General features: G+C 55.2%; 228 protein-coding genes, 6 tRNA genes, 2 other RNA genes and 1 pseudogene (1 of these 237 running past the window's edge). 148 read left to right on the forward strand and 89 right to left on the reverse strand.

Translation table 11 applies throughout. The features are described 5' to 3' along the window. A protein-coding gene (locus tag JY391_RS08990) for a DNA cytosine methyltransferase (RefSeq protein WP_211935603.1) crosses the window boundary here: on the forward strand, nucleotides 1–860 show its 3' portion. Its footprint begins 574 nt before the window's first position; only the last 860 of its 1434 coding nucleotides appear in the window; its start codon lies beyond the left edge, outside the window; it ends in the stop codon at nucleotides 858–860. Continuing rightward, nucleotides 841–1308 (forward strand): very short patch repair endonuclease, encoded by a 468-nt coding sequence (locus JY391_RS08995; protein WP_042284083.1) that lies wholly within the window; start codon nucleotides 841–843, stop codon nucleotides 1306–1308. Before JY391_RS08990 ends, JY391_RS08995 begins: the two co-directional genes overlap by 20 nt. Here JY391_RS08995 and yedA read toward each other — a convergent pair. Continuing rightward, nucleotides 1300–2220: a drug/metabolite exporter YedA gene (gene yedA, locus JY391_RS09000; RefSeq protein ID WP_211935604.1), complete on the reverse strand. Its 921-nt coding sequence runs from the start codon at nucleotides 2218–2220 to the stop codon at nucleotides 1300–1302. The two genes, JY391_RS08995 and yedA, sit on opposite strands and share 9 nt — an antisense overlap. A 160-nt stretch (nucleotides 2221–2380) precedes the next feature. Here yedA and JY391_RS09005 point away from each other — a divergent pair, with 160 nt between their 5' ends. From JY391_RS09005 to dgcQ, 3 genes are all read left to right on the forward strand, one after another. Continuing rightward, complete coding sequence (locus JY391_RS09005; RefSeq protein ID WP_508617249.1) at nucleotides 2381–3307, forward strand: DUF808 family protein; 927 nt, start codon at nucleotides 2381–2383, stop codon at nucleotides 3305–3307. Between the two features lie 77 nt (nucleotides 3308–3384). Then, entirely contained in the window at nucleotides 3385–3570 is a 186-nt protein-coding gene (locus JY391_RS09010) for a YodC family protein (protein ID WP_042284069.1), read from the forward strand. Between the two features lie 121 nt (nucleotides 3571–3691). Beyond that, nucleotides 3692–5386, forward strand: coding sequence for a cellulose biosynthesis regulator diguanylate cyclase DgcQ (gene dgcQ / locus JY391_RS09015; protein WP_211935606.1), 1695 nt, complete (start codon nucleotides 3692–3694; stop codon nucleotides 5384–5386). Here the strand turns inward: dgcQ and JY391_RS09020 are convergent. After that, on the reverse strand, nucleotides 5383–6198 hold the full coding sequence (locus JY391_RS09020; protein WP_211935607.1) for a mannosyl-3-phosphoglycerate phosphatase-related protein: 816 nt from the start codon (nucleotides 6196–6198) through the stop codon (nucleotides 5383–5385). The genes dgcQ and JY391_RS09020 overlap by 4 nt on opposite strands. Nucleotides 6199–6490: 292 nt before the next feature. Further along, nucleotides 6491–6718 (reverse strand): YodD family peroxide/acid resistance protein, encoded by a 228-nt coding sequence (yodD, locus tag JY391_RS09025; RefSeq protein WP_042284746.1) that lies wholly within the window; start codon nucleotides 6716–6718, stop codon nucleotides 6491–6493. Nucleotides 6719–6848: 130 nt separating this feature from the next. Between yodD and dsrB the strand changes: the two genes are divergently transcribed. Beyond that, nucleotides 6849–7037, forward strand: a complete 189-nt coding sequence (dsrB, locus tag JY391_RS09030; protein WP_042284063.1) for a protein DsrB — start codon at nucleotides 6849–6851, stop codon at nucleotides 7035–7037. Nucleotides 7038–7091: 54 nt separating this feature from the next. On the opposite strand, the gene rcsA is transcribed toward dsrB, so the two are convergent. From rcsA to fliF, 14 genes are all read right to left on the reverse strand, one after another. Further along, entirely contained in the window at nucleotides 7092–7715 is a 624-nt protein-coding gene (gene rcsA / locus JY391_RS09035) for a transcriptional regulator RcsA (RefSeq protein ID WP_042284059.1), read from the reverse strand. 279 nt (nucleotides 7716–7994) lie between these two features. Next, nucleotides 7995–8789 carry a flagellar biosynthetic protein FliR gene (gene fliR, locus JY391_RS09040; protein ID WP_211935608.1) on the reverse strand — a complete coding sequence of 265 codons (795 nt, stop codon included), beginning with the start codon at nucleotides 8787–8789 and terminating at the stop codon, nucleotides 7995–7997. 5 nt (nucleotides 8790–8794) lie between these two features. Then, the gene (fliQ, locus tag JY391_RS09045; RefSeq protein ID WP_042284053.1) at nucleotides 8795–9064 is read right to left on the reverse strand and encodes a flagellar biosynthesis protein FliQ; all 270 of its coding nucleotides are present in this window, start codon (nucleotides 9062–9064) and stop codon (nucleotides 8795–8797) included. 9 nt (nucleotides 9065–9073) lie between these two features. Then, nucleotides 9074–9811: a flagellar type III secretion system pore protein FliP gene (gene fliP, locus JY391_RS09050; protein WP_042284050.1), complete on the reverse strand. Its 738-nt coding sequence runs from the start codon at nucleotides 9809–9811 to the stop codon at nucleotides 9074–9076. Beyond that, a complete protein-coding gene (gene fliO, locus JY391_RS09055; RefSeq protein ID WP_060571434.1) occupies nucleotides 9811–10185 on the reverse strand; it encodes a flagellar biosynthetic protein FliO in 375 nt (124 codons plus the stop codon). The genes fliP and fliO overlap by 1 nt, the downstream gene beginning before the upstream one ends. Nucleotides 10186–10187: 2 nt before the next feature. Beyond that, complete coding sequence (fliN, locus tag JY391_RS09060; protein ID WP_042284046.1) at nucleotides 10188–10601, reverse strand: flagellar motor switch protein FliN; 414 nt, start codon at nucleotides 10599–10601, stop codon at nucleotides 10188–10190. Continuing rightward, nucleotides 10598–11602, reverse strand: a complete 1005-nt coding sequence (gene fliM / locus JY391_RS09065) for a flagellar motor switch protein FliM (RefSeq protein WP_042284043.1) — start codon at nucleotides 11600–11602, stop codon at nucleotides 10598–10600. The genes fliN and fliM overlap by 4 nt, the downstream gene beginning before the upstream one ends. A gap of 4 nt (nucleotides 11603–11606) precedes the next feature. Next, entirely contained in the window at nucleotides 11607–12071 is a 465-nt protein-coding gene (gene fliL / locus JY391_RS09070) for a flagellar basal body-associated protein FliL (protein ID WP_211935609.1), read from the reverse strand. A gap of 104 nt (nucleotides 12072–12175) precedes the next feature. Continuing rightward, a complete protein-coding gene (gene fliK, locus JY391_RS09075; protein WP_199956767.1) occupies nucleotides 12176–13384 on the reverse strand; it encodes a flagellar hook length control protein FliK in 1209 nt (402 codons plus the stop codon). Beyond that, nucleotides 13381–13824, reverse strand: coding sequence for a flagellar export protein FliJ (gene fliJ / locus JY391_RS09080; RefSeq protein ID WP_042284040.1), 444 nt, complete (start codon nucleotides 13822–13824; stop codon nucleotides 13381–13383). The genes fliK and fliJ overlap by 4 nt, the downstream gene beginning before the upstream one ends. Before the next feature lie 21 nt (nucleotides 13825–13845). Further along, nucleotides 13846–15216: a flagellar protein export ATPase FliI gene (gene fliI, locus JY391_RS09085; RefSeq protein WP_042284039.1), complete on the reverse strand. Its 1371-nt coding sequence runs from the start codon at nucleotides 15214–15216 to the stop codon at nucleotides 13846–13848. Next, nucleotides 15216–15923 (reverse strand): flagellar assembly protein FliH, encoded by a 708-nt coding sequence (gene fliH / locus JY391_RS09090; protein WP_211935610.1) that lies wholly within the window; start codon nucleotides 15921–15923, stop codon nucleotides 15216–15218. The genes fliI and fliH overlap by 1 nt, the downstream gene beginning before the upstream one ends. Continuing rightward, nucleotides 15916–16914: a flagellar motor switch protein FliG gene (gene fliG, locus JY391_RS09095; RefSeq protein WP_042284037.1), complete on the reverse strand. Its 999-nt coding sequence runs from the start codon at nucleotides 16912–16914 to the stop codon at nucleotides 15916–15918. The genes fliH and fliG overlap by 8 nt, the downstream gene beginning before the upstream one ends. After that, nucleotides 16907–18589 carry a flagellar basal-body MS-ring/collar protein FliF gene (fliF, locus tag JY391_RS09100; protein WP_211935611.1) on the reverse strand — a complete coding sequence of 561 codons (1683 nt, stop codon included), beginning with the start codon at nucleotides 18587–18589 and terminating at the stop codon, nucleotides 16907–16909. Before fliF ends, fliG begins: the two co-directional genes overlap by 8 nt. 216 nt (nucleotides 18590–18805) lie before the next feature. On the opposite strand from fliF, the gene fliE reads away from it, so the two are divergent. Continuing rightward, nucleotides 18806–19120 (forward strand): flagellar hook-basal body complex protein FliE, encoded by a 315-nt coding sequence (fliE, locus tag JY391_RS09105; RefSeq protein WP_060571427.1) that lies wholly within the window; start codon nucleotides 18806–18808, stop codon nucleotides 19118–19120. A 67-nt stretch (nucleotides 19121–19187) separates the two neighbouring features. Here the strand turns inward: fliE and yedF are convergent, their stop codons facing one another. Together yedF and yedE are read right to left on the reverse strand one after the other, a co-directional pair. After that, nucleotides 19188–19421, reverse strand: a complete 234-nt coding sequence (gene yedF, locus JY391_RS09110; RefSeq protein ID WP_000790504.1) for a sulfurtransferase-like selenium metabolism protein YedF — start codon at nucleotides 19419–19421, stop codon at nucleotides 19188–19190. Continuing rightward, on the reverse strand, nucleotides 19418–20623 hold the full coding sequence (gene yedE, locus JY391_RS09115) for a selenium metabolism membrane protein YedE/FdhT (protein ID WP_211935612.1): 1206 nt from the start codon (nucleotides 20621–20623) through the stop codon (nucleotides 19418–19420). The genes yedF and yedE overlap by 4 nt, the downstream gene beginning before the upstream one ends. A 185-nt stretch (nucleotides 20624–20808) precedes the next feature. Here yedE and yedD point away from each other — a divergent pair, with 185 nt between their 5' ends. After that, nucleotides 20809–21222: a lipoprotein YedD gene (gene yedD, locus JY391_RS09120; protein ID WP_042284030.1), complete on the forward strand. Its 414-nt coding sequence runs from the start codon at nucleotides 20809–20811 to the stop codon at nucleotides 21220–21222. Between the two features lie 35 nt (nucleotides 21223–21257). Here the strand turns inward: yedD and amyA are convergent, their stop codons facing one another. The 4 genes from amyA to fliD all read right to left on the reverse strand — a co-directional run bounded on the left by amyA (nucleotide 21258) and on the right by fliD (nucleotide 25007). Next, a complete protein-coding gene (gene amyA, locus JY391_RS09125) occupies nucleotides 21258–22745 on the reverse strand; it encodes an alpha-amylase (RefSeq protein WP_211935613.1) in 1488 nt (495 codons plus the stop codon). A gap of 67 nt (nucleotides 22746–22812) precedes the next feature. Further along, complete coding sequence (gene fliT / locus JY391_RS09130; RefSeq protein WP_181823005.1) at nucleotides 22813–23184, reverse strand: flagella biosynthesis regulatory protein FliT; 372 nt, start codon at nucleotides 23182–23184, stop codon at nucleotides 22813–22815. Beyond that, nucleotides 23184–23591, reverse strand: a complete 408-nt coding sequence (fliS, locus tag JY391_RS09135; RefSeq protein WP_181823006.1) for a flagellar export chaperone FliS — start codon at nucleotides 23589–23591, stop codon at nucleotides 23184–23186. Before fliS ends, fliT begins: the two co-directional genes overlap by 1 nt. A 15-nt stretch (nucleotides 23592–23606) precedes the next feature. Beyond that, on the reverse strand, nucleotides 23607–25007 hold the full coding sequence (gene fliD / locus JY391_RS09140; protein ID WP_211935614.1) for a flagellar filament capping protein FliD: 1401 nt from the start codon (nucleotides 25005–25007) through the stop codon (nucleotides 23607–23609). Between the two features lie 254 nt (nucleotides 25008–25261). On the opposite strand from fliD, the gene JY391_RS09145 reads away from it, so the two are divergent. From JY391_RS09145 to sdiA, 9 genes are all read left to right on the forward strand, one after another. After that, the gene (locus JY391_RS09145) at nucleotides 25262–26491 is read left to right on the forward strand and encodes a FliC/FljB family flagellin (RefSeq protein WP_211935615.1); all 1230 of its coding nucleotides are present in this window, start codon (nucleotides 25262–25264) and stop codon (nucleotides 26489–26491) included. 79 nt (nucleotides 26492–26570) lie between these two features. Further along, the gene (gene fliB, locus JY391_RS09150; protein ID WP_211935616.1) at nucleotides 26571–27773 is read left to right on the forward strand and encodes a flagellin lysine-N-methylase; all 1203 of its coding nucleotides are present in this window, start codon (nucleotides 26571–26573) and stop codon (nucleotides 27771–27773) included. Between the two features lie 196 nt (nucleotides 27774–27969). Then, on the forward strand, nucleotides 27970–28689 hold the full coding sequence (gene fliA, locus JY391_RS09155) for an RNA polymerase sigma factor FliA (protein WP_012906204.1): 720 nt from the start codon (nucleotides 27970–27972) through the stop codon (nucleotides 28687–28689). A 59-nt stretch (nucleotides 28690–28748) separates the two neighbouring features. Continuing rightward, nucleotides 28749–29300 (forward strand): flagella biosynthesis regulatory protein FliZ, encoded by a 552-nt coding sequence (fliZ, locus tag JY391_RS09160; protein WP_060571414.1) that lies wholly within the window; start codon nucleotides 28749–28751, stop codon nucleotides 29298–29300. 87 nt (nucleotides 29301–29387) lie between these two features. Beyond that, nucleotides 29388–30188, forward strand: a complete 801-nt coding sequence (gene tcyJ, locus JY391_RS09165; RefSeq protein WP_060571412.1) for a cystine ABC transporter substrate-binding protein — start codon at nucleotides 29388–29390, stop codon at nucleotides 30186–30188. Between the two features lie 106 nt (nucleotides 30189–30294). Then, nucleotides 30295–31281 (forward strand): D-cysteine desulfhydrase, encoded by a 987-nt coding sequence (gene dcyD / locus JY391_RS09170; protein WP_181823009.1) that lies wholly within the window; start codon nucleotides 30295–30297, stop codon nucleotides 31279–31281. Nucleotides 31282–31295: 14 nt separating this feature from the next. Further along, the gene (gene tcyL, locus JY391_RS09175; protein ID WP_042284001.1) at nucleotides 31296–31964 is read left to right on the forward strand and encodes a cystine ABC transporter permease; all 669 of its coding nucleotides are present in this window, start codon (nucleotides 31296–31298) and stop codon (nucleotides 31962–31964) included. Further along, on the forward strand, nucleotides 31961–32713 hold the full coding sequence (gene tcyN, locus JY391_RS09180) for an L-cystine ABC transporter ATP-binding protein TcyN (RefSeq protein ID WP_060571408.1): 753 nt from the start codon (nucleotides 31961–31963) through the stop codon (nucleotides 32711–32713). Before tcyL ends, tcyN begins: the two co-directional genes overlap by 4 nt. A 234-nt stretch (nucleotides 32714–32947) precedes the next feature. Then, nucleotides 32948–33670 carry a quorum-sensing transcriptional regulator SdiA gene (sdiA, locus tag JY391_RS09185; RefSeq protein ID WP_042283995.1) on the forward strand — a complete coding sequence of 241 codons (723 nt, stop codon included), beginning with the start codon at nucleotides 32948–32950 and terminating at the stop codon, nucleotides 33668–33670. A 66-nt stretch (nucleotides 33671–33736) separates the two neighbouring features. Here sdiA and JY391_RS09190 read toward each other — a convergent pair whose 3' ends face one another. Both JY391_RS09190 and JY391_RS24055 read right to left on the reverse strand, forming a co-directional pair. Then, complete coding sequence (locus JY391_RS09190) at nucleotides 33737–33961, reverse strand: DUF2594 family protein (RefSeq protein ID WP_042283992.1); 225 nt, start codon at nucleotides 33959–33961, stop codon at nucleotides 33737–33739. A gap of 19 nt (nucleotides 33962–33980) precedes the next feature. Continuing rightward, the gene (locus tag JY391_RS24055; protein WP_420246181.1) at nucleotides 33981–34028 is read right to left on the reverse strand and encodes a hypothetical protein; all 48 of its coding nucleotides are present in this window, start codon (nucleotides 34026–34028) and stop codon (nucleotides 33981–33983) included. A 388-nt stretch (nucleotides 34029–34416) separates the two neighbouring features. On the opposite strand from JY391_RS24055, the gene uvrY reads away from it, so the two are divergent. From uvrY to JY391_RS09225, 6 genes are all read left to right on the forward strand, one after another. Further along, a complete protein-coding gene (uvrY, locus tag JY391_RS09200; RefSeq protein ID WP_042283990.1) occupies nucleotides 34417–35073 on the forward strand; it encodes a UvrY/SirA/GacA family response regulator transcription factor in 657 nt (218 codons plus the stop codon). Next, on the forward strand, nucleotides 35070–36902 hold the full coding sequence (gene uvrC / locus JY391_RS09205; protein ID WP_211935617.1) for an excinuclease ABC subunit UvrC: 1833 nt from the start codon (nucleotides 35070–35072) through the stop codon (nucleotides 36900–36902). The genes uvrY and uvrC overlap by 4 nt, the downstream gene beginning before the upstream one ends. A 56-nt stretch (nucleotides 36903–36958) precedes the next feature. Continuing rightward, a complete protein-coding gene (gene pgsA, locus JY391_RS09210; RefSeq protein ID WP_042283985.1) occupies nucleotides 36959–37507 on the forward strand; it encodes a CDP-diacylglycerol--glycerol-3-phosphate 3-phosphatidyltransferase in 549 nt (182 codons plus the stop codon). 150 nt (nucleotides 37508–37657) lie between these two features. Next, nucleotides 37658–37733 (forward strand) — tRNA-Gly (locus JY391_RS09215). 50 nt (nucleotides 37734–37783) lie between these two features. Then, nucleotides 37784–37857: transfer RNA gene (locus JY391_RS09220), tRNA-Cys, on the forward strand. 11 nt (nucleotides 37858–37868) lie between these two features. After that, nucleotides 37869–37955 (forward strand) — tRNA-Leu (locus JY391_RS09225). Nucleotides 37956–38126: 171 nt separating this feature from the next. Here JY391_RS09225 and JY391_RS09230 read toward each other — a convergent pair. After that, the gene (locus JY391_RS09230; protein WP_042283982.1) at nucleotides 38127–38471 is read right to left on the reverse strand and encodes an anti-adapter protein IraM; all 345 of its coding nucleotides are present in this window, start codon (nucleotides 38469–38471) and stop codon (nucleotides 38127–38129) included. A 428-nt stretch (nucleotides 38472–38899) separates the two neighbouring features. On the opposite strand from JY391_RS09230, the gene JY391_RS09235 reads away from it, so the two are divergent. Beyond that, nucleotides 38900–39565: a YecA/YgfB family protein gene (locus JY391_RS09235; protein ID WP_211935788.1), complete on the forward strand. Its 666-nt coding sequence runs from the start codon at nucleotides 38900–38902 to the stop codon at nucleotides 39563–39565. Between the two features lie 57 nt (nucleotides 39566–39622). On the opposite strand, the gene tyrP is transcribed toward JY391_RS09235, so the two are convergent. Next, nucleotides 39623–40834: a tyrosine transporter TyrP gene (gene tyrP, locus JY391_RS09240; RefSeq protein WP_181823011.1), complete on the reverse strand. Its 1212-nt coding sequence runs from the start codon at nucleotides 40832–40834 to the stop codon at nucleotides 39623–39625. 193 nt (nucleotides 40835–41027) lie between these two features. Between tyrP and JY391_RS09245 the strand changes: the two genes are divergently transcribed. Then, on the forward strand, nucleotides 41028–41267 hold the full coding sequence (locus tag JY391_RS09245) for a YecH family metal-binding protein (protein WP_199956785.1): 240 nt from the start codon (nucleotides 41028–41030) through the stop codon (nucleotides 41265–41267). A gap of 32 nt (nucleotides 41268–41299) precedes the next feature. Here JY391_RS09245 and ftnA read toward each other — a convergent pair whose 3' ends face one another. Together ftnA and yecR are read right to left on the reverse strand one after the other, a co-directional pair. Continuing rightward, entirely contained in the window at nucleotides 41300–41797 is a 498-nt protein-coding gene (gene ftnA / locus JY391_RS09250; protein WP_042283973.1) for a non-heme ferritin, read from the reverse strand. A 181-nt stretch (nucleotides 41798–41978) separates the two neighbouring features. Further along, nucleotides 41979–42314: a YecR family lipoprotein gene (gene yecR, locus JY391_RS09255; protein WP_042283971.1), complete on the reverse strand. Its 336-nt coding sequence runs from the start codon at nucleotides 42312–42314 to the stop codon at nucleotides 41979–41981. Nucleotides 42315–42573: 259 nt separating this feature from the next. Here yecR and JY391_RS09260 point away from each other — a divergent pair, with 259 nt between their 5' ends. After that, the gene (locus tag JY391_RS09260) at nucleotides 42574–43212 is read left to right on the forward strand and encodes an RpiB/LacA/LacB family sugar-phosphate isomerase (protein ID WP_042283968.1); all 639 of its coding nucleotides are present in this window, start codon (nucleotides 42574–42576) and stop codon (nucleotides 43210–43212) included. Nucleotides 43213–43252: 40 nt separating this feature from the next. Here the strand turns inward: JY391_RS09260 and JY391_RS09265 are convergent, their stop codons facing one another. Further along, nucleotides 43253–44677 (reverse strand): MFS transporter, encoded by a 1425-nt coding sequence (locus tag JY391_RS09265; RefSeq protein WP_211935618.1) that lies wholly within the window; start codon nucleotides 44675–44677, stop codon nucleotides 43253–43255. 211 nt (nucleotides 44678–44888) lie between these two features. Here JY391_RS09265 and azuC point away from each other — a divergent pair, with 211 nt between their 5' ends. Both azuC and yecJ read left to right on the forward strand, forming a co-directional pair. After that, nucleotides 44889–44972 carry a stress response protein AzuC gene (azuC, locus tag JY391_RS09270; protein WP_014229869.1) on the forward strand — a complete coding sequence of 28 codons (84 nt, stop codon included), beginning with the start codon at nucleotides 44889–44891 and terminating at the stop codon, nucleotides 44970–44972. A gap of 116 nt (nucleotides 44973–45088) precedes the next feature. Further along, entirely contained in the window at nucleotides 45089–45340 is a 252-nt protein-coding gene (yecJ, locus tag JY391_RS09275) for a DUF2766 family protein YecJ (protein ID WP_211935619.1), read from the forward strand. Nucleotides 45341–45465: 125 nt separating this feature from the next. Here the strand turns inward: yecJ and JY391_RS09280 are convergent, their stop codons facing one another. Next, nucleotides 45466–45969, reverse strand: coding sequence for a non-heme ferritin-like protein (locus JY391_RS09280; RefSeq protein WP_211935620.1), 504 nt, complete (start codon nucleotides 45967–45969; stop codon nucleotides 45466–45468). Nucleotides 45970–46484: 515 nt separating this feature from the next. On the opposite strand from JY391_RS09280, the gene JY391_RS09285 reads away from it, so the two are divergent. From JY391_RS09285 to otsA, 6 genes are all read left to right on the forward strand, one after another. After that, nucleotides 46485–47042, forward strand: coding sequence for a DJ-1/PfpI family protein (locus JY391_RS09285; protein WP_042283958.1), 558 nt, complete (start codon nucleotides 46485–46487; stop codon nucleotides 47040–47042). A 317-nt stretch (nucleotides 47043–47359) separates the two neighbouring features. Continuing rightward, on the forward strand, nucleotides 47360–48349 hold the full coding sequence (araF, locus tag JY391_RS09290) for an arabinose ABC transporter substrate-binding protein AraF (protein ID WP_211935621.1): 990 nt from the start codon (nucleotides 47360–47362) through the stop codon (nucleotides 48347–48349). Between the two features lie 69 nt (nucleotides 48350–48418). Next, on the forward strand, nucleotides 48419–49933 hold the full coding sequence (araG, locus tag JY391_RS09295; RefSeq protein ID WP_211935622.1) for an L-arabinose ABC transporter ATP-binding protein AraG: 1515 nt from the start codon (nucleotides 48419–48421) through the stop codon (nucleotides 49931–49933). Between the two features lie 14 nt (nucleotides 49934–49947). Continuing rightward, on the forward strand, nucleotides 49948–50940 hold the full coding sequence (gene araH / locus JY391_RS09300; protein WP_042283948.1) for an arabinose ABC transporter permease AraH: 993 nt from the start codon (nucleotides 49948–49950) through the stop codon (nucleotides 50938–50940). Nucleotides 50941–51105: 165 nt separating this feature from the next. Continuing rightward, on the forward strand, nucleotides 51106–51909 hold the full coding sequence (gene otsB / locus JY391_RS09305; RefSeq protein WP_042284742.1) for a trehalose-phosphatase: 804 nt from the start codon (nucleotides 51106–51108) through the stop codon (nucleotides 51907–51909). Then, nucleotides 51884–53305 (forward strand): alpha,alpha-trehalose-phosphate synthase, encoded by a 1422-nt coding sequence (gene otsA, locus JY391_RS09310; RefSeq protein ID WP_042283945.1) that lies wholly within the window; start codon nucleotides 51884–51886, stop codon nucleotides 53303–53305. Before otsB ends, otsA begins: the two co-directional genes overlap by 26 nt. A 17-nt stretch (nucleotides 53306–53322) precedes the next feature. Here the strand turns inward: otsA and uspC are convergent, their stop codons facing one another. Then, complete coding sequence (uspC, locus tag JY391_RS09315; protein ID WP_042283941.1) at nucleotides 53323–53751, reverse strand: universal stress protein UspC; 429 nt, start codon at nucleotides 53749–53751, stop codon at nucleotides 53323–53325. Between the two features lie 793 nt (nucleotides 53752–54544). Between uspC and flhD the strand changes: the two genes are divergently transcribed. The 6 genes from flhD to cheW all read left to right on the forward strand — a co-directional run bounded on the left by flhD (nucleotide 54545) and on the right by cheW (nucleotide 59961). Then, on the forward strand, nucleotides 54545–54895 hold the full coding sequence (gene flhD / locus JY391_RS09320; protein WP_042283937.1) for a flagellar transcriptional regulator FlhD: 351 nt from the start codon (nucleotides 54545–54547) through the stop codon (nucleotides 54893–54895). A gap of 2 nt (nucleotides 54896–54897) precedes the next feature. Further along, nucleotides 54898–55476 (forward strand): flagellar transcriptional regulator FlhC, encoded by a 579-nt coding sequence (gene flhC, locus JY391_RS09325; protein WP_042283935.1) that lies wholly within the window; start codon nucleotides 54898–54900, stop codon nucleotides 55474–55476. A 127-nt stretch (nucleotides 55477–55603) separates the two neighbouring features. Beyond that, nucleotides 55604–56491, forward strand: coding sequence for a flagellar motor stator protein MotA (motA, locus tag JY391_RS09330; protein ID WP_042283932.1), 888 nt, complete (start codon nucleotides 55604–55606; stop codon nucleotides 56489–56491). After that, nucleotides 56488–57417 carry a flagellar motor protein MotB gene (gene motB / locus JY391_RS09335; RefSeq protein WP_042283929.1) on the forward strand — a complete coding sequence of 310 codons (930 nt, stop codon included), beginning with the start codon at nucleotides 56488–56490 and terminating at the stop codon, nucleotides 57415–57417. Before motA ends, motB begins: the two co-directional genes overlap by 4 nt. 4 nt (nucleotides 57418–57421) lie before the next feature. Beyond that, a complete protein-coding gene (cheA, locus tag JY391_RS09340; protein WP_199956809.1) occupies nucleotides 57422–59437 on the forward strand; it encodes a chemotaxis protein CheA in 2016 nt (671 codons plus the stop codon). 20 nt (nucleotides 59438–59457) lie between these two features. Then, nucleotides 59458–59961, forward strand: a complete 504-nt coding sequence (cheW, locus tag JY391_RS09345) for a chemotaxis protein CheW (protein WP_042283923.1) — start codon at nucleotides 59458–59460, stop codon at nucleotides 59959–59961. 68 nt (nucleotides 59962–60029) lie between these two features. Here cheW and JY391_RS09350 read toward each other — a convergent pair whose 3' ends face one another. Then, nucleotides 60030–61298 (reverse strand): dicarboxylate/amino acid:cation symporter, encoded by a 1269-nt coding sequence (locus tag JY391_RS09350; protein WP_211935623.1) that lies wholly within the window; start codon nucleotides 61296–61298, stop codon nucleotides 60030–60032. Nucleotides 61299–61721: 423 nt separating this feature from the next. On the opposite strand from JY391_RS09350, the gene JY391_RS09355 reads away from it, so the two are divergent. The 15 genes from JY391_RS09355 (at nucleotide 61722) to bglB (ending at nucleotide 78531) form a co-directional block, all read left to right on the forward strand. Next, nucleotides 61722–62291, forward strand: a complete 570-nt coding sequence (locus JY391_RS09355; RefSeq protein WP_042283919.1) for a Csu type fimbrial protein — start codon at nucleotides 61722–61724, stop codon at nucleotides 62289–62291. 88 nt (nucleotides 62292–62379) lie between these two features. Next, on the forward strand, nucleotides 62380–62847 hold the full coding sequence (locus JY391_RS09360) for a Csu type fimbrial protein (RefSeq protein WP_229264108.1): 468 nt from the start codon (nucleotides 62380–62382) through the stop codon (nucleotides 62845–62847). A 16-nt stretch (nucleotides 62848–62863) separates the two neighbouring features. Further along, nucleotides 62864–63619 (forward strand): fimbrial biogenesis chaperone, encoded by a 756-nt coding sequence (locus tag JY391_RS09365; protein ID WP_199956814.1) that lies wholly within the window; start codon nucleotides 62864–62866, stop codon nucleotides 63617–63619. Beyond that, the gene (locus JY391_RS09370) at nucleotides 63595–65985 is read left to right on the forward strand and encodes a fimbria/pilus outer membrane usher protein (RefSeq protein WP_211935624.1); all 2391 of its coding nucleotides are present in this window, start codon (nucleotides 63595–63597) and stop codon (nucleotides 65983–65985) included. The genes JY391_RS09365 and JY391_RS09370 overlap by 25 nt, the downstream gene beginning before the upstream one ends. Further along, on the forward strand, nucleotides 65982–66947 hold the full coding sequence (locus tag JY391_RS09375) for a Csu type fimbrial protein (protein ID WP_373322582.1): 966 nt from the start codon (nucleotides 65982–65984) through the stop codon (nucleotides 66945–66947). Before JY391_RS09370 ends, JY391_RS09375 begins: the two co-directional genes overlap by 4 nt. 81 nt (nucleotides 66948–67028) lie before the next feature. Then, on the forward strand, nucleotides 67029–68690 hold the full coding sequence (gene tar / locus JY391_RS09380) for a methyl-accepting chemotaxis protein II (RefSeq protein WP_199956821.1): 1662 nt from the start codon (nucleotides 67029–67031) through the stop codon (nucleotides 68688–68690). Between the two features lie 87 nt (nucleotides 68691–68777). Further along, entirely contained in the window at nucleotides 68778–69644 is an 867-nt protein-coding gene (cheR, locus tag JY391_RS09385) for a protein-glutamate O-methyltransferase CheR (RefSeq protein WP_211935625.1), read from the forward strand. Then, on the forward strand, nucleotides 69641–70690 hold the full coding sequence (cheB, locus tag JY391_RS09390) for a protein-glutamate methylesterase/protein glutamine deamidase (protein ID WP_042283903.1): 1050 nt from the start codon (nucleotides 69641–69643) through the stop codon (nucleotides 70688–70690). Before cheR ends, cheB begins: the two co-directional genes overlap by 4 nt. Before the next feature lie 17 nt (nucleotides 70691–70707). Beyond that, nucleotides 70708–71097, forward strand: a complete 390-nt coding sequence (gene cheY / locus JY391_RS09395; RefSeq protein WP_042283900.1) for a chemotaxis response regulator CheY — start codon at nucleotides 70708–70710, stop codon at nucleotides 71095–71097. A gap of 10 nt (nucleotides 71098–71107) precedes the next feature. Further along, the gene (gene cheZ, locus JY391_RS09400; RefSeq protein WP_042283898.1) at nucleotides 71108–71752 is read left to right on the forward strand and encodes a protein phosphatase CheZ; all 645 of its coding nucleotides are present in this window, start codon (nucleotides 71108–71110) and stop codon (nucleotides 71750–71752) included. A 179-nt stretch (nucleotides 71753–71931) separates the two neighbouring features. Next, nucleotides 71932–73080, forward strand: a complete 1149-nt coding sequence (gene flhB / locus JY391_RS09405) for a flagellar biosynthesis protein FlhB (protein ID WP_181823023.1) — start codon at nucleotides 71932–71934, stop codon at nucleotides 73078–73080. Continuing rightward, nucleotides 73073–75151, forward strand: coding sequence for a flagellar biosynthesis protein FlhA (gene flhA / locus JY391_RS09410; RefSeq protein ID WP_042283893.1), 2079 nt, complete (start codon nucleotides 73073–73075; stop codon nucleotides 75149–75151). The genes flhB and flhA overlap by 8 nt, the downstream gene beginning before the upstream one ends. Beyond that, nucleotides 75151–75543: a flagellar protein FlhE gene (gene flhE / locus JY391_RS09415; RefSeq protein WP_042283891.1), complete on the forward strand. Its 393-nt coding sequence runs from the start codon at nucleotides 75151–75153 to the stop codon at nucleotides 75541–75543. Before flhA ends, flhE begins: the two co-directional genes overlap by 1 nt. A 260-nt stretch (nucleotides 75544–75803) precedes the next feature. After that, a complete protein-coding gene (locus JY391_RS09420) occupies nucleotides 75804–77387 on the forward strand; it encodes an MFS transporter (RefSeq protein ID WP_060571381.1) in 1584 nt (527 codons plus the stop codon). A 4-nt stretch (nucleotides 77388–77391) separates the two neighbouring features. Further along, entirely contained in the window at nucleotides 77392–78531 is a 1140-nt protein-coding gene (gene bglB, locus JY391_RS09425) for a beta-galactosidase BglB (RefSeq protein ID WP_200034006.1), read from the forward strand. 85 nt (nucleotides 78532–78616) lie between these two features. Here bglB and argS read toward each other — a convergent pair whose 3' ends face one another. Beyond that, complete coding sequence (argS, locus tag JY391_RS09430; RefSeq protein WP_042283881.1) at nucleotides 78617–80350, reverse strand: arginine--tRNA ligase; 1734 nt, start codon at nucleotides 80348–80350, stop codon at nucleotides 78617–78619. Between the two features lie 238 nt (nucleotides 80351–80588). Between argS and JY391_RS09435 the strand changes: the two genes are divergently transcribed. Together JY391_RS09435 and cutC are read left to right on the forward strand one after the other, a co-directional pair. Beyond that, entirely contained in the window at nucleotides 80589–81155 is a 567-nt protein-coding gene (locus JY391_RS09435) for a VOC family protein (RefSeq protein WP_211935626.1), read from the forward strand. 2 nt (nucleotides 81156–81157) lie between these two features. Continuing rightward, nucleotides 81158–81904, forward strand: a complete 747-nt coding sequence (gene cutC / locus JY391_RS09440) for a copper homeostasis protein CutC (RefSeq protein WP_211935627.1) — start codon at nucleotides 81158–81160, stop codon at nucleotides 81902–81904. A gap of 192 nt (nucleotides 81905–82096) precedes the next feature. Here cutC and cmoB read toward each other — a convergent pair whose 3' ends face one another. The 5 genes from cmoB to JY391_RS09465 are packed head-to-tail and all read right to left on the reverse strand — an operon-like array spanning nucleotide 82097 to nucleotide 85672. Further along, nucleotides 82097–83065 (reverse strand): tRNA 5-methoxyuridine(34)/uridine 5-oxyacetic acid(34) synthase CmoB, encoded by a 969-nt coding sequence (gene cmoB, locus JY391_RS09445; RefSeq protein WP_211935628.1) that lies wholly within the window; start codon nucleotides 83063–83065, stop codon nucleotides 82097–82099. Then, nucleotides 83062–83805, reverse strand: coding sequence for a carboxy-S-adenosyl-L-methionine synthase CmoA (gene cmoA / locus JY391_RS09450; RefSeq protein ID WP_042283870.1), 744 nt, complete (start codon nucleotides 83803–83805; stop codon nucleotides 83062–83064). The genes cmoB and cmoA overlap by 4 nt, the downstream gene beginning before the upstream one ends. A gap of 40 nt (nucleotides 83806–83845) precedes the next feature. Beyond that, complete coding sequence (locus JY391_RS09455; protein ID WP_042283868.1) at nucleotides 83846–84241, reverse strand: MAPEG family protein; 396 nt, start codon at nucleotides 84239–84241, stop codon at nucleotides 83846–83848. Nucleotides 84242–84290: 49 nt separating this feature from the next. Then, nucleotides 84291–85109, reverse strand: a complete 819-nt coding sequence (locus JY391_RS09460) for a DUF72 domain-containing protein (RefSeq protein ID WP_042283866.1) — start codon at nucleotides 85107–85109, stop codon at nucleotides 84291–84293. Continuing rightward, entirely contained in the window at nucleotides 85106–85672 is a 567-nt protein-coding gene (locus JY391_RS09465) for a hydrolase (RefSeq protein ID WP_042283864.1), read from the reverse strand. Before JY391_RS09465 ends, JY391_RS09460 begins: the two co-directional genes overlap by 4 nt. A gap of 242 nt (nucleotides 85673–85914) precedes the next feature. On the opposite strand from JY391_RS09465, the gene aspS reads away from it, so the two are divergent. The 6 genes from aspS (at nucleotide 85915) to ruvB (ending at nucleotide 91169) form a co-directional block, all read left to right on the forward strand. Beyond that, nucleotides 85915–87687 carry an aspartate--tRNA ligase gene (gene aspS / locus JY391_RS09470; protein WP_042283861.1) on the forward strand — a complete coding sequence of 591 codons (1773 nt, stop codon included), beginning with the start codon at nucleotides 85915–85917 and terminating at the stop codon, nucleotides 87685–87687. Between the two features lies 1 nt (nucleotide 87688). Continuing rightward, complete coding sequence (gene nudB, locus JY391_RS09475; protein WP_060571373.1) at nucleotides 87689–88132, forward strand: dihydroneopterin triphosphate diphosphatase; 444 nt, start codon at nucleotides 87689–87691, stop codon at nucleotides 88130–88132. A 27-nt stretch (nucleotides 88133–88159) separates the two neighbouring features. Next, entirely contained in the window at nucleotides 88160–88903 is a 744-nt protein-coding gene (locus JY391_RS09480; RefSeq protein WP_042283855.1) for a YebC/PmpR family DNA-binding transcriptional regulator, read from the forward strand. Nucleotides 88904–88937: 34 nt separating this feature from the next. After that, nucleotides 88938–89459, forward strand: coding sequence for a crossover junction endodeoxyribonuclease RuvC (gene ruvC, locus JY391_RS09485; protein ID WP_042283852.1), 522 nt, complete (start codon nucleotides 88938–88940; stop codon nucleotides 89457–89459). Nucleotides 89460–89538: 79 nt separating this feature from the next. Further along, complete coding sequence (ruvA, locus tag JY391_RS09490; protein ID WP_042284736.1) at nucleotides 89539–90150, forward strand: Holliday junction branch migration protein RuvA; 612 nt, start codon at nucleotides 89539–89541, stop codon at nucleotides 90148–90150. Between the two features lie 8 nt (nucleotides 90151–90158). After that, a complete protein-coding gene (gene ruvB / locus JY391_RS09495) occupies nucleotides 90159–91169 on the forward strand; it encodes a Holliday junction branch migration DNA helicase RuvB (protein WP_042283850.1) in 1011 nt (336 codons plus the stop codon). Nucleotides 91170–91551: 382 nt separating this feature from the next. Here ruvB and JY391_RS09500 read toward each other — a convergent pair. Next, a tRNA-Ser gene (locus tag JY391_RS09500) sits at nucleotides 91552–91639 on the reverse strand. A gap of 233 nt (nucleotides 91640–91872) precedes the next feature. Here JY391_RS09500 and ghrA point away from each other — a divergent pair. From ghrA to JY391_RS09520, 4 genes are all read left to right on the forward strand, one after another. After that, entirely contained in the window at nucleotides 91873–92811 is a 939-nt protein-coding gene (gene ghrA, locus JY391_RS09505; RefSeq protein ID WP_211935629.1) for a glyoxylate/hydroxypyruvate reductase GhrA, read from the forward strand. 86 nt (nucleotides 92812–92897) lie between these two features. After that, nucleotides 92898–93635 (forward strand): phosphatase, encoded by a 738-nt coding sequence (locus JY391_RS09510; protein ID WP_181823029.1) that lies wholly within the window; start codon nucleotides 92898–92900, stop codon nucleotides 93633–93635. A gap of 23 nt (nucleotides 93636–93658) precedes the next feature. Next, complete coding sequence (locus tag JY391_RS09515; protein WP_060571369.1) at nucleotides 93659–94213, forward strand: TorD/DmsD family molecular chaperone; 555 nt, start codon at nucleotides 93659–93661, stop codon at nucleotides 94211–94213. A 100-nt stretch (nucleotides 94214–94313) separates the two neighbouring features. Next, the gene (locus tag JY391_RS09520) at nucleotides 94314–94796 is read left to right on the forward strand and encodes a DUF1097 domain-containing protein (protein ID WP_131729058.1); all 483 of its coding nucleotides are present in this window, start codon (nucleotides 94314–94316) and stop codon (nucleotides 94794–94796) included. Between the two features lie 46 nt (nucleotides 94797–94842). Here the strand turns inward: JY391_RS09520 and csgG are convergent, their stop codons facing one another. Genes csgG through csgD form a run of 4 tightly spaced genes read right to left on the reverse strand, consistent with a single transcriptional unit; the run spans nucleotide 94843 to nucleotide 97187 of the window. Continuing rightward, complete coding sequence (csgG, locus tag JY391_RS09525; protein ID WP_042283829.1) at nucleotides 94843–95676, reverse strand: curli production assembly/transport protein CsgG; 834 nt, start codon at nucleotides 95674–95676, stop codon at nucleotides 94843–94845. Nucleotides 95677–95701: 25 nt separating this feature from the next. Beyond that, nucleotides 95702–96118 carry a curli production assembly/transport protein CsgF gene (gene csgF / locus JY391_RS09530; protein WP_060571367.1) on the reverse strand — a complete coding sequence of 139 codons (417 nt, stop codon included), beginning with the start codon at nucleotides 96116–96118 and terminating at the stop codon, nucleotides 95702–95704. Between the two features lie 25 nt (nucleotides 96119–96143). Further along, nucleotides 96144–96533 carry a curli production assembly/transport protein CsgE gene (gene csgE, locus JY391_RS09535; RefSeq protein ID WP_211935630.1) on the reverse strand — a complete coding sequence of 130 codons (390 nt, stop codon included), beginning with the start codon at nucleotides 96531–96533 and terminating at the stop codon, nucleotides 96144–96146. A gap of 3 nt (nucleotides 96534–96536) precedes the next feature. Next, nucleotides 96537–97187: a biofilm master transcriptional regulator CsgD gene (gene csgD, locus JY391_RS09540; protein WP_042283821.1), complete on the reverse strand. Its 651-nt coding sequence runs from the start codon at nucleotides 97185–97187 to the stop codon at nucleotides 96537–96539. 762 nt (nucleotides 97188–97949) lie between these two features. Between csgD and csgB the strand changes: the two genes are divergently transcribed. The 6 genes from csgB to JY391_RS09570 all read left to right on the forward strand — a co-directional run bounded on the left by csgB (nucleotide 97950) and on the right by JY391_RS09570 (nucleotide 101818). Continuing rightward, nucleotides 97950–98405: a curli minor subunit CsgB gene (csgB, locus tag JY391_RS09545; protein ID WP_042283819.1), complete on the forward strand. Its 456-nt coding sequence runs from the start codon at nucleotides 97950–97952 to the stop codon at nucleotides 98403–98405. Nucleotides 98406–98445: 40 nt separating this feature from the next. Next, nucleotides 98446–98904: a curli major subunit CsgA gene (csgA, locus tag JY391_RS09550; protein ID WP_042283817.1), complete on the forward strand. Its 459-nt coding sequence runs from the start codon at nucleotides 98446–98448 to the stop codon at nucleotides 98902–98904. Between the two features lie 59 nt (nucleotides 98905–98963). After that, on the forward strand, nucleotides 98964–99296 hold the full coding sequence (gene csgC, locus JY391_RS09555; RefSeq protein ID WP_042283815.1) for a curli assembly chaperone CsgC: 333 nt from the start codon (nucleotides 98964–98966) through the stop codon (nucleotides 99294–99296). A gap of 152 nt (nucleotides 99297–99448) precedes the next feature. Further along, nucleotides 99449–99772: a YmdA family protein gene (locus JY391_RS09560; RefSeq protein WP_211935631.1), complete on the forward strand. Its 324-nt coding sequence runs from the start codon at nucleotides 99449–99451 to the stop codon at nucleotides 99770–99772. A gap of 89 nt (nucleotides 99773–99861) precedes the next feature. Continuing rightward, nucleotides 99862–100395, forward strand: a complete 534-nt coding sequence (gene ymdB / locus JY391_RS09565; RefSeq protein WP_060571364.1) for an O-acetyl-ADP-ribose deacetylase — start codon at nucleotides 99862–99864, stop codon at nucleotides 100393–100395. Next, nucleotides 100337–101818: a phospholipase D family protein gene (locus JY391_RS09570; RefSeq protein ID WP_082636899.1), complete on the forward strand. Its 1482-nt coding sequence runs from the start codon at nucleotides 100337–100339 to the stop codon at nucleotides 101816–101818. Before ymdB ends, JY391_RS09570 begins: the two co-directional genes overlap by 59 nt. A gap of 11 nt (nucleotides 101819–101829) precedes the next feature. On the opposite strand, the gene mdoC is transcribed toward JY391_RS09570, so the two are convergent. Beyond that, complete coding sequence (mdoC, locus tag JY391_RS09575; RefSeq protein WP_211935632.1) at nucleotides 101830–102990, reverse strand: glucans biosynthesis protein MdoC; 1161 nt, start codon at nucleotides 102988–102990, stop codon at nucleotides 101830–101832. A 278-nt stretch (nucleotides 102991–103268) separates the two neighbouring features. On the opposite strand from mdoC, the gene mdoG reads away from it, so the two are divergent. The 3 genes from mdoG to JY391_RS09590 all read left to right on the forward strand — a co-directional run bounded on the left by mdoG (nucleotide 103269) and on the right by JY391_RS09590 (nucleotide 107659). Then, nucleotides 103269–104804 (forward strand): glucans biosynthesis protein MdoG, encoded by a 1536-nt coding sequence (gene mdoG / locus JY391_RS09580; protein ID WP_082636903.1) that lies wholly within the window; start codon nucleotides 103269–103271, stop codon nucleotides 104802–104804. Next, nucleotides 104797–107325 (forward strand): glucans biosynthesis glucosyltransferase MdoH, encoded by a 2529-nt coding sequence (gene mdoH, locus JY391_RS09585; RefSeq protein ID WP_042283804.1) that lies wholly within the window; start codon nucleotides 104797–104799, stop codon nucleotides 107323–107325. Before mdoG ends, mdoH begins: the two co-directional genes overlap by 8 nt. A gap of 106 nt (nucleotides 107326–107431) precedes the next feature. Continuing rightward, nucleotides 107432–107659 carry a YceK/YidQ family lipoprotein gene (locus JY391_RS09590; RefSeq protein WP_060571361.1) on the forward strand — a complete coding sequence of 76 codons (228 nt, stop codon included), beginning with the start codon at nucleotides 107432–107434 and terminating at the stop codon, nucleotides 107657–107659. On the opposite strand, the gene JY391_RS09595 is transcribed toward JY391_RS09590, so the two are convergent. From JY391_RS09595 to JY391_RS09605, 3 genes are all read right to left on the reverse strand, one after another. Further along, nucleotides 107660–108034 carry a MysB family protein gene (locus tag JY391_RS09595; protein ID WP_042284731.1) on the reverse strand — a complete coding sequence of 125 codons (375 nt, stop codon included), beginning with the start codon at nucleotides 108032–108034 and terminating at the stop codon, nucleotides 107660–107662. An 82-nt stretch (nucleotides 108035–108116) separates the two neighbouring features. Next, entirely contained in the window at nucleotides 108117–109337 is a 1221-nt protein-coding gene (gene mdtG / locus JY391_RS09600) for a multidrug efflux MFS transporter MdtG (protein ID WP_060571460.1), read from the reverse strand. A 158-nt stretch (nucleotides 109338–109495) separates the two neighbouring features. Continuing rightward, on the reverse strand, nucleotides 109496–110416 hold the full coding sequence (locus tag JY391_RS09605) for a Kdo(2)-lipid IV(A) acyltransferase (protein ID WP_205612124.1): 921 nt from the start codon (nucleotides 110414–110416) through the stop codon (nucleotides 109496–109498). A 225-nt stretch (nucleotides 110417–110641) separates the two neighbouring features. Here JY391_RS09605 and trhO point away from each other — a divergent pair, with 225 nt between their 5' ends. Further along, a complete protein-coding gene (gene trhO, locus JY391_RS09610; RefSeq protein WP_211935633.1) occupies nucleotides 110642–111694 on the forward strand; it encodes an oxygen-dependent tRNA uridine(34) hydroxylase TrhO in 1053 nt (350 codons plus the stop codon). A 97-nt stretch (nucleotides 111695–111791) separates the two neighbouring features. Here trhO and JY391_RS09615 read toward each other — a convergent pair whose 3' ends face one another. From JY391_RS09615 to mdtH, 10 genes are all read right to left on the reverse strand, one after another. Continuing rightward, a complete protein-coding gene (locus JY391_RS09615; protein ID WP_042283797.1) occupies nucleotides 111792–112367 on the reverse strand; it encodes a YceI family protein in 576 nt (191 codons plus the stop codon). Then, complete coding sequence (locus tag JY391_RS09620; RefSeq protein WP_211935634.1) at nucleotides 112364–112936, reverse strand: cytochrome b; 573 nt, start codon at nucleotides 112934–112936, stop codon at nucleotides 112364–112366. Before JY391_RS09620 ends, JY391_RS09615 begins: the two co-directional genes overlap by 4 nt. Before the next feature lie 260 nt (nucleotides 112937–113196). Further along, nucleotides 113197–113310, reverse strand: a complete 114-nt coding sequence (locus JY391_RS09625) for a YceO family protein (RefSeq protein ID WP_042284727.1) — start codon at nucleotides 113308–113310, stop codon at nucleotides 113197–113199. Nucleotides 113311–113359: 49 nt separating this feature from the next. Further along, a complete protein-coding gene (gene solA, locus JY391_RS09630; protein ID WP_211935635.1) occupies nucleotides 113360–114481 on the reverse strand; it encodes an N-methyl-L-tryptophan oxidase in 1122 nt (373 codons plus the stop codon). Between the two features lie 130 nt (nucleotides 114482–114611). Then, nucleotides 114612–114866: a biofilm formation regulator BssS gene (gene bssS / locus JY391_RS09635; RefSeq protein ID WP_042284725.1), complete on the reverse strand. Its 255-nt coding sequence runs from the start codon at nucleotides 114864–114866 to the stop codon at nucleotides 114612–114614. A gap of 300 nt (nucleotides 114867–115166) precedes the next feature. Then, nucleotides 115167–115412, reverse strand: a complete 246-nt coding sequence (gene dinI / locus JY391_RS09640; RefSeq protein WP_042283794.1) for a DNA damage-inducible protein I — start codon at nucleotides 115410–115412, stop codon at nucleotides 115167–115169. Between the two features lie 75 nt (nucleotides 115413–115487). After that, entirely contained in the window at nucleotides 115488–116534 is a 1047-nt protein-coding gene (gene pyrC, locus JY391_RS09645; RefSeq protein WP_211935636.1) for a dihydroorotase, read from the reverse strand. Nucleotides 116535–116636: 102 nt separating this feature from the next. Beyond that, entirely contained in the window at nucleotides 116637–117197 is a 561-nt protein-coding gene (locus JY391_RS09650; protein ID WP_042283790.1) for a lipoprotein, read from the reverse strand. A gap of 129 nt (nucleotides 117198–117326) precedes the next feature. Further along, nucleotides 117327–117974 (reverse strand): glutaredoxin 2, encoded by a 648-nt coding sequence (gene grxB / locus JY391_RS09655; protein ID WP_042283788.1) that lies wholly within the window; start codon nucleotides 117972–117974, stop codon nucleotides 117327–117329. Nucleotides 117975–118037: 63 nt separating this feature from the next. Beyond that, complete coding sequence (gene mdtH / locus JY391_RS09660; protein ID WP_211935637.1) at nucleotides 118038–119246, reverse strand: multidrug efflux MFS transporter MdtH; 1209 nt, start codon at nucleotides 119244–119246, stop codon at nucleotides 118038–118040. A 260-nt stretch (nucleotides 119247–119506) separates the two neighbouring features. Here mdtH and rimJ point away from each other — a divergent pair, with 260 nt between their 5' ends. From rimJ to murJ, 4 genes are all read left to right on the forward strand, one after another. Beyond that, nucleotides 119507–120091, forward strand: coding sequence for a ribosomal protein S5-alanine N-acetyltransferase (gene rimJ / locus JY391_RS09665; protein WP_042283783.1), 585 nt, complete (start codon nucleotides 119507–119509; stop codon nucleotides 120089–120091). Nucleotides 120092–120101: 10 nt separating this feature from the next. After that, nucleotides 120102–120752, forward strand: a complete 651-nt coding sequence (locus tag JY391_RS09670) for a YceH family protein (RefSeq protein ID WP_211935638.1) — start codon at nucleotides 120102–120104, stop codon at nucleotides 120750–120752. Between the two features lies 1 nt (nucleotide 120753). Then, nucleotides 120754–121677: a Gfo/Idh/MocA family protein gene (locus JY391_RS09675; protein WP_211935639.1), complete on the forward strand. Its 924-nt coding sequence runs from the start codon at nucleotides 120754–120756 to the stop codon at nucleotides 121675–121677. 109 nt (nucleotides 121678–121786) lie between these two features. After that, complete coding sequence (gene murJ, locus JY391_RS09680; protein WP_042283776.1) at nucleotides 121787–123322, forward strand: murein biosynthesis integral membrane protein MurJ; 1536 nt, start codon at nucleotides 121787–121789, stop codon at nucleotides 123320–123322. Between the two features lie 94 nt (nucleotides 123323–123416). On the opposite strand, the gene flgN is transcribed toward murJ, so the two are convergent. The 3 genes from flgN to flgA all read right to left on the reverse strand — a co-directional run bounded on the left by flgN (nucleotide 123417) and on the right by flgA (nucleotide 124889). Next, the gene (gene flgN, locus JY391_RS09685) at nucleotides 123417–123839 is read right to left on the reverse strand and encodes a flagella biosynthesis chaperone FlgN (RefSeq protein WP_060571353.1); all 423 of its coding nucleotides are present in this window, start codon (nucleotides 123837–123839) and stop codon (nucleotides 123417–123419) included. A gap of 4 nt (nucleotides 123840–123843) precedes the next feature. Continuing rightward, nucleotides 123844–124137: a flagellar biosynthesis anti-sigma factor FlgM gene (gene flgM / locus JY391_RS09690; protein ID WP_042283772.1), complete on the reverse strand. Its 294-nt coding sequence runs from the start codon at nucleotides 124135–124137 to the stop codon at nucleotides 123844–123846. A gap of 92 nt (nucleotides 124138–124229) precedes the next feature. Continuing rightward, complete coding sequence (gene flgA / locus JY391_RS09695) at nucleotides 124230–124889, reverse strand: flagellar basal body P-ring formation chaperone FlgA (protein ID WP_042283769.1); 660 nt, start codon at nucleotides 124887–124889, stop codon at nucleotides 124230–124232. 156 nt (nucleotides 124890–125045) lie between these two features. Here flgA and flgB point away from each other — a divergent pair, with 156 nt between their 5' ends. The 11 genes from flgB to flgL all read left to right on the forward strand — a co-directional run bounded on the left by flgB (nucleotide 125046) and on the right by flgL (nucleotide 134942). Then, nucleotides 125046–125462: a flagellar basal body rod protein FlgB gene (gene flgB / locus JY391_RS09700; RefSeq protein WP_042283766.1), complete on the forward strand. Its 417-nt coding sequence runs from the start codon at nucleotides 125046–125048 to the stop codon at nucleotides 125460–125462. A gap of 3 nt (nucleotides 125463–125465) precedes the next feature. Then, nucleotides 125466–125870: a flagellar basal body rod protein FlgC gene (gene flgC / locus JY391_RS09705; protein WP_042283764.1), complete on the forward strand. Its 405-nt coding sequence runs from the start codon at nucleotides 125466–125468 to the stop codon at nucleotides 125868–125870. An 11-nt stretch (nucleotides 125871–125881) separates the two neighbouring features. After that, nucleotides 125882–126580 (forward strand): flagellar hook assembly protein FlgD, encoded by a 699-nt coding sequence (gene flgD / locus JY391_RS09710; RefSeq protein ID WP_060571351.1) that lies wholly within the window; start codon nucleotides 125882–125884, stop codon nucleotides 126578–126580. A 25-nt stretch (nucleotides 126581–126605) separates the two neighbouring features. Next, the gene (gene flgE / locus JY391_RS09715) at nucleotides 126606–127880 is read left to right on the forward strand and encodes a flagellar hook protein FlgE (RefSeq protein ID WP_181823047.1); all 1275 of its coding nucleotides are present in this window, start codon (nucleotides 126606–126608) and stop codon (nucleotides 127878–127880) included. 20 nt (nucleotides 127881–127900) lie between these two features. Further along, a complete protein-coding gene (locus JY391_RS09720) occupies nucleotides 127901–128656 on the forward strand; it encodes a flagellar basal body rod protein FlgF (protein WP_211935640.1) in 756 nt (251 codons plus the stop codon). A 13-nt stretch (nucleotides 128657–128669) separates the two neighbouring features. Continuing rightward, nucleotides 128670–129452, forward strand: coding sequence for a flagellar basal-body rod protein FlgG (gene flgG, locus JY391_RS09725; RefSeq protein ID WP_042283756.1), 783 nt, complete (start codon nucleotides 128670–128672; stop codon nucleotides 129450–129452). A gap of 57 nt (nucleotides 129453–129509) precedes the next feature. Then, entirely contained in the window at nucleotides 129510–130208 is a 699-nt protein-coding gene (flgH, locus tag JY391_RS09730; protein WP_211935641.1) for a flagellar basal body L-ring protein FlgH, read from the forward strand. 12 nt (nucleotides 130209–130220) lie between these two features. Further along, a complete protein-coding gene (locus JY391_RS09735; RefSeq protein WP_042283752.1) occupies nucleotides 130221–131318 on the forward strand; it encodes a flagellar basal body P-ring protein FlgI in 1098 nt (365 codons plus the stop codon). Continuing rightward, nucleotides 131318–132268, forward strand: a complete 951-nt coding sequence (flgJ, locus tag JY391_RS09740; RefSeq protein ID WP_211935642.1) for a flagellar assembly peptidoglycan hydrolase FlgJ — start codon at nucleotides 131318–131320, stop codon at nucleotides 132266–132268. Before JY391_RS09735 ends, flgJ begins: the two co-directional genes overlap by 1 nt. A gap of 65 nt (nucleotides 132269–132333) precedes the next feature. Continuing rightward, nucleotides 132334–133974 (forward strand): flagellar hook-associated protein FlgK, encoded by a 1641-nt coding sequence (gene flgK, locus JY391_RS09745; RefSeq protein WP_211935643.1) that lies wholly within the window; start codon nucleotides 132334–132336, stop codon nucleotides 133972–133974. A 14-nt stretch (nucleotides 133975–133988) separates the two neighbouring features. Beyond that, nucleotides 133989–134942, forward strand: coding sequence for a flagellar hook-associated protein FlgL (gene flgL, locus JY391_RS09750; protein WP_042283746.1), 954 nt, complete (start codon nucleotides 133989–133991; stop codon nucleotides 134940–134942). Between the two features lie 78 nt (nucleotides 134943–135020). Here the strand turns inward: flgL and JY391_RS09755 are convergent, their stop codons facing one another. Next, entirely contained in the window at nucleotides 135021–136214 is a 1194-nt protein-coding gene (locus tag JY391_RS09755) for an MFS transporter (RefSeq protein WP_211935644.1), read from the reverse strand. 95 nt (nucleotides 136215–136309) lie between these two features. Between JY391_RS09755 and JY391_RS09760 the strand changes: the two genes are divergently transcribed. Further along, a complete protein-coding gene (locus tag JY391_RS09760; RefSeq protein ID WP_229264098.1) occupies nucleotides 136310–137260 on the forward strand; it encodes a LysR family transcriptional regulator in 951 nt (316 codons plus the stop codon). Nucleotides 137261–137302: 42 nt separating this feature from the next. Here the strand turns inward: JY391_RS09760 and rne are convergent, their stop codons facing one another. Further along, nucleotides 137303–140551 carry a ribonuclease E gene (gene rne, locus JY391_RS09765; RefSeq protein ID WP_211935645.1) on the reverse strand — a complete coding sequence of 1083 codons (3249 nt, stop codon included), beginning with the start codon at nucleotides 140549–140551 and terminating at the stop codon, nucleotides 137303–137305. Between the two features lie 572 nt (nucleotides 140552–141123). Between rne and rluC the strand changes: the two genes are divergently transcribed. Next, nucleotides 141124–142071 (forward strand): 23S rRNA pseudouridine(955/2504/2580) synthase RluC, encoded by a 948-nt coding sequence (rluC, locus tag JY391_RS09770; protein ID WP_042283737.1) that lies wholly within the window; start codon nucleotides 141124–141126, stop codon nucleotides 142069–142071. Between the two features lie 97 nt (nucleotides 142072–142168). Here rluC and JY391_RS09775 read toward each other — a convergent pair whose 3' ends face one another. Next, nucleotides 142169–142753, reverse strand: a complete 585-nt coding sequence (locus JY391_RS09775; protein WP_042283735.1) for a Maf family protein — start codon at nucleotides 142751–142753, stop codon at nucleotides 142169–142171. 197 nt (nucleotides 142754–142950) lie between these two features. On the opposite strand from JY391_RS09775, the gene yceD reads away from it, so the two are divergent. The 14 genes from yceD (at nucleotide 142951) to ptsG (ending at nucleotide 155427) form a co-directional block, all read left to right on the forward strand. Continuing rightward, complete coding sequence (gene yceD / locus JY391_RS09780) at nucleotides 142951–143472, forward strand: 23S rRNA accumulation protein YceD (RefSeq protein ID WP_042283732.1); 522 nt, start codon at nucleotides 142951–142953, stop codon at nucleotides 143470–143472. Nucleotides 143473–143488: 16 nt separating this feature from the next. Continuing rightward, a complete protein-coding gene (rpmF, locus tag JY391_RS09785; protein WP_000290727.1) occupies nucleotides 143489–143662 on the forward strand; it encodes a 50S ribosomal protein L32 in 174 nt (57 codons plus the stop codon). An 83-nt stretch (nucleotides 143663–143745) separates the two neighbouring features. Next, on the forward strand, nucleotides 143746–144822 hold the full coding sequence (gene plsX, locus JY391_RS09790) for a phosphate acyltransferase PlsX (RefSeq protein ID WP_072014948.1): 1077 nt from the start codon (nucleotides 143746–143748) through the stop codon (nucleotides 144820–144822). A 77-nt stretch (nucleotides 144823–144899) separates the two neighbouring features. Continuing rightward, complete coding sequence (fabH, locus tag JY391_RS09795; RefSeq protein WP_042283728.1) at nucleotides 144900–145853, forward strand: beta-ketoacyl-ACP synthase III; 954 nt, start codon at nucleotides 144900–144902, stop codon at nucleotides 145851–145853. Nucleotides 145854–145868: 15 nt separating this feature from the next. After that, entirely contained in the window at nucleotides 145869–146798 is a 930-nt protein-coding gene (gene fabD / locus JY391_RS09800) for an ACP S-malonyltransferase (RefSeq protein WP_042283726.1), read from the forward strand. 12 nt (nucleotides 146799–146810) lie between these two features. Further along, a complete protein-coding gene (fabG, locus tag JY391_RS09805) occupies nucleotides 146811–147545 on the forward strand; it encodes a 3-oxoacyl-ACP reductase FabG (protein WP_042283724.1) in 735 nt (244 codons plus the stop codon). Nucleotides 147546–147745: 200 nt separating this feature from the next. After that, nucleotides 147746–147982 (forward strand): acyl carrier protein, encoded by a 237-nt coding sequence (gene acpP, locus JY391_RS09810; RefSeq protein ID WP_000103754.1) that lies wholly within the window; start codon nucleotides 147746–147748, stop codon nucleotides 147980–147982. Nucleotides 147983–148067: 85 nt separating this feature from the next. Then, nucleotides 148068–149309, forward strand: coding sequence for a beta-ketoacyl-ACP synthase II (gene fabF, locus JY391_RS09815; protein WP_042283721.1), 1242 nt, complete (start codon nucleotides 148068–148070; stop codon nucleotides 149307–149309). Between the two features lie 116 nt (nucleotides 149310–149425). Further along, nucleotides 149426–150235, forward strand: a complete 810-nt coding sequence (pabC, locus tag JY391_RS09820) for an aminodeoxychorismate lyase (RefSeq protein ID WP_211935646.1) — start codon at nucleotides 149426–149428, stop codon at nucleotides 150233–150235. Between the two features lie 2 nt (nucleotides 150236–150237). Beyond that, nucleotides 150238–151260, forward strand: a complete 1023-nt coding sequence (gene yceG / locus JY391_RS09825) for a cell division protein YceG (protein ID WP_211935647.1) — start codon at nucleotides 150238–150240, stop codon at nucleotides 151258–151260. Beyond that, entirely contained in the window at nucleotides 151250–151891 is a 642-nt protein-coding gene (gene tmk, locus JY391_RS09830) for a dTMP kinase (protein WP_211935648.1), read from the forward strand. The genes yceG and tmk overlap by 11 nt, the downstream gene beginning before the upstream one ends. Then, nucleotides 151888–152892 carry a DNA polymerase III subunit delta' gene (holB, locus tag JY391_RS09835; RefSeq protein WP_211935649.1) on the forward strand — a complete coding sequence of 335 codons (1005 nt, stop codon included), beginning with the start codon at nucleotides 151888–151890 and terminating at the stop codon, nucleotides 152890–152892. The genes tmk and holB overlap by 4 nt, the downstream gene beginning before the upstream one ends. A 10-nt stretch (nucleotides 152893–152902) precedes the next feature. After that, nucleotides 152903–153700: a metal-dependent hydrolase gene (locus tag JY391_RS09840; protein ID WP_211935650.1), complete on the forward strand. Its 798-nt coding sequence runs from the start codon at nucleotides 152903–152905 to the stop codon at nucleotides 153698–153700. 293 nt (nucleotides 153701–153993) lie between these two features. Then, nucleotides 153994–155427: a PTS glucose transporter subunit IIBC gene (gene ptsG / locus JY391_RS09845; protein WP_042283707.1), complete on the forward strand. Its 1434-nt coding sequence runs from the start codon at nucleotides 153994–153996 to the stop codon at nucleotides 155425–155427. A gap of 98 nt (nucleotides 155428–155525) precedes the next feature. On the opposite strand, the gene fhuE is transcribed toward ptsG, so the two are convergent. Further along, nucleotides 155526–157721, reverse strand: coding sequence for a ferric-rhodotorulic acid/ferric-coprogen receptor FhuE (gene fhuE / locus JY391_RS09850; RefSeq protein ID WP_211935651.1), 2196 nt, complete (start codon nucleotides 157719–157721; stop codon nucleotides 155526–155528). A 348-nt stretch (nucleotides 157722–158069) separates the two neighbouring features. Here fhuE and hinT point away from each other — a divergent pair, with 348 nt between their 5' ends. The 8 genes from hinT to JY391_RS09890 all read left to right on the forward strand — a co-directional run bounded on the left by hinT (nucleotide 158070) and on the right by JY391_RS09890 (nucleotide 164158). Continuing rightward, nucleotides 158070–158429 carry a purine nucleoside phosphoramidase gene (gene hinT, locus JY391_RS09855; protein WP_042283701.1) on the forward strand — a complete coding sequence of 120 codons (360 nt, stop codon included), beginning with the start codon at nucleotides 158070–158072 and terminating at the stop codon, nucleotides 158427–158429. 2 nt (nucleotides 158430–158431) lie between these two features. Then, nucleotides 158432–158806 (forward strand): YcfL family putative periplasmic lipoprotein, encoded by a 375-nt coding sequence (locus JY391_RS09860; protein ID WP_042283698.1) that lies wholly within the window; start codon nucleotides 158432–158434, stop codon nucleotides 158804–158806. A gap of 10 nt (nucleotides 158807–158816) precedes the next feature. Next, nucleotides 158817–159461, forward strand: coding sequence for a penicillin-binding protein activator LpoB (gene lpoB / locus JY391_RS09865; protein ID WP_042283696.1), 645 nt, complete (start codon nucleotides 158817–158819; stop codon nucleotides 159459–159461). Continuing rightward, the gene (thiK, locus tag JY391_RS09870; RefSeq protein WP_211935652.1) at nucleotides 159442–160266 is read left to right on the forward strand and encodes a thiamine kinase; all 825 of its coding nucleotides are present in this window, start codon (nucleotides 159442–159444) and stop codon (nucleotides 160264–160266) included. The genes lpoB and thiK overlap by 20 nt, the downstream gene beginning before the upstream one ends. 10 nt (nucleotides 160267–160276) lie before the next feature. Continuing rightward, complete coding sequence (gene nagZ, locus JY391_RS09875) at nucleotides 160277–161302, forward strand: beta-N-acetylhexosaminidase (RefSeq protein WP_042283690.1); 1026 nt, start codon at nucleotides 160277–160279, stop codon at nucleotides 161300–161302. A 21-nt stretch (nucleotides 161303–161323) separates the two neighbouring features. Further along, nucleotides 161324–161866, forward strand: a complete 543-nt coding sequence (gene ycfP, locus JY391_RS09880) for an alpha/beta hydrolase YcfP (protein WP_042283688.1) — start codon at nucleotides 161324–161326, stop codon at nucleotides 161864–161866. Nucleotides 161867–162112: 246 nt separating this feature from the next. Continuing rightward, nucleotides 162113–163417, forward strand: a complete 1305-nt coding sequence (ndh, locus tag JY391_RS09885) for an NADH-quinone dehydrogenase (protein ID WP_042283686.1) — start codon at nucleotides 162113–162115, stop codon at nucleotides 163415–163417. Between the two features lie 201 nt (nucleotides 163418–163618). Beyond that, complete coding sequence (locus tag JY391_RS09890; RefSeq protein WP_060571338.1) at nucleotides 163619–164158, forward strand: glycine zipper 2TM domain-containing protein; 540 nt, start codon at nucleotides 163619–163621, stop codon at nucleotides 164156–164158. Nucleotides 164159–164215: 57 nt separating this feature from the next. Here JY391_RS09890 and JY391_RS09895 read toward each other — a convergent pair whose 3' ends face one another. Together JY391_RS09895 and comR are read right to left on the reverse strand one after the other, a co-directional pair. Continuing rightward, nucleotides 164216–166405 (reverse strand): TonB-dependent siderophore receptor, encoded by a 2190-nt coding sequence (locus tag JY391_RS09895; RefSeq protein WP_211935653.1) that lies wholly within the window; start codon nucleotides 166403–166405, stop codon nucleotides 164216–164218. 231 nt (nucleotides 166406–166636) lie between these two features. Further along, complete coding sequence (gene comR / locus JY391_RS09900) at nucleotides 166637–167272, reverse strand: TetR family copper-responsive transcriptional repressor ComR (RefSeq protein WP_060571336.1); 636 nt, start codon at nucleotides 167270–167272, stop codon at nucleotides 166637–166639. 241 nt (nucleotides 167273–167513) lie between these two features. Here comR and bhsA point away from each other — a divergent pair, with 241 nt between their 5' ends. Then, nucleotides 167514–167771, forward strand: coding sequence for a multiple stress resistance protein BhsA (gene bhsA, locus JY391_RS09905; RefSeq protein WP_042283675.1), 258 nt, complete (start codon nucleotides 167514–167516; stop codon nucleotides 167769–167771). A 92-nt stretch (nucleotides 167772–167863) separates the two neighbouring features. On the opposite strand, the gene ldtC is transcribed toward bhsA, so the two are convergent. Together ldtC and mfd are read right to left on the reverse strand one after the other, a co-directional pair. After that, a complete protein-coding gene (gene ldtC / locus JY391_RS09910) occupies nucleotides 167864–168829 on the reverse strand; it encodes a L,D-transpeptidase LdtC (protein WP_374197229.1) in 966 nt (321 codons plus the stop codon). Nucleotides 168830–168988: 159 nt separating this feature from the next. After that, the gene (mfd, locus tag JY391_RS09915) at nucleotides 168989–172435 is read right to left on the reverse strand and encodes a transcription-repair coupling factor (protein WP_211935654.1); all 3447 of its coding nucleotides are present in this window, start codon (nucleotides 172433–172435) and stop codon (nucleotides 168989–168991) included. A gap of 298 nt (nucleotides 172436–172733) precedes the next feature. On the opposite strand from mfd, the gene lolC reads away from it, so the two are divergent. Genes lolC through cobB form a run of 5 tightly spaced genes read left to right on the forward strand, consistent with a single transcriptional unit; the run spans nucleotide 172734 to nucleotide 177649 of the window. Then, nucleotides 172734–173933: a lipoprotein-releasing ABC transporter permease subunit LolC gene (gene lolC / locus JY391_RS09920; RefSeq protein ID WP_042283671.1), complete on the forward strand. Its 1200-nt coding sequence runs from the start codon at nucleotides 172734–172736 to the stop codon at nucleotides 173931–173933. Then, complete coding sequence (gene lolD / locus JY391_RS09925; RefSeq protein ID WP_211935655.1) at nucleotides 173926–174627, forward strand: lipoprotein-releasing ABC transporter ATP-binding protein LolD; 702 nt, start codon at nucleotides 173926–173928, stop codon at nucleotides 174625–174627. Before lolC ends, lolD begins: the two co-directional genes overlap by 8 nt. After that, a complete protein-coding gene (gene lolE / locus JY391_RS09930) occupies nucleotides 174627–175871 on the forward strand; it encodes a lipoprotein-releasing ABC transporter permease subunit LolE (protein WP_042283667.1) in 1245 nt (414 codons plus the stop codon). Before lolD ends, lolE begins: the two co-directional genes overlap by 1 nt. Before the next feature lie 29 nt (nucleotides 175872–175900). Beyond that, entirely contained in the window at nucleotides 175901–176812 is a 912-nt protein-coding gene (gene nagK / locus JY391_RS09935) for an N-acetylglucosamine kinase (RefSeq protein WP_211935656.1), read from the forward strand. 15 nt (nucleotides 176813–176827) lie between these two features. Beyond that, nucleotides 176828–177649 (forward strand): Sir2 family NAD+-dependent deacetylase, encoded by an 822-nt coding sequence (gene cobB, locus JY391_RS09940; protein ID WP_042283663.1) that lies wholly within the window; start codon nucleotides 176828–176830, stop codon nucleotides 177647–177649. Nucleotides 177650–177692: 43 nt separating this feature from the next. Here cobB and JY391_RS09945 read toward each other — a convergent pair whose 3' ends face one another. Next, nucleotides 177693–178484 (reverse strand): PhzF family phenazine biosynthesis protein, encoded by a 792-nt coding sequence (locus JY391_RS09945; protein ID WP_211935657.1) that lies wholly within the window; start codon nucleotides 178482–178484, stop codon nucleotides 177693–177695. Nucleotides 178485–178665: 181 nt separating this feature from the next. On the opposite strand from JY391_RS09945, the gene JY391_RS23755 reads away from it, so the two are divergent. Next, nucleotides 178666–178821 carry a cupin domain-containing protein gene (locus JY391_RS23755; RefSeq protein ID WP_374197226.1) on the forward strand — a complete coding sequence of 52 codons (156 nt, stop codon included), beginning with the start codon at nucleotides 178666–178668 and terminating at the stop codon, nucleotides 178819–178821. A gap of 60 nt (nucleotides 178822–178881) precedes the next feature. After that, entirely contained in the window at nucleotides 178882–179223 is a 342-nt protein-coding gene (locus tag JY391_RS09955) for a DHCW motif cupin fold protein (RefSeq protein WP_211935658.1), read from the forward strand. Nucleotides 179224–179431: 208 nt separating this feature from the next. Here JY391_RS09955 and ychF read toward each other — a convergent pair whose 3' ends face one another. Both ychF and pth read right to left on the reverse strand, forming a co-directional pair. Beyond that, nucleotides 179432–180523, reverse strand: coding sequence for a redox-regulated ATPase YchF (gene ychF / locus JY391_RS09960; protein WP_042283652.1), 1092 nt, complete (start codon nucleotides 180521–180523; stop codon nucleotides 179432–179434). 116 nt (nucleotides 180524–180639) lie between these two features. Further along, nucleotides 180640–181224, reverse strand: coding sequence for an aminoacyl-tRNA hydrolase (gene pth, locus JY391_RS09965; protein WP_042283649.1), 585 nt, complete (start codon nucleotides 181222–181224; stop codon nucleotides 180640–180642). Nucleotides 181225–181498: 274 nt separating this feature from the next. Here pth and ychH point away from each other — a divergent pair, with 274 nt between their 5' ends. Then, entirely contained in the window at nucleotides 181499–181777 is a 279-nt protein-coding gene (gene ychH / locus JY391_RS09970) for a stress-induced protein YchH (protein ID WP_012906045.1), read from the forward strand. A 99-nt stretch (nucleotides 181778–181876) separates the two neighbouring features. On the opposite strand, the gene dauA is transcribed toward ychH, so the two are convergent. The 4 genes from dauA to lolB form a co-directional block, all read right to left on the reverse strand. Beyond that, nucleotides 181877–183559: a C4-dicarboxylic acid transporter DauA gene (gene dauA, locus JY391_RS09975; protein WP_211935659.1), complete on the reverse strand. Its 1683-nt coding sequence runs from the start codon at nucleotides 183557–183559 to the stop codon at nucleotides 181877–181879. 211 nt (nucleotides 183560–183770) lie between these two features. Then, entirely contained in the window at nucleotides 183771–184718 is a 948-nt protein-coding gene (prs, locus tag JY391_RS09980; RefSeq protein ID WP_001518537.1) for a ribose-phosphate diphosphokinase, read from the reverse strand. A 266-nt stretch (nucleotides 184719–184984) separates the two neighbouring features. Continuing rightward, nucleotides 184985–185836 (reverse strand): 4-(cytidine 5'-diphospho)-2-C-methyl-D-erythritol kinase, encoded by an 852-nt coding sequence (ispE, locus tag JY391_RS09985; RefSeq protein WP_211935660.1) that lies wholly within the window; start codon nucleotides 185834–185836, stop codon nucleotides 184985–184987. After that, entirely contained in the window at nucleotides 185833–186456 is a 624-nt protein-coding gene (lolB, locus tag JY391_RS09990; protein ID WP_211935661.1) for a lipoprotein insertase outer membrane protein LolB, read from the reverse strand. Before lolB ends, ispE begins: the two co-directional genes overlap by 4 nt. A 201-nt stretch (nucleotides 186457–186657) precedes the next feature. Here lolB and hemA point away from each other — a divergent pair, with 201 nt between their 5' ends. The 6 genes from hemA to kdsA are packed head-to-tail and all read left to right on the forward strand — an operon-like array spanning nucleotide 186658 to nucleotide 191962. Further along, on the forward strand, nucleotides 186658–187914 hold the full coding sequence (gene hemA / locus JY391_RS09995) for a glutamyl-tRNA reductase (RefSeq protein ID WP_042283635.1): 1257 nt from the start codon (nucleotides 186658–186660) through the stop codon (nucleotides 187912–187914). Nucleotides 187915–187953: 39 nt separating this feature from the next. Then, nucleotides 187954–189036 carry a peptide chain release factor 1 gene (gene prfA, locus JY391_RS10000; RefSeq protein ID WP_211935662.1) on the forward strand — a complete coding sequence of 361 codons (1083 nt, stop codon included), beginning with the start codon at nucleotides 187954–187956 and terminating at the stop codon, nucleotides 189034–189036. Then, complete coding sequence (prmC, locus tag JY391_RS10005) at nucleotides 189036–189869, forward strand: peptide chain release factor N(5)-glutamine methyltransferase (RefSeq protein ID WP_211935663.1); 834 nt, start codon at nucleotides 189036–189038, stop codon at nucleotides 189867–189869. The genes prfA and prmC overlap by 1 nt, the downstream gene beginning before the upstream one ends. Then, a complete protein-coding gene (sirB2, locus tag JY391_RS10010; RefSeq protein ID WP_042283628.1) occupies nucleotides 189866–190258 on the forward strand; it encodes an invasion regulator SirB2 in 393 nt (130 codons plus the stop codon). The genes prmC and sirB2 overlap by 4 nt, the downstream gene beginning before the upstream one ends. A gap of 3 nt (nucleotides 190259–190261) precedes the next feature. Then, on the forward strand, nucleotides 190262–191071 hold the full coding sequence (gene sirB1 / locus JY391_RS10015; RefSeq protein ID WP_042283626.1) for an invasion regulator SirB1: 810 nt from the start codon (nucleotides 190262–190264) through the stop codon (nucleotides 191069–191071). 36 nt (nucleotides 191072–191107) lie between these two features. Then, nucleotides 191108–191962: a 3-deoxy-8-phosphooctulonate synthase gene (kdsA, locus tag JY391_RS10020; protein WP_211935664.1), complete on the forward strand. Its 855-nt coding sequence runs from the start codon at nucleotides 191108–191110 to the stop codon at nucleotides 191960–191962. A gap of 78 nt (nucleotides 191963–192040) precedes the next feature. Here kdsA and JY391_RS10025 read toward each other — a convergent pair whose 3' ends face one another. Together JY391_RS10025 and chaA are read right to left on the reverse strand one after the other, a co-directional pair. Further along, nucleotides 192041–193957, reverse strand: coding sequence for a tyrosine-protein phosphatase (locus tag JY391_RS10025; RefSeq protein WP_211935665.1), 1917 nt, complete (start codon nucleotides 193955–193957; stop codon nucleotides 192041–192043). A gap of 191 nt (nucleotides 193958–194148) precedes the next feature. Then, nucleotides 194149–195249 carry a sodium-potassium/proton antiporter ChaA gene (chaA, locus tag JY391_RS10030; protein ID WP_181823072.1) on the reverse strand — a complete coding sequence of 367 codons (1101 nt, stop codon included), beginning with the start codon at nucleotides 195247–195249 and terminating at the stop codon, nucleotides 194149–194151. 276 nt (nucleotides 195250–195525) lie between these two features. Here chaA and chaB point away from each other — a divergent pair, with 276 nt between their 5' ends. Both chaB and JY391_RS10040 read left to right on the forward strand, forming a co-directional pair. Continuing rightward, the gene (gene chaB, locus JY391_RS10035; protein WP_042283612.1) at nucleotides 195526–195756 is read left to right on the forward strand and encodes a putative cation transport regulator ChaB; all 231 of its coding nucleotides are present in this window, start codon (nucleotides 195526–195528) and stop codon (nucleotides 195754–195756) included. A 195-nt stretch (nucleotides 195757–195951) separates the two neighbouring features. Further along, nucleotides 195952–196647: a gamma-glutamylcyclotransferase gene (locus JY391_RS10040; RefSeq protein ID WP_211935666.1), complete on the forward strand. Its 696-nt coding sequence runs from the start codon at nucleotides 195952–195954 to the stop codon at nucleotides 196645–196647. A 56-nt stretch (nucleotides 196648–196703) separates the two neighbouring features. Here the strand turns inward: JY391_RS10040 and JY391_RS10045 are convergent, their stop codons facing one another. Together JY391_RS10045 and JY391_RS10050 are read right to left on the reverse strand one after the other, a co-directional pair. After that, the gene (locus JY391_RS10045) at nucleotides 196704–196949 is read right to left on the reverse strand and encodes a DUF1883 domain-containing protein (RefSeq protein WP_042283606.1); all 246 of its coding nucleotides are present in this window, start codon (nucleotides 196947–196949) and stop codon (nucleotides 196704–196706) included. A gap of 260 nt (nucleotides 196950–197209) precedes the next feature. Next, nucleotides 197210–197563 (reverse strand): DsrE/DsrF/TusD sulfur relay family protein, encoded by a 354-nt coding sequence (locus JY391_RS10050; protein ID WP_211935667.1) that lies wholly within the window; start codon nucleotides 197561–197563, stop codon nucleotides 197210–197212. A 73-nt stretch (nucleotides 197564–197636) separates the two neighbouring features. Here JY391_RS10050 and nasR point away from each other — a divergent pair, with 73 nt between their 5' ends. The 7 genes from nasR (at nucleotide 197637) to JY391_RS10085 (ending at nucleotide 210081) form a co-directional block, all read left to right on the forward strand. Beyond that, nucleotides 197637–198824 (forward strand): nitrate regulatory protein NasR, encoded by a 1188-nt coding sequence (gene nasR, locus JY391_RS10055; protein WP_120714936.1) that lies wholly within the window; start codon nucleotides 197637–197639, stop codon nucleotides 198822–198824. Nucleotides 198825–199053: 229 nt separating this feature from the next. Beyond that, nucleotides 199054–200316 carry a CmpA/NrtA family ABC transporter substrate-binding protein gene (locus JY391_RS10060; RefSeq protein WP_229264100.1) on the forward strand — a complete coding sequence of 421 codons (1263 nt, stop codon included), beginning with the start codon at nucleotides 199054–199056 and terminating at the stop codon, nucleotides 200314–200316. A gap of 1 nt (nucleotide 200317) precedes the next feature. Continuing rightward, nucleotides 200318–201193: a nitrate ABC transporter permease gene (gene ntrB / locus JY391_RS10065; RefSeq protein ID WP_060571315.1), complete on the forward strand. Its 876-nt coding sequence runs from the start codon at nucleotides 200318–200320 to the stop codon at nucleotides 201191–201193. A gap of 9 nt (nucleotides 201194–201202) precedes the next feature. Further along, on the forward strand, nucleotides 201203–201991 hold the full coding sequence (locus tag JY391_RS10070; protein ID WP_211935668.1) for an ABC transporter ATP-binding protein: 789 nt from the start codon (nucleotides 201203–201205) through the stop codon (nucleotides 201989–201991). Between the two features lie 10 nt (nucleotides 201992–202001). Continuing rightward, entirely contained in the window at nucleotides 202002–205994 is a 3993-nt protein-coding gene (nirB, locus tag JY391_RS10075) for a nitrite reductase large subunit NirB (protein WP_211935669.1), read from the forward strand. After that, entirely contained in the window at nucleotides 205991–208573 is a 2583-nt protein-coding gene (locus JY391_RS10080; protein WP_211935670.1) for a nitrate reductase, read from the forward strand. Before nirB ends, JY391_RS10080 begins: the two co-directional genes overlap by 4 nt. A gap of 101 nt (nucleotides 208574–208674) precedes the next feature. Then, nucleotides 208675–210081 carry a YchO/YchP family invasin gene (locus JY391_RS10085; protein WP_211935671.1) on the forward strand — a complete coding sequence of 469 codons (1407 nt, stop codon included), beginning with the start codon at nucleotides 208675–208677 and terminating at the stop codon, nucleotides 210079–210081. On the opposite strand, the gene narL is transcribed toward JY391_RS10085, so the two are convergent. After that, nucleotides 210082–210732: a two-component system response regulator NarL gene (gene narL / locus JY391_RS10090; RefSeq protein ID WP_211935672.1), complete on the reverse strand. Its 651-nt coding sequence runs from the start codon at nucleotides 210730–210732 to the stop codon at nucleotides 210082–210084. Next, nucleotides 210725–212521, reverse strand: a complete 1797-nt coding sequence (gene narX, locus JY391_RS10095; RefSeq protein ID WP_199957889.1) for a nitrate/nitrite two-component system sensor histidine kinase NarX — start codon at nucleotides 212519–212521, stop codon at nucleotides 210725–210727. The genes narL and narX overlap by 8 nt, the downstream gene beginning before the upstream one ends. A 352-nt stretch (nucleotides 212522–212873) precedes the next feature. Here narX and JY391_RS10100 point away from each other — a divergent pair, with 352 nt between their 5' ends. The 5 genes and pseudogenes from JY391_RS10100 to narI all read left to right on the forward strand — a co-directional run bounded on the left by JY391_RS10100 (nucleotide 212874) and on the right by narI (nucleotide 221316). After that, the gene (locus JY391_RS10100; RefSeq protein ID WP_042283584.1) at nucleotides 212874–214265 is read left to right on the forward strand and encodes a NarK family nitrate/nitrite MFS transporter; all 1392 of its coding nucleotides are present in this window, start codon (nucleotides 212874–212876) and stop codon (nucleotides 214263–214265) included. Nucleotides 214266–214656: 391 nt separating this feature from the next. Next, nucleotides 214657–218400: pseudogene (locus JY391_RS10105) on the forward strand (nitrate reductase subunit alpha). Further along, nucleotides 218397–219932, forward strand: coding sequence for a nitrate reductase subunit beta (narH, locus tag JY391_RS10110; RefSeq protein WP_181823082.1), 1536 nt, complete (start codon nucleotides 218397–218399; stop codon nucleotides 219930–219932). The pseudogene JY391_RS10105 and the gene narH overlap by 4 nt, the downstream one beginning before the upstream one ends. Beyond that, on the forward strand, nucleotides 219929–220639 hold the full coding sequence (gene narJ / locus JY391_RS10115) for a nitrate reductase molybdenum cofactor assembly chaperone (protein ID WP_211935673.1): 711 nt from the start codon (nucleotides 219929–219931) through the stop codon (nucleotides 220637–220639). Before narH ends, narJ begins: the two co-directional genes overlap by 4 nt. After that, on the forward strand, nucleotides 220639–221316 hold the full coding sequence (gene narI / locus JY391_RS10120) for a respiratory nitrate reductase subunit gamma (protein WP_042283575.1): 678 nt from the start codon (nucleotides 220639–220641) through the stop codon (nucleotides 221314–221316). Before narJ ends, narI begins: the two co-directional genes overlap by 1 nt. A 49-nt stretch (nucleotides 221317–221365) precedes the next feature. Here the strand turns inward: narI and JY391_RS10125 are convergent. From JY391_RS10125 to JY391_RS10150, 6 genes are all read right to left on the reverse strand, one after another. Then, nucleotides 221366–221490: non-coding RNA, RtT sRNA (locus JY391_RS10125), on the reverse strand. A 45-nt stretch (nucleotides 221491–221535) separates the two neighbouring features. Beyond that, a non-coding RNA gene (locus JY391_RS10130) (RtT sRNA) lies at nucleotides 221536–221666 on the reverse strand. A 45-nt stretch (nucleotides 221667–221711) separates the two neighbouring features. After that, nucleotides 221712–221796, reverse strand: a tRNA-Tyr gene (locus JY391_RS10135). 35 nt (nucleotides 221797–221831) lie between these two features. Continuing rightward, a tRNA-Tyr gene (locus JY391_RS10140) sits at nucleotides 221832–221916 on the reverse strand. A gap of 157 nt (nucleotides 221917–222073) precedes the next feature. After that, entirely contained in the window at nucleotides 222074–222916 is an 843-nt protein-coding gene (gene purU / locus JY391_RS10145; RefSeq protein WP_042283572.1) for a formyltetrahydrofolate deformylase, read from the reverse strand. A 51-nt stretch (nucleotides 222917–222967) separates the two neighbouring features. Further along, nucleotides 222968–223426: a YchJ family protein gene (locus JY391_RS10150; protein WP_211935674.1), complete on the reverse strand. Its 459-nt coding sequence runs from the start codon at nucleotides 223424–223426 to the stop codon at nucleotides 222968–222970. 111 nt (nucleotides 223427–223537) lie between these two features. Here JY391_RS10150 and rssA point away from each other — a divergent pair, with 111 nt between their 5' ends. The 3 genes from rssA (at nucleotide 223538) to galU (ending at nucleotide 226662) form a co-directional block, all read left to right on the forward strand. Next, a complete protein-coding gene (rssA, locus tag JY391_RS10155) occupies nucleotides 223538–224446 on the forward strand; it encodes a patatin-like phospholipase RssA (RefSeq protein ID WP_211935675.1) in 909 nt (302 codons plus the stop codon). Between the two features lie 92 nt (nucleotides 224447–224538). Next, on the forward strand, nucleotides 224539–225552 hold the full coding sequence (gene rssB / locus JY391_RS10160; RefSeq protein WP_042283560.1) for a two-component system response regulator RssB: 1014 nt from the start codon (nucleotides 224539–224541) through the stop codon (nucleotides 225550–225552). 201 nt (nucleotides 225553–225753) lie between these two features. Continuing rightward, the gene (galU, locus tag JY391_RS10165) at nucleotides 225754–226662 is read left to right on the forward strand and encodes a UTP--glucose-1-phosphate uridylyltransferase GalU (RefSeq protein WP_042283556.1); all 909 of its coding nucleotides are present in this window, start codon (nucleotides 225754–225756) and stop codon (nucleotides 226660–226662) included. A 136-nt stretch (nucleotides 226663–226798) separates the two neighbouring features. On the opposite strand, the gene hns is transcribed toward galU, so the two are convergent. Next, nucleotides 226799–227212, reverse strand: coding sequence for a histone-like nucleoid-structuring protein H-NS (gene hns, locus JY391_RS10170; protein ID WP_012906011.1), 414 nt, complete (start codon nucleotides 227210–227212; stop codon nucleotides 226799–226801). Nucleotides 227213–227588 lie beyond the last annotated feature (376 nt).

Below are 227588 nucleotides of genomic sequence, written 5' to 3' on the forward strand. Positions count from 1 at the left end.
AGAAGAATGCGCTCGGTCGCGCTCACGGTTTCGCCTGCGATACGCAGGGCACGCTGTTCTTTGATGTCGTGCGCATCATTGACGCGCGGCGTCCGCCGATCTTTGTGCTGGAAAACGTGAAAAACCTGAAAAGCCACGATCAGGGTAAAACGTTCCGCATCATTATGCAGACGCTTGACGAGCTGGGTTATGACGTGGCGGATGCAGAGGACAATGGCCCTGACGATCCGAAGATCATTGATGGCAAACATTTTCTGCCTCAGCACCGCGAACGCATTGTGCTGGTTGGGTTTCGCCGCGAACTCAACCTCAAGGGCGATTTTACCCTGCGGGACATCACCACGCGTTATCCGCAGCGGCGTATCACCCTTGGCGAACTTCTTGAACCTGTCGTTGAGGCGAAATATGTTCTGACGCCTGTGCTGTGGAAGTATCTCTACCGCTATGCGAAAAAACATCAGGCGAAGGGGAACGGTTTTGGTTATGGCATGGTATACCCGACCAACCCGGACAGCGTCACGCGAACGCTGTCCGCTCGTTACTACAAAGACGGCGCGGAAATTCTGATCGATCGCGGCTGGGATATGGCGAAAGGCGAAGCCCATTTCGACGATCCGCAAAACCAGCAGCATCGTCCGCGTCGCTTAACGCCCAGAGAGTGCGCTCGGCTGATGGGCTTTGAATCGCCGCAGGGATACCAGTTCCGCATTCCGGTTTCCGATACCCAGGCCTATCGTCAGTTTGGCAACTCGGTCATCGTGCCGGCCTTTGCCGCGGTGGCGAGCCTGCTGGAGGAGAAAATCAAAGCCGCTGTCGCCCTGCGTCAGCAAGGGATGGCCAGTGGCGGACGTTCACGATAAGGCCACGCGCAGTAAAAACATGCGGGCCATAGCGACCCGCGATACCGCTATTGAAAAACGTCTTGCCGCGCTGCTGACGGAACAGGGGATCGCCTATCGCGTGCAGGATGCCGGGCTGCCGGGGCGGCCTGACTTTGTGATCGACGATTATCGCTGCGTCATTTTCACCCACGGCTGCTTCTGGCATCAGCACCACTGCTATCTGTTTAAGGTGCCGGCGACGCGGACCGCGTTCTGGCTGGAAAAAATTGGCAAAAACGTAGAGCGCGATCGTCGTGATGTTCAGCGTCTAAAGGCGCTCGGCTGGCGGGTATTGGTGGTCTGGGAGTGCGCCCTGCGCGGGCGGGAAAAACTCAGCGACGCCGCTCTGTCCGAACGTCTTGAAGAGTGGATCTGCGGGGATGGCGCCCCCGCGCAGATCGACACGCAGGGAATACACCTACTGTAGCGTTTTATCTTTTACCGTCGTTGCCACAACCGGTTTAGCCGGGAACAGATATTTACCCAGCGTTACCAGCACGACCGCAAAGACGATAACCCCCAGCGCCAGCCATTCAATCGGCGCCAGACGTTCGCCGCCAAGTCCGGTGCCCAGCAATACCGCCACCACCGGGTTCACATAGGCATAGCTGGTTGCCAGCGCCGGGCTGACGTTGCGGATAAGATACATGTAGGCGTTAATCGCGATGATTGACCCAAACACCGCCAGGTAACCGACGGCGAAGAAGCCGGAAAGCGAGGGCAGCACGGTAAGCTTTTCACCGCTAAGAAACGACGCGCACATCAGCACCACGCCAGCGGCCAGCATTTCAATGGCGCCCGCCATCATGCCCACCGGTAGCGTAATACGCGAGCCGTAAACGGAGCCGAACGCCCAGCTAATGGAGCCAATCAAAATCAACATCGCCCCCCACGGATTACCGCTTAAATTGCCGCCGCTGTTAAGCATGACAATCCCCGCCAGACCAATCGCAATCCCCATCCACTCGAGCTTACGGGTCCTGATGCCGAAGAAATGGCTGAAACACAGGGTGAACAACGGGACTGTCGCCACGACTACGGCGGCGATACCCGAAGGGACATTCTGATGTTCAGCCACGGTAACCAGTCCGTTGCCGACGGCTAACAGGAGAATGCCAATCAGCGCGGCGTTGAGCAGGGGCCGTAGCGGCGGGAGCTTATGTCCCCGAAGCAGTAAAAAGGCGGTTAACAGCACGCCAGCGGCCAGGAAGCGCACGCCGGCCATCATCAGCGGCGGCCAGCTCTCCACGCCGATACGGATAACGAAATACGTGGAACCCCAAATGATATACAGGGCGAATAACGCACTGAAAAGCGGTAACAACTGCCGAAAACGCATAATCCCTCACGGGCGAAAGAGTCAGAATCAATAGAGTAAACGCGAAAATACCTGCCTGGCGAGCACTATACTCGCAGCATGTTGTTAAATAAATGTTGACGAGCAACATCTGTTTCCGCTCTGCGTGTTTTACTCCATACTTAATGCTTCAAGAAGAAAAATCGAGGGACTTATTTTGGCAGGAAGTAGTTTACTGACGTTACTTGATGATATCGCCACGCTGCTTGACGATATCTCTATGATGGGAAAACTGGCCGCAAAAAAAACCGCGGGCGTACTGGGCGACGATCTGTCGCTTAACGCCCAGCAGGTCACTGGCGTCAGAGCGAACCGCGAGCTGCCGGTGGTCTGGAGCGTGGCGAAAGGCTCATTTATCAACAAAGTGATTCTGGTGCCGCTGGCGCTGCTGATTAGCGCCTTCATCCCCTGGGCGATCACCCCTTTGCTGATGATCGGCGGCGCTTTCCTGTGCTTTGAAGGGGTAGAGAAGGTGCTTCATACCCTTGAGTCACGCAAACACAAGGAAGATCCGGCTGAGCGTAAGAAGCGGCTGGAAGCGTTGGCGGCGCAGGATCCACTGGCCTTTGAGAAGGATAAAATCAAAGGCGCGATCCGAACCGATTTTATCCTGTCGGCTGAAATTGTAGCGATTACGCTTGGGATCGTGGCTGACGCGCCGTTGCTGAATCAGGTGCTGGTACTTTCCGGCATCGCGTTAGTGGTGACGGTGGGCGTTTATGGCCTGGTGGGGATCATCGTTAAGCTGGACGATATGGGCTACTGGCTGGCAGAAAAATCCAGCGCGCTGGCGCGGGCGGTCGGGAAAGGGCTGCTGATTGTCGCGCCGTGGCTGATGAAATCGCTGTCGGTGATTGGCACGCTGGCCATGTTCCTGGTCGGGGGCGGCATTGTGGTGCATGGCGTCGCGCCGTTGCATCACGCCATTGAACATGTTGCCAGCCAGCAGAGTGCCGCGATAGCGCTAATGTTGCCAACGTTGGCGAACCTGGTGCTGGGCTTTATTATCGGCGCCATTGTGGTTGCGTTGGTGAAGATGGTGGCAAAAGTGCGTGGCGTCGCGCACTAAATATCTTCTGTCCAACCAGGCAAAACTCGCCATTCTCGTCTAAGGTGAAAAAGTTTCACATGATACAGGAGGCAGGTATGCACTTTTTGGTCAGTGATGAAGTTACCGTGAAAGAGGGCGGACCACGCATGATTGTCACCGGGTATTCCAGCGGAATGGTGGAGTGTCGGTGGTATGACGGCTTCGGCGTTAAGCGGGAGGCATTCCATGAGAATGAGCTGGTTCCCGGTGACGCAAGGCGCCAGCGTGAAAATGCCAGATAATAAAACGCCCGGTGAATGCCGGGCGTTTTATTAGGCAGAAAAAAAGCATCGCGTCAGCGATACGTAACGTACTGAATTATGCCAGGATTAGGAAAGCAATTGCGAGTAGGGAGTGGTCAGCGTGCCGCACGAAACAACGATCGAAAACTGGGGCTGGCTGAAAATGTTAGCGCGGCGATTCGGGCCCGGTCACGTCGTCAACCTCTGTTTTCTGATCGTGATGATTTTTTCCACTCTGCTGACCTGGCGGGAAGTGGTCGTACTGGAAGAAGCCTATATTTCCAGCCAGCGCAATCACCTGGAGAATGTCGCCAACGGGCTGGATAAGCAACTGCAGTATAACGTCGATAAACTGCTTTTTCTGCGTAACGGTATGCAGGAAGCGCTGGCAATGCCGCTTGACTTTCCCGCGCTCCGGGACGCCGTCTCTCGTTTCGAACAGCAAAGGCATTCGCGATTCTGGCAGCTTGAACTGGATAAGCGTCGAACCTTGCCGCTGAACGGCGTGTCTGACTCCTTTGTTAACCAAACCCACATCCTTTCCCGTGACAGCGACACGCTGGATAATGAGCTGACCGCCGCGCTGGAGGTGGGGTATTTGTTGCGTTTAGCCCAGACCCGTTCTTCACTGACGCAGCAGGCGATGTACGTCTCCCGCGCCGGGTTTTATGTTTCCACCCAACCCTCCGCCCTCTCCAGCGAAATTACCGCCCGCTATTATGATTATGTCATCCAGCCGTGGTTTAAAGAGCAGTCGCAGCGGCAGAACCGGATGCGCGGGGTACGCTGGTACACCGGCCAGACCACGCAGTTGCGCGATGAGCTGCAACGGGTCACCGTCAGCGTTCCGCTGGATAACGGTCAGTACTGGTATGGCGTGCTGGCGATGACGATCCCCGTCTCCTCGGTGGAACGGTTTATGGAAGACGCCATCGACAAGGATGTGGAAGGGGAATACCAGCTGTATGACAGTAAATTGAAGATGCTGGCGGCATCGACGCCGGCATTGCGCAACATCAACACCTTTGACGCGCGTGAGCAGGCGACGCTTGCCCACGAGATTGAACAGGACACCGAAGGCGGCTTGCGAATGGGAAGCCGCTACATCAGCTGGCAGCGGCTGGATCACTTCGACGGCGTGCTGGTCCGCGTTCATACGCTCAGTGAAGGGGTGCAGGGAGACTTCGGCAGTATCAGTATTGCGCTGGCCCTGCTGTGGGCGCTGTTTACCAGTATGTTAATCATCTCGTGGATTGTCATCCGCCACATGGTGAGCAACATGTTTGTGTTGCAAAGCTCGCTACAGTGGCAGGCCTGGCACGACACGCTTACCCGTTTGTACAACCGTGGCGCATTGTTTGAAAAAGCCCGCCAACTGGTACAGCGCTGCCGGGCGCAAAAGCAGTCGCTGTCGGTGATTCAAATCGATCTTGATCACTTTAAAAGCATTAATGACCGGTTTGGCCACCAGGCGGGCGATCGGGTGCTGGCTCACGCCGCGAGCTTAATCAGCGGCACTCTGCGGGCGAACGACGTCGCCGGGCGCGTCGGGGGAGAGGAGTTCTGTGTGGTACTCCCGGACACGACGCTGGCGCAGGCGGAACGTATCGCAGAGCGGATCCGCCTGCGCCTGAATGAAAAAGAGCTACTGATAGCGAAAAGCACCACGCTGCGGATCAGCGCCTCGCTGGGGGTGAGTGGCACGCAGGAAACCCATGAATACGATTTTGAACAGCTGCAGTCGCTGGCCGATCGCAGGTTATACCTGGCGAAACAGGCTGGCCGCAACCGGGTTTGTGCGAGCGAGAGGGGCTAGTCAGGGGTAAACAGATGCGACATGCCTTCACTCCAGCCTGCCGGACCTTCTGAACGGGTGCGGTAGACGTAGGGCGAAGCCTGATCGGGTAACACCACCCCTTCGCGGCTCAGTCCTTTCACCACCACGGCGTAATTCATGACCTTAAGCAGTGGCGCATCGTTTGGGCCATCACCCAGGCCGACAGTAACAGGGCGTTGCCCCCACTGGCGCTGGTAACGTGCGATTAACCCGTTTGCCGCCTGATCTTTTCCCGCGCTGGCGTCAAGTATGTGCCAGAAGCGTGCGCCGTGAACAAACTGCAACCCCAACGCGTTTAGCTGTTGGCTGAACGCCGCCATGCGCGCATCGCTGTCACGCCAGATCAGGGTGACAGAGGCTTCATGCAGGCGGCTTAAGCTGGCCTGGGCGTGAGGCAGACCTGTCCATTCGCTAATGGTCGCCTCATCGACATCGTCGAAGGTTGTGAATTTATACTGTCCTTTTTCGCGAAGCTTATTGAGCACCGCGCTAACTTCATCGTGCGGCACGCCGCTCATCAGACGCGGAGAGTCAGATTCAGTTTGCCAGCGACTGTCATATTCAATGACGGCGCCGTTTTCGGCAATCAGCGGAAGGCCGTGCAGATTGAGTGATTTCTGGATGTAAAGCATTTCTGCGGCGGTTTTGCTGCTACATAGAATGACGGGAATCTCGTGCTCACGCAGACGGGCGAGCCAGCCAGCGGCAGGTTGCCAGTCATAGGTTTGATTGTCCAGTAACGTGCCATCCAGATCGGTAAAAACCAGCACCGGATCGTTCAGTGAAAGCATAATGATTTCCCGTGTTGTAAAAAGCTATTACCAGGAAAAATCCTAAAGCCAGGAGGCGTAGTCCCCGCTGAAGACGGGATCGGTCCCGTCGCCATGAGGCCTGCAGCCGTGTTCACCTTAACCATTAGTAGTATTAATCATTCATCGCAAAAATATTTGCTTGTCATACAAAAAAATTGCAGATAAGGTTTAACGCACATCAGATTTCCTGGTGTAACGAATTTTCAAGTGCTTCTTGCATAAGCAAGTTTCATCCCGACCCAACTGGGTCGGGATTTTTTTCCTCTGTGGGTTAGCGGTTGATTTCCGTCACGCTGAAATCGTGTATATCCAGCTCAAAGGCTTCCGCTAATTCATGCCATGTATGGTATTCACGCCCATCAACGCTGACCTTTTCCGGATCGCTTCCACTGCGATGAATTTCGCTCTCACTGATTTCATTGATTGCGGCCAGCAGCGCGTCGACATCGACGCTGACTTCGCGTTTCGCGGTATCGCTGTAGTCTTTTGCGGTCTTCATCATTAACCTCTCCCGTTAGCGTGCTTCAGCCTAAGTATAGACCGTTGAGAAAAGCCGCAATCGCGCCGGGTGAACGCTGCCAGGAATGGATTTTTGTTCTACACTGGCACAAAGCCACAGGAGGAGAAAAATGAACGTAAATGATCGGGTTACAGTCAAGACGGATGGCGGTCCTCGTCGTCCTGGCGTGGTACTGGCGGTAGAGGAGTTTAACGAAGGCACAATGTACCTGGTATCGCTGGAAGACTACCCGCTCGGCATCTGGTTCTTCAATGAGTCGGGGCACCAGGACGGCATTTTTGTGGAAAAGGCGGAATAGGGCGGCAACGGGGATGTTATCCCGGCTGGTGGACGCCCCACCAGTCGGGAGGTCTTAGCGCATGTTAACAAATATGCCGTTGGTCACGTTATCGGTCAGGCGAACAACATGATAGATAACTTGTTTGTTATGCGTTTTTATCTTTCGTTTTATATTCCCCTTATGGGAGGAGACGGTTTTCGCTTTGATGTTCATCCGATCCGAAATTTGAATCGTTCCTTGTCCTTCCATCCACATGCGTAACATGCTTGATTCCGTTCGACTCAACGATAACGTTGGTAAATTTATTACGCTGGCAGTATCGGTCTCTTTTTTCAGAATATCGCCAAGAAGATCGTCCAGTGATTGGGGTTTTATAGATTTAGAACTGATCAATAAGTTTTTTCTGACTAATAAATATTCATCAAAATGGACATTAGCAATGGCCATGAAAACAATAAATAACGTATTGGGATGCTGATTAATGATTTGCTTTATATGTTGACTGTCGTCAGGATCGTGGATGAAACAGTCCTCATTAATAAACACCACAGAAGGTCGGTGGGTCTCACACGCGATGTCGAGTTCGTCAACGGTCTCGATGTCGTTGATTTCCCTTTTTTTCACCCCTCTGCTTACAAGATACCCGGTCAAACCCAGCCGGGTGTAACTGCATAAATCCATAATAATCGTTGACATGGCATACCCTCACTCAATGCGTAACGATAATTCCCCTTACCCGAATATCTCATCACAACTTAACGGAACGTAACTTTCACCCAACGAGACGCTAATGCGATTTCCAGGCGGACTTACTATCCCGTAAAGTTACGTATAATTTGCCTGGAATTGTCTTAAAGTAAAGTAAATGTTGCGTTATGTGAGTGAGATAAAAACAAATAACGCGCGTCAGAGTTATCCTGGTAGATGTTTTTGACGGGTCAATTTAGGATAATCCTTAGGATAACTGGATAAACATTATGGAATATTATTTGCGGGTAATTCACTAACGATATCAGCTAATAAATTGAAAATTTCACTAAATAAATGTTCGCAAAAAGGGGCGATAAGCGGCATTAAGGCCGCAATTACTGTCATACCGACCGTCAAGGTTAACGGGAAACCAATAACAAATACTGATAGCTGAGGCGCCATTCGATTCAATAATCCTAGCGCCAGGTTCAGCGTTAATAACATCGTGATCACCGGCAGCGCCAGCATTAAGCCGTTCAGAAAGATCAGACCGCCCGCTCTGGCAAGCGCCAGAAACGCATTGCTGTTAACCGGGTTGCCGCCGATGGGCAGGGTATGGAACGTATCGACCATCAGTGAAATCAGCCACAGATGACCGTTAAACGTTAAAAACAGCAGCATCGCCAGCATATCAATGATGCGGGCCAGCACCGGCATGTTGAGATGACTGCCTGGATCGACAAAGGTGGCGAAGGATAAACCCATTTGCAGACCAATGATCTCCCCGGCAGTCCGCACCGCCGCGAAGGCAAACTGCATGGTGAAGCCCAGCGCGATGCCGATCAGAATTTGTTGCATCGCTATCCATAAGGCGTCAAACGAAAAAATCGGCACGTTATGTGTTGGAAGCGACGGCGCGATCACCACGGTAATGAGGAGCCCCAGTCCCAGCTTAATCCGTTTTGGGATCGCGCGTTCGCTGAGTATGGGGGCGGTAGAGATCAGCGCCAGCACGCGCAGCAGCGGCCAAAAATACAGGTTAAGCCACTGAAGCCATTGATCGCTGGTTACCTGCAGCATCCCTGTTATCCGATGATATATGGCAGGTTAGTGAACAGCGTACGCACGTAATCCAGCAGCAGGTTCAGCATCCAGGGGCCAGCGATAATGATGGCGGCAAACACCGCCACAATTTTCGGAATAAACGACAGCGTCATTTCGTTAATCTGCGTGGCGGCCTGCAATATGCTGATGATCAGACCCGTCACCAGCGCGACCAGCAGCAGCGGGGCAGCAAGCGCCAGGGCAACCTTCATCGCCTCGGTGCCAATCATCATGACCGATTCAGGTGTCATTTCTGGCCTCTAACTGTAAAAGCTTTGCGCAAGCGAGCCGACCAGCAGTTGCCAGCCGTCGACCAGCACAAACAACATGAGTTTAAACGGCAGGGCGATAGTGGCAGGCGGAACCATCATCATCCCGAGCGCCATCAGCACGCTGGCGATAACCAGATCGATGATCAAAAATGGAATGAAAATGGTAAAGCCGATCTGAAAAGCGGTTTTCAGCTCGCTGGTGACATAAGCGGGCAGCAGAATACGCATCGGAACCGCTTCCGGTCCCTGTAACGGCCCGCTGTTCGCCAGACGCGCAAACAGGGCGAGATCGGCTTCGCGGGTCTGGCGCATCATAAACTCGCGCAGCGGCTGCGCCCCTTTTTCCAGCGCTTCCTGCATGGATATTTTTTCTTCGCTGAACGGCTGATAGGCGTCAACGTAGATTTTATCGATCACTGGCGACATGATGAAAAAGGTCAGAAACAGCGCCAGCCCGAGCAGAACCTGGTTGGGTGGGGCAGACGGCGTGCCGAGCGCGTTACGCAGCAGGCCGAAAACGATGATGATGCGGGTAAAGCTGGTCATCATCAGCAAAATCGCCGGAATAAAGGTCAGTGAGGTGATAAACACCAGCGTCTGAACGGAAAGCGACCAGCTCTGGCCGCCGCCGGGCAACGGCTGAGTGACCAGACCGGGCAGTTGCGCCAGCGCGGCTGGGCTGAAAAGCCATAAACCGGCAAGCGTAAGGGACAACAAACGGCGCATCAGGATCTCCCGGAACGCTTTAACAAATTCGCCATCAGGCTGTGAAAGTTTTCAGGCGTGGAAGAGGTCTCTTCAGGCACGACGGGGGACGGCGGCAGGGTGTGCAGCACGTTGATTTGTGATGCGGTGACGCCGAGCACCAGACGCGCGTCCTCTACGTCGACAATCACCACCCGCTCACGGGGACCCAGTGAGGTGCTGGCCGACACTTTCAGCCCGCGCGTGTTGCCGCTTTTGGGCGCAAGGCCCAGACGTTTAATGACCCAGGCGGCCGCCAGAATCAGCACAATAATTCCCAGCAACGCGCCGCTGACCTGAAGCAAAGGGGAGCCGGGAACCGCGGAGGGCTGTTGAACGGAAGCCTGGGTTTGCATGTTTAGCGGCTCAGGCGACGCATACGTTCAGACGGCGTAATGATGTCGGTAATGCGCACGCCGTACTTGTCGGCGACGACCACAACTTCGCCCTGGGCGATCAGATAACCGTTGATCAGAATGTCCAGCGGCTCGCCTGCCAGACCGTCCAGCGCGACCACGGAACCTTGCGTCAGGCGCAACAGTTCTTTGATGGTCATACGTGTGCGGCCTAATTCCACGGTCAGTTTAACCGGGATATCCATAATCAGATCGATATCCTGCAGCGTGCCGCTGACGTCGCCACCGCCTAGCTGCTGGAACACCGCGTCCGCCGGGCTTTTCGCCGTCGTCGTTTTTTGCTCGTTTAACGCGTCAGCCCACAGATCGTCCAATGCGCCAGTGTTCTCATCAGACGGATTATTCATGTCACTCATTTGGGCTGTTCCTCATTCAGCGAATTCAAAATCGGGTTAATCAGATGTTCTACGCGTAACGCGTACTGACCGTTAACAGTGCCATACTGGCTGGTCAGGACAGGCACACCGTCCACATGAGCAATAATGCGGTCTGGTTTTTCAATCGGCAGCACATCGCCGGGTTGCAGTTTTAAAATCTGCGAAAGACGCAGCGGAATGTCGGCGAAATTCGCTACCAGCTCCAGCTCGGAATGCTGAACCTGACGCACCAGGTTGTCGCGCCAGTTCTGATCCTCATGGCGGGAGTTTTCCAGCGGCGGGTTGACCAACAGTTCGCGCAGCGGTTCGATCATGCTGAACGGCAGGCAGATGTTGAATTCGCCGGTCAGGTTGCCAATTTCGACGTGGAACGGCGTGTTCACCACGATATCGTTCGGTGAGGTGGTGATATTGGTAAACTTCACCTGCATCTCGGAACGCACATACTCGACTTCCAGCGGATTAATCGCTTTCCACGCGTCGCTGTAGCCTTCAAGCGCCAGTTTCAGCATGCGGTTGATCACCCGCTGCTCGGTATGCGTGAACTCACGGCCTTCCACTTTGGTCGGGAAACGACCGTCGCCGCCGAACAGGTTATCGACGGCGATAAACACCAGACTCGGCGAAAAAACCACCAGACCCGTTCCACGCAGCGGCTTCAGGTGGATCAGGTTGAGGTTGGTGGGCACCGGCAGGTTGCGCGCAAATTCATGGTACGGCTGAATGCGGATCGCCCCGACGGTAATATCCGGGCTACGTCGCAGCAGGTTAAACAGCCCCATCCGGAACTGGCGCGCGAAACGCTCGTTGATGATCTCCAGCGCCTGAAGACGCTCGCGTACCACGCGACGCTGGGTATTCGGATCGTAGGGACGAATATCGCTTTCACCCGCGATCCCTGCTTTCGGTTCGTCTTTCGTTTCGCTGTCGCCGTTGAGCAGCGCATCGATTTCAGCCTGAGAGAGAATACTGTCGCCCATGTCGTTACCGCAGAATGAAAGCTGTGTACAGCACGTCGGTCACGTCCTGTTTAGGTTGTCCGGCAACAAGCGGAGGGGAAAGCGTCTCTTTAATCGCCGCGATCAGCTTTTGTTTACCGTCTTCGGTAGACAGCGCTGCGGCATCCTGACGTGAGAACAGCAGCAGCAGGCGGCTACGGACTTCCGGTAAATATTCGTTAAGACGCGCGCGCGTCGCCTCATCTTTCAGACGCAGCGTCACGCCGATATACAACACGCGATCGGCATCACCGAGATTCACCGTAAAAGTGTCGAGGGCAAAAAAGACCGGCGCAGGCGGAGGCGGCGGTTCGTTCGCCGCGGTTGTCGGCTTCTGCTGCATACGCCAATAGCTATAACCCGCGGTGGCGCAGGCGGCGAGGGTAATGATTACCAGCAGTGGGATCCAAATTGAGCGCTTGCTCTTTTTGTTAAGTGCGGAATCAGTCATCTGATACGGGCTTCCTGTTTCGGTACAGCTTATGGGCTGATTATCCCGTGTCCTGACCACGGCAAAGCGTGGAAAAGACGCGGATAATCGTGCTACCTCTGGCGTTAGGCGAAGATATCGACGGCGCCATTACCGCGCGCGGCAGACTGCAGCGAGGCCGGAACCGCCAGTTCGCTCTCATCATCGCCCAGCGCCAGCGCCTGTCCCGGTGTACGAGATGCATGCTGCTGCGAGGAAGAGTGCTGCTGACCGGCGAAGCTTTCGCTGCTGATGTTGCTTTGGCCCAGTTGGATCCCGCTTTCCGCCAGTTGGGTGCGCAGAACCGGCAGGGCGGCTTCCAGCGCGGCGCGAACGTGGCTGTGCGCGGAAACCATCTGCAACTGCGCGTGGTTATCATCCAGCTTAAGCGAGATCTGCACCTGGCCCAGATCTTCAGGATGCAAACGTAACTCCGCGCTCTGCTGACCCTGGCGGGTGAACAGCGTGATGTGCTGGCTCAGCGATTGCTGCCATTCGTGGCTGCCGAGCGGGGCGCTCAGCACTGGCGCGGGGCTGCCAGGCTGCGCTGCTTGCGGAGTGGATGGCGCGTTGGCGCTCATTGCCAGACCCGGCGCGACGGGCGTCGGCGTGCTCTCTGCATCAACATGAGCCGTTGCGCCACCCGTTACGACTGGCGCGGCAACCGCCTGGCTTTTGGCGTTATCCGCCGCTATGCCCGGTATTGCAGCCTCTTTTTTAGCGTCTTTTAGCGTATCGCCGTCGAAAGGAGTGGCACGCTCTTGCGACAGAGAACGGGGATCTACCCGCAGGGATGTCCCTGGTGCGCTGAGCTGCGCATCTGTCGGGGCGGTGGTGAATCCGGGCTGGCCGGGCAGCATCGCGAACAGCGCGCTCAGGCTGGCGAGATCGTCGTCGCTGAGTGCGCTTTTCTTCTCATCTTTTTGTTCTGCCTGACTCAGGACGGCCAGCGCGCTGGTTTTCTGCGACGGCGACAGGGCCGAAAACAGCGCTCCGGCGTCGTTTAGCCCTTTGAGCGACTCATCGGTTTGCGCATCTTTGGCGGCGAGGAGCGCCGTCAACTTATCGCGCGGCAACGCGTCGCCGTCCTGCGCCAGCAGCGCTTTCTGCAGTTTGCCGCCCGCAGCCCGCAGGTCGGCAAGCGTAAGCGGCGCGCCCTGACCCTGCGTGTCGCCAGCGCCAAGCGCGCCCGCCAGCAGAGCCAGGAAATCCTGCGCAGAATCCGCCGCTTTCCCGGACGGCAAGCCGGTGGTCAGATCGGTGTCGGTGGTGACCAGTTGGGGCAAGGTGATCATTCGGGTTTCCTCATTGCTGCACGCTGAGCAAATTCATCCATTTTTTTCTGATCCAGGCGGTTTTCAGCCAGTAGCGCCGCCGCGTTTTGTCTGTCCTGCAACGTCTGCCAGGCCTGCAGGCGTTGCTTTTTTTCCCGCCAGTTGTTCAGCGCCACGTCGACCTTTTGCGTCCATTGCGTTAACTGCTGACGGTGCTGTTCAACGGCTTTTTCCAGCGTCTGAATAAACTGCTGGTAGTTGATCCAGCGATTACTGGCGATCCCCTGGCTCATGTCGTTATTCAGGTTGCTGCGATACTCATTCTGGTAGTCAATCAGCATCTTGAGTTGTTCTTCCGCCTGCTGAAATCCGCGACGCATTTCCCCTAACAGTTGGGCAGCGTCATCGACCTCTTTTTCAGCGAGATCTTTGAGTGTTGCCAGCGCACCGTGTTCTGCCATGACGCATCTCCTCCTGCGTTATCATCCCGCCGGGAAAAGTAGATCCAGCGCCTGCAGGGAATCCTCCCAGTCGGCCCGTTCAAAAATACCTTGCTGAAGAAACGCCTCCAGCTGTGGCCAGAGTGCGATCGCTTTGTCGAGCATCGGGTCGCTGCCCTTAGCGTAAGCCCCGACGCTAACGAGATCGCGGTTACGCTGGAAGCTCGACAATAACTGCTTAAACTGGCGTACTTTGGCGTAATGCTGCTCGCTAATCAGCGCCGTCATGGCGCGGCTGATGGAGGCTTCGATATCGATAGCAGGGTAGTGTCCGGCTTCCGCCAGCCGCCGCGACAGCACAATGTGTCCGTCAAGGATTGCACGCGCCGAGTCGGCAATCGGATCCTGCTGGTCGTCGCCTTCGGTCAGTACCGTATAAAACGCAGTGATCGAACCGCCGCCGTGGATACCATTGCCCGCGCGTTCCACCAGCGCAGGCAGCTTGGCGAATACCGATGGCGGATAGCCTTTGGTCGCGGGCGGTTCGCCTATTGCCAGCGCGATTTCACGCTGCGCCATCGCATAACGGGTCAGGGAGTCCATGATCAGCAGAACATGCTGACCCCGGTCGCGAAAGTCCTCTGCGATCCGGGTGGCATAGGCGGCGCCCTGCATCCGCAGTAGCGGCGACACGTCCGCCGGCGCGGCAATGACCACCGAACGCGCGCGTCCGTCTGCGCCAAGAATGTTTTCGATAAAATCTTTTACTTCGCGGCCACGTTCGCCGATTAACCCGACCACGATCACATCGGCGCGGGTATAACGCGCCATCATGCCGAGCAGCACGCTTTTACCGACGCCGGAACCGGCAAACAGGCCCATACGCTGGCCGCGTCCGACGGTTAACAGCGCGTTGATAGGACGCACGCCGGTATCCAGAACATGCTCAATCGGCGTGCGCTGTAGCGGGTTAAACGGCGCGGTGATCAGCGCGCCGGTTTCGGTGGTGTCGGGGGAGGGCAGACCATCGAGCGGCTTACCGCTGCCGTCCAGCACGCGACCCAGCAGCGCCGGACCAAGCGGTAACTGTTTGCCGCTCTGCAGTCCCTCTCCGGCAATGTTCCTGGCGTAAACGCGCGCGCCGGGCAGAATGCCTTCGACCTCTTCAAGCGGCATCAGAAACAGGCGTTGGCCGTTAAAGCCGACGACTTCACTTTCCACTTCATGGGTTTCGGTCCCTTCCTGACGTTCAATAACGCAGGTGGCGCCCAGCGGAAGCTGCAGACCGGTCGCCTCCAGCACCAGTCCGGTGGCGCGTGTCAGCCGGCCATAACGGCGCACTGCCGGAAGCTGCGCCATTTTGGCTTCGAAATTATCCAGCGTCGTCAGCCAGCGGGTGAGACGGGTCGTCATCAGACAACTCCCGGCGCAGCCAGGCGGCAAAGTTCCTGCCAGCGGGTGGCGACGCTGGCGTCCAGATCGCCTTCATCCGCAGAAACCTTGCAGCCGCCATGATGCAGCGTCGGATCGCCGCGTAGCCGCCAGCCGTGGAGGCTGAGGGTTGCGCCGAGCATCTCTTCCACGCGCTGCAAATCATCCGGATGCACGCGAAGCTGCGGTTTGCCGCTGAACAACGGTTCCTGCTGCAACAGGTGTTGAATTTGTTTAATCAACGCCGAATTGTCTACGGCTGGCGTCTGTCCGATCACCTGGCGGGCGGCTTCCAGCGCCATCTGCATCAGACGTGACGCAATGACGCTGTCCAGCGCATCCAGCGTATTCTGAAACTCATTGACCAGTTGTTGCATCCGCGCGTGAAGGGGCGCCTGCTGACTGCGTGCCTGCGCCTGTCCCTGTTCCAGACCTTGCGCCAGACCCTCCTGGTAGCCCTGCTCATGACCCGCTTTGCGGCCTTCCGCAAGGCCGGCGTTATACCCCTGTTCATGCGCCTGGATCTTTAGTTGCGCCAGCTGCTGTTCAAGCTGTTGTTCCGCGCTCAGTTCCAGTTCGCCGCCGTCTTCAGACGGCAGTGCTTCGCAGTGATCCACGGGCGTAAGCTCCGCCAGCGGCGGGGCGAGGTCGTCTGGCGTCCAGACTTTCCACGGCAGCGCATCAGACATAGGTATCCTCGCCGCTGCCGATCACCATTTCGCCGGTTTCCGCCAGACGACGCACAATAAGCAGAATCGCTTTCTGTTCGTTCTCCACCTGCGACAGACGCACCGGACCACGGTTGGCCAGGTCGTCGCGCAGGATATCGGCGGCGCGCTGGGACATGTTGCGCAGGAACTTCTCGCGCAGCGGCTGCTCCGCGCCTTTCAGGGCGATCAGCAGCGACTCGGAATCCACTTCCTGCAGCAGGCGCTGAATGCTGCGGTCGTCCACATCCACCAGGTTTTCGAACAGGAACATCTCGTCGATAATTTTTTGCGCCAGCTCGCCGTCGAATTCACGCACGGCGGTAATGACAGCCTCTTCCTGCTGCGTTTTCATCAGGTTGATGATTTCCGCCGCCGTTCTTACGCCGCCCATTTTGCTGCGTTTGAGGTTCTGGCCGTCGAGCAGACCATTGAGCACTTCGGTCAATTCCGCCAGCGCGGCAGGCTGGACGCCGCCAAAAGTGGCGATACGCAACATCACATCGTGGCGCAGGCGTTCGTCGAACAGCGCCAGAATGTCGGCGGCCTGGCCGCGTTTGAGGTGCACGAGAATGGTGGCGATAATCTGCGGGTGTTCGTCGCGGATAAGATCGGCGGCGCTTTGCGGCTCCATAAAGTTGAGCGTCTCAATGCCGCTGGCGGTATCGCGGGTTTCGAGAATATCTTCCAGCAGGCTCGCGGCGCGCTCTTCGCCCAGCGCTTTGACCAGCACGGAGCGCAGGTACTCGTTGGCGTTAATGTTGAGCGCCGCAAACTGCTCGGCCTCTTGCTCAAATTCCGCCAGCACTTCCGTAAGCTGCTGATTGGAGATTTGGCGAACGTTCGCCATCGCCGCGCTCAGGGTCTGTACTTCCCGTTGGGAGAGGTGCTTGAACACCTCAGCCGCGCGATCTTCGCCAATGGTCATCAGCAGGATGACGCTTTTATCGGTACCGGTAAGGGCATTACTCATGATCGTTACTCATCCACTGACGAATGACCAGCGCCACCACGCGCGGATCGTTATCTGACATTTCGCGAATACGTTGACTCATCACTTCCGCGCCCAGACGCTGGTTCGCGCGACGCTGCTGAGTCTGTTCATCCTTACTGAGACGAACTTCAACGGCTTCCTGCGTTTCCTGACGCAGTTGTTCACGTTCCTGAGCGGCTTTGGCCTCCTCAGCGCGACGCGTCAACAGTGGACGCACCGCTTTACGCCAGAGGATCCAGGCAACCAGCAGCACCAGCAGCCAGCGACCCGCCGACATTAACTGTTCGATAAAGACCTGTTGTTTCCAGAACGGCAGCTCGGCGCTGTCGTCATCGGTGGCGGTAAACGGTGAGTTAACGACGTTCAGGGTGTCGCCGCGTTTATCCGAGAAGCCCATTGCCTCGCGAGTCAGATCTTCCAGCTGTTTCATCTGTTCAGCGGTGAGCGGCAGCGGCTTGCCATCCGGCAGGGTTTTGTAATTCACGACCACCGCCACGGAAAGACGCTGGATGTCGCCGACGTTCATTTTGGTATGGCGAATGGTGCGGTCGACTTCGTAGTTACTGGTTTCGTTACGCTGGGTGCTGCGCGGCCCGGCGTTGGTATTGGTGGTCGTCTGCTGGGCGTTTTGCCCGTTTTGCGCATTCTGCTGATTAGCCGGCGGTGTGGTAATTGGCGCGGCGTTCGCTGGCGCAGGCTGGTTGGACAGCGCGCCCGGTACGCCGCCTGGCAGACCGGAACCGATTTGTTCGCTTTCATTCACCTGACGTGAACGCAGCACCGCCTGCGACGCGTCGCCGTTTGGACGGTACTGCTCTTCCGTCTGTTCTTTATTGGCGAAGTCCAGTTGCGCGGTCACCTGTGCGTGGACATTACCGTTACCGACGATCGGCGAGAGGATCGATTCGATGCGGCGCTGAATACGGCCTTCCACGTCGCTGGCGTATTTCAATTGCGCGTCGTTGAGGTCGCGTCCGCTGGTGTTCGACTGGGTAAGCAAATGCCCGCCCTGATCGACCAGCGTTACGTTACCCGGCGGCAGCCCGGCGACAGCGCTGGAAACCAGATGCACCACCGCGCTGATTTGCCCTTCGTCCAGGGCGCGGCCCGGTTCCAGATTCACCGTGACGGAGGCGGAAGGGGATTTTTGTTCACGCACGAACAGCGACGGTTTGGGCATCGCCAGATGTACGCGGGCGCGCTTGACCGGACCGAGGGTTTCGATGGTGCGCGCCAGTTCGCCTTCCAGCGCGCGCTGGTAGTTCACCTGCTCGCTGAACTGGCTGATGCCGAATTTTTCCTGATCCAACAGTTCAAAGCCTACCGCGCCGCCTTTCGGCAGCCCTTGCTGAGCCAGACGCAGGCGCAATTCATGCACTTTATCCGCCGGAACTTCGATCGCGCCGCTGCCTTCCGTAAAACGGTAGGGGATATTCATCTGGGTTAGCTGGGTGACGATCGCGCCGCCGTCCTGATCGGACAAATTGCTGAACAACGTGCGATAGTCCGGCGACTTCGCCCAGAGTACCATCGCCACGATAATCGCGACGGCGGCGGAGCCAGCGACAATCAAAGGAATTTTAGGGTTCGCGCGCAGGCGATTAAGCCACTCGAGAGGTTTAGGTTGGGTTGCAGCCGATGCAGTCGCGTTCATCTCGCACCTCGTGACTGTTCGTGGACGGCTTTATTTGCAAAGTGGAACAAGACTCACTCCCGGGTCAGCAAAATCGAAAAATTGACGGTCTCATTATTTGTGCTTTCGTTTTTTTCTATGCGGCAAAAACCGTGGTTTTTTAGCGTTATTTAACGCCTTTATCTTATTGACAAACTGGTAATCTCTGCTGCGTAAAAAATCATCCAGAGGATTATCATGTCAGCGATACAGGGGATTGAAGGGGTCATCAGCCAACTGCAGGCGACCGCGATGGGCGCGCGTGCGCAGGAGGCTTCGCCGCAGTCGACCGTCAGTTTTGCCGGCCAACTCCACGCGGCGCTGGACCGCATCAGCGACAGACAAACCGCCGCACGCGTTCAGGCCGAAAAATTCACCCTCGGCGAGCCGGGCATCGCGCTGAACGATGTGATGACCGATATGCAAAAGGCGTCCGTGTCCATGCAGATGGGCATTCAGGTGCGTAACAAGCTGGTGGCGGCGTATCAGGAAGTCATGTCGATGCAGGTGTAGGTTTGATGCCTGGGGGTGAGTGGTGTCAGGCCGGACGGTGACGCTTGCGCCGCCATCCGGCAACGTTTTATTTCTGAATTAAATAACGGATTGTGGGACCGTCCTGCTGAATGTCCAGTACCGTGTAGCCATGGTTACGCGCATCCAGCGGGATGTTATTGATCGATTGCGGACAGTCGCTCACCACTTCCAGAATTTCCCCTTTTTTTAACTGCGGCATCGCCTCAAGCGTGGCGACGGCAGGGTAGGGGCAGGGTTCACCAACCATATCAAGACGGTAATCAGGTACGATATTTTTCATGCGGTTTCCTTAGCGGGGGTTAACCCGGCGCGACGGAAGAAACGTTTTTCCCAACCGATAATCAGCATCAGCGCGGTAAACAGCAGCAGATAAGTCACCAACAGACCGCCAGGCGGACCAAAGGTTGTGAGCAGATTAATTTTGTCCCAGTTGGTTGCCAGCGCCGGGGCGAAGTCATCCCAGTAGTACGCCAGAATTGTAGAGCCGATGACATTACCCAGCCCAACCCACCAGTAGTGCACCTGGCCTTCCACGGCGCGGTACATCCAGCCGGTTTCGCAACCGCCGGCCAGCACGATGCCAAAACCGAACAGCAGCCCGCCGATCACGGCGTTCGGGCCAGCCCACATGATCTTCGCTTCCACGCCCAACTGCACGTAGCTGAATATCCCGATTGCGCTTACCGCCATCCCAAAGATGATCGCTTTCGCCATATGGGTACGTCCGGTGATCCACAGATCGCGAAACGCCGAAGTAAAGCAAATCTGCGCGCGTTCAATCAGCAGCCCAAATCCCACGCCGAACAGCATCGCCAGACCCAGCTTCGGCTGGTTCATCGCCGTTAACAGCGCCCAGCCAATCATGCCGATAAACACCAGCATCCCTAAGCGGAAGCGGCGACGCGCCTGATCCGGCTTTTGCGTCAGCGGCGAGGCGGCGGAGACTTTTTGCATTTTGACCGGAATGCGGAAGATTGGCAGTAGCGTAAAGCGAGCGCCAAACCAGGAGCCGATGGCGGTCGCCAATGCAAAGAACCAGGCATGAAGAGAGAACTGCGGGATGCCGGTAAAGAAGGCCGCCAGATTACAGCCCATCGCCAGACGCGCGCCGAAACCGGCGATCATCCCGCCAATGATTGCCTGCATGATGCGCACCCGGCTGCGTGGAATACGCAGCTTAACGTTATTGGCCCACAGCGCGGCGGCGAAGCAGCCACCGAACATGCCGAGGATCATCATTCCGTCGATGCGCGTCAGCGGCGAGCCGTCGAGATGAATCAGCTTGTAATAGCCCCATTCTTCGGCATGGACGCCAAACAGTTGCAGGATTTGTCCGCCCCAGCGGGTAAATTCGCCGGTGACGGCCCAGAAGGTGCCGGTGATGCCAAAATAGTAAGTGGAGAGAATACCCGCCGCGATGACCGCGGGAACGGGCGCCCAGAATTTAATTAACCAGGCGTGTTTGAAGTGTTGCCATGACATGTGTTTTGCCTCTGAACTCAGAAGGTATGAAACAAGAGTGCGGATAGTACACCACAACCGTTTTTTTGCCTGGTACTATTAAGCGGTAATACCGACTGGATCAAACTTCGCCGTTCTGTGGGAAAGGCTGGCGACATCAGGGCTTTAATGCCACAATCCCCTTTTCTTCGCATGCAGGATGAATGATGAAAAAAGTAGCAATCATTGGGGCGTTACTGATGTTAGCGGGATGCGCCGAGGTGGAAAATTACCATAACGTGGTGAAAACGCCCGCGCCGGCCGGACTGGAAGGGTACTGGCAGACGAAAGGCCCGCAGCGCAGTCTGGTGAGTCCGGAAGCGATTGGCAGCCTGGTGATTACCCACGCCGGGGATACCCTCGACTGCCGTCAATGGCAGCGCGTGATTGCGCTACCGGGTAAACTGACGATGTTATCGGGTGAGTTAACCAACGTGACGGTAAACCGCGATCTTTACGCGATCGAGCGCGAAGGCAGCACGTTAGAATATGATGGAATGACCCTGCAGCGCGTCACGCGTCCCACCGCAGAGTGCGCCGCCGCGCTGGAAAAATCGCCACTGCCGACCCCGCTGCCCTGAAACCTCCCCCGACAGGTCGCCCTGCCGGGGTATTTTTATATCGCTTCTTCTATCACCCACACGCTCACGCTGCCGCCGTTGCAGTAAAAGGTCGCTACGCCATTTGCGTCGGTTGTCACGGTTTCCTGACGATTTCCTAAAAAGTCGCGCCAGGTTTTGTTGCCGTAGTTTTCACCCAGCGTGAGCGTTTTTTCGCCGTCGTCGCCGTTCGACAGCACCACCACACAGCCGGGATCCTCTTCAGTGCCGCTGCGGCTGAAAGCGATACAGTTTGGATGGTCGAAGTAGAGTGTCTGCACGCCGTGGGCGAAACGCTGGCGCGCCAGAATAAGCTGATCGAGCTGATTAATGATCGGCATGTCGATGGGGTAGGTTCCGCCGTCGTTGCCGGTATCTTCGTAATGCGCGCCGTAGAGATCGGGATAAAAAACGGAAGGGACGCCGTTTTCCCGCAGCAGGATCAACGCATAGGCCAGCGGTTTAAACCACGGCTCGACCGGGGCTTCCAGCGCCTGCAACGGCTGGGTATCGTGGTTGGCAACCAGCGTGACGGCATGAAAAGGATCGGCCTCCACCAGCGTACCGGTAAAGATCTGGCTCATATCATAGTCGCTCCCCTGACGGGACGCTTCGTGAAATTTCATTTGCAGCGGGGCGTCAAACAGCATCGTCTTGCCGTCAACCTGATTGATGTAGTTTTGCAGCGTATCAACGTCGTGCGACCAGTATTCCGCCACGATAAACAGCGGCTTCGGCGCGACCTCCTGTACGTGCTCAATCCACTCTTTATAAAACCAGGCCGGAATATGTTTTACCGCGTCCAGCCGGAAACCGTCGCAGTGGGTTTGTTCCATCACCCAGCGCGCCCAGTATTTGATCTCCTCGGTCACGGCATGATTGCGGAAGTCGATATTTTCACCCATCAGATAATCAAAATTGCCCATTTCGTCATCGACCTGGTCGTTCCAGCCGTCGCCGGTATAGTCGTTGACGATTTTGAAAATCCCGTCCTCGGTGGGGTTTTCAATGTGGTCGATACCGCTGAAACATTTAAAATCCCAGATAAACTGCGAATATTGCCCGGCGCGGGCAGGGAAGGTGTAGCGGGTCCAGCCTTCGCATTCGATGATTTCTTCATCTATTTGCGTGCGGTCGTCTTCATTCACTCGCTGAACGCGAATCGGCTCTTTTTCGTCTGCGCCCATTTTATGGTTCACCACCACGTCGAGCAGAACGGCAATTTCGTTCTTTTGCAGCGCGTCGATGGCCGCCAGCAGCTGCGTCTTGTCGCCATATTTGGTGGCGATCGATCCTTTTTGATCAAACTCGCCGAGATCAAATAAATCGTAACAGTCATAACCGACGGAATAGCCGCCCGATGCGCCTTTATACGCCGGGGGAAGCCAGACCATGTTTATCCCGATATCGTTAAGGCCGTCCGCGCGCGCTGCGACTTCCTGCCAGAGTTTGCCGCCGTCGGGGTAATACCAGTGGAAGAACTGCAAAAGAGTAGGATTTTTCATCTTCCGTGCTCCAGAAATCAAAAGACAACTTCTGGAGTATGGAAGATATTTTTAAACGTGGCGGGAATTATTGCGGCGCGCTGGGGGCGTCCGGCACCAGAAGCATGCCGGAAAGGCGACCGTAAGCATTGTTGAGGGACTGCTGTCGCGTGCTCTGGCCGATCAGACCGCTCAGCTCATCGAGTCTTTTTTGCAGCAATACCTTGAGGTGCTGTTCGTTATCCAGCGTTTGTTTAATGTATCCGGCAACAATATCCTGAATACTGCGCGTAATGTCCGGTGGAGTTTGCGTTTCAACGACCGTTTCAATACTTTGCAGATAGGTGACTTCCTGTTCCAGTAAAAGGTCCCATTCACCTCGCTGCGCAAGTTCGAGCAGCGACTGGCTTAGCAGCGCAATGCGCTGCCAACGGTTGATAAACTCCACGGCTGAGGTCATTAACGAGACTCCTGGGATGATGCTTTCGGTGAAATCTGTTTCCAGGCATCCGCGATGTTGCCGAGTAACCCTTCCACTTCTTCGATGGCCTGACTGTCATTGCGCAGATTAGCGAGCAGTAAGCGGCGGATCATATAGTCATAGAGATCGGAAAGATTGGCGGCGATGTCGCCACCATTCTCCAGGTCCAGACCAGCCTTCAGCCCGTTATCGATGATATTGATGGCTTTGCTGAGCGCTTCGCCCTTGGCGACAAGGTCGCCTTGCTCGAGAAAAAGACGAGCGCGTACCAGGGCGCTGTTAGCCCCATCAAACAACATTTCTATCAGCTGGTGCGGATTCGCACTCATTACGCCGCTTTCCACGCTAACTTGCGCGTAGGCTTTGGTACCGCTCGCGGTATACATGTTTACCTCGTGTTATCAGGATTTATTCATCGCTGTAAATTGTTGGCCCAGATAGGTACTGGTGTTATTCAGTTTGCTCATCATGGTATCGAGCTGGGTAAACTGCGCTGTATAGCGCGCAACCATGTCGTCAATACTGGCGCTGACTGACAGGTATTGTTTGGTCAGTTTCTTCAGCGTGGCGTTAATGGTGTCTTGCGCATTGTCGATAATGCCGTCATCAGCCAAATAACTTTTCACTTCAGCGGCAATTTTGGTGGTGATCCCAGTTTCTTTGCCGTCGCCAGCCAACAACTCACGTACCGAAGCGGTGTTTTCGTCCAGTGCTTTTTTCAGTTTGGTGTCATCGATGGTCATCTTGCCGGTTTTGCCATCTTGCTTGATGCCGATTTCATTCAGTGTTTTAAAGGCACCTTCGCTACCAGAGTTGGCAAACTGCGCGCGAATACCGGTCTGAATGGTTCGTACTACGCTGTCGCCCACCAGCGCGCCGTTATCTTTATCCTGACCTTCCGCACCTGCGTCTACGGCTTTATATTTGGTCAGCGTATTAAAGGTATCAATCAGCGAGTTATAGGCATCCACCCAGCCTTTAATCGCTTCCGTGGCTTTCTCATTGCTTTTCGTGACGGTTACGCGCGCGTCGGTGACTTTTTTGGTCAGTTCCAGCGTCACGCCCTGCGGGGCATCGGTGACTTTGTTACTCTGACGTTCAATATCGATACCGTTCATCGTGAGCTTGGAGTTTTGGGCCTGAACCAACTCAGTCATTTTTCCGGTACCGGTCGTGCTGTCGTAGGCCAGCATATCGTTCAGCTTGCTGTCGCCCTCAACGGAGATGGTCATTTTGCTGTCCATACCTTCTGCTGCGGTCAGCACCAGTTTGAACTCGCCATCCTTCACCTTCACGATACTGGCGGAGATTCCGCTATCGGTATCGTTGATCGCCTTACTGATATCATCCAGCGTGGTTTTGTCTTGCGACAGTTTAATCTCCAGCGGCTCTTTACGACCCGGCTGATCAATCTTAATTGTACGGGTGGCAGAGCCATCACCCAGCGCCTCTTTGTTTGAGGCAACTGATTTGGTGCTCAGAGACTGCGCCTGGGCCAACTGTGTGACGCTGATGGTATAAATACCCGGTGCCGCGCCAGCTTCGGTGGTGACTTTCAGGTCTTCAGTACTGCTGGTCACATTACTGCTTCTGAACAGTTCCGGTTTATTTAATGCGGTATTGGCCGTCTGGAATTTTTCCAGCGCACTCTTCAGCGTACCGTAAGCCGTCAGACGAGCGGTATTGTCGGTTTGTTGCTGAGTGATTGGATTTAAACGTTTTTTCTCAGCAATAGTTAGGTTGTTTAGCAACGTGTCCAGTGGTAAGCCTGAGCCTACGCCTAATGATGTAAATGAAGCCATGCCCGTTTCCTTGTGATTGCAAACAATTGTTAAGCGGGTTATCGGCAATCTGCGAACAAAGTTTAATGATAGTTTTGTGAAAATAATTCCCGGAATAGTGGTGAATAAAGAGGGTATTTCCAGGACTAAGAAAAAAGAGGGCAAAACGAAAAATTTTCTAAAGTTCGAATTTAAGGTGCCGATACAAGGGTTACGGTGAGAAACCGTGGGCAACAGCCCAATAACATCAAGTTGTAATTGATAAGGAAAAGATCATGGCACAAGTCATCAATACAAACAGCCTGTCGCTGTTGACCCAGAACAACCTGAACAAATCTCAGTCCGCACTGGGTTCCGCTATCGAGCGTCTCTCCTCCGGTCTGCGTATCAACAGCGCGAAAGACGATGCTGCGGGTCAGGCGATTGCAAACCGTTTCACCGCTAACATCAAAGGTCTGACTCAGGCTTCCCGTAACGCCAACGACGGTATCTCTGTTGCCCAGACCACGGAAGGCGCGCTGTCTGAAATCAACAACAACCTGCAGCGTGTGCGTGAACTGTCTGTCCAGGCAGCGAACGGTTCTAACTCTGATTCCGACCTGTCTTCTATCCAGGACGAAATTAATCAGCGCTTGGCAGAAATCAACCGTGTTTCCGAGCAGACCGACTTCAACGGCAAAAAAGTTCTGAACCAGGACGGTCAGTTGACTATTCAGGTTGGTGCAAAAGATGGTGAAACTATCACCATTGATCTGCAGAAAATTGATAAAACAACTTTGGGCCTGGATAAATTCGATATTACCAATATGGCGCAGACCATTAAAGATGGTAGCACCGTTAAGATGGATACTTCTCTTGCGACTAAAGGTGGTGCAACGGCAGTAGCGAATGCAAAATTGGTGACTGACGGTACTACAAAATATGTAACCGATGGTACCGATTTTTATGCTGCAACTGACAAAGGTGCTGGAGTATTCGAGTATGATCCAGCAACCAAAGCTACTGCACCAACAGGTACGTTGACAGATGTTAAACAAGTATCTGTAGATCTGACTAAAGGAACTGGTTTGACTGCGAATGACTCTATTATTCAGTACAAAGAAAATGGTACTACTAAGTTTGGAGTGGCAACAGTCGATCCAACAACTAAAGCAGTCAGCTATACTCAGGCGACGATTGCTGCAGATGGTAAAGTTACTAAAGGTACTGCTATCACCAACCCAACATTTACTGTGGATCCGCTGGCTAAAGTTGACGATGCTCTGAAGAAAGTTGATGGATTCCGTAGCTCCCTGGGTGCGGTGCAGAACCGTTTTGAATCTGCAGTAACTAACCTGGGTAACACCGTCAACAACCTGTCTTCTGCCCGTAGCCGTATCGAAGACTCCGACTATGCGACCGAAGTATCTAACATGTCTCGTGCGCAGATCCTGCAGCAGGCGGGTACTTCCGTTCTGGCACAGGCTAACCAGACCACGCAAAACGTCCTCTCTTTACTGCGTTAATCCATCGATTGGGTTACTTAGTAGTCAGAGAAAATAAAGGCAGCGAAAGCTGCCTTTTTTCTATACTGGAGTTTGAATAATGCAAGAAATTACCGTTACCGAACCGGCTTTTGTTAAGGCCTTCCAATGCTCTGGAACGCAATGTCGCGATCATTGCTGTAAAAGTTGGAATATACATCTGGATAAATCAACGGTGAATAAGTATCTCTCCAGTAAAGATGACTACATTAAGAAAATTGCTAAAGAAAATATTATTATCCTTAAAAAAGATATTACGAACTGGGGGACGATTAAACTTGCGGATGACACTGGAAACTGTCCTTATCTGACCGAAGACAGTCTGTGTCAGGTACAGAAAACGTTGGGTGCTAAGGCATTAAGTACGACATGTAAAACATTTCCGCGTAGTGAGCGTATCTACAAAAACGATGTAAGAAAAGCATTAAATCTGTCGTGTCCGGAAGTCGCCAGTTTAGTCCTGACCGATCCCAATGCGATGGTTCTAAATGAGAGTAGTAAAATTGTGCCTGGTGCCTTTACTGCACCAGTCTTTTCTCAACAGCAAAAACTGCTTAATCTTTTCTGTCTGAGCCTTGTGGAACAGGCAGGGAGTGATGTGGATGTGGGGCTATATGCGCTAATTAAACTTATTTTATGCGTTAAGAAGTTTAATCAGATTGATAATGTGGCGCTGGCTGATGTTGAGCAAATTTATCACGCGATTGTAACGCAGATACAGTCAGGTGAAATGCGAGAGGAACTGTCGAAATTATCTGCTGACAACAATGTTAAAGTCAACATAGTGCTCTTGCTTCAGGATTATTTCCGCAGTCTTCCGGTAAGCCGCGCCCATGGTGTACTTAACTATTATATCCAGTGTCTTTTGAGAACATTGACCCTGGAAGAAAATTACTCTGTGGGTGAAGGGGTTGCTAAACTTGAGGCGACCTGGCAGAAGGTTTACGAACAACAGGATGAGACTGGATTCGATCTTAAAAATTTCATTTTGTATAAAATTTGGGAAAACAACTTTCCCAATCAAAAGAATGTAGACCCGCTTCGGACGTTATATATGATAAGCGTCGAATACTATTTTATCAAAATGCTGATCGCTGCCAGTGCCTACGAAAGAACATACCTCGAGAAGGAGGATGCCATCAATATCGTCTACAGCTTCCATTCGTTAAGTCAGCATAACCCTACCGTACATGAGAACTTTCAAAAGCATATTGAGACTGTGCGCACAGGGGATGACCTGTCGATGATTCATCTCTTGACATAATTTAAGCAGGGATGCGTGAAAATGCATCCCTCGCAAGCTAACCATTTGATTTATGTTTGATTATTTCCGATGCGAAATAACGCCATCAGCTACATAAGTAAAATAACCCTTCTTTTATAGCCTTATTCTCCCGATAGAACGCCCTGCAGAAACGGATAATCATGCCGATAACTCATTTAACGCAGGGCTGTTTATCGTGAATTCACTGTATACCGCTGAAGGTGTAATGGATAAACACTCGCTGTGGCAGCGTTATGTACCGCTGGTGCGTCACGAAGCGTTGCGCCTGCAGGTGCGTTTGCCCGCGAGCGTGGAACTGGACGATCTGCTACAGGCGGGCGGCATCGGGTTATTGAATGCAGTTGACCGATATGACGCTCTGCAAGGAACGGCATTTACCACTTACGCAGTGCAGCGTATTCGTGGCGCAATGCTGGATGAACTACGTAGCCGTGACTGGGTGCCGCGTAGCGTCCGGCGTAACGCCCGCGAAGTGGCGCAGGCGATGGGGCAACTGGAGCAGGAATTAGGACGTAACGCGACGGAAACGGAAGTGGCGGAGCGTCTGGGGATCCCTGTCGAAGAATACCGTCAGATGTTGCTTGATACCAATAATAGCCAGCTTTTCTCGTACGACGAATGGCGGGAAGAACATGGCGACAGTATCGAGCTGGTGACTGAAGAGCATCAGCAGGAAAACCCGTTACAGCAGCTCCTCGAGAGCAATTTGCGCCAGCGCGTGATGGATGCCATTGAAGCCCTTCCGGAGCGTGAACAACTGGTGCTGACACTCTATTACCAGGAAGAGCTGAATCTCAAAGAGATTGGCGCGGTTCTGGAAGTCGGGGAGTCGCGGGTGAGCCAGTTGCACAGTCAGGCTATCAAACGGTTACGCACTAAGCTGGGTAAGTTATAGGAGGCGACCATACTGCCTCTGCAAAATGCCGCACAACCTACTGACTACCAGGAGTTCTCATGACGGTGCAGCAATCTAAAAGACGGCCATTAAGCCGCTACCTCAAAGACTTTAAACACAGCCAGACGCATTGCGCCCATTGCCACAAATTACTCGACCGCATCACGCTGGTGCGTAAAGGGCAGATCGTCAATAAAATCGCCATATCCCGACTGGACACGCTGATGGACGAGGCTGCCTGGGAGCAAGAGCGGAAAGAGTGGGTCGCGCTGTGCCGCTTCTGCGGCGATCTGCACTGCAAAGCGCAGAGCGACTTCTTTGACATCATCGGTTTTAAGCAGTTTTTATTTGAACAAACTGAGATGAGCCACGGCACTGTGCGCGAATACGTTGTTCGCTTGCGCCGCCTCGGCAATCACCTTAGCGAGCAGAAGATTTCTCATGATCTGCTGCAGGATGGTTTTCTTGATGAAAATCTGGCGCCGTGGCTGCCGGAAACCAGTACCAACAACTACCGCATTGCGCTGCGCAAGTATGAACAGTACAAAGCGCAGGTCCACCCCGGGCAGATGCAGAAATCCTCCTTCAGAGCGACTTCTGATATATATTAAAAATGAATAAGATGTAGCAGAGTGGATTATGGCGTGACGCGTAATCGCTCTACACTACGGTCATTCATAATAACATTCGGGGTAAATATGAAATTAGCACTTCTGGGTCGTCAGGCGCTGATGGGCGTGATGGCTGTTGCACTGGTCGCTGGGATGAGCGCAAAAACGTTTGCGGATGAAGGACTGCTTAAGAAGGTCAAAGATCGCGGAACCCTGCTGGTGGGGCTGGAAGGCACTTATCCGCCGTTCAGCTATCAGGGTGACGACGGTAAATTAACCGGCTTTGAAGTGGAATTTGCCGAAGAGCTGGCGAAACATCTTGGGGTGAAAGCCTCACTGAAACCGACCAAATGGGACGGGATGCTGGCCTCGCTGGATTCAAAACGCATTGACGTGGTGATCAATCAGGTGACCATCTCTGACGAGCGTAAGAAGAAATACGATTTCTCTACCCCGTATACGGTGTCCGGTATTCAGGCGCTGGTGAAAAAGGGCAATGAAGGGGCGATCAAGACCGCGGCCGATCTGAAAGATAAGAAAGTCGGCGTCGGCCTGGGCACCAACTACGAAGAGTGGCTGCGTCAGAACGTACAGGGCGTGGACATCCGCACCTACGATGACGATCCGACCAAATACCAGGATCTGCGCGTAGGGCGTATTGATGCGATCCTCGTCGACCGTCTGGCCGCGCTGGATCTGGTGAAGAAAACCAAAGACTCGCTGGCGGTGACTGGCGAAGCGTTCTCCCGTCAGGAAGCGGGCGTTGCGGTACGTAAAGGCAACGAAGATCTGCTGAAAGCGGTAGACGCTGCTATCGCTGAGATGCAAAAAGACGGTACGCTGAAGGCGCTTTCTGAGAAGTGGTTTGGCGCTGACGTGACGAAATAATCAGCTAAATAGCAAAAAAAGGCGCTTTAATCAGCGCCTTTTTTATTTCATCCGCCTGAACGTGCATAATAAAAAGAACATCACAACAACAAAAAACGGAGGCTTTATGCCACTGCACAACCTGACGCGCTTCCCACGCCTGGAATTTATCGGCGCGCCCACGCCGCTCGAATACCTCCCACGTTTATCTGATCATCTTGGACGCGATATTTTTATAAAGCGGGACGACGTCACGCCAATGGCGATGGGCGGCAATAAGCTGCGCAAACTGGAGTTTCTTGCCGCTGACGCGCTGCGCGAAGGGGCGGATACGCTGATTACCGCTGGCGCTATTCAGTCCAACCATGTGCGTCAGACGGCGGCGGTGGCGGCGAAGCTCGGTCTGCATTGCGTCGCGCTGCTGGAAAACCCGATCGGCACCACGGCGGAAAACTATCTGAGCAACGGCAACCGGCTACTGCTGGATCTGTTCAACGTGCAAATCGAAATGTGCGACGCGTTAACCGATCCGGACGCCCAGCTACAGGAATTAGCCACCCGGCTCGAAGCGCAGGGCTTCCGGCCTTACGTTATCCCGGTGGGCGGTTCAAACGCCCTCGGCGCGTTAGGTTACGTTGAAAGCGCGCTGGAGATCGCCCAGCAGTGTGAAGGGGCGGTACAGCTCTCTTCGGTGGTGGTGGCTTCCGGCAGCGCTGGCACTCATGCCGGTCTGGCAGTGGGCCTTGAACAACTGATGCCAGAAGTGGAGCTGATTGGCGTCACGGTATCGCGTAGCGTCGCCGAACAAAAACCAAAGGTGGCGGCGCTGCAGCAGACCCTTGCCAAAACCCTGGAACTGACCGCGTCGGCAGACATTGCGCTGTGGGATGACTATTTTGCGCCCGGTTATGGCATGCCGAATGAAGAGGGGATGGAAGCGGTAAAACTGCTGGCGCGCCTGGAAGGCATTCTTCTCGATCCGGTGTATACCGGGAAAGCGATGGCCGGGCTAATCGACGGCATCAGCCAGAAGCGTTTTAAAGACGAAGGTCCCGTTCTCTTTATTCATACCGGCGGTGCGCCTGCGCTCTTTGCCTACCATCCCCACGTGTAATATCGGATAAGCTCATGCAAGAAAGTATCCAACTGGTTATTGATTCCCTGCCGTATCTGCTTAAAGGCGCGGTGTTCACGCTGCAGTTAAGCATCGGCGGGATGTTTTTCGGCCTGCTGCTGGGATTTATCCTTGCGCTGATGCGCCTGTCGCCGCTGCTGCCGCTTCGCTGGCTGGCGCGGTTTTATATCTCTATTTTTCGCGGTACGCCGCTTATCGCCCAACTGTTTATGATCTACTACGGCCTGCCGCAGTTCGGTATTGAACTGGATCCGATCCCGGCGGCGATGATCGGTCTGTCGCTTAATACCGCCGCCTATGCCGCGGAAACCCTACGGGCGGCGATCTCGTCCATTGATAAAGGGCAGTGGGAAGCGGCGGCCAGTATTGGCATGACGCCGTGGCAAACGATGCGGCGGGCGATTTTGCCGCAAGCTTCGCGGGTGGCGCTGCCGCCGCTCAGCAACAGCTTTATCAGTCTGGTGAAAGACACCTCGCTGGCGGCGACCATTCAGGTGCCGGAGCTGTTCCGCCAGGCGCAACTGATCACCTCGCGCACGCTGGAAGTTTTCACCATGTATCTGGCGGCCTCGCTGATCTACTGGGTGATGGCGACCGTGCTGTCAACGTTACAGAACTACTTTGAAAATCAACTCAACCGCCAGGAGAGAGAGCCGAAATGAGCGCGATCGAAGTGAAAAACCTGGTCAAAAAGTTTCATGGTCAGACCGTCCTGCACGGTATCGATCTGGAGGTTAAACCCGGCGAAGTGGTCGCCATCATCGGCCCCAGCGGGTCGGGTAAAACTACGCTGTTGCGCAGTATAAACCTGCTTGAGCAGCCGGAGGCCGGGACAATCAAAGTGGGCGAGATCACCATTGATACCGCACGCTCGCTGAATCAGCAAAAATCGCTGATTCGCCAGCTACGACAGCATGTCGGCTTCGTGTTTCAGAATTTCAATTTGTTCCCTCACCGGACGGTGCTGGAAAACATTATTGAAGGGCCGGTTATTGTTAAAGGGGAACCTAAAGACGCCGCAACGGCGCTGGCGCGGGAACTGCTGGCGAAGGTGGGCCTCGCTGGCAAAGAGACCAGCTATCCGCGACGTCTCTCCGGCGGTCAGCAGCAGCGTGTGGCCATTGCCCGGGCGCTGGCGATGCGCCCGGAGGTGATCCTGTTTGATGAGCCGACTTCGGCGCTCGATCCCGAACTGGTGGGTGAGGTGCTTAACACCATTCGCCAGCTGGCGCAGGAAAAACGCACAATGGTCATCGTCACCCATGAAATGAGTTTTGCCCGCGACGTGGCGGACCGGGCGATATTTATGGATCAAGGGCGAATAGTAGAGCAAGGGCCGGCGAAATCGTTATTCAGCGAACCGCAGCAGCCGAGAACACGTCAGTTCCTTGAGAAGTTTCTCCTGCAATAATTCTCCCGCCAGGCACGCAATGATTCACGCCGGTCGGCGCGTGCCATTTTGCATAATTATTTATGGTTATTGCATGACGGGATCCTTATTTCTTTCGCCCTGTTCTGAATAACACTTTACGGTTCAAGTAATTTGCGTTCTGACCGATATTTCATTAATGAAACATGTCATTATGTGTTAGCTTATTTCATACATTAATAATGATTATCAATCACAAGAGCCCAGCGACTGAGTATGCAGGATACCGATTTCTTTACCTGGCGGCGGACGATGCTGTTACGCTTCCAGGAAATGACCCGCGCAGAAGACGTTTACAACGAATTACAGCTTCAGACGCAACGCCTGGAATTTGATTATTACGCGCTGTGTGTCAGACATCCCGTTCCGTTTACCCGGCCCAAAATTACCCTTCATACCACTTACCCGGCGGCGTGGGTTTCGCACTATCAGTCCGAGAACTATTTCGCCATCGATCCGGTGCTCAAGGCGGAGAACTTCATCCAAGGGCATCTGCCGTGGAATGACGCCTTATTCAGTCATGCCCAGACGATGTGGGACGCGGCGCGCGCGCATGGTCTGCGCAAAGGCGTCACACAGTGCTTAATGCTGCCCAACCGGGCGCTGGGTTTTCTCTCCGTTTCTCGTGCAAGCCTGCGCCACACGCCTTTCGACACCGATGAAGTAGAACTTAAGCTACAACTGCTGGTGCGGGAAAGCCTGACGGCGCTGACTCGTCTGGAGGATGACATGGTGATGGCGCCGGAAATGCGCTTTAGCAAGCGGGAAAAAGAGATCCTGAAATGGACCGCAGAAGGCAAAACGTCGGCTGAAATCGCGATGATCCTGTCGATATCGGAGAATACCGTCAACTTTCACCAGAAGAATATGCAGAAGAAATTCAACGCCCCCAATAAAACGCAGATTGCCTGCTATGCCGCCGCGACGGGGCTCATCTGAAACGTTGAGCGTTCTGCGTGTCAGACGATAAACCGGCTGAAAGCTGTGCTCTCAGCCGGTTTTGTTTTACTGGCGGTAAGCTTGTTTAATCTGCTTAACCGTACTGGAAAATACGGCGGCCTGGGTTTCGTCTTCGACCAGCGCGATCTGTTTTTCCATCTTAAGAATCACACGGCCCGCATCGGCCTGGCCCATCGCCTGGAGCATCAGCGTTAACAGCGCCTTCAGGCAGGTGACTTCGGTAGCCAGTTCTTGATTATTTTCGGCAGTGGAAAAATCAGGCGTACTCATTTATTTTCCTCGTTATGTCTCAGTAAAAATGTGCGATGGTAAATGTTGAGGCCGCGGAGTATACCATAAGCCAGGCTAAAAATAGCAGCGGTTGTTTTTTGATCAAAAAAAGCGGTTGGGGTTAATTTAAACCACAACCTCAGCCGCGTATATTTACGCGCATTATTGTTTATTAGGCGTATTTGACTCGTTAATTATTGTTACAAACTTGCTGTGTAATTAGCATCTTTTTGCGCCGTATCGTTTTCTGTCGCCATTCTGAAACGACTTTCCGAAATAAGACATGTAACAGATTGTTAGTACATGGTGTTTCCACTACACGTACACACTAATTTCCAAAAACGAGAGCAAAATCGGTCGCGGAGCGTTTTTTACGTTTCAAAGTTGAGATAAAACCCGCTAATATAGGGATGTTTTATTATCAGTAGCGTTATCCCTATTCTGGAGAAATTCCTTTGATCAACGTTCTTCTTGTTGATGACCACGAACTGGTGCGCGCAGGGATACGACGCATTCTTGAAGATATTAAGGGTATAAAAGTCGTCGGTGAGGCGAACTGCGGTGAGGATGCCGTCAAATGGTGCCGCACAAACACCGTCGATGTCGTGTTGATGGACATGAACATGCCCGGTATTGGCGGTCTGGAAGCCACGCGTAAAATTGCGCGTTCAACGGCTGATATAAAAGTCATCATGTTAACCGTCCATACGGAAAACCCGTTACCCGCGAAAGTGATGCAGGCGGGAGCCGCTGGCTATCTCAGCAAAGGCGCGGCGCCGCAGGAAGTGGTTAATGCAATTCGTTCGGTGTACACCGGTCAACGCTACATTGCTTCAGACATTGCCCAGCAGATGGCGTTGAGTCAGATTGAGCCGGAAAAAACGGAAACGCCCTTTGCCAGTTTGTCTGAACGGGAATTGCAGATTATGCTGATGATCACCAAAGGTCAGAAGGTTAATGAGATTTCAGAGCAACTGAATCTCAGTCCTAAAACGGTGAACAGCTATCGCTATCGTATGTTCAGTAAATTAAACATTCATGGTGATGTCGAGCTGACTCACCTGGCAATTCGCCATGGCCTGTGTAATGCGGAGACGTTAACAAGCCAGTGAGTGTTCAGTTTGATTCAAAAGCATTTTTAAAAACCGTCACCAGCCAGCCCGGCGTGTACCGGATGTATGATGCCGGTGGTACGGTAATTTATGTGGGAAAAGCGAAAGACCTGAAAAAACGGCTTTCCAGCTATTTCCGCAGCAATCTGGCGTCGCGTAAAACGGAAGCGCTGGTGGCGCTCATCCAGCAAATAGACGTGACGGTGACCCACACCGAAACGGAAGCGCTGCTGCTTGAGCACAACTACATCAAGCTTTATCAGCCGCGTTACAACGTACTGCTGCGCGACGACAAATCCTATCCCTTTATTTTCCTCAGCGGCGACACGCATCCCCGACTGGCGATGCACCGTGGCGCCAAACACGCCAAAGGCGAGTATTTTGGACCTTTCCCGAATGGCTATGCGGTACGTGAAACGCTGGCGCTGCTGCAGAAAATCTTTCCGATTCGCCAGTGTGAAAACAGCGTATACCGCAACCGCTCCCGTCCCTGTCTGCAGTATCAGATTGGTCGCTGCCTCGGCCCCTGCGTCGAAGGGCTGGTGAGTGAAGAAGAATATGCGCAGCAGGTGGAGTACGTGCGCCTGTTTTTATCCGGCAAAGACGATCAGGTGCTGACGCAATTGATCGCGCGGATGGAAAAAGCCAGCGAGAATCTTGCCTTTGAAGAAGCCGCGCGCATTCGCGATCAGATCCAGGCCGTGCGCCGCGTGACGGAAAAACAGTTCGTCTCGAATACCGGGGACGATCTTGACGTCATCGGCGTGGCGTTCGACGCCGGTATGGCTTGTGTGCATGTGCTTTTCATCCGGCAAGGAAAGGTGCTGGGTAGCCGCAGTTATTTCCCGAAAGTCCCTGGCGGTACGGAACTGGGCGAAGTCGTGGAAACCTTCGTCGGCCAGTTCTATTTACAGGGTAGTCAGATGCGTACCTTGCCGGGCGAGATCCTGCTTGATTTTAACCTTAGCGATAAAACGCTGTTGGCCGACTCGCTATCTGAACTGGCGGGGCGTCGTATTCATGTACAGACGCGCCCCCGAGGCGATCGCGCGCGCTACCTCAAGCTGGCGCGCACAAATGCCGCGACCGCGTTGACCACCCGGTTGTCTCAGCAGTCGACCATTAACCAGCGTCTGACCGCGCTGGCGACGGTGCTGAACCTTCCAGCCATCAAGCGCATGGAGTGTTTCGACATCAGCCATACGATGGGCGAGCAGACGGTGGCCTCCTGCGTGGTGTTCGATGCCAACGGGCCGCTGCGCGCGGAGTATCGCCGTTACAACATTACCGGTATCACGCCGGGTGATGATTATGCGGCGATGAATCAGGTGTTACGCCGCCGCTACGGGAAGGCTATCGAAGAGAGTAAGATTCCGGACGTGATCCTGATCGATGGCGGTAAAGGACAACTGAGCCAGGCGAAAGCGGTTTTTGCCGGGCTGGACGTGACCTGGGATAAACATCACCCGCTGCTGCTGGGCGTGGCGAAAGGCGCTGATCGTAAAGCCGGACTGGAAACCCTGTTCTTTGAGCCGGAAGGCGAGGGCTTTAGCCTGCCGCCGGACTCGCCAGCGCTGCATGTGATCCAGCATATTCGCGACGAATCGCACGATCATGCCATCGGCGGACACCGTAAAAAACGGGCGAAGGTGAAAAATACCAGCACGCTGGAGACGATTGAAGGCGTGGGGCCAAAACGTCGCCAGGTTTTGTTGAAATATATGGGCGGTTTGCAAGGATTACGTAATGCCAGCGTAGAAGAAATTGCAAAAGTGCCGGGTATTTCGCAAGGTCTGGCAGAAAAGATCTTCTGGTCGTTGAAACATTGAGGTCTCTGTAGCAACATAGGGGTAATTTCTCTGACAACAGATAGTTACCCGTCACTATGCAATTTAATATCCCAACGTTGCTAACGCTGTTCCGTGTCATCCTCATTCCATTCTTTGTCGTGGTGTTTTATCTGCCGTTTAGCTGGTCGCCCTTCGTGGCGGCGCTGATCTTTGTGGTGGCTGCCGTCACCGACTGGTTTGACGGCTTCCTGGCGCGCCGCTGGAACCAGAGCACCCGGTTTGGCGCTTTTCTCGACCCGGTGGCGGATAAAGTGCTGGTTGCCATCGCGATGGTGCTGGTGACCGAACACTATCACAGCTGGTGGGTGACGCTGCCTGCGGCAATCATGATCGCGCGCGAAATTATTATTTCTGCGCTGCGTGAATGGATGGCGGAACTGGGTAAACGCAGTAGCGTGGCGGTTTCATGGATTGGTAAAGTTAAAACCACCTCGCAAATGGCGGCCCTGGCGTGGCTGCTGTGGCGACCCAATATTTGGGTCGAGTATGCGGGCATTGCGCTGTTTTTCGTCGCGGCAGTCCTGACGTTGTGGTCAATGTTCCAGTATCTGAACGCTGCGCGCGGGGATTTGCTTGATCAGTGATCGTTTCGCCGCAAATTTCAGCAAACGAGCGGAAGTGGCGAAAAATATCGTTGACTCATTGCGTCAGGTAAGTAGAATGCAACGCATCGAACGGCAGCACGGTTTGCCAGACGATAGCAAAATCAAGTGATTAACAACGTACTTGATTATGCGGGAATAGCTCAGTTGGTAGAGCACGACCTTGCCAAGGTCGGGGTCGCGAGTTCGAGTCTCGTTTCCCGCTCCAGATTAACGGCACCGGCGATAGCGGGTGCGGGTCGAAAGACAAAGAATTAAGGCGCGTTAGCAAAGCGGTTATGTAGCGGATTGCAAATCCGTCTAGTCCGGTTCGACTCCGGAACGCGCCTCCACTTTTTCCCGAGCCCGGATGGTGGAATCGGTAGACACAAGGGATTTAAAATCCCTCGGCGTTCGCGCTGTGCGGGTTCAAGTCCCGCTCCGGGTACCATGGGAACAGAAGAATAATCAAAGCAATAAGCAGTGTCGTGAAACCGCCCTTCAGGCGGTTTTTTTATTTCTACGGCATGGCTGACACGTGCTGAACATTTCCTCCTGCGTAGAAATAACGTCTCATAGTGTATTCCGCCTGATTATGACGGAACACAAGATTACGGCGACATTATCCTTTTCGTTTCAGTAAACCGTATGGACAGATAGCAATCACGCACAGATGAGCTAAATGGCAATATTTAGGATGATTTTCATCATTGCCTGGGCATAAGCTATTTGTTTTCATCGCATTCCATAATTCTTTATTGTAGCGTGTCACATTATAGACGGTAATGGGATAGGGTTTGTGGTCTATTAATACACCGTCCTGAAACGGCTCAATAATGCTGCCGCTGGATAAAAATATATCTGCCTGATACCAGATCGTTAATTTTAAATTTTTCAGACTACAAATGCATGAGAAACACATACCCGTTGTCGGGCTGACAACGGTGTCAATGACAGTCCATTCCATACTCACCTTCACGTCAATATTAAATACATTTTTTAAGGCCAGATTTAGCCTAGTAGAAAATGCAAGTGACGCATAACTTATTGAAAATGATCAACTTTTTAATTAACCTACTGAAGGTGTTGTTTTTTAATAAATTATTAAGTTTGTATGATGTTTTTATTTACATTATATTACATTTTAGTCTTATAGATGCATTGCTATTATTGATCGTGAGCAATTGTTATACATTTCAATTATTAAAAAATGCTAATGCATACTGCCTGACTGCAATGCTTACGGATTATTCTTCACTCCCGCGCGGAACGTGACAGATTACGCCAGTAAATTGTGTCAGAAGCGTTTTCTTTTCTTGCGCGCGCAGGGTGTATCCGCCGCACCTTTCAACCTGTAAGATAGCCACAGTTAAGCATTCAACGAGGACAAGCATGATGAAAACGGGACCGTTAAACGAAAGCGAACTGGAGTGGCTGGACGATGTATTGACCCAATACAACACCGATCATGCCATACTGGACGTCGCAGAGCTGGATGGGCTGATCACCGCTGTTCTCAGTTCGCCGCGCGAAATTGAGCCAGATGAGTGGCTGGTTGCCGTGTGGGGCGGTGCGCAATATGTGCCGCGCTGGTCTTCAGAAAAAGAGATGACGCGTTTTATGAATCTCGCTTTCCAGCACATGGCGGATACCGCTGACCGACTCAATGCGTTTCCAGACCAGTTCGAGCCGCTGTTTGGCCTGCGGGAAGTCGATGGCCATGAGCTCACCATCGTAGAAGAATGGTGCTTCGGTTATATGCGGGGCGTGGCGCTGTCTGACTGGTCAGCGTTGCCTGACACGCTGAAACCGGCCCTGGAGGCCATTGCGCTTCACGGTACGGAAGAGAATTTCAGCAAAGTCGAGAAACTTAGCCCGGAAGCGTTTGAAGAGAGTGTCGATGCCATTCGCCTTGCGGCGCTGGATCTTCATGCTTACTGGATGGCGCATCCGCAGGGAACGCCGGTGCAGGTGCCGGTGAAAGCAGAGGTGAAACCAGGACGTAACGATCCGTGTCCGTGCGGCAGCGGCAAAAAATATAAGCAGTGCTGCCTGCATTAAAATTTACGGCCTGGCGACGTTTCGCCCGTCAGGCCGTTTGTCGTCTCTCTGACCGACCTATCCCACCTCAGGCAACAGCCCGGCGGCAATACAGAACTGCACCCCGATGACGGCAATACCACAGAGAAACACCAGGGCCAGCGCAGGACGCCCGCCCGACACGCGGTAGTCAGCTTGCGGATTTTGTTTTCTGCTCTGCCATGCGAGCAGCGAGGGCACGATCAGCGCCAGCACCGCCAGTGCGACGCCGGCATAGCCCAGCGCCATCACAAAACCACGCGGATAGAAGAGGGCGAATGCCAGCGGAGGCAGAAAGGTAATCGCCCCGGTTTGCAGTCGGCCTGACGCCGTATTGCGGCGCTGGAACAGATCCGCCAGATAATCAAACAACCCGAGGGCCACTCCGAGAAACGAGGTCGCCAGCGCCAGATCAGCAAACAGATGCACAGCCAGCTCAACGTGCGCCGAGGCTACCACTTCCCGCAGGGCCTGCAGCAGGCCGTTTAAACCCGCATGATCCGCCAGCAGCCCCATAAACGTTGTCGAGTCGATGCTGCCAAGCGTGGCCAGTTGCCAGAAAATGTAGGCCACCAACGGAATCGCGCTGCCGATAATAAATACCCGCCGCAATTTACGAGTATTGCCGTTCATATAGCTGACAATGCTGGGAACGCTGCCGTGAAACCCGAAGGAGGTAAAGATCACCGGAATGGCGGAAAGGGCAAGGCCCTGTTCCAGCGGCAGGGTTAACAGGTTAACTTTGTGAATATGGGGCATCAGCAGCGCCAGCATGACGACCAGGAAAATGATTTTGGCGCTGAAGAGAAAACGGTTAAACAGATCGACCAGCGAGGTGCCGACACATACCACGCCACCGGCAACAAAGGTGAACAGCAAGACACCCGCGGTGGGGGACATTTGTTTTCCGCTCCAGTCGCTGATACTGGCTGCCAGCAGTTCGCCAGCGCCGCTAATGTACGCTGCGGTGAGGGCATACATCAAAAACATCATACTGAAGCCAGTCGCCCACTGACCGTATCGGCCAAGATAACGCTTCGCCAGCGATCCGAGGCCGGTATCCGCCGGAACGTGTTGATAAACTTCAAGCAGTAGCAGCGCGGTATAACACATTAAGGCCCACAGACCCATCAGCAGCGCAAAAGTCACGCCAAAACCGACGCCAGCGGCCGCCAGCGGCATGGCCAGCATCCCGGCGCCAATCGTGGTGCCAGCCACGATAAAAACACTTCCCAGAGTTCTATTTTTCACGCTTTACACTGTCCTGCAGATAAACAACGGTAAGATCTGCGGCGCAGGGTAAGGCAAAACGTTATTTTCGTCAAATCACCGTTACAATCAATGTAAACATAATTATACATTCATTCCCGCATTGAACCTGCGCTAGCGCAAGGCGAAGAACGCGCGTGCCGCTTAGGCTATCCGTTTTGATTCAGGAGGACATATGACATCCATTCATGGGCACGAAGTGTTGAATATGATGATAGCGTCGGGCGAACCGTATTCAACGGCAAGTCTGGAAGCGGCGATAAAAAATCGCTTCGGTGAACAGGCGCGTTTTCATACCTGTTCCGCGTCAGATATGACCGCGGGGGAACTGGTGGCGTTTCTGGCAGCGAAAGGAAAATTTGTTGCCCAGGATGACGGCTTTTCCACTCATGAAAGTAAGATCTGCCGTCATTAACAGAACGGTGAGGATAACCTCACCGTCAGACATTAATTTGCGGTATCAAGAGTCGAAAGTTCTTTATCAATAAAATACAACCCTTCGCCGCTTTTCCCCGCCAGGGTTAATTTATCAATAACGGATTTAAACAGTTTTTCTTCTTCATGCTGTTCAGCGACGTACCATTGCAGGAAATTAAAGGTCGGATAATCCTGGCTGGTCATTGCGGCATGAGCCAGTTCATTTATTTTCTGCGTAATTAATTGTTCGTGCTCATACGTGGCGCGGAATAATTCGTCCAGCGATGCGTACTCCGCAAAAGGCGAGGAGACGGTATTAATGCGCGGCAGGCTGCCGGTATCGGTCAGATAGTCGAACAGGCGTTGCATATGGGTCATCTCTTCCTGCGCATGACGACGCAGAAACGCGGCGGCGCCTTCAAAACTGTGGTAACTACACCAGGCGCTCATCTGCTGATAGAGCAGCGAAGAATATAACTCCAGATTCATTTGCTCATTGAGTTTATCGATCATTTCTGTTTTCAGCATGGTTACGCTCCACAAAGGTGAGAATTATTTTGATGTGGCGTCACTATAATTTGTTATTTAAATATTTGCAAAAGGTAAAATAATAAATTTAATTATTAAAAATACGAATGGGAATAAAACGCATTTACGCTATATGCCCGATATAATAGGGATAAAGGCCAGCGGTACCCTGGCCGTTATTTTAATAAGTAGGGGAAAGCGTTTGTGACAAGGCGACACCCTGGCACTGGTATGAAAGGATAACCTGACTGTTAATACAGAGCGAACCTGCGAATACACGACAGGTTTTAACCGGCTGCCCGAAGCGTACGGCATTGGCATAGCCTGTCTGTTGACACGCTTTCGTCGCGGTGCCGTGGGCGATATACTCATCGGTTACCGCATTTTGTAACATGGCTTCACCGTAGCTCAGACGTACCACACCCGTGGTCGCGCTGACTTCGCTCACCTCAGCGTGCCTGCTTATCGTACATCCTGTCAGTGCCGTCAATGAAAGGGCAAGTAAAAGCGTCTTCATGGTTTCACTCTGATAGATCGGGGACAGGCTATCCTACTCTATGCCTGCGAATTTCAATGGCCGGAATAGCTTACAGATCCGCTATCACTAATTTCTACGGCCAGAGTTGCGCCTTTCGTTCTGCAAAAATGTGAAGCTCACTCTGTTTTTTAAAATCGTTTTTCACAAAATTTGAAAGTGCGTTTGGGAAGTAGTACTGTTCCTGAAACGTCATTGACTCATGGCGGGACAACCCGCACGCATTTCAGGAGAAGACAGAATGAAAATTGCACTCATGATGGAAAACAGCCAGGCCAGCAAAAACGCCATCATTCATAACGAGCTTAAAGCGGTTGCGGATGAAAAAGGCTTTCCGGTATTCAACGTTGGTATGAGCGATGAAAACGATCATCATCTGACCTACATCCATCTGGGTATCATGGCCAGCATTCTGCTGAATGCCAAAGCAGTTGACTTTGTCGTGACTGGCTGTGGTACCGGTCAGGGCGCGCTGATGTCGCTGAACATCCATCCGGGCGTGGTGTGCGGTTACTGCATCGATCCGGCTGACGCCTTCCTGTTTGCGCAAATCAACAACGGTAATGCGCTGTCTCTGCCGTTTGCTAAAGGATTTGGCTGGGGCGCAGAACTGAACGTACGCTTCATTTTCGAGAAAGCCTTTACCGGTCGTAACGGGGAAGGATATCCGCCGGAGCGTAAAGAGCCGCAGGTACGTAACGCAGGTATTCTGAACCAGGTGAAAGCGGCAGTTGTGAAAGACAACTACCTCGACACCTTGCGGGCGATCGACCCGGAACTGGTCAAAACCGCCGTGTCTGGCCCGCGCTTCCAGCAGTGTTTCTTTGAGAACTGCCAGAACAAAGAGATCGAAGCCTTTGTTCGCGAAATCCTGGGCTAATCACCGCGACGAAACCGGATAGCCCTGCGCCGTCCGGTAACTACCCTGATTTCTTTGCCGACACCGCACTTCCCGCATCGTTCGCCAGCCTCAACGTATCCACCATCCCCACCAGACAGATCGCCGCAATCGTCACAAATGCCAGGCGAAAGCTGATGCCGGGCGTCGCGCTTATTTCCAGCCATTCGCTGATGCTTGCGCCGATCCGGATCCCAATTGCGCCCAGCGAAATGCCCAACCCAACGGCCAACTGAGTGGCGGTACTGAATAGCGTATTGGCATAACTCATCTGTTCAGCAGGAACGTCCGCAAAGGCGAGGGTGCTGATGCCGGTGAACTGTACCGAACGGAATACGCCGCCAAGATAAAGCACCAGTAATAGCAACCAGACGGGCGTGTCGGGCGTCAGGCACGCACAGGCGAGTAGCGCCAGCACATTGAGCACGCCATTAATCAACAACAGCTTTTTAAAGCCAAGCCAGCGGATCAGCGGAGTGGTGGCGGGTTTGATCGTTAAATTGCCGACAAAAACCGCCAGTACCAGCGAGCCCGCCTGAAAAGCATTCATGCCAAAACCAACCTGAAACATCAGCGGCAGCAAAAACGGAACGGCGCTAATCGAGGCGCGAAACAAAGAGCCACCGTACATCGTGACGCGAAACGTCGGCACCTGCATAGCGTCCAGACGAATCATCGGATGTGCGGCTTGCTGAAAATGACGCAGTGAATACGCCAGGGTGATCCCGCCCAGTAGCAGCAGCGTGAGGGGCAAGCCCGGCGCAAATTGCTGCGCGCCCATCAGTTCCATCGCGTAAACCAGACTGACCATCGCAATGGCGGTAGCCATAAAACCCGGCACATCGAACGGACGGCGAACCTCCTCTTTTATGTCGGGGATAAAACGCAGCGCCAGCGTCATTGCCAGCAGCCCTGCCGGTACGTTAATAAAGAAAATCCATCGCCAACTGGCATAGCTGGTAATAAATCCACCCAGCGGCGGGCCGATGATGGGCGCCACCAGGGCGGGCCAGGTTAAGGTGGCGATGGCGGTAATGAGCTGATGCTTCGGCGTGGTGCGTAGTACGGCCAGACGTCCGACGGGCACCATCAGCGCGCCGCCGACGCCCTGAAAAATACGCATCGCCAGAAAGCCTTCCAGCGTGGTGGCAAGGCCGCAAAGCACTGAGGCCAGCGTAAAAATGGCCAGGGCAAGGGTAAATACTTTGCGCGCGCCAAAGCGGTCGGCTATCCAGCCGCTGGCGGGTATCAGTACCGCCAGGGTGATCAGATACGCGCTGATACCGATATTCAGATCCACGGCCTGAACACCGAAAGTACTGGCCATATCCGGCAGGGCAGTCGCGATCACCGTGCCGTCAATGAACTCCATAAAAAATGCGCCAGCAACAAGCAAAGCGGCAGGAGAGATGCCCCGTTTGCTTTCTGTGACCCAATCGTCTCGCATGTGGTCCTTGCCTTCAAAAAAAATTTAAATTTTTACTGGAACTTAACGTGATACAGGCCTTTGAAAAGTCAGCAATAAGGGCAAATTTGGAAAGAAAATGTTAATTTAATTATGTGATATGAATCACATAATGGTTGATTTTTGTGATGAGTATCATATTATACGCGCATAGGCAATAACACCTGCATAACAATACCTTTGGAGTCATGCCATGAAACTGCGTAAAATCCTCAAAAGCATGTTTGAAAATTATTGCAAAACATTCAAAGACGTACCGCCTGGCGCGATGTTCTGATAAAAAACCTGCTTCGGCAGGTTTTTTTATGCCCGCGATCCGGGTACCCGTATGACTATCGTTTCTGCGACGTAATCGGTACTATGGCGGCCTTTCTTTTTTCAGGAGCCCAAGCAATGTCCCAACCGATGAATGCCGATCAGGAACTGGTATCTGATGTTGTCGCCTGCCAACTGGTGATCAAACAAATCCTTGATGTACTTGATGTGATCGCGCCCGTTGAAGTACGTGAAAAAATGTCCAGCCAGCTAAAGAATATCGATTTCACCACACATCCGGCGGCAGCCGACCCTGTCACCCTGCGCGCCATTCAAAAGGCAATCGCGCTCATTGAGCTCAAATTCACGCCGCAGGGCGAAGCACATTAAAATAAACCGTTGTTTCAGAATTTAGAAATGTTTTTTGCGATGCCTCCTGTTTATGGGAGGCATCCGGGAACGTGGACTTGCGTATTGGCCTGCGGGGAAGGGAACGGCAGGCCAGTGCGGGGATATTAATGCTGCTGATAATTCACCACGTTAAGGACATGCTGGTCGGTCTGGGCTGGACATAGCCCTGCGCGTTTCGCGTTGCGCACTTCCTCAAAGATGGTCTGCAATAACAATCCGTCCTGCTGCTGTTCTTTCTCCAGATCGTGCAGGAAAGTGAGCGTCTGTGCGTCGTTCAACGCCTGCGCTTCATCGGCCAGACGCGACAGCGTACTGGCGCGCTGTTGGTACTCTTCGAGTGTTTTTTGAAACAATTCTTCCAGGGAATGCAAATCGCTGCCCGGCACGTCAACTGCCTTCACGATCGGGTTCGCGCCGGTGTTTTTCATAAAATTAAACATCCGCATCATATGGGTGACGTTACTTTGCGCCTGGGTGCGAAGAAATGTTGCCGTTCCCATCAAACTTTGCTCTGAGCACCATTCGCTCAAATGGAGATAAAAATTCGAGGCGTAAAACTCAAGGTTCATTTGGGTGTTGAGTTTGTGAGCCATGCCTGCTGCAGCCATAACAATATCCTTATTTACTGAAAGAGACGGTGTGCGGGATAAACGGCACACTTAACTGTTAGCAGAATAAAACCCCTTCTGCCGGTCCATGAGTGATCGTAGTATCAATTCAGTCGCTGATCGAAATAAGCATAGCGCCGAATGCAAATTAAGAAAATCCTTAATGCTGTATGTTTATAAATTTTTACATGTTGCTGAAAGCAATGTCTGAATGCCAAAAATATTACCCCGCGTGATTAAAATACATCTTCTTGATTATCAATGGTTTTAATCTGGAATTGATTTTTGAAATGACGTTTCAGATCACAAAAGAGATCCCTCGGCCATGGTAAGATCGGATTATTGATAATTCTTTTTTACGTTGGCGCATTAATTTACGAATGACACTGTTTAGTCAGAAATTATCGGCTCGCCATTTTTGCGCCAGATCAGTTTCACTAAAAACTATTTTATTTTACCGAATGATAACGTCGTTATTTCGGTTCATTTGGCATCATTGGCATGAGGTTGTGGAAATGAAAAAAGTTGCTGTCCTGTTGGCGCCTGGCTTTGAAGAAGCGGAAGCGATTGTCACCATTGATATTTTACGCCGTCTGCACATTGAGGTGGACACGCTGGCCTGCGCGGAATCGCGGGCGGTGGTAAGCTATCACGATGTTCCGATGGTGGCGGATCAAACCCTGGCAGAAAGTCTGGAAACACTCTATGACGCCGTGGTGCTGCCGGGTGGACCGCAGGGTAGCGTCAATCTGGCGGCCAGTCCCCAGGTTGTGGCGTTCATCGCTCGCCATGACGCGGCGGGTAAACTGATCTGCCCGATTTGTTCGGCGGCGGCACGAGTGTTGGGCGGCAATGGGTTACTGAAAGGACGTCGCTACGTCTGTTCCGGCGATCTCTACGAGACAGTCACCGATGGCGTGTATGTCGACGCCCCGGTTGTAGAAGACGGAAATCTGCTGAGCGGAAAAGGGCTGGGACACATCTTTGACTTTGCGCTGGCGCTGTCGGCCCGTTTACTCGGCGATGACGCGCCGGTACGCGACCACGCCGACCATATTTATTATCGCTGGTAATTTTCGTGTCCCCAAATATGCCGTATTTGGGGACAAGGATTTGCTGGCTGGCGTTATGGATTAATTGGCTATCTTGTTTTTTATTTGTCAGACAATACTCCCCATTCTTATGTCATTTTCCGCTGAATTTATGTACGCAATTACTGTAATTCTGCGGTGTGATGCCGCTCTCCTATGGAGAATCAATTTCCCGCTACAACTATTCCAGAACCGGCATTTACCAGGAGAATAAATGGTAATGCCTTGTTTTACGTCTGAATTACAAAGAATCGTTCGATTTTACCCTACATAAAATGACGCTAAAGCTGGAGTTAACCATGCACAAATTCACTAAAGCGCTGGCGGCCATCGGTCTGGCTGCCGTTATGTCACAATCCGCTATTGCTGAAACCATGAAGTTAGGTTTTCTGGTAAAACAACCCGAAGAGCCCTGGTTTCAGACAGAATGGAAATTTGCCGATAAGGCCGGGAAAGATCTGGGCTTTGAGGTAATAAAAATAGCGGTCCCGGACGGGGAAAAAACCCTGAATGCGATCGACAGTCTGGCGGCCAGCGGCGCGAAAGGGTTCGTCATTTGTACGCCTGACCCGAAACTCGGTTCGGCGATTGTCGCCAAGGCGCGCGGGTATGACATGAAAGTCATTGCCGTCGATGACCAGTTCGTTAATGCCAAAGGTAAACCCATGGACAGCGTCCCGCTGGTGATGATGGCGGCGACCAAAATCGGCGAGCGTCAGGGCCAGGAACTGTTTAAAGAGATGCAGAAACGCGGCTGGGACGTCAAAGAGACCGCGGTGATGGCGATTACCGCCAACGAGCTGGATACGGCGCGCCGTCGTACCTCCGGATCCATGGAAGCGCTGAAAGTCGCCGGCTTCCCGGAAAAACAAATTTATCAGGTGCCCACCAAATCAAACGATATCCCGGGCGCGTTTGACGCCGCCAACTCGATGCTGGTGCAGCATCCGGAAGTCAAACACTGGTTGATCGTCGGCATGAACGATAACACGGTGCTCGGCGGCGTCCGGGCGACAGAAGGCCAGGGCTTTAAGGCGCCGGACGTTATCGGTATCGGCATTAACGGGGTTGATGCGGTAAGCGAGCTGTCGAAAGCGCAGGCCACCGGCTTTTACGGTTCGCTACTGCCAAGCCCGGACGTTCACGGCTATAAGTCCAGCGAAATGCTTTACAACTGGGTGACTAAAAATGCAGAACCGCCAAAATTCACTGAGGTCACAGACGTGGTGCTGATCACCCGCGACAACTTCAAAGAAGAACTGGCGAAAAAAGGCCTGGGCGGTAAATAACCTGACAGACAGCGAATGCCGGACAAGGCGCAGCGGCCCTCCGGCATTCGCTGTGAACGAGGAGTCGTTATGCAACAGTCTACCCCGTATCTCTCATTTCGCGGCATTGGTAAAACGTTCCCCGGCGTCAGGGCGCTCTCGGACATCAGTTTTGAGTGCCATGCCGGTCAGGTGCATGCGTTGATGGGAGAAAATGGCGCCGGGAAATCCACTCTCCTGAAAATTCTCAGCGGCAACTATGCGCCTACCACGGGCTCTTTGGCGATTCGCGGTCAGGAGATGTCGTTTTCTGACACCACCGCCGCACTGAACGCCGGCGTCGCGATTATTTACCAGGAATTGCATCTCGTCCCGGAAATGACCGTGGCGGAGAACATTTATCTCGGCCAGCTTCCGCACAAGGGCGGAATCGTAAACCGCAGCCTGCTTAACGACGAAGCGGGGCTGCAACTGAAACATCTTGGAATGGATATTGATCCCGATACCCCGCTGAAATACTTGTCTATCGGCCAGTGGCAAATGGTGGAGATTGCCAAAGCGCTGGCGCGTAACGCCAAAATTATCGCCTTTGATGAGCCGACCAGTTCGCTTTCAGCGAGGGAGATTGAGAATTTGTTTCGGGTGATCCGCGAACTGCGCAAAGAAGGCCGCGTCATTTTGTACGTTTCACACCGCATGGAAGAAATTTTTGCCCTTAGCGACGCCATTACTGTGTTTAAGGATGGACGCTATGTCACCACCTTCACCGATATGACGCAGGTGAACCATGACATGCTGGTTCAGGCGATGGTGGGGCGCGATCTCGGCGATATCTATGGTTGGCAACCGCGGCAGTATGGTGCGGAGCGTCTGCGTTTGCATGAGGTAAAAGCGCCTGGCGTGCGTATGCCAGTCAGCCTGACGGTGCGCAGCGGAGAAATCGTCGGTCTGTTTGGTCTGGTCGGCGCAGGCCGCAGCGAACTGATGAAAGGGCTGTTTGGCGGCACGCGGATCAGTAACGGGCAGGTGTATATCGACGGTCAACAGATTGATATTCGCAAACCCGCGAACGCCATTGCCGCCGGTATGATGCTGTGCCCTGAGGACCGCAAAGCCGAAGGAATCATTCCAGTGCATTCCGTTCGCGACAATATCAATATCAGCGCCCGCCGCAAGCATGTGCTTGGCGGCTGCCTGATCAATAACGGCTGGGAGGAAACCAACGCCGATCACCACATTCGTTCCCTGAACATCAAAACGCCTGGCGCGGAGCAACTGATCATGAACCTTTCCGGCGGGAACCAGCAGAAGGCGATTCTGGGGCGCTGGCTGTCGGAAGAAATGAAGGTCATTTTGCTCGACGAGCCGACGCGCGGCATTGATGTTGGCGCGAAGCACGAAATTTACAACGTAATCTATGCCCTGGCCGCCCGCGGCGTCGCGGTGCTTTTCGCCTCCAGCGATCTGCCGGAAGTGCTCGGTGTCGCAGACCGCATCATCGTCATGCGGGAAGGGGAAATTGCCGGGGAACTGCTTCATGAACAGGCGGATGAGCGCCAGGCGCTGAGCCTCGCTATGCCTAAAGTCAGCCAGGCAGTCGCCTGAGAAAGGAGAGAAAGATGTCTTCCGTAACAACGTCTGGTTCTGGCGCGCCGAAGTCGCCGTCGTCGTTTAGTCTGGGTCGCATCTGGGATCAGTATGGCATGCTGGTGGTCTTCGCCGTTCTGTTCCTCGCCTGCGCGATTTTTGTGCCTAACTTTGCCACCTTCATCAACATGAAAGGGCTGGGGCTGGCTATCTCTATGTCGGGAATGGTGGCATGCGGCATGTTATTCTGCCTGGCGTCAGGGGATTTTGACCTCTCTGTCGCCTCGGTGATCGCCTGTGCCGGGGTAACCACGGCAGTGGTGATCAACATGAGTGAAAGCCTGTGGATTGGCGTCGGCGCGGGGTTGCTGCTTGGCGTGCTGTGCGGGCTGGTTAATGGCTTTGTAATCGCCAGGCTGAAGATTAACGCGCTGATTACCACGCTGGCGACGATGCAGATTGTCCGCGGGCTGGCCTATATCATCTCTGACGGTAAAGCCGTAGGGATTGAGGATGAACGCTTTTTCACCCTCGGCTACGCCAACTGGTTCGGCCTACCGGCCCCCATCTGGCTGACGGTCGCCTGCCTGATCATTTTTGGTTTACTGCTGAATAAAACCACCTTTGGACGCAATACGCTGGCGATTGGGGGAAATGAAGAGGCGGCGCGTCTGGCGGGGGTACCGGTCGTTCGGACCAAAATCATCATCTTCGTGCTGTCGGGGCTGGTGTCTGCGGCGGCCGGGATTATCCTCGCGTCGCGCATGACCAGCGGACAGCCAATGACCTCTATCGGTTACGAGCTGATCGTCATTTCCGCCTGCGTGTTAGGCGGCGTTTCCCTCAAAGGCGGCATCGGAAAAATCTCATATGTGGTCGCCGGAGTCCTTATTTTAGGCACCGTTGAGAACGCCATGAACCTGCTGAATATTTCGCCTTTCGCCCAGTACGTGGTACGCGGCTTAATCCTGCTGGCAGCAGTGATCTTCGACCGTTACAAGCAAAAAGCGAAGCGCAGTGTTTGATAAAAAAATCCTCAACTTTTTAGTCTAGTTCCTCCCTTTTGCCAGCCGCTACCCCGGCTGGCAACTGTCTTTCTAAATGGCGAGCAGGGTCACACTGTCTATACTTACATGACTATGGGGCGCGATCCGCGCGTTGCCGGAAATAATGATAAGGAGGAGAACCGGGTGGCAGAACCGTTAACCGCAATCCCTGAACAATCCGCTCTCTACGCTTACTTTTTTGATCTTGATGGCACCCTGGCGGAGATCAAACCGCATCCTGACCAGGTCGTTGTGCCACCAACGATTCTTCAGATGCTTCACCGTCTTGCCGAGAACAGCGCTGGAGCACTGGCACTGGTTTCAGGGCGTTCCATGGCGGAACTTGATGCGCTGGCGAAACCCTGGCGTTTTCCGCTGGCGGGTGTCCACGGCGCCGAGCGGCGCGACATTCATGGCCGGACGCATATCGTTCATCTTCCGCAAGCCATAGAGCGTGAGGTGAGCCTGCAACTGCATACCGCGCTGGCGAATCTGCCAGGCACTGAACTCGAGACCAAAGGCATGGCCTTTGCGCTGCACTATCGTCAGGCACCAGAGCATGAGGCGACCCTTCAGGCGATAGCGAGCCGCATTACCCAGACCTGGCCGCAACTGGCCATACAGCAGGGTAAATGCGTTGTAGAGATAAAACCGAAGGGGACTAACAAGGGAGAGGCGATCTCTGCGTTTATGCAGGAAGCGCCGTTTGCCGGGCGAATCCCGGTATTTTTGGGAGATGACCTGACCGATGAAACAGGATTTGCCGTGGTGAACAACGCGGGGGGTATGTCAATCAAAGTGGGTGAGGGAGAAACCCTGGCGAAATGGCGTCTCGCAAGCGTTCCCGACGTATGGCGTTGGATCGAAACTATTCACACTTCACAACAACAAGAAAAAAACACGAATGACAGGAGAGATGGCTATGAGTCGTTTAGTCGTAGTATCTAATCGAATTGCTCCCCCGGACAATAAAACCAGCGCAGGCGGACTGGCCGTCGGCGTGCTGGGCGCGCTGAAAGCCGCAGGAGGATTATGGTTCGGTTGGAGTGGCGAACTGGGGAACGAGGATCAGCCGTTAAAAAAGGTGACCCGGGGCAACATTACCTGGGCGTCGTTTAATCTGAGCGAGCAGGATCATGAAGAGTATTACAACCAGTTTTCTAATGCCGTGTTATGGCCGGCCTTTCACTACCGTCTGGATCTGGTGAATTTCCAGCGTTCGGCGTGGGAAGGTTATCAGCGGGTCAATGCGCTGTTAGCGGACAAGCTGCTGCCGCTGCTAAAAGAGGATGACATCATCTGGATCCACGATTATCACCTGCTGCCGTTCGCCAGCGAGCTGCGTAAGCGTGGGGTAAATAATCGCATCGGCTTCTTCCTGCATATTCCGTTCCCGACGCCAGAAATCTTTAACGCGCTGCCGTGTTCAGAAGAGCTACTGGAACAACTGTGCGACTTCGATCTGTTGGGATTCCAGACGGAAAATGACCGTCTGGCGTTCCTGGACAGCTTGTCCAGCCTGACGAGAGTCGCGACCCGTGAAAGCCGAAGCCACATCGCGTGGGGCAAAAGCTTCCGTACCGAGGTGTATCCTATCGGCATCGAGCCAGATGAGATCGCTCAGCAGGCCTCGGGTCCGCTGCCGCCGAAACTGGCGCAGCTTAAGGCTGAACTCAAAAATCTGAAGAATATTTTTTCCGTTGAGCGCCTCGACTACTCGAAAGGGTTGCCGGAGCGTTTTCAGGCCTATGAAGCGCTGCTGGAGAAATACCCGCAGCACCACGGCAAAATTCGCTATACCCAGATAGCCCCCACCTCCCGTGGCGATGTTCAGGCCTATCAGGACATCCGTCATCAGCTTGAGACCGAAGCCGGACGCATCAACGGTAAATATGGTCAACTGGGCTGGACGCCGCTGTTCTACCTGAACCAGCATTTTGATCGCAAGCTGTTGATGAAAGTGTTCCGCTACTCTGACGTAGGGCTGGTGACGCCGCTGCGTGACGGTATGAACCTGGTGGCGAAAGAGTTCGTGGCCGCGCAGGACCCGGCGAACCCCGGCGTGCTGGTGCTTTCACAATTTGCCGGCGCGGCGAACGAGTTGACGTCTGCGCTGATCGTCAATCCTTACGATCGTGACGAAGTGGCCGCGGCGCTGGATCGCGCGTTAACGATGCCGCTGGCGGAGCGCATATCCCGCCACGCGGAAATGCTGGAGGTGATTGTTAAAAATGACATTAACCACTGGCAGGAGCGCTTTATCTGCGATTTAAAGCAGATCGCGCCGCGCAGTGCTGACAGCCTGCAGCAGAACAAAGTGGCGACCTTCCCGAAACTGGCCTGATGGCGGCTGAGTTGCGGTTATTCGCCATCCAGCGGAACGAGCAGGACATCCACCAGGCTTGAACTGACAACGCTTTTCGCCGAGCAGGACGCTCGCGAAAAGAAACTTTGATTATGATTGCCGCAAACCACCAGATCGACGTCGTGTTTGCGGCACACGTCCAGAATATGCTCGCTCAGTTCGCCGTAAGTGATAAAAGTTTGGGCGATCGGGTAACCGGCATCTTTTCCTAATTTTTCCAGAAAATCATGGGTTTCTTCATGCATCACGGCGCGTAAATCTTCCAGCATCGGCGCAGCGAACTGATTATACAGTTCCGGATCGGAGGCAAGGGTGATAAGGCTGATACGCGCATTGACGGGTTGGGCAATCGAAACCGCTTTTGCCAGAAGCTGCTGGCTTTCCGGGGTGACCGCGACGGCAACCAGGATGTGACGGTAACTCATAACTCGCTCCTTATTGCAAGAATATGAGAGGGTTCTTCAGCATTACTCCGAAATGAGGACAACTGCAATGCTTTACGATGACAATAATGTGAAGGCAATCATAATTATTCATTAAGTTTTCTTATAAATATTCTGAAGGAATAACCAAAATTATGTCCGAAATGGGATGACTTAAATCAAATTTCGCGCGCATCAATTTTTCCTCTTAACAAATTTACGAAAGTTATTAATTTCTTTATAGGCATAAATAGCACGCATTGATAAAAATTAGAAAACAATTAACTCATTGTTTATAAACGATAAAAATATTCAACCCTTCATAGTGAAATTAATGGAAAACGAGTATTTTCTCACCGTTATTTTAACTTCTGTGTCGTAATATTTTTCTCTGTATCCGGCTCTTTTTTTAATGACCCTGGAAACAAAAAGGGGTTTTGCTGGCTAATTATTCATCAAAATAAAAGCTCAACTGATGGATTTATGTTATCGAATAAGTTAATTTATGTGATGTGCATCACATATTTTCCAAATTCGCAGCGTGGCTTTGTTGTATGTCTTGGGAGTGACGAGTACAGTTGCGTCGATTTAGGAAAAATCTTAGGCATTTGTAAGAAATCATGTTCGTCTGTAAGCGCCTGACAAGGTTGTCATGACGTTCGCAGCGTGCATATTTCTGTCTGAGATCTGCTATGTATTTGACCTATTTGCTTTTATTTACCGGGATTTCCCGGCGACATCACGGGGTGCGGTTACGCCGCATAAAAAATAAAGTTGGTTATTCTGGATGGGAATAATGCATACATCCGAGTTGCTGAAACACATTTATGACATCAATTTGTCATATTTACTCCTTGCACAGCGTCTGATCGTTCAGGACAAAGCGTCCGCCATGTTTCGTCTCGGGATCACGGAAGAGATGGCGACCTCGCTGGGTGCCCTGACCTTGCCACAGATGGTCAAACTGGCGGAAACAAACCAACTGGTATGTCACTTCCGCTTCGACAATCATCAGACCATCACCCGGCTGACTCAGGACTCACGGGTAGACGATCTCCAGCAAATTCATACCGGTATCATGTTGTCCACGCGTCTGTTGAGTGATGTCGAACAGGCTGATGAAACCGCACGGAAAAAAAGGGCCTGACGATGAGTGAAAAAAGCATTGTTCAGGAAGCTCGCGATATCCAGTTAGCGATGGAATTGATCACTCTGGGCGCCCGTTTGCAAATGCTGGAAAGCGAGACGCAGTTAAGTCGCGGCCGCCTCATCAAATTGTACAAAGAACTCCGCGGTAGCCCCCCGCCTAAAGGCATGCTGCCGTTTTCTACTGACTGGTTTATGACCTGGGAGCAAAATATTCATGCTTCCATGTTCTGTAATGCCTGGCAGTTTTTACTCAAAACCGGTCTGTGCAGCGGTGTGGATGCGGTGATCAAGGCCTACCGGTTATACCTCGAACAGTGTCCGCAAGGGGAAGACGGTCCGCTGTTGGCGCTGACCCGCGCCTGGACGCTGGTGCGTTTCGTCGAAAGCGGATTGCTGCAACTGTCGAGCTGTAGCTGTTGCGGCGGGAATTTTATTACCCATGCGCATCAGCCTGCCGGGAGTTTTGCCTGTAGTTTGTGCCAGCCGCCTTCCCGCGCGGTAAAAAGACGTAAACTTTCCCAGGATGCTGCCGATATTATTCCACAACTGCTGGATGAACAGGTCGAACAGGCTGTTTAACCGACACGGTGTGGACAAGACACTCCAGCAGCGGTAAGCGATTACCGCTGCTTTTTTTTGCCTCGCCAACGCGTTAACGCCCCCCGACTGCGCATCCTGTCATAGTCAACAGCGGAAGGATGATGTCGTGCTTATCTTATTAGGTTACCTGGTTGTTATCGGTACAGTTTTCGGCGGTTATATGATGACCGGCGGGCACCTTGGGGCACTCTATCAACCGGCTGAATTTGTGATCATCGGCGGCGCGGGGGTCGGGGCGTTTATTGTCGGCAACAACGGTAAAGCGATTAAGGGAACGCTGAAGGCGTTGCCGCTGCTGTTTCGCCGATCCAAATACACCAAAGCGATGTACATGGATCTGCTGGCGCTGCTCTACCGCCTGATGGCTAAGTCACGCCAGCAGGGGATGTTCTCCCTTGAGCGTGACATTGAGAACCCGAAAGAGAGTGAAATTTTTACCAGCTATCCGCGCATTCTTGCCGATGCGGTCATGCTGGATTTTATTGTCGATTACCTGCGTCTGATTATTAGCGGCAATATGAATACTTTCGAAATTGAAGCGCTGATGGACGAGGAGATCGAAACCCACGAAAGCGAAGCGGAAGTTCCGGCGAACAGCCTGGCGCTGATGGGCGATTCGCTACCGGCGTTTGGTATCGTCGCCGCGGTGATGGGGGTGGTTCACGCGCTGGCTTCCGCCGACAGGCCCGCTGCCGAACTGGGGGCGCTGATCGCCCACGCGATGGTCGGCACCTTCCTCGGTATTTTACTTGCCTATGGTTTCATCTCGCCGCTGGCCAGCGTGCTGCGTCAGAAAAGCGCCGAGACCACTAAGATGATGCAGTGCGTCAAGATTACGCTGCTATCAAATCTGAATGGCTATGCCCCACCGATCGCCGTCGAATTTGGCCGCAAAACCCTCTATTCCAGCGAGCGCCCGTCATTCATTGAACTGGAAGAGCACGTGCGGGCGGTCAGAAACCCTAATCAGCAGACGACGACTGAGGACGCATGAAGAATCAGTCCCATCCTATCGTCGTCGTCAAACGACGCAAACATAAAGGGCACGGCGGCGGCGCTCACGGTTCGTGGAAGATTGCCTACGCTGATTTTATGACAGCCATGATGGCCTTTTTTCTGGTGATGTGGCTCATTTCCATCTCCAGCCCTAAAGAACTGATTCAAATTGCCGAATATTTCCGTACGCCGCTGGCGACGGCGATCACCGGCGGCAATCGGATCGCCAACAGCCAGAGCCCGATTCCCGGCGGTGGTGATGACTTCACCCAACAACAGGGAGAAGTGAATAAACAGCCTGACATCGAGGCATTACGGAAGCGGATGGAGCAAAACCGGTTGAGCAAACTGCGTGGCGACCTCGATCAGCTGATTGAATCCGACCCGAAACTGCGGGCGTTGCGTCCGCATCTGAAGATCGATCTGGTGCAGGAAGGGCTGCGTATTCAGATTATCGACAGTCAGAATCGCCCGATGTTTAAAACCGGCAGTGCCGAGGTCGAGCCGTATATGCGCGACATTCTGCGGGCGATCGCGCCCGTGCTGAACGGGATTCCAAACCGAATCAGCCTGTCCGGGCATACGGATGATTTTCCCTATGCCAACGGGGAGAAAGGCTACAGCAACTGGGAATTGTCCGCCGACCGCGCGAATGCGTCGCGGCGTGAACTGGTGCAGGGCGGTCTGGATGATGGAAAAGTGTTACGGGTGGTGGGGATGGCCGCCACGATGCGCCTGAGCGATCGCGGCCCCGATGACGCCATTAACCGCCGGATCAGCCTGCTGGTACTGAATAAACAGGCAGAACAGTCAATTTTGCATGAAAACGCTGAAAGCCAGAACGAGCCGGTAAGTGTATTACAACAGCCTGCGGCGGCACCGCAGGTAAGCGTTCCCACATCGCCACCAGCCAATCCGAGGTGATAGCGTGAGCATGGATATTAGCGATTTTTATCAGACCTTTTTTGATGAAGCTGACGAGTTGTTGGCTGACATGGAGCAACACCTGCTCGACCTTGCGCCCGACGCGCCGGACGCCGAGCAGTTGAATGCCATTTTCCGCGCCGCGCATTCCATTAAAGGCGGCGCCGGAACCTTCGGCTTCACCATTTTGCAGGAAACGACTCATCTGATGGAGAACCTGCTGGATGAAGCGCGCCGTGGTGAAATGCAGCTCAACACCGACATTATCAACCTGTTTTTGGAAACGAAAGATATTATGCAGGAACAGCTCGACGCCTATAAAAGCTCCCAGGAGCCGGATGCCGCTAGCTTCGAATATATCTGCAATGCATTGCGCCAGCTGGCGCTGGAAGCAAAGGGCGAAACCGCGCCTGCGGTGGTGGCAAACGCCCGGCTGAGTGTCGTGGACACAACGCCTGATGAGGGCGGCGCGCCAACAGTAGAAGAAAAATTACGCATTAATCTGTCCCGCCTGAAAGCCAGTGAGATTGATCTGCTGGAGGAAGAACTGGGCAATTTGAGCACCTTAACCGACGTGGTGAAAGGCGCCGATTCGCTTGCCGCCACCCTGGACGGCGGTGTCGCCGAAGAGGATGTGGTGGCAGTGCTGTGCTTTGTGATCGAAGCCGATCAGATTTCCTTCGAAAAAGTCGTCGCGCCGAACGCCCCTGCGGTCGCGCCTGAGCCGCCCGCCGCCGTTGCGCAGCCTGTCGCTGCGGTCCCGGCAGTTAAATCGCCCGCGGCCGACGCGCATGCCGGACGTGCGGAGCGCGAAAAGCCCGCGCGCGCCAGCGAATCGACCAGCATTCGTGTGGCAGTGGAGAAGGTCGATCAGCTCATCAACCTGGTGGGTGAACTGGTGATCACCCAGTCGATGCTGGCCCAGCGTTCGAACGAACTTGACCCGGTTAATCATGGCGATCTCATCACCAGCATGGGGCAGTTACAACGTAACGCCCGCGATTTGCAGGAGTCGGTGATGTCGATTCGCATGATGCCGATGGAATACGTTTTCAGCCGCTTCCCGCGTCTGGTGCGGGATCTGGCGGGCAAGCTCGGCAAACAAGTGGAACTGACGCTGGTGGGCAGCTCCACCGAACTCGATAAAAGTCTGATTGAACGCATTATCGATCCGCTGACGCATCTGGTGCGCAACAGTCTCGACCACGGCATTGAGCTGCCGGAAAAACGCCTTGAGGCCGGTAAAAATGCGGTCGGAAATCTGATCCTGTCCGCAGAACATCAGGGCGGCAACATTTGCATTGAAGTGACCGACGACGGCGCGGGGTTAAACCGCGAGCGGATCCTCGCAAAAGCGATCGCCCAGGGGATGGCTGTAAACGAAAACATGACCGATGACGAAGTCGGTATGCTGATTTTTGCCCCTGGCTTCTCTACCGCCGAGCAGGTGACCGACGTTTCCGGTCGTGGCGTGGGCATGGATGTGGTGAAACGTAACATCCAGGAGATGGGCGGCCATGTGGAGATCCAGTCTAAACAGGGCGCCGGTACCACCATCCGTATTTTGCTGCCGCTGACGCTGGCGATTCTCGACGGCATGTCCGTTCGCGTCGCTGATGAAGTCTTTATTTTGCCGCTGAATGCGGTAATGGAATCGCTGCAACCGCGCGAGGACGATCTGCATCCGCTGGCCGGTGGCGAGCGCGTGCTGGAAGTGCGTGGAGAATACCTGCCGCTGGTGGAACTGTGGAAAGTCTTCGACGTTGAAGGGGCGAAAACGGAGGCCACCCAGGGCATTGTGGTGATCCTGCAAAGCGGCGGTCGCCGTTACGCGCTGCTGGTTGATCAGCTGATTGGTCAGCACCAGGTGGTGGTAAAGAACCTGGAAAGCAACTATCGCAAAGTGCCGGGGATTTCCGCCGCGACGATCCTCGGCGATGGTAGCGTCGCGCTGATTGTGGATGTCTCTGCCCTGCAGAGTTTAAATCGCGAACAACGTATGGCGATCACCGCCGCCTGATTGAGTGAGAAAGGAAAAATATGACCGGTATGACTAATGTAACCAAACTGGCCGGCGAGCCGTCAGGTCAGGAGTTCCTGGTGTTTACGCTGGGAGACGAAGAATACGGTATTGATATTCTGAAAGTGCAGGAAATCCGCGGCTATGATCAGGTTACCCGGATAGCCAACACCCCTGCGTTTATCAAAGGAGTGACCAACCTGCGCGGTGTGATCGTGCCAATCGTCGATCTGCGCGTGAAGTTCTGCGAGGGTGACGTTGAGTACAACGATAACACGGTCGTGATCGTGCTTAACCTGGGGCAGCGCGTGGTCGGCATTGTCGTTGATGGCGTTTCCGACGTGCTGTCGCTGACCGCGGAACAGATTCGTCCTGCGCCGGAGTTTGCCGTCACCTTGTCAACGGAATACCTGACGGGACTGGGCGCGCTGGGCGAACGTATGCTGATTCTGGTGAATATTGAAAAACTGCTGAACAGTGACGAAATGGCGCTGCTGGATATTGCCGCTTCGCATATGGCGTAAGGGGCGCAGGCCCGGCGGCGATGCCGCTTCCGGGCCTGCGTATCAGCGATATCCGTCAGCATAAACCGTTACGCGTTAACTTCCTGCTCTGCCACTTCTTTTTCGTTTTCCGTCAGTAATCCTTCATCCTGCGCCAGCATCGCGGTGGCAATGCCGTTACCTAACACATTGATGGCGGAACGCCCCATGTCGAGGAAATGGTCGATACCCATCAGCAACAAAATGCCCGCCACCGGGATATTGAAGCTCGGAATGGTTGCCGCCAGCACTACCAGCGCCGAACGCGGAACGCCGGCAATCCCTTTTGAGGCCAGCATCAGGGTCAGCATCAGCACGCTGACCTCAGCCAACGACAGGTGAATATTGTACGCCTGGGCGATAAACATCGACGCAAACGAGCAGTACACCATCGAACCGACCAGATTAAAGGAATACCCGATCGGCAAAACGAAAGAAACAATATTGCGCGAGCAGCCGAATTTGGTCAGCAACTCCAGGGTTTTCGGGTAAGCGGCTTCAGAACTGCTGGTGGTAAAGGCGACCAGCACAGGTTCCTTCAGCAGACTGACCAGCCGGAACACCTCTTTTTTCAGCACCAGATAACCCGCGGCCAACAGCACCAGGCAGGTCATCAGAATGGCGACGTAATAGCCGCCGATAAACGAGGCGTAGTTGAGTAAAATCCCCACTCCTTCGGTGGCGATCACCGAAGAAATCGCGGCAAATATCGCCAGTGGAGCCACATACATCACGTAGCCCGTCACCTTCAGCATAATATGCGAAACCACATCCAGCGCGGCAACCAGTGGGGCGTTGAATTTCTCGCCCAGCGACGCGCCGCCGATACCAAAGAACATTGAGAACACCACGATCTGCAAAATTTCATTATTCGCCATCGCTTCGGCAATGCTGGTGGGGATCGTATGTGACAGAAAGCCTTTCAGGCTCATACCGCCCACCGCCAAACCGGTTTCCACCGCGTCTTTTGGAATGGTCAGGTTCAGGCCGCTGCCGGGCTGTTCAAGGGTAACAATAAACAGCCCTACCAGAATCGACAGTATCGAGGAGCTGATAAACCAGATCATCGCCTTACCGCCCACGCGCCCGATGGTGGCGGTCTCGCCCAGACGCATAATGCCAACGGTCAGCGTACTGAAGACTAACGGCGCAATGACCATTTTTATCAGGCGCAAAAAGATATCGGTAAGAAGGGTGATGTTCTCTGCCCAGGCGGTAATCACGCTTTCGGATGTCCAGGAGTGAATAACCGCGCCTGACACAATGCCTGCCAGCATGAAAATCACGATGAATATCGTGAGTTTATTTGCATTTGCCACTGAAAATCCCTCGGGCTGAATTTAACAATTTGTTATCAGCGATATATTTGTTTTGTGAATTTATTGGTGAAGATTTATTTACTACCTAAATTGGCGTATTCCCGCCCGGCTTACAACTATTTTTTATTAATTACGCATTTTGTTGTGTTCTTCGAAGGGCGTTTTCGTGATCTGGATCGCATAAGAATGAATATATCCTTCGACGGAGCAGGGTAAATGAGATGTAATGAAAGTTAATGGACTGATATATATGCTGTTTTTACGTCAATCACCCCTCTGTATGAACAAGCGTAACGCCAGTGGTTGTTTTCCGCGCCGTAAACTAAATTTCTGATTATCGGTTTGTTTTCTGAACGTGTGCGAACTTTCTCGCTACGTCGGTGCTGGCTTTCGTCAACGTGACGGTATTTCGGAGGTGGAGTCATGAACACATTTTCTCGGTTCCTGGGTATAGCTGGCATTTTTCTTGTTCCCTTGCCTTCGACGATGGCGGTAACCAGCAGCGGCACGGTCGGGGTGTCACTGACGTTAACCAATGGCTGCCTGATAAACGGCTCGCCCAGTCAGAACGGTATCAACTTTGGTACGTTGAATTTCGGGACGCATCCCGCCACCTTTTCTGAACTGACCACCCAGCTCACCGGCGCCGCAGGGGGCAACAGTTTTGGTATCCAGTGCACCACCACCGACTACACCGTACAGATTACCGGTAATACCAATTCTTCCGCGCCGGGCTCGGTGGTCGGTACGCCGGGAACGCCAGCCCGTTATCTGGTGAACGCCGCGAATACCACTCAGGGCGTGGCGTACAGCCTCTACAGCGACAGCGGCTTCAATAACGTGATCGCTAACAATACTCCTATTCCTAAAGTCTCCACTACAGCCGGGGTCGATAACTATACGATCTTCGGTCGGATCCAGGGCGGCGGTAACAGCGTGACCGTGGTTCCCGGTACGTACACGGACACCATCAACGTCAGCGTTATTTACTGATACGTCTCTTTAAATGAGAACACGGTTCAGGCGCTTCCTGTGGGGAGGCGGGGGAAAGCGACGTCTTTTTTTGACGGTTCTCGCGCTGATGGCTTTCCCGGCCTATGCCATTACCACGCAATCCTTTCAGGTGAATGCCACCATCGTGCCGGGCTGTTCGGTTACCACGGGGAGCGGAGCGGCGATGGGGAATCTGAACTTTGGCAGCTACAGCGGCGTGGAGAACCGTCAGGTGAACGCCCAGTTTGTGCCAAACGCCGCGCTGGCGCTGGCCTGTACGCCAGGCGTGGCGCTGAGCATGACGGTGGATGGCGGACGCTATTACGGTACGGTGCGTAATATGCAGCGTGACGGCGGGACGCAGCGCGTGGGGTACCGTTTGTACCGTACCGCCTCGCTGGCGGCGAACAGTGAGATTGGCGTCAACCAGCCGGTCTCTGTCACCTATACCAACAGTAACAATATTGCGCTACCGCTGTTTGGCGTCGCGTTTTTAACGGGTTTTAGCCCGGCAGGTAATTATTCAGATCAGCTTACGGTGACCTTGTCATGGTAGCGAAGGGAGAAGTGAAATGAAGGTGCGAGCATCGTTCGGACTGTTGTCGGTACTCACGGCAGCACTGGTCTCACCCGGGGCCAACAGCGCCGCCACAATACTGCTGTGGCCCATCGATCCCTGGCTGGCGGCGGAGAATAATGCCACCGAACTGTGGATCCAGAATCAGGGCGACACGCCCACGACGATGCAGGTACGCATTGTGCGCTGGCAGCAGGAAAATGGATATGAACGCTATAAGGCGCAGCAGGAGGTGGTCGCCAGCCCGCCGATTGTCCGTATCGAAAAAGGCAGTAAGCAGCTCATTCGCCTGATTAAACAGTCGACCGTTCCTGCCGGTGTGGAGCAGGCTTACCGGATCATCGTGGACGAGATCCCCCAGCCGGACCCCGTCAGTACACCCCAGATGGGACTGAAGGTGCAGATGCGCTATTCGCTACCGCTGTTTGTTTACGGACAGGGGGTGCAGACCTGGGCGCAAGGGGAACATCACGCGCAGGTGAAGCCTTCGCAACTGCACTGGCGGGTGGTGCGCAGCGAAGGGCAACCACAGCTGGAAGTGCGCAATGACAGTGACGTGCATGTCCGGCTGAGCAAAGTGTCACTGCAACAGGGCGGGTCTCAACACACGATGGCCGAGGGGCTGCTCGGGTATGTGTTGCCGGGGAGTTTCCGCCGCTGGCCGTTACCCACTGGCGCAACCCGTCCGGACCGATTAACCGCGGCAATCAACGCGCAGGACGGCAAATGGTTGTCTGGTCCCGCCAACTGAGCGGCGTGTTTGTGACGGCCATACTGACCACCAGCGGGCTTTGCCGCGCCGGGAGCGGCGATGATGTATTGCCGCCGCCACCGGATGCGCGCGCGCTCGATCGGCAGGCGGTTTTTCATCTGGCGCTGGTTGTTAACCATTACGAGACGCAAAAGGTGGTGGCGGTAACCCGGCGCGGCGGCGACTTCTTTGTCGCCAGCGCCGATCTGCAACAGGCTGGCCTGCCTGCCGAACAGCTGGCGGCGGGGGAGGTGAATCTCTCCCGGATGACGCAGGTGAAAGTGGATTACGACAGCAGCGGTCAGCGACTGCTGCTCAGCGTGCCGCGCGAATGGTTACCGGTACGCAGCACGCCGTTTGGCGGTGAATCCCCGACGTCTGTGGCGAGAAACGGCAGCGGGGCGTTGCTGAATTACGACGTTTACGCCAGCAGTACCCAGGATGGCGACAGCCAGGCCTCCGTCTGGCATGAGCTGCGCTTTTTTAACGATGCGGGTTCGCTCTCTTCCACCGGGTACGTGCGACAAAATCTGGCGGGGGACGATGACTGGCAGGATGGCTATGTGCGTTACGATACGGTTTTTACCGCAACCCATGAGGAAAATGCGACCCTGTGGCAGGTGGGGGATGTGATTACTGACGCCCTGAGCTGGAGCAACAGCGTCCGCGTCGGCGGGATCTTCTGGGGACGCGACTTCTCGCTGCGTCCGGATCTGGTGACCTGGCCGCTACCGGCATTCTCCGGTGAAGCCGCGGTGCCGACCGCTGTGGATCTGTTCATCAACGGTTATCGCGCGGGGTCGACGGAGCTGCAGCCCGGGCCGTTTACGCTGACGAACCTTCCTTATATAAACGGTGCGGGAGACGCGGTGCTGGTCACCCGTGACGCGCTTGGCAGACAGGTCAGTACCACCTTACCGTTTTATGTCGCCAGCAATTTGTTGAAATCGGGCGTCAGCGATGGTGCCGTTACGCTCGGCAGCCTGCGGCGCAATTACGGTATTGATAATTTTGATTACGGCCCGGCGGTGGGCAGCGCGAGCTATCGCTATGGCGTCAATGACGCTCTGACGCTTGAAGGTCATGGCGAAGGCGCCGAAGAACTGGCGCTGGGCGGTGTGGGCGCACTGGTGAAAGTGGGCCGCTTTGGCGTTGTGAACGGCGCATGGACGGAAAGCAAAATGCGCGGTCACCACGGTAATCAGCTTAACTGGGGGTATCAGTACAGTACCGCAGCCTTTAGTGTCGCCACGCAACATTCCCGCCGCGAGCGCGGTTTCGGCAACCTGGCGTTATATGACCAGACCGCGCTGGTGGATGACGACAACCGCCCGCTGGCCTCTTTAAGTCAGCGCAGCGATCAGTATTCGTTAACCGTTAATATGGGAACCTTCGGCAATATTGGCGCGGCGTGGATTGGCATCCGCAGCTTCGACGCGCAAAAAACGGAGCTGCTCAATCTCTCCTGGAGCCGCAATTTATTGGGAAGCAGCAGTATCTATCTGGCTGCCAGTCGTGACAACCAGCAGGGTGACTGGACGCTGGCAATGTCGGTGCAAATTCCACTGGGCGATCGCGACAGCATGGCGCTAAGCGCCGAGAAAACGCCGGATGCCGGGCAGACGCAGCGTATCAACTATAACCACTCGATGCCGACGGACGGCGGGTTCAGCTGGAATCTGGCGTGGGCGCGACAGACCCAGGCGCGAAACTACCAGCAGGCGACGCTGGGCTGGCGTAATAATAACGTTGAATTACAGGGGGGCGCTTACGGCGAAAGCAACGCCATGACCTGGTGGGGAGAGGCGATGGGATCGCTGGTGTTGATGGAAAATCAGCTGTTCGCCGCCAATAAAATCAACGATGCATTTGTGGTGGTCAGTACTGACGGTCAGCCTGAAGTGCCGGTGAACTATGAGAATCAACCGGTCGGCAAAACCAATGAGAACGGCTTTTTGCTGATAAGCGGCGTATCCGCTTATTATCCTGCGAGCTACAGCATTAATACCCTCAACCTGCCTGCGGATACCCGCCTGAAGGAGACCGAGCGCAAAGTCGCGCTGCGTCGTCAGAGCGGTTATCTGGTCGATTTCCCAATGGAACAGGAGCGGGTGGCCAGCGTGATTTTGCACGACGCAGAGGGGCAGCCGCTGCCGCTGGCAAGCCAGGTGCTGCGCGACAACAGTGCGCCTGCGGTGGTGGGATATGAGGGTATCGTCTGGCTGGAAAATCTTGCCGAGGTGAACCGACTCCGGGCGATAACCCCGGACGGAGAGCATTGCACGGCCACATTCACTCTTGCGCCTAATCCCGGGCATAAGCTGCAAACCTACGGGCCGCTGATCTGCCGTAAGGGGGCGCCATGATGGGACGGGCGTTGTGGGGGATCGTGTTTCTGCTGGTTACGCCGGGGGCCTGGGCCGCCTGTGCCGTCACCACCACCAGCGGCGCGTTTGGCAGCGTGTCATCTTTTACCGTGAACAGCAGCGAGCAGGCCACCAGCGCTAATCTCGTGGTCCAGTGCGACGTGGTGTTGGGATTGTTGAACAACGATACCATCACTCTGACCTATACTGGCGCGACGCTTTCGGTCAGCAACAGAGCGGCTCTCAGGCGAAGCGATAACGCAGCGGTGACGGATGCCATTCCGGTACGCATGTGCGCGCAGTCCGGTTGCGCCAGCAACAGTGAGATCCCGATTGGCGGCAGCTACACCTGGAGCGGCAGTTCATTGCTGGCGCTGTTAGGCTCTTCACGCTTTACCCTGCCGCTTTACTTCCGCACCCTTACGGGCCAGAACGTTAGCGCCGGGCCGTATCAGGTGACGCTTAACTTCAGCGTCTATTTTAATGTCTGCCAGGTGGGGGCGCTTGGCTTATGCGTTACCGCGCAAACCGGCACGGTGGCGGCTAACCTGCAGGTAAACCTGACCGTCACTAATGACTGTATTACCCTTACTGCGCCGAACGTGAACTTTGGCAGCGCGCCGCTGGTGAACAATTTTCCCGCCGTCTCGCAGGCTGTGGCGATCACCTGTACCAAAGGCAGCGCCTACACGGTAGGCATCAATAATGGCAGCTATGCCAACGGCAATGTACGCAACATGGCAAGCGGTAATAACCGTCTGAGCTATGAAATTTATAAGGCAGGCACCACCAGCCGCTGGGGAAGCGTCGGCGGCGATCGCTGGGCCAGCAGCGCGTCGTCTTCTCTTAGCAGCGACGGCCTGCTGCGCACCTACAACTATACCGCCAGAGTGTTAACCACGCAGACCACACCGCCCGCCGGGACCTACACCGACACGGTGGTTGTGGATATCGCCTTCTGATCTGTTTTTCCCTTTCGCAAACGTAAAGTTCTCAACCGGGTTGCCGATAACGTTGATAACTCGTTTTAAGGAAGGTGCCTTATGTTTAACCGTATCCGCGTTGTCACAATGCTGATGATGGTGCTTGGGGTTTTCGCACTGCTACAGCTTGTATCCGGGGGGCTGCTGTTTTCATCTTTACAGCAGAACCAGACCAGTTTTGTTATCTCAAACGATCTGCGCCAGCAGCAAAGCGAACTGACCTCAACATGGGATCTGATGCTGCAAACGCGTATTAACCTTAGCCGCTCTTCCGCCCGCATGATGATGGATGCGGCGAACCAGCAAAGCAGCGCCAAAACCGAATTGCTGAAGAATGCGAAAAATACCCTCGCGCAGGCTGCGGTGCACTATAAGGCATTTAAAGCGATCAGTCCGCTGCCTGACATGGAAGAAGCCAGTCTTGAGGTGGAGGCGAAGTACCAGGCCTACTTTGCGGCGTTAACCGAACTGGTGCAGTTTCTGGAAAGTGGCAACATGGACGCCTACTTTGCCCAGCCGACTCAGGGAATGCAAAACGCGCTCGGCGAAGCGCTGGGCAAGTATGCCAGCGTCAGCGAAAAGCTTTACCGCCAGGCCTTTGACGAAAGCGCCCGCGATTATCAGTTCGCCCAGTGGCAGCTTGCCATTCTCGCGCTCGTGCTGGCGCTGATTCTGGTGGTGGTGTGGTACGGCATCCGTCACACCTTGTTGAATCCGCTGGGGCGCGTCATTGCGCATATCCGTGATATCGCCAGCGGCAATTTAACCAATACCCTGACCGTGGCAGGACGCAATGAGATTGGCGAACTGGCCGACAGCGTCGATCACATGCAGCGTTCGCTGGTTGAAACCGTCACGCAGGTGCGGGAAGGGTCCGATGCCATCTATGCCGGCACCAGCGAGATTGCCACTGGCAATACCGACCTCTCTTCGCGAACCGAACAGCAGGCTTCGGCGCTGGAAGAGACCGCCGCCAGCATGGAACAACTGACCGCCACCGTGAAACAGAACGCCGACAACGCCCGCCAGGCGTCGCAACTGGCGCAGAGCGCCTCGGAAACGGCCCAGCACGGCGGAAAAGTGGTGGATAACGTCGTTAAAACGATGCACGACATTGCCGACAGTTCGAAGAAAATCGCCGACATCATTAGCGTGATCGACGGTATTGCGTTCCAGACCAATATCCTGGCGCTGAACGCGGCGGTTGAAGCGGCGCGCGCTGGTGAGCAAGGCCGTGGGTTTGCCGTGGTTGCCGGAGAGGTGCGTAATCTCGCCAGCCGCAGCGCGCAGGCGGCAAAAGAAATCAAAGCGCTGATCGAAGATTCAGTGGCGCGCGTGGATACCGGCTCGGTGCTGGTCGAAAGCGCGGGTGACACGATGAATGACATTGTTAACGCGGTGACCCGGGTGACTGACATCATGGGGGAAATCGCCTCGGCGTCCGACGAGCAAAGCCGTGGCATCGATCAGGTGGCGCTGGCGGTGTCGGAAATGGATCGCGTGACGCAGCAAAACGCCGCACTGGTGCAGGAGTCCGCCGCTGCCGCCGCCGCGCTGGAAGACCAGGCCAGTCGCTTAACCAGAGCGGTGTCGGCGTTTCGTCTCGCCGCTCGCCCATATACCACGCAAAAAACCGAAGAACGCGCCTCTGCGCCGTCGCCTCGCGAGCCGCAGAAGGCATCGCCCGGCGCTGAACCCGACACCCACTGGGAAACATTTTGACGGCAAATAAACACGTTGTAACACACCAAGAATCGGCGCCGCAGCAGGCGGCGCCCGTTGTATCCTGAATGTGATTGAGAAGGCGCTATGACATCATCTCTGCCCAACGGGCAAACGTCATTATTGTTACAGATGACACAGCGCCTCGCGCTGTCCGACGCGCACTTTCGTCGGATATGTCAGTTAATCTATCAGCGCGCGGGGATCGTGCTGGCGGACCATAAGCGGGATATGGTTTATAACCGCCTGGTTCGCCGTCTGCGTACGCTGGGGCTGGATGATTTTGGTCGCTATCTCAGCATGCTGGAAGCGAATCAAAACAGCGCGGAATGGCAGGCTTTTATCAACTCGTTGACCACCAACCTGACCGCCTTTTTTCGCGAGGGTCATCACTTTCCGGTATTGGCTGAGCACGCCCGCCGTCGCAATGGCGAATACCGGGTGTGGAGCGCGGCGGCGTCAACCGGTGAAGAACCTTACAGTATCGCCATTACGCTGGCCGATACGTTAGGCACAGCGCCAGGGCGCTGGCGGGTCTTTGCCAGTGATATCGACACCGAAGTGCTGGAAAAAGCCCGCAGCGGCATCTATCGGCTTGATGAGTTAAAAACCCTGTCGGCACAGCAACTGCAGCGCTACTTCATGCGCGGCACCGGCCCCCATGAAGGGTTGGTGCGCGTGCGCCAGGAGCTGGCAAGTCACGTGGAGTTCGCCGGGATAAACCTGCTTGACAAACAGTACAACGTGCCGGGGCCGTTTGATGCGATTTTCTGCCGCAATGTGATGATCTATTTCGATAAAACGACGCAGCAGGACATTCTGCGCCGTTTTGTTCCCCTCCTTAAGCCTGACGGCCTGCTGTTCGCCGGGCATTCAGAGAACTTTAGCAACCTCGTGCGCGACTTTAGCCTGCGCGGACAGACGGTGTATGCGCTGAGTAAGGATAAAGCATGAGTAAAATCAGGGTGTTATCGGTTGATGATTCCGCGCTAATGCGCCAAATCATGACTGAAATTATCAACAGCCATAGCGATATGGAGATGGTGGCAACCGCACCCGATCCGCTCGTTGCCCGTGATTTAATCAAAAAATACAACCCGGACGTTTTGACGCTGGACGTCGAAATGCCGCGGATGGACGGCCTCGATTTTCTTGAAAAATTGATGCGCTTGCGTCCGATGCCGGTGGTGATGGTGTCATCGCTGACGGGGAAAGGCTCCGAAGTGACGTTGCGCGCGCTGGAGCTGGGGGCCATTGATTTTGTCACCAAGCCCCAGTTAGGGATCCGCGAAGGGATGCTGGCCTACAGCGAGATGATTGCCGAAAAAGTGCGCACCGCGTCGCGCGCGCGGCTGGGCGCGCATAAGCCACTGGCCGCGCCAGCGACCCTGAAAGCCGGGCCGTTGCTCAGTTCAGAAAAGCTGATCGCCATTGGCGCGTCGACGGGCGGCACCGAAGCGATTCGTCACGTGTTGCAGCCGCTGCCGCTTTCCTGCCCGGCAGTGATTATTACGCAGCATATGCCGCCAGGTTTTACCCGTTCGTTTGCCGAGCGTCTGAATAAACTGTGTCAGATCAGCGTGAAAGAAGCGGAGGACGGCGAGCGCGTGCTGCCAGGACATGCCTACATCGCGCCCGGCGATAAGCACATGGAGCTGGCGCGCAGCGGGGCAAACTATCAAATCAAAATTCATGACGGGCCGCCGGTTAACCGGCACCGGCCGTCTGTGGATGTGCTGTTTCATTCGGTGGCGAAACACGCGGGGCGCAACGCCGTGGGGGTGATCCTGACGGGGATGGGCAACGACGGCGCCGCCGGAATGCTGGCGATGCACCAGGCGGGCGCCTGGACGATTGCGCAGAATGAAGCAAGTTGTGTGGTGTTCGGCATGCCGCGCGAGGCCATCAATATGGGTGGCGTGAGCGAAGTGGTCGATCTCAGCCAGGTAAGCCAGCAGATGCTGGCGAAAATCAGTGCCGGACAGGCAATACGTATTTGACTCAGGAGTAATTTTTTATGGCGGACAAAGAGCTTAAGTTTCTGGTTGTGGATGACTTTTCCACCATGCGTCGCATCGTGCGTAACCTGCTTAAGGAACTGGGATTTAACAACGTCGAAGAGGCCGAAGACGGCGTGGACGCATTGAATAAACTGCAGATGGGCGGCTTTGGTTTTGTCATCTCTGACTGGAACATGCCGAATATGGACGGTCTGGAACTGTTGAAAACCATTCGCGCAGACGGCGGCATGTCTTCATTGCCGGTACTGATGGTGACGGCGGAAGCGAAGAAAGAGAACATTATCGCCGCGGCGCAGGCCGGTGCCAGCGGTTACGTGGTGAAGCCGTTTACCGCCGCGACATTGGAAGAGAAACTCAACAAAATCTTTGAGAAACTGGGCATGTAAGGGGCGGACAATGATGCAACCAACCATGAAACCCGTAGATGAACACTCTGCCGGGGATATTATTGCGCGCATTGGCAGCCTGACCCGTATGCTGCGCGACAGCCTACGGGAGCTGGGTCTGGACCAGGCCATCGCCGAAGCGGCAGAAGCCATTCCGGACGCCCGCGACCGTCTGGACTATGTGGTGCAGATGACCGCCCAGGCCGCCGAGCGCGCGCTGAACAGCGTCGAAGCTTCACAGCCGCACCAGGACGAAATGGAGAAAGGGGCGAAAGCGTTAAGCAAGCGCTGGGACGCATGGTTTGAAAACCCGATCGAGCTGGCAGACGCCCGGGAACTGGTGACCGACACGCGCAAATACCTGAGCGATGTGCCGGAACACACCAGCTTCACTAACGCGCAGTTACTCGACATTATGATGGCGCAAGATTTCCAGGATCTGACCGGTCAGGTGATCAAGCGAATGATGGATGTCATCCAGGAAATTGAACGTCAACTGTTGATGGTGCTGCTGGAGAATATTCCGGAGCAGGGCGCGCGACCGAAGCGTGAAAACGACAGTCTGCTCAATGGTCCGCAGGTTGATACGACCCGGGCGGGCGTGGTCGCCAGCCAGGATCAAGTAGACGACCTGCTGGACAGCCTCGGTTTTTAACCTGGCCGCCCGATGGCGTCATGCCATCGGGCTGAATGACAGATTAGCTGCGACTGCATTGCTATCCACTTATCCTCCTTAACGGCATAAACCCGACCTTTTTTGCCGTTTACTCTGCCCATTGGCGGCAGGCGCTTCTGGCATCATTCTCGCTCATAAGCCCATCCAGGATCTGATGCGTGTCTGAAGAGAACGACGACAAAACAGAAGCCCCCACACCCCACCGACTGGAAAAAGCGCGGGAGGAAGGGCAAATCCCCCGATCCCGGGAGCTGACTTCTCTGCTGATTTTGTTAGTGGGGGTCTGCATTCTCTGGATTGGCGGCGCGTCGTTGGCAAGGCGCCTGTCGGGAATGCTGTCGGCGGGGCTGCGATTTGATCACAGCATGGTCAACGACCCCAATCTGATCCTCGGGCAAATCATCCTGTTAATAAAAGAAGCGATGATCGCGCTGCTGCCGCTTATCACCGGCGTGGTGCTGGTGGCGCTGATCTCGCCGGTGCTACTTGGCGGGCTGGTGTTCAGCGGCAAATCGCTACAGCCGAAATTTTCCAAACTTAACCCGCTGCCGGGCATTAAGCGTATGTTCTCCGCGCAGACCGGCGCGGAGTTGCTGAAGGCGATACTGAAATCGTCGCTGGTGGGCGGCGTGACAGCGCTTTATTTGTGGCATAAGTGGCCGGAGATGATGCGCCTGATGGCGGAATCGCCGATTACGGCGATGGGTAACGCGCTGGATCTCGTCGGACTCTGCGCATTGCTGGTGGTGCTCGGTGTGATCCCGATGGTCGCCTTTGACGTGATCTTTCAGATCTTCAGTCACCTGAAAAAGCTGCGCATGTCGCGTCAGGACATCCGCGATGAATTCAAACAGAACGAAGGCGACCCGCACGTGAAAGGGCGTATCCGTCAGATGCAGCGAGCGGCGGCGCGCCAGCGCATGATGAGCGACGTACCCAAAGCGGATGTCATTGTCACCAACCCCACCCACTATTCGGTGGCGTTACAGTATGACGAAAACAAAATGAGCGCGCCGAAAGTGGTCGCCAAAGGGGCGGGACTGGTGGCGCTGCGCATTCGCGAGATTGGCGCGGAAAACAAAATCCCCACGCTTGAAGCGCCGCCGCTGGCGCGCGCGCTCTATCGCCATGCTGAAATTGGTCAGCAAATACCCGGTCAACTGTACGCCGCCGTGGCGGAAGTGCTGGCCTGGGTCTGGCAGCTTAAACGCTGGCGTCTTGCTGGCGGGGAACGTCCACCACAACCTGCAAATCTTCCGGTGCCTGAGTCACTGGATTTTATGAACGAGAAGACTACCGATGGCTAATCTGGTCGCGATGTTGCGCCTGCCCAACAACATGAAAACCACGCAATGGCAGATCCTTGCCGGGCCGATCCTCATCCTGTTAATTCTGTCGATGATGGTACTGCCGCTACCCGCGTTTATCCTCGACCTACTGTTTACCTTTAACATTGCGCTGTCGATCATGGTGTTACTGGTGGCGATGTTTACCCAGCGTACGCTGGAGTTCGCCGCCTTCCCGACCATCCTGCTGTTCACTACCTTACTGCGTCTGGCGCTGAACGTGGCGTCCACCCGTATCATTCTGATGGAAGGACACACCGGCGCGGCGGCGGCAGGGAAGGTGGTCGAAGCGTTCGGGCATTTCCTGGTGGGGGGCAATTTCGCCATTGGGATCGTGGTGTTCGTCATTCTGGTCATCATCAACTTTATGGTGATTACCAAGGGCGCCGGGCGTATCGCTGAGGTTGGCGCGCGCTTCGTGCTCGACGGCATGCCGGGTAAACAGATGGCGATTGACGCCGACCTCAACGCCGGACTGATTGGCGAAGATGAAGCGAAAAAACGTCGCGCCGAAGTGACCCAGGAAGCGGACTTCTATGGTTCTATGGACGGGGCGAGTAAATTCGTTCGCGGCGATGCCATCGCCGGTATTTTGATCATGGTGATCAACGTGGTCGGCGGTCTGCTGGTCGGTGTGTTGCAGCATGGCATGAGCATGGGCGATGCGGCGGAAAGTTATACGTTGCTGACTATCGGTGACGGCCTGGTGGCGCAGATCCCGGCGCTGGTCATTTCGACCGCCGCAGGCGTGATCGTCACCCGCGTCAGTACCGATCAGGACGTGGGCGAGCAGATGGTGGGGCAGCTTTTCAGCAACCCTAGCGTCATGCTGCTCAGCGCTGGGGTTCTGGGCCTGCTCGGGCTGGTGCCGGGCATGCCAAACCTCGTTTTCCTGTTGTTTACGGCGGCGCTGTTGGGGCTGGCCTGGTGGATCCGTGGCCGGGAACAAAAGGCGCCCAGCGAGCCGCAGCCCGTAAAAATGCCGGAAAACAATTCGGTGGTGGAAGCGACGTGGAACGACGTCCAGCTTGAAGATTCGCTCGGTATGGAGGTGGGCTACCGCCTGATTCCGATGGTCGATTTCCAGCAGGATGGCGAGTTGCTCGGGCGCATCCGCAGTATCCGCAAGAAATTCGCGCAGGACATGGGCTTCCTGCCGCCAGTGGTGCACATTCGCGACAATATGGATCTGCAACCGGCGCACTATCGTATTCTGATGAAAGGGGTGGAGATTGGCAGCGGCGATGCGTATCCGGGGCGCTGGCTGGCAATCAACCCGGGAACGGCGGCGGGTACGCTGCCAGGCGAGCAAACCGTGGATCCGGCGTTTGGCCTGGATGCAATCTGGATCGAAAGCGCGCTGAAAGAACAGGCGCAGATCCAGGGCTTTACGGTGGTGGAAGCCAGTACCGTTGTGGCGACGCACCTCAACCATTTGATCGGCAAATATGCCGCCGAACTGTTTGGCCGTCAGGAAGCGCAGCAGTTGTTGGATCGCGTCTCCCAGGAGATGCCGAAACTGACCGAAGATTTGGTCCCCGGCGTGGTCACCCTGACCACGCTGCATAAAGTGCTGCAGAATCTGCTGGATGAAAAAGTGCCGATCCGCGATATGCGCACCATTCTTGAAACGCTGGCGGAACATGCGCCACTGCAAAATGATCCCCATGAACTTACCGCCGTGGTGCGCGTGGCGCTGGGGCGCGCAATTACGCAGCAGTGGTTCCCCGGTAGCGATGAAGTCAGCGTTATTGGCCTGGATACGGCGCTCGAACGCTTGTTGTTGCAGGCGTTGCAGGGCGGCGGCGGTCTGGAGCCTGGGCTGGCCGATCGCCTGCTGGCGCAAACGCAAGAGGCGCTGTCTCGTCAGGAGATGCTTGGCGCGCCGCCAGTGCTGTTGGTCAACCATGCGCTGCGCCCATTGCTGTCGCGCTTTCTGCGTCGCAGTCTGCCGCAGCTGGTTGTCCTGTCGAACATGGAGCTTTCCGACAATCGTAACATTCGCATGACCGCAACCATTGGAGGTAAATAATGCGCAGACTTCTTTGGCTGTTGCTGTTCCCGCTGGCGGCGCAGGCCGCCGGGGAAGGCGCATGGCAGGCCAGCAGCATCGGCATTACCTTAAACCATCGCGGTGAATCCGCCTCCTCGGCGCCGCTTTCCGCTGGTCAGCCGGTGTCCGGGCTGATGACCCTGGTGGCCTGGCGTTATGAGCTGAATGGCCCGACGCCCGCCGGTTTGCGGGTGCGCTTATGCTCCCAGTCGCGCTGCGTCGAGCTTGATGGACAAAGTGGGACGACTACCGCTTTTAGCAACGTGCCCGCCGTGGAGCCGCTGCGTTTTATCTGGGAAGTACCCGGTGGCGGCCGTCTGATTCCCGCCCTAAAAGTACAGCGCAATCAGGTAATTGTGAACTACCGCTAACGGTTATCTCCTCATCAGGCGGCAACGTAATGTGCTGCCTGACTCGCATTTTTGACCTCCTCTTTTGATTCAAAAGAAACGCTGTTTTATAAATCGGTGACACGCGTTGCCGGTCTCTTTGCGTTTTTGCCATTTCGCCAGGACAGGTGGCAAAAACGAAAAGGTATCCCGCCTGGTAAGCTTTTACTGTAGCCGTGTAAGTACTCCCTCTGGCGTAGCCACAGGTCGGAGTCCCCCAACTGATTGCAGGGTTAACGGCAATGAAAACACGTAAAATTGGATTGGCGAATTATTTGGCCTACGGTTCAGGCGATTTTTTAGGTGCAGGCACCACGGCGCTCACAGCCGCCTGGTTACTGTATTTTTATACGACGTTTTGCGGTCTTTCGCCCATAGAGGCGACGTTTATCTTTGCGGCGGCGAGGGTGCTGGACGCAGTCGTCAGCCCACTGATGGGCTTTCTGACGGACAACTTCGGCTCAACCTGGCTGGGTAAACGCTTTGGCCGCCGTAAATTCTTTATTTTGCTGGGGATCCCATGTGTCTTTAGCTACTCATTAATGTGGGTGGGGGATATGGGGTTCTGGTACTACCTGCTGACCTACCTGGTTTTCGATATCGTCTACACCATGATCCTGGTGCCATATGAAACGCTGGTGCCGGAAATGACCGATGATTTCAAACAGAAAACCAAATTTTCCGGCGCGCGTATTTCCATGGCGCAGATGTCCGCGATCCTCGCTTCCTTCCTGCCGGGTATCCTGTTGACCGCGTTTGGCAAAGACAACCCCATCTCCTTTTTCTACGCCAGCCTGGTGTTCTCGGTGCTGTGCGCCCTGATGCTGACGTTCGTCTGGTTCTTCACCTGGGAGCGTCCACGCGAGGAATGGACGGAAGCAGCGCTACGCGCGGAAGAAGAGAAAAAGAGCCTGACGTTCAGCCAGAGCATGCGCCGCCTGTTTGTTGAGCTGAGCTCTACGTTGCGGATTAAAATTTTCCGCCAGCATCTCGGCATGTATCTGGGCGGCTACATCGCGCAGGATGTTTTCAACGCGGTCTTTACCTATTACGTGGTGTTCGTCCTGATGCAGGAAGCGTCGATGGCGTCAAACCTGCTTGGCACCATGGCGATTTTCCAGTTTATCGCGGTTATCGGCATGATCCCGCTGTGCATCCGCTTCGGACCTGCGCCTTCTTACCGGATGGTGGTGGTGCTGTTTGGTCTTAGCTCACTCTCTTATGCCCTGCTGTATTACGCCGGATTAAGCGATATTTATTCCCTGTTGCTGCTGGTGTCCGCCATTGCTGGTCTGGGGCGTGGGGGGATTAACTATGTGCCGTGGAACACCTACACCTACATTGCCGATGTGGATGAAGTGATTACCGGTCAGCGTCGTGAAGGGATCTTCGCCGGGATCATGACCCTGACGCGCAAAGCCTCGCAGGCTGGAGCGGTCATGCTGGTCGGGATTGTCATGCAGACGTCTGGTTTCGTTTCCGGGCAAAGCACCCAGCCGGAGGCGGTCAGCCACACCATACTGTTAATCCTCAGCTGCGGTACGCTGCTGGTGCTGGCCTGCGGTTTCCTGGTCTCTCTGCGTTTCAAACTGAATTTGCAAACCCACAGCACGCTACGCGAAGAAACAGCGAAAATGCGTGAGTCGGGCCGGGCGATGCCGGAGAACATCACGCCGCAGGCGCGCGCCACCGTCGAGATGCTGTCGGGTCTGCCGTATGAATCACTTTGGGGTAACAACAATATTGGTTACCTGAATCGTAATAAACCTGCTGCACCCTCGCTCAAGCGGGCAGCAACGTTGAATTCGACTTATAACAGAGGTTAGAAATATGAAAGTTTGGCCCGTCAAACATAGCGCGTTACTACGACAGCCGGAGCGTTTTATCTCCCGGGAAGAGCTGAAGGGTTTGATTCAGACGGTGACGAACAATCTGGTCAACATCAAGGACGAGACTGGCCAATTCCTGCTACGCCTGGATGACGGACGTGTGATTGACACAAAAGGGTGGGCAGGATGGGAATGGACGCACGGCGTCGGTCTGTATGGAATGTATCAGTATTATCAGCAGACCGGTGATGAGTCGATGCGCGACATTATCGACAATTGGTTCGCCGACCGCTTTGCGGAAGGCGCCACCACCAAGAACGTAAACACCATGGCGCCGTTCTTAACGCTGGCGTATCGCTATGAGGAGACGCGTAATCCGGCGTACCTGCCCTGGCTGGACAGCTGGGCGGAATGGGCGATGAATGAAATGCCGCGTACCGACCATGGCGGAATGCAGCATATCACGCTGGCGGAAGAGAACCACCAGCAGATGTGGGACGATACGCTGATGATGACGGTGTTACCGCTGGCGAAAATTGGCAAGTTGCTCAACCGGCCGGAATATGTCGAAGAGGCAACCTATCAGTTCCTGCTACACGTCCAAAACCTGATGGACAGGGAAACCGGCCTGTGGTTCCACGGCTGGAATTATGACGGGCACCATAACTTTGCCAACGCCCGCTGGGCGCGCGGCAACAGCTGGTTGACCATTGTGATCCCGGATTTCCTGGAACTGGTCGATCTGCCGGAAAACAATGCGGTGCGTCGTTATCTGGTGCAGGTTCTGAAGACGCAAATCGCCGCGCTGGCAAAATGCCAGGACGAAAGCGGACTGTGGCATACGTTGCTGGACGATCCGCAGTCCTACCTTGAAGCGTCTGCGACCGCGGGTTTTGCCTACGGCATACTGAAAGCGGTACGTAAACGTTATGTTGGCGCGGAATATGCCGGGGTTGCGGAAAAAGCCATTCGCGGCATTGTGCAGAATATCTCGCCGGAAGGGGAGTTGTTGCAGACCTCCTTCGGGACCGGAATGGGCAGCAATCTCGATTTCTATCGAGCGATCCCGCTCACCTCTATGCCGTATGGCCAGGCGATGGCGATGCTGTGTCTGACGGAATATCTGCGGAAATATTTCTGATTCAGAAGTAAAAACAAAACCCGGCGATAGCCGGGTTTATTCTGCTGGTAACCTTTTATTTTGCCCGAGTCATTCTCGTAAGGAATTACATCCGCTCTACGGTTTCGATACCCAACGTATCGAGACCCAGCTTCAGGGTTTTAGCGGTCAGCAGCGCCAGTTTTAGTCGGCTGTTGCGCACATCGTCGTTCTCTGCGCTCAGAATCGGGCAATGTTCGTAGAAACCGGAGAACAGACCTGCGACATCATACAGATACGCGCACATGACGTGTGGCGTCCCTTCACGCGCGACAACGGTCAGCGTCTCTTCAAACTGCAACAGACGCGCGGCCAGCTGCGCTTCGCGATCTTCGCTAAGCACCACTCTCGCGCTGGCAAGGGCGCGCTCATCCAGACCAGATTTACGGAACACCGACAGTACGCGGGTATAGGCATACTGCATATACGGCGCAGTGTTACCCTCAAAGGCCAGCATGTTGTCCCAGTCAAAGATATAGTCGGTGGTGCGGTTTTTCGACAGATCGGCGTATTTCACCGCACCGATACCGACGGCGTTCGCCAGTTTTTCCAGCTCGTCGGCGGGCATATCCGGGTTCTTTTCCGCCACCAGACGGCGGGCGCGCTCAAGCGCTTCATCCAACAGATCGGCCAGCTTGACGGTGCCGCCAGCGCGGGTTTTGAACGGCTTGCCGTCTTTACCCAACATCATACCGAACATGTGGTGCTCCAGCGGGACGGAATCCGGAACGTAGCCCGCTTTACGGACGATAGTCCATGCCTGCATCAGATGCTGATGCTGACGGGAGTCGATGTAATACAGAACGCGGTCAGCATGCAGGGTCTCATAACGGTATTTGGCGCAGGCGATATCCGTGGTGGTGTACAAATAACCGCCATCTTTCTTCTGAATGATAACCCCCATCGGTTCGCCTTCCTTGTTTTTATACTCATCAAGGAATACCACGGTGGCGCCTTCGCTTTCGACGGCCAGACCTTTGGCTTTCAGATCGGCCACGATGCCCGGCAGCATGGGGTTGTACAGGCTTTCACCCATAACATCATCGCGGGTCAGCGTGACGTTCAGGCGATCGTAGGTGATCTGGTTCTGCGACATGGTGATGTCGACCAGCTTGCGCCACATTTGCAGGAAATAGTCGTCGCCGCCCTGCAGTTTTACCACGTAGCTGCGCGCGCGCTCGGCAAAGGCTTCATCTTCGTCGTAGTGTTTTTTGGCTTCGCGATAAAAACCTTCGAGGTCCGCCAGCGCCATTTCACCGGCGTTTTCCTGTTGCTGTTTTTCCAGATAAGCGATCAGCATCCCGAACTGAGTGCCCCAGTCGCCTACGTGGTTCGCACGAATCACATGATGACCAAGAAACTCAAGGGTACGCACCGCGGCGTCGCCGATGATGGTGGAACGCAGGTGGCCGACATGCATCTCTTTCGCGACATTTGGCGCGGAGTAATCGACCACCACAGTCTGTTTCTCCGGCTTCGCTACGCCGAGGCGATCTGAGGTCAGCGCTTGCTCCACGCTTTCAGCGAGAAACGCGGGGTCGAGGAAAATATTAATAAAGCCCGGGCCAGCGATTTCAACCTTACTGGCGATACCGCTGAGATCCAGATGAGTCAGCACCTGCTCGGCCAGTTGTCGCGGCGCCATGCCCAGTTTTTTCGCCACCGCCATCATGCCGTTGGCCTGATAGTCGCCGAACTGTACTTTTGCTGACTGACGAACCTGCGGTTCGCAATCCGCAGGCGCGCCTGCGGCAATCATGGCCTGACTGACTTTTTCTGAGAGAAGAGCCTGAATATTCACCTGAATACCTTACGTTGATGAAGCGGGTTGAAATTTACCGCCGCAGTTTAAGAATCAAGGGCGGGAGTATACTGCAAATGGCCCCTTGCGTCAGCACTGCGCGGCCTGAACAACGTGCAGAAAATAAGCGATAAAAGCGTGCATAACCATGCATTCGGCAAATCCCGCAATCTGCGGTTGGTTGTGTCGGACCAACAGAGTAAATTAGCGGCTTTGAAACCTGTTAAGAGCTGACATTATGGCGAACTGGCAAACCCTCGACGAACTGCATGATATTTCCGCCGACCTCCCGCGATTCACGCGGGCGTTCACGGAACTTTCCACTCGCCTCGGTCTGGATATTGCGCCGCTTGATGCCGACCATATCTCTTTGCGTTGTCATCAAAACGCCACTGCGGAACGCTGGCGGCGAGGCTTTGAACAATGCGGCAAACTGTTGTCGGAAAATATCATCAATGGCCGACCGATTTGTCTGTTTAAACTGGATGAGCCCGTCTGCGTCGCGCACTGGGCATTTAGCGTTGTTGAGCTGCCCTGGCCGGGCGATAAGCGCTATCCCCACGAAGGATGGGAGCATATCGAAATCGTTTTGCCGGGAGAGCCGGATACCCTGAACGCGCGTGCGTTGGCGCTGCTCGCCGATGACGGACTGAGCCAGCCGGGGATTGTCGTTAAAACCAGTTCGCCGAAAGGCGCGCATGAGCGTCTACCGAATCCGACTCTGGCGGTTACCGACGGTCACGTCACCGTTAAATTCCACCCGTGGTCAATTGAAGCGATCGTGGCAAGCGAACAGCAGGAGTGACAATGGCATTACTTGAGATCTGTTGTTACAGCATGGAATGCGCGCGCATCGCGCAGCAAAACGGCGCGGATCGTATTGAGCTTTGCGCCGCGCCGAAAGAAGGGGGATTAACGCCTTCGCTGGGCGTGCTGAGTACGGTTCGCCAGCAGGTGACGATCCCTGTTCATCCTATCATCCGTCCGCGCGGCGGCGATTTTTGTTATTCCGCAGGGGAGTTCGCCGCCATGCTTGAAGACGTGCGACAGGTGAGGGAGATGGGATTCCCGGGGCTGGTGATCGGTGTGCTGGATGCGGACGGCCACGTCGACATGCCGCGCATGCAGAAAATTATGCAGGCGGCAGGGCCGCTGGCCGTGACATTTCATCGCGCCTTCGACATGTGTGCTAATCCATTAAAAGCACTTAACAATCTCGCGGAACTGGGTGTCGCCAGGGTGCTGACTTCGGGGCAAAAATCAGATGCGGCGCAAGGTTTATCAATAATTTTGGAACTTATTGCCCACGCCGATGTTCCAATCATTATGGCCGGAGCAGGGGTTCGTGCAGCAAATCTGCAGCGTTTCCTCGATGCCGGGGTACGGGAAGTACACAGCTCAGCCGGAACAACACAGCCCTCGCCGATGCGTTATCGCAACCCAGGGTTGTCAATGTCAGCCGATAAGCAGGCGGACGAATACTCCCGCTATGTGGTTGACGGCGCCGCGGTTGCTGAAATGAAAGGAATCATTGCTCGCCATCAGGCCAAATGATTTTTACCGTTGCATCATGTCGCCCAATATGATGCTTGCTCGTACCAGGCCCCTGCCATTAACAGGGGCCTTTTTTTCTCCTGCATATATCAGGCTGCCGCTGTGTTGGCCGCCTTGCTGCAACCTGAACTATTTTGGCGAAAACATGCTACGAGTAGGCCGGGTAAGGCGTAGACGCCACCCGGCAAAATACTACGGCTTCGTGGCAATCAACACCGCACGCATCGGCGCCGGATAGCCTTCCACGGTTTTGCTATGGTCGTTTGGGGCGAGGAACTGCTCCAGCGATTCGGTGATCATCCAGTCGGTGCGGCGCTGCTCTTCTGTGGTGGTGACGCAGACGTCAGCGATGCGCACGTCGACAAAACCACACTTCTCTAACCAGTTTTTTAACGCCAGCGCAGACGGAATAAAGTAGACGTTGCGCATCTGCGCGTAGCGATCGCCCGGTACCAGCACGGTGTTCTCGTCACCGTCGACCACCAGCGTTTCCAGCACCAGTTCACCGTCTTTCACCAGCTGATCTTTTAACTGCCAGAGATGCTCCAGCGGCGAGCGACGATGATACAGCACGCCCATGGAAAAGACGGTATCGAAGGCGTTAAGCGCAGGCAACTGTTCAATACCGAGCGGCAGCAGGTGGGCGCGCTGATCGTTGCCCAGCAGTTTACGAACCGCTTCGAACTGGCACAGGAACAACTGCGTCGGGTCAATGCCGACTGCCAGATGCGCGCCTGCGCCAATCATGCGCCACATGTGATAACCGCTGCCGCAGCCCACGTCGAGAATAGTCCGCCCGGTCAGGTCGGACAGGTGCGGCAGAACGCGATCCCATTTCCAGTCTGAACGCCACTCGGTGTCAATGTTCACGCCATACAAAGAGAATGGACCTTTGCGCCATGGCATCAGGTTGCGCAGCAGGGTATCGATACGCTTGAGCTGGCCCGGGGTAAGCGGTGTTTCGCTTTCTGCCGTAACGCTGTGCAGCAGATCCAGCCGGTCAGGCGTCAGGGCCGGCAGAAACGCCACCGCGTTGGCCCATTGCTTATACAGGCCGTGCTGTTCGCGCTGCCAGGCGGCAATCTGCGCGGGCAAGGTTTCCAGCCAGTGGGAAAGCGCGTTTTTGGCAATCAGTTGATAAAAGTTACCAAAGTCGATCATGCCGGAACCTCAGCTTTCAGCGCCACCAGGGAACCAAAGTTAAAGCACTGGAACCAGAGTTCACTGTGTTCGAAACCCGCCTGACGCAGGCGCGCCTTATGGGTTTCGACCGAGTCGGTGAGCATCACGTTTTCCAGCATGCTGCGCTTCTGGCTGATCTCCAGCTCGCTGTAGCCATTCGCGCGCTTAAAGTCATGGTGCATGTTAAACAGCAACTCGCCGACTTTCGCATCTTCGAAGCTGAATTTTTCCGACAGCACCAGCGCGCCGCCCGGCATCAGCCCCTGGTAAATCTTATCCAACAACGCCTGGCGCTCAACTGGCGCAAGGAATTGCAGGGTAAAATTCAGCACCACCATTGAGGCATTTTCGATGGCGATGGTGCGAATGTCGCCCTCCACCACGTCCACAGGCGTCGGCGCTTTATACGCGTCAATATGACGGCGACAGCGTTCAATCATTGCCGGAGAGTTGTCGACGGCGATGATTTTGCAATTTTGATGTTGAATATTACGCCGCACAGAGAGCGTCGCCGCGCCAAGAGAGCAGCCCAGGTCGTAAACCTGCGTGTCAGGCTGCACAAAACGTTCGGCGAGCATGCCAATCATCGAAATGATATTGGAATAGCCGGGAACGGAGCGCTGGATCATATCCGGGAAGACTTCAGCTACCCGTTCATCAAAGGTCCAGTCGCCCAGACTGGCGATTGGCGCAGAAAAAAGCGTGTCGCGGTGAGACATAACGTAAAAATCCGGGAAAAATAAAGGGGCGTATTGTGCGCTAATGCAGGGAGAAAACCAACTCCCACGGCATATACCACAGGTTCGCCAGCACCATTAGCAACAGCGCGCACCAGGTGGCGCTCATGCCTGACCGACGCCAGCGGAACAGCCGCTGATGGAAACCGTAGTAATGCATCAGCCGACCGGCAAGCAGAATGATGCCGCACAGGTGCACCATCCACGTTTCTGCGCCATTCATTTCCATAAACAGCAGGAGCACCATCGCGATCGGAATATATTCTACCGCATTGCCATGGATACGAATGGCGCTCTGCAGTTCGCTAAAACCACCGTCGCCATAGGCAACGCGGTACTGCATTCGCAGACGGACGACATCAAATGAAAACTTAATTAACAGCAACGCACCTAGTACGGCATATAGCGCGCTTACCATACAATGTCCCTTTTTGGCAGATGGCACGCCCTTATGATAGGGGGCAATTTCAGAAAAGAGAAGATTGCTGTGGGATGGAGGGTGCTGATCCGATCACTGGCAACACCGCGCGCAAATCTTCCCACAGGGTGTCGACCAGCTCCGGCGCCTGCGCGATATCCGGGGTGTGCAAAAAAAGATACGGCGTGGTGGTTTGCTCCCAGCGTGGCAGCTTCGTCAGCCAGTCGGCAAAAAACGATTGATTCTGCGCCATATCATCGCTGCCGATGAATCTCACCATCGGAGTGTTTGCCGTCACCAGTGCATGAACCGGCACTTTCGGCTTCTTGCGTTGGGCGTCGCGTATGGCTTCGGTGTGCGGGCGCGCCGCGTGAACCGGTCGGCTGTCGAGAATAACCCGGTTAACGCCGCGCTGATGCAGACCGCTGTTCAGCAACTGTTCCGCGTCGCCTTTGGCAAAAAATTCCGGATGACGAACCTCCACGCCGTAAGTGAAGCCCTTTGGCAGCGCGTCGAGAAACGACCAGAGGGCAGGAAGGTCCTGTGGGCCAAAGGTCGCGGGAAGCTGCAGCCAGTACTGCCCGATGCGCGTCTCCAGCGGGGACAGGCGGCTAAAAAACGCATGCGCCAGATCATCACAGTGGCGAAGAGCCGCCTGATGCGAAATGGTCGCCGGAAACTTAAAGCAGAAGCGAAAATCATCCGTGGTTTGCGCGTACCAGCGTTCGACAATCTCCGCCCTGGGAAGCGCGTACAGGGTGGTATTGCCCTCCACGCAATTAAAGTGGCGGGCATACTCTTCCAGACCGTTGATCCCCAGACGCACCCACTTGGGGTGCGACCATTGCGGCAGGCCGATGTATATCATAAGGCGCGAACGATCTCGTCCACGCTACGCACACGGGCGATACGCGGGAAGATGTGGGTCATGCTGCCCTGATGCTGTTCGGCGCTGGCCGCGCTGCAGGCGTCTTCGGCGATGATCAGGCTGAAACCCAGTTCCCACGCGTTGCGGGCGGTTGATTCTACGCCGATATTGGTGGAGATACCGCACAGCACGACAGTGTCGATACCCCGACGGCGCAGTTGCAGTTCAAGGTCGGTCCCGTAAAAAGCGCCCCACTGGCGTTTGGTCACTTCCAGATCGCTTTCGGCTTTACCCAGCGCCTGCGGGTACGTCCACCAGTTTTCCGGCAGCGGGTGCGCGGGCGCCACGGCGTCAACGGGCTGTTTAAGCGCTTCGGCATAATCGTCGGACCAGCCAACGCGAACCATCACCACCGGCGAACCGTTGGCGCGAAACGCCTCCGCCAGGCGGGCAGCGCGCGTCACGACGTCAGTGGCGGAATGCGGGCCGCCAGCGAAGGGTAAAATCCCTTCCTGCAGGTCAATGACCACCAGGGCGGTGGTTTTAGCGTTCAGTTGCAGCATGATAACTCCCGTCGAAATTCAAAATTCCGTTACACCTTAATCGCGATTGCCCGTGTGACGGACGACAATTTTTGTTATTTTTTGTGAGAATACGCAATACCCGCGTACGAAACACGCGTACAGTCTGTAGCGGACTTATCGTCAGGCGGAATTTCCAGTATAATAGCCGCCTTTTTTCATCCAGTTGTGACATACAGTTAAAGCTGCGACAAAACAGCCTGCGGCTTATTAAGGGATATCTCATGCGTACAGAATATTGCGGACAGCTCCGTCAGTCCCACGTGGGGCAGCAGGTGACTCTGTGTGGTTGGGTCAACCGTCGTCGTGATCTTGGCAGCCTGATCTTTATCGATATGCGCGATCGTGAAGGCATCGTGCAGGTCTTTTTCGACCCGGATCGTGCGGACGCATTAAAGCTGGCCTCTGAACTGCGTAATGAGTTCTGCATTCAGGTGACGGGCACCGTGCGTGCGCGTGACGAGAAAAACGTCAACAGCGAGATGGCCACCGGCGAAATTGAAGTGCTGGCCTCCGATCTGACTATCATCAACCGCGCAGAATCGCTGCCGCTTGATTCAAACCACGTCAACACAGAAGAAGCGCGTCTGAAGTACCGTTATTTGGATCTGCGCCGTCCGGAAATGGCGCAGCGTCTGAAGACCCGCGCGAAAATCACCAGTCTGGTGCGCCGCTTTATGGACGATCACGGCTTCCTCGACATTGAGACGCCGATGCTGACCAAAGCCACGCCGGAAGGCGCGCGCGACTACCTGGTCCCGTCCCGCGTGCATAAAGGCAAATTCTACGCGCTGCCGCAGTCGCCGCAGCTGTTTAAGCAGTTGCTGATGATGTCCGGCTTTGACCGCTATTACCAGATCGTGAAATGCTTCCGTGACGAAGACCTGCGCGCTGACCGTCAGCCGGAATTTACCCAGATCGATGTGGAAACCTCCTTCATGACCGCCGAACAGGTGCGTGAAGTGATGGAAGCATTGGTACGTAGCCTGTGGCTGGACGTGAAAGGCGTGGATCTGGGCGATTTCCCCATTATGACCTTTGCGGAAGCCGAGCGCCGTTACGGTTCCGACAAGCCGGATCTGCGCAACCCGATGGAGCTGGTGGACGTTGCCGATCTGCTGAAGTCCGTCGAATTCGCGGTATTCTCCGGCCCGGCGAACGATCCGAAAGGGCGCGTAGCCGCGCTGCGCGTACCCGGCGGCGCGGCGCTGAGCCGTAAGCAGATCGACGACTACGGTAACTTCATCAAGATCTACGGCGCAAAAGGTCTGGCCTACATTAAGGTCAATGAGCGCGCGAAGGGACTTGAAGGCATCAACAGCCCGGTCGCGAAATTCCTCAACGCGGAAATTGTTGACGCGATCCTCGAGCGCACCGCCGCTCAGGATGGCGATATGATCTTCTTCGGCGCGGACAACAAGAAAGTGGTGGCCGATGCGCTGGGCGCGCTACGTCTGAAGCTGGGTAAAGATCTGAATCTCACCGACGAAAGCAAGTGGGCGCCGCTGTGGGTGATCGACTTCCCGATGTTTGAAGACGACGGTGAAGGCGGTCTGACCGCAATGCATCACCCGTTCACCTCGCCGAAAGACATGTCCGCCGCTGAGCTAAAAGCCGCGCCGGAAAATGCGGTCGCCAATGCCTACGACATGGTCATTAACGGTTACGAAGTGGGCGGCGGTTCCGTACGTATTCATAACGGCGAAATGCAGCAGACTGTGTTTGGCATTCTGGGGATTAACGAACAGGAACAGCGTGAGAAGTTCGGCTTCCTGCTGGATGCGCTGAAATACGGCACGCCGCCACATGCGGGTCTGGCATTTGGTCTGGATCGTTTGACCATGCTGCTGACCGGTACCGATAATATTCGTGACGTTATTGCCTTCCCGAAAACGACCGCCGCAGCCTGTCTGATGACCGAAGCGCCGAGCTTCGCGAACCCGGCAGCGCTGGCTGAGCTGGGTATCGACGTGGTCAAAAAGGCTGAGAAAAACTGATATGGCATACAAACAGCCTGTCTCGGTGTTAGTCGTAATCTATGCAGAAGACACCGGGAAAGTGCTGATGTTGCAGCGACGCGACGACCCGGATTTCTGGCAGTCGGTAACCGGAAGCCTTGAAGACGGTGAAACCGCGTCGCAAGCCGCCGTACGTGAAGTAAAGGAAGAGGTCGCCATTGACGTTGCCGCTGAGCAACTGACCTTAATCGACTGTCAGCGTACTGTGGAGTTTGAGATTTTTTCACATTTACGTCATCGCTATGCGCCGGGCGTGGCGCGCAATACAGAATCCTGGTTCTGCCTTGCGTTGCCGCATGAGCGGCAGATTGTGTTCACCGAACACCTGACCTACCAGTGGCTTGATGCGCCCGCGGCGGCGGCGCTCACCAAGTCATGGAGCAACCGGCAGGCGATTGAAGAATTTGTAATTAACATCGCCTGAAAAGGCATGCTTTTTGAGGAAATATTTATGGCAGGTCATAGTAAATGGGCCAACACCAGACATCGTAAAGCGGCGCAGGATGCTAAGCGCGGTAAAATCTTCACCAAAATCATTCGTGAACTGGTGACGGCTGCCAAACTGGGCGGTGGCGATCCGGACGCTAACCCGCGTCTGCGCGCAGCGGTTGATAAAGCGCTGTCCAATAACATGACCCGTGACACCCTGAACCGCGCGATTGCCCGCGGTGTGGGCGGTGATGATGATGCCAACATGGAAACCATCATCTATGAAGGTTACGGTCCTGGCGGTACGGCAATCATGGTGGAATGCCTGTCTGACAACCGTAACCGTACTGTTGCGGAAGTGCGTCATGCGTTCAGTAAATGCGGCGGTAATCTGGGTACCGACGGTTCCGTGGCCTATCTGTTCAGCAAAAAAGGCGTGATCTCCTTTGAGCAGGGCGATGAAGACACCATTATGGAAGCGGCGCTGGAAGCGGGTGCGGAAGATGTGGTGACTTTCGACGACGGCGCGATTGACGTCTACACCGCGTGGGAAGATATGGGTAAAGTGCGTGACGCACTGGAAGCCGCGGGTCTGAAAGCAGACAGCGCAGAAGTGTCTATGATCCCGTCAACCAAAGCGGACATGGACGCGGAAACCGCGCCAAAACTGCTGCGTCTGATCGACATGCTTGAAGATTGTGACGACGTGCAGGAAGTTTACCACAACGGTGAAATCTCTGATGAGGTTGCAGCTACTTTAGAATGATGTGGCTTAATCCCGTTACCACCGGAGGCGCGTGATGTCCATCATACTGGGTATTGACCCGGGCTCTCGCGTGACCGGCTATGGCGTAATTCGCCAGGTCGGCAGACAGCTGACCTATCTCGGTAGCGGCTGCATCCGTACGAAAGTGGACGACCTTCCGTCGCGCCTGAAGCTGATATACGCGGGCGTGACGGAAATCATCACCCAGTTTCAGCCAGACTACTTCGCTATTGAGCAGGTGTTTATGGCGAAGAATGCGGACTCCGCGCTCAAGCTGGGGCAGGCGCGCGGCGTGGCGATTGTCGCAGCGGTCAACCAGGCGCTGCCGGTATTTGAGTATGCGGCGCGCCAGGTGAAGCAGACCGTGGTGGGCATCGGTAGCGCTGAGAAAAGCCAGGTGCAGCATATGGTGCGCACCTTGCTGAAACTCCCGGCCAATCCACAGGCCGATGCGGCGGATGCGCTGGCAATTGCCATCACTCACTGCCATGTCAGTCAGAATGCGATGCAAATGAGCGAGTCGCGTCTCAATCTTGCGCGAGGTCGCTTGCGATAATGACAAATGAGGCTGGATATCTATCCAGCCTTTTTTTATGATACAGCTTTATTTTTCGGCCCCAACGCAGGAGCGTAATGTGATAGGCAGACTCAGAGGCATTATTCTGGAAAAACAACCCCCGCTGGTGTTGCTTGAAGTGGGCGGCGTCGGTTACGAAGTGCATATGCCGATGACCTGTTTTTATGAGCTCCCGGAATCCGGAAAAGAAGCGACGGTCTTTACCCATTTTGTGGTGCGCGAAGACGCGCAACTGCTGTACGGTTTCAACAACAAGCAAGAGCGTACTCTGTTCAAAGAGTTGATTAAAACCAACGGCGTGGGGCCAAAACTGGCGCTGGCAATTCTCTCCGGGATGTCCGCACAGCAGTTCGTTAACGCCGTCGAGCGTGAAGATCCCGCCGCGCTGGTGAAGCTGCCCGGCATTGGCAAAAAAACCGCCGAACGCCTGATCGTCGAAATGAAGGACCGTTTCAAAGGTCTGCACGGCGATCTGTTTACCCCTGCGGCCGATCTGGTGCTGACCTCTCCGGCCAGCCCGGCGGTGGAAGACGCCGAGCAGGAAGCGGTTGCGGCGCTGGTGGCGCTGGGCTATAAACCTCAGGAAGCCAGCCGTATGGTGAGTAAAGTCGCTCGCCCGGACGCCAGCAGTGAAACACTGATCCGCGAAGCCCTGCGCGCCGCGTTATGAGGTAAAGGATGATAGAAGCAGATCGCCTGATTTCGGCAGGCGCCACCATTGCAGAAGAGGTGGCCGATCGTGCCATTCGCCCGAAATTACTGGATGAATATATTGGTCAACCGCAGGTGCGTTCGCAAATGGAGATATTTATCCAGGCGGCGAAACTACGCGGCGACGCGCTTGACCATCTGCTGATTTTTGGACCGCCGGGGCTTGGCAAAACCACGCTTGCGAATATCGTGGCAAACGAAATGGGCGTGAACCTGCGTACCACATCAGGCCCGGTGTTGGAGAAAGCCGGTGACCTGGCGGCGATGCTCACCAACCTGGAACCGCATGACGTGCTGTTTATCGATGAGATCCATCGACTGTCGCCGGTGGTGGAAGAGGTGCTGTACCCGGCGATGGAAGACTATCAGCTGGACATTATGATCGGTGAAGGACCTGCAGCGCGCTCCATTAAAATCGATTTACCGCCGTTTACGCTGATTGGCGCGACGACCCGCGCCGGATCGTTGACTTCGCCGCTGCGCGACCGCTTTGGTATCGTCCAGCGCCTTGAGTTTTATCAGGTGCCCGATCTTCAGCATATTGTGGGCCGCAGCGCTCGCTTTATGGGGCTTGAGATGAGCGATGACGGGGCGCTGGAAGTCGCGCGACGCGCGCGCGGTACGCCGCGTATTGCCAACCGCTTGCTCAGACGCGTCCGTGATTTCGCCGAAGTGAAGCATGATGGCACGATTTCAGCGGATATTGCCGCCCAGGCGCTGGACATGCTGAATGTCGATGCGGAAGGGTTTGATTATATGGACCGCAAGCTGTTGCTGGCGGTGATTGATAAGTTCTTTGGCGGTCCGGTTGGGCTCGATAACCTGGCGGCGGCAATCGGTGAAGAGCGCGAAACCATTGAAGATGTGCTGGAGCCGTATTTAATTCAGCAGGGCTTTTTGCAACGTACGCCACGCGGAAGAATGGCGACGGTGCGGGCCTGGAACCATTTTGGTATCACCCCGCCGGAAATGCCTTAAATCTGCTGAGTGACGCCTGATGGCGTCACCCTTATCAGGTCTGGAACGGCGAAATAAAGCCTGTGCTTTTGTGCGGTGTTTTTCCTGAAGATGGCGGGAGCTTACTGCGCCTGTTGTCGACCCCGGTCGGAGGTTCTCATCCCCCCGGAGTGTGCAATATGCGAAAAAAAGCCCGTACTTTCGTACGGGCTCTTTCTCAAATATGGCGGTGAGGGGGGGATTGACTCGCTTCGCTCGCCCTGCGGGCAGCCCGTTCGCTGCGCGTCCGGTCTGTCCAACGGGCGGCGCCCGTTGTCGACCCCGGTCGGGGGTTCTCATCCCCCCGGAATGTGCAATATGCGAAAAAAAAGCCCATACTTTCGTACGGGCTCTTTCTCAAATATGGCGGTGAGGGGGGGATTCGAACCCCCGATACGTTGCCGTATACACACTTTCCAGGCGTGCTCCTTCAGCCACTCGGACACCTCACCAAATTGTCGCTCCGCGTTACCGGAACGGGCGCTAATTTAGGGAAATACCGCGCCTGCGTCAATCAACTTTTCGCAAAAACCGTGCGTTTACACAAACTTCCACCAACATGCAGCTTAATTGAGCGGAAACTGCTTTTTTTGCCAGCGTCCGGGAATTTGCTATGCTGAACATCCTTTTGAAAACGATGATAATAAGTGCGCCCGATGCCGCACAACAACCCGCAGGAGTCAGTATGGATATCATTTTTTATCACCCTACGTTTGATACCCCCTGGTGGATCACCGCACTGGAAAACGCTATCCCAAACGCAAAAGTGAGGGCGTGGAAACCGGGCGATAACGATCCGGCGGACTACGCCCTGGTCTGGCATCCGCCTGTCGAAATGCTTGAAGGTCGCAGACTGAAGGCGGTATTTGCACTCGGTGCGGGAGTGGACTCGATACTCAGCAAACTCAAAGCCCATCCCAACATGCTTGACCCGGCAATCCCGCTATTTCGCCTGGAAGATACCGGAATGGGCCTGCAAATGCAGGAATATGCGGTCAGTCAGGTGCTGCACTGGTTCCGACGTTTTGACGATTACCAGGCGCTAAAAAATCAGCGCCAGTGGCAACCGCTACCGGAATACAGCCGCGAGGAATTTACCGTCGGCATCATGGGGGCGGGCGTGCTGGGGGCGAAAGTCGCCGAAAGCCTGCAGGTCTGGGGATTTCCGCTACGCTGCTGGAGCCGCAGCCGCAAATCCTGGCCAGGCGTGGAGAGCTTTGCCGGAACAGAAGAGCTTGGCGCGTTTCTCAGCCAGACGCGCGTGTTAATCAACCTGTTGCCCAATACCGCAGAAACGGTCGGCATTATTAATGGCGAACTGCTGAATCAATTGCAGGACGGCGCTTATGTACTTAACCTCGCGCGGGGCGTGCATGTCAATGAAGACGATTTGTTAGACGCGCTGAACCGCGAAAAATTGAAAGGTGCCATGCTCGATGTGTTCAGTCGTGAACCGCTCCCTGCCGACAGCCCGCTATGGGCGCATCCCCGGGTGGCAATGACGCCGCATGTGGCTGCAGTGACACGTCCGGCGGAAGCCGTCGCGTATATCTCGCGCACTATTCAGCAACTCGAAAATGGCGAAACGGTCAGCGGACAGGTCGATCGCACGCGAGGTTATTAACGCCAGCCCGGCTTGCGCCGGGTTAACGCTAATAAACGTGGGCGATTCCTGCTATCCTTGTCGAAAAATGACTACAGGAGAGAGACATGTATCCCGTTGACCTGCATATGCATACCGTTGCCAGCACCCATGCCTACAGTACCCTCAGTGATTATATCGCGCAGGCGAAACGCCAGGGGCTGAAGCTGTTTGCGATCACCGATCATGGCCCGGATATGGCGGATGCGCCGCACCACTGGCATTTTATCAACATGCGTATCTGGCCGCGGCTGGTGGATGGGGTAGGGATCCTGCGAGGCATTGAAGCGAATATCAAGAATGTCGACGGTGAAATTGACTGCACCGGCCCCATGCTCACTTCACTGGATCTGATCATCGCCGGGTTTCATGAGCCGGTGTTTGCGCCACATGATGAAGCCACGCATACCCAGGCAATGATCAACACCATGGCCAGCGGTGTGGTGCATATCATTAGTCACCCGGGTAACCCAAAATATCCGGTCGATATCACCGCCATCGCCGAAGCCGCGGCAAAGTATCAGGTGGCGCTGGAAATTAACAACTCCTCCTTCCTGCACTCCCGGAAGGGCAGCGAAGCCAACTGTCGCGCCGTGGCTGCTGCGGTACGCGATGCCGGAGGTTGGGTTGCGCTGGGGTCCGATTCCCATACCGCTTTTACCATGGGCGACTTCGGTGAGTGCCGTAAGATCCTGGATGATGTGGGCTTCCCTGAAGAACGCATTTTAAACGTGACGCCGAGACGGTTGCTGAATTTCCTTGAGACCCGCGGAATGGCGCCCATTCCAGAGTTTGCAGACCTTTAATTACCACTGACTGGACGATTTTGATGAACGAGTTTTCTATCCTGTGCCGCGTGCTGGGATCGTTGTATTACCGCCAACCCCAGGATCCGTTGCTGGTTCCGCTTTTTACCCTTATTCGCGAGGGCAAGCTGTCGGCTAACTGGCCGCTTGAGCAGGACGAACTGTTAAGCCGTTTGCAGAAGAGTTGCGACATGTCGCAGCTGGCGGCAGATTATAACGCGCTGTTTGTCGGCTCGGAGTGTTCGGTGCCGCCATACCGTAGCGCATGGGTGGAAGGGGCAACGGAAGCGGAAGTGCGCGCATTTTTGTCTGCGCGTGGGATGCCGCTTGCCGATACGCCCGCCGATCATATTGGAACTCTGCTGCTGGCGGCCTCATGGCTGGAAGATCAATCAGCGGAAGATGAAAGCGAAGCGCTGGAAACCTTGTTCGCTGATTACATCCTGCCGTGGTGCGGCACTTTTCTGGGGAAAGTGGAAGCCCATGCGGTTACCCCGTTTTGGCGGACAATGGCGCCCCTTACCCGTGACGCTATCGGTGCGATGTGGGATGAATTAGAGGAAGAGTCTGACGAGTAATATGATCTAAATCACTTTGGTTTTGTAACGTACGAATCTTGTTGCATGATTTGTGTGCGCGATCTCATTCATCATGTCGTTTTCTGCTATGATGCGCGGCATGAACATACTTCTCTGTATTGCAATTACGACGGGCATCCTCTCCGGGATTTGGGGATGGGTGGCCGTTTCTCTTGGCTTACTGAGCTGGGCCGGTTTTTTGGGCTGTACAGCCTATTTTGCCTGCCCGCAGGGCGGACTGAAAGGCCTCGTTATCTCGGCCTCAACGCTGTTAAGCGGGGTGGTGTGGGCGTTGGTCATCATTCACGGCAGCGCACTGACGCCGCATCTTGAGATCGTTGGCTACGTCATGACTGGCGTCGTGGCGTTTCTGATGTGCATCCAGGCGAGGCAGGTGCTGTTGTCGTTTGTGCCGGGAACCTTTATTGGCGCTTGCGCCACGTTTGCCGGACAGGGCGACTGGCGGCTGGTATTGCCCTCGCTGGCGGTGGGGCTGCTGTTTGGCTTCGCGATGAAAAACAGTGGATTGTGGCTGGCTTCGCGCCGCGAAAGGCAGAATGTGCAAACGGTCATCAGTAAATGAGCAGCGCCTGATGGCGCTGCGCTGTCATCCAACAGTGAAATGCTCATCATGACTCTGGCGGTACCGACATATGTCGATATTTCACCAGAATATCATTTTGCCTCTCTGCTTTGTTCTGCAAATCCCAAAGCCCACGGTCGATGCCATCGTTTATCAGGAAAATGACGCCGGTCTCTATAGCTGACATCAGACACAGCATCACCGGTTCATTGGAGGTATAGCCGATTTCGCCCTCCAGCAACCGCTGATAGTCAATGAAGCGGAATACCCCCGCCTGGACTTCATAAGACAAAATCGTCTTGCTGGTATTAACAGAGGAGAGGATCTCGCCGGTGCTGACGTTAACCACCCGCAGATTCACGGCAATCTGATCCAACTGATACTGCGTATCGGCGCCAATACCAAAATAGCGCGCCCCCGCGCCGCCCGACTTCACGTTACTCTCATAGCCGATAATCGAACCTTCAACCATAATATTCGCGGCGGTTAACGACTGAAGCGGGATCCGGTTATTGATCGCGACGGTACCGTTTTCCTGTGCGGCGCGAATGATCTTGCGTTCGTTAAGCAGATTCTGCAGCCCCTGGCGCTCAAGCGGGATAAACCAGCGGGAATCCTTTAAGGCCGTTACCAGCATTGCGGTGGCGCTCTGGGGGACCGCGGTGGAAAAGTTACTGGCCGGGTAGGGTTTAAACTGACCGGTTTCATCCTGAATGTTATAGACCGAGACGTAAATTTTGCCGGTGGGCGCAGGTAAATGCGTTAAGTCCTTATAGCTCTGCGCACGGGGCATTAATGTCGGCTTCGCCGCTTCTTTGGGCGGCGCGGTTAAACACCCGCTGAGCAATGTCACGGCGATTAAAATTATTAAGCGCTGCATGATGAATTCCTTACGCGGCTAATGCCTAGAAGTCGGTGGATTGCGACTGTAAACCTGACACTTCGATGGTCGAGGTTTTGCCTGTTTTTCGGTCCGTGACGTTTAGCTGCAATTGCCCATCCCGGTTGGCGATATCCACAATAAAATCGTTGGTCACCATTCTCCCGGGCTTACCGGTATTGATATTGGTAAGTAAGCCACCTAAAATTTGCGACTGAATTGCCTGCGTGAAATTATCCAGCGCGGACGGCGTTTCTATTCCGAAATCATCATCATAACTTGGGTCTTTGTATGAATTCTGCGCCTGTGCGCTGTTCAGTAAAAAAGAACCGTTATTAGGGTTTCCACCAAAATTGGGATTGCGGAATTGAAATGTCATATTTCCGGCCCAACTTAAGGGTGAAATAAGCATGAGTGCAACTACTGCATGTTTGACAGACATGACAGCCTCCGGACAAGAAAGTTATTTAGAATTCATCGTGTGTTAAATCGCTGGTGCTCAATAGCGTTTTATCTATTTGCCGACGGTTTAACGCTTCTTCCGTTTGCGCAAGGGCAAAGACCACCGTTTTTTCAAAATCTCTTTTCGTTGGAAACAAAAAAGTCTGAAAAATAACGTCCTGATTAACCGTTATGGTGATCCAGCTTCCCCAGCGCGCGCTGGGACGCTCGTTAATGGTTAAATTGCCTGTATACTCGCTTTCCCATTTTTCGCTGAATGCGCGATAAAAATCGTGCCCGACAGACGAAACGGTATGGTCCGTGATCAGGCCGGGCACTTCCACTTCAACAGCCTGTAGGTTCGCGTTAGCAAGCAAAAGGTGTGTGATAATCAGCCAGGTTATTGCGCGTTTCATGGGCTATCGCCTGAGGTTATCGTTTGCCCACGACACCGCCTGAGTCCGGTTTTTAACAGCTATCTTTTTGAAAAGATTATAAAGATGCGTTTTCACCGTGTTTTCACTGATGAATAATGAGCGGGCGATTTCGATATTAGAAGCGCCAATTCGTAGCTTGTTGAGGATCTCTTTTTCACGATGCGTTAGCAGCGTTGACTCGGTACCGTTATAGCGGTAATGACCGGAATGGGTAATGAGGTAACTGGCCAGTTTCTGCGAAAAATAGCATTCGCCCCGCAGAATACACTGCAGACCGTGCACCACGCGTTCTTGATCGTCGGAGACGTAAAACACACCGTTAATATGCGGCCAGCTTTCGATATCCCGGAAAGGATATTCGTCAGGCGTGTTTAATAAGAGCGTTTTTATCGCGTTGTTTTTCCTGCTTAAATTATCCTGCCAATAGTGAATAAGCTTCTTATCCGCTTCCATCATATCCACTAACACAATACCGTTAGACGAAATATCTTCCAGAGAACGCTGTATATTATGCAGTTTCCCGTTTATCGCCAGCGACTGCTTTAAATGTTGCAATAAAGCTGTTGCCTGCAGGGAAGGTTTGGTTATTAACAATAATGTAGGACTATGAATACTATGGACTTCATTAAACATGATGAAACCCCACTTTTATTAGTCGCACATCTGACAGCTGCCTGATAAAAATTGAAGGCACCAGAAGTACTGACAGATGTTGCACTGCTGTGTGTAGAAAAAGAGTAGAATCAGCCCGAATGGGACAAAATAGTAATACCAATGAATGACTGCTGGATTTCAATCTAGCTATTACAAACCTTAAAGCAAGTGTTAAACGTGTAACAAGATGTAAAATTATATATTAATTTATGATCTACTGCTGAATTATACGTTCAGAATTGAGAGGAAAGTTGTACAGGGGAAAATAATTGCACACATTTAAAAAATCATACAAATTAACTTAATCCTTTGTTTTTTAATGATATGAACTCGGATATGACGGATTGTTTCTTTCTGCGTCAATTCCATTTTGACGATCGCGCTTGCCGATCAACGTAAACCACAGAAAAACGGCGGACCTGTAACGGCTTGTTCAGCTTTTTCTGTACCTAACGGTTTACAACGCCAGTAATGGGATCACCAGAGCGATGAATGCCAGCACCATTCAGGGTGCCGAAATGAAGCAAAAAATAATCTACGGAGCAAAACACCCGACGCAATGCGAATTCATACTTTGGTGTGAGCGAGGATAACAAAATACAACTGGTGGGTGAGTTATTTAAAATGTTTCCACGGACATACTCTTCATCGTAACGCGGCGTTAACAAATTAGGTCTGGCGTTAACAATAATCCCTGCGGGTATTATTGAATTGATATAACGCCAGGTCCAGGGTGATAACATGAAGAAGACAGTCTTATTTGCGATATTAACAATGCTGGGCGCGCCTGGGATTGCCACCGCGACCAGTTATGACTTAGCTGGCTCGGAATATAACTTTGCGGTGAATGAATTAAGCAAATCTTCATTTAATCAGGCTGCCATAATTGGTCAGGTCGGTACGGAGAACAATGCAAAGATACGCCAGCAGGGATCTAAACTTTTATCGGTTATTTCGCAAGAAGGCGGAAATAACCGCGCAAAGGTGGAACAGTCCGGTGCGTATAACATTGCTTATATCGATCAGACGGGACAGGGCAATGATGCCAGTATTTCGCAAAATCAATACGGCAATAGCGCGATGATTATCCAGAAAGGCTCGGGTAATAAAGCGAATATTACGCAATACGGTACGCAGAAATCAGCAGTTGTTGTGCAGAGACAGTCGCATATGGCTATTCGCGTGACTCAACGCTAATACCTGAGCGACAATTAAATCAATCCGATGGGGGTTTACCATGAAACTTGTACAAGTGGCAGCATTTGCAGCAATCGTCGTTTCTGGCAGTGCGCTGGCGGGTTCCGTTCCACAATGGGGTGGCGGCGGTAATCACGGCGGCGGCAACGGTAACAGCTCTGGCCCGGAATCGACCCTGAGCATCTATCAGTCCGGGGTGAATAACGCTGCGCTTGCTCTGCAAAGCGATGCGCGTAAATCGGATACCACCATTCATCAAAATGGCGTTGCTAACGGCGCTGACGTCGGCCAGGGGGCTGACAACAGCACCATCGATCTGACCCAGAGTGGATTCCGTAACAACGCGACCATCGATCAGTGGAACGCCAAAAACTCGGATATTACTGTCAGCCAGTATGGTGGGCAGAACGCTGCGCTGGTGAACCAGACGGCGTCTGATTCCAGCGTGCTGGTGTCACAGGCTGGCTTTGGCAACAACGCGACGGCCAACCAATACTGATTCAGCCAGTCGCTGAACAATAAACAGGGCGTAAGCCCTGTTTTTTTTGCGAGGTCTCTATGCAAACGGTTCTTCTTCTGGCCGCCTTGTCCAGCCAGATCACCTTTTCCACCCATCAGCAGGGCGAGATGTACACCATTATTCCGCAGGTCACATTGACGCAACCCTGTCTCTGCCAGATACAAATTCTGACCCTTCGGGAAGGCCTCGCCGGGCGAAGCCAGTCAACGCAAAAAAAGACGCTTTCTTTACCAGCTAATCAAGCCATTGATTTGACGAAACTGAGCTTAACTATTTCACCACAGGACACCGTTAAAATAGTTGTTACTGTTTCTGACGGACAGTCACTGCATTTATCACAACAATGGCCGCCCTCTGCGACATCGTCATAAATTGCTGATTATTTGTACATTTTTGAGTGGCGGAGGTGAGTTTGCTGGACTATGAATAGAGTAACGCAGATGGCGTTACTCCCGTACCCGGCAATCGCAGCAGTAAGGGAAAACATAACCCTCAAGGATGAATGATCATTGAGGAAATCACAATGCAGCTTTCTGTCACTGTACTAAAAACCGTTATAACTCTTAGTCTCTTTTCTCTCTTTTCCGCCGTCGCGATCGCTGATGCAGACCACCAGGGGGGCGTCATACGTTTTACCGGTCAGATTGTCGAGCCGCCATGCGAGGTGGATCGCGTTCAACACCGCTTTGCGCTGTCCTGCAATCGCGGAGGGCAAATCCACACTCAGTACTATTCACCACAGGAATTGATCAACGCCCCTCACCATTTTAAACAGATCGCGTCTGTCAACATGCAGTACATTGATAAAAACAAAACGCTCGCGGTGATGAACATCAATTACCGTTAACAATGACAACGGAATCTCTGCACGAAAAAGGCGATTTCACTGGGTGGCCTGCTGTACACTTGAAAAAGAACGTTCTGCAAGGAGAACCTATGGAATCGCGTATTCATGTTATTCACGGCGATATCACCACCGTCGCTGTTGATGTGATCGTTAACGCCGCTAACGCGTCGCTGATGGGCGGCGGCGGGGTTGATGGAGCCATTCACCGTGCAGCCGGTCCGGAACTGCTGGAGGCCTGCATGAAGGTCCGGCAACAGCAGGGCGATTGTCCAACCGGACACGCGGTCATTACCGCTGCAGGACGTCTACCGGCGAAGGCGGTGATACATACGGTCGGCCCGGTCTGGCGCGGCGGTGAGCATAATGAAGCGCAACTGCTGCACGACGCTTACTTCAACAGTCTGAATCTGGCGCTGGCGAATGGGTATCAGTCGATTGCCTTTCCGGCCATCAGCACTGGCGTCTATGGCTATCCGCGGGCGGCGGCGGCAGAAATTGCGGTGAACACAGTTTCAGACTTCATCACCCGTCGCGCTTCACCGGAGCAGATATACTTTGTCTGTTATGACGAAGAAACTACCCGACTTTACCAGCGTTTACTCACCCAACAAGGCGACGAATGAGTTGACCCGGCTCGCGCATGCCATTATCCCTGTATGTGAGCGTCATCCGGGGAAGTGCGGCATCCTGGCGCTGGACGACAGCCTTGATGCGTTTGCGGCCCGTTATCGGCTGGCCGAAATGGCGGAGCGTACGCTCGATATCCAGTATTACATCTGGGAAAATGATATGTCAGGGCGACTCCTGTTCGCAGTCCTGCTGGCGGCGGCGAGACGCGGGGTTCACGTCCGCCTGCTGCTGGACGATAACAACACGCCTGGCCTTGACGATACGCTGCAACTGCTTGACGGCCATCCGAATATTGAAGTCCGCCTGTTTAATCCTTTCTCCTTTCGCATGCTGCGGGCGCTGGGCTATCTGACCGATTTCGCCAGACTTAACCGCCGGATGCATAATAAAAGCTTCACCGTGGATGGCGTTGTGACGCTGGTCGGCGGGCGTAACGTTGGCGATGCCTATTTTGGTGCCGGGCAGGAACCGCTGTTTTCCGATCTCGACGTAATGGCTATTGGCCCGGTGGTGCAGGATGTTGCCGATGATTTCGAGCGCTACTGGCGCTGCGGATCGGTTTCGACGCTCAAGTCTGTGCTTTCGCTTTCCGAGCAAGAGATCACTGAACGGATAGAGCTTCCGGAATCCTGGTATAACGATGAGATCACGCGCCGTTATCTGCATAAGCTGGAAACCAGCCAGTTTATGTCGCAGCTTGAACACGCCTCGCTCCCGCTGATTTGGGCGAAAACCCGGCTGCTTAGCGATGATCCGGCAAAAGGAGAGGGAAAAGCGCAGCGTCACTCGCTGTTGCCGCAGCGATTATTCGACGTGATGGGATCGCCCGAGGAGCGGATTGACATTATATCCGCCTATTTTGTGCCGACCCGGGCGGGTGTCGCCCAACTGCTGCAACTGGTAAGAAAAGGCGTCAGGATAGCGATTCTGACGAACTCGCTTGCGGCCAATGATGTTGCCGTGGTCCATGCTGGTTACGCCCGCTGGCGGAAAAAACTGTTGCGCTATGGCGTCGAATTGTACGAACTCAAGCCTACCCGGGAGCACGAAACGGTGGTGCACGATCGGGGGTTGACCGGTAATTCCGGCTCCAGCCTGCACGCTAAAACCTTCAGTATTGACGGGCGCAACGTGTTCATCGGCTCTCTCAATTTTGACCCGCGCTCGACGCTGCTGAATACCGAGATGGGATTTGTTATCGAAAGCGAGTCGCTGGCGACCCTGATTCATAAGCGCTTTACTGAAAGCCAGCGCAACGCCGCCTGGCAGTTGCGCCTCGATCGCTGGGGGCGCATTAACTGGGTCGACCACCAGAACGACCGGGAAGTCGTGCTAAAAAAAGAACCCGCAACCGGGTTCTGGAAGCGGGTTCTGGTGCGACTGGCGACCATTTTGCCTGTCGAATGGCTACTGTAACCGGGCAGGTTTTAATTCGCCACCCTGGCGTTTTTACTCTGTTTTACCGCAGGCTTACCCGAAAAAAGGAACTTCAGCAGCGGTATGCGTAAATGAATTTCGTAGAGCGCCAGCGCAATACCTATCACAAATACCAGCCCGCAAAGGAACCCGAGCAGATTGGAGGTGATATGCGGGGTAATATACGCGCCAAAGAACAGGGTCAACGGATGATGCACCAGATAGATAAACAACGAAGCATTAACAAAGTAAGTCACACGGGCGGATTGAAAATTGAGTAAGCGATGCCCTAATGAAAACACCACGTTAACCATCCACAGTCCCATCACCATGGTGATCACGTACTCCGTTTCGTACATCCAGGCGTCGCCGCTGCCGTAGCGCTGGTTCAACAGATAGGCCGCGAAGGCGAAGGCTGCGCCCAGCGTGCAGCCCCGAGACGGCCTGGTGAACAGCGCTTTGAGTTCCGGCGAAATAAACGTCAGCGCGCCGAGGAGAAAGAAAGGCACATAAAATAGCGTTTGCATGACGACGAAATTGAACATGCCATCACTGAGAATCGACGGATAAACACTAAAAATCGTTCGTCTGATTGCCGCATAACCGACTCCGGTGAATAAAAAGATCAGCGTCAGTTTTGACATCGAAAGGGTGGTGAGGCGATTTTTATTCGCCGCTGTCCATTTATTGCGCAGCAGACTAAATAGCCACAGGCTTACGGTTGTTAATATTATCAGAACCAGTAAAAACCACAGGTGGGAAATTAACTCCCAGGCCAGCGTATTATATTTGTCATACAAAGAGAGCGAGTGCCAGTTTTCCGCTTTCCCTTTCACATATTGCAACATAATAAATTGCGGCAGCGTCAGCAACGGAATAGCGGTCAGCATGGGAATGCCGACCCGCTCAACGCGCACTTTCCACCAGCGTTTAAGCGGATAACGCAAAAATAACATGTATGAAAAATACCCTGAAATAACGAAAAAAACCTGCATACGGAATGCATGGATAAAATCGTTAAACACGGTGAGCCACCATGACGAGTCGGCGCTGTTCACGTGCCAGGTGTGGCTGGAATAGATTAACGAGATATGGAAAGGGATACCCAACAACATCAGCCAGGCGCGGATGGAGTCAAGAAAATATTCACGCTGCGCGGGTACGGAATTCATAGAGGTTTCGTATTCTCAGATTCTCAGACTAATCGCCTTATCCCTAAGACGAATAATAGTTACATTCGGGGGCAACCCTACACGAAGGACAGCAGCCTGTCTCCAGGATAAGCACGCAAAGTGAAAAAGGCTCAGACGGATGCTTAAAGCATGAGCCAGCGTGCTGAACAATACAGGGATTCAGTTGTCCTAATGCCTGATTATCCATTAAAATAGATCGGATCGATATAAGCACACAAAGGGGGAAGTGCTTACTTATTATGAAACATAAACCACAAATGATGAAAATGCGTTGGTTGGGTGCAGCCGTCATGTTCGCGTTGTCCACCACGTCTGGTTGGGCTTTCACCATCGATGACGTCGCAAAACAAGCGCAATCCTTAGCCGGTAAAGGCTATGAGGCGCCAAAAAGCAACTTGCCCTCCGTTTTCCGCGATATGAAATACGCGGACTATCAGCAGATCCAGTTTAATCGCGATAAAGCCTACTGGAGCAATATCAAGACCCCATTCAAGCTCGAGTTCTACCACCAGGGTATGTACTTCGACACCCCAGTCAAAATCAACGAAGTGACCGCGACGACGGTTAAAAGAATCAAATACAGCCCGGATTACTTCAATTTTGGCAACGTACAGCATGACAAAGACACGGTAAAGGATCTCGGATTCGCCGGTTTTAAAGTGCTGTACCCGATCAACAGCAAAGACAAAAACGATGAAATCGTCAGCATGCTTGGCGCGAGCTATTTCCGCGTACTGGGCGCCGGACAGGTTTATGGCCTGTCTGCCCGTGGGCTGGCGATTGATACCGCGCTGCCTTCAGGCGAAGAATTTCCCCGTTTCCGTGAGTTCTGGATCGAACGTCCAAAACCGACGGACAAACGCCTGACCATTTACGCGCTGCTGGACTCCCCGCGTGCGACCGGCGCCTATCGTTTTGTCATCATTCCTGGGCGCGACACCGTGGTCGACGTCCAGTCAAAAGTATATCTGCGCGACAAAGTCGGCAAACTGGGCGTTGCGCCGTTAACCAGTATGTTCCTGTTTGGGCCGAACCAGCCGTCGCCGACCACCAACTACCGCCCGGAGCTGCATGATTCTAACGGATTGTCGATCCACGCGGGTAACGGCGAATGGATCTGGCGTCCGCTGAACAACCCTAAACATCTGGCGGTGAGCAGCTTCGCGATGGAGAACCCGCAGGGCTTTGGCCTGCTGCAGCGCGGTCGCCAGTTCTCCCGTTTTGAAGATCTCGACGACCGCTACGATCTGCGTCCGAGCGCCTGGATTACGCCGAAAGGCGAATGGGGCAAAGGGAAAATTGAGCTGGTTGAAATTCCGACCAACGATGAAACCAACGATAACATCGTGGCGTACTGGACTCCGGATCAACTGCCTGAAGCGGGCAAAGAGATGAACTTCAAATACACCCTGACGTTCAGCCGCGATGAAGACAAACTTCATGCGCCGGATAACGCGTGGGTGCAGCAGACGCGCCGTTCTACCGGCGACGTCAAACAGTCGAATCTCATTCGCCAGCCTGACGGCACCATCGCGTTTATCGTGGATTTTGCCGGCACCGACATGAAAAAGCTGCCGCAGGATACCCCGGTTACCGCGCAAACCAGCATCGGCGACAACGGCGAGATCGTAGAAAATACCGTGCGTTATAACCCGGTCACCAAGGGGTGGCGTCTGACGCTGCGCGTAAAAGTGAAAGACGCGAAGAAAACCACGGAAATGCGTGCGGCGTTGGTCAACGCCGACCAGACGCTGAGTGAAACCTGGAGCTACCAGTTACCTGCCAATGAATAAGACAACTGAGTACATTGATGCAATGCCGCTCTCGGACATCGAGAAAGCGGCGCTGCCGAACACTGACATCCGCGCAGTGCATGAAGCGCTGGATGCCGAGCATCGCCGTTACTCGCGAGAAGACGATTCACCGCAGGGGTCTGTGAAAGCGCGCCTGGAGCAGGCCTGGCCGAATTCGCTGCCGGAAGGGCAACTGATCAAAGACGATGAAGGACGCGATCAGCTCCAGGCCATGCCGAAAGCCAAACGTTCGTCTATGTTTCCCGACCCGTGGCGCACTAACCCGGTTGGACGCTTCTGGGATCGTCTGCGTGGCCGTGACGTCACGCCGCGCTACCTTTCTCGTCTGACCAAAGAGGAGCAGGAAAGCGAGCAGAAATGGCGTACCGTCGGTACGATTCGTCGCTACATTTTGCTACTGCTGACCCTGGCGCAGACCGTCGTCGCCACCTGGTATATGAAGACCATTCTTCCTTATCAGGGCTGGGCGCTGATCAATCCGATGGATATGGTCGGGCAGGACCTGTGGGTTTCCTTTATGCAGCTGCTGCCGTATGTGCTGCAAACCGGGATCCTGATCCTGTTCGCGGTGCTGTTCTGTTGGGTATCCGCGGGTTTCTGGACCGCGCTGATGGGGTTCCTGCAACTGTTAATTGGCCGCGATAAGTACAGTATTTCCGCGTCCACGGTTGGCGATGAGCCGCTGAACCCTGAACACCGTACCGCGCTGATTATGCCGATCTGTAACGAAGACGTGGACCGCGTCTTTGCCGGTCTGCGGGCGACGTGGGAGTCGGTAAAGGCGACCGGCAACGCGGCGCATTTCGACGTTTACATTCTGAGCGACAGCTACAACCCCGATATCTGCGTGGCAGAGCAAAAGGCGTGGATGGAGCTGATTGCCGAAGTGCAGGGCGAAGGGCAGATCTTCTATCGTCGCCGTCGTCGTCGTGTGAAGCGTAAAAGCGGTAACATTGACGACTTCTGCCGTCGCTGGGGAAGCCAGTACAGCTATATGGTGGTGCTGGATGCTGACTCGGTCATGACCGGGGAGTGTCTCAGCGGGCTGGTGCGTCTGATGGAAGCGAACCCGAATGCCGGGATCATCCAGTCATCGCCGAAAGCCTCCGGAATGGATACCCTGTACGCCCGCTGCCAGCAGTTTGCGACGCGCGTCTACGGACCGCTGTTTACCGCCGGTCTGCACTTCTGGCAACTGGGGGAATCGCACTACTGGGGCCACAATGCCATTATTCGCGTGAAGCCGTTTATCGAGCATTGCGCGCTGGCGCCGCTGCCGGGCGAAGGGTCGTTTGCGGGCTCGATTCTGTCTCACGACTTCGTGGAAGCGGCGCTGATGCGTCGTGCAGGCTGGGGCGTATGGATCGCCTACGATTTACCCGGTTCATATGAAGAGCTGCCGCCGAACCTGCTTGACGAACTGAAACGTGACCGCCGCTGGTGTCACGGCAACCTGATGAACTTCCGTCTGTTCCTGGTAAAAGGGATGCACCCGGTGCATCGCGCCGTGTTCCTGACCGGGGTGATGTCGTATCTGTCGGCGCCGCTGTGGTTTATGTTCCTGGCGCTGTCAACGGCCCTTCAGGTGGTGCACGCGTTGACGGAACCGCAATACTTCCTGCAACCGCGTCAGCTGTTCCCGGTGTGGCCGCAATGGCGTCCGGAACTGGCGATTGCGCTGTTTGCCTCCACGATGGTGCTGCTGTTCTTACCGAAGCTGCTGAGTATTCTGCTTATCTGGTGCAAAGGCACCAAAGAATACGGCGGGTTTATTCGGGTCACGCTGTCGCTGCTGCTTGAGGTGTTGTTTTCGGTGCTGCTGGCGCCGGTGCGTATGCTGTTCCATACCGTGTTTGTGGTCAGCGCCTTCCTGGGATGGGAAGTGGTCTGGAACTCGCCGCAGCGTGATGATGACTCTACCCCGTGGGGCGAGGCGTTTATGCGCCACGGTTCGCAACTGCTGCTCGGTCTGGTCTGGGCGGTAGGCATGGCGTGGCTGGATCTGCGCTTCCTGTTCTGGCTGGCGCCGATTGTGTTCTCGCTGATCCTGTCGCCGTTCGTGTCGGTGATATCCAGCCGTTCGACGGTCGGTCTGCGCACCAAACGCTGGAAGCTGTTCCTGATCCCCGAGGAGTATTCACCGCCGCAGGTGCTGGTCGATACCGATAAGTACCTGGTGATGAACCGTAACCGTTCGCTGGATGATGGCTTTATGCATGCGGTGTTTAACCCGTCGTTTAACGCCCTCGCCACCGCTATGGCGACCGCGCGTCACCGCGCCAGCCAAGTGCTGGAGATCGCCCGTGACCGCCACGTTGAGCAGGCGCTGAACGAAACGCCGGAAAAACTCAACCGCGACCGCCGTCTGGTGCTGTTGAGCGATCCGGTGACGATGGCGCGTCTGCATTATCGGGTGTGGAATTCACCTGAGCGATATTCCTCCTGGGTAAATTATTATCAGGGGATTACGCTTAACCCGCAGGCGCTACGTAAACCGTAATGCGCTGTTGCCGGATGCTGCTTCGCGTATCCGGCATCATGCAGTGTTAAATACCGGCTTGCGCCGGTATTTTTTTCCACGAAGAATAAGGGTGGGGAGGGAGATTATGCGCGTCATTGCGGTGGCTATGATGGTGATGCTGTTGTCTGGATGCGGTAGCGTCATCAGCCGGACCATCCCCGGACAGGGGCACGGTAACCAGTACTATCCGGGTGTTCAATGGGACGTGCGGGATTCAGCCTGGCGCTACCTTACCATACTCGATCTGCCGTTCTCGCTGGTGTTTGACACCCTGCTGCTCCCGCTCGACATGCATCACGGTCCCTATGATTAATTAACGCGCGTCCCACTCATCGGCCGCAGCCTGACCTTCTTCGGTATCCAGCGGCGGCTCAAGCTGAAACTCACCCTCATCCCATTCGTGAAGCGTATTTTCTTCCAGCCATTCCTGACGGATTTCAATCTCATCATAATCGCCGTCAAAAACACTTTGCGCGGCTTCACCGCTGAGCAACGGCAGACATTCCCCTTCTTCGCCTTCGTCGGCAAAAAATTCAACCTGCCACATGATGTCGCCATCCTGAAGCACATATTTTTGCACGTTGAACTGTTGGACACTGGCGTCATCTTGTTCCAGGCCTGGATTGTCAGCCAGAAACTCTTCACGGGCGGCGTCAATGGCTTCTTCCAGCGTTGCGTACATAGTCATCATGTTTCTCCCTTTAATGCGATGAAGTATTCAGGGAAAGAATAGCTGATTCTGGGATTTTGCAAGGATGAATCCTGAAAAATCATCCAGTCACGCGCGACACGGCGCGACGGCGCAAACTGTACCAGGAATAAACGGCATTAAACAGCACTACGCCCGCCGTGACCAGAAAGACAGCGCGAAAACCGTAGCTGGCGGAGATCGCCGCGCCCATTAATGGCCCGGTCACGTTACCGATATCACGAAATGACTGATTGTAGCTGAAAATGCGCCCGGCGATTTGATTGGTCGAATTATAGACAAGCAACGTTTGTACTGCGGGTAACAGCGCGCCGTCTGCGGCGCCGAGTAAAAAGCGCAGGATCGCTAACTGCCACGGTGTCTGTACGAACGACATTGGGATCAGCAGCAAAACGGAGATAATTAACGCGACGATCAGGATTTTTTCCGGACCGATACGGTCGCCCAGTTTACCCAGGCGCGGAGCGCTGAGCAGAGCCGCAACGCCTGGCACCGAGGCGATCATCCCGCTGATAAACGCGATATTACTGACGTTGCCCGCCAGTTCGCGCACGTATAGCGTCAGAATTGGCGCAATTGAGCCGGTCGCGACCTGAATAATCAGCGTGGTGACGAACAGGCTGAGCACCAGTCTGGGATTCTTCAGCGAGGCGACAACCTCACGAACGTGAAGCATCTCTTTCCTGCTGACGGGCGTGAAGTTTTCACGAATAAAAAACAGCGTCAGTAGAAAGCAGACCAGCAGGACGCTGGCGGTGATAAAAAACACCGGACGCAGGCCATACTGATCGGCAAGAAGACCGCCTGCCAGCGGGCCGAGCAGCGCGCCGCTGACGCCGCCGGTTGACAGCGTGCCCAGCGCCCAACCGCTTTTGTTGCGCGGCACCTGGGTGGCGATCAGCGCGTTGGCGTTAGGAATAAACCCGCCAAGCAGACCCAGAAGGGCGCGCAGCGCCAAAAACTGCCAGATATTTTGCGCCATGCCCATCAGCAGCATGACGATCGCCATGCCCAGCGCAGAACGCAGCAGCATCATCTTTCTGCCCTTGCGATCGGCGAGTCCTCCCCAGAACGGCGAGGCGATGGCGGAAAACAAAAAGGTGATGCTGAACACCAGGCCGGACCACATATTCAGCGCACTATGGCCCGTTACGCCGAGCTGTTCGACGTAGAGCGGCAGAAAGGGCATCACCAGGCTGAAGGCGGCGCCGGTCAGGAAGCAGCCGAGCCAGGCGACGGTGAGATTGCGTTTCCAGTTTATTGGTATATCTGAGGGTGACATAGCGATCCGCAGTTTGTTGCGCGGCAGCGCAGGATGAAAAAACAATTTATTCTAACGTGACTTAAGTATGCTCCGGACCCGGAAACCCTGCAATGTGAGGCGCTTTTAAAGCTAAAAGAGGGGGAAAGGCAGCCCATAGCGGGCTGCGGAAAGAACACTCAATAACGGGAAGGGACACCTTCAGGGCGCGTTTTAAAGCGGCGATGCAGCCACATATATTGTTCAGGCGCCATCATGATGCACTTTTCCACAATTTTGTTCATCCAGGCGGCGGTGGTTTCCGCATCATCCAGCGGCGGCGAGCATTCCGGCGGCAGCATGATAAGCTGATACCCTTTACCGTCAGGTTTCCGTCGCGGCACAAACGGCACCAGGCAGGCGTTGGACATGCGCGAAAGCATCCAGGTGCCCGAAGTGGTGGCGGCCTGGTCGACGGCGAACAGCGGCACAAATACGCTGGCGCGCGGGCCGTAGTCGTGATCCGGGGCGTACCAGACCACTTCCCCTTTCTTCAGCGCTTTGATCATGCCTTTCAGATCTTTGCGATCGAGCATAGATTTATTGGAGCGCATCCTGCCCCAGGTTTGCAGCCAGTCAATCAGCGGATTATCGTTTGGTCGGTAAACGCCAATCCCCGGCTCCTGTAGACCAAACTGCCGCGCGCCCAGCTCCAGCGTCAGAAAGTGCAGCCCCACCAGCAGAATGCCACGTTGCTGCGCCTGAACGTCGCGAATATGTTCCATACCGATCACTTCCGTCCAGCGAGATACGCGGCGATCGGGCCAGAACCACGCCATGCCGGTTTCCATCACACCCATGCCGACTGATTCAAAGTTTTTGACCACCATCTCGTGGCGTTCCTGCTCGTTCATCTGCGGAAAGCAGAGCTCAAGATTGCGATACGCAATTTTCGCACGGCGCTTCATCAGGCGAAGCGCCAGACGTCCCATCGCGTGTCCTGTACGATAGATCAGCGGGTAGGGCAACTGCACGACCAACCAAAGTGCGCCAATACCGAGCCAGGTTAACCAGTACCGTGGATGCAGTAATGCTGCGGAGAACTTAGGTAAATTCGTCATCTCATTCCTGTAGTGAACGTAAAACGGGCAATTATCTGTATTGTCGCACTTTTTCGCGTCCAGCAAAAATTTGCGTCCGGAGAGTGGTGACAAAAAGAACAAATGTTGTGAATTTTTTAGCGTGAAGCATGAAATGTAGCGCAAAATGTGTGGATGTAAATTGGCAGCGATTGCTATATGATGCCGCCCGATTTTGTTTTCCACCTATTGCAGGAACCGTACACCATGCCAGTGTTACACAACCGCATTTCCAATGATGTGCTCAGAGCCAGGATGCTGGCGGAAACTGAACCCCGCACGACGATCTCATTCTATAAATATTTTACCATTGAAAACCCCCAGGCCACCCGTGATGCGCTGTATCAAACCTTAACGTCGTTGAACGTTTTTGGTCGCGTCTATCTGGCGCACGAGGGGATCAATGCCCAGATCAGCGTGCCGCAAAGTCAGGTTGAGCGCTTCCGTCAGCAGTTGTACGCCTTCGATCCCGCGCTGGAGGGGCTGCGTCTGAACATCGCACTGGATGATGACGGCAAATCCTTTTGGGTCCTGCGCATGAAAGTGCGTGACCGCATTGTGGCTGATGGCATTGAGGATCCGGACTTTGACGCCAGCAACGTTGGAGACTACCTCAAGGCCGCCGAGGTGAACGCCATGCTTGACGATCCGGACGCTGTGTTTATCGACATGCGTAATCACTATGAGTACGAAGTGGGCCACTTTGAGAACGCACTGGAAATCCCGGCTGACACGTTCCGCGAGCAGTTGCCAAAAGCGGTTGAGATGATGCAGGGGCACAAAGATAAAAAGATTGTGATGTACTGCACCGGTGGGATTCGCTGTGAAAAGGCCAGCGCCTGGATGAAGCATAATGGCTTTAATAAGGTGTGGCACATTGAAGGCGGTATTATTGAATATGCGCGTAAAGCCCGCGAGCAGGGGTTACCGGTGCGCTTTATCGGTAAAAACTTCGTGTTTGACGAGCGTATGGGTGAGCGTATTTCCGATGAGGTGATTGCGCACTGTCACCAGTGCGGCGCGCTGTGCGACAGCCACACCAACTGCAAAAACGACGGTTGTCACCTGTTGTTCATTCAGTGCCCGGATTGCGCAGAGCAGTTTAAGGGGTGCTGCAGCGAGCTGTGCTGTGAAGAGAGCGCATTGCCGGAAGACGAACAACGTCGCCGCCGCGCGGGGCGCGAAAATGGCAATAAGATTTTCAATAAGTCTCGTGGCCGTTTGAATACCGCTCTCGGTATTCCAGACCCTGCCGAATGACCCTGGCCGGATGGCGATGGAACGCCTCATCCGGCCAACCCTGGATTGCCATTTTTCAGGCCCGACAAGCGTAACCCCATCGGGCTTCCCGCCAGGTTTATTTTTGCTGCACGCCTTCCACGGAGATAATCAAATCTACCTCCTGTGATGCCGGACCCAAGTCCTTAGTAATATTGAAGTCTTTCAGCTTAATTTTGCCTTCCGCTTCAAAGCCTGCGCGTTTTCCCCCCCACGGGTCATCCCCCTGACCAATCAGCTTCGCTTCCAGGGTGACGGGTTTGGTAACGCCATTTAAGGTCAGATTACCGGTGATATCCAGTTCATCGCCGTCTTTCTTCACGCTGGTGGAGGTAAAGGTGGCTTGCGGGAACTTCGCCACGTTCAGGAAATCAGCGCTGCGCAGGTGCTTATCACGCTCGGCGTGGTTGGTATCAACGCTATTGGTGTTAATGGTGACATTGACTTTATCCGCAGTAGGATCCTTCTCATCGAAGGTAAAGGTGCCGTCAAAGTCTTTAAACGTCCCGTACAACCAGCTGTAGCCTAAATGCTGAATACGGAAATTAACAAAGGCATGTTGTCCTTCTTTGTCAATCTTATAGTCGGCCGCCACGGCGGAACCGGTAGTAAACAGCAAAGAGGCGAGGGTTAAACCCAGCAGGCTTTTTTTCATTTTTGAGCTCCATAGTCAGATGACGATTTCCCCAACATGCGTTTCAGGGTGTCGTCTTTATCGATAAAGTGGTGTTTGAAGGCCATCAGGCCATGCAGAACGGAAAGAATGACAACCGTCCAGGCCAGCCAGAGGTGTACGCTACCGGCGAGGTCAGCCTGGACGCCTGCGTCGGCGAAGGTCGCCGGAATCTCAAACCAGCCGAATACGCTGATCGGCTTGCCGTCAGCGGTTGAGATCAAATAACCGCTGATGACAATGGCAAACAGCAGCAGATACAGCGTGATATGACCCAGCGTTGAGCCAATACGGGTGAGAGTAGAATAGCTTTGCAGCGCCGCAGGCGGCGGCGAGATAACACGCCACACGACGCGCACCAGCAGACCGAACATCAGCAAAATGCCGATACTTTTGTGCAGTTCCGGCCCCTGGTGATACCAGCTATCGTAATAACTGAGCGACACCATCCACAATCCAAGGCCAAACATCCCGTAGACCACCACGGCGGTGAGCCAGTGCAGCGCAACGGAGAGGTAACCATAACGTTGAGGAGTATTTGATAACTGCATAAACACACCATTTAATATTTCGGGATTGAATGAAAATGGCGTGGAATAGACATTATTGCAACTAAAAAATAACAACCCTGGCGTTATTTTAAATTCAATCAATAATTTTGATTTAACTTTTAAGAATCAATCAAGGAATTCGCGCAGAATGCTTTTTTATAACCGCAGAGCTGCGTCAGGAGAGGAAGGATATCGTTCAAAAAATCCCAATGAGAATCCGCTTTACTTCAGCTTTTGTCAAAAATTGTCAAGCATAGCGCTTAGAAGAACAGGATATAAATAATATCCAGAACGAGCAGTAGCGACCACAAAATAACGTAGAGCACCAGGTGTTCGCGAATATTGTTAGCAAGGTAATGAATCAGACGACGCATAATGTTGTTCACCACATAAAAATGGCCTCAGGGTGAGGCCATGGGGGAATTATGCCGTAAAGCGAGACAGCCGGAATGGCGTAAGGTCAAAACCGGATGGTTTATCCTGCGCGAAATCGGCGGCGATCTCACCGAGGACCGGGGCAAATTTAAAACCATGTCCGCTAAGACCGGTGACAATCAGCGTGTTGTCGTGACCAGGCAGGGTGTCGATGATGAAGTCTTCATCCGGCGAGTTGTCATAAGTACAGGCGGCGCCATGCAGACAACAACCAATGCCGGGCAGCACGTTACGCAGAAACGGAAACGCCTCTGCGCCATCGCTGGCGACGCTGGCAAACGGTGTCCGCTCATCTTCTGACTGGATACGCTGACCACCGTTGTGCTTACCGATCTTTAGCGCGTCGTTTTCTGCCGGGAAACCGTAATACTGGTCGCCGTTCGGCAGTTCCCCGGTAAACGCCGGAAAGTTGTTTTTGCCGCTGTAGCGTCCGTCAGCCTGGTACCAGGCGAAGACTTTGCGCACCGGTTGGATCGGCAGTTCGGGGAGCAGCGAGCGCACCCAGGTGCCAGTGCTGACCAGCGCTTTTTTCGCGCGGTACTCGCCGTCGGCTGTTTCAACCGTGACGCCGCCGCCCTCGTCATGACGGATTGCCGTGACCGGGCAGTTGAACAGCTGTGCGCAGCCAGCTTCTTTCGCCAGGCGTATCCAGGTGGCGATAGCCAGCTCGCTACGGACAAATCCGGAGTCTGCTTCAAACAGACCAATATAGTCATCCGGAACGCGGATTTCCGGCCAGCGCGCCATGACAGCGGCAGCGTCCATACGCTCGACGTTAAGCTGCCACTGTTTCGCACTGTGGGCGACGTTTGCTAAAAATGGGGAATCGACCGGGCCAAGATTAATGACGCCGGAACGGACAAAAATCGGCTCGTCGCTATGGGTGGAAAGCGCATCCCAAAGCGCCTGGGCGCGCAGCACCAGCGGCACGTACTTCTCGCCTTCGCCGTAAGCGTGTCGGATCAGTCGCGTGTCGCCGTGGTGGCTGCCTTGCTGATGCGGCGGCATATGGGCATCCGTCATCAGCACATTTAGCCCGGCGCGAGTGGCATAATAACCGGCGGCCGCACCGACGGAGCCGCTGCCAATGATGATTAAATCGTAATTCATGGGGTTCTCTCTGCTGTCGCGATAGGGGCAGGGTAATTAAGTGAACGCCGTTATACAACCCATGTGATACAAACCAGAAACGGCAAAGGCACCATGAAGGTGCCTTTTGTGAGTGGTCATCACCGTCTCGTTAATGACGACGGTACTCATTTTCCTGGTAATCGCCGGATTCTATTTTGGCGATACCCGCTTCTAAGATCGAAATGAATTGTCTGGCAACATCGGTGGTTAACCAGAGCGTTTGGCCTATTTCCGTTCCGTCCGTTTCAGGGCGATTTGGGGTCTGGTAGTGCAAACGCAGCATCAGCGCATCATAGCTATCCACGGTGCTGATGTCCCATCCCACAAGCGGATGAGTCTGAATGACTTCATTATTCTTTTCCATCATGCCCCCTAATTCGTGTTACAAGACAACGGTTTTCGAGGTTCAATGCGTTTTTATCTGAAGCAACTTCAGTATATCAATAAATAAGGGTATTCACGGTAAATTTAAAGGGGGAAAAGGATAAATTTCTCCTTTTTAGGAATATTGTGGGGAATTAATCACCATCTTGTTCATTAATTTTAAGTAAGTTGTCCAATTATTTTGAGTATAGGTGAAATTATAACCGTTTATCGGTTCAGGAAAGATAGCGTGGTAAAAAAAGCCGGGGCGACCCGGCAAACACACAACAGCACAGCTTTTTTAGTCGGTAATAAACCAGTCGTCCGCGCTCTCCCAGGTTTCCTGGAGGATTTCGCTGATACGCTGTTTATCTTCTTTTGTCGCGCCAATCACGGACAAATTATTCGCGGCGGCATAACGCACGGTGACGTTTCCGTCGTTATCGGGAAAATGATGGGTGATACGGCGGGAGAGTTCGCCAGCCAGCGCGTCGATAGCGCCTGCTGGCAACGGAGAAGTTTTTGCAATAGTGACTTCAATACGCATAATGACCCCCTGTTGAATATACTGGTTATTTATACAGTTAAAATAACCCGCTGACAACAGGCGGCGCTGATTTTTTTATGCTTTAACGGACCAGCGTACTGTTTCACCCCCGAGGAACGGCACCAGCGTGTCATCCGCAACATGGATGCTTTCCGGCACTAGCCGTTCTTCGCGTACCAGTTCAACAAAAGTGTCGTTAACCGGCAGCCCGTAAAAGCGCGGTCCGTTCAGTGAACAAAATGCCTCAAAATGCGCTAACGCGTTCATCTCTTCAAAGACAGTGGCATAGCTCGCCAGCGCCGTCGGCGCGTTAAAGCAGCCTGCGCAGCCGCAGCTCGACTCTTTGCGGTGCCGTGCGTGGGGAGCGGAGTCGGTTCCAAGGAATGCGCGCGCAAAGCCGCTGGCAACCAGTTCACGCAGCGCCTGCTGATGAACGTTACGTTTCAGGATGGGCAGGCAGTACAGGTGAGGGCGAATCCCACCCACCAGCATATGATTGCGGTTGAACATCAGATGTTGGGGTGTAATTGTCGCCGCCAGCAGTTCGTTGCCCTCGCGGACATAGTCGGCGGCATCTTTGGTGGTGATATGTTCAAAGACTACCTTCAGCGCGGGCAGCCGCTGCCGCAGCGGTTCCATGACGGTCTCGATAAAACGCGCTTCGCGATCGAAAATATCAATATCCGCGTGGGTGACTTCACCATGGACCAGCAGCGGCATACCGAGTTTTTCCATCCGTTCCAGCACCGGCATAATGGCGTCGACGGAGGTCACCCCGTGGCTGGAGTTGGTGGTGGCATTTGCCGGATACAGTTTTGCCGCGGTGAACACCCCTTCGCGGAAGCCGCGTTCCAGCTCATCCGGATCCAGCGAGTCCGTTAAATAGCAGGTCATCAGCGGGGTAAATGAATGCCCGGCAGGCACCGCATCAAGAATGCGCTGACGGTAGGCGATAGCCGCATCCACCGTGGTGACCGGCGGCGCGAGATTCGGCATCACAATGGCGCGAGCATAAATTTCACTGGTGTACGGCACGACCGTTTTCAACATGTCGCCATCGCGAAGGTGAAGGTGCCAGTCGTCTGGGCGGCGGATTTTTAAAACCTGGGAGGGTGCTGTCATCAATATGCTCCGGCTGGGGAATGTCATTTTTGCCGGACACAAAGGATAAGCGGAAACGTTTTCGTTTGCACGTAAAAAAAGGCGCCGGAGCGCCCTTGTCGTTTAGTCCGTGAACGGGATAATGATTTCGCCCGGTTTCACCTCAATGCCTTTGGCATATTTCTTCGCCATCGCCTCGCCTTTGCTGGCGTCTTCACGCAGTACGTAAGCCGGCTGCTGATTAAAATAGTTGCGCAGCGACTGATTCAGATAGGGCATCAACGTTTGCATGACGCTCTGCATTTTCTCCGGCGTGACGGTAGCATCCACCACTTCCATCTCCTGCAGGAAGATGGCGCCTTTATCCTTGTTGAATACCGGCAGCGCTTTCAGTTTCAACTTGATGGTCGCTTTCTGACTGCCAAACAGCGAATTCATGTCCAGGTTCGCATCGCCGGTGAGGGTGACTTTATTCGGTTCTTCGCGACCGATCTGGCTCGCCAGATTATTCAGCACGATATGGGCGTCGGCGACGCCAGGTAAGCCAATATCTTTAGAAAAATTGTTATGTTTTTCAAGGGCCTGATTAATTTCCTGTTCGCTTACCGTGTACTGCGTGAGCTGGTTACAGCCGACCAGCAGGCCGCCAACCATCAGCGCAGCGGCAAAAAAAATCGTCTTCATGAGGTTCCTCGACATGTTGCCATTGTCAAAATCCTGACCTGAGCAGCATGTGTTACCGGCACAAACAGCGCCAGTAGAAAAAACTGAAAATAGCGGCGACATGCGAAACGATGCCGCCGCCAGCGAAGGTTATATCGCCATGGATGATAACAGATTGACCTGTGTCTGTTTTGCCATATTGTCGCGATAGTCCGCCACACGCGTCGGCCAGTTCACGCCTGCCACCAGCGTCAGGTTGCGCAGCAGGGGAAAAAGCTGAATATCGTCTTCGGACAGTTCGCCGTTGACGGCGTTGGGCTGAACGATCAGCTTATCCAGCGCCCGGAGGTCGTCGCTGATTTTTTTCGTCAGCCCTGCAGAGTGAGCCAGATGGTCGGCAAAACTGCCGATCATTGCCTCTTTCTTTTGCGTAAAGTACTGACGGGCTGATGGCGTGGAAAATTCGTCAAAGGCTGATTTAGCAAAGCGCGGCAGGAGCAGATGGTTAGCGTAGCTGTTCACTTTACGCAGCCATTCGTCAATAGCCGGAACCTTCTTGCCGGTCAGCAGCGGCTTGCCATCAATGTTGTCGACGTAATGCACAATGTCCATGCTTTCCGCCATATAGCGGCTGTCGTCTTTTTGCAGAATCGGCACCATTTTCTGACCAACCATACGGGTCGGCGTGGCATCGTCATCGTTGGCCAGGACGTTCAGTTCGACGGGAATGTTTTTGAGGCCGAAAATCATGCGGGCTTTGACGCAGAAAGGGCAGTGATCGTAAATATAAAGCTTCACGTTTCTCCTCCATTTTACTGTCGGTTCTTTGTCAGTATGGAGGAGACGCGAGCAGGTATCAAATCAGGCGCCCGGTTCGAGCATACCTCGCGGTGTGCGTTTATGGCTGAACTGCCAGCCTAACGCGAGGAAGGTGATCCCGCCAATAATGCCGAGCATCATCCACGGCAGCTCCGGCTGCTGGAGCAATTTTCCCATATCAAACAGCCAGCCGCCGCCGATATAGCCTATCGCGCCGCCAATGGCTAAACCAAGACGGCTAAAGCCCATGTAACTGCCGCGCGCCCGGGCATCCGCCAGCGACGCGCTCAGCGTTTCCCGCGCCGGTTCAGCGATTATCGAACCAATGTAAAAGGTGCAAATCAGGGTGAACAACTGCTGTAAATCGCTCACCAGGCCGACAGGCGGCATGCTGAGTGACATCAGCAGCAGCCCGGCCATCAACCGGTGCTCAAGACGAAAACGTTTTTCGCTCCAGCGGGCGATGGGGTAGAGCAACGTCAGCGACAGGCAGGCTTCAATGGCGTACATCCATTTTACCGCTGCCGGTGAACCGGCAATGTCATTGACCATTATCGGCAGCATGAGCATGACCTGAACCGCCAGCATATAATAGCCCGCCAGTGTGAGCACACAGGTGACAAAGCGCTTGTCATTAAGTACGCGGCGCATCCCTTCACGCACCGGAATACGCACAGTCGACAGCTTCCACGCGGGCAGCAGCCAGGCATTAAAGCCCGCGCATAAAACAAACAGCACCGCGCCTACCGCGCACACCAGACGAAAATCATACTGTAACAGCCAGCTGCCTAACAGCGCGCCAATTACCGCGCCTGCGCTGTCCTGCATCATCAGCAGTGAAAAAAAACGACCGCGTTGCTGCGGGCGGATCAGTTTAACCACCAGCGCAGAGCGGGGCGGATCGAAAAGTGTCCCGCCGAGACCGGAGAGAAAGCAGGAAAACCACAGCAGCCAGGGTTCATGGGCAATTCCCATAGTGGCGAACCCGGCGGCGCGCATCAGCATACCGGTGACGATCATGGGCTTGGCGCCAAAACGGTCGGCAATCGCGCCGCCAAAAATGCCCAGTCCCTGCTGAATGAACTGACGCAGACCCAGGGCAATCCCGACCATGACGGCGGCCCAGCCCATTTGGTCAACAAAGCGAATGGAGATCAGCGGGAACACGACGAAAAAGCCTAACACGACCAGCATGTTATCGATGAGCAGGAAATATTTACCCAGGTTCCTGGCCTGCGAGGTGCGCGACATTTTCCCCTCCCGGGAAAATACTCTCAATATTCCGAGTAGACAGAGCGAAGAGGATCCTATTCTGCGGCTTTGCTCTCTTTTTGCCCACCCCTGACCGGGACAATATTTTTTTATCAAAAGTCCGTCTTGATAGAGAGTTTTTATCAAAATGCAGGAATAATTCAAATAATGGCAAATCGTGCTTTTCACAGGGCGGTTTTGCACAGGTATAGTAAGTGAATCAGGGTGTCATGACGATTCGGGAAGGAGTTGAAATATCTATGTTTGGCTATCGCAGTAACGTGCCAAAAGTGCGCTTAACCACTGACCGTCTGGTCGTGCGTTTAGTGCATGAGCGTGATGCCTGGCGTCTGGCGGACTATTACGCGGAAAATCGTCATTTTTTAAAGCCCTGGGAACCGATTCGCGATGAAAGCCACTGCTATCCTTCCGGATGGCAGGCACGGCTGAGTATGATTAGCGAATTTCATAAGCAGGGCTCTGCCTTTTACTTTGCGCTGCTTGACCCGGAAGAAAAAGAGATCATCGGCGTGGCAAACTTTTCAAACGTGGTCCGCGGTTCATTTCATGCCTGTTATCTGGGCTATTCGATTGCGCAAAAATGGCAGGGACAAGGGCTGATGTTTGAAGCGCTCAGCGCCGCTATTCGCTATATGCAGCGCACGCAACATATTCATCGCATTATGGCAAACTACATGCCGCACAATAAACGCAGCGGTGATTTACTGGCGCGACTCGGCTTTGAGAAAGAGGGTTACGCCAAAGATTATCTGTTGATTGACGGGCAGTGGCGCGACCACGTGCTGACGGCGTTAACGACAACGGAATGGACCCCCGGACGGTGAGGAGAAAATAATGAAATACGAATTAACCGCCACGGAAGCCCGCGTGATTGGCTGCCTGCTGGAAAAACAGGTCACGACACCAGAACAGTATCCGCTTTCCGTGAACGGCGTGGTCACCGCCTGTAACCAGAAGACCAACCGCGAACCGGTGATGAACCTGTCGGAACACGAGGTGCAGGAACAGCTTGATAATCTGGTTAAACGTCACTTCCTGCGCACGGTGAGCGGTTTTGGCAATCGCGTCACCAAATATGAACAGCGCTTCTGTAATTCCGAATTCGGTAACCTGAAGCTGAGCCCGGCGGAAGTGGCGCTGGTCACGACGTTGCTGCTGCGCGGGGCGCAAACGCCAGGGGAATTGCGTAGCCGCGCCTCGCGGATGTATGAGTTTAGCGACATGGCTGAAGTGGACGCCACGCTGGAACAACTGGCGACGCGCGAGGATGGCCCTTACGTTGTTCGTCTGGCGCGTGAACCGGGTAAGCGCGAAAGCCGTTTCATGCATTTGTTTTGCGGCGAAGTGGATGAACAGGCGTTGGCGAGCGACGCGGGCGTCTCTGCGGCGTCAGGCGATCTGCAGGCGCGGGTAGAGGCGCTGGAAGGTGAGGTTGCGGAGCTCAGGCAACGACTCGAGTCACTGTTGGCGCACCTGGGGGAGTAACGTGAAAAAATTACGCATCGGGGTGGTTGGATTGGGCGGCATCGCGCAAAAAGCCTGGTTGCCGGTTTTAGGCGCATCCGCCGACTGGACGCTCCAGGCTGCGTGGTCGCCATCGCGCGAAAAAGCAGAGAAAATCTGTGCAACCTGGCGCATCCCTTACGCGGGCTCGCTGACCAGCCTGGCAAGCGACTGCGACGCGGTTTTCGTCCACTCAAGCACTGCAAGCCATTATGCGGTCGTCAGTGAATTGCTGAATGCGGGGGTGCATGTCTGTGTCGACAAGCCGCTGGCTGAGAATCTGCGTGATGCTGAGCGACTGGTGGCGCTGGCGGCGGAGAAAAAGCTCACGTTGATGGTTGGCTTTAATCGCCGCTTTGCACCGCTGTACCGCGAACTGAAAGCGGAGCTCGGCAACGCCGCTTCGCTGCGCATGGATAAACACCGTACCGACAGCGTGGGACCACATGACCTGCGGTTCACCCTACTCGATGATTATCTGCACGTTGTCGACACCGCGCTGTGGCTGGCGGGCGGGACTGCCGCGCTCAGCAGCGGGAGTCTGCAAACCAACGACGCAGGCGAAATGCTGTATGCGGAACACCATTTCGCCACCAGCCGCCTCCACATCACCACCAGTATGCACCGTCGGGCGGGAAGCCAGCGGGAATGGGTGCAGGCGGTGACCGACGGCGGCCTGATTGATGTTACCGATATGCGCGAATGGCGCGAGGAGCGCGGGCAGTGGGTGGTGCATAAACCGATTCCCGGCTGGCAGAGCATCCTTGAACAGCGCGGTTTCGCCGGTTGCGCGCGTCATTTTATCGAATGCGTTCAGAATCAGACGGTTCCGGAAACCGCTGGCGAGCAGGCGATCCTGGCCCAGCGGGTAGTGGAAAAGCTCTGGCGCGAGGCGATGAGCGAATAATCATCTGTCACAACTGCCGGTAGTAATTCAGCATAATCACGGTAGACTAAGCGCCTCTTCCAACGCCTGCACTGCAGGCGTTTTGCCGTAGGGTGTGGAATAACAAGAAATGAACTTATTGAAATCGCTGGCGGCCGTCAGCTCAATGACCATGTTTTCGCGCGTGCTTGGCTTTGCGCGTGATGCGATTGTCGCCAGAATCTTTGGCGCAGGTATGGCGACCGACGCCTTTTTTGTGGCATTCAAATTACCTAATCTGTTACGCCGCATTTTTGCCGAAGGCGCATTTTCTCAGGCTTTTGTGCCGATCCTGGCGGAATACAAAAGTAAGCAGGGCGAAGATGCGACCCGGGTATTTGTCTCGTATGTGTCGGGACTGCTGACGCTGGCACTGGCGGTGGTGACAATCCTCGGGATGCTGGCCGCGCCGTGGGTGATCATGGTGACCGCGCCTGGCTTTGCCGATACTGCCGATAAATTCGCGCTGACCACCAAACTGCTGCAGATCACCTTTCCCTATATTTTGCTGATTTCACTGGCCTCGCTGGTGGGGGCGATCCTCAATACCTGGAACCGTTTCTCGATCCCGGCGTTTGCGCCGACCTTTCTGAACATCAGTATGATCGGCTTTGCACTGTTCGCGGCGCCTTATTTTAACCCACCGGTACTGGCGCTGGCGTGGGCGGTGACTGCAGGCGGGGTGCTGCAACTGGTGTACCAACTGCCTCACCTGAAGAAAATCGGCATGCTGGTACTGCCGCGCATTAATTTCCGCGATGCGGGGGCGATGCGGGTAGTCAAACAAATGGGGCCGGCGATCCTGGGGGTGTCGGTCAGCCAAATCTCTCTGATTATCAACACCATTTTCGCCTCGTTTCTGACGTCGGGATCGGTATCGTGGATGTACTACGCGGATCGTCTTATGGAGTTTCCGTCCGGCGTACTGGGCGTGGCGCTGGGGACCATCCTGCTGCCGTCGCTGTCGAAAAGTTTTGCCAGCGGCAACCATGACGAGTATTGCCGCCTGATGGACTGGGGGCTGCGTCTGTGCTTTCTGCTGGCGCTGCCAAGCGCGGTGGCCCTGGGGATCCTCTCCGGGCCGCTGACCGTCTCGCTGTTTCAGTACGGTAAATTTACCGCCTTTGACGCGCTGATGACGCAAAAAGCGTTGATAGCCTATTCGGTGGGGCTGATGGGATTAATCGTGGTAAAAGTGCTGGCGCCGGGCTTCTACTCTCGTCAGGACATCAAAACGCCGGTTAAAATCGCGATTGTGACGTTGATCATGACCCAGTTGATGAACCTGGCGTTTATTGGCCCGCTGAAGCACGCGGGGCTGTCTCTTTCGATCGGTCTTGCCGCCTGCCTCAACGCTTCCCTGCTGTACTGGCAGTTACGCAAGCAGGACATTTTTACGCCGCAGCCGGGCTGGCTGGGCTTTTTCTCGCGTCTGGTCATTGCGGTGCTGGTGATGTCCGCTGTGCTGGTGGGAATGCTGCACATCATGCCGGAATGGTCCCAGGGTACGATGCCGTGGCGTCTGCTACGCCTGATGGCGGTGGTGGTGGCTGGCGCTGCCGCTTACTTTGCCGCGCTGGCGGTGCTGGGCTTTAAAGTGAAAGAGTTTGCGCGCCGGACGGCGTAATGGTGGTCATTGCCGGAGGGCGGCGTTCCGCCTTTTCCGGCCTGTGCCGATCGTCATTGCGAATGCCTGAAACGTCGGGCGACATCGGGCAACGCTAAATAGAGAATTTTTTCCCACCGCGGTGGGCTGAGGCAGTTTGACCGTTCGCGCCGTAAAGCGTCGGTTCCTGATACGGTTTCAGCACGTCGAGCGCCTGTTGGTTGCGAACTATCTGATCCTCCAGCAGCCAGCCGTTATGCTGGTTCAGGTCGCGCAGATGCTGTGTTTTTTCGGTAATCGCCTGCCAGCGCGCGCTGACATCGTCATCGCCGCCATGCCCGGCATTCTGCTCAATGCGTCGCTGCTGTTCAAGGTAGTCAAGGGTCGCCAGCAGAGAACTTTTTTCTTCTGTAATCCGCTGCAGCTGGCTACCGTTAATATGGCCGACGGAAAGCTGTTGTTGTTCGGCATCCATTACCCTTTTCAGGTCATTGAGTACTGCCGTCATGTGGTCAAGTATTTCTGCCAGACGAGTCATGCGTTTATTTACTCTGGAGATAGCTCTGCGCCTCGCGGATCAGCGCGTCGGCAATATTGCCAGTGTCCATTTTCAGCTCGCCGTTGCGAATCGCCGTTTTTAACGCTTCAACGCGCTCCATGTTGATATCGCTGGCGCCGGGCTGCATCAGTTTGGCCTGAGCATCGCTTAACGTCACGCTGGTGCTGTTTGCCGTCGAGGTTTTTTCCTGACGGGTCTTTTGTACCGGCGTATCGCTGGTTTCACGCGGTTGCACGGTGCTAACGGGTTTCAATGGTGAGGTACGGTCAATGCTCATTTTATCATCCTCATCGAGGGGCTACGCTGTCGCGGCCAGCTATCATCAAATGTTTCTTCACTATCGGCAGCCGCCACAAAATCTTTAACTGATTACAGGTTAATAAGAATATTCCCATCAGGACCAACGGTACCGCTGACGACCTGACCCGATAACATCCTCACTCGCGCATTCTGGGCTACCGCAGCGTTGTTCAGCGCCTGCCCTTCGGCATTAACGCTAAATCCCTCGCCGCTGGCAACCACCAGCACGCGCTGACCGGCCTTGATTCGCCAGGCCTGGCGCAGCATCGTAAGCTGAATCGGTTGTCCAGGCGCGAGATCGCGCAGGCTGACCGCGTCCTGAATCTGATTGATATCCAGCACGGTGCGCGGAGGCAACTGATCCAGCCGTCCACGCTTTAACGTGACGCTGGCAGGTCCGAGCTTGCCGCCACGCGCAACGGGCCCCGCGGCGACCACATAGTTTCCCGTCGCCTGCACATTGACTTGCAAATAACGCTTTTCGTTGGCGCATCGCGTGAGCACGTTAACGTTTCCCCATAGCTTCGCGCTGCCGGTTACGCTAAAGGCGGGGGATTCACAACGTGGCAACAGATTCGGCGCGGTACGAAGTGTCACAACCACCTCATCGCTAAACCCGGCCAGCCGCTGGGTAAACCAGTCAGTCAACTGGGCGTTTAAATCCTGCGCCAGCGTCAGGGGACTGAACAACAGCGCCGCCAGGGCTATTCCACGCTTTAACGTTTGCATTGTCATCTCCCGCTGTTTCAGCAATGACAGGATTCTACCCGTGTGACGCAACCATCAACGCAATAAATAGCGACGCATTTTGCGTTTATTCCGGCGATAACGCGCGCGTAATGGGATTTAAGCTGTCGGCTGAATTTTGTCATCCGCGGGGGAGATATGCTCGATAAGCTCGATGCCGCTTTACGTTTTCAACAGGAAGCGCTGAATCTGCGCGCGCAGCGGCAGGAGGTACTGGCTGCCAACATCGCGAACGCGGACACGCCGGGTTACCAGGCGCGCGATATGGATTTTGCCAGTGAGTTAAAAAAAGTCATGGTGCGGGGAAGGCCGGAAACCAGCGGCATTTCCCTGGCATTGACCTCTGCGCAGCACATTCCCGCCCAGACCTTCTCGTCACCGTCTACGGAATTGCTTTACCGTGTTCCCGACCAGCCGTCGCTGGATGGCAATACCGTTGATATGGACCGCGAGCGCACGCAGTTTGCAGATAACAGCCTGAAATACCAGATGAGCCTGACCGCATTGAGCGGACAGATTAAAGGCATGATGAACGTGCTACAGGGAGGGAACTAATCCGTGGCGCTGCTGAATATTTTTGATATCGCCGGTTCGGCCTTAACGGCGCAATCCCAGCGCCTCAACGTGGCGGCCAGTAATCTGGCGAACGCCGACAGCGTGACGGGACCGGATGGTCAGCCGTATCGCGCGAAGCAGGTGGTTTTTCAGGTGGATGCGGCGCCCGGTGCGCCGACGGGCGGCGTGAAGGTGTCCAACGTGATTGAAAGCCAGGCGCCGGACAAGCTGGTCTATGAGCCGGGTAATCCTCTGGCGGACGCCAATGGCTACGTGAAAATGCCGAACGTGGATGTGGTGGGCGAAATGGTCAACACCATGTCCGCCTCCCGCAGCTATCAGGCAAACGTAGAAGTTCTCAACACCGTTAAAAGCATGATGCTTAAAACGCTGACACTTGGCCAGTAAAGGAGACGGCAATGTCTATCGCGGTAAACGTTAACGATCCGACTAACACCGGTGTGAAGAGTACCGGTAGCGGCAGCTCGCTGACCGGCAGCAACGCTTCCGATCTGCAAAGCAGCTTTCTGACGCTGCTGGTGGCGCAACTGAAAAACCAGGATCCCACCAATCCGATGCAGAACAACGAGCTGACCACTCAGCTTGCGCAGATCAGTACCGTCAGCGGTATCGAAAAGCTTAACACCACGCTGGGCGCTATTTCGGGCCAAATCGATAACAGCCAGTCGCTGCAGGCCAGCGCGCTGATTGGTCACGGGGTGATGATCCCCGGCACCACGATTCTGGCGGGCAAGGGAACGGAAGAGGGCGCGACCACCACGACCACGCCGTTTGGCGTTGAGCTACAGCAGCCCGCCGATAAAGTCACCGCCACGATCACCGATAAAGACGGCAAAGTGGTGCGCACTATTGAGATCGGCGCGCTGAAAGCGGGCGTTCATACCTTTACCTGGGACGGCACACTGACCGACGGCACCACGGCGCCAAACGGTTCGTATAACGTGGCGATCAACGCCAGCAACGGCGCGACGCAACTGGTGGCGCAGCCGTTGCAGTTTGCGCTGGTGCAAGGGGTGATCCGCAGTAACGGCGGCAATACGCTCGATCTCGGCACTTACGGAACCACCACCCTCGACGAAGTACGGCAGATCATTTAAGCCTTCTCACTTATCAGGAGTCAACATGGCCTTTTCACAAGCGGTTAGCGGTCTGAATGCCGCAGCCACCAACCTCGATGTCATTGGTAACAACATCGCTAACTCCGCCACGTACGGTTTTAAATCGGGTACCGCCTCGTTTGCGGATATGTTCGCCGGTTCCAAAGTCGGGCTGGGGGTAAAAGTGGCGGGTATCACCCAGGACTTTACCGACGGCACCACCACCAATACCGGCCGCGGCCTTGATGTCGCCATCAGCCAGAACGGTTTTTTCCGTCTGGTGGACAGCAACGGCGCCGTTTTCTACAGCCGCAACGGCCAGTTCAAACTGGACGAAAACCGTAATCTGGTGAATATGCAGGGGATGCAACTGACAGGTTACCCGGCAGCCGGCACGCCGCCGACCATTCAGCAAGGGGCGAACCCGGGGCCGATTACTATCCCGAACACGCTGATGGGCGCGAAAAGTACCGATACCGCGGCGATGCAGATTAACCTCAACTCGTCAGATAAAGTGCCCGCTAACAAGCCGTTTTCACCGACCGATGCTGACAGCTATAACAAGCGCGCGCCGCTGACCGTGTTCGACAGCCAGGGCAACCAGCACGACATCAACGTGTTTTACGTGAAAACCGGCGATAACACCTGGGACGTCTGGACTCAGGATTCCAGCGTAGCCAACTCGCCGTTGGTGAAAGCCGCCCAGATGAAGTTCGACGAGAACGGCGCACTGGATAACGTAGAAGAATATACCCCAGACGCTGGCGTACCGGCCCAGGACTGGGTGCTGAGCGGCACGCCGAATGCCACGCCAACCTTCCGGATCACCTCCGGCACGGTAAACGGCGCGGAACCGGCGGAATTCACCTTAAGCCTGCAGAACTCCATGCAGCAGAACACCGGTGCGAACAACGTCATTGCCACCACCCAGAACGGCTACAAGCCGGGGGACCTGGTCAGCTACCAGATTAACGACGACGGTACCGTGGTGGGCAACTACTCCAACGAGCAAAAGCAGGTGCTGGGGCAGATCGTGCTGGCGAACTTCGCCAACAACGAAGGGCTGTCGTCACAGGGCGATAACGTTTGGGCGGCGACCCAGGCATCCGGCGTTGAGCTGCTGGGTACGGCGGGCACGGGTAACTTCGGCAAACTGACCAACGGCGCGCTGGAGTCCTCGAACGTGGATCTCAGTAAAGAACTGGTGAACATGATCGTTGCGCAACGTAACTATCAGTCGAACGCGCAGACCATCAAAACCCAGGATCAGATCCTCAATACGCTGGTTAACCTGCGCTAAGCGCCTGACGGGATAGCTTAATGGATCACGCAATCTATACCGCAATGGGGGCAGCGAGCCAGACCCTGAATCAGCAGGCGGTAACGGCCAGCAACCTGGCAAATGCCTCGACGCCGGGCTTCCGCGCCCAGCTTACCGCACTGCGAGCGGTTCCGGTTGAAGGGCTGTCGCTGCCCACCCGGACGCTGGTAACGACCTCCACGCCGGGGGCGAACATGACGCCGGGCCAGATGGACTACACCTCGCGTCCGCTGGACGTGGCGCTGCAGCAGGACGGCTGGCTGGCGGTGCAAACCGCCGACGGCGGCGAAGGGTATACCCGCAACGGCAATATTCAGGTGGACCCCACCGGACAATTGACCATTCAGGGGCATCCGGTGATTGGCGAAGCCGGGCCGATAGCGGTGCCTGAAGGGTCGGAGATAACCATTGCCGCCGACGGCACTATCTCGGCGCTGAATCCGGGCGATCCGGCGAACACGGTGGCCCCGGTAGGACGTCTGAAGCTGGTAAAGGCTGAAGGGAATGAAGTACAGCGCGGCGACGACGGAATGTTCCGTCTGACCGCCGCGACTCAGGCCGCCCGTGGTCCGGTATTGCAGGCTGACCCGACGATCCGCGTCATGTCAGGGGTACTGGAAGGCAGTAACGTCAATGCGGTGGCCGCGATGAGCGACATGATCGCCAACGCCAGACGTTTTGAAATGCAGATGAAGGTTATCACCAGCGTGGATGACAACGCCGGGCGCGCTAACCAACTGCTGTCGATGAGTTAATACAGGACATTTTATGATCAGTTCATTATGGATCGCCAAAACCGGCCTGGACGCGCAGCAAACCAATATGGATGTGATTGCCAACAACCTGGCAAACGTCAGCACGAATGGTTTTAAACGCCAGCGCGCGGTATTTGAAGATCTGCTCTACCAGACGATTCGCCAGCCTGGCGCACAGTCTTCCGAGCAGACTACCCTGCCTTCGGGTCTGCAAATCGGTACCGGCGTACGACCTGTCGCGACCGAACGCCTGCACAGCCAGGGCAACCTGTCGCAGACTAACAACAGTAAAGATGTGGCGATTAAAGGTCAGGGCTTCTTTCAGGTAATGCTGCCGGACGGCACGTCGGCGTACACCCGCGACGGTTCGTTCCAGGTTGACCAGAATGGTCAACTGGTGACGGCGGGCGGCTTCCAGGTTCAACCTGCGATCACCATTCCGGCGAACGCGCTGAGCATTACTATTGGTCGCGACGGCGTTGTCAGCGTGACCCAGCAGGGACAGGCAGCCCCGGTGCAGGTGGGGCAGCTCAACCTGACCACCTTTATGAATGACACCGGCCTGGAGAGTATCGGCGAAAACTTGTACACCGAAACCCAGTCTTCCGGCGCGCCGAATGAGAGCACGCCGGGGCTGAACGGCGCGGGCTTGCTGTATCAGGGCTATGTCGAAACCTCAAACGTTAACGTCGCGGAAGAACTGGTCAACATGATCCAGGTTCAGCGCGCTTACGAAATCAACAGCAAAGCGGTCTCAACGACCGATCAGATGCTGCAAAAACTGACGCAACTCTAAGGTGATGCCCGGTGAGGCGAAAGCGTCACCGGCTCCCGGTTTCAGAAGATAAAGGCAATGCAAAAAAACGCTGCGCACGCTTACCCGATCATGGCCCTGCTGGTGGTTTCGCTGTCAGGATGCGCCTGGATCCCTTCCACGCCGCTGGTACAGGGCGCGACCTCGGCCCAGCCTGTTCCGGGACCGACGCCGGTGGCGAATGGTTCGATTTTTCAGTCCGCGCAGCCCATCAACTATGGCTATCAGCCATTGTTTGAAGACCGTCGCCCGCGCAATATTGGCGACACGCTGACCATCGTATTGCAGGAAAACGTCAGCGCCAGTAAAAGCTCGTCGGCGAACGCCAGCCGCGACGGCAAAACCAACTTTGGTTTTGATACCGTGCCGCGTTATCTGCAAGGATTGTTTGGCAATGCCCGTGCCGACGTAGAAGCGTCCGGCGGTAACACCTTTAACGGTAAAGGGGGGGCAAACGCCAGCAATACCTTCAGCGGCACGCTGACCGTGACCGTCGATCAGGTGCTGGTCAACGGTAATTTACATGTCGTGGGTGAAAAACAGATCGCCATCAATCAGGGGACTGAATTCATCCGCTTCTCCGGTGTGGTTAATCCACGCACCATTAGCGGCAGTAACACCGTTCCGTCAACCCAGGTGGCGGATGCCCGTATCGAATATGTCGGAAACGGCTATATCAACGAAGCGCAAAATATGGGCTGGCTCCAGCGTTTCTTCCTTAACCTGTCCCCGATGTAAGCGAGGTCTTCCATGTTTAAATCTGTAGTTGGACTGGTCCTGGTTCTCGCCGCCACGCTGGCCCATGCCGATCGTATTCGCGATCTCACCAGCGTACAGGGCGTACGTGAAAACTCGCTCATTGGCTACGGGCTGGTGGTAGGGCTGGACGGTACCGGCGACCAGACCACCCAGACGCCGTTTACCACCCAAACGCTGAACAACATGCTTTCCCAGCTCGGCATCACGGTGCCAACCGGCACCAATATGCAACTGAAAAACGTGGCGGCAGTTATGGTGACCGCCACCTTCCCGGCGTTTGGTCGTCAGGGGCAAACCATCGACGTGGTGGTGTCTTCGCTGGGTAACGCCAAAAGTCTGCGGGGCGGCACGCTACTGATGACCCCCTTAAAAGGGGTCGACAGCCAGGTGTATGCGCTGGCGCAAGGGAACATTCTGGTCGGCGGCGCGGGCGCCTCTGCGGGTGGCAGCAGCGTGCAGGTGAACCAGCTTAACGGCGGGCGCATCACCAACGGGGCGATTATCGAGCGCGAGCTGCCCAGCCAGTTTGGGGCGGGCAATACCCTGAATCTGCAGCTTAATAATGAAGATTTCACCATGGCCCAGCAGATCGCGGACACCATCAACCGCGCCCGTGGCTTTGGCAGCGCCACCGCGCTGGATGCGCGAACCATTCAGGTGCGGGTGCCGAGCGGCGGCAGTTCGCAGGTCCGCTTCCTCGCCGATATTCAGAACATGGAAGTCAACGTCACCCCGCAGGACGCGAAGGTGGTGATCAATTCACGTACCGGCTCGGTGGTGATGAATCGTGAAGTGACCCTCGACAGCTGCGCCGTGGCTCAGGGGAATCTCTCTGTAACGGTTAACCGTCAGGCGAACGTCAGCCAGCCGGATACACCGTTCGGCGGCGGGCAAACGGTGGTGACGCCACAAACGCAGATCGACCTGCGCCAGAGCGGCGGCTCGCTGCAAAGCGTGCGGTCCAGCGCCAACCTGAACAACGTGGTGCGGGCGCTCAACGCGCTGGGCGCGACGCCAATGGATCTGATGTCGATCCTCCAGTCGATGCAAAGCGCGGGCTGCCTGCGCGCCAAACTGGAAATTATCTGATGATTAGCGACAGCAAACTGCTGGCCAGCGCCGCCTGGGACGCGCAGTCCCTGAACGATCTGAAGGCCAAAGCGGGCCAGGACCCGGCGGCGAACATGCGTCCGGTGGCGCGTCAGGTGGAGGGGATGTTTGTACAAATGATGCTGAAAAGCATGCGTGAAGCGCTGCCGAAGGATGGCCTGTTCAGCAGCGATCAGACGCGTTTGTATACCAGCATGTACGACCAGCAGATCGCCCAACAGATGACCGCCGGTAAAGGGCTGGGTCTGGCGGAAATGATGGTTAAACAGATGACCCAGGGGCAGGCGCAACCGGTGGAAGAGGTGCCGCAGGTACCGATGAAATTCCCGCTGGAAACGGTGACCCGCTATCAACATCAGGCCTTGACCCAACTGGTGAGCAAGGCAATGCCGAAAGCGCCGGTCAGCAGCGACGAACCGCTCTCCGGCGACAGCAAAGATTTTCTGGCGCAGCTTTCGCTGCCGGCGCGACTGGCCAGCGAGCAAAGCGGCGTGCCGCATCATCTGATTCTGGCGCAGGCGGCGCTGGAGTCTGGCTGGGGGCAGCGGCAAATTCGCCGCGAGAACGGCGAGCCGAGCTTCAACCTGTTTGGCGTGAAGGCGTCCGCCAGCTGGAAAGGGCCGGTGACAGAAATCACCACCACCGAATACGAGAATGGCGAAGCGAAAAAGGTGAAGGCGAAGTTTCGCGTTTACAGTTCGTATCTGGAGGCGCTGTCGGATTATGTCGGTCTGCTCACCCGCAATCCGCGCTATGCCGCCGTTACGACGGCCGCCACGGCCGAGCAGGGCGCTCAGGCGCTGCAGAAAGCCGGTTATGCGACCGACCCCCACTACGCGCGTAAACTGACCACCATGATCCAACAGCTGAAGTCGATGAGCGAGAAGGTAAGCAACGCCTACAGCACAAATCTCGACAATCTCTTCTAAATGGCTCAAGTCCCGCGACCTGCTGCCGATAATGGTTTGTAACTGAAGGATTAAAAGGAACCTCCATGTCCAGCTTGATTAATAACGCCATGAGCGGGTTGAATGCAGCCCAGGCGGCGCTGAATACTGCCAGTAATAATATTTCCAGTTATAACGTGGCGGGATATACCCGACAAACCACGATTATGGCGCAGGCCAACAGCACGCTGGGCGCTGGCGGCTGGGTAGGTAACGGTGTGTATGTGTCCGGCGTACAGCGCGAATACGATGCGTTTATTACTAATCAGTTGCGCGCCGCGCAGAACCAGAGCAGTGGCCTGACGACCCGTTACGAGCAGATGTCGAAAATCGATAACCTGCTGGCGAGCAAAACCAGCTCCATTTCGACCTCAATGCAGGACTTTTTCACCAGTCTGCAAACGCTGGTGAGCAACGCCGAAGATCCGGCGGCGCGCCAGACGCTGATTGGCAAGGCGAACGGTCTGGTGAATCAGTTTAAGACCACCGACCAGTACCTGCGCGGCCAGGACAAACAGATCAATATTTCGATTACCTCCAGCGTCGATCAGATCAATAACTACAGCAAGCAAATCGCCAGTCTGAACGACCAGATTTCGCGTCTGACCGGCGTGGGCGGCGGGGCATCGCCGAACGATCTGCTGGACCAGCGCGACCAGTTGGTCAGCGAACTGAATAAACTGGTTGGCGTGGAAGTCAGCGTGCAGGACGGCGGCACCTATAACATCACAATGGCGAACGGCTATTCGCTGGTACAGGGCAGTAATGCGCGTCAACTGGCGGCGGTTCCGTCCCATGCCGATCCGTCGCGTATTACCGTGGCGTATGTTGACGAGCAGGCCGGGAATATTGAAATTCCGGAAAAACTGATTTCAACAGGTTCGCTGGGGGGACTGCTCAGCTTCCGTACCGAAGAACTCGACAAGACGCGTAACACGCTGGGACAGCTGGCGCTGGCGTTTGCGGACGCATTTAACCAGCAGCACCGCAAGGGTTATGACGCCAACGGCAATACCAATACGGATTTCTTTACCATCGGCAGCCCGGCAGTACTGAAAAACGACAAGAATACCGGTAGCGCAGCCGTGAGCGCTGCGGTGACCGATGCCTCAGCGGTACAGGCAACCGACTATAAAATGGTCTACGACGGGGCAAAATGGCAAATCACTCGCCTGGCCGATAATACCCGCTTTGAAGCGACCGCCACCAATGGAAAACTGACCTTTGACGGTCTGGAAGTGACGGTGGGAACCGGGGCGAATGCTAACGACAGTTTCACGCTGAAGCCAGTCGGCGACGCCATTATGAATATGAGCGTTAAGGTGACCAATGAATCGCAAATCGCCATGGCGCAAGACGCCACGTCAGGGGCGAGCGATAACCGTAACGGCCAGGCGCTGTTAGATCTGCAAAACGACGGCACCACCGTGGGCGGGTCAAAATCGTTTAACGACGCTTATGCCACTCTGGTGAGCGATGTTGGCAGTAAAACCGCGACGCTGAAAACCAGCAGCACCACTCAGAACGATGTGGTTACGCAGTTGACCCGACAACAGCAATCGATCTCCGGGGTCAACCTTGACGAAGAGTATGGCAACCTGCAGCGCTTTCAGCAGTACTATCTTGCCAATGCCCAGGTGCTGCAAACGGCGAACTCATTGTTTGATGCTCTGTTGAACATCCGCTAAGGGAGAAGGAACTCATGCGTATCAGTACCCAAATGATGTACCAGCAGAACATGCGTGGTATCACCAATGCTCAGGCCGAATGGATGAAATACGGTGAGCAGATGTCGTCGGGGAAGCGGGTTATTAATCCTTCAGATGATCCTATCGCGGCATCCCAGGCCGTGGTGCTTTCACAGGCGCAGGCGCAAAACAGCCAGTTCGCGCTGGCCCGTACTTTTGCCACGCAGAAGGTCTCGCTGGAAGAAAACGTGCTGAATCAGGTGACAACGGCGATTCAGACGGCACAGGAGAAAATTGTCAGCGCGGGAAACGGCACCTTAAGCGACGACGACCGTGCCTCGCTGGCGACCGATCTGCAGGGGATCCGCGATCAGCTTATGAACCTGGCGAACAGCACCGACGGCAATGGTCGCTATATTTTTGCTGGCTATAAAACCGAAACGCCCCCGTTCGCGCAGGCGGACGGGACCTATAACGGCGGCACCGAAAGCATTAAGCAGCAGGTGGACTCGGCGCGCTCGATGGTCATTGGTCATATTGGCAGCGACATCTTCAATTCCATTACCAGCAACGCGGTACCGGAGCCTGACGGTAAACCATCCGAAACGAACCTGTTCAGAATGCTGGACTCAGCCATCGACTCGCTCAATACCGCGGTAGGCGACGATGAAGCGTTGAAAGAGCAAGCTCAGGCGGTGATTGATAAAACCAACCGCGGGCTGAAAAATTCACTGAACAATGTGCTGAGCGTACGGGCGGAGCTGGGTACGCAACTGAGCGAACTCAGTTCTCTCGACACGTTAGGCAGCGACCGCGCGCTGGGACAAAAGCAGCAGATGAGTAATCTGGTCGACGTTGACTGGAACGAGGCGATCTCCTCGTACGTTATGCAACAGGCGGCGCTGCAGGCCTCGTATAAAGCCTTTACAGACATGCAGGGAATGTCGCTGTTTCAGCTCAACCGTTAACCGCACGTTTTGAAACATATCAAGAAACTGGGTATGTTTTGTCTGCCCGCTCCAGTACACCCCGGGGCGGGCATTTTTTTAGCGTTCTGTCTGCGGCTGTGCAGGTTGGCGTTTTGCCGTCATGCGGATAGCCAGCGCAACGGCACCGCATAGCGTTGCCAGCGTCACGACACCTGGCCAGTTTGCCCGCGCGTAAACCTGACTGCCGACCACCGACCCCAGCGCCATACCGATAAACACGACCGTGAACAGCAGGGCGTTGAGGCGACCCCGGGCCTGAGGCTCAAGGCTGTACACCAGATTCTGATGCGCCACCAGGCTTGACTGCAGCCCCAGATCGAACCCGACGGCGCAAAGCGCGATCAGAACCCATTGACCCGGCGCGGCCAGAAACGGTAAGGCATACATTACGGCGAAAGAGAGTGTCACCAACAGCGCGCCGAGTTGCGCAACTTTCTCCACGCCCATTTTATCCGCCAGATGGCCTGCCAGCGGGGCCGCCAGCGCGCCTGCTGCGCCGGCGATGCCGAACGCGCCCGCCGCAGCGCTGCCCATCCGGTAGTGTTCCGCCAGCATCACGGCAAGCGTTGACCAGAAGGCGCTAAAGGCGACAGAAAGCGCACCCTGCGCCAGCGCCGCCCGGCGCAGGGTTGGGTAACGCCGCCATAGCTGCGCCATGGTGCCTAACAGCGCCGGATAGTTCAGGGTGGAGTGGGCGGCAAACGGCGGCAGCGCTTTCCATAGCAGCAGACCTGCCAGCGCGATGCTGACCGCGGCAAGCTGATACATCTCACGCCAGCCAAACGCTTCGCCCACCAGGCCGCTGACGGTACGCGACAGCAGGATCCCCAACAACAGGCCGGTCATCACTGTGCCTACGGTCTTTCCCTGTTTCCCTTCCGGCGCCAGGATCACCGCCGCCGGAACAATATCCTGCGCCATCGTTGCCGCCATGCCAATGAGAAGGCTGACCAGCAGCAGGGAAGAGGCGGATTCGCTCACGCTACAGATCAGTAGCAGCAGGGCAAGGACGACGCTCTTTATCAGAATCAACATTCGGCGATCAAAACGGTCGCCCAGCGGCAATAAAAACAGAATGCCTGACGCGTAACCGGCTTGCGTCAGGGTGGGAACCAACCCCATGCCGGTGATGCTCATGCCAGGATCTTCCCCCATTAACGGCAACAGCGGCTGGGAATAATAAATGGCGGCAACGCTAAATCCGGCGCCCAGCGCCAGTACTAAAATAAGCCAACGGGAAGGTGTGTTCATACTGCTGTCCTCAATGACGGGTGTGAGGCTATTTTTCTCTCATACGCCGTGGTCGGGTAGCAGGCGAAATGGTAAAACAGTTATACGTTTAACGTATGGGTAAAAAGCACATGCTAAAAAATGAACGTATAGACAGGGTGGAGCTGATGCGGACGTTTGTGCGTATTGTCGAAGCCGGATCGCTCTCGGCAGCGGCAAGACAGTTAAATACCACCCAGGCCACTATCAGCCGTCGTTTACAGTCGCTTGAAGCCATGCTGGGCGTCAAACTGTTGTTACGCACCACTCATGCAATGAAGCTGACAGACGACGGCGAGCGCGGTTATCAACACGCGAAACACATTATTGACGCCTGGCTGGCGCTTGAGGACGGGCTTAACGCGGCGGAAGACGAACCCGTAGGTACGCTGCGGGTACGCGCGCCGCATGCTTTCGGCCAGCAGCAGCTCCTGACGCCGTTACTCCATTTTTTGGCCCGTTACCCGAATCTGTCAGTGGAGTGGATGCTCAACGACAAAACGGTCGACTTCCTGAGCGACAACATTGATTGCGCTATTCGGGTGGGGGCAGAGGTTGATCCGGCCACGGTGTCGGTGCTGCTGGCGGAAGTGCCGCGTAGCGTGGTGGCGACGCCAGAGTTACTGGCGGAATTTGATCCTGTCAGCGAACCGCATCAGTTGTCTGCGCTACCCTGGATCGCGCTCAACACTTTCTATCAACATAACGTCTCGCTGAGCCATCAGATTAGTCGCCAACCGGTGAGCTTCCCGATTACGCCACGGCTGAGTACTGACAGTATTTACGTCGCACGTAATGCGGCGCTGGCAGGGCTGGGCGTTGCGATTGTCTCCAGCTGGACGGTGGAAGAAGATATCGCCAGCGGGCGTCTGGTTGAACTGGTTGCCGACTGGCAGGCTGCGCCGTTACCGGTACATCTGGTCTATCCGTGGGCGCGTTATTATCCTTCCCGACTGCGCCGTTTCCTGGAATTAATGAAAGAGGTGATGCCAGAACTGGCGGGAATGCGCCAACCGCAGGGGGAATAAAAAAGCCGACCCGGAGGTCGGCTTTCTCAGACAGTCCGCCTGTTATTCGACAGGCTGAGGGCGGGTCGGACCCGCAGACGCGTGATGCGTCGCGCTGTGGCCGCCAGCGGCGCCTTTACCTTCAAAGGCGAAGGCAGGACGCTGCCAGTCGCTGTGGCGCGGTGCTTCCGGCACGTACTCCGGCGCAGGCGCGCGGGTCATCGGTGCGGTAGCGTGGCTGTGCTCAACCGGCGCGGCGACAACGGCAGGTTTTTCCTCTTTTGCCGCTTCAACCTGGACGGCAACAGGCGCAGGGGAAACGACCACTTCCACTTCGTCCTGTGCTTCAACGTCCTGTTCGTTAACCGGTTCGGCAATGACTTCAGGCTCAACGGCAACCGGTTCCGCCACGGCTTCAGGCTCAACGACCACGACATCGGCGGGTTGTTCTGCGACCGGCGCAGTCTCCTGCGTTTCGGCGACCGGCTCTGCTTCAGCGGCGACGTTTTCAGCAACGGGCGCATCGGCATCGGCAATGATTTGCGGCTGTTCGTCAACCGGGGCGGCAATCACCTCCGGATGCGTCGTTTCCACGGCATCCTGCGGCTGAACAGGCGCGTCGGCAATCGTCTCCGCCATGGCCTGAAGCGGCTCAACGGCAGCGGCTACGGCCTGCGCTTCAGTTACCGCTGGCTGCGCCTGAACCTGCCCGAGTTCCTGCTCTTGCTGCTCGATATCCTGAGGACGGGCCACCGGGTAGCGGATCCACACTTTACCGGAGGCCATCTCCGGCGATGCGCAGGCAACGGTCAACGGCATGGGTGACTGGAGCGGATAGCGTTCGTCACGGTAGCGACGACGGCGTTGACCGCTTACACGCAGATGACGTGGAGAACGACGGGAGCGACGCGGCATACCGGCGTTATCACGCGCGTCGCCGTTATCTTCCTGCTCCTGAGCAACCTCGGCAACGACCGGCAGCGGGACTTTTGCCAGCTCGGTGCTCTGCGCAGGCGCGGTCTCTGCCACGACCGGCGCGGCAACGGTATCTTCGTTTGCTGCCGTACTTACCGCATCCGCTTCTGTCGCATTGTCGGTGTAACGCACTTTTTGACTCAGCTGGCGTTGTTTACGGCGCGGCTGCGCCTGACGAACACGTTCTTCCTGCTCGGTATCCTGAGTCTGCTGCTCGTCCAGATTCAGCGCTTTCACTTCCTGCTGGGCCTGACGTTTTTCTTCGCTACGGCGACGATTACGTTCGCGACGCTGCGGCTGTTGCGGCTCATCGGCTGCCTTCGCTTTTTCCGTCACGTCACTGGACTGCTGACGGCTATCGCGTTCGGTATTCTGCTGGGCCTGACGACGATTACGGCGGTTCTCGTCACGGCTTTCACCGTTTTCTGAACGGTCGCCGCGTTCGCTGCGATTATCGCGGTTGTCACGGCGCTCGCTGCGATCGTTACGGTCGCGGCGGTTGTTCTGACGTTTACGACGATCCTGCTGGCGTTCCGGTTTTTCTGCCGCTTTTGGCGCGGGTTGCTCTGCAGGCTTCGCTTCTTCACTGCCGCTGAACAGCGACTTCAGCGCGCCAAAGAAGCGGCTGAGCAGACCCGGTTCTGCAGGCGTAGCCGGTGCGGCTGCGGCTTTCGGCGCGGCAGTTTTGACCACCGGTTCGGCAGCCGCCGGCGCTGGCGCAGGCGGAACATCCGGCATTGCAAAAGTTGCAAGGGCAGGTTGTTCCGGACGTTTACGCTCGGCGTATTCTTCTTCAGACGGCAACGCCATCGCTTCTTCATGCAGTTTTGGCAGCATGTAGCTCAGGGTTGGTGTCTCTTCGCCTTTACGTACGCGCAGTACGGAGTAATGCGGCGTTTCCATCTGATCGTTAGGGACGATCACACAGCGCACACCGTTCTGACGCGTTTCAATTGCGTTAACGGCAGTACGTTTTTCGTTAAGCAGGTAGGACGCAATCGGCACTGGAACAATCGCATGAACTTCCTGAGTGTTCTCTTTCAGCGCTTCTTCTTCGATCAGGCGCAGAATGGACAGCGACAGCGACTCGTTGTCACGAACGGTGCCGGTACCGCTACAGCGCGGACAAACGTGATGGCTGGATTCGCCCAGTGACGGACTCAGGCGCTGACGGGACATTTCCAGCAGGCCAAAGCGCGAAATATGGCTGATCTGAATGCGGGCCCGGTCCTGACGCACCGCTTCACGCAGACGGTTTTCCACCGCGCGCTGGTGGCGAACCGGCGTCATGTCGATGAAGTCGATAACAATCAAGCCGCCAAGATCGCGCAGACGCAACTGGCGAGCGATTTCATCGGCCGCTTCAAGGTTGGTGTTAAACGCGGTTTCTTCGATATCGCCGCCGCGGGTAGCGCGAGCGGAGTTGATGTCGATAGCGGTTAACGCTTCGGTGCTGTCGATTACAATGGAACCGCCGGACGGCAAGCGTACTTCACGCTGGAACGCGGACTCAATTTGCGACTCGATCTGGTAATGGCTGAACAGCGGTATTTCACCGGTGTACAGTTTAATTTTGCTGCTGAAGTCCGGACGACCCAACGCGGCGATATGCTGGCGCGCCAGTTCAAGCACTTTCGGGTTATCGATGAGAATTTCACCGATATCCTGACGCAGGTAGTCGCGAAACGCGCGAACAATCACGTTGCTTTCCTGATGGATCAGGAATGGCGCCGGGCGGCTTTCCGCTGCTTTCTGGATGGCTTCCCAGTGCTTCAGACGGAAGCTTAAGTCCCACTGCAACGCGTCGGCAGACTTGCCGACGCCTGCGGTGCGCACAATAAGTCCCATGCCGTCGGGCAGCTCAAGGCTTGCCAGCGCTTCTTTCAGTTCGGTGCGATCGTCGCCTTCAATACGACGAGAGATGCCGCCCGCGCGCGGGTTGTTTGGCATCAGCACCAGATAACTTCCCGCCAGGCTGATAAAGGTGGTCAGCGCAGCGCCTTTGTTGCCGCGTTCTTCTTTATCAATCTGAACAATGACTTCCTGACCTTCGCGCAACACATCTTTAATGTTGGGACGACCATGCGCGTTGTAACTGGCGGGGAAATATTCGCGGGCAATTTCTTTTAACGGGAGGAAACCGTGACGTTCAGCGCCGTAATCAACAAAAGCCGCTTCCAGACTCGGTTCAATACGGGTAATTTTGCCTTTATAGATGTTCGCTTTTTTCTGCTCGTGTCCAGGACTTTCAATATCCAGATCGTACAGACGCTGCCCATCTACAAGGGCAACACGCAACTCTTCCTGCTGAGTTGCGTTGATTAACATTCTTTTCATCGTAACTTACTCATTATTCTTACATTGACGACTAAGCTGCGGGCAGAGTATCGCCTTTCCGGGTGTGAACCGATGGCCTCGTGTCTATTCGCGTCGCCAACCTCACGGTTATCGTCAGCTCAAAGAGGCGCAGAGTGTCGGTTGCCTGTATTTCATACGGAAACACAGCGCAATTATCAGGGGAACTGCCTGGGTGTTACTCTCCAGAGAAGATCCGATCTACCGGTAAGGACTGCAACCCGCAGCCCGCTAACTGCCTGAAAGATCAATACGTCTTACGCCATTGCTGCGTGGATGATCGTTCGGGCAAAATGGGTCATTCCGTAAAATTGCTTGTTCTAACAAGTTTTGACACGGAAACGGTGACATTATTCCACTGCTAACCTTGTTATAGCAAGATGACTTTTACCATTTATCTCCCACTTACTCACAGTTTTTTCACTTATCCGCGGTGATTGGTTTAATAACCATCAAATCTGTGATGAATACGCTGTGCGGCGGCAGATAAAGATAAATATAAGCATAGAAAAATGAGTGGCGCGAATCCTTGCCGCTATTTAGAATCGGCCCCCATGAAAACAGAGACTCCATCCGTAAAAATTGTTGCTATTTCCGCTGACGAAGCAGGGCAACGCATCGATAACTTTTTGCGTACGCAGTTAAAAGGCGTGCCGAAAAGTATGATTTATCGCATTTTGCGCAAAGGCGAAGTGCGGGTGAATAAAAAACGCATCAAACCCGAATATAAACTCGAAGCGGGCGATGAAGTGCGTATTCCGCCTGTTCGCGTGGCCGAGCGGGAAGACGACGCCGTGTCGCCACACCTGCAAAAGGTGGCGGCGCTGGCCGATGTCATCCTGTACGAAGATGACCATATCCTGGTGCTCAATAAGCCCTCGGGCACGGCGGTGCATGGCGGTAGCGGCCTGAGCTTCGGCGTGATTGAAGGATTGCGCGCTCTGCGTCCGGAGGCGCGGTTCCTCGAACTGGTGCACCGCCTCGACCGCGACACCTCTGGTGTGCTGCTGGTGGCGAAAAAGCGCTCGGCGCTACGTTCGCTGCATGAGCAACTGCGTGAGAAAGGAATGCAGAAAGACTATCTGGCGCTGGTTCGCGGCCAGTGGCAATCGCACGTGAAAAACGTACAGGCGCCGCTATTAAAGAACATCCTGCAAAGCGGCGAGCGTATCGTCCGTGTGAGTCAGGAAGGTAAGCCTTCAGAAACCCGCTTTAAAGTTGAAGAGCGTTATGCGTTTGCCACGCTGGTGCGCTGTAGCCCGGTTACCGGCCGTACGCACCAGATCCGCGTGCATACCCAGTATGCCGGGCATCCGATTGCGTTTGACGATCGCTACGGCGACCGCGAATTTGACAAGCAACTGGCGGGAACCGGACTTTCGCGCCTCTTCCTGCATGCTGCCGCGCTGAAGTTTACCCATCCGGGAACGGGGGAGATACTGCGCATTGAGGCGCCGATGGATGAGCAGTTAAAAAGATGTCTCCAGACATTGCGTAAATGATTCTGATCGCGTCGCTGACGTGTTTTATCAGACGACGTTTGCCTCCCGCGCCTTTCCGCTGGTCTGAAAGTGAAGCGCCATCAGGCGCTTCACTGCGTTAGGCTTTCAGCGGGTTCATCTCTTCCCGACGCAACATCTGGCACAGGGCGATCAGTGGTAAGCCAATCAGCGTATTGGGGTCCCGGCCCTCTAAGCGCTCAAACAGCGCAATGCCCAGTCCTTCGCTTTTAAAACTCCCGGCACAATGCAGCGGACGCTCTTTGCGCACGTAGTCTTCTATCTCTGCTTCGCTCAGATGACGAAAATGGACGTCAAACGGTTCCACTTCCGTCTGCAAATGGCCGGTCGCGGAATTATACAGCGCCAGCCCCGTATAGAAGGTGATGATGTTGCCGCTGGCTTTCGCCAACTGCTGGCAGGCTTTTTCTTCTGTTAATGGCTTGCCGGCGATTTCGCCATCCAGCACGCATACCTGATCGGAGCCAATAATCAGGTGAGCAGGGAAGCGGTGGGCCAGCGACTGCGCCTTTTCTTTCGCCAGACGACTGACCAGGTGACGGGGACTCTCGCCAGGCATCGGCGTTTCGTCAACGTCCGGCGCGGCGCATTCAAAGGGGATCGCCAGTTTTTCCAGCAGGGCGCGACGCCAGGGCGAAGTAGAAGCGAGAATAAGATTAGGCATATTTTTTCTACCAGATATAGCGTATTGATGAGACCCATTTTAAACTATGTCTTTCGTCATTCAGACGCGCAAGCAGGGCGTCTGCTGAGCGAAAATAAGTCTGTTAACCGCAATGTGTGCGAATTATTGGCAAAAGGCAACCGCAGGCTGCCTTTTTCTTTGACTATATGACGTTACAAAGTTAATATGCGCGCCCTATGCAAAAGGTAAAATTACCCCTGACTCTGGATCCGGTTCGTACGGCTCAAAAACGCCTCGATTATGAAGGTATCTATACTTCCGATCTGGTAGAGCGCGTCGCCGATTCTGTGGTCAGTGTGGACAGTGATGTGGAATGCTCGATGTCGTTCGCTATCGACAACCAACGTCTCGCCGTAATTACCGGCGACGCTGCGGTTTCGGTCACGCTCGAATGTCAGCGTTGCGGTAAGCCGTTTACCCATCAGGTTCACACAACGTATTGTTTTAGTCCGGTTCGTTCTGACGAACAGGCTGAAGCACTCCCGGAAGCGTATGAGCCGATTGAGGTTAACGAATTCGGTGAAATCGATCTGCTTGCAATGGTTGAAGATGAAATCATCCTCTCCTTGCCGGTAGTTCCGGTGCATGATTCTGAACACTGTGAAGTGTCCGAGGCGGACATGGTCTTTGGGGAACTGCCTGATGAAGCGCAAAAACCAAACCCATTTGCCGTATTAGCCAGCTTAAAGCGTAAGTAATTGAGGAGTAAGGTCCATGGCCGTACAACAGAATAAACCAACCCGTTCCAAACGTGGCATGCGTCGTTCCCATGACGCGCTGACCGCAGTCACCAGCCTGTCTGTAGACAAAACCTCTGGTGAAAAACACCTGCGTCACCACATCACCGCCGACGGTTACTACCGCGGTCGCAAGGTCATCGCTAAGTAATCACGCGTTATTCGCGTGATGAAGCTTAGTGAGGAATTTCCCCGTTCAGGCGGGGAATGACCAAACCAGGCGGCGAAGATACCTTGACACGTCTAACCCTGGCGTTAGATGTCATGGGGGGAGATTTCGGCCCTTCCGTGACAGTGCCTGCAGCATTGCAGGCACTGAATTCTAATTCACAACTCACACTTCTTTTAGTCGGGGATCCCGATACAATCACGCCATTACTTGCTAAAGCTGACTTTGAACAACGTTCGCGTCTGCAGATTATCCCTGCGCAGTCAGTTATCGCCAGTGATGCCCGGCCTTCGCAGGCTATCCGCGCCAGTCGCGGTAGTTCCATGCGGGTGGCGCTGGAACTCGTGAAAGAAGGGCGAGCGCAGGCCTGTGTGAGCGCCGGTAATACTGGGGCGCTGATGGGTCTGGCAAAATTATTGCTCAAGCCGCTGGACGGCATTGAGCGTCCCGCGCTGGTCACGGTGTTGCCGCATCAGCAAAAAGGGAAGACGGTGGTCCTGGATTTAGGGGCTAACGTCGATTGCGACAGCACGATGCTGGTGCAGTTTGCGATTATGGGCTCGGTGCTCGCGGAAGAAGTGGTTGGCATTGATAACCCTCGCGTAGCCTTGCTCAACATCGGCGAAGAAGAAACTAAGGGTCTCGACAGTATTCGGGACGCTTCGGCTGTGCTAAAAACGATCTCCTCCATCAATTACATCGGCTATCTCGAGGCCAATGAATTATTGACGGGAAAAACGGATGTGCTGGTATGTGACGGTTTTACAGGCAATGTCACATTAAAGACGATGGAAGGGGTTGTCAGAATGTTCCTTTCACTGCTGAAATCTCAGGGTGAGGGTAAAAAACGGTCGTGGTGGCTGCTGATAGTAAAACGTTGGTTACAAAAAAGCCTGACGAGGCGATTCAGTCACCTCAACCCCGACCAGTATAATGGCGCCTGTCTGTTAGGATTGCGCGGCACGGTGATTAAGAGTCATGGTGCGGCCAATCAGCGAGCCTTCACAGTCGCGATTGAACAGGCAGTGCAGGCGGTGCAGCGACAAGTTCCTCAGCGAATTGCCGCTCGCCTGGAATCTGTATACCCGACTGGATTCGAACGGCGGGACGTGGGTCATGGCGACACATCGCAGCCACACTGACAGCGATGTGGCTAACGCGCCCGGCCTCTTCGTCGTTGTTGATCCGCGGTATATAACCAAAAAGTGACTGAGCGTACATGTATACGAAGATTATTGGTACTGGCAGCTATCTGCCTGAACACGTGCGGACTAACGCCGATCTGGAAAAAATGGTCGATACCTCTGACGAGTGGATTGTCACTCGCACAGGTATCCGTGAGCGCCATATTGCCGCCCCGGATGAAACCGTCTCAACGATGGGATACACCGCAGCGCAGCGGGCGCTGGAAATGGCGGGCATTGATAAAGATCAGATTGGCTTGATAGTGGTGGCGACCACCTCAGCAACTCATGCTTTCCCCAGCGCGGCATGCCAGATCCAGAGCATGCTGGGCATTAAAGGATGCCCGGCGTTTGACGTCGCGGCGGCCTGTGCGGGCTTCACCTATGCGCTCAGCGTGGCCGATATGTACGTGAAATCCGGCGCCGTTGACTATGCGCTGGTCGTCGGGTCCGACGTGCTGGCTCGTACCTGCGATCCGACCGATCGCGGCACTATTATTATTTTTGGCGATGGCGCAGGCGCGGTTGTGCTCGGCGCATCCGAAGAGCCGGGCATTATCTCCACCCATCTACATGCGGATGGCAGCTACGGTGAATTACTGACGCTGCCCAATGCCGATCGTGTGAATCCGGACAACCCGATTCACCTGACGATGGCGGGTAACGAAGTGTTCAAAGTGGCGGTAACCGAGCTGGCGCATATCGTTGACGAGACGCTGGCGGCCAACAACCTGGACCGTTCGCAGCTCGACTGGCTGGTTCCTCACCAGGCTAACCTGCGTATTATCAGCGCGACGGCGAAGAAACTGGGTATGTCGATGGACAACGTCGTGGTCACGCTGGACCGTCACGGCAACACGTCTGCGGCTTCCGTACCGTGCGCGCTGGATGAAGCCGTGCGCGACGGGCGTATCAAAGCCGGGCAACTGGTTCTGCTTGAAGCCTTCGGCGGTGGTTTCACCTGGGGCTCCGCGCTGGTTCGTTTCTAGTATAAGGATTTAAACATGACGCAATTCGCATTTGTGTTCCCTGGACAGGGTTCGCAGACCGTTGGGATGCTGGCCGATATGGCGGCAAGCTATCCGGTTATAGAAGAAACGTTTGCTGAAGCTTCAGCGGCGCTGGGCTACGACCTGTGGGCGCTGACTCAACAGGGGCCAGCGGAAGAATTGAACAAAACCTGGCAGACTCAGCCTGCGCTGTTAGCGGCGTCTGTCGCACTGTACCGCGTCTGGCAGCAGCAGGGCGGTAAAGCGCCTGCGCTGATGGCGGGTCATAGCCTGGGTGAATACTCTGCGCTGGTGTGCGCGGGCGTCATTAATTTTGCTGATGCGGTGCGTCTCGTGGAACTGCGTGGTAAATTCATGCAGGAAGCGGTACCGGAAGGCACAGGCGGCATGTCTGCTATTATCGGTCTGGATGATGCTTCTATCGCTAAAGCCTGCGAAGACGCGGCGGAAGGCCAGGTGGTTTCGCCAGTGAATTTTAACTCGCCGGGACAGGTGGTTATCGCCGGGCACAAAGAGGCGGTAGAGCGCGCGGGCGCCGCGTGTAAAGCTGCCGGCGCGAAACGTGCGTTGCCGCTGCCGGTAAGCGTACCGTCGCACTGTGCGTTGATGAAACCCGCTGCGGAAAAACTGGCCGTTGAATTAGCGAAAATCACCTTCAGCGCGCCGACAGTGCCGGTAGTGAACAACGTGGATGTGAAATGTGAAACCGAGGCTGACGCGATTCGTGATGCGCTGGTTCGCCAGCTATACAGCCCGGTTCAGTGGACCCGTAGCGTTGAGTTTATGGCCGCGCAGGGCGTGGAACACCTTTACGAAGTCGGTCCGGGTAAAGTCCTCACCGGTCTGACGAAACGCATTGTTGATACCCTGACCGCCTCGGCGCTGAATGAACCGGCGGCGGTATCTGCGGCGCTTGAGCAATAAAAGAGGAAAACCATGAGTTTTGAAGGAAAAATCGCGCTGGTTACCGGTGCAAGTCGCGGTATTGGCCGCGCTATTGCAGAGACGCTCGTTGCCCGTGGCGCGACCGTTATCGGTACAGCGACCAGCGAAAATGGCGCTCAGGCCATTAGCGATTACTTAGGTGCGAAAGGCAAAGGTCTGATGTTGAACGTGACCGATCCTGCATCTATCGAATCCGTTCTGGAAAAAATTCGCGCAGAATTTGGTGAAGTCGATATCCTGGTCAATAATGCCGGTATCACTCGCGACAATCTGCTGATGCGAATGAAAGATGATGAGTGGAACGATATTCTCGAAACCAATCTTTCATCTGTTTTCCGCCTGTCAAAAGCGGTAATGCGCGCTATGATGAAAAAGCGTCATGGACGTATTATCACTGTCGGTTCTGTGGTTGGTACCATGGGAAATGCGGGTCAGACCAATTACGCTGCGGCGAAAGCAGGTCTGATTGGCTTCAGTAAATCGCTGGCGCGCGAAGTTGCGTCACGCGGCATTACTGTAAACGTTGTTGCTCCGGGCTTTATTGAAACGGACATGACGCGTGCGCTGACCGATGAGCAGCGTGCGGGTACGCTGGCGGCAGTACCTGCGGGTCGTTTAGGCGATCCAAAAGAAATTGCCAGCGCGGTTGCATTTTTAGCCTCTGACGAGGCGGGTTACATCACTGGTGAAACCCTGCACGTCAATGGCGGAATGTATATGGTTTGACCACGAGCTACGCAAATTCGGCCAGGCTGGAGCAGTCTGAAGGAAAATGCGTAGAAAAATATTTGCGTTATTTGGGTGAAAAGCCGCAAAATAGCGTAAAATCGTGGTAAGACCTGCCGGGATTTAGTTGCAAATTTTTCAACATTTTATACACTACGAAAACCATCGCGAAAGCGAGTTTTGATAGGAAATTTAAGAGTATGAGCACTATCGAAGAACGCGTTAAGAAAATTATCGGCGAACAGCTGGGCGTTAAGCAGGAAGAAGTTACCAACAATGCTTCTTTCGTTGAAGACCTGGGCGCAGATTCTCTTGACACCGTTGAGCTGGTAATGGCTCTGGAAGAAGAGTTTGATACTGAGATTCCGGACGAAGAAGCTGAGAAAATCACCACCGTTCAGGCTGCCATTGATTACATCAACGGCCACCAGGCGTAAGTGAACATCTCCAGGCGGTCATTCGACCGCCTGAGTTTTATCTTTTTGTCCCACTAGAATTTTTTTCCCTCCCTGGAGGACAACCGTGTCTAAGCGTCGTGTAGTTGTGACCGGACTGGGCATGTTGTCTCCTGTCGGCAATACCGTAGAGTCTACCTGGAAAGCTCTCCTTGCCGGTCAGAGTGGCATCAGCCTGATCGACCATTTCGATACTAGCGCCTATGCAACGAAATTTGCTGGCTTAGTAAAGGATTTTAACTGTGATGACATCATCTCGCGTAAAGAACAGCGCAAGATGGATGCCTTCATTCAATATGGAATTGTCGCTGGCGTCCAGGCCATGCAGGATTCTGGCCTTGAAGTAACGGAAGAGAACGCAACCCGTATTGGCGCCGCTATTGGTTCCGGTATCGGTGGTCTCGGTCTGATTGAGGAAAACCACAGTTCTCTGGTGAACGGTGGACCGCGTAAAATCAGCCCATTCTTCGTTCCGTCGACGATTGTTAACATGGTGGCAGGCCACCTGACCATCATGTATGGCCTGCGTGGGCCAAGCATTTCTATCGCAACCGCCTGTACCTCAGGCGTACACAACATCGGTCATGCCGCTCGTATCATTGCTTACGGCGACGCGGACGCGATGGTTGCGGGCGGTGCTGAAAAAGCCAGTACGCCGCTGGGCGTGGGGGGCTTTGGCGCAGCGCGTGCGTTGTCCACACGTAACGACAACCCGCAAGCGGCAAGCCGCCCGTGGGATAAAGAGCGTGACGGTTTTGTGCTCGGTGACGGTGCCGGGATGGTTGTACTCGAAGAGTATGAACATGCGAAAAAACGCGGCGCGAAAATTTATGCTGAAGTCGTTGGCTTCGGGATGAGCAGCGATGCATACCATATGACGTCGCCGCCGGAAAATGGCGCAGGCGCGGCGCTGGCGATGGTCAACGCACTGCGTGATGCGGCGATTGAACCGGGCCAGATTGGCTATGTCAACGCGCACGGGACCTCTACCCCGGCAGGCGATAAAGCTGAAGCGCAGGCGGTTAAGTCTGTCTTTGGCGAAGCGGCAAGCCGTGTGATGGTCAGCTCTACCAAATCCATGACCGGTCACTTGTTGGGTGCGGCAGGCGCGGTAGAATCCATCTACTCCATCCTGGCGCTGCGCGATCAGGCTGTTCCGCCAACCATTAACCTGGATAATCCGGATGAGGGTTGCGATCTGGACTTCGTTCCGCACGAAGCGCGTCAGGTCAGTGGAATGGAGTATGCGCTGTGTAACTCCTTCGGTTTTGGCGGCACGAACGGTTCTTTGATCTTCAAAAAGATCTAACCGCCTGTCCGTTGTTGCTTAAAGGTCCGCTCGTCGGGCCTTTTTTATTGCGTTTTCTTCCCTTGTCCTGCACTCGTCATCCTGCCACACTAACGGGCCACCGATGAGGAGCCACTATGTTCTTGATAAATGGTCGTGAACAGGAATCGCTTACTGCAAGCGATCGCGCAATACAGTTTGGCGATGGCTGCTTTACTACCGTACGTATTTTAGACGGTCAGCTTTGCCATCTGGCTGCGCATCTCCGGCGTTTACAGGATGCCTGTAATAAACTGCTGATCGCCTTTGAGTTCTGGGATGAGCTTGAGCGTGAAATGAACACGCTTGCCATGGGGCATTCACGTGGCGTGCTGAAGGTGATCATCAGCCGCGGCAGCGGCGGTCGAGGCTACAGCGCGGCAAACTGCTCGCAGCCTACCCGAATTCTGTCCGTTTCGCCGTATCCGACGCATTTCGATGACTGGCGAAATCGAGGAATCACGCTAACCCTCAGCCCGGTTCGTCTTGGTCGCAACCCGCTGCTTGCCGGGATCAAACATCTTAACCGTCTCGAACAGGTCCTGATTCGTTCTCATCTTGAGCAGACGGAGGCGGATGAGGCGCTGGTTCTTGACAGCGAAGGTTGGGTTACGGAATGCTGTGCGGCTAATGTGTTCTGGCGAAAAGACAATGTGGTCTATACACCGCGTCTCGATCTGGCAGGTGTCAACGGCATAATGCGACAATTCTGTTTGCAGCAGCTGGCACAATCGTCTTTTCGGGTTGTCGAAACCAGTGCCCGTGAAGAAGATGTCCGCCGCGCTGACGAAATCGTGGTTTGTAACGCGCTGATGCCGGTTATTCCTGTCTGCGCTTTTGACGCTGTGCCGCTCTCTTCACGCGCGCTCTATGAATTCCTGGCCCCACTGTGTGAGTATCCGAATTAGTCATGAAAAAATTGTTATACGCTGTCCTCTTATTGGGTGTGGTATTAGGCATTGCTGGGGGAGTGGGATTGTGGAAGGTTCGCCAACTGGCGGACAGCAAGATCCTGATTAAAGAAGAAACCATTTTTACCCTCAAACCGGGAACGGGTCGTCTGGCGCTCGGTGAGCAACTGTATGCCGACCGGGTTGTGAACCGTCCCCGGGTATTTCAGTGGCTGCTGCGCGTAGAACCGACGCTTTCGCACTTCAAAGCGGGCACGTATCGCTTAACGCCAGGAATGACCGTGCGGGAGATGCTGCAACTGCTGGAAAGCGGAAAAGAGGCACAATTTCCGCTGCGCTTTGTGGAAGGGATGCGGCTTAGCGACTATCTCAAACAGCTGCGCGATGCGCCTTACGTCAAGCATACCCTGAATGACGATAGCTACGCGAGCGTGGCGAAGGCGCTTGAACTGAAAGAAACCGACGGTCTCGAAGGCTGGTTCTGGCCTGATACCTGGATGTACACCGCCAACACAACCGATGTGGCCTTGCTTAAGCGCGCGCGTCAAAAAATGGTGAAAGTGGTTAATGAGGTTTGGGAAGGTCGCGCGGAGGGGTTACCGTATAAAGATCAGAATCAACTGGTCACCATGGCCTCGATCATCGAAAAAGAGACGGCGGTTGCCAGCGAACGCGATCAGGTTGCGTCGGTATTTATCAACCGACTGCGCGTTGGAATGCGACTGCAGACCGATCCTACGGTGATTTACGGGATGGGTGAGCGCTATAATGGCAAGATCTCACGTGCAGATCTGGAAACCCCGACGGCCTATAACACCTATACCATCACCGGGCTGCCGCCAGGACCGATCGCCATGCCGGGCGAAGCCTCGCTGAAGGCGGCGGCGCATCCGGCCAAAACGCCGTATCTCTATTTTGTCGCCGACGGCAAAGGGGGCCATACGTTTAATACCAATCTTGCCAGCCATAACCGGTCTGTGCAGGACTACCTGAAAGTGCTTAAGGAAAAAAATGCGCAGTAAGTATATCGTCATCGAGGGGCTGGAAGGCGCCGGTAAAACGACCGCGAAAAATATCGTGGTTGAGACGCTCGAACAGCTCGGCATCCGCGACATGGTTTTTACCCGCGAGCCGGGCGGCACGCAATTGGCGGAAAAACTGCGCAGTCTGGTGCTGGACATCAAATCTGTCGGCGATGAGATCATCACCGACAAAGCCGAAGTGCTGATGTTTTATGCAGCGCGCGTCCAGCTTGTGGAAACGGTCATTAAACCCGCGCTGGCAAAAGGGACGTGGGTGATTGGCGACCGTCACGATCTTTCCACCCAGGCGTACCAGGGCGGCGGACGCGGTATCGATCAGCAGATGCTTGCCACACTGCGTGACGCGGTACTCGGCGATTTCCGGCCGGATTTGACGCTTTATCTGGATGTTACGCCTGAAGTTGGGCTGAAACGCGCGCGCGCGCGCGGCGAGCTGGACCGTATTGAGCAGGAGTCTTTTGACTTCTTTAATCGCACCCGCGCCCGCTATCTGGAGTTGGCGGCCCAGGATGCAAGCATTCGCACGATTGATGCGACGCAGCCGCTGGACGTTGTAATGAATGCTATTCGTACCACTGTGACCGGGTGGGTGAAGGAGCAGGGCGCATGAAATGGTATCCATGGTTACGACCGGACTTTGAAAAACTGGTAGCAAGCTATCAGGAAGGACGGGGTCACCATGCGCTACTGATCCAGGCACTGCCGGGAATGGGCGATGATGCCCTGATCTACGCGCTCAGCCGATTTCTGCTCTGTCAGCAGCCGGACGGTCATAAAAGCTGCGGCCACTGCCGCGGCTGCCAGCTGATGCAGGCGGGCACGCATCCGGACTATTATTCCCTGTTTCCGGAAAAAGGGAAAAACGTGCTGGGCATCGACGCGGTTCGCGAAGTGGGGGAGAAACTCTACGAGCGGGCGCGTCTTGGCGGGGCGAAAGTGGTGTGGATCCCCGACGCGGCGCTGTTGACCGATGCCGCGGCGAACGCCTTGCTTAAAACCCTGGAGGAACCGCCTGAGCAAACGTGGTTCTTTCTCGCTACGCGGGAACCTGCGCGTCTTCTGGCGACGTTGCGCAGCCGCTGTCGTTTGCATCACCTTGCGCCACCTGCGGAAAACTATGCGATCACGTGGCTCGCGCGAGAAGTGACGGTGTCACAAACGTCGCTGTTGACCGCGCTGCGCCTGAGCGCAGGCTCGCCGGGCGCGGCGCTGGCATTACTGCAATCCGACGGTTGGGCGCAACGCGAAGCGCTGTGCCAGTCGCTTTCAGGCAGCGTGCCCGGCGGTGACTGGTACAGCTTGCTGCCGGTGTTGAATCATGAGCATGCGCCCGCGAGCCTACACTGGCTGGCGACCCTGCTGATGGATGCGCTGAAGCGCCAGCATGGGGCGACATGGTTAACCAATGCGGATGCCGGAGAGCTGGTGGCAATGCTTGCCGGGCAACTGTCTACAAACCGGATCCAGGCGATCCTGAGCGCCGTCTGCCATTGCCGTGAACAGTTGCTCAGTGTGACGGCAATAAACCGTGAACTGGTCTTAACCGATCTCCTTTTACAAATTGAGCATTACCTGCAACCTGGCGCTGTGTTGCCAGTTTCCCATCTTTAAGAGAGACATTATGTTTTTAGTCGACTCGCACTGCCATCTTGATGGCCTGGATTATCAATCTCTGCATAAGGACGTGAACGATGTGCTGACGAAAGCCGCCGCACGCGATGTGAAGTTCTGTCTGGCGGTGGCGACCACGCTGCCAGGCTACCGCGCGATGCGCGAGCTGGTGGGTGAGCGCGATAACGTGGTGTTCTCCTGCGGCGTACATCCGCTTAACCAGGATGAGCCGTTCGAAGTGGAAGAACTGCGGCGACTGGCGGCAGAAGAGGGCGTTGTGGCGATGGGGGAAACCGGGCTGGACTATTATTACACCCCCGAAACGAAGGTTCGTCAGCAGGCGTCATTTATTCATCATATTCAGATTGGCCGTGAGCTGAACAAACCGGTGATTGTGCACACTCGTGACGCCCGCGCCGACACGCTGACGATTCTGCGTAATGAAAAGGTGACGGATTGCGGTGGCGTACTACACTGTTTTACTGAAGACAGAGAAACGGCGGGTAAATTACTGGATTTAGGCTTTTATATCTCCTTTTCCGGTATTGTGACCTTCCGTAACGCCGAGCAGTTACGCGATGCCGCACGCTACGTGCCGTTGGATCGCCTGTTGGTGGAGACGGATTCTCCTTATCTCGCTCCGGTTCCGCACCGTGGCAAAGAGAACCAGCCGGCAATGGTACGTGATGTTGCGGAATACATGGCCGTATTGAAGGGTGTTGCCGTTGAAGAACTGGCGCAAATCACCACCGATAACTTTGCCCGCCTGTTCCATATCGACGCTTCCCGCCTACAATCCGCCTCTTAAGCGAGTTTTTTTAAAGCTCGTAATTAATCAGCAAAGCGAGTAAAGTTCACCGCCACAAACTGGGCGGTGAATGAACAGCTTGACACATTATGAAACGATTTTTGTCAAAATGTGCAACTTATGGCATCGGGCGGAGTTGAAACGTGATGGTCGTCAAACAAAAATAAGCTGATTTATTTTACTCTGTGTAATAAATAAAGGGCGCTTAGATGCCCTGTCCACGGCGAGGCTCTCCCCCCTTGCTAATGCGTGAAAACGTAGAAAAACACCAATACTCAGGAGCACTCCTAATTATGTTTAAGAATGCATTTGCTAACCTGCAAAAGGTCGGTAAATCGCTGATGCTGCCGGTATCCGTATTGCCTATCGCAGGTATCCTGCTGGGCGTCGGTTCCGCAAACTTCAGCTGGCTGCCAGCCGTTGTCTCGCATGTCATGGCAGAAGCAGGCGGTTCTGTTTTTGCAAACATGCCGCTTATTTTCGCTATCGGTGTCGCGCTTGGTTTTACCAACAACGACGGCGTGTCCGCTCTGGCGGCGGTGGTTGCCTATGGCATCATGGTGAAAACCATGGCCGTGGTTGCGCCGCTGGTTCTGCATTTACCGGCTGAAGAGATCGCAGCAAAACACCTTGCGGATACCGGTGTTCTCGGGGGGATTATCTCCGGTGCGATTGCGGCGTACATGTTCAACCGTTTCTACCGCATCAAGCTGCCTGAGTATCTTGGCTTCTTTGCTGGTAAGCGCTTTGTGCCGATCATCTCCGGCCTGGCGGCAATCTTTACCGGCGTGATCCTCTCCTTTATCTGGCCGCCTATCGGTACGGCTATCCAGACGTTCTCGCAGTGGGCGGCTTACCAGAACCCGGTTGTGGCGTTCGGTATCTACGGCTTCATTGAGCGTTGCCTGGTGCCGTTTGGTCTGCACCATATCTGGAACGTTCCTTTCCAGATGCAGATCGGCGAATACACCAACGCGGCAGGTCAGGTCTTCCACGGCGACATTCCTCGCTATATGGCGGGCGACCCGACGGCGGGCAAACTGTCCGGCGGCTTCCTGTTCAAAATGTATGGTCTGCCGGCGGCGGCTATCGCCATCTGGCACTCGGCTAAACCGGAAAACCGCGCGAAAGTGGGCGGTATCATGATCTCCGCAGCGCTGACCTCGTTCCTGACCGGTATCACCGAGCCGATCGAGTTCTCCTTCATGTTCGTTGCGCCGATCCTGTACATTATCCACGCGATCCTGGCCGGTCTGGCGTTCCCAATTTGTATCCTGCTGGGTATGCGTGACGGTACTTCCTTCTCGCACGGTCTGATCGATTTTATCGTCCTGTCCGGTAACAGCAGCAAACTGTGGCTGTTCCCGATTGTCGGCGCAGGTTATGCGATCGTTTACTACACCGTCTTCCGCGTTCTGATCAAGGCGCTGGACCTGAAAACGCCGGGTCGTGAAGACAGCACTGACGACGCGAAAGCGGGCGCGACCAGCGAAATGGCTCCGGCACTGGTGGCGGCATTTGGTGGTAAAGAAAACATCACCAACCTGGACGCGTGTATTACCCGTCTGCGTGTCAGCGTGGCTGACGTCGCGAAAGTGGATCAGGCTGGCCTGAAAAAACTGGGTGCGGCAGGCGTGGTTGTTGCAGGTTCTGGCGTTCAGGCGATTTTCGGTACAAAATCCGATAACCTGAAAACGGAAATGGATGAATATATCCGTAACAGCTAAGCAGTAAGACGTTGGGGAGAACTAAGGCAGCCGCATGGCTGCCTTTTTTACATCCTGATCGGTGCGTATGAAAAGCCGAACAGGGTCCGGCAGCTAGATCAGAACTGATACGTGGCGGTGATGCTCACGTTACGCGGTTCGCCGTACACGATAGACCCTTCGATGTTGGTGTCGTAGGTTTTATCAAACAGATTGTTCACGTTACCCTGCAACGAAAAGTTTTTGGTCACCTGGTAGCGGGTGAAAAGATCCACCAGCGCATAGCTGCCCTGTTCCGCGCGGAAAGTGCCGTATGGCGTGACGGTATCGCTGTAGACGCGGTTCTGCCAGTTAACGCCGCCGCCAACGGTCAGTTCTGGCATCGCCGGCAGGCGATAACGGGTGAACAGTTTGACCGACGTGCGCGGCAGATACGGATTCACCGCATTGCCTTCGTTATCGTCAGCGAGGTAGCGCGTTGCGCCAAAGGTCATCTGCCAGTTATCGGTGATCGCGCCGTTGATCTCAAATTCGACCCCTTTGCTGACGGTGCCGTTCGCGGCTTTATACGCGGTCTCTCCGTTGCTCCCGGCGATAGGTGAACCGGTGGACTGAGCAAGGTTGTCCTGCTCGATGCGGAACAGAGACAGGGTGGTGGTCAGACGGCTATTCATCCAGTCAGATTTCAGGCCCACCTCATAGTTATTTCCGGTGATGGGGGAAAGGTATTTACCCGAGCTGTCGCGCTTGTTCTGCGGCTGGAAGATCGATGTATAGCTGGCATAGGTGGACCAGTTATCGTTGATGTCATAAACCAGACCGGCATACGGCGTGGTATGGTTTTTCTCCATGCTGTAGGTCAGGGTGTCGATACGCCAGTTAGTGTAGCGCGCGCCGAGGATCAGATGCAGCGGGTCAGCCAGAGAAACACGGGTCGCGGCATACAACGACTTCATATGCGTGGTGTCATCCTGGGCCAGCGACTGCGGCGTCCATTGTGTTTGTGGGAAATGACCGTTGAAGTCAGCGAAATTGCCAATTTCGTCCGGGAAAACATTCGCCCATGAACTGAAATAGCGGTTATTTTGCTTACTGTAGCTACCACCGAACATCAGGTTATGCTGACGACCAAACAGGTCGTAGCCGCCGTCGGCAAACAGATCCACCGCGTCGACCTTACGCTTACCGCTGTTCCAGCCGGTACCGCCTACGTAGTCAAAACCGGGGCCATAGCTGGCGTAAGGGCCAACCAGCGTACCGTCGGCTTTATTAACTAACGCATCGATATACATTGTCTTACTGTCGAATTTCACTTCAGAGTGAGTGGCATTCATTGTTGCCTGCCAGGTATCGGCAAAGCGCTGCTTGAGTGTGACGAAAACCTTGTTGATCTCTTTATCGTTGTAAGCCCAGTCCGGCGCTGTGCTACGGGCGCGATCATAGCTGTTTTTGCTGCCGTCGGTGTTCCAGCGCGGCAGGCCGCCCCATGTCGGGCTGTTCACATCGATTTTTTGATATTCATAACCTGCCGCCAGGCTGGTGCTCTCGCCCAAATCCGCGTCGAGAATACCGGAGAAGAAGGTTTTTTCGCTAGTGTAGCGATCCAGCCATGAGTCATTATTTTGATAACCGGCCACGACGCGCGCGCGAACATTTCCGTCATCCGTAAGCGGACTTTGCAGATCCATCACGTAACGCTGTTTATTCCAGCTGCCGTATTCCGCAGAAACATCTCCCGTAAACTCCCGACGGGTGGCATGCTTGCGGATCATATTGATGGAGGCCGACGGGTTGCCGGTTCCTGTCATCAGACCGTTGGCGCCGCGCACCACTTCCACGCGTTCAAAAAGCGCGGTGTCGGACAACGCGTCACCGAGATTCCAGCGCGATTCAAAGTACGTAGGAATACCGTCGACCATATAATTGTCGATCTCAAACCCGCGCGAATAATAGCTGCTGCGGTCCGAATCCGCCTGGCTTCGGCTAATTCCCAGCGTGTTATCCATCACGTCGCCGAGAGTGTGCAGTTTTTGGTCTTCCATACGCTGCTGGCTGACGATGCTTACCGATTGCGGAATATCGCGCTGCGTCATTGCCATTTTCGTGGCGGCGTTGGTGGTTTTTACGCTGTAATCGTGTTCATCGCTGGCATCAGAAATGTCCGGGGCGGAACCGTCCACAATGACGGTATCTTCGGTAACGGAAGCTGCGAAACTTGCGGAGGGCATCATTGCCACTGCGATACAGGCTGCCAGCAACGATGGGGTTGCGGCAGGTTGGCGCTGTTCGTCCCTGCGGTGTGTGATGAAAGACATGAGAAAACCCTTAATAGTGAAGATAGTGATTCAGGCTGCGCGGGGCGGCGATGAACCCTTTTTTATTGTCTGGCTTATCATTGCGCATGAAAATGCAAATGCGAAATATACGCATTCATATTCACTGTGTAAACAGAGGTTACAGGCTTTCTGAAATCTTGTTTCAGAACTTTTAGACGTCGCGGGGAGGGGAAAGCAGAGAACCTGTACGGCAATGCGCGTTTTTTGCTTAAGAAATCGTGGCTTAAGGTTGAAAGAGCGGCTTTAAGTCGATCATACTCTATACTGGCAGTGTGGCTCAGCGTAGCATGGCATCACGCATGGCAATTTTAAGAAAAGGAAAACGTCGTGGCAGAAGAAACTATATTCAGCAAAATTATTCGTCGTGAAATCCCGTCAGACATTGTTTACCAGGATGAACTGGTTACCGCATTCCGGGATATCTCACCGCAGGCGCCCACCCACATCCTGATTATCCCCAATATTCTGATCCCGACGGTCAATGATGTCACTGCCGAGCATGAACAGGCGCTGGGACGAATGATCACCGTAGCGGCGAAAATTGCTGCGCAGGAAGGCATCGCAGAAGATGGCTATCGCCTGATTATGAATACTAACCGTCACGGCGGCCAGGAGGTGTATCACATCCACATGCACCTGCTGGGGGGCCGCGCGCTAGGACCTATGCTTGCGCATAAAGGGCTGTAATGATGAAAAAAGGATGCCTTGCGCTTTCGCTGGGACTGCTGCTGCTGGCGGGGTGTCGTTCGCATCCTGAAATACCGGTCAGCGACGAGCAGTCTCTGGTGATGGAATCAACGCTGCTGGCTGCGGGGATCACGGCGCAGCCGCCGTCGTTGAGGACCTCTGATCTTCAGCCTTCCGCGTCTTCAGTGCTGTACAACGAAAGGCAAGAGCCCGTTACCGTTCATTATCGTTTTTACTGGTATGACGCCAGAGGATTAGAAATGCATCCTCTGGAAGCGCCACGCAGCGTGACAGTTCCGGCGCGTTCGTCGGTCACGCTCTATGGCAGCGCCAATTATCTGGGGGCGCACAAAGTCAGACTTTATCTTTTTTTGTAAGGGGTGAATCTTGAAGAGTAAATTGAGTCGCTATGCACTGTTAGCCGGGCTGGCGATAGTGCTTTCCGGCTGTGTGGCGCAGCGTGAGCCTGCGCCAGTGGAAGAAGTCAAACCGGTGCCGGAGCAGCCCGCGCAGCCTCAGCAGCCTGCGCCTGTCGTACCTTCTGTGCCGGAAATCCCGGGTCAGCCTGGTCCAATTGAGCATGAAGATCAGACGGCGGCGCCTGCGCCTCGCGTTCGTCACTACGACTGGAATGGCGCCATGCAGCCGATGGTGGCTAAAATGCTGCAGGCCGATGGCGTAACCTCGGGCAGCGTGCTGCTGGTGGACAGCGTCAACAACCGGACAAACGGGTCGTTGAACGCGAGCGACGCCACGGAAACCCTGCGCAACGCGCTGGCTAACAACGGCAAGTTTACGCTGGTCTCCGCCCAGCAGTTGTCGATGGCGAAACAGCAGTTAGGCCTTTCTCCGCAGGACAGCCTGGGAACGCGTAGTAAAGCCATTGGTATTGCCCGCAACGTTGGCGCGCACTATGTGCTGTATTCCAGCGCCGCCGGCAACGTCAATGCGCCATCGCTGCAAATGCAATTAATGCTGGTACAAACTGGCGAGATAATCTGGTCAGGTAAAGGTGCCGTTCAGCAACAATAACGCGCTGTCGCGCGACGAGGTCTTGTCGCGCTTCTTTCCGCATTATCGCCCCGTTGCTGACGGTCAGACCGGTCTCAGCGGCGGGAGCGTTATCCTGGCCAGCGCCGAAACGCGTCTGGTGCTTCGCCGCCATCACGATCCCGATGCGCGCGGATACCCATTTTTGCGCCAGTACCGTGCGCTTAATCGCCTACCTGAACGTCTTGCGCCGAAGCCGCGTCTGTATATTCCCGGCTGGATGGCGGTGGACTATCTGCGCGGCGAGGTAAGATCGCAATTGCCGGATACCGACGAACTCGCGGGCTTGCTGTATTATCTGCATCAGCAGCCGCGCTTCGGTTGGCGTATTCACCTTCTGCCGCTGCTTGAACAGTACTGGCGAGGCAGCGATCCGTCACGCAGAACGCCGCGCTGGCTGAGGCGGTTAAAACGTTTGCGTCAGCAAGGGGAGCCACAACCGCTGCGTCTGGCGCCACTGCACATGGATGTCCACGCCGGAAACATCGTACACACTGAGTCGGGGCTAAAGTTAATCGACTGGGAGTACGCCGGGGACGGCGATATCGCGCTTGAGCTGGCGGCGGTGTGGGTGGACGATGTGGCCCGGCGCCGGCAACTGGTGAACGACTATGCGGTGCGCGGCAATATGTCGCCGGAAAGCCTGTGGCAGCAGGTCCGACGCTGGGATCCGTGGGTACAGATGCTGAAGGCAGGATGGTATGAATACCGCTGGCGACAGACCGGCGAACAACACTTTATCGGGCTGGCCGACGCAACCTGGCGGCAGCTTTTAACGAAGGATTAAGGAGAGCAGTGTGGGTCCAGTTATGTTGGATGTCGAAGGGTTTGAACTGGATGCGGAAGAACGGGAAATTTTGGCCCATCCGCTGGTCGGTGGTTTGATCCTCTTCACGCGTAATTATCACGATCCGGCGCAGCTGCGCGAACTGGTGCGCCAGATCCGCGCGGCGTCGCGCAATCATCTGGTGGTGGCGGTGGATCAGGAAGGCGGCCGCGTACAGCGCTTTCGCGAAGGCTTTACCCGACTGCCTGCCGCTCAGTCTTTTGCCGCGCTACACGGGATGGAAGAGGGCGGCAAACTGGCGGAAGACGCAGGCTGGCTGATGGCCAGCGAAATGATAGCAATGGATATCGACATCAGTTTTGCGCCGGTACTTGATGTCGGGCATATCAGCGCCGCGATTGGCGAGCGATCCTATCATGCCGATCCGGCAAAAGCGCTGGCGATGGCGACGCGCTTTATCGACGGGATGCATGCCGCGGGCATGAAAACCACCGGTAAACATTTTCCGGGTCACGGCGCGGTGACCGCCGATTCGCATAAAGAGACGCCGACCGATCCGCGCCCGGAAGCGGAAATTCGCGCTAAAGATATGTCCGTGTTCCGTTCGCTGATTACCGACAACAAACTTGATGCGATTATGCCTGCGCATGTGATTTACAGCGAGGTTGATCCGCGTCCGGCAAGCGGCTCGTCGCACTGGCTGAAAACGGTCCTGCGTCAGGAGCTGGGTTTTGACGGGGTGATTTTCTCCGACGACCTCTCGATGGAAGGGGCGGCGATCATGGGCAGCTATGCCGAGCGCGGCCAGGCGTCGCTGGATGCAGGTTGCGATATGATCCTGGTCTGCAATAATCGTAAAGGTGCGGTCAGCGTGCTGGATAATCTGTCGCCGATCAAAGCAGAACGTGTTACACGTTTGTATCATAAAGGTTCATTTTCTCGTCAGGAACTGATGGACTCGGCACGCTGGAAACAGGTCAGCGCGCAGCTCAACCAGTTACACGAACGCTGGCAGGAAGAAAAAGCAGGTCATTAACGCAAGTTTGGTGAGGGTGCGATGATTATCTATTTACACGGTTTTGACTCTAACAGCCCGGGTAACCACGAAAAAGTGTTGCAGTTGCAGTTTATCGACCCGGACGTCAGGCTGATCAGCTACAGCACGCGGCATCCGAAACATGACATGCAACATCTGCTGAAGGAAGTGGACAAAATGTTGCAGCTTAACGTTGACGATCGTCCGCTGATTTGCGGTGTGGGTCTGGGAGGCTACTGGGCCGAGCGCATCGGCTTTCTGTGCGACATCCGTCAGGTGGTGTTTAATCCGAACCTGTTCCCGTATGAGAACATGGAAGGCAAAATCGACCGCCCGGAAGAATACGCCGATATCGCCACCAAATGCGTGACGAACTTCCGTGAAAAGAACCGCGACCGCTGCCTGGTGATTCTTTCCCGTCATGACGAAGCGCTTGACAGTCAGCGCTCTTCTGAAGAACTGCACCATTTTTACGAAATTGTATGGGATGAAGAACAGACGCATAAGTTCAAGAATATTTCACCCCATCTGCAGCGAATCAAAGCGTTCAAAACGCTGGGTTGACCGTCAACCACTGCGTATGCGCGTCCTGACCGCCAGCCTTCGGGCTGGTTTTTTTTGGCGAAGTGGCAGAAGGTGTCTATCTTTTCAGCATCAAAACTTGATGCACATCAATTTTGGTATGACCAATGCACCGCATGTGTTATTCTCACTCTCGAAGAACATTTTCATTGTCGTAACCTGTTGTTAATTAAAGGCTATGTTAATAACTTTTAATTAACAATTGGTTAATCATTTAAGGGGGTCGCGTTGACTACACCATTGAAAAAGATCGTGATTGTCGGCGGGGGTGCTGGCGGGCTGGAAATGGCTACGCAACTGGGGCACAAACTGGGCCGCAAGAAAAAAGCGAAGATTACGCTGGTTGACAGAAATCATAGCCATCTGTGGAAACCCCTGCTGCACGAAGTGGCGACGGGGTCTCTTGATGAAGGCGTGGATGCGCTGAGCTACCTGGCGCACGCGCGGAATCACGGCTTCCAGTTCCAGTTGGGGTCGGTAATGGATATCGATCGCGAGGCCAAAACAATTACCATTGCCGAACTGCGCGACGAGAAAGGCGAACTGTTGGTGCCGGAGCGCAAAATCGCATACGACACGCTGGTGATGGCGCTGGGCAGTACTTCTAACGATTTCAACACGCCGGGGGTGAAAGAGCATTGCATCTTCCTCGACAACCCGCATCAGGCGCGCCGTTTCCATCAGGAAATGCTCAACCTGTTCCTGAAATACTCCGCGAACCTGGGCGCGAACGGCAAGGTGAATATCGCCATTGTCGGCGGTGGGGCAACCGGCGTTGAGCTTTCGGCTGAACTGCATAACGCAGTGAAACAATTGCACAGCTATGGCTACAAAGGGTTGACCAACGAAGCGCTGAACGTCACGCTGGTGGAAGCGGGCGAGCGCATCCTGCCTGCGCTGCCGCCACGCATTTCTGGCGCGGCGCATAATGAACTGAGCAAACTGGGCGTCCGCGTACTGACCCAGACAATGGTGACCAGCGCCGACGCGGGCGGTTTACACACGAAAGACGGCGAATACATTGAAGCCGACCTGATGGTCTGGGCGGCAGGGATTAAAGCGCCGGACTTCATGAAGGAGATCGGCGGTCTCGAAACCAACCGTATTAATCAACTGGTGGTGGAGCCCACGCTGCAAACCACCCGCGATCCTGACGTGTATGCGATTGGCGACTGTGCTTCCTGTGCGCGTCCGGAAGGCGGATTTGTTCCACCGCGCGCCCAGGCTGCGCATCAGATGGCGACCTGCGCGATGAATAACATTCTGGCGCAAATGAACGGTAAACCGCTGAAGGCATACCAGTATAAAGACCATGGCTCGCTGGTTTCGTTGTCTAACTTTTCTACCGTTGGCAGTCTGATGGGGAACCTGACCAAAGGTTCGATGATGATCGAGGGGCGCATTGCCCGCTTCGTGTATATCTCTTTGTACCGGATGCACCAGATTGCATTGCACGGTTACTTCAAAACCGGGTTGATGATGCTGGTGGGCAGTATTAACCGCGTTATCCGTCCGCGTCTGAAGCTGCATTAATTACCTTCCTCCCAGCGTCGCCAATGGCGGCGCTGGGCGTCTGCGCCGTTCTGCACACTGAATATTCCTGTCGCTCTCCTCAGAGTTCTCTGAATCATGCTGTTTTAAGGTCAACCCACGATATTTTCATCCGCAATCTGATGGGCTTCTGCTTGCTTTAGTTGCAATATTGTTACCAATAGCAAAGAAGGAGGATTTCCCGTGAATAAATCAATGTTGGCGGGTATAGGGATTGGCGTAGCTGCTGCGCTGGGCGTGGCGGCGGTGGCCAGTCTGAACGTCTTTGATCGCGGCCCGCAGTATGCGCAAGTGGTTTCTGCAACACCTATCAAAGAAACCATTAAGACCCCACGTCAGGAGTGCCGTAACGTCACGGTGACCCACCGCAGACCTGTCCAGGATGAAAACCGCATCGCCGGTTCTGTTCTTGGCGCAGTGGCTGGCGGAGTGATTGGTCATCAGTTTGGCGGGGGCCGTGGCAAAGATGTCGCCACTGTTGTCGGGGCGCTGGGCGGTGGTTACGCGGGTAACCAGATCCAGGGATCAATGCAGGAAAACGACACCTACACCTCTACGCAGCAGCGTTGCAAAACCGTCTATGACAAATCGGAAAAAATGCTCGGCTACGACGTGACCTACAAGATCGGCGATCAGCAGGGCAAAATCCGGATGGATAAAGATCCGGGTACACAAATTCCGCTGGATAACAACGGCCAGTTGATTCTGAATAACAAAGCATAAAAAAGCTGTACTCTGCTTATTAGCCCCTCATTCGCTCAGGCTGAGGGGCTTTTTTTATCAGAAAGTTAACGCGTAGTTCAGGCCAAAGGTCCGCCCGCGGCCCTTGTATTCATACTGCGATGGGCTGCCGTAGGTTGGGCTGTACAGCAGCGGCGCGCGCTGTCCCCAGAGGGTGGTGTAGTCTTCGTCCAGCAGGTTTTCGATGCTGAAGGTCAGTTTACCCAGCGGGAGCTGATAACTGCTGATAACGTCAACGGTATTGTATCCATCCAGCTTATTACCGCTGGCATCCGTCAGATCGAAAGACTGTTGGGTTTGCACCCGCAATGACCACGGCTCTGGCGCCCAACCCACCCAGGCGGTGGCTTTTGACGGCGAGGCCAGCGTCACATCCCATTTTTCCCATTTCCCGTTTTGCTTCACTTCAGACTTCAGTACGTTGAAGTTTGCGCCGAGGCTCCAGTCGCTGTCAGGAATGAAATAGTCCACAGCGCCTTCCACGCCGTAAATCCGGCGGTCGTCAGGTTCCACGCGAATGGTCATATCGCTGCGGTTAATCACAATGGATTTGTCGGAGGTAGAGTAATAGGCCGCCAGTTGCGTACGCAGACTGTCGCCGGTATAGCGCCATCCCAGTTCATAGGAGTTGACTTTGATCCCTTCCAGACGCGAGTCAGCGACGTTTACGCTGCGCTGAAGCTGGTAATGATCGCCTACCAACTGATAGGTGCCGTTACCGTAGTATTTCCCCGGATCCGGCAATTCGACGCCCTGGGAAAAGTTGAACCACGCCTGCTGGCGTTCGGTCAGATGCGCAAGTAGCCCGGCGTTGAACAGGACGTTATCGTAATCGGTTTTGCCGCCCGGTATCGCATCGGCAGAACTCGCCAGCCCATTGGCGATCCCCTGCTGCTGCGCGTAGCCGATGAAATCATCAACCCGGTTTTCAGTCCATTGATAGCGGATGCCGCCGCTCAGGGTGAAAATATCGTTGATGTCATAACTGCTTTGCAGGAACGGCGCGAAATTAGTGATGCTGTAGCCGGGGTAACGTCCGGTGGTATAGGCCGTACGGTTGTCCATGCCGCCGGAGGGAAGCGACCATGCGAGGTCGAAAAATTTCTGATTAGCGTCGAAGGTCTCGTGATCCGCATCGATACCCCAGGTCAGTTCCCAGTTATCCATCAACAGACTGTTGAGGGTAATTTTGGCGCCGTACTGATCGGTGTCCTGCTGCGAGGCAGAAAAGCTGGTGACCTGGCCCCTGGTCAGCGACGGGAAGGGATAAAATTTCAGCGATTCATCACGGTAATAAATTTGGCTGACCAGATTTTGACCGAAGAAGTCGGCGTCTGAATATTGCAGGCTAATCAGATGACGCTCTGTTCCGGGGATGCGATCGGCGCTGAGTCCGCTACGGGTGCTGGCTTTACCGTCACCAGTGACGGCAGACATATTTTCGCCCAGATACAGGCCGTAGTCGTCATCGCCCTGGCTTTTATAATATTGGGTCACCAGCTGTAGCTGACGGTTGTCGTCAATCTCAATAGTGCCCGTACCCATCACATCCAGACGATCGGAGTGTTGCAAGCCGGTTTGCGTATTGTCGAGCATTAGTGCATCGCCGTTGCCATCGTACCAGCCGCCGAAGCGCTGCCAGGCGACAGAGAGACGGCCGGAGGCGCGATCCGTCCCCCCGCTGACCGCGGCGGCAACGCGCTCGTCACGATCGTTACTGTTATTGAAGCCCGATTTAGCACCCAGTTCTAGTTCCACTTCGCGTTCCGGCTGGCCTTTTTTGGTCACGATGTTGATCAGGCCGCCAGTACTGCCGCCGCCATAGAGCGACGTCGCGCCGGAAATCACTTCAATGTGGGCAATGTTGAACGGATCGATGGCGTCCAGCTGTCGACTGTCGGTACGCGAAGAGTTAAGGCGTACGCCATCAATCAGCACGACCAGCGCGCGCCCGCGCATATTCATACCATAGTTGGTTCGTCCCTGGCTGCTGACATCAATACCGGGGATCAACTGCGCCAGCACATCTTTAAACTCTTTGCCGCCCTGAACCTGTTGTTCAATTTCCTGACCCTCGATCACCCAGGTGGTCTGCGCCATTTCCGCCACCGTTTTTTGACTCCGGTTAGCGCTGACGATGAGGTTTTCTTCTTCTGTTTGCGTCGCTGCCGTTGCAGGCAGGGTTAGCGCAAGCAGGACTGGGTTGAGCACCCAAAGACGCTTATTCATTCGCATTCCCTTCTGAAAATATCTGTAAAAGTGGTGTTATTCTTGCCGGGCAGGCTCCGGCCGTTACATTGTGAAACAGATAGAAAATCAAATGCGAATATTGCTGATAATGGTTTCTATTATCAAATAATATTTTAAGAAATTTGAGTCTAACCCGGTGAAAACATTACTGATTGTAGGGGGAAGGCGAGAGAAGGACCGGGAAACGCATTCCCCGGTCAGCAGGATCAATCAGGCTTTTAACAGCTCGGGCCACAGGCGAAGAGTGGTACGGGTGATCTGCATCAGTGTGTCAAACGACGCGCCTTCGCGGGCGCTGATCGACATCCCCTGTAAGATGCAGTTCAGGTATTCGGCAAGGTGCTGTACGTTGCACTGCGCCGGGATCTCTGCGCGCATCTGGCGCTGTTGCAGGAAACGGGTCAACGTTTGCTCCTGCATGGCGTGGCGTGATTTCACCGTATGCGCAATATCCCGTGACGCGGCAGCAAGCGTCGCGGAAGTGTTGATCATAAAACAACCCGCCGGGGTGTCTTTACTGGTAAAACAGGTCGCCACGGCGGTGAAGTAATCTTCCAGCGCGGCCTCCACGCTTTTTTCTTCACAAAATAGCTGCGCTTCATGCTTTGCGGCGAAACGGGCGATGTACCTGTCGAGCACCGCGCGAAACAGTCCTTCTTTATTGGTGAATTCTGCGTAAAGCGTGGGGGCTTTCGCCCCTGTCGCTTCAACAAGATCAGAGAGCGACGTCGCCTCATAACCGTGCTGCCAGAAGAGTGTCATGGCCTTATCAAGCGCGGCTTCCCTGTCGAACACTTTTGGTCGGCCACGGCTTTTTTTTACACAACCTGTCGAGTCAGTTGTCATGATGCCGGTGTACCTGTCTGGGTTTAATGAATAACCATTATAAAAATAAAACCGTCCAGTCTCCAGCGCATTCCTGTGAAAAATAATTACGTTGCATTGTCATGAAAGATAAGTGCTTTTTAATTTATATAACGACCGTTATAAAAAAGAGTTGACGTGTGACCTGGATCACATCTATCATTTACCTATCGATCGTTAAGTAAATGCTTACGACCCCGTTCATCTGCAAAAGGTTACTATTATGAAAAACGTCAAAGCCCTCATCGCTGCTGCTGTACTCAGCTCTCTTTCATTCGCCAGCTTCGCTGCCGTTGAAGTGCAATCTACGCCTGACGGCCAGCAAAAAGTTGGGACCATCTCTGCCAGCGCAGGTACTAACCTGGGTTCTCTGGAAGAACAACTGGCGCAAAAAGCAGATGAAATGGGGGCGAAATCTTTCCGCATTACCTCGGTTACTGGTCCGAACACGCTGCACGGTACCGCGGTAATTTACAAATAAGCATTAACCCCTCATTAATGCCTGATTAAAATTTGCCACTGCACAAAAAAGCCCCGCTGAACCACGGTTCAGCGGGGCTTTTTCGTTCAGGCTTACAGGGATTGCTGTTTAACGTCGTGATGTCGAGTGACGTCGACCGGCATGCCGGAGCGGACATCCATTACGTGCTGCATCAGTGGCGCATCGGTTTGCGCGGCATCTTTAAATGCCTGCAATGTGCTGTTCAGGACGATAGGCAAAACCTGCGGGTCATCATCAATATTTTTTGACAGCGGCTGATGTACCTCAACCAGACGTACGCCGCCTGGCTCGACTGAGGCTTTGATCGGCGTATTAATAATGTTGACTTTGGTTCCCGGGGTAACCTGCTTAAACAGCGTTTCAATATCGCCATCACGCAGGCGAATGCAGCCGGAACTGACCCGCATTCCGATGCCGAAATCGGCGTTGGTGCCGTGCAGCAGATACACGCCGCCGTAGGCGGCTAAACGAATCGCGTGGTGACCCATCGGGTTATCCGGCCCGGCAGGGACAACCGCAGGCAATTCGATCCCCTGTGCTTTATAGCGGGCGCGAATATTGGCCGTCGGCGTCCAGGTCGGATTCGCGCGCTTGTCGGAAACGGTGGTTACCATGGTGGGCGTAAGCGTATCGCCCCCCAGTTGACCAATGCCGATAGGGTAAACCGTGACCACGTTTTTACCCGGTGGATAATAATAAAGGCGCAGTTCAGCAAGGTTAATGACGATACCTTCGCGCGGCGCATCCGGCAGGAGGGTTTGCAGCGGAATGGTCAAGACGCTGCCAGCGCGCGGCACGTAGGGGTCAACGCCGGGATTTGCCTGTAACAGCGCCAGGAATCCAACGTTGTATTTCTTCGCAATGGCCTCCAGGGAACCGCCGTTGTTTTCGACAACGTGATATTTATTTTCGCCCACCAGTTTGCTGCCGGGCGGCGGAAGTGGCCAGGTATTCGCCTGCGCAGGTAGCGCAAGCGCTATGCCGGCGGCAAAGGTGACAAACGCCAGCCAGCGGGAAAGTCGCAGAGTTTTCATTATCATCATAAATCAAAGGGTTATTGGAATAAAAGACGCCAACGATCATTATGGCGGGTTGGCATGTCCTGAAATGCAAGGGAAGTGCAAAGAGTTGTAAAGATCTGCGAGGCGGGGGAGATCATGCCGGACGGCGGTTTCGCCTTATCCGGCATCGGGTTATTACGCGACCGCGTTTTCTTCCAGTTGCGCCATAAACTGACGCACCCAGTCCATACGCGTTTTCCGCTCCGTCAGATCCTGCATAAACTTCAGGCGGGTCGGACCGTCGAGGCGGAAGTGCTGAGGCTGCTTTTGCAGCAGACCGATAAGCCAGCCCGGGTTCACGTGATTTTTCTCGGCGAATTCAATGGTGCCGCCTTTCTCGTTACCTTCGAGTTTGCGGATCCCCAGCTTTTGCGCCTGCTGACGCAAACGGGCGATATCCAGCAGATTACGCGCGGGATCCGGCAGAAGACCAAAGCGATCGATAAGCTCCACTTTGATCTCTTCCAGCTCGTTTTCGCTTTTGGCGCTGGCGATTCGCTTGTAGAACGACAGGCGCGTATTGACGTCGGGGATATAATCATCCGGTAGCAGCGACGGCATTCGCAGTTCGACTTCTGTCTGCTGGCTGGTGAGATCTTCCAGTGACGGTTCTCGTCCGGCTTTTAGCGCATCGACGGCGTTTTCCAGCAGTTCCATATACAGCGAGAAGCCAATGGTTTCCATCTGTCCGCTCTGGTCTTCGCCAAGCAGTTCGCCCGCGCCGCGAATTTCCAGATCGTGTGTCGCCAGCGCAAAGCCCGCGCCCAAATCTTCCAGTGACGCAATCGCCTCCAGACGCTTTTGCGCGTCGGTGGTCATCGCTTTCGGATGCGGCGTCAACAGCCAGGCGTACGCCTGATGATGCGATCGGCCCACGCGTCCGCGCAACTGATGCAACTGCGCCAGTCCAAAGTGATCCGCGCGTTCGATGATAATGGTGTTGGCGGTCGGGATGTCGATCCCGGTCTCGATAATCGTGGTACACACCAGCACGTTAAAGCGCTGATGGTGGAAGTCGTTCATTACCCGTTCCAGTTCGCGCTCGCGCATCTGCCCATGACCAATCGCGATGCGCGCTTCCGGCACCAGTTCCGCCAGACGGTCGGCGGCTTTCTGAATGTTTTCGACGTCGTTATACAGGTAATAGACCTGGCCGCCGCGCAGGATTTCACGCAGGATCGCCTCGCGCACGACCAGGTTATCGTATTCACGGACGAAGGTTTTCACCGCCAGCCGTCGCGCCGGTGGGGTGGCAATGATAGACAGATCGCGCATCCCGCTCATCGCCATATTGAGCGTGCGCGGGATGGGCGTGGCGGTCAGGGTCAGAATATCGACGTCCGCGCGCATCGCTTTGATACGCTCTTTATGACGCACGCCGAAACGGTGCTCTTCGTCGACAATCAATAAGCCCAGATCCTTCAGTTTGACATCGCTTTGTAACAGCTTGTGCGTGCCGATCAGGATATCGATTTTCCCTTCAGCCGTCTGTTCGAGGATCTGCGCCTGTTCTTTGGCGCTACGGAAGCGGGACAGCATTTCGATACGCACCGGCCAGTTGGCAAAGCGGTCGCGGAAGTTGTCGAAGTGCTGCTGGGCGAGCAGGGTGGTCGGCACCAGAACGGCCACCTGCTTATGGTTTTCAACGGCGAGAAACGCCGCGCGCATTGCCACTTCGGTTTTGCCGAAGCCCACGTCGCCGCAGACCAGACGGTCCATCGCCAGCGGCTGACACATGTCGCTGAGTACAGCGTTAATGGCCTGGGCCTGGTCGGGCGTGGTCTCGAACGGGAAGCTGTCGCAAAATAGCTGGTACTGCTCGCGGTCGTGCTTAAAGGCAAAGCCTTCTTTCGCCGCACGTTGGGCATAAATATCCAATAGTTCCGCCGCCACGTCGCGGACTTTTTCCGCTGCTTTTTGCCGCGCGCGGGACCAGGCGTCGCCGCCAAGCTTATGCAGCGGCGCGTTTTCCTCGGCTCCGCCTGCATAGCGGCTGATGAGATGCAACGAGGAGACCGGCACATACAGTTTGGCGTCGTTGGCGTAGGTGAGCATCAGATATTCACCCTTGATGCCGCCCGCTTCCAGGGTCGTCATTCCGGCATAACGACCAACGCCGTGTTCCAGATGAACCACCGGCTGACCCGGATGCAGTTCGGCCAAGTTGCGGATCAACGTGTCCGGATTAATGGTGCGGCGTGAATCCTGGCGGCGACGCGCCACGCGCTCGCCGAGCAGGTCGCTTTCGCAAATCATCGCCAGGTTGCGCTGGGTATCGACAAACCCGCGTTCCGCGGCGCCGATCATCAGATAGCGCCCGTTACCACTTGCTTCATCAAGACGCAGAATGCGCTTCGGCGCGAGCTTAATTCGCGCGAGCAGTTCGCCGAGCGCCTCGCGGCGGCCTTCGCTCTCCACGGAAAAGACAACCGGACCCGTGAACGACTCGAGGAATTTGCGCAAAGCGTCAAGCGGCGCTTTTTGCTGCGCCTGTACCGCCAGATCGGGCAATTGCTGGAAGCCCAGATTGGTATTGGCCGCTTTGTCCGGCAGGTGCTCCGTTTTGAGCTGAATGCGCGGCCAGCGCTTCAGTTCCGAGAACAGCGCGTCAACGCGCAGCCAGAGCGATTCTGGCGGCAGGAGCGGGCGCATCGGGTCAACGCCCCGGTTCTCGAAACGCGCCAGCGTGTCGGCCTGGAAGCGTTCGGCGCTGGCTTCCAGATCGCCGGTATTGACAAGTAAGGTGTTGGCCGGGAAGTAACTGAACAGTGGGGGCAGCGGTTCGCTGAAAAACAGCGGTTGCCAGTATTCAATCCCCGCAGGCAGCGTGCCTTTACTGACCTGCTGATAAATATGTTCAGCGTCGCGTTTCACTTCAAATGTATCGCGCCACTGGCTGCGGAACAGCTCGATGGCGGTTTTATCCGTCGGAAACTCATGCGCTGGCAGCAGGTTGATGGCATCCACTTCTTCCAGCGTGCGCTGGGTATCCGCATCAAACAGGCGAAGGCTGTCAATTTCGTCGTCAAAGAAATCCAGACGGTAGGGTTGTTCGCTACCCATCGGGAAGAGATCCAGCAGCGCGCCGCGCGTCGCGTATTCGCCGTGTTCCATGACCTGATCAACGTGCCGATAGCCTGCGCTGTCGAGCTGCGCGCGCAGGGCGTCGCGCGATAATCGCTGACCTTTTTTCATTACCAGCGCATGGCCGTGCAAATAACTGTGCGGGCAGACGCGCTGCATCAGCGTATTCACCGGCACAATCAACACGCCGCGTTGCATAGAAGGCAACTGATACAGGGTTGAAAGGCGTGATGAGATGATTTCCTGATGCGGCGAGAAGCTGTCGTAAGGAAGCGTTTCCCAGTCCGCGAGGTTCATCACCATCTGGTCGGTAAACTGGCGGATTTCGTCATGCAGGCGCAGGGCGTTTTGCATATCCGGGGCGATGAGTACGACGGGGCCGGGATGGCGTTCAGCAATGTCCGCCACCAGCGTGGCGCAGGCAGCCCCGGTCAGTTCGCCCAGCAGGCGCTGATCGCCCGCTTTGACGGGCAGCGTGTAACGTTGTTGTTCAGGCATTCGGTTGTCAGAATCTCTTTTAGGTATACGTCTGATAAGCAATGCTCTTTATTATCCGCGATCGTTTCTCTTTAGCAAATTGAATCGCCCTCGGTATCGTCATGCGTAATATTCTTCATTTGGATGATTCAGGAGAAAGATCAGAACGGTAAGCGCGCCGGGGAAAGAATATATTTAGCATATCGATTTCTCATCCCCTCTCACGGGTACGCTGACGAACACTTACGGTTCAGACGTTTACCCATTCCGCTTTCGCTTATATACTCGTGACTTTGCTAATCGCAACCAGACGGATTTCATGTACCAACCTGTCGCTCTATTCATCGGCCTGCGCTACATGCGTGGGCGTGCAGCAGACCGCTTCGGTCGCTTCGTCTCCTGGCTTTCCACCATCGGCATTACCCTTGGGGTGATGGCGTTGGTCACGGTTTTGTCAGTGATGAACGGCTTTGAACGTGAACTGCAAAATAACATCCTGGGCCTGATGCCGCAGGCCATTCTTTCCGCTGAGCAAGGCTCGCTGAATCCCGGCCAGTTACCGGAAAACGCCGTCAAGCTCAACGGCGTGAGCCGTGTCGCGCCGCTGACCACCGGCGATGTGGTTCTGCAAAGCGCGCGCAGCGTGGCGGTGGGCGTAATGCTGGGTATCGATCCGGCGCAAAACGATCCGCTGACGCCGTATCTGGTCAATGTCAGACAAACCGATCTCCAGCCGGGTAAGTATAATGTCATCCTCGGCGAACAGCTTGCGGGGCAGCTTGGCGTTAATCGCGGCGACCAAATCCGCGTGATGGTGCCCTCAGCCAGCCAGTTCACGCCGATGGGGCGTTTGCCGAGCCAGCGTCTGTTTACCGTCATTGGCACGTTTGCGGCGAACAGTGAAGTCGACGGCTATCAGATGCTGACCAACATTCAGGATGCGTCGCGTCTGATGCGCTATCCGGCGGGAAACATTACCGGCTGGCGTTTATGGCTTAACGAGCCGCTGAAGGTGGACTCTCTCAGTCAGCAGACGCTGCCGGAAGGCACGAAATGGCAGGACTGGCGCGAGCGCAAGGGCGAACTGTTCCAGGCCGTAAGGATGGAAAAGAACATGATGGGACTGCTGCTTAGCCTGATCGTGGCGGTGGCGGCGTTCAATATTATTACCTCGCTGGGTTTGATGGTGATGGAGAAGCAGGGCGAAGTGGCGATTCTGCAAACGCAAGGGCTGACGCCGCGCCAGATCATGATGGTCTTTATGGTGCAGGGAGCCAGCGCCGGGATTATCGGCGCAGTGTTGGGGGCGGCGCTTGGCGCGTTGCTTGCCAGTCAGTTAAACAACCTGATGCCGGTTATCGGTGTGCTGCTGGATGGCGCTTCGCTGCCGGTGGCGATCGAGCCGCTACAGGTGATTGTGATTGCGCTGGTGGCCATGGCCATCGCGCTGCTTTCTACGCTTTATCCTTCCTGGCGCGCTGCCGCCACTCAACCCGCTGAGGCTTTACGTTATGAATAAGATCCTGTTGCAATGCGACAAATTGTGCAAACGCTATCAGGAAGGCGCCGTGCAGACCGACGTGCTGCACGATGTCAGCTTCAGCGTGGGCGAAGGAGAGATGATGGCGATTGTCGGTAGCTCCGGCTCCGGCAAAAGTACGCTGCTGCATCTGCTGGGCGGACTGGATACGCCGACCTCTGGCGATGTGATTTTCAGCGGTCAGCCGATGAGCACACTTTCCCCGGCGGCGAAAGCGGAACTGCGAAACCAAAAACTTGGCTTCATTTATCAGTTTCACCACCTGCTGCCGGACTTCACCGCGCTGGAAAACGTAGCGATGCCGCTGCTGATCGGCAAGAAAAAGCCGTCGGAGATCGACCAGCGGGCGCGTGAGATGCTGAAAGCGGTAGGGCTGGATCATCGTGCGAACCATCGTCCGTCTGAACTTTCCGGCGGTGAGCGTCAGCGCGTGGCTATCGCGCGCGCGTTGGTGAATAACCCGCGTCTGGTGCTGGCGGATGAACCGACCGGTAACCTCGATGCGCGCAATGCGGACAGCATTTTCCAGTTGCTCGGGGAACTGAATCGTTCGCAGGGCACCGCGTTTCTGGTGGTCACGCACGATCTGCTCCTGGCAAAGCGCATGAGTCGCCAACTGGAAATGCGTGACGGACGCCTGACCGCGGAACTGAGCCTGATGGGGGCGGAGTAATGGCGTCGCCTTTATCGTTATTGATTGGTTTGCGCTTTAGCCGGGGACGTCGGCGTGGCGGTATGGTGTCATTGATTTCGGTGATCTCCACCATCGGCATTGCGCTGGGCGTGGCAGTGCTTATCGTTGGCTTAAGCGCGATGAACGGCTTCGAGCGTGAGCTGAATAACCGCATTCTGGCGGTGGTGCCGCACGGTGAAATCGAGGCCGTCAATCAGCCATGGAACAACTGGCGCGATGCGCTGGAAAAAGTGCAGAAGGTGCCGGGCATCACGGCGGCGGCCCCTTATATCAACTTTACCGGTCTGGTGGAAAGCGGAGCCAATCTGCGCGCCATCCAGGTCAAAGGCGTCGATCCGCAGCAGGAGCAGCGGCTGAGCGCGCTACCGTCCTTTGTGCTGAATAACGCCTGGTCCGGCTTTAAGGCCGGAGAGCAACAGATCATCATTGGCAAAGGCGTCGCCGATGCGCTGAAAGTGAAGCAGGGGGATTGGGTGTCGATCATGATCCCCAACGCCAGTGCCGATCATAAACTGATGCAGCCAAAACGCGTCCGCCTGCACGTTGCCGGGATCCTGCAACTGAGCGGTCAGTTGGATCACAGCTTTGCAATGATCCCGATGGCGGATGCCCAGCAGTATCTCGACATGCCTGACACGGTTTCCGGTATTGCGCTGAAGGTTAACGACGTCTTTAACGCGAACAAATTGGTTCGCGCCGCGGGCGAAGTCACCAACAGCTACGTTTACATCAAGAGCTGGATTGGCACTTACGGCTATATGTACCGCGATATCCAGATGATCCGCGCGATTATGTATCTGGCGATGGTGCTGGTGATCGGCGTGGCTTGTTTTAACATTGTTTCAACATTAGTGATGGCGGTTAAAGACAAGAGCGGCGATATTGCGGTATTAAGAACGCTGGGGGCGAAAGATGGTCTTATTCGCGCCATTTTTGTCTGGTACGGCCTGCTGGCGGGACTGTTTGGTAGCCTGATTGGCGTGGTGATTGGCGTGGTGGTTTCGCTTCAGTTGACCCCAATTATCAACGGCATTGAGAAACTGATCGGCCATCAGTTCCTCTCCGGCGATATCTATTTTATTGACTTCCTGCCATCGGAGTTGCACTGGCTGGATGTGATTTACGTGCTGGTCACGGCATTGTTGCTGAGCCTGTTAGCAAGCTGGTATCCGGCGCGGCGCGCCAGCAATATTGACCCGGCAAGAGTGCTCAGCGGCCAGTAACGCCAAAAGAAAAAAGACAAGGAGCGGCAATGTATTACGGGTTTGATATTGGCGGTACAAAAATTGCGTTAGGCGTGTTTGACAACCAGCGCAAACTCCAGTGGGAAAAACGTATACCTACGCCACGCGATGGTTACGCGGCCTTTTTAGACGCCGTATGTCACCTGGTGGCGGAAGCTGACCAGCGCTTTGGCGTCAAAGGATCGGTCGGTATTGGTATTCCGGGCATGCCGGAAACTGAAGATGGCACCCTGTATGCCGCGAACGTTCCCGCCGCCAGTGGCAAACCCTTGCGTGCCGACCTTAGCGCGCGTCTTGACCGTGATGTTCGCCTCGATAACGATGCGAACTGCTTTGCGCTTTCTGAAGCCTGGGACGATGAATTCACCCAATATCCGTTGGTGATGGGGTTGATCCTCGGCACCGGCGTAGGTGGTGGTTTGATCCTTAACGGAAAACCGATCACCGGCCGCAGTTATATTACCGGCGAATTTGGGCATATGCGTCTGCCGGTTGATGCCCTCACGCTGATGGGGTTCGACTTTCCGTTGCGTCGCTGCGGCTGCGGTCAACTGGGCTGCATTGAAAATTATCTTTCCGGGCGGGGATTTGCCTGGCTGTATCAGCATTATTATCATCAACCGCTGGAGGCGCCTGAAATCATTGCGCTGTGGGAGCAGGGCGACGAACAGGCGCGGGCGCATGTTGAACGTTATCTGGACTTACTGGCCGTTTGTCTGGGAAATATCCTGACGATTGTCGATCCGGATCTGGTGGTTATTGGCGGCGGCCTGTCGAATTTTACCGCCGTCACCACGCAGCTGGCAGACAGACTGCCGCGCCACTTATTGCCTGTCGCACGCGTACCGCGTATCGAACGTGCGCGTCACGGCGACGCGGGCGGAATGCGCGGTGCGGCCTTCTTACATCTTACCGATTAATCAATAGAGGTTGCTATGCTGTCGCGTCGGGGTCATCGGTTAAGTCGATTTCGTAAAAACAAACGCCATCTACGCGAACGTCTGCGTCAGCGGATCTTTTTCAGAGACAGAGTGGTGCCGGAAGTGATGGAAAAACCGAGAGTATTAGTGCTTACAGGGGCTGGCATTTCTGCGGAGTCCGGAATTCGCACCTTCCGCGCGGCGGACGGTTTATGGGAAGAACATCGCGTCGAAGACGTAGCGACGCCGGAAGGCTTCGCCCGTAACCCGGAGCTGGTGCAGTCATTCTATAATGCGCGTCGTCGACAGCTGCAACAGCCTGAAATTCAGCCGAATCCGGCGCATCTCGCACTGGCGAAGCTGGAAGAGGCGCTGGGCGATCGTTTTATGCTGGTAACGCAAAATATCGATAACCTGCATGAACGGGCGGGTAATCATAATATTATTCATATGCACGGCGAGCTGTTGAAGGTGCATTGTTCGCAGAGCGGGCAGATTCTGGCGTGGACCGGTGACGTTACGCCGGACGATAAATGCCATTGCTGCCAGTTTCCGGCGCCGCTGCGCCCGCATGTCGTCTGGTTTGGTGAAATGCCGATTGGCATGGATGAGATCTATATGGCGCTGGCCATGGCGGATGTCTTTATCGCCATTGGCACTTCCGGGCACGTTTATCCGGCGGCCGGTTTTGTCCACGAAGCGAAACTGCACGGCGCGCACACTGTTGAGCTGAACCTTGAGCCCAGTCAGGTCGGCAGCGAATTCGATGAGAAGTATTACGGCCCCGCAAGTCAGGTGGTGCCTGAGTTCGTCGAGAAGTTACTGAAAGGACTGTGACGCGTTACTGCCCGGAAAGAATGCCGGGCAGCATTTCTCCGTTTTAGCGCAACAGCACCTTGCCCGTCAGATAGGTTGATGCCTGCCCACCGATGTAAACCCGATCCCCCTTTAGCTGGCAGCGTAGTTCGCCGCCGCGTTCGCTCCCCTGATACGCGAGCATCTGCGTTTTATGCAATTTTTCAGCCCAGTAAGGGATGAGCATGGTGTGCGCTGAACCGGTGACCGGATCTTCTGCAACCGCTTCACCGGGGCAGAAGAAACGGCTCACAAAGTCGTATTCCCCGGCACCGGGCGCGGTGACGCACACCATTTTCTCAAGAGGCAGCATGGCGCTGATATCCGGGCACAGCGCTTCCACCTCGCGTTGATGTTCCAGGACCACCAGATAATCTCGTGCGGCGCGCACTTCTGTGTACTGCGTAATGCCTAATGCCTCAAGCAATAAAGGCGGTGGCGTGACGGGGTCCGTCTGCCAGGCCGGAAAATCCAGCGTCAACCACTCGCCGCTGCGGGTGACGGTCAGCGGCCCGACAAATCGGGTATCGAAATGAATGGTCGCATAAGGATAATTCAGATGTTCGAAGATGACGTGCGCCGCCGCAAGGGTGGCATGTCCACACAGATTAATTTCCCCCTGAGTGGTAAACCAGCGCAGCGTAAAACCCTTGTCGTTGACCACAAAGAAAGCGGTCTCCGATTGATTATGCTGCTTCGCCATTTTTAAAAGTGTCTCATCGGGCAGCCATTCGGTAAGCGGGCAGACCGCCGCGGCATTACCGCCAAAGGTGGTGGTAGAAAAGGCATCTATCATGTAGAAATCAATTTGTTGCATAGCGTCAACCTCACGGCATATCCGGAAAACTTACACCTTATCATGACACGGCAGTGCGCAGTTTCATTCTCTTTCCCGAGACCGAAGCGCGGCCTGCAATTTAAGGTAGGTATTGTTTCAGTTGCTTTGCCCTTGCATACATACCGATAACATTCTGCCTTCCAGGTGTGGGAGCTGGTGCGTGAAACACTGGCATGGCGCTGCTCCTGAGATGGCCATGTCGCATATCGCCATTGCCGGGGCGCAGGAAGGCAAGGGTGTTGACTGGATGGAACACGGGGCCAGCGAAATGATCATACATGTGAAAAATGAAGCGAAGCGTCAGCCTGGCGTGTAATGTGTGTATGTCGCTTTATTCCGTTGACAGATAATTTGTATTCCCACGGGGACCAACACAATGAAGATGGATGCGTTTGCTTTTGGCACAACGAACTGGAACGAAGTTGAAAGAACAGAGTACCCTGGAGAAACGGGCATCGCTTACTGGCGTACACAATACTTTGGTAACAAACCCAATCAAATCCGTGTACGTATGGTTGAGTACACGCCTGGCTACCTTGCGGACCATTGGTGTCAAAAAGGGCATATCCTTTTCTGTATTAAAGGCGAGTTAAAAACCGTGCTGGAAGATGGACGAGAATTTGTCCTGAAGGCCGGAATGAGTTATCAGGTTGGCGATAACGCTGAACGGCATCAATCCAGCACAACGACAGGCGCAACGCTGTTTATTGTTGATTAACGTGCCAGCAAACCTGGTTGCCATAAAATGTGCTTTCGCTTCAAAGGACTAGACATAACTTACTGATATCATTGCTGACTTGAATGAAGCTGCCATCCCTTACGTTGTGTTTTGTCAGGGCATTTATCCAAAAAAAATCCACGCTAAGGCGTGGATTTTGCAGAGTGTGAATGAACAGGAATTAGCGTTTCCTGATGCATCAATGCCGTTAGACGTTGAACAAGAAGTTCATCACATCACCGTCTTTAACGATGTAATCTTTACCTTCGGCGCGCATCTTACCGGCTTCTTTCGCGCCCTGTTCGCCCTTATAGGTAATGAAATCGTCAAACGCAATAGTCTGCGCGCGAATAAACCCTTTTTCGAAGTCAGTATGGATTTTTCCTGCCGCCTGCGGGGCTGTTGCGCCGACAGGGATAGTCCAGGCACGGACTTCTTTCACGCCAGCGGTGAAATAGGTCTGCAGGTTAAGCAGGCGATAGCCCGCGCGAATCACGCGGTTCAGACCCGGTTCTTCCAGCCCCAGTTCCTGCATGAACTCGTCGCGTTCTTCATCGTCCAGCTCAGCGATATCGGCTTCAACGGCAGCACAAACCGGAACAACCACGGAGCCTTCTTTCGCCGCGATTTCACGAACCTGATCCAGGTATGGGTTGTTCTCGAAACCGTCCTCGTTGACGTTGGCGATGTACATGGTAGGTTTCAGGGTCAGGAAGCTCAGGTAGCGGATTGCCGCTTTATCTTCGTCGGTCAGATCCAGAGAGCGCAGCATTCCCGCTTCGGCCAGGTGCGGCAGACATTTTTCCAGCGCCGCCAGTTCGGCTTTAGCGTCTTTATCACCGCCTTTCGCTTTTTTCTGCACACGGTGAATCGCTCGTTCACAGGTATCGAGGTCCGCCAGCGCCAGCTCGGTATTGATAACGTCGATATCTTCCGCCGGGTTAACTTTACCTGCAACGTGAATGATGTTGTCGTTCTCGAAGCAGCGCACGACGTGGCCGATCGCTTCGGTCTCACGAATGTTGGTCAGGAACTGGTTACCCAGACCTTCACCTTTGGACGCGCCTTTCACCAGACCCGCGATATCCACGAACTCCATGGTCGTCGGCAGAATACGTTGCGGTTTAACGATCTCAGCCAGTTGATCCAGACGCGGGTCAGGCATCGGTACGACGCCGGTATTCGGTTCGATCGTACAGAACGGGAAGTTGGCCGCTTCAATACCGGCTTTGGTCAGCGCGTTGAACAGGGTGGATTTCCCGACGTTGGGTAAACCAACGATACCGCATTTGAATCCCATGATTTAAATCACCTTAATAACTTGATAATCAACCTGTTACAGAAAACAGATTGTAGAAATGAAAACAACTTTGCCTATTATACACAGCGTACGGCAAAAATGCCGCACATCCCGGTTTATTGTGCCTTAAAGGTATGCAAGCGGCTTGTCGCTTTGGTCAGACCGTCTTTAAACCAAATCTCCGTACAGCGAGCCGCTTCGTCAATCGCGTCGTCAATCAGCTTCTGTTCAGAGACCGGTGGCTTTCCTAACACAAAGCCTACAACTTTATTTTTATCGCCCGGATGGCCAATTCCGATGCGTAAGCGATGAAAGTTAGGGTTATTGCCAAGTTTGCTGATAATGTCCTTCAGGCCGTTATGACCGCCATGCCCACCGCCCAGCTTAAATTTGGCAACCCCTGGCGGCAGATCCAGCTCATCATGCGCCACTAAAATCTCATCAGGATTAATGCGATAGAAACTGGCCATCGCGCTGACCGCTTTCCCGCTCAGGTTCATAAACGTGGTAGGCACCAGCAGGCGAACATCTTCACCCTCAACGGTTACCCGGGACGTATAGCCAAAGAACTTCGGCTCTTCGCGTAACGGCGCTCGCAGCCGCTCAGCCAGTAAATCGACGTACCATGCGCCCGCATTGTGTCGTGTTGCTGCATACTCCGCGCCGGGGTTTGCCAGGCCGACAATCAGTTTAATCGTCACGTTTTCTATCCTGCATAGGTCAATCACTGGCGCGTAGTGTACTGTCTGCAGCTCCGCTTGACAAAAAACAGCGTCAGAGGAGAGGGAAATGAATAGTTGCCGCTGTCGACTATTAGAAAGTCAAGAGCTTCAGAGGCTTATTTGTAAAGTTTTGTTGAACGCGACGTTGTATTTGTGATCGCACCCGCACTCAGAATGGTGCGTGTTGTCTATACTTTACACATAAGGATTAGGGGTATTCCCTGAAACAACCCAAAAGTTCCGGAGGTGACATATGAAACGCAAAAACGCTTCGTTACTCGGTAATGTGCTAATGGGGTTGGGGTTAGTGGTGATGGTTGTTGGCGTTGGTTATTCAATTTTAAACCAACTGCCGCAATTTAACCTGCCACAATTTTTCGCACATGGTGCAGTGCTGAGTATTTTCGTCGGGGCCATTCTCTGGCTTGCAGGGGCACGTGTTGGCGGGCATGAACAAGTTTGTGACCGCTACTGGTGGGTACGCCACTACGATAAACGTTGCCGCCGTAACGACAATCGCCGTCATAGTTAACGCTGATTGCCGGATAGCGAGCCAAATGTCGTCTCCGGTCTGACTGTTGGCAAGAAAGGGAGGCCCGGTAAGCGTGAACGCCACCGGGCTTTTGCTTATTTATGTCAAATCCGCCAGGGCGGCGTCGCGATTCGGGAAAAACGCCAGGCGTCCCGGAATCGGCTGGATGCCGGCGCGCGCCATGGTGCGCAGCGGCTGAAATTCAAGATTGCTCACCCGCAGTTCGCATCCCTCCGGCAGCCTTTTAACAAAGCGCTGGAACGCATCCAGTCCGCCCGCATCCAGCACAGGTACTGCATCCCACTTCAGTACGACAACGCGCTTGCCTTCAATACGTGATTCCAGATCGGTAAACAGCCCTTCAGCGGCGGCAAAAAACAGCGGGCCAATTACGCGCAGCACCAATACATCCTCCGGCACTTCCACGTTAACCGCCGCCAGGCGCGTCATACGCGCGATACGCCGCATAAACAGCAGGGATGCCAGCACAATGCCCACGCTGATGGCGATCACCATATCAAACAGTACCGTCAGCGACATACACATCAGCATCACGATAATGTCGTCTTTCGGCGCGTGGCGAAGCAGGTCCACCACTTTATGCGCTTCGCTCATATTCCACGCCACCATCAGTAGCAGCGCGGCCATCGCCGACAGCGGCAACCAGGAGAGCAGCGGCGCCAGCACCAGCAGCGCGAGGATCACCAGAATCGCGTGAATGACGGCGGAGATCGGCGACGTCGCGCCAGCGCGTACGTTTGCGGCGGAACGGGCAATCGCGGCGGTGGCAGTGATCCCGCCAAAGAACGGCGCGACAATGTTGCCGAGCCCTTGTCCGATCAGTTCGCTATTGGCTTTGTGTTTGGTGCCGGTCATTCCGTCAAGCACCACGGCGCACAGCAGCGACTCGATAGCCCCGAGCATCGCCATTGAAAAAGCCGCAGGCAGCAGGGCGCGCAGCGAGTCCCAGCTTAACGTAAAATCGGAATCCGGCAGGTTCCATGGCAGCACCAGTTGAGGTAACAACTGTGGGATCCCGTTGCCCTGCGAACCGTCGGCGAGGATGTAATGAAACTGCGAACCGATGGTCGCGACATGACCGCCGAACAGGTTAACTATCCCCATCACCGCGCAGCCCAGCAGCAGAGCCGGAAGGTGACCGGGCAGACGAATACCCAGCCGCGGCCAGAAAATCAGAGTGCCCAGCGTCACGATGCCAATGGCGGCGTCGCCGAGGTTGATCGTTGGCAGCGCCATAAACAGCGCGCCCACTTTCTGCAGATAATGCTCGGGAACGTGCGCCATCTGCAGACCCAGAAAGTCCTTGATTTGCATGGTACCAATGGTGATACCAATCCCTGACGTAAAGCCTAACGTCACGGAAACCGGAATGTATTCGATCAGGCGGCCAAAGCGGGCCAGTCCAAAGAGGATCAGAAATATGCCGGACATCAGGGTCGCGACCAGCAGGCCTGCCAGCCCAAACTGTTGCGACACCGGGTAGAGGATCACCACAAAGGCGGCGGTAGGGCCAGAGACGCTAAAGCGCGAGCCGCCGGTTAAGGCAATGACAATACCCGCAACCGCCGCGGTGTAGAGACCGTATTGGGGAGCGACGCCGCTGCCTATAGCCAGCGCCATTGCGAGCGGAATCGCAATAATCCCGACCGTTATCCCGGCGATGAGATCACGGGTAAACCGTGAAGCGGTATATTTTTCTTTCCAACAAGCGTCGATGAGGGCGCGGAAAGGCATCACATGTGAGGAAAAGATTCTGTTCACAATAATGTTTCATCCATGAGCGCATCATCTGTCAACTAAATGGCAGGTGAAGGAGGCATAAGTCATACAAATAGTGGTTAAAGATAAAAAAACCGCCGTAGCGGAAGTTCTGAAATGACAGGCCGTGTGCATCGCCCAAAAACGTTGCCGCTTACCGGGCTGATTCATCATCAAAAAAACCCGCCGCAGCGGGTTTTTGCGCCGGGTTCGATTAATGTTCGAACATGGCAGAGATGGATTCTTCATTGCTGATACGACGAATCGCTTCGGCCAGCATACCCGACAGGGTCAACGTACGTACGTTCGGCAGCGCTTTGATTTCATCGGTCAGCGGAATGGTATCGCAGACGACGACTTCATCAATCACGGAATTACGCAGGTTGTTAGCCGCATTGCCAGAGAAGATCGGATGCGTTGCGTAAGCGAATACGCGTTTTGCGCCACGCTCTTTCAGGGCTTCTGCGGCTTTGCACAGCGTACCGCCGGTGTCGATCATATCATCAACCAGCACGCAGTCACGGCCCGCAACGTCACCGATGATATGCATCACCTGAGAAACGTTCGCACGCGGACGACGTTTGTCGATGATCGCCATGTCGGTGTCATTCAGCAGCTTAGCGATAGCGCGGGCACGCACGACGCCACCGATATCCGGAGAAACCACAATCGGGTTATCCAGATTCAGCTGCAGCATATCTTCTAACAGAATTGGGCTACCGAATACGTTATCAACCGGTACGTCGAAGAAGCCCTGGATCTGTTCAGCATGCAGGTCAACGGTCAGGACGCGGTCTACGCCGACGCTGGACAGGAAGTCCGCGACAACTTTAGCCGTGATTGGCACACGTGCGGAACGGACGCGACGGTCCTGGCGCGCATAGCCAAAGTAAGGGATAACGGCGGTGATGCGGCCTGCGGAAGCACGGCGCAGGGCATCAACCATAACGACCAATTCCATCAGGTTGTCGTTAGTGGGGGCACAAGTGGACTGGATGATGAAAATATCACCACCGCGTACATTTTCGTTGATTTGTACGCTGACTTCGCCGTCGCTAAAGCGACCTACAGCGGCGTCGCCGAGAGAAGTGTACAGGCGGTTGGCAATACGTTGTGCTAGTTCCGGGGTGGCGTTACCAGCAAAAAGCTTCATATCAGGCACGAGAAGAACCTCAGGCATGCGTCCATTGGTGGAAAGAATCTGCCAAAAACTGTGCGGGCCAGGCAGGATTCTCTCCATGCGGTGTATTAAAGAGCGCGATGCAACGTCTGGAACAGGGTGACGTTGTCACCGAAACTCAGCTTGCCCGGCTTACTCGCCATCATTCCTCTCTCATGTATGTTGGCTCTAATGCTTCACACCCGTCACATACTGAAGTACGCGGCTGGTGATTCGTCATCTCGCCATCTTCCTGAAACGTGGATGATTTAGAGTAACGCCCGATGCAAAGGGGAGAGGTTGACGCCTTTCGCCACAAAGCCTTCGAGCCATTCCGGGGCTTGCTCAAGCACCTGGCGAGCACGAGACTCTGTATCGAATTCAGCAAAGACACAGGCCCCTGTACCAGTCAGGCGCGACGGCGCGTATTCTAACAGCCAGGAAAGCGCGGCATCAACCTCGCGAAAACGTTTTCTTGCGATAACCTCGCAATCATTGCTGAATTCACAATTTAATAACGTTTCTATTGACCTTTTTGGCGTGTTACGGGGCAAATCCGGATCGTTGAAGATCGCCGGAGTCGGAATACTGACGCCCGGATGCGCCACCAGATACCATTTTTCGGGCGGATTAACCGGCGTGAGGATTTCTCCCACGCCTTCGGCGAAGGCGGCATGGCCACGAACAAATACCGGGACGTCCGCGCCAAGCTGGATCCCCAGTTCCGCCAGTTCATCCACCGACAGGCCGCATTGCCAGAGGTGGTTAAGCGCCACAAGGATCGTCGCAGCGTTAGAGGAACCGCCGCCGAGTCCGCCGCCCATCGGCAGGCGCTTGTCGATGCGAATATCCGCGCCGCTGCCGGCCGGCAGACGACCGTGTTGCGCGGCTGTTTTCATCAGCAAACGCGCGGCGCGAACGATCAGGTTATCCTCATGCGCCACGCCGTCTACCGGCGTCAGCAGACGAATCTCGCCGTCGCTGCGCGGCGTAATGTCGATCGTGTCGCCGTAATCGAGGAACTGAAACAGGGTTTGCAGCGTGTGATAACCGTCCGCGCGCTGGCCGGTAATGTATAAAAACAGATTCAGTTTTGCCGGGGATGGCCAGTGGGTCATCATTTCACAATCCAGTTATCCATTTTCAACTTGATGCGCAGGTCGCCATCCGAAAGTTCCATATTGGCAGGCATGGCCGGTTGCGTTTTACTGTCATAGGCGCTGTAAACGACCTTCCAGTTTTTGCCATCCTGACGGTAATTCACTTCGCGCAGGCGATACTGATCGTCAAGTTTATAGTCGGTAGCGTCACCCGGCAGGCCCAGAATCCACTGGCGCAGGCTGTTCAGCGGAATCGGCATTCCGGTCAGCTTGCCGATCATCGCTTCGCCGTCTTCGGCGGTATAGCGCTGGCCCTTGTTATCCACCAGTTGAACGTGACCTGGCTGCGCGTTCAGCTCCAGCTCAGTGCTGCCCAGCGGGTTCGTCAGCAGCAGGCGATAGCGGTCCTGGCCGGTTTGCTGCCAGAAGAAGCGGGCATAGACCTTCTGATCGTCAGAAATAAAGGCAAACGCCCCGCGGGTCTGGTACTGATTTAACTGAAGCACAGCCTGCTGGTGCTGTCGCCACTGCGGGGAATCGGGACTTTTGCCCGGTCCTTTTGGCGCGTTGATCGTACAGGCGGTGAGTACCAGGCTTGCCAGCGGAAGCAGGCGGATCAGGCGAAAGTCAGGCAGGGTCATAGTGATGACGAATCCTTGTGATACGTTGCAATAATAACCCTTAATGCTAGCGCCGCGCGGGTATATCGTCTACGTTCACGTTATCTTAATTTAAGCGTTAAGCGATTACTCCAAAAGGGGGCGCTCTCTTTTATTGATTACGCGCATCCTGTATGATGCGAGCAGACTAACCATATCAACGCTGGTACTACTCCCGCAGACATGACCCTTTTAGCGCTCGGCATTAACCATAAAACGGCACCTGTATCGCTGCGAGAACGTGTAACGTTTTCGCCGGACACGCTCGATCAGGCGCTGGACAGCCTGCTCGCGCAGCCTATGGTGCAGGGTGGGGTGGTGCTGTCGACCTGTAACCGTACAGAGCTGTATCTCAGCGTTGAAGAGCAGGACAATTTGCAGGAGGCGCTGATTCGTTGGTTATGCGACTACCATAACCTTAACGAAGACGATCTGCGCAGCAGCCTCTACTGGCATCAGGATAATGCCGCCGTTAGCCATCTGATGCGCGTCGCCAGCGGGCTCGACTCGCTGGTACTCGGCGAACCGCAAATCCTCGGCCAGGTGAAAAAAGCCTTTGCCGATTCGCAGAAAGGCCACCTCAACGCCAGCGCGCTGGAACGCATGTTCCAGAAATCCTTCTCCGTCGCGAAACGCGTGCGTACTGAAACCGACATCGGCGCCAGCGCGGTATCCGTCGCCTTCGCCGCCTGTACGTTGGCGCGCCAGATCTTCGAATCACTGTCTACTGTCACCGTGCTGCTGGTCGGCGCAGGAGAAACCATCGAGCTGGTGGCGCGTCATCTGCGCGAACACAAGGTGCAGAAGATGATCATCGCTAACCGTACTCGCGAACGGGCGCAGGTGCTGGCCGATGAAGTCGGCGCCGAGGTCATCGCGCTGAGCGACATCGACGCGCGTTTGCAGGAGGCGGACATTATTATCAGTTCCACCGCCAGCCCGCTGCCGATCATTGGCAAAGGGATGGTGGAGCGCGCGCTGAAAAGCCGCCGCAACCAGCCGATGCTGCTGGTGGATATCGCTGTCCCGCGCGATGTCGAGCCGGAAGTCGGCAAGCTGGCGAATGCCTATCTCTACAGCGTTGACGATCTGCAAAGCATCATTTCGCATAACCTGGCGCAGCGTAAAGCCGCGGCCGTGGAAGCCGAAACCATCGTGGCGCAGGAAACCAGCGAATTTATGGCCTGGCTGCGCGCGCAAGGCGCCAGCGAGACCATCCGCGAATACCGCAGCCAGTCTGAACAGGTGCGCGACGAGCTGACCGCCAAAGCGCTGGCTGCGCTGGAGCAGGGCGGCGATGCCCAGGCGATTATGCAGGATCTGGCCTGGAAGCTGACCAACCGCTTGATCCACGCCCCAACCAAATCTCTACAGCAGGCTGCCCGTGACGGGGACGACGAACGCCTGAATATTCTGCGCGACAGCCTCGGGCTGGAGTAGCAGCACACCCCTCTTTTTTTACAAGGTGCATTTACGCCTATGAAGCCTTCTATCGTTGCCAAACTGGAAGCCCTGCATGAACGCCATGAGGAAGTTCAGGCGTTGCTGGGTGATGCGGGAACCATCGCAGACCAGGAACGTTTTCGCGCGCTGTCGCGTGAGTATGCACAATTAAGCGATGTTTCTCGCTGTTTTACGGACTGGCAACAGGTTCAGGAAGATATCGAAACGGCACAGATGATGCTCGACGATCCTGAAATGCGTGAAATGGCGCAGGAAGAACTGCGCGAAGCAAAAGACAAAAGTGAACAACTGGAACAGCAGCTCCAGCTTTTGCTGCTACCCAAAGATCCGGACGACGAGCGCAACGCGTTCCTCGAAGTGCGCGCCGGCACCGGCGGCGACGAAGCGGCGCTGTTTGCCGGCGATCTGTTCCGCATGTACAGCCGCTACGCCGAAACCCGTCGCTGGCGGGTAGATATCATGAGCATGAGCGAAGGCGAACACGGCGGTTATAAAGAGATCATCGCCAAAATCAGCGGCGACGGGGTTTATGGGCGACTGAAGTTTGAGTCCGGCGGTCATCGCGTCCAGCGCGTACCGGCAACGGAGTCACAAGGACGTATCCATACCTCTGCCTGCACCGTCGCGGTGATGCCGGAACTGCCGGAAGCAGAACTACCGGATATTAACCCGGCCGATCTGCGCATTGATACCTTCCGTTCCTCGGGGGCGGGCGGTCAGCACGTTAACACCACCGACTCGGCGATCCGTATTACTCACCTGCCGACCGGCATTGTGGTGGAGTGCCAGGACGAACGTTCGCAGCACAAAAACAAAGCGAAAGCGCTCTCTGTGCTCGGCGCGCGTATTCGCGCGGCGGAAGTAGCGAAGCGCCAGCAGGAAGAGGCCTCCACCCGCCGAAACCTGTTAGGCAGCGGCGATCGCAGCGACCGTAACCGTACCTACAATTTTCCACAGGGGCGGGTCACCGACCACCGTATCAACCTGACGCTGTATCGCCTGGACGAAGCGATGGAAGGCAAGCTGGATATGCTGATCGAGCCCATCGTGCAGGAATACCAGGCTGACCAACTGGCGGCGCTGTCCGAGCAGGAATAATGAATTTTCAACACTGGTTGCGTGAGGCCATAAGCCAGCTACAGGAAAGCGATTCGCCACGTCGTGACGCCGAGATCCTGCTTGAATATGTCACCGGCAAGGGGCGCACCTGGATTCTGGCGTTTGGCGAAACGGAATTAACCGACGCCCAGCGCCAGCAACTGGCTGCGCTGCTGGCGCGCCGTCGCCGTGGCGAACCGATCGCCCATCTGATCGGCGAACGGGAATTCTGGTCACTGCCGCTGTTTGTCTCGCCAGCCACCCTGATCCCGCGCCCGGATACCGAATGTCTGGTTGAACAGGCTCTGGCGCGTCTGCCCGCTGCGTCATGCCGGATCCTGGATCTGGGCACCGGTACCGGGGCGATTGCGCTGGCGCTGGCTTCCGAGCGCCCTGACTGCGATGTCACGGCAGTGGACCGGATGCCGGAGGCCGTTGCACTGGCGCAGCGAAATGCCACCCGACACGCCATCACAAACGTCAGAATCCTGCAAAGCGACTGGTTCAGCGCCTTAGCCGGGAACCGGTTTGAGATGATTGTCAGCAACCCGCCGTACATCGATGAGCAGGATCCGCATCTTTCGCAGGGCGACGTTCGCTTTGAGCCGCTGACGGCGCTGGTCGCGGGCGATCAGGGGATGGCGGACATCAAGCATATCATCGACCGTGCGCGCGCCGTTTTGATGCCGGAGGGCATGTTGTTACTGGAACACGGCTGGCAGCAGGGGACAGCGGTGCGCGACGCTTTTGTCCGCGCGGGCTATCACGACGTGGAGACCTGCCGGGACTACGGCGATAACGAGCGGGTGACGCTGGGACGCTGGCGACCGTGAGCAGTTTTACGCTTTTGCTTACCCTCCACTTGCTGAGCATCGCCCTCTCAGTCAGCCTGTTTGTGCTGCGTTTCTGGTGGCGGGAAAGCCATTCTCCGCAGGCTGATGCCCGCTGGACGCGAGTTGTACCGCCCGTTGTTGATACGTTCCTGTTACTCAGCGGTATCGGCTTAATCGCTAAAACGCACATCCTGCCATTCACCGAACAGGGCTCATGGCTGACTGAGAAGCTGTTTGGCGTTATCATTTACATCGTTTTGGGTTTTATCGCGCTTGATTACCGTCGGGCGCGCAGTCGGCAGACGCGGTGGATCGCGTTTCCGCTGGCGTTGGTGGCGCTGTACATCATCGTTAAACTCGCCACCACAAAAATATCGTTACTGGGGTAAGTCATGAGATCGTTAGCTGATTTCGAATTTAATAAAGCGCCACTGTGCGACGGAATGATTCTGGCGTCGGAAGCCATCCGCCTGGATTTTCCCTCACAAACTGTCTACGACGAGCTGGAACGTCTGGTCAGCCTGGCGCAAGAAGAAATTAGCCAGCTCCTGTCTCAGGATGAGCAACTGGAAAAATTGCTGGCACTTTTTTACGGCGAATGGGGCTTTACTGACAGCCGCGGCGTCTACCGTTTGTCCGATGCATTATGGCTTGACCAGGTCCTGAAAAACCGTCAGGGCAGCGCGGTGTCGCTGGGCGCGATCTTACTGTGGGTCGCCAACCGCCTGTCATTACCGCTGGTGCCGGTCATTTTCCCGACGCAGCTTATTTTGCGCATTGAGTCGCTGGAAGGGGAAATGTGGCTGATTAATCCCTTCAACGGCGAAACGCTGAATGAGCATACGCTGGAAGTCTGGCTGAAAGGCAATATCAGTCCGGTCGCGGAACTGTTTAACGAAGATCTGGACGAAGCCGATAACGCGGAAGTCATTCGCAAGCTGCTCGACACGCTGAAATCCTCTCTGATGGAAGAACAGCAGATGGAACTGGCGCTGCGGACCAGTGAAGCGTTGCTGCAATTTAATCCGGAAGATCCGTATGAAATACGCGACCGGGGATTAATCTATGCGCAACTGGAATGTGAACACGTGGCGTTGACCGATTTAAGCTATTTCGTTGAACAGTGTCCGGAAGACCCGATCAGCGAAATGATTCGTGCGCAGATTAATAACATCTCGCACAAGCAAATTGTTCTGCATTAATTTATCGACACTCTTACTCACCATTAAGGCGATCCTATGAAACAAAAAGTGGTTAACATTGGCGACATCAAGGTAGCGAACGATCTGCCGTTCGTGCTGTTTGGCGGCATGAACGTGCTGGAATCCCGCGATCTGGCGATGCGCATTTGTGAGCACTACGTAACCGTGACCCAGAAGCTGGGTATCCCTTACGTGTTCAAAGCCTCTTTTGATAAAGCCAACCGTTCCTCTATCCACTCTTACCGTGGTCCTGGCCTGGAAGAAGGGATGAAAATTTTCCAGGAACTGAAGCAGACCTTTGGCGTAAAAGTGATCACCGACGTTCACGAAGCGAGCCAGGCGCAGCCTGTTGCTGATGTGGTGGATGTCATTCAGTTGCCGGCGTTCCTCGCCCGTCAGACCGATCTGGTGGAAGCGATGGCGAAAACCGGCGCGGTGATTAACGTGAAAAAACCGCAGTTTGTTAGCCCGGGCCAGATGGGAAATATCGTGGATAAGTTCCACGAAGGCGGTAACGATAACGTTATTCTTTGCGATCGCGGCGCTAACTTCGGCTATGACAACCTGGTCGTGGATATGCTGGGCTTCAGCGTGATGAAAAAAGTGTCCGGTAACAGCCCGGTGATTTTTGACGTGACGCACGCGCTGCAGTGCCGCGACCCGTTTGGCGCGGCAAGCGGCGGTCGTCGCGGTCAGGTGACCGAACTGGCGCGTGCCGGTATGGCAGTGGGTCTGGCCGGCCTGTTTATTGAAGCGCATCCGGATCCGGACAACGCTAAATGTGACGGTCCGTCCGCGCTGCCGCTGGCGAAGCTGGAACAGTTCCTGGTGCAGATGAAGGCGATTGACTCCCTGGTGAAAAGTTTCAACGAACTGGATACCGAGAGCTGAGTTTCGCTGAGAGAAAACCGCAAGCGCAATGCCGTTCCGCTGACGTGAACGGCATTGCGGTATTCAGTACGGGCGCCGTCAGAAGGCTATCGCCACGTTGAGCTGGCCCGCGACGCCATCATCGCTGTGCGTATCGGCGGTGAGATAATCCACCCGAGTGCCGACGGTGATAGTGTTAAAGGTCGCGCTCAGTTGCAGGCCCGCTTTATAAAGCGCTTTGCTGCCGAAGGCCGAGGTTTGATCGACGCCCAGCCCATAGAGCGTGGCATGACTGCTCGTCGATTTATCATTCAGCATCCGCTCATAGCCCAGCGCAATGCCCGGTTTCAGCGTCCAGTTTCCCACCTGCTGCGGCAATATCCCGATCCCTAAGTCAGCCGTCAGGCTGGTTTGCGTCTGGTTCACACCATCCACGTCGAGCGCCGCTTCACTGCCGCGTTCACGAAAGCCGTCGAGGGTTAAATGCGTCACCTGCACGCCGATGGCCGGGTCGAGAGTCAGCGTTGAAACGGTACTGAACCAGCCGAGAGAGGCTCGTCCGCTGTAGAACTGGCCGTGGGTATCGCCCGATGCGGCGCCCAGCCCGCCGCCGAGACGGCGGTCGCTCTGGTAGTCGATATACCCGGCGCTGCCCTGCAGACCGACCCAGGGGCCGCTGTCCAGCGAGGAGAGCGCGTAGCGTGCGCCGAGTCCCAGCGTCGGGGTATGGGTTTTCACCTTGCCGCCTGCCGAAGAGATACTGCCGTCGCCATAGCCAATCGAGGCGTTTGCCGCGCTGCGCGCGTTGAAGCGATGAGTGACGCCGACCAGCGTTCCCCAGCTGTGTTCGCTGCTGGAGCTGGCTTCACTGCTCGCATCCGTTCCCAGATAGGTCGCCAGCCCCTGCAACCAGACCTGAGACTCTTCGTCCTGAAGGCCGCGGGCGGAAATCACCGGGGCGAGCGCATCGTACAGGCGTGACGGCTGGCGCAGCAGATAGCTGCTGGCGTCGGCGAAAACCTGTCCGCCAATCTGTTTTTCAACCCCGCCGAGGGAGTCTTGATCGATAGCGCTTTGCAGATAGTAGTTATATGCCGTGTCACGTCCCGACAGCGGGGAGTCCTGCAGGGCGTTCAGCAGCGACGCCCCCTGCGCAGAGTTGCCGCTGAAGCCGGATTCGCCGGGCAGCGTCTGATAGCGCACCATTTTGCCGCGCAGTACATAGATCGTCGCCTGATCGAGGCCGAGGCCCGTTTTCAGATAGTTGTCCATCGACCCGTAGCTGGCGATAACGCTATCCAGCCCGGCCTGCAGCCAGCTGGCGCGAACGCCCATCAGCGCGCCGTAAGTATCGCGCATGGATGTCGGCATCGTGGCAAGCGTCGCACTGATACGATCGGCGGTGTAGTCGTTGGTCGCCAGATAGTTTGCCATGATATCCCTGTCGCTGACGCCCGCGATGGTTTGCAGCACGGCGCTGACCCAGCCGGTACGATCTTTGCCCGCGGTGCAGTGGAACAGGGCGGCGTCATCTGCGGCGGCAAGCTCGCGGAAAACCTTGCCCAGACCCTGACGGGCGTAGTCGCTGGTAACGAAGCTGCGCTCGCCGTCCTGCATCATTTTGTCGATGTCGCTGACGTTCATATTGTTGAGATCGATGACGAAGGCGCCGTTATTACCGATTAAATCGACGGCGACATAACGGCTGCCCGCCGGCAGTGTGTCGGCCTGAGCGGTGATTTCTGCCGGGGAGCGCAAATCAACGACCGTGGTGACCTGCAGATCCTCCAGTGCCGCCAAATCGTTTCCTGTCGGCGTCAGGGCGTTTGAGCGATAGAATACTCCCGCACGCATTACGCCGTTATGGGCGGTGGTATAGGCGGTGGTTAGCCCGGCGATATCGCGGAAGTTGTCGATACCGCTTAGACGTGGGGTATTGAGTAAAAGATCTGCAGCCTGCGCGTTGACGCAGGTGAAAAGAACAAGTGCTGTAAGCGGGCTCAGGGATGCTTTCATGACCAAACTCCTTGTCTGTTAACGTTAACAGGCGCGGAGTATAGGGAGCATGCGTGAACAATTTGTGACGGTTCGGCAATTTAACTGCGAAAATAGATTAATGATTACAGTCGGTTAATGGGTGATACAGCAGTCGTTAACCCTCAGGCCAGGCGATGTCGCGAAACATCGGCCCGGCCGTCGCTGGTCCGTCAGGCGAAAATCGTCATCAGATAGGCGGCAAACAGCGCCAGGTGCGCTGCGCCGTTCAGCACATTCGTCCTTCCCGTTGAGAACGAGATTTGGCACAGCAGCAAAGAGGCCACCATCACCACCATTTCCGGAGCGCCTAAGCCGAACAGCAGCTCGTTACCTGTTGCCCACGCAATCAGCGTCACGACGGGTACCGTCAGTGAAATGGTCGCCAGCACCGAGCCGAAGAACAGGTTCATCGCCCGCTGTACCTGATTATTCAGCACCGCTTTCAGCGCGCCAAGCCCTTCCGGGGAGAGGATCAGAAGCGCCACGAGGAAGCCGGTAAACGCCACCGGGGCATTCATTTCCGTCAGCAAGGTTTCCAGCGGATTCGCGTTCATTTTAGTCACGGCGATCACGGCAACCAGATGTACAATCAGCCACGCCGCATGCCATATGTTGCTGTGTGCGGAGGGTTTACCATGGTGCGGATCGTCGTCATCGCCTTCGTCTTCATGCTCATAGACAAACAAGCTCTGGTGCGTCTTGGTCTGAATCAGCAGGAATACGCCGTACATCGCCGCGGAAATCAGGGCCACGAGCAGCGCCTGACTGGTGGAGAAGTTGGCGCCGGGCAACGCCATGGGAAAGACCAGCACAATAATGGCCAGCGGAAACAGAGCAATCAGATACTGCTTGATGCCATAGAGATTCATATACTGCGTGGCGAATTTACGTCCGCCGAGCAGCAGAGAAAAACCGACCAGTCCGCCGGTGACGATCATAATGATGGAATAAAGCGTATCGCGCATCAGCGTTGGCGCAGCGTCGCCGGTGGCCATTAATGCCGATATCAGGCTGACTTCAAGAATAACTACCGACAGGCTTAAGATAAGCGAGCCGTAAGGCTCACCGAGGCGGTGGGCTAATACATCGGCGTGACGAACCACGCTAAACGCGCTACTCAAAATCCCAATCAGGGCAAGAATATTAATACCGATCACCGCTGGTAGTGACTGGCTGCTCCCCCACAGGAACAGCACTACCAGCGCCAGAACCGGGAAAATAAGCGATGTCTCCTTGTGGCGGGTTTTCACCGCCTCCTGTGCATGTGTCATTCATACTCTCCATTAAAGTGATGCAGGCAAACTGTCGTTATAAATGTAATAAAGATGATAAAAAATAACAGAAAACGTAAGGTTGTAGGGGCATTTTTACGAAATTTTACCCCAACTCTCCGTTTTAATTGTGAAACGATAAAAAGAAGCGCTTTTGTTTATAGAATAATTCAATAACAGTGAGTTAGATAAAGTGTTTTAGCAAAACATCCACCTGGGTGGCGAAATAAAGGGGCGTTGACCACACTTAAGGTTTAGCCGAAAGAGGAGGCAACCATGCCGTATAAATCGAAAAAAGATTTGCCGGACAGCGTACAGAATGTGTTACCCGCTCATGCTCAGGATATTTATAAAGAGGCTTTTAACAGCGCCTGGGATCAGTACAAAGACAAGGCGGATCGGCGGGATGACGCCAGCCGCGAAGAGACAGCGCACAAGGTCGCGTGGGCGGCGGTCAAAAATGATTATGAAAAGGGCGATGATGATAAATGGCATAAAAAATCATAAGCGCTTCAAATGTAAGGTTTAACAAAATGACCGTGTTCAGTCGCTTCGCGAATCGTGCTGCCTGACCCTGTCGCCGCCTTGCAAGCGGCCCGCGAATTGCATATTGTCCTGCTGTTGGTTTCAAAATGAGCAGTTAAAAGGCCCGGAAGGCGTCAAAAGTTGTCGCAGGGAAGTAGGCAGTGGCGGAGGTGTAAGGTGTTAACGCGTGATTTCTTGATGAATGCCGATTGCAAAACGGCATTTGGCGCTATTGAAGAATCACTCTTATGGTCGGCAGAGCAACGTGCGGCGTCCCTTGCGGCGACGCTGGCCTGCCGACCGGACGACGGACCGGTGTGGATCTTCGGGTATGGATCATTGATGTGGAACCCGGCGTTGGAGTTCGATGAGTCGTGTACCGGTACGCTGGTGGGCTGGCACCGGGCCTTTTGCCTGAAGCTGACCGCCGGACGCGGGACTGCCTGCCAGCCTGGACGGATGCTTGCACTGAAAGAGGGCGGACGCACCACTGGCGTGGCCTATCGCCTGTCGGATATCTCGCTTGAACAAGAATTGACTCTGCTATGGAAGCGCGAAATGATCACCGGCTGTTACCTGCCAACCTGGTGTCAGCTGGCGCTGGACAATGGTCGCACGGTGAACGCGCTGGTGTTTATTATGGATCCGCGTCATCCGTTGTATGAGTCGGACACGCGCGCGCAGGTGGTTGCGCCGCTGATCGCCAAAGCCAGCGGTCCGCTTGGCACCAATGCGCAGTATCTGTTTTCGCTGGAACTTGAGCTGAAGAAGCTGGGCATGCAGGATGATTGTCTGAACGATCTGGTGGCGAACGTGCGGGGGCTGTTAGAGGAAACGCTGCCCGAAGGGGTAATGCGTCCCGGCTTCGCGTAGCGCCAGGTTATTTTGCCCGGTCAGCGTCAGCGTCAGCGCGGCCGGGCTTATAATTATCAGGCTGCGATATAGCTGATGGAATGTTCCAGCGACTGGCTGTGACTGTCGATTAGTACATTCCAGACGCCGGTGTAAGGGACGGTCAACCACGCGTTATCACGATCCTGCACGCTTAAAATGTCGGTCTGCGTGTCTTTTACGTGTTTTTTCTCGCTCATCAGGTGGATGTGACAACGCTCCGAGCAGCGCACCACTACGGTATCCCCACCAAATAACTTCAGACTTGCTTTCACTAATGCCATTTTTCACCCCGTTATTGAAAACAACCCACTTCCTCGCGGAAGTATTGCGTGATGTTGTTCACATTTCACTCAGTGCATAACACCAAAGAGTGAGTCGGGGAATGCTGATTTTGATCAAAAAATGGCATAACGATTAAACAAAAATGACAAAATCGGGCGAAAAAGCGTGATCGGGCGCACTTACTTTTGCGGGAAATGCGCCACGGGAAGATTAAATTCGGCAATTCCCGGTCGTTACAGCAAGCCGGGCTGCGCAACCGTCAGAAGGTGAGTACTTTATCGGCAGCCAGCGTCCACTGCGCCAGCTCCACCAGCGTGCCGACTTCCACGCCGTCGATCAGCGGCAGAGCGGTGATCCCGCGCCCGTCGGCGCAGGTTTTGCACAGCTTCACCGGTACGTTCTGGGCGGTGAGGATCTCAATCATCTGCTGAATATTATACCCTTCCGCCGGTTTCTGGCCGCGCAGTCCTGCCGTGACGGCATCTGACATCAAAAACAGTCGGAGGTCGAGTTCGGGCGACTGTTCACGTAACGCAATGGCGAGACGCAGGCTGTTAAACAGGGACTCACTTCCGTAGGCCGCACCGTTGGCGACGATCGTTATCTTTTGCATTTTAACTCCTGTTGTCTGAAGGGGCATGGATATTGCTTACTCCTGAATAAATCTGTTATCCGGGAGAGCTGACATGATGACAAACGTGGAAACGCCAGGGGCGACGCAATGGTTCCGCTACGCGCGCCAGCTTGAAAACACGCAGCTTCGGCAACTGGCGCAGTCCGGAAAACTGGTCTCGCGCATCAGCCATCTGGTGCATATGCTACAGTGCGAACGCGGGGCTTCCAACATTTGGTTATGCTCTCAAGGCACGCTGTATGTGGCAGAAATCCGTGCCAGCCGGGCGCTGGTGGATGAGGAACACCGGCGGTTGCAGCACCTGTTACAGGACTATTTGCCGACAGCCAACAGCGCGCTGTGTCATCGCATTGCCAGCGCGGTATGGTGTCTTGAGCAATTACCGGCGCTGCGCGATAGCGTCAGCGGACGCAATCAGCCCGCGCTACAGGCGATGGAACAGTACAGCCGACTGTTACGCCATTTACTGAGTATCGTGCCGGAGCTTAACGACAGTATCGATCATCCGCACGTCGCCGGAGGTTTAGTCGCCCTGTACAGCTTTATGCAGGGAAAAGAGCTGGTTGGCCAGGAGCGGGCGCTGGGGGCGATAGGCTTCACCCACGGTGAATTTAGCCCGCAGATGCGTCAGGAACTGGTTGATCGCATCGATGGTCAGCAGCTCTGCTTTGACACCTTTCTTTCACTGGCGTCCCCGGCGGTGGTGCATCAATTCCGCCAGTATGGCGAGGCGGAAGGGGCGGTCGAACAACTGCGACGCCATGCCTGTACCCGCCAGCCTGACGCCGACAACGGCACAAGCGCGTTACGCTGGTTTACCCTTCAGACTCAGCGCCTCGAGCAGTTGCGCGCTATCGAAGAAATGCTGATTGCTGAGTTGATGAACGCGGTAGAGCGTCGACTGAACCAGCAAGAGTGCGCACTGCCGCTGGAAAGCTGGCTCAACGACGCCGCCGCGGATACCTTCTCGCTGCGGCGCGATAAACAGTTACTGCTGGTGGTGCGCCAGCAGGCGCGACAGCTGGAGCAGCTCAGTGGGCAGTTGGCTTCGCTTCAGGACTCGCTGGAAGAGCGCAAAGTGATTGATAAAGCGAAAAGCGTGTTAATGAATCACCAGCAGCTCAGCGAAGAACAGGCCTGGCAAACGCTGCGCAAAATGGCGATGGATAAAAACCAGCGAATGGTGGATATCGCCCGCGCAGTGCTTACCGTGAAATCGCTGATGCAAAGCGCGCGCTAAGACACGCTGCACGGTGAATGGGCAAACGTTGCCTGTTTGCGGTGCAGCGCGGTGACACACTACACCGTTTGTCCGCCAGACAGGCCTCTGCAAAGTTGGCATCTGAATTGCAAATCGTATTACAGACATTTTAGCGACGGACCAACGGCGGTCTGTTCGTTTTGAGGATAAAGGCGTCCTGCAATGCGTTGGCATTGCCGGGCGCTTTTTTTTTCCATGGGGAGCGGATATGGAGAACAACACGGTTTCGTTAACGCGCAGGCGACTGCTTCAGGCCAGCGCTGTGCTGGGCGCAACCTGCCTGCTGCCGGGGGCGATGTCAGCAGTCTGGGCGGCAGGGTCGGACAAGCCCGAGCAGGCAACAGTGAGAGTGGGATTTATTCCGCTGACTGACTGTGCGCCGGTGATTATCGCCGCCCTGAAGGGCTTCGATAAAAAGTACGGTATTACCCTCGTACCCACCAAAGAAGCCAGCTGGGCTGCTGTACGCGACAAGTTGGTTTCCGGCGAACTGGACGCCGCCCACGTGCTGTATGGCCTGCTGTACGGGCTTGAACTGGGAATAGCCGGCAAAGCGCAACCGATGGCGAACCTGATGACGCTGAATCAGAACGGTCAGGCGATCACGCTTTCTGCGGAATTACAGGCGCAGGGCGTCACCGATGCGGCGGCGCTGAAAAAGAGGATCGCCGCGCAGGCGCCCGGTACGTTTACCTTTGCGCATACCTTCCCGACAGGCACCCACGCCATGTGGCTGTACTACTGGCTTGCCAGCGCGGAGATTAATCCGTTTACCGATGTCCGGACTGTGGTTGTTCCACCGCCGCAAATGGTGATGAACATGCGCATCGGAAACATGAGCGGTTTTTGCGTCGGCGAACCGTGGAACGCACGAGCGATTAACGATCGGATCGGGTTTACCGCCGCTACCTCGCAGGCGATCTGGCCCGATCATCCGGAAAAAGTGCTCGGCACGCGCCGCGCATGGGTGCAACAGAACCCACATACCGCGCGGGCGCTGGTCAGCGCGGTGCTGGAGGCTTCGCGCTGGATTGACGCGTCGGAAGGGAATAAACGCGAAACGGCGCAGATCCTCTCTCGTCGGGCGTGGCTGAATACCAAAGAACAGTATCTGACCGGGCGCATGCTGGGGGAATACGACAACGGCGCAGGGCGTCGTTGGCAGGATCCGCATCCGATGCGTTTCTTCCGGGAGGGTGAAGTGAGCTTTCCCTGGCACTCCGACGGCATGTGGTTTCTGACCCAATTCCGTCGCTGGGGATTGCTGAAGGACGCGCCCGACTACGCCGCCATTACCGCGCGCGTCAACCGTACCGACATCTGGCGCGACGCCGCCACCGCCATTGGCGGCGGCATAACCGCGCCTTCTGGCCTGTTGCGCAGCAGCACGCTGCTGGACGGTTCCGTCTGGGACGGGCGCGAGCCGGAAACCTACGCCACCCGTTTCTCGCTTAACCGTATGGGAGTCTGATATGCAGAACAACACACAAAAGAAAGTGGCTGAACCCGTCGTGGCAGACGTGGTCGTCCTGCCGCCGGTACAGGTCCGCAGGCGCGCGTCTCCGCTTTCCGGCTGGTTGCGCCATGGGGTGCAGCGAACGGTGCCGGCGGGGCTGGGAATCGGCCTTCTGCTGTTCTGCTGGCAGCTGGCGGCCATCAACAGTAAAGGCTTTCCCACGCCGCTCAGCACCCTTGACTCGGCGCTGACGCTATTCGCCGACCCCTTTTACAATGGCGGACCCAACGACATGGGGATTGGCTGGAACGTGCTGGCGTCGTTACAGCGGGTGGCGACGGGCTTTGGCCTTGCCGCGCTGGTCGGGATCCCGCTGGGCTTTCTGATTGGCCGCTTCACCTTCTTCTCAAACATGTTTTCACCGCTTATCGCGCTGCTGCGCCCGGTCAGCCCGCTGGCCTGGCTGCCTATCGGCTTGTTGTTGTTTCAGAAAGCGGAACCCGCTTCAAGCTGGACCATTTTTATCTGCTCGATCTGGCCGATGGTCATCAACACCGCAGAAGGCGTGCGGCGCATTCCCGCTGACTATCTCAATGTCGCCCGGGTGCTACAGCTGTCCGAGTGGACGATCATGCGCCGCATTCTATTCCCCGCCGTTGTGCCTGCCGTTCTGACCGGCGTTCGACTGTCTATCGGCATCGCCTGGCTGGTGATTGTCGCTGCCGAAATGCTGACCGGGGGGCTGGGTATCGGCTTCTGGATCTGGAACGAGTGGAACAACCTCAATGTGGAAAACATTCTCATCGCTATCGTGATTATCGGCGTGGTTGGCCTGCTGCTGGAGCAGGGACTGATGCTGATGGCGCGGCGTTTTAGCTGGCAGGATAAATAGGAGGCAAACATGAAACCGTTAATACAGATACAGGCGGTCAGCCAACGCTTTTCAACCGCCAGCGGCGAGTTTCTGGCGCTGCAAAATGTCTCCTTTGACATTCACGAAGGGGAAACCGTCAGTTTGATCGGCCACTCCGGTTGCGGTAAATCCACGCTGCTGAACCTTATTGCCGGCATCACATTGCCCAGTGAAGGCGGGTTGATTTGCGATAACCGCGAAATTGCCGGACCGGGGCCGGAGCGGGCGGTGGTGTTTCAGAATCATTCACTGCTGCCATGGCTGACCTGTTTCGACAACGTGGCGCTGGCGGTGGATCAGGTCTTTCGTCGCACCATGAGCAAAGCCGAGCGGCGCGACTGGATCGAACACAATCTGGCCCGCGTGCAGATGGGCCACGCCATGCGCAAACACCCCGGCGAAATTTCCGGCGGCATGAAGCAGCGCGTGGGGATCGCAAGGGCGCTGGCGATGAAGCCGAAAGTGCTGCTTATGGATGAGCCGTTCGGCGCGCTTGACGCACTGACCCGCGCGCATTTGCAGGACACGGTGATGCACATCCAGCAGTCGCTCAACACCACTATCGTGCTGATTACCCATGACGTCGACGAGGCGGTACTGCTGTCTGACCGTGTGCTGATGATGACCAACGGTCCGGCGGCGACGGTAGGCGAGATTTTAGCGGTGAATCTGCCGCGCCCGCGCCATCGCGTGCAGTTGGCGGACGACAGCCGTTATCACAGCCTGCGTCAGCGGGTGCTCCATTTCCTCTACGAAAAACAGCCGAAGGCGGCGTAAGGAGGAACAGATGACGCGACTGGTGATTATCGGCAACGGTATGGCGGCCACCCGACTGGTGGAAATACTCGTTGCCGACGAACGGCGTCCGTATCGCATTACTCTGATTGGCGATGAGCCGCAGCCTGCTTACAACCGCATCCTGCTGACGCCGGTGCTCGGTGGCGAAAAGCCCTTTGCCGAAACGGTGCTGCACGCGCCGCAATGGTATCGCGACCACGGTATTACGGTACTGAACGGGGAGGCGGTGATCGCCGTCGATGTCCGCGCCAGAACGCTTACCACCACCCGGCGCAGCCTGGGCTGGGATGAACTGGTTTTTGCCACCGGTTCCGACCCTTTTATCCCGCCGGTTGAGGGGGCTGACCAGGCGCATGTCACGGCGTTCCGCACCGTCCAGGATGTAGAAAAGATCCGTCAGGCAGGTGGCCCCGCGATAGTACTGGGCGGCGGAGTGCTCGGGGTAGAAGCCGCCGCGGCGTTACGCTATTCGTGTGACAACGTCACGTTGGTGCACCGGGCAGATCGTCTTATGGAACAACAGCTTGACCATCAGGCCAGTGCGCTACTGGAAGCGCAACTCACCACCCGCGGGATCCACTGTTTCCTTTCATCCGGCATCGCGCGTATTGCAAAACAGACCGTGACGCTACAGGACGGGCGGGTATTGGCGGCAAATCGGGTGATTATCGCCACCGGCGTGAAGCCCAATATTCGTCTGGCGCAGGAAAGCGGTATTGCGTGCCAGCGCGGCATTGTTGTTGATGCGCAGTTACGTACCAACATAGCGAATGTCAGCGCCATGGGCGAGTGCTGTGAAATCAACGGTCAGACATGGGGGCTGGTCGCGCCATGTCTGGCGCAGGCGGCGGTGCTGGCGGCCCGTCTTTGTGGCGCGCCGCAGGACGATTTTCGCTGGCAGGAGTCGGGAACCCGCCTGAAAGTGACCGGCATTGACCTGTTCAGCGCAGGCGCGGTGGAAACCCTTCCCGGCGACGAGGTGTATTCCAGCCTTGATCCACTCAGCGGACATTATCGGCGTCTGCTTATTCGTGGCGGCAAACTTGCCGGCGCGTTACTGATGGGCGATTGCCGCAGCGCTGCGCCGTTTACCGAACTGCTGGCGCAGCGCGCGACGGCACATCCTGACTGGTTATTCGACCACTTTGACACGCAACCGACGGTTGCAGGACTAAAGACGATGACAAAACCGACGCTGGCCGTTGTGGGACACGGAATGGTAGGCCACCATTTCCTTGAGCAGTGCGTAAGCCGCAACCTGCATGAGCAGTATCAGATTGTGGTATTCGGTGAAGAGCGCCACGCCGCCTATGACCGGGTACATTTGTCGGAATACTTTGCCGGACGTAGCGCGCAGTCGCTGTCGCTGGTGGAGGAGGACTTTTTTATCCGCTACGGCATTGAATTACGACTGTCGCAGCGCGTCGTCGCTATCGACAGGGAGAGGCGGATAATTCGTACCGCCAGCGGTCATGAAACCCACTGGGATAAGCTGGTGCTGGCTACCGGATCGTATCCGTTCGTGCCGCCGGTCATGGGCAATGATTCGCCTGGGTGCTTTGTTTACCGCACGCTGGACGATCTGGACGCCATTGCGGCGAAGGCCAAAGCGGCGCGTCGTGGGGTTGTGATCGGCGGCGGGTTGTTGGGGCTGGAAGCGGCAAACGCGCTGCGCCAGCTTGGGCTGGAAACGCACGTTGTTGAATTTGCGCCAAACCTGATGGCGGTACAGCTGGATGACGCTGGCGCGGCGATGTTGCGCGAAAAAATCGACGCGCTGGGCGTAGGCGTGCACACCGCGAAAGCGACCACCGGGATTGTGACCTCGGCGGACGGTCTGATCCTGCATTTTGCCGATGGCGAGCGTCTGGAAACCGATATGGTGGTCTTTTCTGCCGGGATCCGCCCGCAGGATGCGCTGGCGCGCGACGCCGGATTAGCCGTCGGTGAACGCGGGGGGATCCGCATAGACAGCCGGTGTTTGACCTCTGATGACGCCATTTACGCCATTGGCGAATGCGCGCTCTGGGAAGGGCGGATTTATGGACTTGTTGCGCCGGGGTATCAGATGGCGCGAGTGGTTGCCGCCGGACTGGCGCAGGAGTCGGCGTGTTTTAGCGGCGCGGACATGAGCACCAAACTGAAACTTCTGGGCGTGGATGTCGCCTCGTTTGGCGACGCGCAGGCCCGCACGCCAGGCGCAAAAAGCTACCAGTGGACCGACGGTCCTGAGCAAATCTATAAAAAAATCGTCGTTAGCGCCGACGGCAAAACGTTGCTCGGCGGTGTGCTGGTGGGGGACGTGGGCGACTACGCCACGCTGTTGCCGATGATGCTGAACGGGATTGCGCTTCCCGCCCGGCCGGAGTCGCTGATTTTACCTGCGCTTTCCGCTGGCGCGCCTGCCGCCCTCGGCGTGGCGGCGCTTCCGGACAGCGCGCAGGTTTGCTCCTGTCATAACGTCAGCAAAACGGATATCTGCCAGGCGGTCAGCGCGGGCGCAACCGATATCCCCGCGCTTAAGCAGTGCACCAAGGCGGCGACCGGCTGCGGCGGCTGTAGCGCGCTGGTTAAACAGGTGATGGAACATCAGCTTGCCGCTCAGGGCGTGGAGGTCAAAAAGGATATCTGCGAACACTTCTCGTATTCGCGTCAGGAGATCTATCACCTGGTGCGGGTTAACCGGATCCATACCTTTGAGCAATTGATTAGTCGCTACGGACAGGGCCACGGCTGCGAAATTTGTAAGCCGCTGGTCGGTTCGGTGCTGGCCTCGTGCTGGAACGACTATCTGCTGAAGCCTGCGCACAGGCCGCTACAGGATACCAACGATCGTTTTTTCGCCAATATTCAGAAAGACGGCACCTATTCGGTCGTGCCAAGAATGGCGGCGGGAGAAGTGACGGCTGACGGGTTGATCGCGATGGGCGAGATCGCCAAACGCTATCGGCTGTACAGCAAAATTACGGGCGGTCAGCGCATCGATCTCTTTGGCGCGCGACTGGAGCAACTGCCGGATATCTGGCGCGACCTGATTGCCGCCGGATTTGAAACCGGGCACGCCTACGGCAAGTCGCTGCGGACGGTGAAATCCTGTGTTGGCTCGACCTGGTGTCGCTACGGCGTACAGGACTCCACCGGACTGGCGGTGAGGCTGGAGCATCGCTATAAAGGGCTGCGCGCGCCGCATAAAATCAAAATGGCGGTGTCCGGCTGTACCCGTGAATGCGCTGAAGCACAGGGCAAAGATGTCGGGGTTATTGCTACCGATAAGGGCTGGAACCTGTACCTGTGCGGCAATGGCGGCATGAAACCGCGTCACGCCGATCTGTTTGCCAGCGATATGGACAGCGACACGCTGATACGCACCATCGATCGCTTTCTGATGTTCTACATTCGCACGGCCGACCGCTTACAGCGTACCAGTACCTGGATGGATAATCTCGAAGGCGGCATTGCTTACCTGCGCGAGGTGATCCTCAACGATAGCCTGGGCATTGCCGACGAGCTGGAGCAGGAGATGGCGCGCGTGGTGGAAAGCTACCAGTGTGAGTGGCAAACCACGTTGAACGACCCGCAGCAGTTGGCGTTGTTCCGGTCAACCCTCATCAGCCAGCCGCAGGAGGAAAACCAGCGACCCTGGCAGGCGGTGTGCGACGTTGAGGCGATCCCGGAACGCCTGGGCGTCGGCGCGCGACTGGGTGAGCGGCAGATTGCGCTGTTCCGCTTTGGCGAAACGGTGTTCGCGCTGGACGATCGCGAGCCGGGCAGCGACGCCAACGTGCTTTCCCGCGGCATTCTGGGCGACGCCGGCGGCGAACCGATCGTCATTTCACCACTGTATAAACAGCGTATTCGCCTGCGCGATGGCCGTCAGTGCGACAGCGGCGAACCGATGGTACGCGCGTGGCCGGTGAAAGTGGAAGGCGGGACGGTGTGGGTCGGCAATCAGGCGCTGCTGCTGCGCGCGGAGGCATCATGAGCGAAACCCGAACCACCTGTCCTTACTGCGGCGTTGGCTGCGGGGTAATTGCCGAGGTAAGCGAAAAGGGCGTCATCGTAAGAGGCGATCCGTCGCATCCGGCAAACTATGGGCGGCTGTGCGTGAAAGGCGCAGCACTCGGCGAAACCACCGGGCTGGCGGAACGTTTACTGCACCCGACCGTGGACGGTGAAGTCACCGACTGGCAGCAGGCGCTGGATACCGCAGGCCATCGGCTGCAGGCGATTATTGACCGTTACGGTCCGAAGGCGGTCGCGTTCTATGCCTCAGGTCAGCTGCTTACCGAAGACTATTACGCGGCGAACAAGCTGATGAAAGGTTTTATCGGCGCCGCTAATATCGACACCAACTCCCGTCTTTGCATGTCGTCGGCGGTAACCGCCTACAAACGCGCCTTTGGCGCCGACGTGGTGCCGTGCAGTTACGAGGACGTCGAGCAGAGCGAACTGGTGATCCTGGTCGGCTCAAACGCCGCCTGGACGCATCCGGTACTCTACCAGCGCCTGGCGCAGGCAAAGGCCGACAACCCGTCGATGCGGGTGGTGGTGATCGATCCGCGCCGTACGCCCACCTGTGACATCGCCGACCTTCATCTTCCTCTCGCGCCGGGCAGCGACGGCGGGCTGTTTGTCGGTCTGCTCCACGCGCTTCAGCAACGTGGGCTGGCGAACAGCGACTTTGTCGATGGTCAGGCGGCGCTGGCGCTGGCTGACGAATGGCCGCTGGCGCGGGTGGCGGAATTTTGCGAGCTGGAACGGCAGACCGTCGCCACCTTCTATGACTGGTTTCTCAGCGCCCGGACCGCCATCACGCTTTACTCCATGGGCATTAACCAGTCGGCCAGCGGCAGCAACAAGTGTAATGCTATTATCAACGTTCACCTCGCCAGCGGAAAGGTCAACCGCGCAGGCTGCGGCCCCTTTTCGCTGACCGGACAGCCAAACGCGATGGGCGGTCGCGAGGTCGGCGGACTGGCGACCCAGCTTGCCGCTCACATGGATTTTGAACCCGCTGACGTGTCGCGCGTCGCCCGTTTCTGGGGGACGGAACGCCTGGCGCAAACGCCGGGGCTGATGGCGGTCGATTTGTTTGCGGCTATCGCCAGCGGCGAGGTCAAAGCGGTGTGGATCATGGGCACCAATCCTGCGGTGTCGCTACCGGACAGCCATGCGGTATGTCAGGCGCTGGCGGCGTGCCCACTGGTGATTGTCTCTGAGGTAATGGAAAAGACGGATACCAGCCGTTATGCGCATATCCGTTTTCCGGCGCTGGCGTGGGGGGAAAAAGACGGCACAGTAACCAACTCCGAACGGCGGATCTCGCGCCAGCGGGCGTTTTTACCCGCGCCCGGCGAAGCGCGCGCCGACTGGTGGATTGTGGCGCAAATGGCGAAACGACTGGGATTCGCCAGCGCATTTGCCTGGCAGGACGCGTGGCAGGTCTTTCGCGAACACGCCGCGCTTTCCGGGTTTGAAAATAACGGTGAGCGGGCATTTGATATCGGCGCGCTGGCGGCACTCAGCCGTGAACAGTGGCAGGATCTGACGCCTGTACGCTGGCCGGTAAGCCGCACGCAAGACGCGCCGCCGGCATGGCGGCGTCTGCGGATGGTGCCGGTTGCGCCGCAGGTCATGAATACCTGCGGCGATCCGCTGTATCCGCTGGTGCTCAATACCGGGCGCATTCGCGACCAATGGCATACGCTGACCCGCACCGGAAATGTCCCACGCCTGATGCAGCATATCAGCGAACCGACCGTCGAGCTGTCGCCGCAGGATGGCGCGCGACTTCAGCTTGTTGACGGCGCTCTGTGCCGGATCCATTCGCCGCGCGGCGTGATGGTCGCAAGGGTGATGATACACCCCGGTCAGCGCGAGGGGAGCGCTTTTGCACCTATGCACTGGAACAATCAGTTTGCCCGTCAGGGGAGGGTGAACGCGCTGGTCGCGCCGGTGTGTGACCCGCATTCCGGTCAGCCGGAAAGCAAACAGACGGCGGTGCGTATCACCCCGTGGCAGCCGCGCTGGCAGGGGGAGTTGTTCTGCCGCGATCCGCTGACGCTACCGCCTTATGTTCACCGCTGGCGAAAAGCCACGCGATGCGGGCTGCGCTATACGCTGGCTGCCGATCGTCCCGTTACCGACTGGCTGGAAAATCACTACACTGAGCAGGGCTGGCAGATACAGCGGGCCACGACGCCGTACGGGCAGCATCTGCTCGCCTGGCATCAGGGAAGGCTGATGTCCGGGTTCTGGTCAGGAACGGTACTGCCTGCGCTTGATGAGGCGCTGATCGTCTCCGCTTTTCGCCAGCCGCCGGAAACCGCCAGGGCGCGCCATGCGCTGCTGAGCGGAAACGCTGACAGCGAGCAAGCCGATCCGGGGGCGATCGTCTGCAGTTGCTTTAGCGTCGGGGAGAAAACCATTGCTCAGGCCATAGGTCAGGGTTGCGACTCGGTGGCGGCGTTGGGGTTAAGCCTGCGCTGTGGTACGCACTGCGGCTCCTGCGTACCGGAGCTAAAAGCGATTCTGGCGCGGATGCTTCCCTGCAAAGCGTAAGGATTATCCTGAAAGTGTGAGAAAGCCTGCAAAACGGCGAAAAATCGGATAGGCTTTTACCGTGTTTTATTGATCGATAGACGTAAGAAGCCGCCGCTGATTTGAGCCGTTTTGTTTCTCATCCCACGCTGTTCTCCCTGTTCCTGCTGCTGGCGGGCGGTCACGCCTGCGCGCAATCTACGTTTATCCATCAGGCCGAGAATCCGTTCGATAATAATCAGGATGGTTTGCCCGACCTGGGAATGACCCCAACGTCAAACGAGGGGGAAAAGCATTTCGCGGAAATGATGAAGGCCTTTGGCGAAGCAAGTATGACCGATAACGGCCTGGATGCGGGCGAGCAGGCGAAACAGTTCGCCTTCGAACAGGTGCGCGACGCCCTCAGCGAGCAGGTGAACCAGCAACTGGAAACCTGGCTGTCGCCGTGGGGCAACGCCAGCGTCAATGTCCAGGTCGACAACGAAGGCAATTTCAACGGTAGCCGCGGAAGCTGGTTTATCCCCTGGCAGGATAACACCCGCTACCTCACCTGGAGTCAACTGGGCCTGACGCAACAGGACGATGGGCTGGTGAGCAATGTCGGTATCGGACAGCGTTGGGCGCGCGACGGCTGGTTGCTGGGCTATAACACCTTTTACGACAATCTTCTCGATGAAAACCTGCAGCGCGCAGGGCTGGGAGCGGAAGCGTGGGGGGAATATTTACGTCTGTCCGCGAATTATTACCAGCCGTTCGCCTCCTGGCAGACGCACACGGATACGCTGGAACAGCGGATGGCGCGCGGTTATGACCTCAGCGCGGAAATGCGTATGCCGTTCTACCAGCACCTCAATACCCGGGTCAGTGTGGAACAATATTTTGGCGACAGCGTCGATCTGTTTGACTCCGGGACGGGCTACCATAATCCGGTGGCGGTGAGTCTGGGGCTCAATTACACCCCGGTGCCGCTGGTCACGGTGACCGCCCAGCACAAGCAGGGCGAGAGCGGCGTCAGCCAGAACAATCTTGGCCTGAACCTCAATTATCGCTTCGGCGTACCGCTGAAAAAGCAATTGTCTGCCAGCGAAGTGGCGGCCAGTCAATCACTGCGCGGCAGTCGCTATGACAATCCACAGCGTAACAACCTGCCTACCATGGAATATCGCCAGCGCAAAACGTTGAGCGCGTTTCTGGCGACGCCGCCGTGGGATCTGCATGCCGGAGAAACGGTAGCGCTGAAACTCCAGGTGCGCAGTCTGCACGGAGTGCGCCACCTGACCTGGCAGGGCGATACCCAGGCGCTGAGCCTGACCTCCGGGCCTGATCCTGACAGCATTGATGGCTGGACGATCATTATGCCAGCATGGGACAGCAGTGAAGGGGCGACCAACCGCTGGCGGTTGTCGGTGGTGGTGGAAGACGAAAAAGGTCAGCGTGTCTCCTCCAATGAGATCACGCTTGCGCTGACGGAGCCGTTTATGGCGATGCCGGATGACGATCCGCGCTGGCGACTGCTCCCGGAGGAGTAATCAGAAGATGCGTTCCTGATGCACCCATACCGCGGCTTCTACACGCGATTTCAGCTTCATTTTTTTCAGCATATGTTTGACGTGAACTTTTACCGTGCTTTCGGTGATGTCCAGACGGCGGGCGATCATTTTATTTGGCAGAACCTGGGCGATGAGCTTCAGGATATCGCGCTCGCGCGGGGTAAGCTGGGTCACGTCGCGGTCAGAAGTGGCGCGGTTGGCGCGCAGGCTGGCGGCCAGCACTGGCGTTAACGCTTCGCTCAACACCATTTCGCCGGCGGCGGCCTGCTGTAAGGACTTCAACAGATCTTCCGGCTCCATATCTTTTAGCAGGTAGCCATCCGCGCCGCGTTTGAGCGCGGTGACCACGTCTTCTTCATGGTTTGAGACGCTGAACACCACGATACGGCCAGACAACGCCTTTTCCCGTAGCTTGTCGAGGGTTTCCAGACCGTTCATGCCAGGCATATTCAGGTCCAGCAGGATCAGATCCGGGTCAAGCGATTCCGCCAGTTCAATACCCTGTTCGCCATTGCTGGCCTCGCCGACCACGGTAATGTCCGCAGCCATGCTGACAAGCTGTTTGACGCCGGTCCGCAGCATCGGATGATCGTCGATGAGCAGGATGGTTGCCTGTTCCGGATTATTCATGGGTATCTCCTTGCACTTCAGTGAAGTATTTTTCGGGAATAAAGGTGACAGCGACTTCAGTGCCTCCCGTCTCGCGACGGCGCACCCGGCAATCACCGCGCAGGCTCTGGGCCCGGTCACGCATAATGATCATGCCATAATGATTGCTGCGTTCGGCGTTTTCAGGCACGCCGCAGCCGTTGTCCTGGACGGTTAATTTCACCTGCTTACCTTTTAGCGCCGCAGTGACGACCACTTCATCGGCCTGCGAATGTTTGAGCGCGTTGCTTAACGCTTCGCGGGCAATTTGCAGCAGGTGAATAGCCTGATGCGACGGCACCAGGCGGGGCGGCAACTGGTAATCCAGTTTTACCGTAAAGCCAAAGCGGGCACTGTATTCCTGGCAACTGGCTTCCAGCGCAGGACGCAGTCCAGGCTCGGTCAGCTGTAGCCGGAAAGTGGTTAACAGTTCGCGCAATTGCGCCCACGAAGCGTTCAGTTCATTGCGGATCTGGCTCAGCAACTCGCGGCTGCTTTCCGGTAACGTGTCACCCTGCATTTGCAAACAACTGACCTGCATCTTCATACAGGACAGCGATTGGGCAATGGAATCATGCAGTTCGCGCGCAATGGTTGCACGCTCTTCCATGACAATCAACTGCTGCTGGCGTTCCTGATGACGATCCAACGCCAGCGTAGCGGTAAGCTGTTCGACTAACGTGTCGACCAGTTGCTGCTGATCGTGGCTCAGGTGTCCGCCCGGCGGCAGGGTTGCCAGCAGAATGCCGTACTGGGTGTGGGTGTCGGTCAGACGCCATTTCAGGGTCATGCCGCCGTCACTCTCCGGCAATGTTCCGCGCGGACACAAATGGCAGCCCTTGTCGTCGCAGCTACTGTCAGACTGACAGGTAAATTCCTGATGATTATCTTCATCTTCCTGGTCATAAACCCGCAACTCAATGTCGTGCAGCAGCGTCAAGTTTTGCAGTCCATTCAGCACCGGCGAGAGCCGCTCGCACAGCGGTGCCTGCGAGTGCAGACGGCGGTTTGCCTGCCAGAGGAACGAAAGGATTTGATTCTTTTGCTCCAGCCCGGCGGTTTTCTCTTTTACCCGCTGCTCGAGAACTGAATAGCTTTCCGCCAGTTCGTCAGACATGTTGTTCAGCGCATCGCCGAGCATTGCCATCTCGTTACGTCCGCTGATGCGTGCGCGTTGGGTAAAGTCGCGATGGCTGACGGCGCGGGCCATCGACAGCAGCTGTTTCCAGGGTTGAAGCAAGCGCGCGCGTAACCAGATGATGGTAAAGACCAGCAGCAGCGCCATAAAAATCGCCATCATCCGATGTACCATCACCACGCGTTCGATACGCATTTCCGTGGTATGGTCAAACGCCGAAACCAGATTATCCAGACCGGTAACGAAGCGTCCGACGTCAGCGGCGACCGCCTCGCGGCTGTTGGCCTGTTGCAGACCGGGCAACAGCTCGCTGCGCCAGTATGCCTGTAAGGCCTTAAGCTGCGCCTGCTGGCCGTCGCGCTGCGCGGCGCGGCTTAGCTCCGGGCTAAATGCCGTCTGTTCCATCTCGTCCAGCAATTTCTGATCGTTACCCTGTAGCGGCACCGCGGCGAGCAGGCGATAGCTCTGCATGCGCAACGAACCGGCTTTGTTGATGGCGTGGGCACTGCCCTGAACGCCCTGTACCAGCCAGCCGGAAACAGCCATTCCCGCCATCCCAAGAGCCGTGGAGAGCATGACGATAAGCGCTACCTGGTTGACCAGCGTGAGCGGAGAGAGACAACGTTTAAGCATAAAACCTTCTTCCTTCAGGTCACTGGCTGCGGGGAGTCGTGACCCCAATGAATGACGATACTGCGGTTGAGGGCGGGCAGTGGCGTTATTCTCGGCTATCACCTGGAGTATACCCATACCTAAAACGAGTTACCTCTTAATTGCCGCGAGTGGCAGGGGTTTTGCGAAGGAGGGAGTAGGGTGACTCAGTATGGTGAAAAACCACATATTTTTTACCGATACGCGCTACTCACTTAGGGTGATCATCATTTTTTGGGCCGCAGAATGACGGCTTTTCCTTTGATTTATATCAACTTACCAAATCCCGTAAACCCTAAGGTGGCAGACATTAAATCGAGTATCAGAGGTGTCTATGAGTCATTCATCCGTCCCTGAAAGGGCATCTGGAGCAGTAATTACAGAATGGCGTCCGGAAGATCCGGCATTCTGGGCGCAACGGGGTCATCGCATCGCCAGCCGCAACCTGTGGATTTCCGTCCCTTGTCTGCTGCTGGCGTTTTGCGTATGGATGTTGTTCAGTGCTGTGGCGGTCAATTTGCCGAAGGTAGGATTTAACTTCACCACCGATCAGCTGTTTATGCTGACTGCGTTGCCGTCAGTTTCCGGCGCGCTGCTGCGTGTGCCGTACTCTTTCATGGTGCCGGTATTTGGCGGACGCCGCTGGACCGCCTTCAGCACCGGGATTTTGATTGTGCCGTGCGTATGGTTAGGGTTTGCGGTACAGGATACCTCCACGCCGTTCAGCACTTTTATTCTGATCTCTCTGCTGTGCGGTTTTGCCGGGGCTAACTTTGCCTCCAGTATGGCGAACATCAGCTTTTTCTTTCCAAAACAGAAGCAAGGTGGCGCGCTGGGTCTGAACGGTGGTCTCGGCAACATGGGCGTGAGCGTCATGCAACTGGTTGCGCCGCTGGTGGTATCGCTGTCCATTTTCGCCCTCTTCGGCAGTCACGGTGTTGAACAACCCGACGGTTCGCAGCTGTACCTGGCGAACGCCGCGTGGATTTGGGTGCCGTTCCTGGCCATTTTCACCCTGGCCGCATGGTTTGGTATGAATGAACTGGCGACTTCCAAAGCGTCTCTGAAAGAGCAGCTACCGGTCCTGAAACGCGGCCACTTGTGGATCATGAGCCTGCTGTATCTGGCGACGTTTGGCTCGTTCATCGGCTTTTCTGCCGGGTTTGCGATGCTGTCGAAAACTCAGTTCCCTGATGTACAGATTCTGCATTACGCCTTCTTTGGGCCGTTTATTGGCGCGCTGGCGCGCTCGGCGGGCGGGGCTATTTCCGACCGTCTCGGCGGTACCCGCGTCACGCTGGTGAACTTCGTGCTGATGGCGATATTCAGCGGTCTGTTGTTCCTGACGCTGCCCACAAACGGTACCGGCGGCAGCTTTATCGCCTTCTTTGTGGTGTTCCTTGCCTTGTTCATGACCGCCGGGCTGGGGAGCGGTTCAACGTTTCAGATGATCTCGGTGATTTTCCGTAAGCTGACGATGGACCGCGTAAAAGCGGAAGGCGGTTCGGAAGAAAAAGCGATGCGAGAAGCGGCTACCGACACGGCGGCAGCGCTGGGCTTTATCTCGGCCATTGGCGCGATTGGCGGTTTCTTTATCCCGAAAGCGTTCGGCACATCGCTTGCGTTAACCGGTTCGCCGGTTGGTGCAATGAAAGTGTTCCTGTTCTTCTATATCGCCTGCGTGGTTATCACCTGGCTGGTATATGGGCGCCATTCCAATAAATAAAAAAGTCGTTATTGATTATCCTTTGCGCGGTGTTAGACCGCGCTTTTTTTATCCTGCAATTAGTTACAACATACTGATAAATTTTTAGACGCTTAGCCTGTCGGTTACATCGGCGTAAAGGGGTCATGCAGGGGGCATACCCCTTAATACCCACCCCGGTAAAATTTAACATTTAGCGTAGTATTGGAAGAAAATATTTTCATTAAAAACATAAGGTTATATATTTTTGTTAAATCCCCCAAAAGGGGTATAACCAAATTTACCCGTCGTTTTGTTCCCGGTCTGCCTTGATCGTTATCAATTCCCACGTCCTTTCAGCGCGTTACCGTCAGCAGCAATTAAGCAATGTCGATTTATCAGAGAGCCGTCAGGCTCCCACAGGAGAGAACCGATGAGTAAATTCCTGGATCGGTTTCGCTACTTCAAGCAGAAGGGCGAAACCTTTGCCGATGGGCACGGCCAGCTTCTCGAAACTAACCGGGACTGGGAAGATGGATACAGAAGCCGCTGGCAGCACGATAAAATCGTGCGTTCGACGCACGGGGTGAACTGCACCGGCTCATGCAGCTGGAAAATCTACGTCAAGAACGGTCTGGTGACCTGGGAAACCCAGCAAACCGATTACCCGCGTACCCGTCCCGACATGCCGAACCACGAGCCGCGAGGCTGCCCGCGTGGGGCGAGCTACTCCTGGTATCTCTACAGCGCTAACCGACTGAAATATCCGCTGATGCGCAAACGTCTGATGAAGATGTGGCGTGAGGCGAAAAAACTGCACAGCGATCCGGTTGATGCCTGGGCATCCATCATTGAAGACGCCGACAAAGCAAAAAGCTTCAAGCAGGCGCGCGGTCGCGGCGGCTTCGTGCGTTCTTCCTGGCAGGAAGTGAATGAACTGATTGCGGCCTCGAACGTCTATACCGTTAAAACCTACGGCCCGGACCGCGTTGCGGGCTTCTCGCCGATCCCGGCGATGTCGATGGTCTCTTATGCCTCTGGCGCGCGTTATCTCTCTTTGATAGGCGGCACCTGCCTGAGCTTCTACGACTGGTATTGCGACCTGCCTCCGGCGTCTCCGCAGACCTGGGGCGAGCAGACCGACGTGCCGGAATCCGCCGACTGGTATAACTCCAGCTACATCATTGCCTGGGGATCCAACGTTCCGCAGACCCGTACTCCGGATGCCCACTTCTTTACAGAAGTGCGCTACAAAGGCACCAAGACCGTTGCGGTCACGCCGGACTATGCCGAGATCGCCAAGCTCTGTGATTTATGGCTGGCGCCGAAGCAGGGCACCGATGCGGCGATGGCGCTGGCGATGGGCCACGTTATGCTGCGCGAATTCCATCTCGACAACCCGAGCCAGTATTTTACTGACTATGTGCGTCGCTACACCGACATGCCGATGCTGGTGATGCTGGAAGAGCGCGACGGTTATTACGCCGCAGGCCGTATGCTGCGCGCCGCCGACCTCGTCGATGCGCTGGGCCAGGAAAACAATCCGCAGTGGAAAACTGTCGCCATGAACAGCAACGGCGACATGGTGGCGCCGAACGGCTCAATTGGTTTCCGCTGGGGCGAAAAAGGCAAATGGAACCTCGAGCAGCGCGATGGGACGACCGGCGCTGAGACAGAATTGCAACTGAGCCTGCTGGGCAGCCAGGACGAGATCGCCGAAGTTGGCTTCCCGTACTTTGGCGGGGAAGGCACAGAACATTTCAACAAAGTTGAACTGGAAAACGTTCTGTTGCACAAACTGCCGGCCAAACGTCTGCAACTGGCGGACGGCACCTCTGCGCTGGTCACCACCGTGTACGACCTGACGATGGCCAACTATGGTCTGGAGCGTGGCCTGAACGACGCCAACTGCGCGACCAGCTAGGACGACATTAAAGCGTACACTCCGGCGTGGGCTGAGCAAATCACCGGTGTCCCACGCGCGCACATCGTGCGCATCGCCCGTGAATTTGCCGATAATGCCGATAAAACCCACGGTCGTTCAATGATCATTGTTGGCGCCGGGCTGAACCACTGGTATCACCTCGATATGAACTATCGCGGTTTGATCAATATGCTGGTGTTCTGCGGTTGTATTGGCCAGAGCGGCGGCGGTTGGGCGCACTATGTCGGCCAGGAAAAACTGCGTCCGCAGACCGGCTGGCAGCCGCTGGCCTTTGCGCTCGACTGGCAGCGTCCAGCGCGCCATATGAACAGCACCTCTTATTTCTACAATCACTCCAGCCAGTGGCGCTACGAAACGGTCACCGCGCAGGAATTGCTGTCGCCGCTGGCGGACAAATCCCGCTATAGCGGGCATCTGATCGACTTCAACGTGCGCGCTGAGCGTATGGGGTGGTTGCCGTCGGCGCCGCAGTTGGGCACCAACCCGCTGACCATCGCAGAAGAAGCCAAAAAAGCAGGCATGACGCCGGTCGATTACACCGTTAAATCGCTTAAAGACGGCTCAATTCGCTTTGCGGCCGAACAGCCGGAAAACGGTAAAAACCATCCGCGTAACCTGTTTATCTGGCGCTCCAACCTGCTGGGGTCTTCCGGTAAGGGCCATGAGTACATGCTCAAGTATCTGCTCGGTACCGAAAACGGGATTCAGGGGAAAGATCTGGGACAGCAGGGCGGCGTGAAGCCGGAAGAAGTCGAATGGCGGGACAATGGCCTCGACGGCAAGCTGGATCTGGTGGTGACGCTGGATTTCCGTCTGTCGAGCACCTGTCTGTACTCCGACATCGTGTTGCCGACCGCGACCTGGTACGAAAAAGACGACATGAATACCTCGGATATGCATCCGTTTATTCATCCGCTTTCCGCCGCCGTCGACCCGGCCTGGGAATCAAAAAGCGACTGGGAAATCTATAAAGGCATCGCGAAAAAATTCTCTGAGGTGTGCGTCGGCCATCTCGGCCAGGAAACAGACGTCGTCACGCTGCCGATCCAGCATGACTCAGCCGCCGAGCTGGCGCAGCCGCTGGACGTGAAGGACTGGAAAAAAGGCGAATGCGACCTGATTCCGGGCGTCACCGCGCCGCACATCATGACCGTGGAGCGCGACTATCCGGCAACCTATGAGCGTTTCACCTCTATCGGCCCGCTGATGGAGAAAATCGGTAACGGCGGTAAAGGCATCGCGTGGAATACCCAAAGCGAAATGGATCTGCTGCGCAAGCTCAATTACACCAAGGCAGAGGGGCCGGCGAAAGGCCAGCCGATGCTCAACACAGCGATTGATGCGGCAGAGATGATCCTGACGCTGGCGCCGGAAACCAACGGTCAGGTGGCGGTTAAAGCCTGGGCGGCGCTCAGCGAGTTTACCGGTCGTGACCATACGCATCTGGCGACAAATAAAGAGGAAGAGAAAATTCGCTTCCGCGATATTCAGGCGCAGCCGCGTAAGATCATCTCCAGCCCGACCTGGTCTGGCCTGGAAGATGAGCACGTGTCCTATAACGCCGGCTACACCAACGTTCACGAGCTGATTCCGTGGCGAACCCTGTCTGGTCGCCAGTCGCTGTATCAGGATCACCAGTGGATGCGTGATTTTGGCGAAAGCCTGCTGGTTTACCGTCCGCCAATCGACACCCGTTCGGTGAAAGCGGTCATGGGCGAGAAATCCAACGGTAACCCGGAAAAAGCGCTCAACTTCCTGACGCCGCACCAGAAGTGGGGTATCCACTCTACCTACAGCGACAACCTGCTGATGCTGACGCTCTCTCGCGGCGGTCCGATTGTCTGGATGAGCGAAATCGATGCGAAAGATCTGGGGATTGAAGATAACGACTGGATCGAAGTGTTTAACAGCAACGGTGCGCTGACCGCGCGCGCAGTCGTCAGCCAGCGCGTGCCTGCGGGGATGACCATGATGTACCACGCGCAGGAACGTATCGTGAACCTGCCGGGCTCGGAAATCACGCAGCAGCGCGGCGGGATCCACAACTCGGTTACCCGTATTACGCCGAAACCAACCCATATGATCGGGGGTTATGCGCAACTGGCCTACGGTTTTAACTACTACGGCACCGTCGGCTCTAACCGCGATGAATTTGTGGTGGTACGTAAGATGAAGAACATTAACTGGTTGGATGGCGAAGGCAATGACCAGGTACAGGAGAGCGTAAAATGAAAATTCGTTCACAAGTCGGCATGGTGCTGAATCTCGATAAGTGCATCGGCTGCCACACCTGTTCAGTGACCTGTAAAAACGTCTGGACCAGTCGTGAAGGCATGGAATACGCCTGGTTCAACAATGTGGAAAGCAAACCGGGCGTCGGCTTCCCGAACGACTGGGAAAACCAGGAGAAATGGAAGGGCGGCTGGATCCGTAAAATCAACGGCAAACTGCAGCCGCGCATGGGTAACCGTGCGATGCTGCTCGGTAAAATTTTCGCCAACCCGCATCTGCCGGGCATTGATGATTACTATGAGCCGTTTGACTACGACTATCAGAATCTGCATACCGCGCCGGAAAGTAAACACCAGCCGATCGCCCGTCCGCGCTCGCTGATCACCGGCCAGCGGATGGACAAGATCACCAGCGGCCCGAACTGGGAGGAGATTCTGGGCGGCGAGTTTGAAAAACGCGCCAAAGACCAGAACTTCGAAAACATGCAGAAGGCGATGTACGGCCAGTTCGAAAACACCTTCATGATGTACCTGCCGCGTCTGTGCGAACACTGCCTGAACCCGGCATGTGTGGCGACTTGTCCGAGCGGCGCCATTTATAAGCGTGAAGAAGACGGCATCGTGCTGATCGACCAGGACAAGTGCCGCGGCTGGCGTATGTGCATCACCGGCTGCCCGTACAAAAAAATCTACTTCAACTGGAAGAGCGGCAAGTCAGAGAAGTGCATCTTCTGTTACCCGCGTATCGAAGCCGGTCAGCCGACTGTGTGCTCTGAAACCTGTGTCGGTCGTATCCGCTACCTCGGCGTGCTGTTGTACGACGCCGATGCGATTGAGAATGCCGCCAGCACCGAAAACGAGAAGGACCTGTATCAGCGTCAGCTTGATGTGTTCCTCGATCCGAACGATCCGGCAGTGATCGAACAGGCGCTGAAAGACGGCGTGCCGCAGAGCGTGATTGACGCGGCGCAGCAGTCGCCGGTGTACAAAATGGCGATGGACTGGAAGCTGGCGCTGCCGCTACATCCGGAATACCGTACGCTGCCGATGGTCTGGTATGTGCCGCCGCTGTCGCCGATTCAGTCTGCCGCGGATGCGGGCGAACTGGGCAGCAACGGTATTCTGCCGGACGTGGAGAGCCTGCGTATTCCGGTTCAGTACCTGGCGAATCTGCTGACGGCAGGGGATACCCAGCCGGTGCTGCTGGCGCTGAAACGTATGTTGGCGATGCGTCATTACAAACGTGCGGAAACCGTAGACGGCAAAGCGGATACTCGCGCGCTGGAAGAAGTGGGCTTAAGTGAAGCGCAGGCTCAGGAGATGTATCGTTATCTGGCGATCGCTAACTACGAAGATCGTTTTGTGGTGCCGAGCAGCCACCGTGAACTGGCGCGTGATGCGTTCCCGGAGAAAAGCGGCTGTGGCTTTACCTTCGGCGACGGCTGCCACGGTTCTGACAGCAAGTTCAACCTGTTCAACAGTCGCCGCATTGATGCCATCGATGTGACCAGCAAAACGGAGTCGCACCAATGATTGAACTCGTCATTGTTTCGCGTCTGCTCGAGTACCCTGATGCTGCCCTGTGGCAGCATCAGCGGGAGCTTTACGAAGCACTCGCGTCATCGGAAAACCTCGATAAAGAGGATGCGCATCAGCTCAGCGTTTTCCTGCGTGATTTAACCGCACAGGACATGCTGGATGTGCAGGCCAGTTACAGCGAACTGTTTGACCGCGGGCGCGCCACGTCGCTGCTGCTGTTTGAACATGTGCACGGCGAGTCACGCGATCGTGGTCAGGCGATGGTTGACCTGATGGCGCAGTATGAGCAGCACGGGTTGCAACTCGACAGCCGCGAATTGCCGGATCATCTGCCGCTGTATCTCGAATACCTGGCGCAGTTGCCGAAAAACGAGGCGCTGGGCGGTTTGCAGGATATCGCGCCGATTCTGGCGTTGCTGAGCGCGCGCTTGCAACAGCGTGAAAGCCGCTATGCGGTGCTGTTCGACCTGCTGCTGAAGCTGGCGAAGACCACCATCGACAGCGACAAAGTCGCCGAAAAAATTGCGGATGAAGTGCGCGACGATACGCCGCAGGCGCTTGATGCGGTCTGGGAAGAAGAGCAGGTGAAATTCTTTGCCGATCAGGGCTGCGGCGAGTCGGAAATCGCTGCTCACCAACGTCGTTTTGCTGGCGCCGTCGCGCCGCAATACCTGAATATCACCACCGGAGGACAGCAATAATGCACTTCCTGAATATGTTCTTCTTTGATATCTACCCGTACATCGCCGGGTCGGTCTTTCTGATTGGCAGTTGGCTACGCTATGACTATGGTCAGTACACCTGGCGTGCCGCATCCAGCCAGATGCTGGATCGCAAGGGGATGAACCTGGCGTCTAACCTGTTCCATTTCGGCATTTTGGGGATCTTTGCCGGTCACTTTCTCGGTATGTTAACGCCTCACTGGATGTATGAATCCTTCCTGCCTGTCGACGTAAAGCAAAAGATGGCGATGATCGGTGGCGGGGCGGCGGGTCTGATGACCCTGGTCGGCGGCGTACTGCTGCTGAAACGCCGTCTGTTCAGTCCACGCGTACGGGCAACGACCACTGGCGCAGATATTCTGATCCTGTCGCTGCTGGTGATTCAGTGCGCGCTGGGGCTGCTGACGATACCGTTCTCCGCTCAGCATATGGACGGTAGCGAGATGATGAAGCTGGTCGGCTGGGCGCAGTCTGTCGTGACTTTCCACGGTGGCGCCTCGGCGCATCTTGACGGCGTGGCGTTTATTTTCCGTCTGCACCTGGTACTCGGGATGACGCTATTCCTGCTGTTCCCGTTCTCCCGTCTCGTGCATATCTGGAGCGCGCCGGTAGAGTACCTGACGCGCAAATACCAGATTGTGCGTGCACGTCGCTGATTCGATGGCTGTCTGATGATAAACCCTGCTTCGGCGGGGTTTTTTGTTTTCAGTGAAAGCGTCGGATGGCGGCTGCGCCTCGCCCTTCGGGTCGTTGCCTGCGGCAACGCTTTCTCGCTGTGCTCGAATCGAACCTTAGTCGAAGCTTCTCATCCTTCCCCGCAATGGAAGAACATAAGGCATTGTGCTTTAGGGTAGTATTGGGATATTTGGAAGTGATGGTGGTGGGGGAAGGATTACCCGGCGCGTTGCGCCTTGCCCTTCGGGTCGTTGCCTGTGGCAACGCTTTCTCGCTACGCTCGAATCGAACCTTAGTCGAAGCTTCTCATCCTTCCCCGCAATGGAAGAACATAAGGCATTGTGCTTTAGGGTGGTATTGGGATATTTGGAAGTGATGGTGGTGGGGGAAGGATTCGAACCTTCGAAGTCTGTGACGGCAGATTTACAGTCTGCTCCCTTTGGCCGCTCGGGAACCCCACCAGGGGTAATTCATCGTTTGAGGTACAGCTCGGAAATGGTGGTGGGGGAAGGATTCGAACCTTCGAAGTCGATGACGGCAGATTTACAGTCTGCTCCCTTTGGCCGCTCGGGAACCCCACCACGGGGTAAAGCATTTACTGGCCTGCTTCCTTTTGGGAAGCGGGGCGCATCATATCAAATGACGCGCCACTGTAAAGCATTCCGGTGACAAAAATGAACTGGTTGCCTGATTTTTGCCCGTAAAGACGCAAAGGTAACCAATTCATTTCGCTGCCGATTAAAGAATGATCGTTCGGTTACCGTACACAAAGACGCGCTGGGCCAGTACCTGATACAACGCGCGGCTCAGCACGTTCTTCTCTACGTCACGACCCGCGCGCATCATATCCTCCGCGGTATAGGTATGATCCACGTGGATTACGTCCTGCATGATAATAGGGCCTTCATCCAGATTGTCGTTGACATAGTGCGCTGTCGCGCCAATGATTTTTACGCCGCGCTCGTAGGCCTGGTGGTACGGACGCGCGCCGATAAAGGCAGGCAGGAACGAGTGATGAATATTGATGATCTTGTTCGGGAAACGCGCGACGAACGCTGGCGTCAGTACCCGCATGTATTTTGCCAGCACGACGTAGTCCGGCTGGTGCGCGTCAATGGCGTCCGCCATCTGCTTATCATGCTCTTCACGAGTCAGGCCCTCATGGCTGACCAGCTCGAAAGGAATCTCAAAACGCTCCACTAAAGAACGCAGGGTCTCGTGGTTGCCTATCACAGCGGCAATTTCAACATCCAGTCCGCCATAATTGGCTTTCATTAGCAGATCGCCCAGACAATGCGCTTCTTTCGTGACCAGAATCACCACACGACGACGTCCTGCCGGATTCAACTCGCGAATGGAGCCTTCAGGCAATGCGCTGTCGAGATCGGCCAACAGCGTGGCGTCGTTAAAAATTCCTTCCAGTTCGGTACGCATAAAAAAACGTCCGGTGCGGTGGTCTACGAACTCATTGTTCTGCACAATGTTCAGTTCGTGCTTGTAGCAAATATTAGTAATACGCGCGATAAGGCCCTTTTGATCCGGGCAAATAGTACGAAGCACTTTGCGTTGTAATGAATGCATTTGCAGCGGTAATCCTGTTGAGAATGTTTGCATAAGGAATGCTGTCGGGCGTTACTGACCGCAGCATTTTTTGAATTTTTTACCTGATCCGCAGGGGCAGGCGTCATTTCGTCCAATTTGTGGGCGTGTGCCGTCTATATAGTACCACTGACCGTTTTCTTTTAAAAAACGAGAACGTTCAAGGATGACGCCCGCTTTGCCGTTTTCACGAAAACGGGCGACAAAGCTGACGTAGCCGAGTTCATCGCTTTCGGCGCCGCTCTGTTCAAACACGGTTAAGCCGAGCCATTCGGTACTGGCGAACCCGGCGCTTATCTCTTCGCGGAACGCCGCGGCATTGCAGTCCGGATGCCAGGTTTTGATTAAATAATCTGCGTCTTTCATCACAAAAGCGCAGTAGCGAGAACGCATGAGATGTGACGGATCGGGCGCAACTTGCTCGCCAGACACATATTGGTGGCAACATAGGCTATACTCGACAGCGCTACCGCAGGGACAAAGCTGTGACACGAATAGTCTCCCTGATAAAAAAACAGCGGATAAAAAGTCCAGGTGGCGCTATGTTAACTGAGCGATGGAGATGTTGCTACGCTCGAAAGCCAGGGGAAGTTTGTAGGTCACATGAGAAAGATGAAAATAGGTCTGGCGCTGGGGTCTGGTGCGGCGCGGGGCTGGTCACATATTGGTGTCATCAAAGCGCTCAGGCACATGGGCATTGATATTGACATCGTCGCCGGCTGTTCCATCGGTTCGTTAGTCGGCGCGGCGTATGCCAGTGATAAATTACCTGCGCTGGAAAAGTGGGTTTGCTCGTTCAGCTACTGGGATGTCCTTCGCCTGATGGATCTCTCATGGCGACGGGGAGGACTGCTGCGCGGCGAGCGCGTGTTCAATCACTATCGTAATATCATGCCGGTGGAGACTATCGAACAGTGCTCGCGGCGTTTCGCCACAGTCGCCACTAACCTCAGTACCGGTCGCGAACTGTGGTTTACCGAAGGCGATCTGCATCTTGCGGTACGGGCCTCCTGCAGTATTCCTGGTCTGATGTCTCCTGTCGCACATAAGGGATACTGGCTGGTGGACGGCGGTGTGGTAAATCCCGTTCCTGTTTCACTGACCCGCGCCATGGGCGCCGATATCGTGATTGCCGTTGATCTGCAGCACGATGCGCATCTGATGCAACAAGATCTCCTCTCACCGAATGTCAACGGCGACGGCGCTGAGACTGACGTTGAAGGCCAGTCCTGGCGTGCGCGCTTAAAAGAACGTTTGGGCAGTATGACGGCACGACGTGTAGTGTCCGCGCCAACCGCGATGGAAATCATGACGACGTCTATCCAGATTCTGGAAAATCGTCTTAAGCGTAACCGCATGGCAGGCGATCCGCCTGACATATTAATACAACCGTTCTGTCCACAAATATCCACACTGGATTTTCATCGTGCCCATGCCGCCATTGAAGCAGGGCGGCTTGCGGTGGAAAAAAAGATGGACGAACTATTACCTCTGGTGCGTGCTGAAGTTTGACGCATCTTTTTTATCTACACTTAAGCAAATTCTGACAGGCAGGTGTGGCAATACCATGCCACTATTGATCAAAGCCAGTCAGGGGAGAGAACATGACGCAGCCATTGGTCGGGAAACAGATTCTTATCGTTGAGGATGAGCCGGTATTTCGCTCGCTTCTGGATTCGTGGTTTTCCTCATTGGGAGCGACAACGGCACTGGCGAGTGATGGGGTTGAGGCACTGGAGCGTTTTGATGAATTCACGCCCGATCTCATGATATGCGATCTTGCGATGCCGAGAATGAACGGACTCAAACTTGTCGAGCAATTACGTAACCGTGGGGACCAGACGCCGATACTGGTTATCTCCGCGACGGAAAATATGGCCGATATTGCTAAGGCGCTACGGTTGGGGGTCGATGACGTATTGCTAAAGCCGGTAAAGGATCTCAATCGTCTTCGCGAAACCGTCTTCGCCTGTCTTTATCCCAATATGTTCAATTCGCGGGTGGAAGAAGAAGAAAGGCTGTTCCGCGACTGGGATGCGATGGTTGGCGATCCGACTGCCGCCAGAAAATTACTGCAGGAGCTGCAGCCGCCGGTGCAGCAGGTTATTTCTCGCTGCCGGGTGAATTACCGGCAGTTAGTCTCAGCGGATAAACCGGGGCTGGTTCTGGATATCGCGCCGCTGTCGGACAACGATTTGGCTTTTTATTGTCTGGACGTAACACGCGCAGGGGATAATGGCGTACTGGCGGCATTACTCCTGCGGGCGTTATTTAATGGTCTGTTGCAGGAGCAGCTCGGGCATCAGAATCAACGCCTGCCTGAATTGGGCGCAGTGCTAAAACAGGTGAACCATCTGCTCCGCCAGGCCAATTTACCCGGTCAATTTCCGCTGCTGGTGGGGTATTACCATAGCGGGATAAAAAATCTGATACTGGTTTCTGCCGGGTTGAATGCAACATTAAATACCGGCTCACATAATGTACAAATCAGTAATGGCGTTCCGCTTGGGACGTTAGGAAATACTTATCTCAACCAAATTAGCCAGCGCTGCGAGTCGTGGCAATGTCAAATTTGGGGAGCAGGCGGCAGGTTGCGTCTTATGTTGTCTGCGGAATGAACGATCGGGCAGGCGCAAGCAAATTGCTTTACCCTGCCTTTCTCTGCCGGTGTTACTATCGGCGCCAGTTTTATACGTATTTGTCTTAATTATACGCATGCGCATCCTTTTCGGACCTGAGGCTTCTGTCAGTGCTGATATACTCGATGCGGTACAGATTGATGAACACGTTCAATACATGAACAGTCCAGGAGAATTTAAATGGCTGCCATTAACTCGAAAGTCAAAAAAGCCGTTATCCCGGTAGCGGGATTAGGAACCAGGATGTTACCGGCGACAAAAGCGATCCCGAAAGAGATGTTGCCGCTGGTTGATAAGCCATTAATTCAGTATGTCGTTAACGAATGTATTGCTGCGGGCATCACTGAAATTGTGCTGGTGACTCACTCTTCGAAAAATTCGATCGAAAACCATTTTGATACCAGTTTTGAACTGGAAGCGATGCTGGAAAAACGTGTTAAGCGTCAGCTGCTCGAAGAGGTACAGTCTATTTGCCCACCGCACGTAACGATTATGCAGGTACGTCAGGGGCTGGCAAAAGGGTTAGGTCATGCCGTATTGTGCGCGCATCCCGTCGTGGGTAACGAGCCTGTCGCGGTTATTCTGCCGGACGTTATTCTGGATGAGTACGAATCCGATCTCTCTCAGGATAACCTGGCCGAAATGATTCGCCGTTTTGACGAAACCGGTAATAGCCAGATTATGGTGGAACCGGTCGATGACGTAACCGCTTATGGTGTCGTAGACTGCAAAGGCGTTGAATTAACCCCGGGCGAGAGCGTTCCGATGGTTGGCGTGGTAGAGAAGCCGAAAGCGGACGTCGCGCCGTCTAATCTGGCGATTGTGGGCCGTTATGTCCTGAGCGCAGATATCTGGCCACTGCTGGCGAAAACGCCTCCGGGAGCCGGTGACGAGATTCAGCTGACCGATGCAATCGACATGCTGATCGAAAAAGAAACCGTTGAAGCTTACCATATGAAAGGCAAGAGCCATGACTGTGGCAATAAATTAGGCTACATGCAGGCGTTTGTGGAATATGGTATCCGCCATAATTCTCTGGGTAGCGAATTTAAGGCCTGGCTTGAAGACGAAGTGGGTATTAAGCGGTAACCGGACGTTATAATTAACGTGATTAAGCGGCGCGGCACTCCAGCGCCGTTTTTTATGCGCCGCATCTGGGGATTTTGGGAAATTACAGGCAAAAAAAATCCCGCGAGACGCGGGATTTCAGGCAAGTAAATACCGATTATTCCTTGATCAGGAAGTCTTCCAGCTGTTTACCTTGCTCTTCCATTGCTTTTTTGATCACTGCCGGAGTACGGCCCTGGCCGGTCCAGGTTTTGGTTTCGCCGTTTTCGTCAACGTAGCTATATTTAGCCGGACGTGCTGCACGTTTAGCTTTAGTGCCGGATTTAACCGCAGCCATGCTATTCAGCAGTTCATTCGGGTCAATGCCATCAGCAATCAGCATTTCGCGGTATTGCTGCAGTTTACGAGTGCGTTCTTCAACTTCAGCCGCTGCCGCGCTTTCTTCTTCACGACGCTCGTTAACAACAACTTCTAATTTTTCCAGCATTTCTTCCAGCGTTTCCAGGGTGCATTCTCTTGCCTGCGCACGAAGAGTACGGATGTTGTTCAGAATTTTAAGTGCTTCGCTCATTTTAGTAATCTCAAACTTATATTGGGGTGGTTTGTTGAGCTAATAATAGAGCGTTAAATTCAGATGTGCAATAGCCAGGAATGTAAGGAATTCAAAATTGCGCTTTATTTTTTGCCCCCAATTAATATCCGAACTTAAAATTTTCTTGAAGGAACGCACAAAAAAGAGCTTATTGGCAGAGCGGTTACTCCTTTTTTTACCCGACGGCGGACGGATTCAGCTCACATTTTATGTGGCGAAATAGTTACGCATTTCAGTGATTTCAACCTTTTGTATTAGTTTCCCACGGGGCTATACGCTATTACTTTGCAAGAGTTATGTAGAACAGTAACAATAAGTACAGGGTTTCCATTTAGCTGGCGTTGATAAGCGCTAT

The organism is Citrobacter sedlakii (genome assembly GCF_018128425.1).
Taxonomy (GTDB): domain Bacteria; phylum Pseudomonadota; class Gammaproteobacteria; order Enterobacterales; family Enterobacteriaceae; genus Citrobacter_A; species Citrobacter_A sedlakii.

What these genes read in the sequence shown, in the direction of transcription:
- hemA (WP_042283635.1), top strand. Translation starts at nt 186,658, where the DNA reads ATGACCCTTTTAGCGCTCGGCATTAACCATAAAACGGCACCTGTATCG.
- fabD (WP_042283726.1), top strand. Translation starts at nt 145,869, where the DNA reads ATGACGCAATTCGCATTTGTGTTCCCTGGACAGGGTTCGCAGACCGTT.
- ruvC (WP_042283852.1), top strand. Translation starts at nt 88,938, where the DNA reads ATGTCCATCATACTGGGTATTGACCCGGGCTCTCGCGTGACCGGCTAT.
- acpP (WP_000103754.1), top strand. Translation starts at nt 147,746, where the DNA reads ATGAGCACTATCGAAGAACGCGTTAAGAAAATTATCGGCGAACAGCTG.
- mdoC (WP_211935632.1), bottom strand. Translation starts at nt 102,990, where the DNA reads ATGAATTCCGTACCCGCGCAGCGTGAATATTTTCTTGACTCCATCCGC.
- mdtH (WP_211935637.1), bottom strand. Translation starts at nt 119,246, where the DNA reads ATGTCGCGCACCTCGCAGGCCAGGAACCTGGGTAAATATTTCCTGCTC.
- csgE (WP_211935630.1), bottom strand. Translation starts at nt 96,533, where the DNA reads ATGAAACGCGCAATAACCTGGCTGATTATCACACACCTTTTGCTTGCT.
- JY391_RS09650 (WP_042283790.1), bottom strand. Translation starts at nt 117,197, where the DNA reads ATGAAGACGATTTTTTTTGCCGCTGCGCTGATGGTTGGCGGCCTGCTG.
- cheZ (WP_042283898.1), top strand. Translation starts at nt 71,108, where the DNA reads ATGATGCAACCAACCATGAAACCCGTAGATGAACACTCTGCCGGGGAT.
- JY391_RS09020 (WP_211935607.1), bottom strand. Translation starts at nt 6,198, where the DNA reads ATGCTTTCACTGAACGATCCGGTGCTGGTTTTTACCGATCTGGATGGC.
- purU (WP_042283572.1), bottom strand. Translation starts at nt 222,916, where the DNA reads ATGCATTCATTACAACGCAAAGTGCTTCGTACTATTTGCCCGGATCAA.
- murJ (WP_042283776.1), top strand. Translation starts at nt 121,787, where the DNA reads ATGAACTTATTGAAATCGCTGGCGGCCGTCAGCTCAATGACCATGTTT.
- rimJ (WP_042283783.1), top strand. Translation starts at nt 119,507, where the DNA reads ATGTTTGGCTATCGCAGTAACGTGCCAAAAGTGCGCTTAACCACTGAC.
- yecJ (WP_211935619.1), top strand. Translation starts at nt 45,089, where the DNA reads ATGTCCCAACCGATGAATGCCGATCAGGAACTGGTATCTGATGTTGTC.
- JY391_RS09520 (WP_131729058.1), top strand. Translation starts at nt 94,314, where the DNA reads ATGAACATACTTCTCTGTATTGCAATTACGACGGGCATCCTCTCCGGG.
- ymdB (WP_060571364.1), top strand. Translation starts at nt 99,862, where the DNA reads ATGGAATCGCGTATTCATGTTATTCACGGCGATATCACCACCGTCGCT.
- rluC (WP_042283737.1), top strand. Translation starts at nt 141,124, where the DNA reads ATGAAAACAGAGACTCCATCCGTAAAAATTGTTGCTATTTCCGCTGAC.
- trhO (WP_211935633.1), top strand. Translation starts at nt 110,642, where the DNA reads ATGCCAGTGTTACACAACCGCATTTCCAATGATGTGCTCAGAGCCAGG.
- JY391_RS09860 (WP_042283698.1), top strand. Translation starts at nt 158,432, where the DNA reads ATGAAAAAAGGATGCCTTGCGCTTTCGCTGGGACTGCTGCTGCTGGCG.
- sdiA (WP_042283995.1), top strand. Translation starts at nt 32,948, where the DNA reads ATGCAGGATACCGATTTCTTTACCTGGCGGCGGACGATGCTGTTACGC.
- csgA (WP_042283817.1), top strand. Translation starts at nt 98,446, where the DNA reads ATGAAACTTGTACAAGTGGCAGCATTTGCAGCAATCGTCGTTTCTGGC.
- chaA (WP_181823072.1), bottom strand. Translation starts at nt 195,249, where the DNA reads ATGACACATGCACAGGAGGCGGTGAAAACCCGCCACAAGGAGACATCG.
- lolD (WP_211935655.1), top strand. Translation starts at nt 173,926, where the DNA reads ATGAATAAGATCCTGTTGCAATGCGACAAATTGTGCAAACGCTATCAG.
- bglB (WP_200034006.1), top strand. Translation starts at nt 77,392, where the DNA reads ATGAAAGTTTGGCCCGTCAAACATAGCGCGTTACTACGACAGCCGGAG.
- yedF (WP_000790504.1), bottom strand. Translation starts at nt 19,421, where the DNA reads ATGAAAAATATCGTACCTGATTACCGTCTTGATATGGTTGGTGAACCC.
- flgG (WP_042283756.1), top strand. Translation starts at nt 128,670, where the DNA reads ATGATCAGTTCATTATGGATCGCCAAAACCGGCCTGGACGCGCAGCAA.
- ptsG (WP_042283707.1), top strand. Translation starts at nt 153,994, where the DNA reads ATGTTTAAGAATGCATTTGCTAACCTGCAAAAGGTCGGTAAATCGCTG.
- narX (WP_199957889.1), bottom strand. Translation starts at nt 212,521, where the DNA reads ATGCTTAAACGTTGTCTCTCTCCGCTCACGCTGGTCAACCAGGTAGCG.
- mdoH (WP_042283804.1), top strand. Translation starts at nt 104,797, where the DNA reads ATGAATAAGACAACTGAGTACATTGATGCAATGCCGCTCTCGGACATC.
- motB (WP_042283929.1), top strand. Translation starts at nt 56,488, where the DNA reads ATGAAGAATCAGTCCCATCCTATCGTCGTCGTCAAACGACGCAAACAT.
- yecR (WP_042283971.1), bottom strand. Translation starts at nt 42,314, where the DNA reads ATGAAGACGCTTTTACTTGCCCTTTCATTGACGGCACTGACAGGATGT.
- cheR (WP_211935625.1), top strand. Translation starts at nt 68,778, where the DNA reads ATGACATCATCTCTGCCCAACGGGCAAACGTCATTATTGTTACAGATG.
- chaB (WP_042283612.1), top strand. Translation starts at nt 195,526, where the DNA reads ATGCCGTATAAATCGAAAAAAGATTTGCCGGACAGCGTACAGAATGTG.
- JY391_RS09375 (WP_373322582.1), top strand. Translation starts at nt 65,982, where the DNA reads ATGATGGGACGGGCGTTGTGGGGGATCGTGTTTCTGCTGGTTACGCCG.
- yceG (WP_211935647.1), top strand. Translation starts at nt 150,238, where the DNA reads ATGAAAAAATTGTTATACGCTGTCCTCTTATTGGGTGTGGTATTAGGC.
- JY391_RS09895 (WP_211935653.1), bottom strand. Translation starts at nt 166,405, where the DNA reads ATGAATAAGCGTCTTTGGGTGCTCAACCCAGTCCTGCTTGCGCTAACC.
- flhD (WP_042283937.1), top strand. Translation starts at nt 54,545, where the DNA reads ATGCATACATCCGAGTTGCTGAAACACATTTATGACATCAATTTGTCA.
- csgC (WP_042283815.1), top strand. Translation starts at nt 98,964, where the DNA reads ATGCAAACGGTTCTTCTTCTGGCCGCCTTGTCCAGCCAGATCACCTTT.
- JY391_RS09945 (WP_211935657.1), bottom strand. Translation starts at nt 178,484, where the DNA reads ATGCAACAAATTGATTTCTACATGATAGATGCCTTTTCTACCACCACC.
- JY391_RS10025 (WP_211935665.1), bottom strand. Translation starts at nt 193,957, where the DNA reads ATGAAAGCATCCCTGAGCCCGCTTACAGCACTTGTTCTTTTCACCTGC.
- fliT (WP_181823005.1), bottom strand. Translation starts at nt 23,184, where the DNA reads ATGACCTCAGCCGTGGAGTTTATCAACCGTTGGCAGCGCATTGCGCTG.
- prmC (WP_211935663.1), top strand. Translation starts at nt 189,036, where the DNA reads ATGAATTTTCAACACTGGTTGCGTGAGGCCATAAGCCAGCTACAGGAA.
- JY391_RS10060 (WP_229264100.1), top strand. Translation starts at nt 199,054, where the DNA reads ATGGAGAACAACACGGTTTCGTTAACGCGCAGGCGACTGCTTCAGGCC.
- csgF (WP_060571367.1), bottom strand. Translation starts at nt 96,118, where the DNA reads ATGTCTGTCAAACATGCAGTAGTTGCACTCATGCTTATTTCACCCTTA.
- narJ (WP_211935673.1), top strand. Translation starts at nt 219,929, where the DNA reads ATGATTGAACTCGTCATTGTTTCGCGTCTGCTCGAGTACCCTGATGCT.
- nirB (WP_211935669.1), top strand. Translation starts at nt 202,002, where the DNA reads ATGACGCGACTGGTGATTATCGGCAACGGTATGGCGGCCACCCGACTG.
- JY391_RS09570 (WP_082636899.1), top strand. Translation starts at nt 100,337, where the DNA reads ATGACGAAGAAACTACCCGACTTTACCAGCGTTTACTCACCCAACAAG.
- cutC (WP_211935627.1), top strand. Translation starts at nt 81,158, where the DNA reads ATGGCATTACTTGAGATCTGTTGTTACAGCATGGAATGCGCGCGCATC.
- fliH (WP_211935610.1), bottom strand. Translation starts at nt 15,923, where the DNA reads ATGTCTGATGCGCTGCCGTGGAAAGTCTGGACGCCAGACGACCTCGCC.
- fliE (WP_060571427.1), top strand. Translation starts at nt 18,806, where the DNA reads ATGTCAGCGATACAGGGGATTGAAGGGGTCATCAGCCAACTGCAGGCG.
- flgB (WP_042283766.1), top strand. Translation starts at nt 125,046, where the DNA reads ATGCTCGATAAGCTCGATGCCGCTTTACGTTTTCAACAGGAAGCGCTG.
- rpmF (WP_000290727.1), top strand. Translation starts at nt 143,489, where the DNA reads ATGGCCGTACAACAGAATAAACCAACCCGTTCCAAACGTGGCATGCGT.
- mfd (WP_211935654.1), bottom strand. Translation starts at nt 172,435, where the DNA reads ATGCCTGAACAACAACGTTACACGCTGCCCGTCAAAGCGGGCGATCAG.
- sirB1 (WP_042283626.1), top strand. Translation starts at nt 190,262, where the DNA reads ATGAGATCGTTAGCTGATTTCGAATTTAATAAAGCGCCACTGTGCGAC.
- tmk (WP_211935648.1), top strand. Translation starts at nt 151,250, where the DNA reads ATGCGCAGTAAGTATATCGTCATCGAGGGGCTGGAAGGCGCCGGTAAA.
- flgN (WP_060571353.1), bottom strand. Translation starts at nt 123,839, where the DNA reads ATGACTCGTCTGGCAGAAATACTTGACCACATGACGGCAGTACTCAAT.
- nagK (WP_211935656.1), top strand. Translation starts at nt 175,901, where the DNA reads ATGTATTACGGGTTTGATATTGGCGGTACAAAAATTGCGTTAGGCGTG.
- bssS (WP_042284725.1), bottom strand. Translation starts at nt 114,866, where the DNA reads ATGGAAAAGAATAATGAAGTCATTCAGACTCATCCGCTTGTGGGATGG.
- flgA (WP_042283769.1), bottom strand. Translation starts at nt 124,889, where the DNA reads ATGCAAACGTTAAAGCGTGGAATAGCCCTGGCGGCGCTGTTGTTCAGT.
- JY391_RS09775 (WP_042283735.1), bottom strand. Translation starts at nt 142,753, where the DNA reads ATGCCTAATCTTATTCTCGCTTCTACTTCGCCCTGGCGTCGCGCCCTG.
- JY391_RS09515 (WP_060571369.1), top strand. Translation starts at nt 93,659, where the DNA reads ATGAACGAGTTTTCTATCCTGTGCCGCGTGCTGGGATCGTTGTATTAC.
- fliK (WP_199956767.1), bottom strand. Translation starts at nt 13,384, where the DNA reads ATGATCACCTTGCCCCAACTGGTCACCACCGACACCGATCTGACCACC.
- bhsA (WP_042283675.1), top strand. Translation starts at nt 167,514, where the DNA reads ATGAAAAACGTCAAAGCCCTCATCGCTGCTGCTGTACTCAGCTCTCTT.
- fabG (WP_042283724.1), top strand. Translation starts at nt 146,811, where the DNA reads ATGAGTTTTGAAGGAAAAATCGCGCTGGTTACCGGTGCAAGTCGCGGT.
- JY391_RS09465 (WP_042283864.1), bottom strand. Translation starts at nt 85,672, where the DNA reads ATGCTGCAACTGAACGCTAAAACCACCGCCCTGGTGGTCATTGACCTG.
- JY391_RS10050 (WP_211935667.1), bottom strand. Translation starts at nt 197,563, where the DNA reads ATGCAAAAGATAACGATCGTCGCCAACGGTGCGGCCTACGGAAGTGAG.
- fliS (WP_181823006.1), bottom strand. Translation starts at nt 23,591, where the DNA reads ATGTATACCGCGAGCGGTACCAAAGCCTACGCGCAAGTTAGCGTGGAA.
- JY391_RS09260 (WP_042283968.1), top strand. Translation starts at nt 42,574, where the DNA reads ATGAAAATTGCACTCATGATGGAAAACAGCCAGGCCAGCAAAAACGCC.
- JY391_RS10070 (WP_211935668.1), top strand. Translation starts at nt 201,203, where the DNA reads ATGAAACCGTTAATACAGATACAGGCGGTCAGCCAACGCTTTTCAACC.
- JY391_RS09280 (WP_211935620.1), bottom strand. Translation starts at nt 45,969, where the DNA reads ATGGCTGCAGCAGGCATGGCTCACAAACTCAACACCCAAATGAACCTT.
- solA (WP_211935635.1), bottom strand. Translation starts at nt 114,481, where the DNA reads ATGAATTACGATTTAATCATCATTGGCAGCGGCTCCGTCGGTGCGGCC.
- tar (WP_199956821.1), top strand. Translation starts at nt 67,029, where the DNA reads ATGTTTAACCGTATCCGCGTTGTCACAATGCTGATGATGGTGCTTGGG.
- azuC (WP_014229869.1), top strand. Translation starts at nt 44,889, where the DNA reads ATGAAACTGCGTAAAATCCTCAAAAGCATGTTTGAAAATTATTGCAAA.
- JY391_RS09230 (WP_042283982.1), bottom strand. Translation starts at nt 38,471, where the DNA reads ATGGAATGGACTGTCATTGACACCGTTGTCAGCCCGACAACGGGTATG.
- yceD (WP_042283732.1), top strand. Translation starts at nt 142,951, where the DNA reads ATGCAAAAGGTAAAATTACCCCTGACTCTGGATCCGGTTCGTACGGCT.
- araG (WP_211935622.1), top strand. Translation starts at nt 48,419, where the DNA reads ATGCAACAGTCTACCCCGTATCTCTCATTTCGCGGCATTGGTAAAACG.
- yedD (WP_042284030.1), top strand. Translation starts at nt 20,809, where the DNA reads ATGAAAAAAGTAGCAATCATTGGGGCGTTACTGATGTTAGCGGGATGC.
- dinI (WP_042283794.1), bottom strand. Translation starts at nt 115,412, where the DNA reads ATGCGTATTGAAGTCACTATTGCAAAAACTTCTCCGTTGCCAGCAGGC.
- aspS (WP_042283861.1), top strand. Translation starts at nt 85,915, where the DNA reads ATGCGTACAGAATATTGCGGACAGCTCCGTCAGTCCCACGTGGGGCAG.
- JY391_RS09595 (WP_042284731.1), bottom strand. Translation starts at nt 108,034, where the DNA reads ATGACTATGTACGCAACGCTGGAAGAAGCCATTGACGCCGCCCGTGAA.
- flgJ (WP_211935642.1), top strand. Translation starts at nt 131,318, where the DNA reads ATGATTAGCGACAGCAAACTGCTGGCCAGCGCCGCCTGGGACGCGCAG.
- ispE (WP_211935660.1), bottom strand. Translation starts at nt 185,836, where the DNA reads ATGATGACCCACTGGCCATCCCCGGCAAAACTGAATCTGTTTTTATAC.
- JY391_RS09010 (WP_042284069.1), top strand. Translation starts at nt 3,385, where the DNA reads ATGCACTTTTTGGTCAGTGATGAAGTTACCGTGAAAGAGGGCGGACCA.
- lolB (WP_211935661.1), bottom strand. Translation starts at nt 186,456, where the DNA reads ATGACCCTGCCTGACTTTCGCCTGATCCGCCTGCTTCCGCTGGCAAGC.
- JY391_RS09480 (WP_042283855.1), top strand. Translation starts at nt 88,160, where the DNA reads ATGGCAGGTCATAGTAAATGGGCCAACACCAGACATCGTAAAGCGGCG.
- fliD (WP_211935614.1), bottom strand. Translation starts at nt 25,007, where the DNA reads ATGGCTTCATTTACATCATTAGGCGTAGGCTCAGGCTTACCACTGGAC.
- ycfP (WP_042283688.1), top strand. Translation starts at nt 161,324, where the DNA reads ATGATTATCTATTTACACGGTTTTGACTCTAACAGCCCGGGTAACCAC.
- mdtG (WP_060571460.1), bottom strand. Translation starts at nt 109,337, where the DNA reads ATGTCACCCTCAGATATACCAATAAACTGGAAACGCAATCTCACCGTC.
- tcyJ (WP_060571412.1), top strand. Translation starts at nt 29,388, where the DNA reads ATGAAATTAGCACTTCTGGGTCGTCAGGCGCTGATGGGCGTGATGGCT.
- JY391_RS09620 (WP_211935634.1), bottom strand. Translation starts at nt 112,936, where the DNA reads ATGCAGTTATCAAATACTCCTCAACGTTATGGTTACCTCTCCGTTGCG.
- JY391_RS09735 (WP_042283752.1), top strand. Translation starts at nt 130,221, where the DNA reads ATGTTTAAATCTGTAGTTGGACTGGTCCTGGTTCTCGCCGCCACGCTG.
- nudB (WP_060571373.1), top strand. Translation starts at nt 87,689, where the DNA reads ATGGCATACAAACAGCCTGTCTCGGTGTTAGTCGTAATCTATGCAGAA.
- rssA (WP_211935675.1), top strand. Translation starts at nt 223,538, where the DNA reads ATGAGAAAGATGAAAATAGGTCTGGCGCTGGGGTCTGGTGCGGCGCGG.
- prfA (WP_211935662.1), top strand. Translation starts at nt 187,954, where the DNA reads ATGAAGCCTTCTATCGTTGCCAAACTGGAAGCCCTGCATGAACGCCAT.
- fliB (WP_211935616.1), top strand. Translation starts at nt 26,571, where the DNA reads ATGCAAGAAATTACCGTTACCGAACCGGCTTTTGTTAAGGCCTTCCAA.
- cmoB (WP_211935628.1), bottom strand. Translation starts at nt 83,065, where the DNA reads ATGATCGACTTTGGTAACTTTTATCAACTGATTGCCAAAAACGCGCTT.
- amyA (WP_211935613.1), bottom strand. Translation starts at nt 22,745, where the DNA reads ATGAAAAATCCTACTCTTTTGCAGTTCTTCCACTGGTATTACCCCGAC.
- JY391_RS09460 (WP_042283866.1), bottom strand. Translation starts at nt 85,109, where the DNA reads ATGATATACATCGGCCTGCCGCAATGGTCGCACCCCAAGTGGGTGCGT.
- flhA (WP_042283893.1), top strand. Translation starts at nt 73,073, where the DNA reads ATGGCTAATCTGGTCGCGATGTTGCGCCTGCCCAACAACATGAAAACC.
- JY391_RS10045 (WP_042283606.1), bottom strand. Translation starts at nt 196,949, where the DNA reads ATGGCATTAGTGAAAGCAAGTCTGAAGTTATTTGGTGGGGATACCGTA.
- araH (WP_042283948.1), top strand. Translation starts at nt 49,948, where the DNA reads ATGTCTTCCGTAACAACGTCTGGTTCTGGCGCGCCGAAGTCGCCGTCG.
- ntrB (WP_060571315.1), top strand. Translation starts at nt 200,318, where the DNA reads ATGCAGAACAACACACAAAAGAAAGTGGCTGAACCCGTCGTGGCAGAC.
- fliP (WP_042284050.1), bottom strand. Translation starts at nt 9,811, where the DNA reads ATGCGCCGTTTGTTGTCCCTTACGCTTGCCGGTTTATGGCTTTTCAGC.
- JY391_RS09760 (WP_229264098.1), top strand. Translation starts at nt 136,310, where the DNA reads ATGGGTAAAAAGCACATGCTAAAAAATGAACGTATAGACAGGGTGGAG.
- JY391_RS09435 (WP_211935626.1), top strand. Translation starts at nt 80,589, where the DNA reads ATGGCGAACTGGCAAACCCTCGACGAACTGCATGATATTTCCGCCGAC.
- cheY (WP_042283900.1), top strand. Translation starts at nt 70,708, where the DNA reads ATGGCGGACAAAGAGCTTAAGTTTCTGGTTGTGGATGACTTTTCCACC.
- JY391_RS09370 (WP_211935624.1), top strand. Translation starts at nt 63,595, where the DNA reads ATGGTTGTCTGGTCCCGCCAACTGAGCGGCGTGTTTGTGACGGCCATA.
- dcyD (WP_181823009.1), top strand. Translation starts at nt 30,295, where the DNA reads ATGCCACTGCACAACCTGACGCGCTTCCCACGCCTGGAATTTATCGGC.
- JY391_RS09235 (WP_211935788.1), top strand. Translation starts at nt 38,900, where the DNA reads ATGAAAACGGGACCGTTAAACGAAAGCGAACTGGAGTGGCTGGACGAT.
- flgK (WP_211935643.1), top strand. Translation starts at nt 132,334, where the DNA reads ATGTCCAGCTTGATTAATAACGCCATGAGCGGGTTGAATGCAGCCCAG.
- csgD (WP_042283821.1), bottom strand. Translation starts at nt 97,187, where the DNA reads ATGTTTAATGAAGTCCATAGTATTCATAGTCCTACATTATTGTTAATA.
- dsrB (WP_042284063.1), top strand. Translation starts at nt 6,849, where the DNA reads ATGAACGTAAATGATCGGGTTACAGTCAAGACGGATGGCGGTCCTCGT.
- otsA (WP_042283945.1), top strand. Translation starts at nt 51,884, where the DNA reads ATGAGTCGTTTAGTCGTAGTATCTAATCGAATTGCTCCCCCGGACAAT.
- csgB (WP_042283819.1), top strand. Translation starts at nt 97,950, where the DNA reads ATGAAGAAGACAGTCTTATTTGCGATATTAACAATGCTGGGCGCGCCT.
- JY391_RS09670 (WP_211935638.1), top strand. Translation starts at nt 120,102, where the DNA reads ATGAAATACGAATTAACCGCCACGGAAGCCCGCGTGATTGGCTGCCTG.
- JY391_RS09720 (WP_211935640.1), top strand. Translation starts at nt 127,901, where the DNA reads ATGGATCACGCAATCTATACCGCAATGGGGGCAGCGAGCCAGACCCTG.
- JY391_RS09955 (WP_211935658.1), top strand. Translation starts at nt 178,882, where the DNA reads ATGAAGATGGATGCGTTTGCTTTTGGCACAACGAACTGGAACGAAGTT.
- JY391_RS09755 (WP_211935644.1), bottom strand. Translation starts at nt 136,214, where the DNA reads ATGAACACACCTTCCCGTTGGCTTATTTTAGTACTGGCGCTGGGCGCC.
- kdsA (WP_211935664.1), top strand. Translation starts at nt 191,108, where the DNA reads ATGAAACAAAAAGTGGTTAACATTGGCGACATCAAGGTAGCGAACGAT.
- fliQ (WP_042284053.1), bottom strand. Translation starts at nt 9,064, where the DNA reads ATGACACCTGAATCGGTCATGATGATTGGCACCGAGGCGATGAAGGTT.
- ftnA (WP_042283973.1), bottom strand. Translation starts at nt 41,797, where the DNA reads ATGCTGAAAACAGAAATGATCGATAAACTCAATGAGCAAATGAATCTG.
- ruvB (WP_042283850.1), top strand. Translation starts at nt 90,159, where the DNA reads ATGATAGAAGCAGATCGCCTGATTTCGGCAGGCGCCACCATTGCAGAA.
- narL (WP_211935672.1), bottom strand. Translation starts at nt 210,732, where the DNA reads ATGAATAATCCGGAACAGGCAACCATCCTGCTCATCGACGATCATCCG.
- rne (WP_211935645.1), bottom strand. Translation starts at nt 140,551, where the DNA reads ATGAAAAGAATGTTAATCAACGCAACTCAGCAGGAAGAGTTGCGTGTT.
- JY391_RS09265 (WP_211935618.1), bottom strand. Translation starts at nt 44,677, where the DNA reads ATGCGAGACGATTGGGTCACAGAAAGCAAACGGGGCATCTCTCCTGCC.
- flhC (WP_042283935.1), top strand. Translation starts at nt 54,898, where the DNA reads ATGAGTGAAAAAAGCATTGTTCAGGAAGCTCGCGATATCCAGTTAGCG.
- fliR (WP_211935608.1), bottom strand. Translation starts at nt 8,789, where the DNA reads ATGCTGCAGGTAACCAGCGATCAATGGCTTCAGTGGCTTAACCTGTAT.
- flgD (WP_060571351.1), top strand. Translation starts at nt 125,882, where the DNA reads ATGTCTATCGCGGTAAACGTTAACGATCCGACTAACACCGGTGTGAAG.
- cheB (WP_042283903.1), top strand. Translation starts at nt 69,641, where the DNA reads ATGAGTAAAATCAGGGTGTTATCGGTTGATGATTCCGCGCTAATGCGC.
- fliG (WP_042284037.1), bottom strand. Translation starts at nt 16,914, where the DNA reads ATGAGTAATGCCCTTACCGGTACCGATAAAAGCGTCATCCTGCTGATG.
- holB (WP_211935649.1), top strand. Translation starts at nt 151,888, where the DNA reads ATGAAATGGTATCCATGGTTACGACCGGACTTTGAAAAACTGGTAGCA.
- JY391_RS09145 (WP_211935615.1), top strand. Translation starts at nt 25,262, where the DNA reads ATGGCACAAGTCATCAATACAAACAGCCTGTCGCTGTTGACCCAGAAC.
- JY391_RS09365 (WP_199956814.1), top strand. Translation starts at nt 62,864, where the DNA reads ATGAAGGTGCGAGCATCGTTCGGACTGTTGTCGGTACTCACGGCAGCA.
- cheW (WP_042283923.1), top strand. Translation starts at nt 59,458, where the DNA reads ATGACCGGTATGACTAATGTAACCAAACTGGCCGGCGAGCCGTCAGGT.
- pyrC (WP_211935636.1), bottom strand. Translation starts at nt 116,534, where the DNA reads ATGACAGCACCCTCCCAGGTTTTAAAAATCCGCCGCCCAGACGACTGG.
- fhuE (WP_211935651.1), bottom strand. Translation starts at nt 157,721, where the DNA reads ATGTCTTTCATCACACACCGCAGGGACGAACAGCGCCAACCTGCCGCA.
- fliO (WP_060571434.1), bottom strand. Translation starts at nt 10,185, where the DNA reads ATGCAAACCCAGGCTTCCGTTCAACAGCCCTCCGCGGTTCCCGGCTCC.
- pgsA (WP_042283985.1), top strand. Translation starts at nt 36,959, where the DNA reads ATGCAATTTAATATCCCAACGTTGCTAACGCTGTTCCGTGTCATCCTC.
- fliF (WP_211935611.1), bottom strand. Translation starts at nt 18,589, where the DNA reads ATGAACGCGACTGCATCGGCTGCAACCCAACCTAAACCTCTCGAGTGG.
- fliM (WP_042284043.1), bottom strand. Translation starts at nt 11,602, where the DNA reads ATGGGCGACAGTATTCTCTCTCAGGCTGAAATCGATGCGCTGCTCAAC.
- JY391_RS10100 (WP_042283584.1), top strand. Translation starts at nt 212,874, where the DNA reads ATGAGTCATTCATCCGTCCCTGAAAGGGCATCTGGAGCAGTAATTACA.
- flgM (WP_042283772.1), bottom strand. Translation starts at nt 124,137, where the DNA reads ATGAGCATTGACCGTACCTCACCATTGAAACCCGTTAGCACCGTGCAA.
- araF (WP_211935621.1), top strand. Translation starts at nt 47,360, where the DNA reads ATGCACAAATTCACTAAAGCGCTGGCGGCCATCGGTCTGGCTGCCGTT.
- fliJ (WP_042284040.1), bottom strand. Translation starts at nt 13,824, where the DNA reads ATGGCAGAACACGGTGCGCTGGCAACACTCAAAGATCTCGCTGAAAAA.
- ychF (WP_042283652.1), bottom strand. Translation starts at nt 180,523, where the DNA reads ATGGGATTCAAATGCGGTATCGTTGGTTTACCCAACGTCGGGAAATCC.
- rcsA (WP_042284059.1), bottom strand. Translation starts at nt 7,715, where the DNA reads ATGTCAACGATTATTATGGATTTATGCAGTTACACCCGGCTGGGTTTG.
- yedA (WP_211935604.1), bottom strand. Translation starts at nt 2,220, where the DNA reads ATGCGTTTTCGGCAGTTGTTACCGCTTTTCAGTGCGTTATTCGCCCTG.
- csgG (WP_042283829.1), bottom strand. Translation starts at nt 95,676, where the DNA reads ATGCAGCGCTTAATAATTTTAATCGCCGTGACATTGCTCAGCGGGTGT.
- JY391_RS09455 (WP_042283868.1), bottom strand. Translation starts at nt 84,241, where the DNA reads ATGGTAAGCGCGCTATATGCCGTACTAGGTGCGTTGCTGTTAATTAAG.
- fliN (WP_042284046.1), bottom strand. Translation starts at nt 10,601, where the DNA reads ATGAGTGACATGAATAATCCGTCTGATGAGAACACTGGCGCATTGGAC.
- flgH (WP_211935641.1), top strand. Translation starts at nt 129,510, where the DNA reads ATGCAAAAAAACGCTGCGCACGCTTACCCGATCATGGCCCTGCTGGTG.
- JY391_RS10080 (WP_211935670.1), top strand. Translation starts at nt 205,991, where the DNA reads ATGAGCGAAACCCGAACCACCTGTCCTTACTGCGGCGTTGGCTGCGGG.
- JY391_RS09360 (WP_229264108.1), top strand. Translation starts at nt 62,380, where the DNA reads ATGGCTTTCCCGGCCTATGCCATTACCACGCAATCCTTTCAGGTGAAT.
- cobB (WP_042283663.1), top strand. Translation starts at nt 176,828, where the DNA reads ATGCTGTCGCGTCGGGGTCATCGGTTAAGTCGATTTCGTAAAAACAAA.
- pabC (WP_211935646.1), top strand. Translation starts at nt 149,426, where the DNA reads ATGTTCTTGATAAATGGTCGTGAACAGGAATCGCTTACTGCAAGCGAT.
- yedE (WP_211935612.1), bottom strand. Translation starts at nt 20,623, where the DNA reads ATGTCATGGCAACACTTCAAACACGCCTGGTTAATTAAATTCTGGGCG.
- flgE (WP_181823047.1), top strand. Translation starts at nt 126,606, where the DNA reads ATGGCCTTTTCACAAGCGGTTAGCGGTCTGAATGCCGCAGCCACCAAC.
- nasR (WP_120714936.1), top strand. Translation starts at nt 197,637, where the DNA reads ATGATGACAAACGTGGAAACGCCAGGGGCGACGCAATGGTTCCGCTAC.
- tcyN (WP_060571408.1), top strand. Translation starts at nt 31,961, where the DNA reads ATGAGCGCGATCGAAGTGAAAAACCTGGTCAAAAAGTTTCATGGTCAG.
- mdoG (WP_082636903.1), top strand. Translation starts at nt 103,269, where the DNA reads ATGATGAAAATGCGTTGGTTGGGTGCAGCCGTCATGTTCGCGTTGTCC.
- uspC (WP_042283941.1), bottom strand. Translation starts at nt 53,751, where the DNA reads ATGAGTTACCGTCACATCCTGGTTGCCGTCGCGGTCACCCCGGAAAGC.
- narH (WP_181823082.1), top strand. Translation starts at nt 218,397, where the DNA reads ATGAAAATTCGTTCACAAGTCGGCATGGTGCTGAATCTCGATAAGTGC.
- JY391_RS09605 (WP_205612124.1), bottom strand. Translation starts at nt 110,416, where the DNA reads ATGACGAATTTACCTAAGTTCTCCGCAGCATTACTGCATCCACGGTAC.
- cmoA (WP_042283870.1), bottom strand. Translation starts at nt 83,805, where the DNA reads ATGTCTCACCGCGACACGCTTTTTTCTGCGCCAATCGCCAGTCTGGGC.
- JY391_RS09420 (WP_060571381.1), top strand. Translation starts at nt 75,804, where the DNA reads ATGAAAACACGTAAAATTGGATTGGCGAATTATTTGGCCTACGGTTCA.
- fliZ (WP_060571414.1), top strand. Translation starts at nt 28,749, where the DNA reads ATGACGGTGCAGCAATCTAAAAGACGGCCATTAAGCCGCTACCTCAAA.
- yodD (WP_042284746.1), bottom strand. Translation starts at nt 6,718, where the DNA reads ATGAAGACCGCAAAAGACTACAGCGATACCGCGAAACGCGAAGTCAGC.
- JY391_RS09285 (WP_042283958.1), top strand. Translation starts at nt 46,485, where the DNA reads ATGAAAAAAGTTGCTGTCCTGTTGGCGCCTGGCTTTGAAGAAGCGGAA.
- narI (WP_042283575.1), top strand. Translation starts at nt 220,639, where the DNA reads ATGCACTTCCTGAATATGTTCTTCTTTGATATCTACCCGTACATCGCC.
- JY391_RS09615 (WP_042283797.1), bottom strand. Translation starts at nt 112,367, where the DNA reads ATGAAAAAAAGCCTGCTGGGTTTAACCCTCGCCTCTTTGCTGTTTACT.
- flhE (WP_042283891.1), top strand. Translation starts at nt 75,151, where the DNA reads ATGCGCAGACTTCTTTGGCTGTTGCTGTTCCCGCTGGCGGCGCAGGCC.
- hns (WP_012906011.1), bottom strand. Translation starts at nt 227,212, where the DNA reads ATGAGCGAAGCACTTAAAATTCTGAACAACATCCGTACTCTTCGTGCG.
- ychH (WP_012906045.1), top strand. Translation starts at nt 181,499, where the DNA reads ATGAAACGCAAAAACGCTTCGTTACTCGGTAATGTGCTAATGGGGTTG.
- JY391_RS09245 (WP_199956785.1), top strand. Translation starts at nt 41,028, where the DNA reads ATGACATCCATTCATGGGCACGAAGTGTTGAATATGATGATAGCGTCG.
- fliI (WP_042284039.1), bottom strand. Translation starts at nt 15,216, where the DNA reads ATGACGACCCGTCTCACCCGCTGGCTGACGACGCTGGATAATTTCGAA.
- lolC (WP_042283671.1), top strand. Translation starts at nt 172,734, where the DNA reads ATGTACCAACCTGTCGCTCTATTCATCGGCCTGCGCTACATGCGTGGG.
- JY391_RS09625 (WP_042284727.1), bottom strand. Translation starts at nt 113,310, where the DNA reads ATGCGTCGTCTGATTCATTACCTTGCTAACAATATTCGCGAACACCTG.
- JY391_RS09190 (WP_042283992.1), bottom strand. Translation starts at nt 33,961, where the DNA reads ATGAGTACGCCTGATTTTTCCACTGCCGAAAATAATCAAGAACTGGCT.
- JY391_RS09510 (WP_181823029.1), top strand. Translation starts at nt 92,898, where the DNA reads ATGTATCCCGTTGACCTGCATATGCATACCGTTGCCAGCACCCATGCC.
- JY391_RS09840 (WP_211935650.1), top strand. Translation starts at nt 152,903, where the DNA reads ATGTTTTTAGTCGACTCGCACTGCCATCTTGATGGCCTGGATTATCAA.
- tcyL (WP_042284001.1), top strand. Translation starts at nt 31,296, where the DNA reads ATGCAAGAAAGTATCCAACTGGTTATTGATTCCCTGCCGTATCTGCTT.
- flgL (WP_042283746.1), top strand. Translation starts at nt 133,989, where the DNA reads ATGCGTATCAGTACCCAAATGATGTACCAGCAGAACATGCGTGGTATC.
- fabH (WP_042283728.1), top strand. Translation starts at nt 144,900, where the DNA reads ATGTATACGAAGATTATTGGTACTGGCAGCTATCTGCCTGAACACGTG.
- JY391_RS09590 (WP_060571361.1), top strand. Translation starts at nt 107,432, where the DNA reads ATGCGCGTCATTGCGGTGGCTATGATGGTGATGCTGTTGTCTGGATGC.
- fliL (WP_211935609.1), bottom strand. Translation starts at nt 12,071, where the DNA reads ATGACTGATTCCGCACTTAACAAAAAGAGCAAGCGCTCAATTTGGATC.
- rssB (WP_042283560.1), top strand. Translation starts at nt 224,539, where the DNA reads ATGACGCAGCCATTGGTCGGGAAACAGATTCTTATCGTTGAGGATGAG.
- galU (WP_042283556.1), top strand. Translation starts at nt 225,754, where the DNA reads ATGGCTGCCATTAACTCGAAAGTCAAAAAAGCCGTTATCCCGGTAGCG.
- comR (WP_060571336.1), bottom strand. Translation starts at nt 167,272, where the DNA reads ATGACAACTGACTCGACAGGTTGTGTAAAAAAAAGCCGTGGCCGACCA.
- JY391_RS09560 (WP_211935631.1), top strand. Translation starts at nt 99,449, where the DNA reads ATGCAGCTTTCTGTCACTGTACTAAAAACCGTTATAACTCTTAGTCTC.
- ghrA (WP_211935629.1), top strand. Translation starts at nt 91,873, where the DNA reads ATGGATATCATTTTTTATCACCCTACGTTTGATACCCCCTGGTGGATC.
- lolE (WP_042283667.1), top strand. Translation starts at nt 174,627, where the DNA reads ATGGCGTCGCCTTTATCGTTATTGATTGGTTTGCGCTTTAGCCGGGGA.
- JY391_RS09355 (WP_042283919.1), top strand. Translation starts at nt 61,722, where the DNA reads ATGAACACATTTTCTCGGTTCCTGGGTATAGCTGGCATTTTTCTTGTT.